The sequence below is a fragment of the Gorillibacterium terrae genome, assembly GCF_051594785.1.
Classification (GTDB): domain Bacteria; phylum Bacillota; class Bacilli; order Paenibacillales; family NBRC-103111; genus Gorillibacterium.
On the sequence record NZ_JBPPGI010000001.1, the window covers coordinates 285,299 to 515,984 of the forward strand.

Here is a 230,686-nt window from a genome sequence, read left to right on the forward strand (position 1 = left end):
GGGAACGTTACCGCTCCACCCGGTTGCTTGAGCCCGGCCGCAGGCGGACAGTGGGCTGCCGCTACGCCATTCGGGACCTCGAGCGGGGCATATACCGCCTGGATTCGATCGACCTGGTGACAGGCGATCTGTTCGGGCTTATGACCGTATCCAAGCGGCTGCCGCTGGATGGCGTGCTAACCGTCCTGCCGCGGCCTTGTCCCATCTCCCTCACCGACGGGCGAGCCGATAACGGCAGCGCTCTGCGCGCAGACGGCGGTGGCGCCGCCGGAACGGGGCCGTTCGCGGGGCTTCGGGCCTATCAGCCCGGGGACCCGCTGCGGCTGATTCATTGGCCCGCCACGGCGCGGACCGGCTCGCTCCAGTCGGCGGAGCGGGGCGCGGAGCGTTCGGACCGGCTGAGCGTAATCCTATGCGGGAGCCGCGCGGACCGGTTCGAAGCGGAGGTCGCCGTCGCGGCGGGGATTCTGGCTGCGGCCTTCGCGAGCGGTGTCCGACCGGCCTTCGCCTGCGCGCCGCACCTCCGTCCGGCGGCGCAGCGCGGGCTGCCGTTGTCCGCTTTTGCCGACTGGGAGGAGCTGCAAGTCGAGCTTGCCGGCCTGCTGAGTCCGGCCGGCTCGGAAGAGGAGGGGCGAACCGCCTTCGCGGTAACCCTGCGCCAAGCGGTCTTGGATGGGCTTCCCGGCTTTCCGGTCTATGCCGTTACGGCTTCGCCCGACGAGGCAGCGGCTCAAGCTTGCGGGGAGCTGGCCCGGCACCGGCGGACCGTGCTGATTCACGTGCTCGCCCGCGAGGAACGGGACGCCGCCCATGCCCGCTGGGAGGCGGAGTTGATCCGCCGCGGCTGCGCTTACCGGACCGTTCTCCTGCCGGCGGACGGCGAAGGGGGTGTCCGCCATGGCGGCATCGCTTAAGGCGCCTCACGCTTCCGGACTGCCCGGAACGGATATGTCCGTTGCGGACCGTTCCTCGGAGGCGGCAGATGAACCGGCGCTGCGGATCGGAGCCGCGCTGCGGTTGGTCTACGCCGGTTTTGTGTTCCTGCTGCTGCGGGAATGCCTGGAGGCGGTGCTGCGGCTGACCTCCATGGACCAGGTCTATGAGAGCGCGTGGTTCTATGCCGCCCTCGGGCTCGGTCTGCTGTTCGTCGCCCTGCCCATTCCCCGGGCGCTGAAGCCGCTGGCGGTGTCCGCCGTCTGCCTGTGGACGGTCGGACAGCTGTTCTTCGACGGCCGGTTTCCCGGCTTCGGGCAAGGGGCGGGCTTCTATACCCGGTTAAGCGAGGATATGCTGCTGGCGGGCGGCGGCCTGCTCTCGGGCGTCAGCCTGGAAAGCCGGACGCTTGCCTTCCTGCTCGGCTGGATCGCGCTCGCCACGGTGCTGCTCTGGCTGGTGGAGTACTGCCGGCCGCTGTGGCTGGCGGGTGCGGTGCTGTTCGGCCTGGCCTTCGCCTCGTTCGCAGCCGGCCTCGATGTCTCCGCCGCCTTGGTCCGCACGGCGGGCCTGGGCCTAGCCTTTGCCGCGCTTCAGCGGCAAGCGGCGCTTCGGGCGGCCGCTTGGGAGGAAGCCCGCGCTTCGGGCGGCCCCGGGCCTGGGCCGGTCCGGCCCGCCTCGTGGCTGCCGGCCGCGGCGCTGGTCGCCGGCCTGTGCCTCGCCGCGGGCTGGGCGGCGGGAGGGAGCGAGCCGCGCAGCTCGGCCCCGCCGGATTGGACGAGTCTGGGCCGCTTGTTCCAGGACCGGCTCGGAATTAACGGCGCGCACAGCGCCGTGGTGAACCGGGCCAAGACCGGCTACAGCGCCGACGCCTCCCGTCTGGGCGGCCCGCTTGCGCTTGACTCCGCCGTCGTCTTCACGGCGCGCGCGTCCAAGCCTGCGTACTGGCGCGGCATCACCAAGAGCGTCTACACCGGCGCGGGCTGGACGGATGCGCCGGAGGACGCCGGCGCTTGGCTTCCGCCCCGGATCGAGGAAGCGGCAACCGGCCGGCGCGCTTATTTTGCCGGAAGCGAAGGCGCCGTCCGGCCCAGGGAGGACCTGCTGGTTCAGCAGGTCCGGATGGAGGGGACCGGACCCGGCGCGCTGTTCTTCGGCGGCGACCTGGTCGCGCTGGATTCCGCCTATACGGCGGCGGGAGCCGAGTATCCGCTGGAACGGCTCCGCGTCTCGGCTGCGGATGGAACGGCGCGGGCATCGGACGGACAAGCTCTGCCCGACTCCTATCGGGCAACGAGCCTTGTCCCCGAGCGCGATCCCTCCCTGTTGCGGGCAAGCGGAGCCGAGTATCCGCCTGCCATTGCGGGGGAATACCTCCAGCTCCCGGCGGAGCTTCCCGAGCGCGTGAAGGAGCTGGCGCGGCAGATTACCGCTTCCGCTGCAACGCCTTACGACAAGGCGGCGGCGGTCAGCGAGTATCTGCAAAGCCATTATGCCTACCGATTGGATGCGGCGGCTCCGCCTGCGGGAGCCGATTTCGTCGATGCGTTTCTCTTTCAAAGCAAAGCCGGATACTGCGACTACTTCTCCACCGCCATGGCCGTCCTGCTTCGGGCGACAGGCGTTCCGGCCCGCTACGCCGCGGGCTTCGCCCCCGGCGACTGGTCGCTCGCGGACGAGGCGGCGGAGAAACTGACGCAAAACCCGACACAGAGCCCGACACAGGACCCGACGCAGGACCCGACGCAGAACCCGACACAGGACCCGACACAGAACCAGGCACAGGACCCGGCAGGTGAAGCGGTTTCTGCGGGCGGCGGATCGCCGCTTCCTTATCAAGTGACGGTCCGGAGCAGCGACGCCCATTCCTGGGTGGAGGTCTACTTCCCCGGCTACGGCTGGAGTGCGTTCGATCCGACTCCGGCCGCCGCCTTGGCCGGCACGTCTGCGGATTCGGCCGCATCCGGCAAGTTGCTCGCTTTCCTGGAGGCAAAGCTCGCCCGGCTGAAGGACCGCGTCGACGGCTGGTTGATCGACGCCTACCTGAACCTTTGGCAGCCGCTCAGCTCCCGGCTCTCCGCCGCTTTCGCTTCCCGCGACCGGCTGATGATTGCCGGAGCGGCCGCGCTGTGCGACATGCTCCTGATCGGCCTCGCGGGGATCGGGCGGCGCCCCCGGAGCAGCGGCGCTCCCGGAGCTCTGTCCGGTCAACAGCCGGTTGCCCGCGGCGGCATCGGCGTCGGGACTCCCGTTCCGGCTGAGCTTGCCCGGGCCTGGCGGCGGGTTTACCGCCGCTACGGTACCCGTCGGCCTGGAGAGACCCTGCGCAACTATACGGACCGTCTCTCTATCCGGGCGGGCGAAGATGCGGAACGGGTGGAGGCCCTGACCCGCCTGACCGAGGCGGCTCTCTATGCGCCCGGTCCGGCGAGCCGAACGACGGCCCGGCGGGCGAATGAGCTGAGCCGTGCCCGGTCTGGGCACAAGCGGCGCAAGCGCTTGGCGAGCCCAGACGTTCCCATGTCCGGAAGCGGCTCTCCGCCGGCAGGCTAGCCGCTTTCGATTTGGCGCCAATGGCTCTTCGCGAACCGAAGCGCCTGGGAATGCGCGCCTTGACGTTGTCGACAGGGGTCATCTATAATAGTCACAATTTGAAAGAAAGCGGGGCCCAACCTTGAGCAAACCAAATGAAATCGTCGTCGTGTTGGATTTTGGCGGCCAGTACAATCAACTGATCGCCCGCCGGATCCGCGATCTCGGCGTGTACAGCGAGCTGCTTCCGTTCAACACCCCCATGGAAAAGATCCGTGAACTCTCTCCGAAGGGAATCGTCTTCAGCGGCGGACCTCTCAGCGTTTACGAAGAGAACGCCCCGAAGCCCGACCCGGCCGTCTACGAGCTAGGGCTGCCGATTCTCGGCATCTGCTACGGCATGCAGCTGATGGCGGAGCAGTTGAACGGCAAGGTGGAACGCGCCGAGAAGCGCGAGTACGGCAAGGCGATGGTCGATTTCGAGGAGATCTGTCTGCTCTCGGACGGGCTCGAGAAGAACCAGCAATGCTGGATGAGCCACGGGGATAAAGTAACCGCGCTGCCCGAGGGTTTTGCCGTGACCGCCCGCTCGGAACACACGCCGATCGCCGGCATGGCCCACACCGACAAGAAATTTTTCGCGGTGCAGTTCCATCCGGAAGTGCGCCACTCCGTATACGGCAACGAATTGATCCATAACTTCCTGTACAACATCTGCGGGTGCTCCGGCGACTGGAACATGGAGACCTTCATCGAGGACACCGTCCGCGACATTCAGCGTCAGGTCGGCGACCGCAAAGTTCTTTGCGCCCTCAGCGGCGGCGTCGATTCCTCCGTCGTGGCGCGCCTGATTCACAAGGCGATCGGCGACCAGCTCACCTGCATGTTCATCGATCACGGCCTGCTGCGCAAAGGCGAAGCCGAGAGCGTGATGGACACCTTCGTCGGCAAGTTCGACATGCACGTGGTCAAGATCGACGCCCAGGACCGCTTCCTCGGCAAGCTGGCCGGCGTGAGCGATCCGGAGCAGAAGCGCAAGATCATCGGCAACGAGTTCATCTACTCGTTCGACGAAGAGTCGGCGAAGCTCGGCAGCTTCGATTTTCTGGCCCAGGGCACGCTGTATACCGACATCGTCGAGAGCGGCACGGCCACGGCGCAGACGATCAAGTCGCACCATAATGTCGGCGGGCTGCCGGAGGATATTCGCTTCGAGCTGATCGAGCCGCTGAAGACGCTGTTTAAGGACGAAGTGCGCAAGGTCGGCTCCGAGCTGGGGCTGCCCGACGCCATCGTCCAGCGCCAGCCGTTCCCGGGTCCGGGCCTCGCCATCCGCGTGCTCGGCGAAGTCACCGAGGACAAGCTGCACATCGTCCGCGAATCCGACGCCATCCTCCGCGACGAGATCGCGAAAGCCGGGCTGGAGCGGGAGATCTGGCAGTATTTCACCGCCCTGCCGGGCATGAAGAGCGTCGGCGTCATGGGCGACGCCCGCACTTACTCCTACACTGTCGGCATCCGCGCCGTGACCTCCATCGACGGCATGACCGCCGATTGGGCCCGCATCCCGTGGGACGTGCTGGAGAAGATCAGCGTGCGCATCGTCAACGAAGTCGAGAACGTCAACCGCGTCGTCTACGACATTACGTCGAAGCCGCCGGCCACGATCGAGTGGGAATAGACGGAGATAACATTTCTTATTGTTGATGCTTAATAGCATAAAAATAAAATGATTTTGGTATCACCGAATTGGGATCTCCAATTTACCCGCTACTATAGAGCGTAAAAAATACTCCCTTCTATCTGCGTTATTTAGCAAATAGAAGGGAGTATTTTTTTGACATAGTTAAGAATATACTTAGTTCCTTATAGGTGGCTATACGCTCAATTGGCTTACAACTTTCTATTAAGATCAAAGTGAGTTAGTTTCGATTCGAAAAACTTCTAATCTCATAATCCTCTTTATGAATTAATGTTGTATCCATTTCTGGTACTTTATTGTAGCTTCTTTTGGTTATGAACATATTCTTCCACCACTTACTAACCCTAGGGAAGTATTTTTCGAATGATTTCGAAATCACACCCTTTTGAGGATTACTGGTAAAGTTAGAATAATCTAAATTGGCGAATTTTAGAATTAAGGTAAACAAAACACTTAACCCCAATATCTTAAGATTCACTTTCCAAGAATCTCTCGGAAATAAATTGATAGCAAATATATTGGAAGATATTATAAGATATTCAATAAATAAGAGCGCTACATTCGATCCCTTTGCTGTATCAAAAAGAAACTTAACTAATTCCAAATAGATTTTTTTCCAATAAGGGCTAATTTGGAGATGCTGTTGCCAATTAAACTCGCGATATAATAGAGCAATAGAGTTTTTATATCCTTGACTTATCTTGTAGAAGAAGAGGTTTTCAAATTCCCACCAGAAGTTTCTCCATAACTCTAAATCTCTTGAGGGCTTAAACATTGCAAACTTCTCTTGTAGATCATAGAAGCTATTTAGCAATTCAATATTACCTAACTTATAGATGGAGGTGTTTATGTTTGAATATTTATCAAAAAATGAATCAAGCATCCTTTCTCTGTCTTTTGGACAAATAGATTTATTGATAATTTTTTTCATCTCATGGTATATTGGGCTGTATATTTCCCTGAGATTGTCCTGAGTAAATTGAATCAATCTATCGCCTTTTTTACTCCTCATGCTATACCAATAGACAATACTTGCGGAAATAATAGCAGTGCCCAGTGGAAGGTATTTGCTGAAATCAATTTCCATAAAGATTATCACCTTATTGTCGGTTAGTTTGAATCAAAATAACCTAGACGAATTTATTTTGTGTGAATTTATCATAAATTATTCCAGTATTATTTTGTATTAATTCGTATTATTCCTTAATTTTATTGAAGGTTTCAATAAGCTCGTCAATGCTTTTGTAACGTTTCGACTTATCTGGGTTAAGACCTTTTGCAACAAACTGTTTCAAACTTTCATGTGTAATCTTTTCAGTGTTAGTTCTTCCGGTCATGATAAAGAAGATCAACCGAGTTAGCGCATAAGTCTCATGTATTATTGAGTAGGAACTGAATCCGTCGAGTCGTAATTCTGGGTCATTAAAATATCCCTTATATTCAGTATTGTTAGAAGTAAGTTGACTCTCGGGTATTTTAACAAGGCCAAAATCAGATATTTTAGCAATAGTTACATCATCGTACTTCTTAATTAATATATTTTTGGGGCTAATATCTCTGTGCAATAATTCTTTGGAGTGGATATATTTAAACCCTCGAAGTACTTGCACTGCAAGATTCTTTTTGATTTTAAATGTAAGAACTTCATTGTTCTTTGATATGAACTTTTCAATTGTACAGTCCATGTACTCCATTACATATTCATGGTTCACATCGTTGTAGCTATAAACTTCTACAACATAAGGCGATGAGAGTTGTTTCATTTGTTCAAATTCTCGTTTAAAGCGCAATATTTCTTTCTCGTTTAGATCCGTTTTTGCCCTTTTAAGTACGAACGGATGGTTGTAAAAGTCATCCTCAAATTTGTATACAAAGGCGTAAGAACCCTCACCTATTATCTTTAAATGGTAAGAGACAGAGGGATTCCCTTTATCAATTTTTATACTATTCTCAGCTATATGCCTCCATTTATAAACTTCCCTTCCAGAAATATGATCTCTTTCGTAGAGTTCATAGCCGTCAACTCTTAAAAGATCATTGAAAATTCTTAAGATCTCTCTCCAAGGTTGATTCTCATTTCTGACAACGGGGTGAACATCTCACATAAAAAGTTGAGCAAAAATTCATCGGGACCGGAATCCAATTTGAATCTACTATCTGTAAAAACCCAATCCCAATCCCAATCACTATTGTTGACAGTGTGTTGGTAAATATCCCCAAGAGCATTGTCGTATCGACTATCTGTCGATGGTAGCTCTCTAAGGTTGTAAATTCTCCCTAAAAAATCAATTTCATTTAAGCGTCCATGATAGGTTATCTGATACGCGTATGTCCCATCGTCAGGATGTTTACGGCCAGGATAATTAGTTTTTTGATGACCCGTTTCTTGAAATCCAATACGAATAATATCTAAAATATCTCTTCGTGTTATATAGGTTATATCATTCATTCATTCATATACCCCCAGCAATTCCATTACGTTTCATCTATCTTCATTTTATGCGTGGTTGGAACTTCTTTCAATTGTTAACAATTATATTTTCATTAGCTTTTCCGTCAACTAATTCCTCTTATTTAACATCACAATGCTAACCCATTAATCCTCACTTACCAAAAAAACTAATTCAACTATTATTGTTTCGCTAACTTCATGAGCCCAATTCCTCTTTCCCCAGAAAGGAGACCGACCCATGCTCTACGAATACAGCCTGAAGACGGAAAAAGAAGGATTCACCGAGATCACGTCTCGGGTGCGTCAGGCGCTCTCCGCGAGCGGCGTTCGGGACGGGCTGTGCGTCATCTATTGCCCGCACACCACGGCCGGCATCACGATCAACGAGAACGCCGATCCCGACGTGGTGCGGGATATGTTGCTGGGACTGGCAAAGGCTTTTCCCGACCGTTCCGAATTCCGCCACGCGGAAGGAAACTCAGCAGCGCATTTGAAATCCAGCTGCGTCGGCTCGAGCGTCAACGTCATCGTTCATGAAGGACGGCTTATCCTGGGCACGTGGCAGGGCATCTACTTCTGCGAGTTCGATGGGCCCCGCAGCCGGAAGGTATATGTGAAGGTCATCGGCCAGTAGCTGCGGCATCCACGGGTACGCTTTCCGAGGCAAAGCAGGGCAGGCCGCCCTTGCTCTGCTTCTTTTTGCGTTCCTCCACTTCGCCTTTCAGGCGTGACTGAGAGGAAGACCTCTACCCGGAGTTCCAGGGAGAGGTTATTTTTATTGATAAACGATAAAAATTCATTGATTTTCAAATAAACCTTTCGTATAATCCCCCTATAAACCATCGAATCGAGGAAAGGGAGGACGCCGGCATGAGCCAAGCGAGTCTTGCGAAGTGGCTGAAGGCGATTATCCTGGCTACCGGCTTTTGCGGGCTGGTCTTGTATATCTTGATTTTTCCCTTATATGGACAGGGACTTGTGCTAGACGATCCGGAGCTGTCGTCCCGCCGCTGGGCCTGGCTGATCCTCATCTGGGTTACGGCGGTTCCGTGCTATGCCGTGCTGGCGCTGTCCTGGCGTATCTCCAGCGAAATCGCCGCGGATCGCTCGTTCACCGAGAAGAATGCCCTGCTGCTGAAACGGATCGCCGCGCTCTCCCTGCTGGATTCCGGGATCTTCTTCGTCGGCAGCGCGGCTTATCTGCTGCTCGGGCTGAGCCATCCCGGCGTCGCCCTCTTCTCCCTGCTGGTCGTGGCGGCCGGAATCGTCTTCGCCGTTGCGGCGGCGGCGCTGTCGCACCTGGTTCGGAAGGCGGCGGACTTGCGTCAAGAAAACGACCTGACCATCTGAGGTGAAACCATGACAATCCGGGTAAATGTGGATGTGATGCTGGCCAAGCGGAAGATGAGCGTGACCGAGCTGGCGGATCGGGTCGGCATTACGATTGCCAACATATCCATCCTGAAGACCGGCAAGGCGAAGGCCATCCGGTTCTCTACGCTCGACAGCATCTGCCGTGTCTTGGACTGCCAGCCGGGAGATATTCTCGAATGGGAGGACGGAGAATGAAACTGCGCATCCTGCTGATCCAGCCGGAGAACCGCACCCTTCACCGCTTCCGCCGCAAGCAGCTCAATAATTTCTCGCAGATCACAATGCCTTATCTTGCCGCGTTTGTCGACGAGGGCCAATACGACCTCACGCTCGTGGATGAATACAGCCAGAGGATTCCCTACGGCAGGACGTTCGATCTGGTCGCCATCACCGTCAATACGCCCAATGCGTACCATTGCTACGAGATAGCGGACGCCTTTCGGGCAAAAGGAGCGAAGGTCGTCTTCGGTGGCCCCCATGCGACGCTGCTTCCCGACGAAGCGGGACGCCGCTCCGACCATGTGATCGTCGGCGAGGCGGAAGAGACCTGGCCGCGGTTTCTGCGGGATTTCGCAGAGGGAAAGGCGCAGGCCCGCTACGTCTCCGAGACGCCTCCGACGCTCGAAGGCCTGCCCGAACCGCGGTGGGATTTGCTTCGCGGTAGGAGTCGGCTCATGAAGGGAGCCGTGTTCGCCACCCGGGGGTGTCCCTACCGCTGCCGGTACTGCAACTTGAAGCAGATCTACCACGACTGCTTCCGAAGCCGTCCGGTGAGCGAGGTAATCGGGGAGATTCGGGCGATGAAGGCTCGGCACTTCGTCTTCTGGGACGATAATTTCTTCGCCGACGCGGGTTATGCCCTGGAGCTGATGAAGGAGCTGGCTCCGCTGCGCAAACGCTGGGCGGCGCAGGTCACCCTGGCGGACTGCGCGAACGAGAAGCTGCTGAAGGCGGCGCAGGAGGCAGGCTGCCTGTATCTGTTTGTCGGGCTGGAATCCTTCAGCGAGGCCTCGCTCGGCGATGCGGGCAAGCGGGTGAACCGCGTCCGCGATTATGAAGCGATCATTCAGAGCCTGCATAGGCACAACATTATGATTCAAGCGGGCATCGTCTTCGGGTTCGACAGCGATACGGAGCAGGTCTTCGGCGAGACCCTCCGGGCTTGCGAGCGGCTCGGAATCGACGGAGTAACCGTGAGCCTGCTGACACCGCTGCCGAGAACGCCGATCTACGAGCAGTTGAAGGCCGAGGGGCGGCTGCGGTCGGAGGAATGGAACCGCTACAACGGCAAGACGCAGGTGGCGTTCGATCCGAAGCGCCTGACACCGGAGCAGTTGTACGAAGGGTACATGGAGTTTCGCCGGAGCTTCTATTCGCTGCGGTCGTTTGTCCGGCGAATGCGGGTCTCGCGGACGCATCCGCTGTACAACTTGGCCATCAACCTGGGGTACCGCTGGTCCATCCGCTGAAGCGAATCCGCCGTTCTTCGGCGAGGCATCGGTTCTTTACGGGGCATCCGCTGGGTAAACAATTCGAAATTTTGGCGAAAAACCGAACGACCGAAGAAAATGGAAGTTGAATGTTCGTCTTTTCATCTTGACAGTTGTTTAGGCTGCCTCTACAATAAGCCTGTAAGTGCTTTTTTCGTATAATTCCGGGGATTGGCCCGGGAGTCTCTACAAGATCACCGTAAATGATCTGGCTACGAAAAGAGAAGGAACGGCGCGAGGCAGGCTTGTCGACTCTGGTCGGCATCTGTCGGATCGGCCGCTTCTTCTTGAATGACCGGAGAGCCGGCAATCACGCTGGACTTCGATCTTCGCAAAGGCAAGAACCCGTCCCGGTCATTCTGGGTTTCTTCCCGTTGCTTTTCGCATGCTCAGGTCCCGGAACCTGAGTTTTTTTGCGTTCTACCACATTTTCCGAGGGGGACAAGCAACACCATGGAACGATTGTTTAAGCTGAAAGCAAACGGAACGAACGTCAAGACGGAAATCATGGCCGGCCTCACCACCTTCATGACCATGGCCTACATCCTGGCAATCAATCCGAACATTCTGAGCGGAACCGGTCTGGCATGGTACAGTGTCTTTCTGGCAACGGCACTGGCAGCCGGGATCTTCACCGCAGCGATGGGCCTGTTTGTCAACTTCCCGGTGGCGCTCGCGCCCGGCATGGGCCTGAACGCTTACTTTGCCACCGTCGTCATCAGCTCCAAGGGCGGCACGCACCCGATTACCCCGGAAATCGGCCTCACCGCCGTCTTTATCTCCGGCTTGGTCTTCATCGTATTAACGGTTACCAAGGTCCGCCAGCTCCTGCTCGTCGCGGTTCCCGATAGCCTCAAGAACGCCATCACCGTCGGCATCGGCCTGTTCATCACGATCGTCGGCCTGAAGAACAGCGGCATCATGACGATCGCGACGGAGAACACTGTCACGGACATCGCGAAGGGCCAGTTTACCGACCTGCTCAGCTTTGAATCCGTCATCCATATGGGGGATTTGATCCATAACCATGACGTGCAGATCGCCCTGATCGGTCTGGTGCTGATCTCCATCCTGATGGTCCTCCAGGTCCGGGGCGGTATCCTCTTCGGTATCCTGGGTACGACGGTCGTCTCGATCATCCTGGGCTATACCTCGTTTGACAAACTGAGCGATCCGGATACGCCCTGGGTTCCGAATTTCTCGGAGCTGAACTTCGCTCATTTCGACTGGAACGGCGTCATCCACACCGGCTTGATCTCGGTCATCCTGACCTTCACCTTCGTTGAACTGTTCGATACGTTCGGCACCCTGGTCGGCACCGCGACCCGCGCCGGCATCATGAAGAACCCGGAAGAAGGCCGCAAGCGCGTCGGCAAGGCCATGATGGTCGATGCCGTCGCCGTCAGCGGCGGCGCGCTGCTCGGCACCAGCACCACGACCGCGTTTGTCGAAAGCGCCGCGGGCGTCGCCGAAGGCGGGCGCACCGGCCTCACCGCCGTTACCACCGGCGTCTGCTTCCTGCTCTCCCTGTTCCTCGCGCCGATCGCCGCCCTCATTCCGGGCGGAGCCACGGCGGCCGCTCTGATCGTCGTCGGCGTACTGATGATGCAGGCGGTCAAGGACATCGACTTCCAGGACCTGGTCGTCGGCATTCCGGCCTTCTTCACGGTCACGATGATGCCCTTCACCTACAACATCGCGAACGGCATCTCCTTCGGCATCCTGTCTTACGTCATCCTTGCCACCGTCGCCAACCTGCGCGGCGGCGAAAAGAAATACAAGGTGCACTGGCTCATGTGGATTCTGGCCGTGCTGATCGTTGCCCGCTACGCGTTCATCGGCAGCCAAGGCTGACCCGGCCCCATAGAGCAGAACGTTTCACGCCATTGCCCCTTCGGCCCGCGAGCCGAGGGGGCTTTTTTTGCTTGTGGCCGGTCCATTTTTTCGCTTACCTTTTATTTTTCCGAAATGGATTCGCGAACTGCCACAAGAATTCCCGCACCGCTCGCGCTTTCCGTTAGCTTGTCTACCCAGTTCGACGGCCGCCTGCACCTGGCGGTTTCGTGTCGAATTTTGCGGCGCTTCTGCGCGGTTTGGTATACTAAAGGAATTCCAGTAAGGGACGGTGGACGGTTTGGATGTATTCCTCCTGGTTCTGATCTTGCTTATTCTCATTTCCATCTCGCATGTAATTGGCCGCTTTGTGCCGTTCGTTCCGGTGCCGCTTCTTCAGATCGCGCTCGGGGTCGGACTGGCATTCCTGCCGATGGGCATCCATATGGAGCTGGAGCCGGAGCTGTTCTTCGTGCTCTTCATTGCGCCGCTCCTGTTCAACGACGGGCGGCGGACGCCGCGCGAAGAGCTGTGGCAGCTGAAGGCGCCGATTCTGATGCTGGCGCTCGGGCTGGTATTCATCACCGTGTTCGCGGGCGGCTACTTCATCCATTGGCTGATCCCTTCGATTCCGCTGCCGGCCGCCTTCGCGCTGGCGGCGATCCTGTCTCCGACCGATGCCGTCGCCGTCAGCTCGATGGCGGGCCGCGTGCATCTGCCGGAGCGCATTCACCGCATCCTGGAGGGCGAAGCGCTCATGAACGACGCGTCCGGTCTGGTCGCGTTCAAGTTTGCGGTCGCCGCTATGGTTACGGGCGCTTTCTCGCTGCCCAAGGCATCGCTCAGCTTCGTGGTGATCGCCGTCGGCGGCCTGCTCGTCGGCGCGCTTCTGGCGTTCCTCATTCTCCGGGCCGGAGAACTGCTGCGCCGGTTCGGCATGGAGGACGTGACGATCCACGTCCTGCTGCAGCTGATGACGCCCTTCATCATTTATCTGGTGTCCGAGGAGATCGGCGTGTCCGGCATCCTTGCCGTCGTAGCGGCGGGCCTCTTGTTCACCGTGCAAAAGGACCGCGCCCTCTCTCCGCAATACAAGCTGCAGCTTGTCTCGGCCAGTACCTGGTCCGTACTGCTGTTCATTCTGAACGGGATGGTCTTCCTGCTGCTCGGTCTATCGGTGCCCGATGTGATGGACGTTATCATCCGCGACGAGGCAATCAGCAACTGGACGGTAACCGGCTACGTCCTGCTCATCGCGGCTTTCCTGATCATCATCCGCTTTCTCTGGATCTGGCTGTTCTCCAAGTTCCAGCGCAAGAGAGCGGGCAAGGTTCGGCTGAAGTCGATCGCCCTTACCTCCATATCGGGGGTGAGGGGGGCGGTGACACTGGCCGGCGCCTTTTCCATCCCGCTCGTGACCCAGAGCGGCGCTCCGTTCCCCGAGCGCGACCTGATCCTGGCGCTGGCCGCAGGCGTCATTCTGGTTTCGCTCGTGCTGGCGAGCGTGGTTCTGCCGCTGCTTGCCGACAAGGCACCCGCCGAAGAGACAACGGACAAGGATGACAACCGGAAGCTGATGGAGATCGGCATCAACCGGCTCCGAGCGCTGACCCGGCCCCAGTCGGAGGGCGAGACGCTCGCGCTCTCCGATATTCAGGAGAAGTTGAACCAGGTGCGCCCGGACGATTGGAAATTCACGGCAGCGGCGGCATCGCTGCTCCGCCAGATCACCGGCCTCCGGCTGACGGGGCTGCGCGCCGAACGGCAGGCGCTGCATCAGCTCAAGGAACGGGGAGAGCTGGACCCGGCCGTCGCGGCGAAGCTTGCCGGCCGGCTTGACCAGACGGAAATGCTTCTGACCAAGGGCTTCGATTCCGAATTCCGCCATTCCGTCTTCGAGGTCGGCCGCATGCTGTCCGGCTGGTTTGCCGGCGACGCGGAGCAGCCCTGCGCGCCCGACGACGCCTCTTTGCGCGAGTCCCTCTTGCGTGCCAAAGAGGCAATGGTCCGGGCGGGGTTGCAGGCGGTGCGCGCTGCGGCCGGCCCCGACAACCAAGCCGCCGTAAGCCAAGTCGCCTCCCGCTACGAGCGGTATCTCTTCCGGCTGGAGCAGGGCGGCGGAGCGAACCTGCTCGGCGGCAGCGATCCGTTCGAGCTGGAGCGGCGAATTATCCAGGAGCAGCGCGACGCCGTTCAGCAGATGTACGAGGACGGAACGATCAACCGGCGGATCGCCGGGCGTCTGCGCAAGCTGGTCGACGAGCTGGAAGCCTCGATCTGGGAATCCTGAAGGCGAAGAGTCTGGGCGATGTGCATCAATTTCCTCCCGCGGGACAAAATGTGTGGGAACGGGGGGAAGCGTATGAAACATCGTGCCGATTATTGGATTCGCGCGGGAGTGGCCGCAGCCTTCCTGCTGGCCGCCGGGGCGGGATTCTGGCAGATGGGGCACCGGCCGTCGGCCGCACCGCCGATTCGCTCGGCAGCCCCGAGCCGCTTGGCAGCCGTGCCGAGCCGGCTGGCCGCGGCCTGGAAGAGCCAGATGCCGGGCGCTGCCCGGGCGGCGGCCAAGCCGGTCCGCTTCGGTGAAGCGCCGCAGGGCTTCTCGGGCGGCCTCGCGCTGCTCGGGGCGGAGCACGCAAGCCCGGGCGGCGTCTTCCGGCTAAGTCTCCACGTCTATTCCTCCGGCTCCGCGGTCCTGCCGGACCGAATGGAGACGGATATCTGGTTCGACCGGCAGAAGTTCGTCTTCGACCATGCCGAGGGGCTGACAGAGCCGGTAGTGAAGGAGCCGGGGCGGCTTCGGGTGGCGGTCAAGGCCGTCCGGCCGTTTCCCAAGGCCGAGCGGGGAGAATACCGCCGCTCGCGGGTTGCGCAGCTGTATTTTCGCCCCGTCGCTCCCGAGGGAGAAGGCCGCTTCGTCCTGGAGGGAACACAGTTCTCCCGCAAGGGAGAACCGCTTCTGCTCTCGCGGCTGGTTTATGAACATGCGACGGTGCGCATTCATCCCCGCCCGGCAGAAGACGTGAGCGGCGACGGCCTCGTCTCCGTCGGCGATCTTGCCTTGGGATCGGGCGGCGCGGTCCGCACGGCCGTTGCCGACGAACAGGAGCAGCGGATCGCCAACAAATTGGCGCTCTATCCCTACAAGCATGTGGTCGTCATCGGGCTGGACGGAGCGGGGAACTCGGTCTCGCCGAACGCCCCGTATTATCCGCTGCTGACCTCGCATGCCGTGCGCAAATCCGACCGGTTCGCCCTGCCTCACCTGCGGGCTATCCTGAACGGAGGGGCGGTGAGCTATACGGTCAGCTCGACGAAGCCGACGTCCTCCTCGCCCAACTGGGGGGCGATGCTGACGGGAGTGGATTACGACAAGCACGGCATTTCCAACGACCAGAGTGGGGAGAGCTATTACAACGGCCCGTATCCCACCGTCTTCTCGCGCCTGCGCGAGCTGGCTCCGGAGCGGCGGCTTGCCTTCTTCGCCCATTGGGAGCACCTCCTGAACGGGCATATCGAACCGGCCGCCGGCGTCACGCTGTTCTCCGGAGACGACGACAAGCTGGTCAAGGACTTTGTCACGTACGTCGACTCCGGCCAGGCGGCGGACACCTCGCTGATGTTCCTCGTCCTGGACGAAGTAGACAATGCCGGTCACGCCCGGGGCTGGTTTACCCGCAGCTACTACCGGGCTTTGCAGCGGGCGGACCGCAAGGTCGGCGAGATTTACGGCGCCCTGCGCCGGAACGGCATGCTGGACGACACACTGGTGCTGGTGGTGGCGGACCACGGCGGCGGCACCTCGACCGCGATCAAAGCCGCTTACCGGAGCCGCTCGCACAGCCACGGCGGCAAACAGGCCGGCACGGTGTTCTTCGCCGCGTCCGGACGGACCGTGGCCGGCGGCAGCCGGGAGCAGCCGCTGAGCGGCGGCCATACCCGCGATGTAGCGGCCACGATTCTGTCGGCCTTCGGCGACGAACGGGCGATCGGCGATTCCCGGCCGCTCGCGGGGATGTTCCGCCCGGCCGCCTCCGGACAACGGCGGGGGGGGCTTCTTCCCGCGGCGGCCCGGCCCTTCTCTCCCGGCAAGGTCCGCCTGACCCGACCCAGCCGGGCGGAGGCGACGCTCAGCCTGGAGGGCACCGGCTCGCGGACGAAGGCGGCCGTGGTCCACATCGCCTGCGGCGCGTCCGGCCTGACCGCCTCGCGTCCCGTTCGCGCGGTTCCGCTCGCGCCCGGTATCCGCGTCTATGTGACGCCGGACCGGTTCCGGCCGGACGCGGTTCAACTGATCGTGGCGTCCACGGGGCCGCTGCCGCCGAAGACGCCGCTTGTTCGGCTTCTGCCGCCGAAGGGGGCCGACGCTCTGCCGGAGGTCCGCCCGCTGCAGGCGGCGGTCGCGGACGCGAACGGCGTGGAGACCCTGCCCGCCGTCGAGCTGGCGGCTCCGAGCTGCGGCGTTAAGCCATAGCCGTCCGGACAGGCTTACCCGGCCGAGAAGACGCTATAAAGAGAAGCGGAGGGGGCGGAATCGTTCTGGAAAAGCGGCAGCGGTCGCCTTTGTCCCCGGATTTCAACCGATCTGGGTTTCCTTTCAAGAAATCCGGGGACAACAGCGATTGGAAGAATGATCCGTACGTGCAGCCCTCTCTCTTTAAGTGCCGCCCCGGCCGGGACGGCCTTTTTTGCGTTTCCATGAAAATCCTTCTATGGTAGCATGAAAGGAGCAGAAAGCGCCGGGACCGGAAACCGGCGATAACATTCCGCGAACAATCCGGGAGTAGGATAAAAGCAGCTTGCGTTAAGCAAGAAGGGAACTCATCCGGTGCGGGGACCGGTCGTCCGACCGAGGCCCGTCCCCGCCCGCATCAATCAGGCAGAGGAGAGGATGGCATGGAACAGCGTACGAAGATTCTGGCCCACCGGGGAGCGGCCGGAGAAGCACCCGAGAACACGATGGCGGCGTTTCGCTTGGCCGTAGAGCAAGGGGCGGACGGCATCGAGCTGGACATCCAGATGTCCAAGGACGGCGAGCTCATCGTCATCCACGACGAAACGCTCGACCGGACGACGGACGGAACCGGACTGGTGGTGAAGCAGACGGCGGCGGAGCTCCGCCGGCTTGACGCGGCGAAGGGGCGTTCCGACTTTCGGGGAGAGAGGCTGCCGCTGCTCCGCGAGGTGCTGGATTTTCTCCAGCCGACCGGACTCGCGCTCAATGTCGAGCTGAAGAACGGCATCGTCCTCTATGAGGGCATGGAGGAGAAGGCGGTGGCGCTCATCCGCGAATACGGGATGGAGAGCCGGACGATTTTCTCTTCCTTTAATCATTACAGCCTGGTCAAGCTCGCCGACCTCGCTCCCGAGATCGAACGCGCCATTCTGTATACCGCCGGTCTGTACGAGCCGTGGAGCTATGCCCGGCTGGTCGGGGCGGACGCGCTGCATCCGCTGTTTTACAGCATCTATCCGGAGATCGTCCAGGGGGCCCATGCGGCCGGAGTCAAGGTTCGGCCCTATACGGTGGACGATGAGCCGACCATGCGGCGGATGCTGGCCTGCGAAGTGGACGCCATCATCACGAACTATCCCGCCCGGTTGAAAGCAATCTTGGAAGAGGCCCGGGTATGAAACCGTTCGCCTACCCGCGGATTTTCATCGTCGGGCTCGGTTTTTTCGCCATCTCGGTCGTCTGGCAGCTCTACAACTCGTTCATGCCGCTCATGCTGGGCGATTATATCGAATCGAAGGCCCTGCGCGGCTCCATCATGGGACTCGACAATTTCGCCAACATCTTCCTCATTCCGCTGATCGCCGCCTGGAGCGACCGGCTCGATACCCGCTTCGGGCAGCGGCTGCCCTTCCTCCTGGTCGGCATGCCCCTCGCCGCCATCTTTCTCCTTCTCATGCCGCATTACGTCAATCTGGCGACGCTGATCGCCGTCGACGTCGGGTTCCTGCTCGCCATGACGTTGTTCCGCGCCCCGACCGTGTCGTTGATGCCGGACGTCACGCCGCCGGACAAGCGCAGCCAGGCCAACGGCATCATCAACCTCATGGGCGGCGTCGGCACGCTGATCACGCTGTTCGGCTTGGCCAAGCTCTATGATTCCAACAAGCCGCTGCCCTTCGCGATTGGAGCGGCCGTGCTGATCGTCTGCGCCATCGTTCTCGTCCTGTACGTGAAGCCGCTGGTCGGCAAGCTCCGCTTTGCCGCGTCCGTCGATTCCGACGCCTCCGAGCAAAAAGAACCGGGCCCCGCCGGCCTCGTCTCCGGCCTCAAGCGGGTGTTCACCTCCCGCGATCGCACGGCGCTCTGCATCCTGGCGGCTATCTTCTGCTGGTTCGTGGGCTACAGCGGCGTTGAAGCGCAGTTCACCACCTATGGGGTGGAGACCTTGGGGCTCACGGCGGGCAACGCCACGCTGACGATCGGATTCTTCAGCCTGGCCTTCATCCTGTTCGCCGTCCCGAGCGGCTTTCTCGCCAAGCGGTTCGGCCGCATTCCGATCATCTCCGTCGGGATTGCCGGGCTTGGCGTGCTGTTCCTGCTGTTGTTCCTGACCCGCGACCTCATGGCGATCCGCGCTCTCTTGCTCGGCGGCGGCCTGTTCTGGGCGCTTGTGAACATCCATTCCTATCCGCTTGTCGTCAGCTTCGCCGGACCGGGTAAAATCGGCCTCTATACCGGACTCTACTATTTCTTCTCCTCCGTGGCCCAGACGGTCGGCCCCGCCCTGCTCGGCGCATTCATGGACCTGTTCGGCGGCAAATGGATGTTCGCCGGATCGGCGGTCTGCATGCTGGCGGCGCTGGCGTTTCTCCTGCTGGCACGGCGTGCGGCGGCGCGGCAATCTTCATGAAACCGACAACTTTATCCGCCGATCCCCGGCCACAGCTTCCAGGCCAGCCGATATAATGGATTCATGTTAGAAAAGGCTAAGGAGACGAGCTATGTACCGCATCCTGCAAAAAGATACGCTAAATGATACGGTGGAGCGTATGGTCGTTCACGCTCCTTTCGTGGCTCGCAAATGCGAGCCCGGCCAGTTTGTAATGGTTCGGGTCCAGGAAGGCGGAGAACGGATTCCGCTGACGATCGCCGATTACGACCGGGTACGCGAGAGCGTCACCATTATCTATCAGGTGGTTGGTTTCACCACGCGCCTATTGGCCCAGAAGGAAGAGGGCGAGGAGCTGTCCGATTTTGCCGGTCCGCTCGGGCGGCCGGTGGAGCTTGCCGCGAAGCGGCGGGTGCTCGGCATCGGCGGCGGCGTCGGCGCGGCGCCGCTCTATCCGCAAATCCGCAAGATGAAGGAGCTCGGCGCCTCGGTCGACGTCGTGCTCGGCGGTCGGACGAGCGAGCTCGTCATTCTGAAAAGCGAATTTGCCGCCATTGCCGACGAGCTGTTCGTGGCGACGAACGACGGCAGCGAGGGCGTGAAGGGCTTCGTTACGGATGTGCTGAACCGGCTGCTCGACGAAGGCCGCGTGTATGACGAGGTAATCTGCATCGGGCCGCTGCCGATGATGAAAGCGGTGGTGTCGATCACCAAGGAGCGGAGCATTCCGACTGGCGTCTCGCTCAATCCGATCATGATCGACGGCACCGGCATGTGCGGCGGCTGCCGCGTCACGGTCGGCGGCGAGACCAAGTTTGCCTGCGTAGACGGGCCGGATTTCGACGGCTGGCTGGTGGATTTCGACGAATGCATCCGCCGCCAGGGCATGTACAAGGACATGGAAGAGCACTTGTGCTTGATGGAGCAGGAGGGTTGACCGGATGGCGAATATGACAAAAGAAAAGGTGCGGATGCCGGAGCAGCCCCCTGCCGTGCGGGCTCGCAACTTTGAGGAAGTGGCGCTCGGCTATACCCCGAGGCAAGCGATGGAGGAGGCCGAACGGTGCCTGCAATGCCGCCATCAGCCCTGTGTAAACGGCTGCCCGGTCGGCGTACCGATTCCCGCCTTCATTAAAGCGGTGGCCGCCGGCGAATTCGAGACAGCGTACCGGACGATTATGGCGGAGAACAGCCTGCCGGCCATATGCGGGCGCGTTTGTCCGCAGGAGAGCCAATGCGAAGGCGTATGCGTCCGCGGCAAGAAGGGCGAGCCCGTCGGCATCGGCCGGCTGGAGCGCTTCGCGGCGGATTACGCGCTCCAGGCCGGGGTTGCGGGCGGAGCGAAGCCCGCTCCGAACGGACATAAGGTAGCCGTCGTCGGCGGCGGTCCGGCGGGGCTCAGCTGCGCCGGCGACCTGGCGAAGCTCGGCTACGAGGTGACGATCTTCGAAGCCCTGCACGCCCTGGGCGGCGTGCTGACCTACGGCATTCCGGAATTCCGGCTGCCGAAGGCGCTGGTGGAGGAAGAGATCGACAAGATCGCCGAGCTCGGCGTGACCATTCACAAGAATGTGGTGGTCGGGCGCTCCATCACGGTCGATGAATTGTTCGCGGACGGCTTCGAGGCCGTCTTCGTCGGCAGCGGCGCCGGCTTGCCCCGTTTTATGGGCATCGACGGCGAGAACCTGAACGGGGTGTATTCGGCCAACGAATTCCTCACCCGCGTCAACTTGATGAAGGCCTACGACTACCCGCACAACCCGACGCCGGTTAAGACCGGCAAGCGGGTTGCCGTGGTCGGCGGCGGCAACGTGGCGATGGACGCGGCCCGCACTGCGCTCCGCTTGGGCGCGGAGGAGGTCAGCATCGTCTACCGCCGCGGCATGGAGGAGCTTCCGGCGCGCGCCGAGGAGATTCACCACGCGCAGGAGGAAGGCATCCGCTTCCGGCTGCTCGCCAACCCGAAGCGGATTCTCGGCGACGGCGTGTGGGTGCGCGGCATGGAATGCGTCGAGATGGAGCTCGGCGAGCCGGACGAATCCGGACGGCGCAGCCCCCGCGAGAAAGCGGGCAGCGCGTTCGTGCTGGAGCTGGACACGGTCATCATCGCCATCGGCCAGAGCCCGAATCCGCTGATCCGTTCCACCACGCCGGGTCTGTCGGTCCAGCGCTGGGGCGGCATCGTCGTCGAAGAAGCGACGATGGAGACGAGCAAGCCCGGCGTCTACGCCGGCGGCGACGCGGTCACCGGTGCGGCGACGGTCATCCTTGCGATGGGCGCCGGCAAGAAGGCCGCCCGGGCGATTCATGAATCGCTCGTCGGCATCGGGAAGGCGTAGGCGATTGGCATAACTCGCTATCACTTTGGGATGGCGAAAACGCAGTACCAATCGTAATACACGGTTGTTAGGAACCTTCCAGAAAGCAGGGGGTTCCTTTTTCGAAGGGTAACCTCTTTTTGAGGTGCTACAGCTGCCGCTTGCGTCAGGCCGCCGAACCCTCGAAACAAATCGTTGAAGCCGCGCAGCAGGTGCAGATCACGAAATTCCTCGACCATGATCCCCACAAGCTCAATACGCATCGGTCGCAGGCATAACCAGCTATCCTATTTTACCGGATTGAACCCCCGTATATGGCATGGTATACTTAAGTCAAGAAATGCTTACAATGCAAAGAGAGCCGTGCTGCTAACACGTCTCTCCCGCGCAATAGCCGCTTTTAAGGGCGGTGGCTTTGAGTAAGGCGACAGAAATAGGCCTGCTACCTTTGGGAAGGGCGGCCTATTTCTTTTTGTTTAGGTACGTGAGCAACGCTAGAATGAACATGCCGAATATGAACATTAAGCTGAGTGCTTGAAATACCTCCACAGGCATCTCAAGGCTTTCGAAAGAAAGCCGCTTCGGAAGCAGGGGCTCCCTTCTATCGGGAGACTAGCCGACCGCCCATATAGCCGTTCTATCACCTTACCATTATATCACAGAGATTATATGCTTAATAGGCAAATATACGAACGTGCGTACCCCGCTTTTAATTCTATTCCTCAATTTACTTGATTATCTACAAGATCAATTAGACCCCTTCGACGGGCATCCTTCCAGCATAACCACGATTTGTTTCCTCGGGAGTCCTCTATCATCCAGCTGGCTTCGCAGAGCGTAAACTCCGTTGATTTTGAACTCCGTCGATCTGAGGCAAGCGGACCGCCTGGATACTCTCGATCTTTCTTATATACGCATTGGAAATATCAAATTTTTCACGCAGGTTTCTCAAAGGTTAGGTGATCTGCAAAGAAGGCTATTGCTATTGCCGCAGCGTCAAGTGCTAGGATTAACCTTGAGCTCGGAAGGGAGTCCAAGATGAACAGATCTGTTGCCATCCATAAGGTTTCGGAACAATCGGGATTGACCAGCCGTACCTTGCGGCATTGGGAATCCGAGGGGTTGTTCATAAGCGAAAGGGACCCGTCTTCCGGGTGGAGGATGTATGACGAGAATGCGCTTCTGCGTATCCGAATGACAGCCACCCTCCGAAAAATGGATATCTCGCTAAAAGACATTAAAGCGGTGTTGGCCAACCCCTCCTTGGCGCAGCTAAGCACGGTGGTGGAGAGCAAAATATCCGAATTGCAGTCCCGGAAAGCGGAAGTCGCTCTTTTTCAAGACCAACTGGAACGCGTTCATACCTTTCTGCAAAAACAAGATTCGCTTTGCCAAGTCGATGAACTCTTAAAGGAGACGGAGGATTTGTTTATGCGCAGTTTGACGGAAAGCAGTTCGGTGAAAATCATTACCCTTCCCCCTATGAGAGTGGCCTATCACCTGGCCGTCGGCGTCTCTCCGGAAGACGAGGCCATGGCGCCGGTGCTGGAGTGGATTAAAGCCTCGGATTTGCTCAGCACGGCACGCTTTTTCGGAGGCCATGTAAAACCGATGCCGAGCCGCCCCGGAAAACCGTACGGATACGGAATGTGCGTCACCATCCCCGAGGGAGTTTCGGTTCCTCCGCATCTCAAGGAAATGGTGCTGCCCGGCGGTCTTTACGCAATGTTCGAAAGCGGCGAGGATATTCCGTCCTCTTGGAAAATGGGTATGAATGAACTGGCCAAGGACGGGACCTACCAATCGGATCGATCCAGACTGTGCTTCGAAGAGCACGTCCGCAACGACAAGCCCAGCGGGTGCGGAGACGAGTACCACCTGATTTTGTTGGAACCGGTAAAGCCGAAGAAGAACTAAATTCAACTCGCTAAAACACAGCTAAGAGGCTGTTCCTCCGTCATCTGTGATGGCTTTTGGGACAGCCTCTTTAAACGTGCCCTCCAGGTGATGGGCTTGTTTCCTAGGGAAAGGTTTGCCGAGGGGGACTCTGTCTGGCAGCCGTCTGTTTACACGGCGTTTACCTTCATCCGCTACACTGGCAGTAGGGCAACCTGCCGCCCGACCCGGCGTTTCGTTCGCATTCCGCGGATTGCGAATCCGGGCCGGGACGGCTACACTGGTACCAAATCGGCAAGCCGAGCAGGAGGGAAGAAGCGATGGCGAAGATTCTGGTCGTCGATGACGATCCGCATATCCGCGAGCTGGTCCGGCATTTTTTGGGCCGGGAGGGCTTTGAGGTGAGCGAGGCGGAGGACGGGCAGGCCGCGCTGGAGCGGATGGAGCAAGCCCCGGCCGATCTCGCGGTCCTGGATATCATGATGCCGCGGGTGGACGGCTGGACGCTTTGCCGCAGGCTTCGCCGCGAGTACGACATCCCCATCCTGATGCTGACGGCGAGGGGCCAGACGGCCGACAAGGTGCGCGGCTTCGAGCTCGGAGCCGACGATTACCTGGCGAAGCCCTTCGATCCGCCGGAGCTGGTCGCGCGCGTCAAAGCGCTGTTCAAGCGCTACCGGATCATGGCGGCGAGCCAGCTTACGGTGGGCGGGCTTACGCTCGACCGGCCCAATTACCGCCTGCTCGTCCGGCAGACGCCGGTGCCGCTGCCTCCCAAGGAATTCGAACTCTTGTTCTTGTTCGCCGGCCATGCCGGGCGGACGTTGACCCGCGAGCAACTGATCGAGTCGGTGTGGGGGTACGACTTCGAAGGCAACGAACGAACCCTGGACGTTCACGTGAACCGGCTGCGGGAACGGCTGCTGTCCTGGAAGGCGCCGCTCAGAATCGCCACGGTTCGCGGACTCGGCTACCGGTTGGAGGAGACGAAGGAATGAATCGCAAGCGGTGGCCGTTCGCGGCGAAGCTCTTCGCCCTGCTGTTGTTTCTCGCTGTCATTTCCCTGACTTACTATAGCGTTGGCTATGCGGTCGCCCGGTGGATCGGTGTTCTTCCAGCCGCCGGTCAGACGCGGCTCGTGCCCAATCTGATCGCCGATTTCATCGGAACGCTGCTGTTCATGCTGACGGCGGGCCTCATCAATGTATTCGCCCGTCCGGGGCGGCGCAGGGAGCTCGACGAGCTCAATACCGCGCTGCGGCAGATCGCCCGCGGCGATTTCAACATCATCCTGTCGGAACGCAGGGGCGACGACGATTGGAATGGGGAATTCCGCGAGAACATTAAGCGGATGGCTCAGGAATTGAAGCAGGTCGAGAACGTTCGCCAGGAATTCATCTCGACCGTATCGCACGAGATCCAGTCGCCGCTGACCTCCATCCGCGGGTTTGCCTCCGCGCTGCGCGATGAGCGGCTCACGCCCGGCGAGCGGCGCCATTACCTGGATATCATTGAGATGGAGAGCATGCGCCTGTCCAAGCTGGGGGACAATCTGCTGCGGCTGACGGCCTTGGAAGGCGAAGGGCCGGCGCTGGAGCTTCGCCCGTACCGGCTGGACCAACAGATTCGCAAGGTGGCGCTCACCCTGGAGCCTCAATGGCTGGACAAGGAGCTTGAGCTGGAGCTCGATCTGGCGGAAGTGACCGTGTCCGGCGATGAGCAGCTGCTGGATCAGGTGTGGATCAATCTGCTGCACAACGCCATCAAATTCACCCCGAAGGGCGGGACAATCCGGCTGTTCCTCGGGGAACGGGACGGAAAGAAGAAACCGGAGTCGAAGCCGGGCATACCGCCTGCTGCAGCGGACCGGGCAGCCGATGTTTCGTACGGGGAGAGTCCGGAGCCGGGAGTCCGGGAAGCGGTGTTCCGCATCTGCGATTCCGGTCCGGGGATTCCCCAGGAGGACCAGCTGCGCATCTTCGAACGGTTTTACCGCGGCGACAAGTCTCGGCTTCGTACGGTGGAAGGAAGCGGGCTCGGCCTGTCGGTGGTGAAGAAAATCGTCGACCTGCACGGAGGCCGGATTGCCGTGCAGAGCCTCCCGGGCGAAGGAGCGGAGTTTGAGGTGCTGCTGCCCGGGGGATAGGCCGGCTTTTGTTAAGAGCGCTAGACCAGGCTTGGAAAAGATCCGGCAGACCGGAGAGTCTTTGACAAAATGCGAACTATTCCCTCACTTCTATAATCTAATGTTCGTCTTTCGTTGACACGAGCTTGACCCGGCTGGTAAGATAGAAGGGCCGATGCAGAGGGATTCCACTTTGCGGCGATTGCTTCCTTCCGGTGCATCATGCGAACCGGCGGCAGCCGTCCGCCTGCGGAGGCTTAACCGATGTTCAGATGTTCAATCGTATGACGATTATCGTTTCTCGTATAAATTCGGGGATATGGCCCGAAAGTCTCTACCCAAAGACCGTAAATTTTTGGACTACGAGAAGGATCGCCGCTTGGGCTTAGCGCCCGAATTCAGACTGCCGGAGCAGTTTGGCTTCGGCGTGCGGCCAGGCGTTCTTTCTCGTCCGGCTGCGGGGCCTTGAGGCCTTGCGCTGGACTTTTTTGTTGCCAAGGGGAGAGCGGCCACCAAAGAGAGGAGCGGCGATTATGCCGGCAAGCGTAGGAGTGATTATGGGCAGCGAATCGGACTGGGCGACCTTGAAGGAGGCGTGCCGCATCCTGGACGAGCTGCAGGTTCCCTATGAGAAAAAGGTGGTCTCGGCGCACCGAACCCCGGACCTGATGTTCCGTTACGCGGAAACCGCCGAGGAGCGGGGCTTGTCCGTGATCATCGCCGGGGCGGGCGGGGCGGCCCACCTGCCCGGCATGGTAGCGGCGAAGACGCTGCTGCCCGTGATCGGCGTGCCGGTTAAGACCTCGACCTTGAACGGCCTCGACTCGCTGCTGTCGATCGTCCAGATGCCGGGCGGCATTCCGGTCGCCACGGTGGCGATCGGGACGGCGGGCGCGGCGAATGCCGGACTGCTCGCGGCCCAGATTCTGGCCGTGACCGATCCCAAGCTTCGCCGCCGGATCGGCGAGCGACGAGCGCGGATTCAGGAAGCGGTGCTGGAGTCGAGCGACCGGCTCGGAACGGAGGAGGGGCTATGATGACGAGCGAAACGGGGATGGAGCAGATGCCGCTGAAAGGCGCCAAACTCGCCGGCGATGCGGCGGCTGGAGGTACGGGCAACGCAGCGAATGCGGCGGAAGCCGCCGTTACGCCGTTGTCGGCTCCGCGCATCCTGCCGGGCAGCACGATCGGCGTGCTCGGCGGCGGTCAGCTCGGGCGGATGCTCGCCATCGCCGGGCGGGCGATGGGCTATCGCTTCGCGACGCTCGATCCGACGGAGGATTCGCCGATGGGACAGGCGGCGGACCGGCAGATCGTCGCCCGGTACGACGACGCCGACGCGGCCCGCGAGCTCGCCCGCGTCTCGGACGTCATCACCTACGAGTTCGAGAACGTAGACGCGGGGGTCGCCGGCATGCTCGCCCGCGAGGCCTATGTGCCGCAAGGCCACGCCCTCCTGCACACCACGCAGCACCGGCTGCGCGAGAAGCGCGCGATCGAAGCCGCCGGCGTGCCGGTGGCGCCTTACGCCGAGGTGAAGAGCGAGGCGGATCTGCACGCGGCCATCGGCCGGCTGGGCTTGCCCGCCGTGCTGAAGACAGCGACGGGCGGCTACGACGGCAAAGGCCAGCGGGTGATCCGCCATAGCGAGGACGCGGTCCCGGCTTACCGCGAGCTGGCGGAAGCCGGGACGGAGCTGGTGCTCGAGCAGTTCATCCGCTTCGAGCGGGAGCTGTCCGTCATCGCCGCCCGCAGCACGCGGGGGGAGACGAAGGCGTTTTCCCCTGCCGAGAATGTTCACGTGAATAACATTCTCCATCTGTCCATCGCTCCGGCGCGGATTCCCGCCGAGGTTGCCCGCCGGGCGGAGGAGCTGGCTGTCCGGCTGGCCGAAGGGCTGAATGCGGTCGGGCTGCTCGCCGTGGAGATGTTCCTGACCCCGGAGGGCGAACTGTTCGTCAACGAACTCGCCCCTCGCCCGCACAATTCCGGGCATCATACCATTGAGGCCTGCCGGACCTCGCAGTTCGAGCAGCACCTGCGGGCGATCTGCGGGCTGCCGCTCGGCTCGACCGAGCTGGCGACGCCCGCCGTGATGGTCAATCTGCTCGGCCAGCATGTCGAGCCTGCGCTCGCTTGGCTGAATGGCCAGGAGCGCGAGGAAGACGGGCTCGCCGCGAAGCTCCATCTCTACGGCAAGGCGAAGGCCAAGCCGGGACGCAAGATGGGCCACCTCACGCTGCTTGCGGATGATACCGAGCGCGCTCTCGATTGGGTGGAGCGCTCCGGCATCTGGCGGCGGTAGCCGGGATTCCCCTTTTGACCGCTATTCTTTTAATACACCAAACCAAGGGAGTCATCCACATGATCGAACGCTATACACGACCCGCCATGGGCGCGGTCTGGACCGAGGAAAATAAATTCAAAGCCTGGCTGGAGGTCGAGCTGCTCGCCTGCGAAGCCTGGTCGGAGCTCGGCGTCATCCCGAAGGAGGACGTGCAGGCGCTTCGGCAGAACGCCCGCTTCGACATCGACCGCGTCTACGAGATCGAGCAGGAGACGAAGCACGACGTCATCGCCTTTACCCGAGCGGTGTCGGAGACCGTCGGCCCGGAACGCAAGTGGGTGCATTACGGCCTGACCTCCACCGACGTGGTGGACACGGCGCTCGGGTACCTTTTGAAGCAGGCCAACGACATCCTCGATCAGGACCTGCAGAACTTCCTCGGTATCCTCCGCGAGCAGGCCATCCGCTACAAAATGACTCCGATGATGGGGCGCACCCACGGCGTGCACGCCGAACCGACCACCTTCGGCCTCAAGTTGGCGCTCTGGCATCAAGAGATGAAGCGCAACCTGGAGCGGTTCCGCCGGGCGGCGGAGGGCGTCCAGTTCGGCAAGATGTCCGGGGCCGTCGGAACTTATGCCAACATCGATCCCTCGATCGAGCAGTACGTCTGCAAGCGGCTCGGCACCACGCCCGCCCCGATCTCCACCCAGACGCTGCAGCGCGACCGCCATGCCGATTACCTGAGCACCCTGGCGCTGATCGCCACCTCCCTGGACAAGTTCGCCACCGAAATCCGCGGCCTGCAAAAGAGCGAATTCCGCGAGGTCGAGGAGCCGTTCAGCAAGGGGCAAAAGGGTTCCTCCGCCATGCCGCACAAGCGCAACCCGATCGGCTGCGAGAGCATCTCGGGCCTCGCCCGCGTGATCCGCGGCCACATGCTGTCGGCGTACGAGAACGTGCCGCTGTGGCATGAGCGCGACATCTCCCATTCCTCCGTCGAGCGGATCATCCTGCCCGACTCCACCATCCTGCTCGATTACATGCTGAGCCGGCTCGGCACCATCATCAAGAACCTGAACGTCTACCCCGAGAACATGAAGCGCAATATGGAGCGGACCTTCGGTCTGCCGTTCTCCGGCCGCGTGCTCACCAAGCTGATCGACAAGGGCATGAGCCGCGAGCAGGCGTACGATACCGTTCAGCCCCGCGCCATGCGGGCTTGGGAGGAGCAGCGGTCCTTCCGGCAGATTCTCGAGGAATCGCCCGAGATTACCGGTCACCTGACGCCCGAGGAGCTGGCCGACTGCTTCGATCCGTCCTGGCACCTCAAGCATGTGGACACGATCTTCGCCCGGCTCGGTCTGGACTGATTCGGTTTGTTCCGGCCTATTGGACGGCCGCGCCAGTGGGTGTCGTCCACCGTTCACACTCCTCTGTGCGTTGCCGTCTGGGCCACTCGGTACGTCCGACCGTGCAGATGGCCGATAGGGTCCACAGTTCCCCGATAAGGATACACAGTTCGCCGATTAGGGTCCATAGTTCGCCTAACCACGCGCCGCTGTCAGGGGAGGTCTTTTTCGTAGCCAATCGCCCATTACATCGCATATCGGCCGTTTACCCGGCTTGCTTTCACCGCTTATCCAAAAAGGGGGTTCCACCATGTCCACCGCCAGCCCGCTTTCCACCGCCGAGGGGCTCGTTCAGGCGCCGCTCGTGCACAAGGGCAAGGTTCGCGAGCTGTACGACCTCGGGGAGCATTACCTGATCGTCGTCACCGACCGGATCTCCGCCTTCGATTACGTCCTTCGCCCGGGAGTTCCGGGCAAGGGGCGCGTCTTGAACGAGCTGTCCGCTTTTTGGTTCGACCAGACGACGGTATTTCAAGAGAACCATCTGGTGCATGCCGACGTCGACCGGCTGGACGGCATCGTAGCGGACCCCGAGCCGCTGCGCGGCCGGGTGATGGTGGCCAAGAAGGCGGAGCGCATCGACATTGAGTGCGTCGTCCGCGGCTATCTGACCGGCGGCGGCTGGCGCCAGTACAAGGAGACGGGCATGGTGAACGGGCACGAGCTGCCCTCCGGCATGCGCAAGAACGGCAAGCTCGATCATCCGCTGTTCACCCCTGCGGCCAAGAACGACATCGGCCACGACGAGGACATCACCATCGACCGGCTCACCGAATTGGTCGGGCCGGAGCTCGCCGCCGAGCTGGAAGAGAAGAGCGTGCGGCTCTATCAGTATGCGCACGATTACTGCGCCGGCCGCGGCATTGTCCTGGCCGATACGAAGTTCGAGTTCGGCCTGCTGAACGGAGAGGTCATCCTGATCGACGAGCTGCTCACGCCGGACTCGTCGCGCTTCTGGGACGAGAGCAAGTATGCGCTCGACGTTGAGATCGACAGCATGGACAAGGAGCCGGTGCGCACCTTCCTTGCGGAGAGCGGCTGGGACAAGAACAGCGAGCCCGACCCGCTGCCGGACAGCGTGGTCGAGGCCACCTCCGTCCGCTACCGGGAAATTCTCCGCCGCCTGACCGCGCCCGCATCGGAAGTCTACCAAGCCCGGGACTAGAGTTCGAGGTTCATCAACCGAAGGAGGCCAACCGCCATGAAAGCGACCGTCTACGTAACGATTAAGGAAAGTGTTCTCGACCCGCAGGGGAACGCCGTGCAGGGAGCCCTGCACTCCCTGGGTTTTGCCGAGGTGGAAAAGGTTCGCATCGGCAAGTACATGGAGCTGGAGCTCGGGACGGAGGACCCTGCCGAAGCGGAGGAGCGCCTGCGCGCCATGTGCGAGAAGCTGCTCGCCAATACCGTGGTCGAGGATTTCCGTTACGAGATTGCCTGATGCCAGAACAGCTTCAAGAGAGGGGTAAAACCATGCACTTCGGAGTTCTCGTCTTCCCCGGTTCGAATTGCGACATCGACTGCTACAAGGCGGTGGAAGACACGATCCGCCAGACCGTGGAGTACGTCTGGCACACCGAGACGGATTTATCGCGCTTTGACGCGGTTCTCGTGCCGGGAGGCTTTTCCTACGGCGACTATCTTCGTTGCGGGGCGATCGCCCGGTTCGCTCCGGTTATGGGGGCGCTTCAAGCGTTCGCCGCCCGCGGCGGGTATGTGCTCGGCATCTGCAACGGCTTCCAGATCCTTACCGAGGCGGGACTCTTGCCCGGAGCGCTCCTGCGCAACCGTTCGCTTCAGTTCCGCTGCCACCCGGCGCTGCTGCGGGTGGAGAATGCGCAGACGGCGTTCACCGGCCTCTATCAACCGGGTGAAGTGATCGACATTCCCATCGCGCATGGAGAGGGAAACTACTACTGCGACGAAGAAACCCTGGCCGAGCTGAAACGCGAGAATCGCATCGTCTTCCGCTACGCCGGAAGCAACCCGAACGGGTCGGTGGACGACATCGCCGGCATCGTGAACCGCGAGGGCAATGTTCTCGGCATGATGCCGCATCCCGAGCGCGCCGTGCACCCGCTGCTCGGCTCGGAGGACGGAAGCCGGATGTTCGCGGCGATTTTGAACGCATGGAGGGAACGCAATGGCGCAGTTAGCAGCCGCTAAGGAACCGACGGCCGAACAAATTGCCGAGCAGAAGGTGTACCGGCAGTTCGGCGTGACGGACGAGGAATATGGCAAAATCTGCGGCTTCATGGGCCGACAACCGAATTACGTGGAGATTGGCGTATTCAGCGTCATGTGGTCGGAGCACTGCGCCTACAAGAACTCGAAGCCGCTGCTCCGGCGGTTCCCCACCAGCGGCTCCAAGGTGCTGATGGGCCCCGGAGAAGGCGCGGGGATCGTTGACATCGGCGACAACCAGGCGGTCGTGTTCAAGATCGAGAGCCACAATCACCCGTCCGCGGTCGAGCCTTATCAAGGCGCGGCTACGGGCGTGGGCGGCATCATCCGCGATATCTTCTCGATGGGCGCGCGGCCGGTGGCCCTGCTTAACTCCCTGCGGTTCGGCAAGCTGGAATCCGCCCGGGTCAAATACCTGTTCGAGCATGTCGTGTCCGGCATCGCCGGCTACGGCAACTGCATCGGCATTCCGACCGTCGGCGGGGAAGTGATGTTCGACGAGAGCTACGAGGGCAACCCGCTGGTCAATGCCATGTGCGTCGGACTGATCGACCATGACCAGATTCAGCGCGGCGTGGCGAGCGGCATCGGCAACCCGGTGTTCTATGTGGGTCCGGCAACCGGACGCGACGGCATCCACGGCGCGACCTTCGCTTCGGAGGAAATCACGGCGGAGACGGAAGCGAAGCGTTCGGCGGTGCAGGTCGGCGATCCTTTTATGGAAAAGCTGGTCATGGAAGCCTGCCTCGAGCTGATCGCCTCCGGCATCGTTGTCGGCATTCAGGATATGGGCGCGGCGGGACTCACCTGCTCCAGCTCGGAGATGGCGAGCAAGGCCGGCAACGGCATGGAGCTGGACCTCGACAAGGTGCCGCAGCGCGAGCAAGGCATGACCGCCTACGAGATGATGCTCTCCGAATCGCAGGAGCGGATGCTGTTCGTGGTGCGTCCCGAGCATGAAGACCGGGCAAGGGCGATCTTTGCCCGCTGGGGGCTGGAGTGCCACAAGGTCGGCCGCGTGACCGACGACGGGCGCCTGCGGCTGATCCACCACGGAGCCGTGGTCGGCGACATGCCGGTGCGGGCGCTGGTCGACGAATGCCCCGTCTACTACAAGTCGTCGAGCGTTCCGTCCTATTATGAATTTGGGGCGACGGTGGACACGGCCGATTTCCCGGAGGCAGAAGACCTTGGCGCGGTGCTGGAGGGGCTGCTTGGCTCCCCCTCGATCGCCAGCAAGGAATGGGTTTACTCGCAGTATGACTACATGGTCCGCACCTCGACCTATGTCCGTCCCGGCTCGGACGCGGCGGTGGTCGGCGTGCCCGGCACGCGCAAGGCGCTGGCCATGACCACCGACTGCAACAGCCGCTACGTCTACCTCGATCCCGAGGTGGGCGGCCGGATCGCCGTCGCGGAAGCGGCGCGCAACCTGGTCTGTTCGGGCGCGGAGCCGCTCGCGGTGACCGACAACCTGAACTTCGGCAGCCCGGAGAAGCCGGAGATTTTCTGGCAGCTCGAGCAGGCCGTCGACGGCATGGCCGAAGCCTGCCGTTTCCTGAACACACCGGTCATCGGCGGGAACGTCAGCCTCTACAACGAGAACGCGCGCGGCGCGATCTACCCGACGCCGGTCGTCGGCATGGTCGGGCTCGTCCACGACCTCGACCACATCACGACCCAGTCGTTCCGTACCGAAGGCGACGCTCTGGTGCTGCTCGGCGAGACCAAGGCCGAGTTCGGCGGCAGCGAATACCAGGCGCTGTTCCTCGGCAAGACGGAGGGCCGCCCGCCGGCCCTAGATCTCGCCGTCGAGCGGCGGCTGCAGGAGACGGTGCTCGCCGCGATCCGCGCCGGACTCGTCGCCTCGGCCCATGATCTGGCCGAGGGGGGACTCGCGGTGGCGCTCGCGGAGTGCTGCATCGGCGGCAAGCTGGGCGCCTCCGTCGAGCTTGCGACCGAGCTGCGCGCCGATCACGCGCTGTTCAGCGAATCGCAATCGCGCGTGCTGCTCAGCGTTCCGGCGGAGCGGGCCGCGGAGCTCGTCCGCCTGGCGGCGGAGCAGGGCGTTCCCGCGGCCGTCATCGGCACGGTCGGCGGAAGCAAGCTCGCCGTCCGCGTCAACGGCAATGCCGCCTTCGTCCGCCCGGTGAGCGAACTGAACGCCATATGGAAGGACGCGATCCCATGCCGGATGAACGCTTGACGGCGCGCCGGATGGAAGCGGAAGCGGGCGTTCCGGCAGCAGCTCTGGAAGCAGCTCCGGCAGGTTCCGCTCCGGGGAGTGCGGAAGTCCGCTTGTCCGCCGACTTGCCAGCTTGCGCCTCGGCTTCCGTCCCGACTTCCGTCCCGGCTCCGGCGGACCGGGCCGCCTCCCGGATTTGGACCGGCGGCTACTACAACGAGGGCATGGACGGCTCCTTTGACAAGCTGAAGGATGAATGCGGCGTCTTCGGCGTCTTCGGCCACGACGAGGCGGCGGCCCTGTCGTTCTACGGGCTGCACGCCCTCCAGCACCGCGGCGAGGAAAGCGCGGGAATCTGCACCACCGTGGACGGCAGCGAGTTCTTCCTGCACAAGGGAATGGGCTTGGTCAAGGAAGTGTTCGACAACGACCGGCTCGCCTCCCTGAAGGGCTCGACCGCCATCGGCCACGTCCGCTATTCCACCTCCGGCGCGAGCCTGATCGGCAACGCCCAGCCGCTGATGTTCCAGTTCCGGCATGGGCATATCGCCATCGCGACGAACGGCAACATCGTCAACGCCGACGAGATCCGCGAGGAGCTGGAGGAGGCCGGGTCGATCTTCCAGACGACCAGCGACACGGAGGTTCTGGTGCATTTGATCGCCCGCGCCCGCGGCGTCGCGCTGGAGGAAGCGGTTAAGCCCGCGCTGCAAAGGGTGCGCGGCGGCTATGCCTTCCTCATCATGGCGGGCGACAAGCTGATCGTGGCGCGCGACCCGCACGGCCTGCGCCCGCTCGCGATGGGGCGGATCGACGGCGCGTATGTATTCGCGTCGGAGACCTGCGCCTTCGAGACCATCGGCGCGGAATATATCCGCGACATCGAGCCGGGCGAGCTGCTGCTCTTCGACCGCGAGGGCGGTATGCGCCAGGAACGGATCGCCCCTTTGGAGCGAAGGGCCATTTGCTCCATGGAATACATCTATTTTTCCCGGCCGGACAGCGACCTCGACGGCATCAACCTGCACGCCGCCCGCAAGCGGATGGGGGTGCAGTTGGCGATGGAGGCCTTCGTCGACGCCGATGTGGTGACGGGCGTTCCGGACTCCAGCATCTCGGCGGCGATCGGTTATGCCGAGCAGACGGGCATTCCTTATGAGCTCGGGATGATCAAGAACCGCTACACCGGCCGCACCTTCATCCAGCCGAGCCAGGAGCTGCGCGAGCGCGGGGTGAAGATGAAGCTGAGCGCGGTGCGCAAGGTCGTCGAGGGCAAGCGCGTCGTCATGATCGACGACTCGATTGTCCGCGGCACGACCAGCCTGCGGATCGTCAAGATGCTGCGCGACGCCGGGGCGTCCGAGGTGCATGTGCGCATCAGCTCGCCGCCCTATGCGAATCCGTGCTTCTATGGCATCGATACGCCGAGCCGCCGCGACCTGATCGCTTCCACCCACTCGCTGGAGGAAATCCGCCGCGCTATCGATGCGGACTCGCTGCATTTTCTCTCCAAAGAAGGACTGCTCGCCGCCATCGGCCGCGAGCCGGGCGAGTACAACCGGGGCATGTGCACCGGCTGCTTCGACAACGATTATCCGACCCGCGTTCCGGCCGACGCCGACAGCTGCGGCTGCTGACGGGAGGAAGGGTCAAGCCCTTCATCGGGCAACTTAGATAGAGGAGTGAAATCCGTGTCTGACGCATACAAACAAGCGGGAGTCGACATCGCTGCGGGCAACGCCGCCGTCGAACGCATGAAGAAGCATGTGCAGCGCTCGCTGCGCCCCGAAGTGCTCGCCGGTCTCGGCGGCTTCGGAGCTTTGTTCGGACTGAACAAGGACAAGTACGAGGAACCGGTGCTCGTCTCGGGTACGGACGGAGTCGGAACAAAGCTGATGCTGGCGTTTGCCATGGACAAGCATAATACCATCGGTATCGACGCCGTGGCGATGTGCGTCAACGATATCGTCGTTCAAGGCGCGGAGCCGCTGTTCTTCCTCGATTACCTCGCCACCGGCAAGGTGGTGCCGGAGAAGATCGAGGCGATCGTCGCCGGCATCGCCGAGGGATGCGTCCGCTCCGGCTGCGCCTTGATCGGCGGCGAAACCGCCGAGATGCCGGGCATGTACGGAGCGGAGGATTACGACATCGCCGGGTTCGCCGTCGGCATCGTCGACCGGAAGCGAATCGTCGACGGCTCGCGAATCAAGCCCGGCGATGTGCTGATCGGCCTCGCGTCGAGCGGCGTGCACAGCAACGGTTACTCGCTCGTGCGCAAGCTGCTCCTGGAGGACGCCGGCTTCGGACTTACCCGGCCGCTGTCCTCCATCGAGGGCTTGGAGAGCCTGGCTGCGCAAGCGGCCGAGGCCGGTCGTCCCGAACGGACGCTCGGCGACGCGCTCTTGGAACCGACCCGGCTGTATGTCAAGCCGGTGCTCGCCCTGCTGGATCAGGCCCCCGAAGCGATCAAGGGCATGGCGCACATCACCGGCGGCGGCTTCACCGAGAACATTCCGCGCATGCTGCCGGAGGGCGTCGGCGCCGAGATCGACTTCGGCTCCTGGCCGGTCCATCCGCTGTTCGAGCTGATGCGCCGAACGGGCGGCCTGCCCTACGGCGACCTGTTCCGCACCTTCAACATGGGCATCGGCATGGTGCTTGCGGTGGAGGCGGAGCAAGCGGACGAGATCGAACGGCTCGCCCGCGAGCACGGCGAAGAGCCGTACCGTATCGGTCGGATCGTTGCCGGCGAACAGGTTGTCTCCTACCGCGGAGTCTCCGTATGACGGGTGCCTTTTCCGCCGGGTCTTCTGTTGCCTCTTCCGCTTCACCGGCATCCGCCGCCACCGCCGCTTCTGCAGCAACCATGGCATCCGCAGAATCCGCCACCTCTGCCGCGTCCGTAGCACCCGCCGCAGACGGCCCGCGCGAGAAGCGCATCGCCGTCTTCGCCTCGGGCGGCGGCAGCAACTTCCAGGCCCTGGCCGACGCCGTCCGGGACGGGCGGATTCCCAACGCCCGCCTCGAGCTGCTCGTCACCGACAAGCCCGCTGCCGCCGTCGTCGGCCGCGCCGAGCGAGCCGGTGTCCCCGTCTTCGCCTTCCGGCCGCGCGACTATGCCTCCCGCGAGGCTTACGAAGCGGAGATCGCCGCCCGGCTGACCGGGCTCGGCGTTGATCTGATCGCGCTCGCCGGCTACATGCGGCTCGTTACCGCGACGCTGCTCGAGCCGTTCGCCGGCCGGATCGTCAACATCCACCCGTCACTCTTGCCCGCTTTTCCCGGCGTCGACGGCATCCGCCAGGCGCTGGACTACGGCGTGAAGGTGACCGGCGTCACCGTTCACTTCGTGGACGCCGGGCTCGACTCCGGGCCGGTGATCCTGCAGCGTGCGGTGGAGATTCGGGACAGCGACACCGAAGAGACGCTGGCCGCCCGGATTCACGCCGTCGAGCACGAGCTGTACCCCGAGGCTGTCCGGCTGCTCGCCGAGGGCCGCGTCGCGCTGACCGGACGCCGGACACGCGTGCTGCCGTCCGAACCGGCTTCGTTCTGACTTTTGCTAAGAGCTGAAATAGAAATAGGAGGGTATCCACCTTGGCCATCAAACGCGCGCTTATCAGCGTATCCGATAAAACCGGCATCGTTCCCTTTGCCCGGGAGCTGGCGGAGCTCGGCGTCGAGCTCATCTCCACCGGCGGCACCTACAGCTTGCTGAAGGAGAACGGCATCCCCGTCACCGGCATCTCCGAGGTGACCGGCTTCCCCGAGATCATGGACGGCCGCGTCAAGACGCTGCATCCGTCGGTTCACGGCGGTCTCCTCGCCGTCCGTGACAACGCGGGGCACCGGAAGCAGATGGAAGAGAACGGCATCGGTTTCATTGACCTTGTCGCCGTCAACCTCTACCCGTTCGCCGCCACCATCGCCCGCCCCGACGCCTCCTACGAGGACGCCGTGGAAAACATCGACATCGGCGGCCCGACGATGCTCCGGTCGGCAGCAAAGAACCATCATGACGTCACCGTGCTCGTGGATGCGGCCGATTATCCCCAGGTGCTGGAGGAGCTTCACGCGACCGGAGACACCGAGCTCGCCACCCGCAAGCGGCTCGCCGCCAAGGTCTTCCGCCACACCGCCCACTACGATGCCCTAATCGCCGATTATCTCACGAAGAAGACCACGGGCGAGGCGTTCCCCGAGACCTTCACGGTTACCTACGTCAAGGCTCAGGACCTTCGCTACGGCGAAAATCCGCATCAGCAAGCGGCCTTCTACAAGCAGGCGCTGGCCGGAGCCGGGACGCTCGCGGCCGCCGAGCAGCTGCACGGCAAGGAGCTGTCCTACAACAACATCAACGACGCCAACGCGGCGCTGCAGTTGCTCGCCGAATTCGCCGAGCCCGCCGCCGTGGCGGTCAAGCACATGAACCCGTGCGGCGTCGGCATCGGCCGCGACATCGATGAAGCGTACCTCAAAGCGTACGAGGCCGATCCGGTCTCGATCTTCGGCGGCATCGTCGCGGTCAACCGACCGGTGGACAAGGTCACCGCGGACCGGATGCACAGCATTTTCCTGGAGATCGTCATCGCTCCGGATTACACCGACGAAGCGCTGGCCATCCTCAAGGCCAAGAAGAACATTCGCCTGCTGAAGCTCGATGTAGCGGAAGCCGCCGCCGGGCCCGAGCTGGCGGTGACCTCGATCCGGGGCGGCGCGCTCGTCCAGGAGACGGACAAGCACCGCATCACGGCGGACGACCTGAAGGTGGTCACCGACCGGCAGCCGACCGAGGAGGAGCTGAAGCAGCTCCTGTTCGCTTGGAAGGTCGTGAAGCACGTGAAGTCCAACGCCATCGTGCTGGCCGCAGGCGACCGGACCGTCGGCGTCGGGGCGGGCCAGATGAACCGCGTTGGCTCCGCCAAGATCGCCGCCGAGCAGGCGGGGGACAAAGCCAAAGGAGCGGTCATGGCGTCGGACGCCTTTTTCCCGATGAGCGACACCCTGGAACTGGCAGCCGCTGCGGGCATCACCGCCGTCATCCATCCGGGCGGTTCCATCCGCGACGAGGATTCGATCAAGGTGGCCAACGAGCACGGCATCGCCATGGTGACGACCGGCATCCGCCATTTCAAGCATTAAGGAGCTGCGCTATCAAATAACTCCGGCTCCGCTTGCCGTCCTCCGGCCTCTTCGGCTGGTTGAACCGGATCAAGCGGAGGGAGGCGGGAGGAACCCCCATGAAGGTATTGATTGTCGGCCGCGGCGGCCGGGAGCATGCGCTCGTCTGGGCGCTGGCGCAGAGCCCTCGGGTGGACGCGCTGTACTGTGCGCCGGGAAACGGCGGCATTGCCGCGCTGGCGGAGTGCGTGCCGATCGAGGAGATGGATTTTGCCGGCATTGCCGCATTCGCCAAAAAGCAGGAGATCGGCCTCGTCGTGATCGGGCCGGAGGATCCGCTGGCCGCAGGCATTGTGGATTATCTGGAGGCGGAGGGCCTCAAGGTATTCGGGCCGAGCCGGAAGGCTGCCGCCATTGAAGGCAGCAAGGCGTTCATGAAGGAGCTGCTGCGCAAATACGGCATTCCGACGGCCGCCTACAAGACGTTCAGCGACTATGACAAAGCGCTGGCTTATCTGCGGACCCGTCCGCTGCCGGTTGTGCTCAAGGCGGACGGCCTTGCGGCAGGCAAAGGCGTCATCGTGGCGCATACCGCCGAAGAGGCGGAGCGGACCCTCGCCGAGCTTCTGGTCGACAAGACCTTCGGCGCATCCAGCGAGACGGTCGTCATCGAGGAGTTTCTGGAGGGCCAGGAAATGTCGCTGCTCGCCTTCGTCGACGGCAGCACGGTTCGGCTTATGGTCCCCTCGCAGGACCATAAGCCGGTGTTCGATGGAGATAAAGGACCGAATACCGGCGGCATGGGCACCTATTCGCCGCTGCCGCACGTCGATTCCTCCATCGTCGAGGAAGCGGGGCGCACCATCGTTCAGCCTGTCGCGGACGCGATGGTCGCCGAAGGCCGTCCCTTCCGGGGCGTGCTCTACGCCGGGCTGATGCTGACCGCCGAGGGACCGAAGACGATCGAGTTCAACGCCCGGTTCGGCGACCCGGAGACGCAGGTGCTGCTGCCTCGGTTGGAGACCGATCTGTTCGAGATCCTCCTGGCCGTCGCCGAAGGGCGGCTCGCCGAGATGGACATTCGCTGGAGCAGCTCTGCCGCCGTCTGCGTTGTCCTCGCGTCGCCGGGCTATCCCGGCCCCTATCCGAAGGGACTGCCGATCACCGGTGTCGAGGAAGCGGAATGGGATGCGCTGGTCTTCCATGCCGGCACGGCCCTGTCGCCGGACGGCGAGAGCGTCGTCACTGCGGGCGGCCGTGTGCTCGGCGTCGTCGGGCGGGGAGCGGACATCGCGGAGGCGAGGGACCGCGCTTATGCGGCCGCCGAACGCATCCGGTTCGAGGGCGCCCATTACCGCACCGACATCGCGTCCAAAGCGCTTGCGGCCGAGAACGGCAGCCGGTAGTCATATTCCACTTGCGTCTTATGTATTTGGGCTTATTCAACCAACCGTTCTCCGTGAGTACGGACGCTTTTTTGACAATTCGGTGAAACCAAACCGTGCTTTTGCCGTAGAGGAATGCTATACTAGCCGTAAGCGCTACTCTGCCAATAAACCGGAAAAGGTGGGAACTTGATTGGATTTCCAACAGCAGCAAACCCTTGGCATGGAGAGAGAATACAACGGCTCCTTCCATAAGCTTCTCCGAATGTTCACCCTGACGATCCTGGTGTCCTTTATCGGCACCCTGGCCGGGATGTTCGTGCCTCCCGCGCTGTTTATGCCGCTCGTCGTCGTGGAATTCATCATGATCATCTCGGCGTTCGTTATCCGTCGCCGCAAGAAAGCGATCGGCTACCCGTTCGTCTTCTCCTTTGCGTTCCTGAGCGGCATCACGCTGTACCCGACAGTCGCGTACTACTCGACCCAAGGCGGGTTCTCGCTGGTCAACACGGCGTTCCTCGTGACCGCCGCCATGTTTGCCGGTCTTACCGCGTACGCGTATTACTCCAAACGGGATTTCAGCTTCCTTGGCGGCTTCCTGGTCATGGGTCTCATCACCCTGATCGGCTTCAGCGTCGTCGGCCTGTTCACCGGCGGCTTTGGCGGCAGCCTCGGGCTCGCCATCGCCATCGGCGGCACGCTGATTTTCTCCGGCTACATCCTGTACGACATCTCGCATTACCGTCAGGGTCTGGAAGAAGAGATGATTCCGACGGCTGTGCTCAACCTGTATCTGGACTTCATCAACCTGTTCCTGTACGTGCTGAGACTGTTGGGCTTTTCCCGCGACTAAGCGCGTCCTGCCGGGCGATTTCGCCTTCCCGGCTCGGTTTCATCGGAATACCAAAAAGCAGACCGTCCGCGTCCGCGGGCGGTTTTTTCGTTTCGCTGCACCGATTCTGATCCCGTTAAGGAGATGCTTCTCATGCGTTCCAACTTCGCTGCCCGCCGCACCCCATGGCTCACCGTCCTCGTTCTGTCCATTGCCCTGTCGCTCACGCTCGTCGGCTGCCGAAAGGACGCGGCCCCTTCGGATCATCCGTCTGGCTCGGTCTCGCCCGGGTCCACAGAGGCATCGCCTGCCGGCTCGGCTGCACCGGATAGCGGCAGTCCTTCGCCTTCTGCGCATGAGGTGGATACGAACCCCGACAGCCTCGCCGTGCTGGTGAACAAGCAGTACGCGCTCCCGGACGGCTACAACCCGCCGGACTTGGTCTACCCCGATGTCCCGTTTCTCTTCAAGGAAAAGATTGAAAAGCGGATGATGCGCAAGGACGCCGCCGCCGCTCTGGAAAAGCTGTTCGCCGGAGCCAAAGAGGACGGCATCTACCTGGCCGGGGTCTCGGCCTATCGCTCTCACGCCACCCAGACAGCCTTGTTCAACAATTATGTGAAGAAGGACGGGGAGGAAAAGGCAAAAACCTACAGCGCTGTCCCCGGACACAGCGAGCATGAGACAGGCCTCTCCATCGACGTCTCTGGCTCGGACGGCAAGTTCGCCGCCGAGCCGGGATTTGCCGGTACTCCGGAAGCCGAGTGGCTGAGCGAGCATGCCGCCGATTACGGCTTCATCATCCGCTACCCGGAAGGCAAGGACGCCATCACCGGCTATACCTACGAGCCCTGGCACATCCGTTATGTAGGCGAAGCCATCGCCAAGGAGATCGCGGCCGCCGGAAGCACGCTGGAGGAATATTACGGCGCGGTTCCGGTTTCGGGCCAATAAGCCGTATATCGAGCATGCACCTGCCGGACGGTCGGGGTGCATGTTTTTTTTGTGGTAAGAATGGGTGATATTCCAGTCCTGCACCTAGCCATCTCAAGCCCCCGTCAGCGTCCTGACGCAAGGAAAACGCCGCCCGCAAACCGCAGGCGGCGTTTCTCTTCATTTCCTCCGGACCTTCCGCTTGCCGGATGTGCCCTTGCGCTTGCCCCGGCCCTTGGCGGTTCGGCGGGAACCGGTCTTCTTGCTGCGTTTTTTCTTCCGGCGTTTGGCCGGGGCGAGGCCGTCGCCGTCGTCGTCTTTGTCCTTGGTGAAGGCCTTGCCGATGCCGGAAATCATCTTAAACATCGGCGCAATCTGCTGGACGGTTCCGGCGAGCTTCTGCATCTTGGACAGGGTGCCCAAAATGCCGTCGATGCCGCCCATCCGCTCCAGAAAGCCGCCGATGCCGGCCGCGCCCGCTCCGGCAGCCCCGCCTGCTCCGCCTGCCCCAGCCGCTCCGCCGCCGCCGAAAAGATTGCCGAGCAGCCCGCCCAGGCCGCCTCCGCCTCCGGCTCCGGCAGCGGGTGCCGCGGGCGCTCCGCCAAAGCCGAAGCCGCCGCCTCCGGGGAGAGCGGGCGGACCGCCGGCACCGAAGCCGGCGCCGAGTCCCGCTCCGGGCGTGGCCGGAAACCCGCCGCCCATGCCCATTCCGGGCGGCATGGGCGGCAATCCAAGCCCGCCCGCGCCTCCGCCGAAGCCTCCGCCGAACGCCGCGGGGCTTTCCCAAAAACCGGCGGTCGCGGCCGTAGGGGATACCGCCCGGCCGGCCCCGGCGGCGGGAACGGCCGGATACGACGGAACCGGCCGGTTGCCGCTTGCCCGATATCCCGACAGTTGCCGGGAATGGTTCGGTTGTTGTATAGTCATCTTGAGTCACAACCCTTTTCCTTTTATGGGTGTTTGTATATAATCTATGAGGTAGGCATTTGTTTCGTATGGACGAATGCCCGTATTTATGACGTTTGCTGAATTTAGCGCACTAACGCTTAAAAATTTTACAGACCGAAAACCGGATTCAGCAGGATTTATCCGCACCGATATCGAATGATAACGCTACCGACGTTATGAAGGAGACATACCCATGCAGCTCAAAAAACTCAACGACAAATCCATCGACCAGCTGTTCGAGGCCATCCTCACCTTGAAGGACATGGAAGAATGCTATACCTTCTTCGACGACCTCTGCACCGTCAATGAAATCGAATCCCTCGCCCAGCGCCTGGAAGTGGCCCGGATGCTGCGCAAGGGCAATACCTATAACCAGATCGAGGCCGAGACGGGAGCCAGCACGGCGACCATCTCCCGCGTGAAGCGCTGCCTGAATTACGGCAACGACGGCTACAAGATGGCCCTCGAGCGGTTGGACCGGTAAAACGGAGACCGCCATGCCAACATTCGGTGTACTTATCGTCAGCCACGGGTCCCGCGATCCCGAGTGGGTCCGGCTGGTCGACCTTGCAGCGGCTGGGGTTCCTTTCTTGGAGGGAACGCCAGTTTCTTGCTGTTTTCTGGAGCAGGTGCCCGGCCGCCTGATCGCCGACGGCATCCGCGAGCTGGAGCAGGCCGGCGTGACCGACATTCTGGTCATTCCGCTGTTCCTGTCCTCGGGGAGCAGCCATGTCGAGGCGATTGCAGAAGCGCTCGGCACCGTCTTCCGGCCCGCTTACCTGGAGGATGAGGAATGGAACGAGGAATGCCTCTTCCGGCAAAGGACCGAACGCCGCGAACAGCCGGTTCTGCCGCCGATTCCCCATCAGGCCCGCATCCATTTCGGCAAGCCGATGGAGGACGACGCTACCGTTGCCCAAATCATCTATGATAAAATAGAAAAGCAAAAGACGGACCCCTCAAGCGAGGCGCTGCTGCTCGTCGGCCACGGCAGCTCCGATCCGCGCCTGGAGCGGCGCTACCGCCGCACGGCCCGCCTGCTCGCCGCGAAGGTGCAGGCCCTGGCGGGCTACCGGGAAGCCAAGACGGCGCTCCTCCTGCCGGACCGGGACGAGGTCGAAAGCAAGACCGAGCGGCTGTACGCCAAAGACCCCGGCCGGACCGTCCGGGTCTTCCCGGTGTTCCTCAGCGAGGGATATTTTACACAGGTGGAGATTCCGGCGCGCCTGTCGGCGAGCCACAGCCTCATCGCGTATGCGAACTGCGCCCTGCTGCCGCATCCGCTCGTCTCCACTTGGCTGTACGACCAGTACCTGGAGCTGTTGGAGCAAGCCTCGACGAGCCGCGGCCCGGCGGCGTAACCGGATGAAAGAGGGGAAGCGGGAGATGGCAGTCTTCCGCAGGAAAGTCCCTGCCGCGCGCAGGGGAGTCGGAGTTCCTTTGGCCTGTTCTTTTCCTTCTATAAGGAGTAGAAGATGCGGCGATGGAACAAACTGGGTATAGGGTGGTTTGGAATGGGAAAACGGGCAAGGTTGATTTACAATCCCACATCGGGCCGCGAGGAGATGCGGCGCAGGCTGGCGGATGTCCTGAACCGGCTGGAAAGAGGCGGACTGGAGACATCGACCCACGCCACGACGGGAGAGGGCGACGCCGTTATCGCCGCTCAGGAGGCGGTTCGCCGCGGGTTTGACATCGTGATCGCCGCCGGTGGCGACGGGACGCTGAACGAAGTCATCAACGGGCTGGCGGAGCAGCCGAACCGTCCGCAGCTCGGCATCCTGCCGCTCGGAACGACCAACGATTTCGCCCGGGCGATGGGGATTCCCCGCAACTACGAAGCGGCCTGCGACCTTATCCTGCGTCAGAACACGATGCCGATCGACATCGGGAAGGTCAACCAGAAGTATTTTATCAATATCGCCGGCGGCGGCTCTCTCACGGAACTGACCTACGAGGTACCGAGCCGGTTGAAGACGATCCTCGGCCAACTGGCTTATTACGTCAAGGGCTTGGAGAAGCTTCCGTCGCTGAAGCCGATCAAGACGATCATCGAGACGGACGAGGAGACGCTGGAGGAGGAGCTCATGCTGTTCCTCGCGGCCAACAGCAATTCGGTGGGCGGTTTTGAAAAGCTCGCTCCCGACGCCAGCCTGAACGACGGCAAGCTCGATCTCATCCTGCTTAAGAGATGCAACCTGGCGGAATTCATCCGCATCGTCACGGCCGCCATGCGCGGCGACCATATGAACGACCCGAACATCAAGTACGTTCGCACTTCGAAGATCAAGGTCACTTCTTCCGATTACGTCCAGCTCAACCTGGACGGCGAGTACGGCGGCACACTGCCGTGCGAAATTTCGGTTCTCCCCTCGCACCTGGAGATTTTCGCCGACGAATCGGGGCAGTTCTCGTATAAAACCGGACGCCGCCACCACGCCATTCCGCCCCGCCTCCTGGAGGAGCTGGAAGAGTAGCGCGGCTTCACGCACGGGTTGATTAGCGCAGTTTTATTCTTCGCTCCGATCCGGAGAGATCGGGGCTATCGCAAGGAAGCCACTGAAAAACGAAGCCGAGTGTGCGGAATCGTCCTGTAAAAGCGGCAGCGATCGCTGTTGTCCACGGATGTTGACTGCAAAAGCGGTCCAACTCAAAGCAATCCGCCGGCAACAGCGATTGGGCGAGGAGAAGGACGTTCCGTCTGCGAAGCGATGAGTTTTCGGAGGCCTCATCGAAGCCGGGAGCTTTGACGCTCCCGTTTTTTCACGTTTAGGAAGGGTGTGCCACATCATGGGAAAAAGAACGAAAAACAGCGCTCCGCACAGGCGGAAGCGTGTCGATTCCCCGGGAAATAACACAGCACTAGCGGCAGGAGCCGAGCCGGAGGAGCGAAATCTGCCTGTCGCCAAGAATGCCGAATACGAAGCGGAGATCGTCGGCTTGACCCATGACGGAGAAGGCGTCGGGCGGGTCAACGGTTTTACGCTGTTCGTGGCGGGCGCCTTGCCGGGCGAGCGCGTCCGGCTGAAGGTGCTGAAGGCGAAGAAGCAGTACGGCTACGCCAAGCTGCTGGAAGTGCTGGCGGAGAGCCCCGACCGGGTGGAGGCGCCGTGCCCGCTGTACAAGCAGTGCGGCGGCTGCCAGCTCCAGCACCTGAGCTACGAGGCGCAGCTCCGCCACAAGCGGCAGATCGTCGTGGACGCGCTGGAGCGGATCGGCAAGCTGCCGGTGGCGAAGGGGGAAGAGGAATTCGAGCGGCTGGACTCATCGGCGACCGGTTCTACGGGTCCTGCCGGCGCTGCGGATTCAGCCCGTTCCGCAGCTTCAGCCCGTTCTGCGGATTCGGCTCGTTCCACGGATTCCGCCCGTTCTGCGGATTCGGCTGCCCAATCCGCCTCTTCGGTGGCTGATCTTTCCTCTCATCAGCCGCCCATTCCCGTACGTCCCGTGATGGGCATGCCCGATCCGTGGAAATATCGCAACAAAGCGCAGGTCCCGCTCGGCGAAGTAGAAGGAGGCCTGGTCGGCGGCTTCTACGCCCAGGGCAGCCACCGGATCATCGACATGGACGCCTGCCTCATCCAGCATGAGGCCAATGACGAGGTGGTCCGCCGGGTGAAGGAGATCGCCCGCCGTCTCGGAATTAGCGCTTACCGCGAAGAGACGGGCGAAGGCCTCTTGCGCCATGTCGTGGCGAAGATTGGCTTTCGCACCGGAGAGATCATGGTCGTGCTCGTCATTAACGGCAACAAGCTGCCGCGTCAGGAGGATATGGTCGACGAGATCCGCCGGGCGATTCCCGGCGTGACCAGCATCTGCCTCAACCGCAACACGCGCCAAACCAACGTCATCTTTGGCGACCGCACCGATGTGCTCTGGGGCAGCGAGACGATCCGCGACTATATCGGCGACGTGCAATTCGCCATCTCGGCCCGCTCGTTCTATCAGGTCAACCCGGTGCAGACCGAGGTCCTCTACCGCACGGCGCTCGACTACGCCGCCCTGACCGGCAAGGAGACCGTGATCGACGCCTACTGCGGCATCGGCACGATCTCCCTCTTCCTGGCCCAGCACGCCCGCCGCGTCTACGGCGTCGAGATCGTCGCCGACGCCATCGCCGACGCCCGCCGCAACGCCGAGCTGAACGGCCTTGCCAACGTCGAATTCGCCGTCGGCAAGGCCGAGGAAGTCATCCCGGCCTGGCGCGCCGACGGAGTCACGCCGGACGTGATCGTCGTCGACCCGCCGCGCAAAGGCTGCGAGCCGGAGCTGCTCGACACGATGCTGGCTATGCAGCCGGAGCGCATCGTGTACGTATCCTGCAACCCGGCGACGCTGGCCCGCGATCTGCGGGTGCTGGTGGAGGGAGGCTACCGCGTGGTCGAGGCCACGCCGGTGGATATGTTCCCGCATACGGTGCATGTGGAGTCGGTAATCCTCATGATGAGGAATTTAACAGAGTCTGAAATCCCTTGTCCTGATTGATCTATTGCATGTGGTGCAGCACAATAAAAGTTATGATACAGTGGTCGAAGAATGGCATGGATGTAAAAGTGAAATAAAAGATGAGCCAAAAAAACGGAGAGACGCTCGGGAAATTCCCAAGCGTCTTTTGTCGTCCTTGAGTTTGTTGATGTTAAAGACTGATTCAAATTTGTCGGCAGCCTTATGGTCAACTGTACAGAAAGCATGACCATATCTGTTCATGATGGCCGACAACGTTGAGTGATTATGAGGGGCGTTATCCTACGATACATCGATTCAAATGATGGGACAAGTCTGGGCAGTTGACGCTAGGTCTTCGATTTCATTTCGCCACGCCGAATAGAAGGTTCTTTGTTAAAACGCATCAGAATTGTGCGCTTAGAAGTTTTATTTGGGTGACTCGTATTCGCCAATCCACATGCCTAGCACAATCCCGAACGGGGGCAAGCAAAGGCTTTTCGTGCCAATAGCAATGGTGTCTGCCAGCCAAATAAATGGTTAAAGGTACAGAATTTGTAGTGCTGTTGAACCTAGTAGCAACAACATCGAAAATATTCAAATGTTGCGCTAACGTTGGTCAGTTCGGTTACGAATTGGGTGGGTGGACAAATTAAGAGTTTGCAACAGAATCCTAGCGGAGTGACCCTTAATAAGGGAATAAAGCGCATTTCCTAGTGCTGGACGAGCGCTGAGGCTAATGGTGGCACCTAAGTCTTGAATCCTCAAATAATGACATTATGAGATTTTTTTTGGAGAATAAAGGAACCAATAATCGTATTGTGGAATAATTCATAGGAACTAGTTTTATACATTGATCTAAAATAGAAAGAGAAGAGGACATATGGACTGGGCCTTTGATCCAATAGCAAAAAAAGAAATTAGTGCATTTGATTCAAAAATTTCAAAGTATCGCAACTATATATGTCCCGGTTGTGAAGCGCCTGTCCAACTTCGTAGAGGTAAAAAGCGTGTTTATTTTGCTCATGTCACTGGTCAAGCTAATCCCAATTGTGAAAAATACATGCCAGGGACTTATGCTGAGAAATTACTTTTAAAGACAATCCAACAAGAAAGACTTTCAAAAGCGCTCGGTTTGTATATTCGAGTAGTTGAAGATAAAGAACGGTACTCTTGGAATCTAGAAATCGGTATACCAGAACCAGATAGAACTATTGGAGTTTTAAAGGTTCCATTTGGACGACAAGGGGAAAGACTCATTCCAATTAACCAAATCAAATCCGGCGGACTACGAATTGGCATAATTCCTAAAGAAACAGCGTATAAGCTGCAAGTTGAAAATCTCTTTGAAGGTGATTGGTACAATCGAGTTACTCAGCCTATTATAGGACTGTATAACTATACCGTATTTAACTACTCCTCCCAAGGTGGAAGGAGACTCCGCCAAGAACAATCATTGTTTTGGGGTAAGGCGTATTTAATTCTATGGAAAAATGGAGCAGAACCGGAGTGGTTTCCAAAGGCAGATGGGCTAGATATAAAACTCCTTTATATGCAGGATTCTTGGACCGGTATTTTTATTAAACTGCCTATTGAATATGATCTTGTCGTAAATAAATGGGTATATCATTGGTTGAAAAGAAGGGTGGAATTTCCACCAACTGATGTAACATTAATTACTCCGATTCCATTAACAAGACTACCTGATAACTCACTAGTAATTGAACCTCAAAGTGATGTTCTAATTTCTCTGGTTGGCACAACAAGATCAAAAAAATGGAATGAAGTATGTCTTCATTCTTCTAGCGAAAACAAAATAATTAGGCATCGTGGTAATGGTATAACTCCGTATTTACTATCGTTAGGTCGATTAGAAAATGGGGAAATTAACATTTGGGTTGATGGAGAATTTGAAACCGGAATTCAACTTATTGTTGCATCTCAAAAACAAAAAGCGTCATTTGGAACACCTTGTTTCAAATTTATTGGGTATAAACGTGATACCACCGAGTTTGTTTCTGTAAGTTTTCACAGTCCTAAAGCAATGGACTTCATTATGAACTGGTACTCGAGAAGTATTATTTTGAACAGAATAGACGTTCCAAGTCGTTTAAGTATAGATATTAAGTGGGGTATTGCTGGTGAAAAGAAAATACACGAAAGTGTGTTAGTTGGAAATAGTGGTAACAATTATTCAAGTGTTGGTGACCAACTTTGTTCGCTTCTAAATGATTTATTATTAGTAGAACTAACTCAGTTAATAATTGAAGCTAAGGATTATGGAAAGGTTTGTGTGCATTTTAAGACACAAGTTGATTGTGAAATAAAAATGAGTCCAAATTGGCGAAAGAGGACAAAATGGTTATTAGTACATTCATTAGGAACAAGGCCTAATATTCGAATGGTACCATATTGCGATAATCAAAATTTCAAGTATTTGTGTAGTTTAGACAAAAAGTTGGTTAGTAAGCTTTTAATTTCTTTAATTCCAATCGATTTTATAAGCCAATATTATACAATCATCAAAGAATTGAATAAGACCCTGGAAGATAAAAGAGGAACGAATTAAGGAGGACCTTAATATGTCGTTGAGTTATTCCATCGAAAAGAGAGATATAATCTCTAACATTGAAACAGAGAAGTTAACAAATTTTATTAAAAGCATTTCAACTCCGCTCTTATCAATACTCTTAAAAAGACTGCCAAAAGTAAATGGATTCCGTCCAGAAAAAGAAGTTGAAGTGAAGATAAGTAAATATTCTAAAAGGATAATGCATTGGACAGAAAAAGACTGGGAACTCATGAAGGAGATATGGTTGGCATGGACACAATCTAATGAATCTTTTCGAAATGTTTTAAATTTTACGTCGAAACTAGAACTTGTAAGTGAACTTGAATCCCATTATGAAAATAATGATTTAAAAGAATTGGTGAAGAAACTAATCCAACAACGTGGCAATGAAGTATTATCACGTGATGCATTAAGAGATTGGTTGAAATTCAGTCCCTTTTTGCCTGACTCTAAAATAGAGGAGCTTTTAGAACAAGCGCCTAGCCAAGACGAAATCACAAATAAATTAAAGCTTAATTCATTTGAACAACGTTTAAAACAAAATGAAACTCAAATAAAAAGCATTGATCAGCAAAACAAAGTAATAAATGATAACACTGCGAAACAAGTTTTAAAATTAATTAAAGAGTATGTTGAACTTAAAGAAGAATTCAATAAATTGGATATTAGAATCAATGAATATACGTATGATAAAGATACTTACGAAAGAGAACTTTCAAGACTGAAAAACAACATTGATAATAAGCTTAAAGAATATAAAAACCTAGTAAATGAACTAAACAAAAACACCGTAAAAATCAACAACCAATTAACCAATCAAATTTCAGAGGTGGAGAAGAACTCCCAAGAACAAATAGATTCCTTCAGTTTGAAGGTTAATGAAATATCAGAGCAATTAGAAAGACAAAGAAAGGTACATACCGAGGTTTTAGATCAGCTTTTTCAAATGAAGACTGATCTGGAGAATACGATCTCTAGTGTATTTAATACAGCCGTTACTACTCAGCAGATTTCTAAAGGTATGAATGACTTGAGGGTTGATCTGTTTCCCCAGAAGGACATTTCTGAGCCGATTATATTATCGGGAGTTGAAGAAGCACTTTCTCACTTGGAAGAGAATCTTAAGAGAACCGGGATAATTTTGGCTCATGCTAGGAAGCTTTCATTAGAGCTTATATCGGCGCTTATTTCGGGACAAATGGTTTCTTTTTCGGGCTCATTAGCAGTTACTGTTGCGGAGGTTGTTGCAAAAACCCTAGTAGGAGATTCTATTTACAAAATAAAAATTCCACTAGGAATAATGAGCCCTATTCCATTTGAATTGGCATTTGAGAGACTAATTTTTGAAAAAATGATAGGTCCGAAAGTCATATTAATTGAAGGGATAAATAGGTCAACATTTGAGGTGTACGGGGGAACACTACACAAATTTATCTCAGAAAGAGTGCTAAGGATTAATACAAATATTCAAATTATTATTTTAGCAACAATAACAGAAGGCTTAGGAGCCTTACCTTTAAGCAAAGGTGTTATTGAAATGGGTCCAATATATAATACTGAAGCGTTAGGCTGGGGAGACAAACCTGCGATTAACCCAATACTTAGCATAATAAATCCGTCGGATATTTATGATGAGATTATGCAGAATCCATACTCTATTCTACTAGATGAAGAAGACCTCGGATTACCAATATGGGCGAGAAACGTCGCAGGGGTATTATGGAGGAAAGCTATATTAAGCGTTGAACGAATTAGCTCTTTATTATGTGAAAGAATGCAATATAAAACTGTCGGACTTATCACCACGTTTGGGTGGCTTATACCAATGTTATATGTATGCAAAAGAAGCAAATTATTAGAATTGCAGAGTGAGGTAGAACTTGATGATCGTTCAAAGTTGTTTATTGAAATTATTGAACTTCAAGAGGAAATAATATGAGAGCAATTAGCATAGAAGTGGGTATAGAAATTTTACTAAAAAATCTTGACGTTCCCACAAAACCTATTTTGGGCAATAAGATGATTCAAAAATATATAGTCTTCGCAGAATATTTGCGTTTTATACTTAACAAGTTATCAATTAATGAAAAAGATGAAATAGAACCAATTCATATAAAAAAATTACTGAATGCTGTTAATGGTCATTTAGAAGGAATTTGGACAGATTTAAAGGCAACAAAAAATATAGAGGAAATTGACTCGTATAAATATATTGAATCATCTGATTTACTGAAGTGGACATTAAGCAACTTAGCCTTACTAAGAGATTGCATTTATGTTCACAATGGGTTTTGGTTACCTACTCCGGTAAGATTAATCGAACTTCCGGACCTTTCTCTTGGAGAAAGCTATGTTGCGGTAATTGGTACTCGTAGTACTAAAGAGATTAAGTCCATATTACCAAAGGTTAGAGCGCTAGGAATAGGTAGAATAATTAGGAAAGAGGATCTCCCTGACGATCTATTCTTAGATTCAAACTTATGGCAAAGTTTCAACGATTGGGTAGGTTGGATACCATCAGATACTTTGGATTGGACACGGAAAGCATGTAATTACGTACAAAGATACGGTAGTACAAGTTTATCTTCTTTTAATCAGTTCGAGGTTTTTCTATCAGATAATCCTCTGAAGTATAAATCAAAGCGTAAGTGGTTGCATTATGAAATTTTTTTATCCTTTGGAACAACTATGGTTATGCTGTGCAGAACTATATCTAAACCTAGAAGCTATTTTTTAGGTGTTTTCGAAGAAGGAATTCTCAGGAAGGAATTTGTTGTAAATGAAAAGGAAAAAATACTATGGTTATTAAACGGGCTTCAATTATTGCATAAATACCCAATAAAGGCTGTTTGGTATAAGAATGAACTGAATGTAATTCAAACTCCGTCAGCAGTTGATCGGTTATTATCCATTTTCTCTTATCGAATTCCATCAAATTCAGGATATCCAAGGTACTATATACATCCAGATTATAGAGAATATATCAACTCATTTCTTAAGAATTTGGGTTACTCCATAATTAATAGAGAGGACAAAGGAAAATGACTTCAAAAGATTCGTTAGGCGTATTCGGAATGTCGCAAGCGCTTCATGACGCCTTAAGATCATACCTAGAATCAACTTATCATATTAAAAACCTTTCACTGATAAATGAACGAAGAGAACTTTTGCAAACGATTGGATATATCCATCAAGAACCGTTTGTTGAATCAACGCCTAGTTATGAATTGGGGCGTCCTTATTCTGAATTAGAAATTCCCCAGCCAGCAAAAGATACTCTTACTAAGCTTTCAAAGTTATCTCCAAGTGTTGGAGTGTTTCAAAACCCTTTTAGTCATCAATCAGAAGCTTTAGAGACATTTCTAGGTAATGGGAAAGATATTATAGTTGCAACCGGCACCGGATCTGGTAAGACGGAAAGCTTTCTAATGCCGATTATTGGGGAGCTCGCCAATGAAACTTCTTATAGACATGATACTGCCGATATGTTTGGTTGCCGAGCCATTTTACTTTATCCAATGAATGCGTTAGTTAATGATCAACTCGGGAGAATTAGACGCTTATTTGGAAACGAGAAGGCTTCGGAAATTCTAAAGGGCTCCCGAAATCGTCCAATCCGATTTGGATCGTATACATCGCGAACACCATATCCAGGAGAATTAAACAATTCTAAAAACAATACTCATATTGCCCCCCTCTTTGAAGATTTCTATTTGAAGCAAGTAAACGAGCCTAGGATGGTTTCACTTCTTAAAGAAAAAGGAAAATGGCCGAGTAAAGATTTAGTTAATTTCTATGCAAAAGACCAAGAGGAACAAGCAGTATATCAATCTGGAGTAAAGTCTGGTAAAAAGTATATTAAACGAAATTGGCATAAAAGATTAAAAACTCAGCCCTCAGATAGAGAATTATTGACAAGACACGAGATGCATGAGTCATGCCCTGATGTATTTATTACTAACTATTCGATGCTTGAGTATATGTTAATTAGGCCGATTGAGCGTCCCATATTTAATCAAACAAAAGCGTGGTTAGAAAGTAATAGCGACAACAAATTAATCCTTGTACTTGATGAAGCACATATGTATCGGGGTACTGGAGGTGCTGAAGTTGCACTTTTAATTAGAAGATTAATGGCCCGCTTAGGAATTGGCAGAGATAGATTGAGATGTATCCTAACAAGTGCAAGTTTGGGAGAGAGCCTAGAGGCGGAGAATGCAATTAAAATGTTTGCTGCTGAACTTACAGGCCTTAATGACTGTAATAAAATTGAGCTGGTAAAAGGGGTGAAAGAGAGAAGAAGTGGCGCCTCTTGTGGTACTACTATTGAAGCAGAAGCCTTGGCAAAAGTAGACCTCAACAGCTTTCAAAATGCAGCTGTAGATCCCGCAGCAGTTTTAAGTCAAATTGAACAACTGGGAATAACTCTTGGTTGGAGTCACATACCTAGGAGTATTGAGGAACTTCCTAATTATATGTACACCCATCTGGAAAATTGGGGACCTGCAGAAATGATGATCATCTCTCTTAGTGGAAGGGCTGTACCTTTAAAGGAAATAAGTGAAACTCTATTTCCCCATACTTCTTTGAAAACCGCTAACCTGGCAACTGAGGTCTTGATTGCTCTGGGGGCCTATGCCAAAAGGGCAGATGATAATCGGGTATTTTTACCAACAAGGCTGCACCTTTTTTATAGGGGGTTACCTGGTTTATATGCATGTATAAATCCTGAATGTACAAAACGGCTTTCAAAAAAAGGAAACGAACAGCATATTTTAGGACGTTTATACACAACTCCTCGACTGCATTGTAGTTGCGATAACAAAGCACGTGTATATGAACTGTTAACTCATAGAGACTGTGGAGCAGCATTTATTCGAGGATATATAAGAGGAGGAAACGAAAACTTTTTACTTAATGAGCCAACTTCTGATATAGGAATAGAGGATGAAGAACTTCAACACCTAAAAGAGATTCAATTATTAGTTGATGGAGAGCCTCATCCTGATGCATTGATTAATTGTGTACCAGCTTGGCTTGATATCACAACGGGTCATCTAATGAAAGAAGAACCTAAAGACTTAAATGGCTTTATTATGGTATTCAGGCCTATTTCGGAAGTGGATTCAAATGACCATGTATATAAATCATGTCCTATTTGTCTTAAAAAGTGGCGCGGTAAGAGTAAAATAATGGATCTAGTTACAAAAGGTGAAGCCCCCTTTGCAAATCTAGTAAAATCCCAACTTCTTTTGCAACCTCCTAGATTGGTAGAAACAATGGAAAATCCAAATGGGGGGAGAAAGGTACTCCTGTTCTCTGATGGTCGACAAAAAGCAGCCAGGTTGGCCAGGGACATACCTCGGGAAGTTGAATGGGATACGTTTAGACAAGCAATTGCGTTAGCAGTTTTTAAATATAATAAAGTCAAAAATAAAAATCCAAAAATAAATTCGTTGCTCTATGTATCTTTTATTTCGATTGTTGCTGAATTTAATTTACACTTTTTTGATGGAGATGATCGTAAAAGACTTATAAGTGACGTTAGAGAGTTTCAATGTGATTATGATGGGTCTCTCGAAGAGGCATTAGATAATGACTGGCAACCACTTCCTAGCCCAAGTTTTTATAAAGCGCTGCTACGCCAAATATGCAATAGGGAATATTCGTTACAATCTGCACTTTTGGGATATGTAAAAGCGGCTCAACCCAACAATATTTATAGGGATATAACCACAATTTGTAATGATATTCCAAGTAGTACAGTAGATGCTATTATATTTGGATTTCTAAACAGTTTACTAGAGGATTATGCTTTTGGTACAGAAAGGTTGATTTCATCTTCAGTGCGGAGGGAAGCGGCAGGGTATCCCCAGAAAAGTTGGGTAGGTGACGGGAAGCTTAACGAAACTATTATACGATTATTGGTCGATAAGTATGAATGCAGTGAATACCAAATAGGCTCGATACAAGATGTTTTAAGAAGGCGACTCTGTGAAGCTGACGGTAACGCCTTTACGATCAAAAATGAAGCTGTTTTACTTGCAATAGACACTCAATCCAAATGGTATTCGTGTAATCTGTGTACTCAAATTAATCCAGTATCTGTTGAGAGCTGCTGTGTTAATTGTGGAGGCGAAATAGAGGTAATTGATCCTAATACTAATAAGTATATACAATCTAGGAAAGGCCATTTAAGAAATCCGATTATTGAGGCTCTTAATAATGGTAGACGCCCCCAACATATTACAGCTGCAGAGCATACTGCCCAGTTAACAAATAGGGATGCTGGAGTTGTCTTTGCAACAACAGAAAAATATGAACTTCTTTTCCAGGATGTTTTAATTGAGGCCGAAAGTGGCCCTGTGGACATCTTGAGTTGTACCACAACAATGGAAGTTGGAGTTGATATTGGTTCTTTAGTTGCTGTAGGACTAAGAAACGTACCTCCTCAACGTGAAAATTACCAACAAAGGGCTGGGCGAGCGGGACGTAGGGGTTCTGCGGTTTCCACAGTAATTACTTTTGCTCAAGGGGGACCCCATGATAGTTACTATTTCCATAACCCAGAGACAATCGTTGCAGGCACACCAAGACAGCCCATGGTCAAAACAGATAATGAGAAAATTGCCCGAAGACATGTTCATGCTTATCTCTTTCAAACCTTTTTTCATCACTTAATGGATGGAGGTTTAGAGTTTGAAAGCAGTAAGAGTTTGTTTTCAACTCTTGGAGCTACATCTGATTTCTTTAGTAAGAATGAAAATAATCCATTTAGATTGTCATCATTTAAGTCTTGGGTCTATGATCAATTGTTCGGAAACAAAGATGGCCTATTGGAGTCTTTGGTGAAATGGATTCCGAAGGGTATTTCTAATGATAATAGTAAATGGGTGCTTGAAGTGACAAAAGAATTGGTAAAAACTCTAGAAATCAAATCGCTATCTTTTGAAACACAACCCACCCTAGTTTACGATAATAGCGATGATAATGAGGATACTGACGAATCCAACTATGAATCTAAGGATGAGTTGCTAGCCTATCTGTTCGATGAAGGACTTTTACCAAGTTACGCATTTCCAACGAATTTATGTAGTTTTCTTATTGAAGAGAGGCAAAAGAGGAAAGGTGGTTTCAAGGTTGTTGTAAAAGAGAAGCCGCAGCAATCAATAGATAAAGCTCTAAGTGAATATGCACCTGGCCGACAGATAGTTGTTGATAAAATAACTTATCGCTCGGGTGGAATAACAGCAAACAACGCACATGTAACAGACCCTGACAGGGCTGCTACGTTATTTAGAAGAAATATACGGCCCTATGTTACATGTGAAAAGTGCACTTTTGTACAGGACATAATTTCTGACCAAAGGGACTTAACTAGTTGTCCGATTTGTAATTCTAAATTGATCAAATCAGAATTATTGATTCCGGAAGTGTTTCACCCTGAAGAAGGAAGATCAATTATTGAAGGCGATCATGAACAGGATTATACCTATGCAACTTCTGCCCAATTCCCAGTTCCCCTTGCTGAAGACGATCTAACAGATTGGGGCAGTTTGGGCAGAAACATTAAGTTTACGTATGCAAAAGATCGTCGTTTAGTAATGGTAAACAAAGGGGATGAAGAAACCAATGATGGTTTCTCGGTCTGTGTTAAATGCGGGGCAGCATCGGTATTTGATAGGGAGAAGCCTAGAAAGGGGGCCCATCGACGTCCCTATGAGGTTGAGCCACGTGAGGGAATTAGTGTTACACCTAAGTGCGATGGTCACTTTAAAAAGGTTATATTAGGCCATCAATTTCAAACAGATTTATTATTACTAAGGTTAGAGATCGATTCACCGTTACTTAGGGATGCAAGCTCTAGATTATCGCTAAGTATTTTACACGACGGTCTCAGAACCATTTCTGAAGCTTTATTGTTATCCTCAAGTAAACAGTTGGATATTGACCCCGCGGAATTTCAAGCGGGCTATCGGTTAATTGAAGCTGGGTCCGATAACAAGCCGTTACGTGCAGATATTTATCTTTTTGATACATTATCGGGCGGAGCTGGTTATGCTGAACAAGCAGGCCAACAACTTGAGGCTATAATAAACAGTACATTGGATCTTCTAGAGCATTGTCCAAGTGATTGTGATCGATCTTGTACAAATTGCTTAAGACATTATAAAAATCAATACTGGCATTCCAATTTAGACCGCTATATTGGTGCAGCGCTTTTAAGAAATTTATTTAACGGTGTCGTTCCAAAAATAGAAACAGCAATAGAGCAATCAGAAAAACTAATAGCTTTAAAACGGCTATTAGAATTGGACGGGTATAAAGTGACGACAGTTGAAGGTGAGATTCCATTAACTGTTTATGGGAAAAAGAGGGGGATAGCTGTAGGCACCTATAATTCGTTATTCGATTCTAAAAATATTAGAGATTATCATCCGTTATTGTCCAAACCAAATGAATTACAAGTATTTGTTGAAAATGAATACCTATTGACCAGGAATATACCGTTAGTGTACAACAAGATTAAGAATATGCTTGAAGCATAAAAATGGACACCACCTACCTCCTGTATGGTGGTGTCCAATATTCTTTTTTATTTGTCTTTTAAGACTAGATTGGATGGGGATAAAGTTGCCTTCTTTAAGCGAGAAAATAACAAAAGAGCAAATTAAGGATAAATTATTCAAGTCCCTAGAAGACCAAGGTTATTTAATCCTTAATGACCAAATCCGATCTCCATTACTAACATCAAAAGAGGATGTTAGAAGACTACATCTTCAGCAAAAGAGATCCCGTCATATGGAGGATATAAACTTTTTTAATGAGTATGGGAATTATCTTATTAATACCTATTTTGCAAATGGATATGAAATTGATCCGGAAAGATTTGAGCCTGAGCTTATACCTGTATCATCAAACGATTGGACAGGAAGACTCTTTAGAATAGCTACCTTACTTTGGAGTGTTCCTGTGAGTAAAGGCTATGGACGAAGAATGAGATTCTTAGTCATTGATAAAAGTAATGATAAGCTTGCAGGGATAATAGCTCTTGGGGACCCTGTTTTTAATTTAAAAGTACGTGATGACTATATTGGATGGAATGCTCAGGACCGTAAAGAACGATTATTTAACGTAATGGATGCTTATGTATTAGGTGCTATTCCTCCGTACAATCAATTGCTTGTTGGAAAGTATATAGCAGGGATTCTAAGCACAAATGAGATAAGGGACTATTTTAGAGAGAAATATAAAGATAAGCAAACAATTATTCAAAGAAAAAATAAACCCTCTGACCTGGTATTAATAACCACAACTTCCGCCCTAGGGAAATCGTCTGTTTACAATCGGGTATATTTTGATAGAAACGGACACAGAAGGCTTTTGATGGATAAAATTGGATTCACAGCTGGGTTTGGACATTTTCATGTCTCAGAAGATGTATTTAGATTAATGCGTCAATTTTTATCCGAACGAAACGAAAAATATGCAAGCGGACATGAATTTGGTAGTGGACCGAATTGGAAAATGAGAGTCATAAAAAAAACTATGGAGCTCTTAGGATATTCCAAAACTCCTGTTCTTCAACATGGAATTAAAAGGGAAGTATTCATTTGTCCACTTGCAACAAATTTTAAAGAATATTTAATAGGCCATGTATCTGAACCTATGTTTATAAATATGCCAATCCAAGACTACACGGAATATTTTAAAGAAAGATTCTTAATTCCTAGATTTCAAAGAAAGCCGGAGGTAAGGCTACATGTTGCAAATAATATATATTTGAGTCTATTGGATGAGTTTAATGGTTTTGTGGATTCAGACGGCGAAATGGTATATTAAGACTTTTCGCGAAGGATGAAAACGAACACCAGGCGTTCGATTGGTACGACATTCCGCCCGCCTTCATCTTACTCTTCCGAAAGAAGTAAAAAACGACCAAGCCCTACAACCTAGGGCTTGGTCCATTAAAAGGAACTATGCTGCGGCAGCTAGCTAGGGGCCTCCAGCTTCTCCCCCTCAACCCTTCCGATAAATAAGCTGCACCAAGCCGTTAGGGAAACTCTTCGCTTGCACCATCTTCAACCCGACCCTTTCCTTGATCCCCGTGAACAGCGGCTTGCCTTCTCCGAGCAGCAGAGGATGAACCGACAGGCGATATTCGTCGATCAGCCCGAGTTGGACGAACGTGGTAGCCAGATCCGCTCCGCCGTAAAACCAGATGTCTTTTCCCGGCCGGTTTTTGATCTTGGTCACTTCTTCCAGGATATTATCGTTGATGTAGATAGCGCTGGAATCGGTCGCCGTTTGCGTTCGGGAGAAGACATAGCTTTCTTTACTGTGAATCAACTCCCATATTTCTCTATCCGTGTCGGAAACCTCGCTGTCCGGCTCATATTGTCCCCACAGGTCATAGCTCTTTCGGCCATAGAAGATCGTATCAATGTGATGCAAGAAGTCAGTAAAATTCATCTCCGGGTCCATTCGGCACCAATCGGTTTCCCCATTCTTTCCTTCAATAAACCCATCAAGCGTTACCGCCAAATCCAAGATGATTTTCCGACTCATGACTGATCGCTCCTTTTCGCTGATTTATCTCCACTATATCCGAGGATTCAGACACCTTCTGTCTTATTTCATTAGAAATATTCGCTCTCCTTCACATCCTGCGTGGTTGACTGGGAGGGGAGACACCGATCCAAGCCGCCACCCTTCGTGGCGGTTTTTCTTGTTTATTCTACGTTTAGCGCTGTCGCTTAGAATAGAACTATGTCTGAAAAAATGAAAACAATGGAGGAAAATGCATTGAGATTTAAGCGGGTTATCGCCTTGTTGCTGGCATTGGTCATCGCTCTGCCTATGGGAATGGTCCATGCGGAGGAGCCGGAGTTTACGGAATTCTATAAATTAGTAACGTTGAATCCTTACTTTAAGGATGTACCGGGTACGATTGATGTAACCACCCAAGGTTACTCCGGGGATCTCATGGTAGTCACAAAAGATCTTTCGGGTTCTTATGACTCCTCCCTCACGGAGCTATCCATTGAGGGCGGGAATCAGACGGATAAGCGAATTTCAGGGCATACCCTGCAAATCGATCAGGGCGCCGTCTCGGGAACCATTACGATTCGCGCTGTAATCGACGGAGAATACTTTTTTACACAAACGATCACCGTCAAGGGCACAGCCCCTACGCCTCAGGCTCATCCGCTTACCCTGACGGTGAAGGACGCGAATACAGAGGAGCCTTTGCAAGGGGTTACGATTGAAGTAAGCGGGACCTCTCTGAATGATTCCACGAATGAGCGCGGAGTCGCCGTTCTTGATGTAGTCGGAACGGAAACCGTAAAGCTGTCCAAAGAGGGATATATCCTGGTTACCCTGGGTGCTTCGGAATTGTCAGGCAATACGTTAGAGGTACGGATGGAGAAACGTATCTCGGGCCCAAGGGTAACCCACACTCCGCTGGACACAAGCGATCTTGATAATCTGATCGTAAGCGTAAAGGCATTGGATGACAGCGTTCAGAGTGTTCAGATGAGAACGTTTTATAAGTGTCCCTACGGTATGGTGCCGGGAGGTATCGTCTCTCTGAAACAGGACGATCTCGACGATGCCGTATTTAAGGCGGATATTACCTATCAAGTCAAGAGTATGATGAGGGATTACAATGCGTATGAGATGACGTATTTTTTTGCCATGTCCGATAGTGACGGGGGGTTCCTGAAATATCCGGAGGACGTCGTCGAGGGAACCTTGGAGGGAGCCTTGACGGTTCAGTTGACGGAACCTCTTGACCTTTCCCATGCTCCAATCGTGGAACATACCCTGCCCGTTGTAACCGGATTCAACAATATACCGGCAACCTTCACCATTACGGGGCTGCAGGATGGCGATACTCCTACCATCAATGTCTATTACCGATCCGAATCAAGCGGCAATTATCTGAGTGTCGTTAAGCAAATGGGCCAATTGACTCATGTTCAAGGAGCGACTTATACCGTTAATTTGGCTAATCCGGAGTTTGAACAGGAGAAGGCCTATACGATTGAGTACTTTATCACCATCAATCAGGGAAAAGATTGGTTTTATTACCCGAACGGCATCAATCCTTATGCGGTAACCGGCTTATACAGCATCTCCATACCGCAAGAATTATACGGAGGTTTGGAAGAGCCGGAGCTTAATAAAACAGATTTGATTACGAAGATCAACGAAGCGAAGGATCTGTATTCCCATGCCGTTGCCGGCAATGATTATGGGGAATACCCGGGGGAAGCGATGGATGCGTTCCATACGGCCATCGAAACAGCCTCGCACACAAACGATACGGCGACCACGCAGGCTGAAATTGATACGGCCTATCAAAACCTGACAGGCTCCATCTCGGCATTTAAGGCTACAGCCATTAAGGGAGCAAGTTACCAAGACCTTTGGAACAAGTATAACGACGCGAGAACCCTTTATTGGGACACCCTACCCGGTGAAGGAGTTGGACAATATCCGCAACCGGCAAAAGAAACTTTTATGCTGGCTATTGTGTCAGTTGAAGGTGTTCTAAACAACTCTGCACCGCCCCAAGAAGAAATTGATAGTGCCTACCAAACGATATCCTATGCGATAAAAGCATACCTCGCTTCCGAAGTCCAAGCAGGAGATCCTGCAAAGCTTCAGGCAAAAATCAATGAAGCGCAGCAGTTATTGGATTCTGTTGTTGTAGGGGATTCTGTCGGTCAATACCCGGCTGAAGCAAACGATGCTCTGTTAGCTGCTGTTACTGCAGCCTGGACAAAGCTTAACGACACGGCGGCTACCGAAGCTCAGTTGGATGCGGCCTATCAAGCCCTGGATGCCGCGATAACAACTTTTAATAATGCGATAAATAAGGCAGGAGATACCACAGCACTCCAGGCGAAAATAAGAGAAGCTTGGGATCTTATCGATGCCAGTTATGAAGGGAATGAACCCGGACAATACCCGCAATCCGCATTTGATGATTTAAGTAATGCCAAGATGGTTGCAAGCATTTATGTTTCTACTCCATTCACCCAAGCCGAAATTAATCAGGCTTACGATGACTTGGTAAAGGCAATTCAGGCTTTCCGGGATGCGGAGAATACCGGAACCAATAAACAAGCGCTTTACGCTGCGGTCGGAGCAGCCCAAACCTTCTTGAATAACAGTGTAGAAGGGACGAAGGTCGGCCAATATCCGGCAGGTTCCATAAACGTTTTTGCCGACTCCATAAGTACGGCAATGGATATATTGATAGACATGTCTTCCACACAGCAACAAGTCGATCAAGCGTTAGCCAATCTAAATAACTCATTAACTGTTTTTAAAGCGTCTGTGCTTAAACAAGGAGAGACTTTGTCCCTTCACGTCACCATTATGGATGCAAAACCGCTTCTGGATAGCCCGGTAGGCGAAGGGATCGGGGAGTTCCCGGCTGCCGCCATCGAAGCGCTGCGGACCGCGATTGACGCAGCGGAGGCGGCTATCCACGAACCCATGACGGATGCCGAGCTTGCTGCCGCTCAGCACACGCTGGAGACCGCGGTCACAACCTTTAAAGCGGCAGAAGTTAGAGAGGGAGACAAGCTCGCGCTGCAGGGCAAAATTGCTGATGCGACATCCGCTTACATGATGAGCCAGGTTGGGACAGAGGTAAACCAATATCCGGCCGAAGCAAAAGCGGCGTTGAAGGCAGCGATCGACGCGGCAAAGTTGGTGCAGGACAAGCCGACCGCTTCGCAAAATGAGATTGATGCGGCCTGTCAAACGTTGAGTGCGGCATTAACAACCTTCTATAATGCCATAGTCCAACTTGGGGATTACCATGCGCTTCAAGCTAAAATACAGGAAGCCTCCTCCCTTAAATGGAACAGCACCCGAGGCGATCAGATCGGCCAATACCCGGATGCGGCATTTGATGAGTTTAATGAAGCTATCGGGGCGGCGGATGAAATAGCCATGTATCCAGCCAGCCAGACAAAATTGGATAAAGCTACCCAAGCCTTATCCGGTGCCATGGAGAAATTCAAAGCCTCCGTCATTCAGGCGGGAGACGCCACGGCACTCAAGGCAAAAATAAAAGAAGCTTGGGATCTTATCGATGCCAGTGTAGAAGGGAATGAACCCGGACAATACCCGACATCCGCCATTCGTGATTTAAATGATGCCATGACTCATGCAGGCATATGGGCATATGATCCAGCAACCCAAGCCGATATTAATCAAGCTTATGATGACTTGGTAAAGGCCATTCAGGCTTTCCGGGATGCGGTAAATACCGGGCCGAATAAACAACCGCTTCAAACCGCCATCGGAGCGGCCAACGCCTTCTTGAATGCCAGTGTAGAAGGAACGAAGGTCGGCCAATACCCGGCAGGTTCCAAAAACACCCTGCAAGGCATCATCGATACGGCATTTGCTACGTTAGTGGACCTGTCTGCTACGCAAATACAACTCGATCAAGCATTAGCAAATTTGAATCATTCCTTAGCGGATTTTAAGGCATCTGTCCTCGTACAGGGAGATCCTGCCCCGCTTCAACTGAAAATTGCCAGTACCAAAACGCTTTTGAACAACAGCCAAGTCGGCGAGAATGTCGGGCAATATCCGGCAGATGCAAAAGCGGCGCTGCAAACGGCCGTTGCTGCAGCGGAAGCCGCGCTTGGCGAACCGATGACGGATGCCGAGCTTGCTGCAGCCCAGCAAGCGCTGGAAGCCGCGATTGGAGCCTTTCAAGCTACCGCAAATGGGGATAACACCCAACTCAAAACCAAAATTGATGAAGGAACTAACCTCTTCCTTACCTGTCCAATAGGAGATAGGCCAGGCGACTACCCGCAAGCGGCCATGAATGCTTTGGGAGAAGCGATTAATACCGCATATTTTGTAACCATGCATCCGGCTTCCCAAAAGGTAATTAACGATGCTTACCAAGCTCTGTTGGCAGCCATCCAAACCTTCCAGGATGCAAAGATTCCGGAAGCGGATAAAACGGCGCTTGTCACGGCGCTAGCCGAGGCGAAGGCATTTTTGGCGGCCAGTGTGGAAGGCGACGGGATAGGCGAGTATCCCTCCGGTTCAAAAGAGCTTGTGGAGATTTTTGTGGAAATAGCAGAGGGAACCGTTGGGGATTCCCATGCTCCCCAGGCACTGGTTCAGCAGTCCCTTACTCAATTAAACAGCTCATTGGCAAGCTTCAAATCGTCTGTCAATAAGGCGGGAAATCCGACGGCACTTCAAGCGGCCGTGGCCAATGCGGAAGCCCTGCGGAATCAAGCAGAACCGGGCGAGGACGTAGGTCAATACCCGGCTGAAGCCATCGAAGCTTTGGAAGCGGCAATTGTGGCAGCCCAAGGAGTGCTGGATAAACCGTCAACGCAAGCTGAGCTTACTGCCGCAAAGCAAGCGCTCGAAACGGCGGTCACGACCTTTAAGGCCGCAGTCATTAAAGCAGGAGACCATGCCGCACTTCAAGCTGCCATTACGGAAGCGAAAGCCTTCTTTGAGGGAAGTATAAAGGGAGAGGCGGTAGGCGAGTATCCGGCTGTAGCAGTGAATGCGTTCGAAGTGGCAATTGCAGCAGCCCAAGAAACGCTGATGAGCCCGAAAACGCAAGCGCAGCTCGATGCAGCGAAAGCAGCATTGGACGCCGCAGTGGCAACCTTTGAAGCTGCGGTAAATGTGAAAGGCGACAGCGGGGAAGCGGACGCAGCCGTAATGGCAGCCGAAGCGACACTGGATGATGCAGTTGTAGGCGAAGGTGTAGGCGAATACCCGGCAGCCGCCGTCGACGCGCTGAACGCGGCGATTGCAGCAGCCAAAGAAGTGCTGAAGAACCCGGCTACGCAAGCGCAGATCGACGCAGCCAAAGCTACGTTGGACGCAGCGGTAGCTACTTTTGAAGCAGCGGTAATCTTGGCAGGAGATAGCGCAAAGCTTACTGACCAAATGGATAAAGCAAACGGTCTTCTGCAAAACAGCGTAGAAGGCGATCATGTTGGGGAGTATCCGTCGGAAGCCGTAGTTGCTTTTGAGAAGGCTATTCATCAGGCGGAGGAGCTGCTTGATTCGCCCAGAACACAGAAAGAAATTGATGCTGCTTATCAAGCCCTTGCAGAAGCAATTAAAGATTTCACGGATGCCAAAATTCAGGCAGGTGATAATACTGCGCTGCTAACGGCGATTGCAGAGGCAACGCAGCTCTACAATAACAGCAAGGAAGGCTACGGCGCAGGGCAATACTGGCCGCAAGTCCGAGCGTTGTTTATGGCCGACATTCAAACGGCGCAGGATGTGGCAGGCAGGCCGTCCACTCAAGAAGAAATTGAGGAAGCGCTCCAAGCACTTGAGGATGCGAAGGAGGATTTCTCGAAATCTTATGTCCCTGCCGGGGATGATTCCGATCTCCAGGAGTTTATCACCAATTTGAAATCCTTCCTAACCACTGTCGTAGAGGGGATTGACGCTGGGGAGTATCCGGCAGGTTCAAAAGCCGTCCTGCAGGCAGCCATTGCAGCGGCAGCCCAGGTAATCAGCGAGCCTGCAACTCAGGAACAAATTGACCAGGCTTCTGAAAAACTGGAAGATGCAGTAGAGGTATTCGTCGCTGCAAAAATTCCAGCCGGCAATAACACAAAGGCTCTGAATAAAATCTATGAGGTTGGCCGTCTTTTGGAGGACAGCCAAGTAGGGGGCGGCGTTGGACAATATCCGGCTGAAGCAAAGGCAGCGTTGAAAGCGGCATTCGATGCAGCCGTTATTGTACTCGACAAACCGTCGTCTCAAGTAAAGCTTGATGCTACTTATCAATCTCTTGTTGACGCGATGGATGCGTTTAAGAAGGCGCAAATCCAGGCTGGCGACAGCAAGGAAGCCGACGCAGCTGTGACGGAAGCAAAAGCGACGCTGGACGCTGCAGTTGTAGGTAAAGGCGTAGGTCAATATTCTGAAGCAGCCGTCGACGCGCTGAAAGCCGCGATTGAAGCAGCCAAGGAAACGTTGAAGAGCCCCAAAACGCAGGATCAGATCGACGCAGTTAAAGCGAAGTTGGACACCGCGGTAGCAACTTTTGAAGCTGCGGTGAATGTGAAGGGCGACAGCAAGGACGCCGACGCAGCTGTGACGGCAGCGGAAGCGACGTTGGACGCTGCGGTTGTAGGTGAAGGCGTAGGCCAATATCCTGAAGCAGCCGTCGACGCGCTGAAAGCCGCAATTGAAGCAGCCAAGGAAACGTTGAAGAGCCCGAAAACGCAAGCTCAGATTGATGCAGCGAAAGCCACGTTGGACGTAGCGGTAGCTACCTTTGAAGCTGCGGTGAATGTGAAGGGCGACAGCAAGGACGCCGACGCAGCCATGACGGCAGCGGAAGCAACGCTGGACGCTGCAGTTGTAGGTGAAGGCGTAGGCCAATACCCGGCAGCCGCCGTCGACGCGCTGAAAGCCGCGATTGCAGCAGCCAAGGAGACGCTGAAGAGTCCGAAAACGCAAGCGCAGATCGACGCAGCGAAAGCCACGTTGGACGCAGCGGTAGCTACCTTTGAAGCTTCGGTAAATGTGAAAGGTGACAGCGGGGAAGCGAACGCAGCCGTAACAGAAGCAGAAGGCCTGCTGGTCGATGTTAACGAAGGTGAAGACGTAGGGCAATACCCGGCCGAAGCGGTCGATGCACTGAGAGCCGCGATTGCGGAAGCCAAAGAAGCGCTGAAGAACCCGGCCACACAAGCGCAGATTGATGCGGCCAAAGCAGCCCTTGACACCGCAGTGGCAACCTTCGAAGCTGCGGTAAATGTGAAAGGCGAAAGCGGGGAAGCGGACGCAGCCGTAACGGCAGCGGAAGCGACGTTGGATGCAGCAGTTATAGGCGAAGGCGTAGACCAATACCCGGCTGAAGCCGTCGATGTACTGAGAGCGGCGATTGCGGAAGCCAAGGAAGCGCTGAAGAACCCGGCTACGCAAGTGCAGATCGACGCAGCGAAAGCCACGTTGGATGCGGCAGTAGCCACCTTTGAAGCTTCGGTAAATGTGAAAGGCGACAGCGGAGAAGCGAACGCAGCCGTAACAGAAGCAGAAGGCCTGCTGGTCGATGTGCCTGTAGGTGAAGGCGTTGGCCAATATCCGGCTGAAGCTGTGAACGCGCTGAAAGCGGCGATCACGGAAGCCAAGGAAGCGCTGAAGAACCCGGCCACGCAAGCGCAGATTGATGCAGCGAAAGCAGCCCTTGACACCGCAGTGGCAACCTTTGAAGCTGCGGTAAATGTGAAAGGCGACAGCAAGGACGCCGACGCAGCTGTAACGGCAGCGGAAGCGACGCTGGACGGTGTAGTCATGGGTGAAGGTGTAGGCGAATACCCGGCCGAAGCCGTCGATGCACTGAAAGCCGCCATTGCAGAAGCCAAGGAAGCGCTGAAGAACCCGGCCACACAAGCGCAGCTTGATGCGGCCAAAGCAGCATTGGACGCCGCAGTGGCAACCTTTGAAGCCGCGGTAAATGTGAAAGGTGACAGCGAAGAAGCGAACGCAGTCGTAACAGAAGCAGAAACCCTGCTGGTCGATGTGCCTGTAGGCGAAGGCGTAGGCCAATACCCGACTGCAGCCGTCGACGTACTGAAAGCGGCGATTGCGAAAGCGAAGGAAGCGCTGAAGAACCCGGCCACGCAAGCGCAGATTGATGCGGCCAAAGCAACACTTGACGCCGCAGTGGCAACCTTTGAAGCTGCGGTAAATGTGAAAGGCGACAGCGGGGATGCGAACGCAGCCGTAACAGAAGCAGAAGGCCTGCTGGTCGATGTCCCTGTAGGTGAAGACGTAGGGCAATACCCGGCCGAAGCGGTCGATGCACTGAGAGCCGCGATTGCGGAAGCCAAAGAAGCGCTGAAGAACCCGGCCACACAAGCGCAGATTGATGCGGCCAAAGCAACACTTGACGCCGCAGTAGCTACCTTCGAAGCTGCGGTAAATGTGAAAGGCGACAGCGAAGAAGCGAACGCAGTCGTAACAGAAGCAGAAACCCTGCTGGTCGATGTGCCTGTAGGTGAAGGCGTAGGGCAATACCCGGCCGAAGCGGTCGAGGCGCTGAAAGCGGCGATTGCAGCAGCCAAAGAAGCACTGAAGAATCCGGGCACGCAAGCCCAGATCGATGCTGCGAAAGCCACGTTGAACGCGGCAATCACCGCTTTCGAGAATGCGGTGAATGTGAAAGGTGACAGCAAGGAAGCCGACGCAGCCGTAACGGCAGCGGAAGCGACGCTGGACGGTGTAGTCATGGGTGAAGGCGTAGGTCAATACCCGGCAGCAGCCGTCGACGCACTGAAAGCGGCGATTGCAGCAGCCAAGGAAACGCTGAAGAATCCGGCCACGCAAGCGCAGATCGACGCAGCCAAAGCAGCACTGGACGCAGCAGTAGCAACCTTTAAAGCGGCCGTCGTAAAAGCAGGGGATGCGGCAGAGCTTCAAACCCAAATCACCGCAGCCAAATCGCTTTTGGATAAGAGCACGGAAGGCTATAGCGCAGGCCAGTATCCGATAGGATCAAAAGCGGTTCTGCAAGCAGCGATTACGGAGGCAGAGAAGGTTATCCGTACAGCGGCAACGCAGAACGAAATTGACAAGGCGCTTGCAGTCTTAACAAAGGCGTATGATGCTTTCCGGGAAGCGGTCCTAACGACGTCGCCGGTTTATCCCAATCCGCCGCAGACATCTACGCAGCCCGTGGTACAGCCGTCTACCAAAATTACCGATGGACTGACCACAGTAGAAGTCGGGCAAGGCACCGTAAAGGCCGATACGACTGAGGTTCAATCGATCATGAAGGATGGCAAGCCGATTATTCTGGAATCCGCATTGGCTACCATTGATTTTGGTAAAAATGGCTTGAACGTACCCGAACTCAAACAAGGCTTGAAGGCTACCCTGGAGTTAGGGACGCTTCTCACCGAGAAGTCCAAAACCGAGGAGGTATTGGCAGGAGCCAAGCTGGAGCAGGCTGGTTTGCAGCCGCTCGGCGGGAAAGTTCTGGATCTGATCGCTCAATTGAACTATTCCAACGGCACCAGCACAAGAATCAAGAGCTTCGCTGAACCGGTCAAAGTGACGATCAACCTGAAGGAATTGGGCTTGACCGGAGGGACGACAAACCTGACCGCAGTTCGGTTCGTTCCTCAAGCCGACGGCACGTATAAGACGATCAAGCTTGGCGGTGTCTATATCCCGGCATCGAATAGCTTTGAGTTCTATACCGACAGCTTCAGCTTGTACAGCATTGTTAAGGCCGATTCGGTCACCAAGATTACGTTCAAGATCGACAGCACGAAGTATTCGATCGGAACGCTGGCCAAGCAAACCGATGTGCCGCCGGTTGTCCGGGAGCAAAGGACGCTGGTGCCCATCCGGGTCGTAGCGGAAGCATTGGGCGCGAAGGTGAAGTGGAACCAAGCCACCCAAACGGCTACCATTACGCTTAACGGCAGAGTGCTGACCCTGACGTTGGGAAAAACCATCGAAGGAATGGATGTGCCCGCGCAAGAGATGAACGGCCGCATCCTGGTGCCGCTGCGTTACGTTTCGGAAGCTTTGGGAGCTTATGTGATGTGGTTCCCGCAAGATCAGCGGATCGAGATTATCCGCTAGCCGCAGCCTGAATGACAGAAAGCCGGTTGCCTGATTTCAGGGCAACCGGCTTTGGTTTGCTTACGGACTGGATGAAGAAGATACGGATTGATTCGGACCTTAACCTACGCGGAATGGCTCTATCGGTTTATCCATTCAACCGGCGCATCATCTCCCGGATGGGGGGGGATGGCTGCGTTCCCAGCTCCTGCAGCAGGACCTCTTCCAGCCTGCGGTACCGCCGGATGGCCTCGCTGGTTCTCCCGAGTCCGATCAACAAACGCAGCACCTGTTGGGTGATATCCTCGCGCAGGCCATCGAGCAGGAGGATTTGATCGTAGGTTTGCAGGGCCTGCTCCACCTGATTCTGCTCAAGAAAGAGTCGGGCGCCGAGTTCCAACAGCTCCATGTAATCCTGCTCCAAACGGCGCGTCTTGGTGCTGGCCCAATCGTAGGTTTTGCCCTTCAGGAAAGGCCCGGTATACAGAGTGGCCGCCTGTTTCAGCATTCCCTTGCGCCCATCCCGGTACAGTCTAATATCCCTCAGTAAACGCTCGAACGCGTAGAGATCGCAGGACAGGGAATTCTCCACAATCTGAACCTGGTTGCGGTCCGCGAGCAGGCAGGCCTGAAGCCCGCTTTCAACCATGGCCTTGCGAATATAGTGCAGATTGGAATTCAGGTTGTTGCTGGCCTTCTCGGACTCAAACCCGCCCCATAGCGTATCCATAATCTCGTCGCGGCTGACCGAGCGCTTGTACAGGAGAAAAGCGAACAGCTCCTCCGTCTTGGGGCTCCTCAGTTTAAGGGGCTTCCGGTCCGGACCGGGGTGCGCCAGTTTAAATCCGTTGAACATGCGCACCTCGAGCACCGGCTCTCCCTCCCGCGGCAGCGTTCGCTTTCGGATTTTATGCAGGGCTTGCTCCACGCGTTCGGCCGACACCGGCTTCAGAAGGTAGTCCGTGGCGCTAATGTCGAATGCCTGGAGGGCATATTCCTCATAGGCGGTGACGAATATGATGTCCATGGTTTCGTGCAGCTCATGAAGCTGGCGGGATAACATCATTCCGCTTACCCCGGGCATGGAGATGTCCAGAAAGGCAATATCCACGGGGTTGTCCTTCACATACTCATAGGCCTCCAGCGGATTCAGGAACGTCTGGCAGACTTCAACATCTCCGCTCTCGGACAGAATCCGGCTGAGCCGTTTCAAGGAAAGCCCTTCGTCATCGACAAGGATCACTCGCAGCATTTATTACCTTCCTCCCTGCTTACACGGCCCTACGGAAGATCGAAACAAGACCTTGGTCCCGGTTATCCAGTCAGCCTATAATACTAGCAAATGAGAGAGAAGCTTACAATCATCCTTCACCTTAAAAAATGGGCTTTTTTGTTAATAATGAGTTGTCGGAAAGGCAACAAACCATGATCGTTTGCCGTCGTGGTTTCATTTGTTGGGATTGCCCAAATCCTGGATGGTTTCTATATGAATTTTTAACCAAAAAACACAGATCGCCCCCTGTTCATTTCCAAAAAAGTAAGCGACAATACAAGAAGCGGCCAACCCAGCCTAGATGCCACAGCGATTGAGAAAGCGCCGGAAAAGCAGGTGCGGTATTTTCCCGCCGACGTTAGGAGCAGATGGATATGGCAATCGTCCAACTCAGATCCACCAACCCCCAGTTTTCGTTTTTGATCAAGAAGAATCCGAACACCGGTATGATGCTTCGTTCCATTCGCAAAGGGATGGCTTACGGCTGGTACAGCGATCCGCAAAGCTTCAATGTGTATTTCAAAGATGCAGACAACGAGGTTTCTTATAAGCGGGATGAGGGAGAGGCCTTTGAATACCTGAATGTCTCCCGTTACAACACGCCCCTATTCCCGCTGAATGCGATAAACGAGTTTTTCTCGGCTCCGCTAAAGGGCCGGGATGAGCGGGATGTGGACGGTTATGAACATACCCTATACGTCAATATGGTTCATATCGAACGGGTTCACTATGTCGAATTCTTCGAGAAGCACCTTAAGGAGTTTACCTTCGAAATTGCCCATCAGGCGCATAAGAGCTATTCCCTTACCATGACGACAAGCAAGAGTCTGTACCACCTGCTGCATGCGGCAAGCGTATTCTGCTTGTTTCTCTCCATGTTTGGCAACGAGTACATCGATATTTCCGACAGCATTCTGGAGAAATACATCAAGAGTATAAATGTGATCGATGCGCCCTTCTATATCCGCAGCCTGTTTGCCCGGAACTTCCTGAATTCTCGGGATCGGTTCCATAAATTTAAGGGACAACTGGAGAATACGGAACGCTACCGAATCCGGTTCGCCTACGGGGGGACCGCCTTCCAGAGAAGAGCTTACATCGGAAATGTGCTGCCCTTCGATAAGGCGATCTTGGATGTGGGCTGCGGAGAAGGCTTCTATGCCATTCCCTTTGCCGGTAAAATCGAGGGCACCTACTATGCGATCGACATTCAGGAAGAACTGCTCGAGCAGGTTAGCCGCAAAGCGGAGGCCAAAGAGATCGAAAACATCGTGACGTTCCGTTCGGTCGATGAGTTTTTGGAAAGCTACAACGGAGAACAGGTGGATGTGATTCTGACCGAGGTCATCGAGCACATGAGCCAAGAGGAGGCCAGGCGGCTGATTCTTCGCATCTGCTCCGAGGTCGAGTTTGACCGCTTCCTGATCACGACGCCGAATGCCGATTTTAACCGCTACTACGAGCTGAGCGGGTTCCGCCATGAGGATCACAAGTGGGAGCTTGGGAAAGAATCCTTCCAGGCCTGGATGCGAGAGATCATCCGGGAGGCGGATCTGCACGCCGAGTTTGTCGACGTTGGAGACGGGGTCGACGATGTTCAAACTACCCAAGGCGTTATCTTTCAGAAGAGGGGGGCCTGATCCATGGAAATCCAAACGAACGTTCATACGATTTTTATGCTGGTTGGGCCAACGGAGTGCGGCAAGACGACGTTTGCTCAGGAAGTCTTGATTCCCGCGCTGCGTTTTGAGGATGTCAATCGGGCGCTTAGGACAAACGTTCAATATTTGTCTTCCGACCGGATTCGCCAGGAAGTCCTTGGCTATGAATACGACAAGTATGAGCAAGTGATGCTGGAGATGAGCGGGCAGGCGTTTCATCTGCTGTTTGAAAGACTGAAGACGGTGACGTCCTTTCCGGTCAATGCGGAGTTTGTCGTCGTGGATACCACGGGATTGTCCGAGGATTTCCGGAGCAAGGTGAAGGAAATTGCGGTTCAGAATCATTACAACCTGGAGGTTATCGTCTTCGATTACCGAAAGCGGGAAGATTATTATGCTTCGGAGCGCTCGAAGAAGCTGATTACGAATCACATCAATCGCTTGAAGAAGGAAGTCCTCGGTTCCTTGCCCCGCGAGGGATACGGAAAGATCCATAAGGTGCGGGCCAAGGACTTCTATCTTCCCGAGGAAAGGCGGGCAAACCCCGAATACACCGTCCATATTCAGAATCGGGAGGCCTACCTCGCAACCCTTCTTCCTCAAGACCGGTCGTATCTTATTATTGGCGATGTCCACGAATGCGTAGATGACCTAAAAGGACTGCTGCTGGATCAGGGGTATAAGCTCGAAGCGGGCAAGCTTGTGCCAACCGATAGGCTGAAGCAAACCAAGCTGATTCTGGTTGGGGACTGGATCGACAAGGGAAAGCAGACGAGGGAGATCATCGATTTTTTGCATGACAACCAATCGCTCTTTTGCTTGGTGCTGGGCAACCACGAGAATTTTGTCGACAAATACCTGAAGGACGAAGTTCAGGGGATCGATCAAGAAATGCTGCATACTTATTTCGATTCGACCCAGGTGCTTCGGAACGACCCGGACCTGCTGGCGAAATTTCAGCATCTGGTTGCGACTTCGCAGCCTTTTTATCGGATGATCGGAAGCAAAGGGCCGTCCTTCTATGTTACCCACGCCCCATGCCGGAACAAATACATCGGCAAGCTGGATGCGAATTCCCTGCGGCACCAACGGAACTTCCGCATCGACCGGGAAGCGCCGCTGGAGGGGCAGCTTGCTTTTCTGCAGGAGGAAGCGGTGCCCAATCATCCCTATCATGTATTTGGACATGTTATGGCCAAACAGCCGTTTCGGATCGGCAATAAGCTTCACCTCGATACGGGCTGCGTGAACGGCAATCTGTTGACCTCGGTTAGCTTCGGGCCTAAGCCGATGGTGAAATCCCGGAAGTCCAGCCAAACGGGAATTGCCGAGGAGCTGCAGACGCTTTTCAAGGCGGAACGGAAGGTATCGCTCTCGGACCTGAACGAGGAGGACGTCCGCCGGCTGCACTATTGCTCGCGAAACAAGATTAACTTTATCTCCGGAACCATGTCCCCGGCGGACAAACAGGACGAGACGAATGAACTGGAATCCTTGAAGCAAGGCCTCCGCTATTTCAAGGAACGCGGCGTTGAGCAGGTTGTTCTGCAGCCCAAATATATGGGGTCGAGGTGCAATGTCTATCTGCATCAAGACCGGACGCAGTGCTTTGCCGTCAGCCGCAACGGCTATAAGATCAGTCAAGTCGATCTGACCGAAATCTACGACAGGCTGCTGGTTCAATTTGGCGGCTATATGGAAGAACAGAAGATCGCGATGCTGATTCTGGACGGAGAACTTCTTCCGTGGAAGGCGCTGGGGGGAGGGCTGATCGACCGACAGTTCAAACCCATCGAGCGGGCCTTGGAGTCGGAGCTCACTTTCCTGCAGCAGAACGGCTTTGAAGAAGCCTTGCAAAAGCTCCTCGGCGAATATGAAGCGAGCGGCTTCGAGAAGGACCAGCATCAGACGGCCAAGTCCGCGCTAAGCGATAAGTATGGTGCCGGTGCCTATCAAACCTACAAATGCGTCCATGAAATCAAGCATGCTTTTGTTCCCGTATCCCGGCATGTCGAAGCTTATCAAACGTACAAAAGACAGCTGGAGCTGTATGCCGAAGAAGAGGAATTGGAGTACAAGCCGTTTTCCGTTCTGAAAATCGTCTATGCGGACGGCCGGGAAGAGCTTCCGAATTGGCCGACCTCCGAGATGTATGGCTTCTTGTCGGACGATGAGGCCGTCGTGCTGGACCTGTCCGATCCGGAAGGGTTGGAAAAAGCCGAATCGTACTTCTCCCGGCTGACGATGGAGAATGGGATGGAAGGCATCGTGATCAAACCGGAGCTCTGGAACGGAAAGACGGTACCCTATCTGAAAGTCCGGAATCCCAACTACCTGTCGATCATTTATGGATACGACTATCAATTCCCGCATAAATACCGCAAGCTGCTGAAGCAGAAAAATGTCAATCCGAAGCTTCGCACCTCGCTTCAAGAGTACCGGCTGGGGCTGCGGATGCTGGCTGTTCCCTTTCATGAAATTGCGCCCGACCATGAGACCTATCGGGAAATTGCGGCCAATCTTCTATTTGAAGTGGCCCAGGAGCAGGGGATTGATCCGCGTTTGTAAGGTGAGGAAGGAGTTCTGAATCGTGGGGGATTCAGGCTTCCATAAGCGTTAGGAGTTGGGGAAGTGGTCTGTTTCAGGCTTCGGGGAGCAGTTGAGTGCGAGGACCGGATTCCCGGTTCGTATCACCCTTGGGGAAGGGATGCCCTTCTCGTAAGGGTGAAGAACGGACTCGGAACCCTGTCCATGAGATATGGTGTGGATGAAAACGGCGATTCTTATAACTTTTTGCTCCTGGATCATCTGCCGCTGATCACCAGTTATGGAGAGGAACAATACTGTCCAACCTGCGCCAAGCTGTTAAGCAGAGGACTGGGCAGAGAGCATGTGAACCCAAGCTTGATCGATACCCTTAAAGCATCTCAAGAACCCACAAGCGATATTGCGGAAACGTTTGAAACGATTAAGCCGGTGCTGACGATCTTGGACGACGGGTACTACTTGTTGACTCGCATCGAAATGATTCCGACGGATGGAGAAGGCGGATTTTTCTGGAATCTAACGAGTTCCCGAAGACCATATAAGGCTACGGCAGATGTGTTTTATAAGTCTTTTTACTGTTCGGGAACTCCCAACTTCCTCCTTCCTTCCCAAAGCATTCGGCAGTTGAACCGAGAGAGGGTAGATCATTATTTAGAGCAGATATCGGCTGGAAAAACCATGACAGGGCTGGCCTATTACTATGATGGGTTTATGAGTACCTTGTTGGATGGTCATCACAGAGCAACTGCTGCTTACCTCGCGGATAAAACGATTGATTGTTTAACGCTGATCGAGGTTACGGGGATCTGCTGGAATGCGGATCAAAAACCGGTATATTTCAATGCCGGCGGTGTTAATTATCCTTTTCATTTGCTTAAAAGGCCCAAGCGGGTTTACCACAACCTGAAGAAGATCATTGAAACGAGCAAATCGAAGCTCGAGGTTCGTGAAGTGGAGAATATCCTTAAAGACTGTCAGAGGGTATGGATGGCGGAAGCAGAGGAGGAACATCCTTTCTCTCAGAACGGCAGGAGGACTTATCCCGAGTCGATCGCATTTTCGAATAAGGTGACAGATACATCCGAGGGACACATCGCAGATTTGCTAAACAGGCGAGATGAAGAGGCCGAATTTGAAGTAGAGCTAATCTTTAAGAAACTGCAGCAGGAAGAGTCCGAGAGAGCGTTTCAACTTGCAAAGAGTCTCTTCCATGATACAAATTGGAGGGGGCTGCTAGAGGAAGTCATGCGATATTTTGCTTCTTTGGACAGTACGGAAGTGGAGGATCTATTTATCCACTATTTAATCCATACGGAATATGATTCAAAGGATCCCTATAGGAAATTAGCCGATGATTATTTGAATAAGCGATGAGGCAGGTTGCCTTATCGGTTCCACACGGGGGGATGAAAATCCAGTCAATTCTCGGGACTTTGGAAGCAGTTTTCCAGAGTCCTATTTACATTTATTAGAAAAAATAATAGACTGGGGATGGGCATAAGTTAAAGCGCTTTAATTTAAGTAAAAGGAGGGGGGGGTCTCTCTTATCGTATCGCAACAAGCGGATTCAAGCACGAGCTGTCGGATCAAACGCTGGGTTTCATCGACTTCAAGGTTATGTCAGGGTTCCAACCATCCGAACCTTAAAGGAGCGTATGACAATGGGAAAAATCAGAACATTCTCGCTTAGCGGCAAGGCGGTTGCGATGGGCTTGCTCGCTTTTCTGCTGATTCCTGCGGGCTTCGCCTTCGCTGCTCCGAGTAAACCGTTTCCGCAGCACACGACCTATACCAGCGGTACGATCAAGCCGAACAACGTGACGCAAAGCGCGATGGACAGCGCCGTGCAGGCCAAGTGGGACAGCTGGAAATCCGCCTATCTGAAGCCGGCTGGCACGGGAAAATATTACGTGAAATACGAGTCCAATGGAGACACGGTATCCGAAGCCCATGGGTACGGGATGCTGGCGACCGTCCTGATGGCCGGGTATGACGGCAGCGCACAGACCTACTTTGACGGACTCTATCAATACTACAAGGCGCATCCGAGCGACAACAATTCGAAGCTGATGGCGTGGAAGCAGAACAGCAGCTTTCAGAATATCGAAGGAGCCGATTCGGCTACGGACGGCGACATGGACATTGCCTATTCGCTCCTGCTGGCGGACAAGCAGTGGGGCAGCGGCGGCGGCATCAATTACCTCCAAGCCGCCAAGGATATGATCAACGCCATCATGCAAAGCGACGTGAACCAGACCCAGTGGACGCTGCGCCTCGGCGATTGGGCTACGGACAGCACGTACAAGAACGCCACCCGTCCTTCGGACTTCATGCTGAATCATCTGAAAGCGTTCCAGGCGGCGACAGGCGATGCGAAGTGGGCGAACGTCATCGACAAGACGTATACGATCATCAATTCCATTTACGCCAACTACAGCTCATCCACGGGCCTGCTGCCTGACTTCGTGGTGCTGTCCGGCTCCGCCTACAAACCGGCGTCGGCCGATTTTCTGGAAGGAGCCAACGACGGAAATTACGAATACAACTCCTGCCGCACGCCTTGGCGGATCACGACGGACTATCTGATCAGCGGCGATACCCGGGCTTTGAGCCAGCTTACTCAAATGAACACCTGGATCAAGGGCAAGGTCGCCAGCAATCCAAGCAGCATCAAGGACGGGTATAAGCTGAGCGGCAGTGTTGTCGGTTCTTATAACAGCGGTGCGTTTTACGCCCCGTTCGGCGTCAGCGCAATGATATCCTCGGCCAACCAAAGCTGGCTGAACGCCATCTGGACCAAAACGGCCGGCAGCTCCAGCGAGGGGTACTACGAAGACAGCATCAAGCTGTTCTCCATGCTGGTCATGTCCGGCAATTGGTGGACGTATTAATCGTTTGTCGAACGATATTCAGCTTAAGGGTCCGGAAGACGATTCCGGGCTCTTTTTTGCGTTTATTTCCTATATGATTTAATCGCAAATGACCGGAGGAAGCGCCGCATTCTTGAAGACAAAATAATCCTCATTTTGGTAAAATGGAAAGGCGACCTTTTTCGACATAGAACGAGTTCTTTCGTATCCTGCCTGCATGAACGAGGCTTTAACGATTGGGTCGGCTAGCGGATTCTATCATTTATAGATCGAGGAAATCAGATGACCAAACGTACGATAACGCTCCTCCTTATTACCTTGACCGGCCTGATGCTCCTCTACGTTCCGCTTTCTATGAAAACGGGGCGAGCCCAGGAGGCAACCCCACCCGCATACCAGGGAAAATTGGACGCGGCTGCTTGGAATAGGGCCAAGAACCCGATCATCCGGCTGGACGGCCAGTGGGAGTTTTACTGGAACCGGCTGCTGACGCCGGAGGATTTTGCCGATCGCTCCCCATCTTCCGATGGATACATGCAGGTGCCCTCCCTGTGGAACGGGAAAAGCATCCAGGGGCAGAAGCTGCCCACTTACGGCTGTGCAACGTACCGGCTGGTGCTGGAAAACGTTCCGTTTCAGGGAATGCTGGCGCTGAAAAAGGAAAACGTGCGTTTTTCCAGTCAGGTGTACGTGAATGGTCAGCTGCTGCTTGCCGATGGCAACCCTGCGCGGACCGGGGCCGACTACCGCGCCGGCAACACGCCGCAGTTGGTTTTTTTTGAGTATAGAGGAGGAGCCATTGAAATCCTTGTGCAGCAGGCCAATTATGACTACATCAATTCCGGTATTCCGGCCTCGCTGGAGCTGGGAACGAAGGAGTCCATGATGCTGCAGTACCAGCAAAAGCAGCTGATGGCGCTTTTGGTGTTCGGCGTGTTATGCACTCTTGCCTTGCTGTACTTGGTTTTCTTCCTGGTCACCCGGGACGGCGTTCTGAGAAATCCCATGCTGCTGCTCTTTGCCCTCTTCTGTGTTTTATTTGCGCTGGGAAACGGACTGGCGGATCAGCGCTCCCTGTTGCTGGTTTTGCCGGACCTCCCGTTCATCTTGGTCTTTAAGCTCAAGGATTTCTTTCTAAGCGCCTGTTTTATTGTCCTGCTGTGGATTTTCTATCCATTTAAGAGCGGACTGCTGCCGCGGCGCTTGGCGATCCTGATCTCGCTGGCATACGCCTGTTACCTGGCGGCGATTTTTGCTTTTCCGATCCATACGTACCTCAGAATTCATGGACTGGTGATGATCGTGAACACGGTGGTTCTGCTGGGGCTGTTCGTCCGGTCCAGTTGGGTTTATATCCGCAAGGGAGAAGGATTTTTACTGGTTACTGCCCTTTTATGCATCAATCTGTATTCCGCCGATTCCATTCTGTTCTCCCTGGGGTTCGAGGAAAGCTCCGGCTTTGTCCAGCTCTACATCATGCTCTTTACCGTGGTGATGATGGGGTATCTGTCGGTTGAATACCGCAGTACGGTCGCGCGCCTGAGCGTCTCCATGCAGCAGGCTCGGGATGCGGAAATCGCCTTTCTGCGGGCGCAGATCAAGCCTCATTTCCTCTACAATTCCCTTAGCGTGATTGCGGCGCAGACGACGCTGGAGCCGCAAAAGGCGAAAACCCTGCTTTACGACCTGACCGATTACCTGCGGGGGAGCTTTCATTTTCATACACAGGACGGCAAAATCCCTCTTTCGGAGGAAATGAATACGGTCCGGGCGTACCTCTCCATTGAGCAGGCCCGATTTGATCAGCTGCTGCTGGTCGAATATGACATCGAGGAAAACCTGGATACCATGGTTCCCCTCCTATGCCTCCAGCCGGTGGTAGAGAACGCTGTCCGACACGGCATCTTCAAGCGGGCGGAGGGGGGACACGTGCGGCTGCGAGCTCATCGAATGGGCGACCTTGTTGTGATCCGAGTAGAAGATAACGGTGTAGGCATTCCGCAGGCCCAGTTGGAGAGCATACGCCGGGGAGATAGCTCGGGCGTGGGGCTTAAAAATATCCAGCGGAGGTTGGGGACGCACCAGGGAGCGGGCCTAGAAATCGAAAGTGCAGAGGCTACAGGAACGGCAGTCACGCTCAAAATTCCTTATGAGGAGGTGCACCGTGCGGATTATTATCGTGGATGATGAAGCGCCGCTGCTGCGGGAGCTGGCGGAGCTGCTCTCCCGTTACCCGGATTTTGAGCTGGCGGGCTGTTATACCAATCCCCTGCAGGCCTTGGAGGAACTTGAAGCTACGAGGCCGGCGGTGGCCTTTCTTGATATTGAAATGCGGACCCTGGACGGCATTGAGCTGGCGGAGCGGATGCTGGCGACACATCCGGAGATGGACGTGCTGTTTGTAACCGCCTATAACCAGTATGCGGTGACGGCCTTCGAGATCAACGCAATCGACTACATCCTGAAGCCGGTGCGCCCCGAGCGGCTTGATAAGGCGGTGGCACGGATACGGCGAAAGCGGGGACTCAAATCGGAGAAGGAGAAGAAGCTCCTGGAGATCCGGTTTTTCGGCAAGTTTGCCTTGTATTACGGCAAGGAAGCCGTCAAATGGAGTCGGGGCAAGCCGAGGGAACTGCTGGCCTATTTCCTCGCAAACGAGAGCAATTGGATCGATAAATTTAAAATCTGCGACGATCTTTGGCCGGAAAGCCCGCCGAATCAGGCGCTGCGCAATTTGCAGACGGCGGTGTGGGCCATCCGCAAATGCCTGCGGGATTACGGGATATCGGCCATCCAAATCAGCTATGCGAACGACCGTTATTTCCTGAAGCTTGAGGATGGGCGCTGGGATTTGCGGCAGTATGATCGGGCGCTTACCCGGTATCTGCAGACCGACAGCTTGGCTGCCGGGATGGAGGCGGCAGAGCTGTATCGGGAGGATTATCTGGCGGATGAAGATTGGCGTTGGGCGAATCCAAGGCGGGCCGATTACGCCCTGAAACAGCGGGAGCTGCTGGTATGGTTATCGGCAGGCAAGAAAACTGCTTTGGATTAGTCTCGGTATGTTGAGAATCTGTAGAGAGGCGGCGATTACAATGCAAATTGGAATATTGTCAAAAAAGGACGAAACCAGGCGTTCTGTGGCAGTCTCCACGACAGCAAGGAAGAGGAGGAATTTTTACGAGAAAGCAGACTTTTATGCGACGCCTGTTGGCGGTGGTCCTGTCGGCCGCCATGGTGCTGAGCAACGCTCCGGCCCCAGCCTCGGCAGCCGGAAACTCCACTTGGCAACAGGTGGCCGGTGATGTGCTGAGCAGCGCAGCCCAAGCTACCTCCCTGTATGTGCTAAACGGTGTACCCTATGTATCCGCCGCCAGTGGCAGCAAGATTCAAGCTTGGAAGGGAACCGGCTCAAGCTGGACGTCCTTGTTGAATCAGTCCGCTACCGCACCCACCAACACGTCCCTATTTTTAAATGGAGCCGGCAAGCCCTATGTGGCTTACAGCAATTCGGAAACTGCAGGAAACACGAAGGTGTTGAAATATAGTTCGGGTACGACTTGGACTTCATTAAATGCCCCGGTCCCTACAGCGGATCAGACCGTCCTCAGAGAGTCCTCCATCTCCCTAACCATCGACGACGATGGAACCCCCTATTTGGCGGCCAATCAGACGAACATGTCCGGCCGTGTCTCGGTAACCCGATACAAGAACTCTGCCTGGGAGTATGTGGGCAGCAAGTCGATAGCGGGAGATCAAGCCTTTTCCGCAACCATGGATCTCTACCAAGGCACCCCCTACGTGGCTTACTGTGTCAATGACAGTGACGCTTATGGCGCATACGTGTCGATGAAGAAGTACGACGGCACTCAGTGGAATACAGTGGGCGATGCTCAAATCTCAACCAAGACACCAAGATCGTCGTATGTAACTGGCGCGTATGTAGCGATGAAGATTTCGAGCTATGGAACCCCGTATGTGGCCTTTGCGGATCCGGGCACCGGCAATCGCCTGATGGTAAAGAAGCTCAGCGGGGCCAACTGGATCACCGTGGGCAGCGGTTACCTCACCTCCGGAGAAGCCTCCTCCATTTCTCTGTATGTGGATGGCGAAACGCCCTACGTCGCCTATAAGGACGGAACGGCTGCCTCAACGGCCGGCGTAACGGTAAAAGGATTTAACCCGCAAAGCAACAGCTGGATCACCTTAGGCAATTCGGAAATCGCCCAAAGCAGTAACGCGAAAGGCATTTCCTTGTTTGTGGAAAGCGGAATACCCTATGTCTCCTATTCGACCGCATCCGCAGTTAAAGTGATGAAATACGCAGAACCGCCCAAGCAGCCGGTCACCATCACGCCCGGCAACACTTCCGTCATCTACGCCGGCACGACCATTGACCTATCCGCCGTATCCGGTTTGTTTACGGTGACGAACGGTGCAGGCGCGAGAACCTATTCCCTGGAAGCTGCAGTCTCGGAAGGCAGCGGCGAGGGGCAAATCCTTAACGGGACTTCTCTCAGCGTCACCAAGGCGGGGATCTTCCGAATCGGCCTGGTGACGGCAGAATCCTCGACCAACACGGCAGGCAGCAAGGCAATCGCTACCCTGACGGTAGGGAAAGGGACGCAGAACGCCCCAAGCGGCCTTGGTGCTGAGAATGCCTCATCCTCCAGTGCCAGCGACGGTAAAATCACCGGGCTGACAAGTGGCAGGGAGTATGAGTACAAGCTGACCGGCGGGTCTGCTTATACAACAGTGACCGCGAGTGCAAGCGGGGAAATTCCCAACTTGGCTGTGGGAACCTATGTGGTGCGTTATCCCGCCACTCCCCTCTACAATGCGAGTGGGGACTCCACGCAAATTACGGTTTATGATGCCACTTCATTGACCTACTCCGCCTCGGTTAACGCGACCAGCTACACTTTTCCAGCGGCATCGGCGAATTATGCGCAGCAGGCGGAGAAGCAATTCACCATCACCAACACCGGATCCGGCACTCTTACCGACCTGTCGGTCTCGCTTTCGAATGCGGACTTTTCTATTACTTCGATGGTATTTGTCACCCAGCTTGCGCCTAATGGACAGGCAACCATCCGAGTACGTCCTCAGACGGGGCTCGCCGCGGGAACCCATACCGGTACGCTGACCTTTACGGGCGCCAACGGGATTTCCCTGACGGTGGATTTGTCGTTCACGGTTAATAAAATTCAAACCTATAACTCCCTCAAATCCGGCGTCTCTTCCTCCTACGATTATGTATACAATGGTACCGCCTGGGAATTATTCTACTGGTTCAACTTTAGCCCGAGTAATGGCAAGCGAGTTTATACCCTTGAAGAAGGAACGACCGGTCAGGGGTTCTTTGTTGGCTCGCAACTTAATTTTACAACGGCCGGAACCTTTGTAGTCGGCCTGGTAACGGAAGAAACCGACATCTATGCGCAAACTCCCAAGATCTTCTTCACCATAAATATGTTCAAGGGAACCATACCCGCACCGGCCATTGGGGCTGTGAATGCAACCGTCGGCAGCAGCAACGGTATCATCACGGGGCTGAGGGCTAACAAGGAATGTGAGTACAAACTTACGGGTGCAAGCAGCTATACCTCAGCGACCTCCAATGCATACGGGCAGATCACCGGCCTTCCTGCAGGCACCTATGTGGTGCGCTATCCCAATAACGACTTGCACGCCGCAAGTCCGAACTCCAATTCTGCGACCATTGGAGAGGATGCCTTGCCCTTCTCCGCTACCGTAAACCCGATCAGCGGCACCTTTGCGACGGCCCTGTATGGGTACGGTCTCCAAGAGGCGCAGACGTTCACGATCACCAACACGGGAACCAACACCATTACGAGCCTGTCGGCTTCCCTGAACGAAGGCGCAGACTTTGCGATCAGTACGGCGTTGTCTGCCGTACAGCTTGCGCCGCATGCAACGGCGACCGTCAGCGTACAGCCTAATTCGGGGCTTTCCGTTGGAACGCATACCGGTACGCTGACCATCACCGGAGCGGATGGAATTTCCTTGACGGTCGCTTTGTCCTTCACGGTAAACAAAGCGGATCAGAACCGGCCGGAGAATCTCGGCGCTGAGAATGCAACGAGCGGAAGCAGCAACGGGAAAATTACCGGGCTGGTACCCGGTGCCAAGTACGAATACCGGCTCACCACCGCGAGCGAGTACAGCGAAGTGACCGCCGATGCCAACGGGCAGATTACCGGTATTCCTGCTGGAACTTATGTGGTACGCTATCCGGCTACTCCTGTCTATAACGCAAGCCCGGACTCCAATTCCGTGACCATCGGAGAGGACGCCCTAACGTACTCCGCTACCGTGAACCCGATCAGCGGCACTTTTGCGGCGGCCATGTACGGGTACGGACTGCAGCAGGCGCAGACGTTCACGATTACCAACACCGGAACCGGCACCCTGACGAGCCTGTCGGCTTCCCTGAACGAAGGCGCAGACTTTGCGATCAGCACGGCGTTGTCTGCCACGCAGCTTGTGCCACAAGCAACAGCAACCGTCAGCATACAGCCGCAGACGGGTTTCACTGTCGGGACGCACACCGGTACGCTGACCATTACCGGAGCTAATGGAATTTCCTTAACGGTCGATTTGTCCTTCACGGTAAACAAGGGCGATCAAAACCGGCCGGAGGGTCTCGGCGCTGAGAATGCAACGAGCGGAAGCAGCAACGGAAAAATCACCGGGCTGACAGTTGGTGGGGAATACGAGTACCGGCTCACCACCGCGAGCGAGTACAGCGAAGTGATCGCCGATGCCAACGGGCAGATCACCGGCCTTCCCGCAGGTACCTATGTGGTGCGCTATCCCGCTACTCCTGTCTATAACGCAAGCCCGGACTCCAATTCCGTGACCATTGGAGAGGATGCCTTAACGTACTCCGCTACCGTGAACCCGATCAGCGGCACCTTTAAGGCGGCCATGTACGGGTACGGACTGCAGCAGGCGCAGACGTTCACGATTACCAACACCGGAACCGGCACCCTGACGAGTCTGTCGGCTTCCCTGAACGATGGAGCAGACTTCACCATCAGTACGCCGCTGTCTGCCGTACAGCTTGCGCCGCATGCAACGGCGACCGTCAGCGTACAGCCTAATTCGGGGCTTTCCGTTGGAACGCACACCGGTACGCTGACCATTACCGGAGCGGACGGGATTTCCTTGACGGTCGCGTTATCCTTTACGGTTAATAAGGCGGATCAGAACCGGCCGGAGGGTCTCGGTGCTGAGAATGCAACGAGCGGAAGCAGCAACGGGAAAATCACCGGGCTGACAAGTGGTAGGGAGTACGAGTACAAGCTGACCGGCGGGTCGGCTTATACAACAGTGACCGCCGATACCAACGGGCAGATCACGGGGCTTCCCGCAGGCACCTATGTGGTGCGCTATCCTGCCACCCCTGTCTACAACGCGAGCCCGAACTCCAATTCCGTGACCATCGGAGAGGATGCCTTGACCTACTCCGCCACGGTTAATGCCACTAGCTACACCTATCCAGCAGAAAAGGTGAACTATGCGCAGCAGGCGGAGAAGCAATTCACCATTACGAACACCGGAACCGGAACGCTTACCGGTCTGTCTGTCTCGATTACGAATGCAGACTTTACCATCACTTCGATGGTGTTTGTGACCCAGTTAGCACCAAATGCGCAGGCAAGCATTAACGTACGCCCAGAAACGGGCCTCGCTGTAGGAACGCATACCGGTACGCTGACCTTTACAGGAGCGGACGGAATTTCCCTTACCGTCGATTTATCCTTCACCGTAAACAAGGCGGATCAGGCCCGACCGGAAGGTCTCGGCGTTGAGAATGCAACAAGCGGAAACAGCAACGGGAAAATTACCGGGCTGACTAGCGGCAGGGAGTACGAGTACAAGCTGACCGGCGGGTCCGCTTATACTACAGTGACCGCCGATGCCAACGGGCAGATCACGGAGCTTCCCGCAGGTACCTATGTGGTGCGCTATCCCGCTACTCCTGTCTATAACGCAAGCCCGGACTCCAATTCCGTGACTATCGGAGAGGATGCCTTGACCTTCTCCGCTATTGTGAATCCGACGAGCGGCACCATTCCAGCGGCCGTGTATGGGTACGGACCGCAGCAGGCGCAGACGTTCACGATTACCAACACCGGAACCGGTACAATCACCAACCTGTCGGCTTCGCTTAACGATGGCGCAGACTTCACCATCAGCACGCCGCTGTCTGCCGCACAGCTTGCGCCGCAAGCAAAGGCAACCGTCAGCGTACAGCCTAATCCTGGCCTTTCCGTCGGAACGCACACCGGTACGCTGACCATCACCGGAGCGGACGGAATTTCCCTGACGGTCGCGTTGTCCTTCACGGTTAACAAGGGCGACCAGACTCGTCCGGAAGCTCTCAGCGCTGAGAATGCAACAAGCGGAAGCAGCAACGGAAAAATCACCGGGCTGGTACCCGGCACGAAGTATGAGTACCGGCTCACCACCGCAGGTGAGTACAGCGAAGTAATCGCCGATGACAACGGTCAGATCACGGGTCTTCCCGCAGGCGCCTATGTGGTGCGTCTTGCTGCAACGGATGTGTATAACGCAAGCCCGGACTCCAACTCCGTCGTTATTGGAGAGAATGACTTGACCTACTCCGCCACTGTGAACCCGACCAGCGGCACCTTTGCGGCGGCCCTGTATGGGTATGAACCGCAGCAGGCGCAGACGTTCACGATCACCAACACCGGAACCAGCACCCTGACGAACCTGTCGGCTTCCCTGAACGATGGAGCAGACTTCACCATCAGCACGCCGCTGTCTGCCGCAGAACTTGCGCCGAATGCAGCGGCAACCGTCAGCGTACAGCCTAATCCTGGTCTTTCCGTCGGAACGCACACCGGTACGCTGACCATCACCGGAGCGGACGGAATTTCCCTGACGGTCGCGTTGTCCTTCACGGTTAACAAGGGCGACCAGACTCGTCCGGAAGCTCTCAGCGCTGAGAATGCAACAAGCGGAAGCAGCAACGGAAAAATCACCGGGCTGGTACCCGGCACGAAGTATGAGTACCGGCTCACCACCGCAGGTGAGTACAGCGAAGTAATCGCCGATGACAACGGTCAGATCACGGGTCTTCCCGCAGGCGCCTATGTGGTGCGTCTTGCTGCAACGGATGTGTATAACGCAAGCCCGGACTCCAACTCCGTCGTTATTGGAGAGAATGACTTGACCTACTCCGCCACTGTGAACCCGACCAGCGGCACCTTTGCGGCGGCCCTGTATGGGTATGAACCGCAGCAGGCGCAGACGTTCACGATCACCAACACCGGAACCAGCACCCTGACGAACCTGTCGGCTTCCCTGAACGATGGAGCAGACTTCACCATCAGCACGCCGCTGTCTGCCGCAGAACTTGCGCCGAATGCAGCGGCAACCGTCAGCGTACAGCCTAATCCTGGCCTTTCCGTCGGAACGCACACCGGTACGCTGACCATCACCGGAGCGAACGGAATTTCTCTGACGGTCGCCTTGTCCTTCACGGTAAGCAAGGAGGAGCAGGCCCGACCGGAAGGTCTCGGCGCTGAGGATGCAATGAGCGGAAGCAGCAACGGGAAAATCACCGGGCTGGTACCCGGCACCAGGTATGAATACCGACTCACCGCTGCGAGCGAGTATACCGAAGTGACCGCCGATGCCAACGGGCAGATCACCGGTCTTCCCGCAGGTACCTATGTGGTGCGCTATCCTGCAACGGATCTGCATAACGCAAGCCCGGACTCGAATGTCATCGAAATTAGAGGCTTGTCCAGCAGGGAGAACTCGGTCATCGCCGTAACGGCTCCGGCAAACGCAGTCATCCGCGAAGACGAGAAGAGCATTACGGCCACGGTAACTAGCAATGTTACCGACCTGACCGTCAATGTTACGGTAAGTGCGGGGGCAAGCTGGAAACTGTACAGCGACTCGGCGTGCACCCAGGAAATCGACAAGACCCTACAACTGAATGTAGGCTTGAACAAGGCCTATCTCAAGGTCACTGCCCAGGACGGCACTCCATCGGTCTATACGCTGAACATTACCCGCACGAGCCCCTCCGGCGGTTCCAGTTCGGGTGAATCCGATAACGGGGCTTCCGTTATTGTCAACGGCGAATCCAAAATCGCCGGTACAGCGCAGACCACGACCGGTCCGGATGGTCGAACCACCACCACCGTCACCGTCGATTCCGGCAGACTGGAGAGTATCCTCGCTTCCGAGAAGAGCGGCGCTATTGTCGTGATCCCCGTTACGGGAAACACAGATACGGCGGCTGGCGTTCTGACGGGTCAAATGGTGAAGACCATGGAGAATCAGGCTGCGACCCTTGTCGTCCGAACCGATTCGGGCACCTATACGCTGCCTGCCTCCGAAATGAAGATCTCGGCGGTGTCGCAGCAGCTCGGTACGAATGTAGACCTTAAGGATATCAAAGTAGTCGTCAGCATTGCGAAGACGTCCGGGCAGATGGCGACGGTTGTGAAAAACGCGGCCAAAGACGGCGGCTATACCCTGATGCTGCCGTCCGTGGACTACACGGTCACCGGCAGCTACGGCGGACGCACGGTACCCATCAGCAGCTTCAATGCCTACGTGGAAAGAAGGATTGCGATACCGGAAGGCATTGATCCTGCCAAGATTACAACCGGAGTAGTAGTGGAGCCGGATGGAACGGTCTATCATGTTCCTACTCAGGTTACCGTAATTAACGGCAGATACTATGCGGTCATCAACAGTCTGACCAACAGTACCTATTCCGTCATCTGGAATCCCATTGAATTTACTGATATGAATAACCATTGGGCAAAGGCTTCGGTCAATAACATGGGTTCCCGAAAAGTCGTGACCGGGGTTGGAAATGGCGAATATGAACCGGATCGTAACATGACCCGCGCTGAATTTGCCGCCGTTATGGTTCGGGCGCTGGGGCTTGCCCCTGGAAAAGGAAGCAGCAGCTTTAGCGACGTGGCCTCTACGGAGTGGTACTGCGGATATATTCAAACAGCCGCAGCCTACGGGATCATAAAGGGCTATTCCGATAAGGAATTCGGACCTGCCGACACGATTACCCGCGAGCAGGCCATGACGATGATTGCGCGGGCTATGAAGATTACCCGGCTGAATGCCGGACTGGCGAACGGGGAGGGCAGCAAGCTGCTTGAAGCGTACAGCGACAGATCGAAAGTATCTGCCTATGCAAAAGACAGCGTAATCGAGTGCATTAAAGCTGGAGTAGTATCGGGCAGAGGCAACCATACGCTTGCGCCAAAAGCTTATGTAACACGCGCCGAAGTCGCCGCAATGGTAGAACGGCTGCTGCAAAAATCGAAGTTGATCTAACGCGGGTGATGTTTCGGGTCAACAAGAAACTGGCCGAACTACGCTCTTCGCTCAATTAAAGCTCCACCCTCCGGGGTGGAGCTTTTTTTCTATTAAAAATCTCTAAATTTTCGCCAATCCCCTATATTCTATCTCTATTTCAAGATAGGATAGGAGAAGGCAGTGCAATTATCCAATATTTTGAAGGAGGAAGGGTATGAGAGAGCATTCGGGTTGGAAGAAGAAGCTGCTGAACAGTTCGCTGGCGGTCGCGGTGGCGCTGCCGCTGCAGTGGTTTGCCTTGGGTGCCGCACCTTCGGCATTTGCCGAGGGCCCGGCCGATCCCGCACCTTACATCGAGGCCAAGGTCGTCAACGAGCATGCGGGACAGAAGATTCTGTTCGACAATACCCATGAGCAGACCGCGGGTGCGGCGGACTGGGTGATCGACGGCGCTTTCTCCGATTTCGGCCAAGCGCTTGCCCAGGAAGGCTACTCCGTCAAGGAGCTCCGCAAATCGACGCCGATAACGCTCGCCGATCTCACCGGCTATGACGTGTTCATAACGGCCGAATCCAATGTCCCTTACAAAGCCAGCGAGCAGCAGGCCCTGGCGGACTATGTGGAGAACGGCGGCAGCATCTTCTTCATCGCCGACCACTACAATGCGGACCGCAACAAGAACCGCTGGGACGGCTCCGAGGTGTACAACGGCTTCCGCCGCGGCGCCTGGGACAACCCGGCCAAGGGCATGAGCGCCGAAGAGGCGGGCTCCGCCGCAATGCAGGGGGTCGTCAGCTCCGATTGGCTGGCGGACGAATTCGGCGTTCGCTTCCGCTATAATGCGCTGGGCGATCTCAACGCTACCCAGATCGTAGCACCGGCCCAGTCCTTCGGCATCACGCAGGGCGTGTCTGCCGTCGCCATGCATGCGGGCTCCACGCTGGCGATCTTGGACCCGACCCGGGCGAAGGGGATCGTCTACCTGCCGCAGACCAAGGAGGCCTGGGGAAACGCCGTGGATCAAGGCGTTTATGCGGGCGGCGGCGTAGCGGAAGGCCCCTTCGTTGCGATTGCGAAGAAGGGAGCCGGCAAGGCGGCCTTCATCGGCGACTCTTCCCCGGTGGAAGACGCGACGCCGAAATACCTGCGCGAAGACACCGGGGCCAAGAAAACCACCTATGACGGCTTCAAGGAAGTAAACGATGGGACCCTGCTGGTCAATACGGTCAACTGGCTCTCCAAGCGGGAGAGCTACACGGACTTCACCCAGGTGAACGGCCTGACGCTGGATCAGCCGACGCCGCTCTTGTCGTTCGAGCAGCCCGCCCTGTCCACGGAGCCGCAGGCGGAGCCCTGGGCCGCTCCCGAGGCGGGGTACAAATGGTACGACCGCAGCACGTTCCAGGCAGGCTCGTACGGCGGCCCCGCGGCGACGGCCAATGCGGCCTACGGCTTCACCCATCAAGCGGTCCTGCCGAACGCGGCGGATTTCCAAATCCGGGTGACGGCGGATAACCTGCCCGCCGGCACGACCGTATCCGGCTTCCAGGTCGGCATCTACCAGGTCAGCGGCGGCGCCCAGATCGCCAAGATTCAGAACAGCGACGGCACTTGGCCGTCCAGCTACGCTTACAGCTCCTCCTTCAGTCTGACGGCCGACCGGAACGGCCATGCCTACCAGGACCTCACGGTCCGGATCAAGCCGGGCACGACGGCGGCCTCCAACCTGCGGCTGCGCCAGAACGGAACCAACCTGAAGACGGAGGCAGTGACGCTGGGCGACGTGCCGGCGGAACCGCTGCCGCCGGAGGACGATCCGATCCCGGCGAAGATCTCCATCGGAGCCGCGCGCGGGCAGACCGTCGGTTCGCTGGTGACGGTCGAAGGCGTGGTCACGACCGAGCCGGGCATCTTCGGCGGACAAGCCTTTTACCTACAGGACGATACGGCCGGTATCTACGTATTCCAGAGCCTGAGCGGCTTCCACGCCGGCGATACCGTCAAGGTGACGGCCCCTACCGCTCTGTACAACACGGAGCTGGAGCTGACCAGTCCGGTCGAGATCGCCAAGACAGGGACGGCAGCGCTGCCTCAGCCTCCGGTCACGAAAGCCGTCGGCGAGGCGAATCAGGGGCAGCTGTTGGAGCTGGATGGGGTGAAGGTGGCCGGGATCGTGAGCGCGAGCCCCAGCGGCTCCTTTGAATTCGAAGCGGTCGCGGCAGACGGGACGAGCACGCATGTGCGAGTGGATGCCAGGACCGGCGTCACGCAGAGCAGCTTCCCCTATTCGGAAGGGCAAACCTTGAATATCCGGGGTGTGGCCTCCGTCTTCAAGGGCGTATACCAGTTGAAGACGCGCAACCTGGGCGACTTCACGGCGGTCGAGGAGGAAGCCGTGCCGGTAACCACCGCGGCGGTTTCACTCGAAGCGAATGGAGCGGGCTGGCATAACCAGCCGGCCACGGTCAAGCTGGAGACGGCCGTCGCGGGCGGTGCGACGGCTGCGATCCATTACCGGCTGGACAACGGCGACGATCAAGTCTATACCGCACCGCTCGTATTGAGCGAGGACGGCAGGCATACGCTCGCGTATTATGCGGTGTCCGGCAAAGGCGTCTCGGAAGAGCCGCACACCCTGACGGTGAATCTCGACACGACGGCGCCGGTGATTCAGCTAACCCAGTCCGGCCAGGCGATCGGCGACGTAGATCAGCAGGCCGCGCTGCGCTTTGACCTGACCGCCGCCGATGCCTTGTCGGGCCTGGCGTCCCAGCAGCTTCTGCTGGACGGGCAGCCAATTGCAAGCGGCCAGAGCTTCCGCGCCGCCGATCTGGGCATCGGCGCTCACACGGTCAGCTATACGGTGACCGATGTGGCCGGCAATACGGCCGCACAGAGCCACTCGTTCCAGGTAACCGGCAAGGTGCTGGCCACCGGAGCGCCCGCTCAGCCGGTTCTGTCCTCGAACAGCGGCCATCAAACCGGACTGAGCGACGGCCGGTATACGGTGACGATGAACCTGTGGTGGGGCAACAATGGCGCGACCTACAAGCTCTATGAGAACGGGACGCTGGTGGATACCCGCACGCTGACCGACGCTTCTCCGGCGGCGCAGACGGCAAACACCGCCTTCCAGGGCAAGCCCAATGGCACGTATGTCTACACCGCCGAGCTGACCAATGCCTTCGGCACCACGAAGAGCGCCCCCCTGGTCGTGACGATCCGCGATGCCGCCCCGGGCAAGCCGGTGCTTTCCCATGACAACTGGGACGGCGACGGCCAATATACGGTGACGACGAACCTGTGGTGGGGGACCAATGCCACGGAGTACCGGCTGTACGAGAATGGACAGCTGATCGACACCCAAGCGCTGAACGCAGCGACGCCTTCGGCTCAAAGGGCCATAACGGCGATCCGCGACCGGGCTCCCGGGGTGTACGAGTATCGGGCTGAGCTGGTCAATGCCGCAGGCGTAACGGCGAGCGATACGATCAAGGTAACGGTCACCACCCCATGAACAACCGAAGCAGCCGGCAAAAAAGGCCTTAGGCCATTGGGACTCTCTCCGTTTTTCGGTTGATTTGCATCAGCTCAGGCGCGGACTTCCATGACCGCTCCTGAGCTGTTTTTAGTGAACTCTATCAAATCGGGGGTCTATCTCTTTAATTTGTTAAGTGTATTGTATGCGCTTTCTTAATATAATGAACTCGACACCAAGATGCAAAATATTGTTAGCAAAACCTATTAATGAGAGAATCAAACCGGCGAAAGGGGGTGAAGATGGGCATTCGCGCCTGCATTCGCGTAAAGGATGTGTGACAAGAGGAACCGTCCAGTCGTACTCAGTAGGCAAGGAAAAGGAAAAAGACTATTTAATCTTAGGAGGTAAAATGATGGTTAAGTTAAACAAGAAAATGATGACGCTGCTTCTTACCGCTTCGCTGGGGGGAACGGGCTTGTTTGGGGCTACCGCCAGTGCGGCAACGGATTATTGGCAGAACTGGACGGACGGCGGCGGAACTGTAAACGCTGTCAATGGATCTGGAGGAAATTACAGTGTAAATTGGTACAACTGCGGAAACTTCGTGGTCGGCAAAGGCTGGACGACCGGATCGCCGAGCCGGGTCGTCAACTACAATGCCGGTGTCTTTGCTCCGTCCGGGAACGGGTATCTGACGCTGTACGGGTGGACGAGAAACGCGCTCATCGAATATTACGTCGTTGACAGCTGGGGGACGTATCGGCCGACGGGCACATACAAGGGCTCCGTCAGCAGCGACGGCGGCACGTACGACATCTATACGACCATGCGCTACAATGCGCCTTCCATCGATGGAACCCAGACGTTCCAGCAATACTGGAGCGTCCGCCAATCGAAACGGCCGACCGGCAGCAACGTGTCGATTAATTTCGGCAATCACGCCAACGCCTGGAAGAACGTCGGCATGAACCTGGGCAGCAGCTGGTCTTATCAGATGCTGGCGACCGAAGGGTACCAAAGCAGCGGCAGCTCCAACGTTACCGTCTGGTAATCCTCCTGCTCCAGCCGCCGTGCGCAGCGGACCGGCTAGAGCGGGATTCCTGATCGCGATCCGCGTGAACGTCGCTAAGGTCTGCCGGCCCCTTGCCGGCGGCCTTGGCCCGTTCCACCCGGACGCGCTCGAAGCCATACCGCCCGGATGTGGAGTCCCCCATAACCGGCAAGACGAACTTCCATAGAAGGAGCGCTATCCATGATCAAGCGATCCCTTTTCCTCGCGCTGCTCATCCTGATTCTGGCCGGCGTCGGCGCTTGCTCGTCGTCAAAGCCCGACAACGGCCTGGTACTCGTCCAAGGCGGCACCTTAACGAACGACAAGCTCGGTTCCGGTGACAAAAGCATCACCCTGACGGATTTTTATATCGGCCGCTACGAGGTCACCCAAAAGGAATGGACCGAGGTCATGGGGAATAGCCCCTCCCAGTTTAAAGGCGGCGATCGGCCGGTCGAAACGGTAAGCTGGTATGACGCGGTGGAGTATTGCAACAAGCGGAGCCTCCAAGAGGGCCTGACTCCCTATTACGAGATCGACAAGGACAAGCAGGACCCGAACAATCGCAGCGAACGCGATCCATTGAAATGGACCGTCACGCCCCACGAAGGCGCGAACGGCTACCGTCTTCCGACGGAAGCGGAGTGGGAATATGCCGCAGCCGGAGGGCAGGAGAGCAAGGGCTACACCTACAGCGGAAGCAACGATGCCGTTAAAGTCGCCTGGTATTGGAAAAACGCCGGCGACCGCCCCTTATCCGGGGACTGGAACTGGCCGGCGATCGAGAACAATCATAATCAAACCAAGCCGGTGGGCGGCAAGAAAGCCAATGAGCTGGGCCTCTACGATATGTCCGGCAACGTGCGGGAATGGTGCTGGGACTGGTACAAGGGCGAGGACAGCGACGGCGGAATGTACCGGGTGGTAAAAGGCGGCGGCTGGATCGGCGATGTTCGCGGGACGGAGCTGGGATACCGGGGAAAATTCGAGCCGAACGGCACCGGACCCGATCAAGGCTTTCGGGTGTTTCGCAGCAAGTAGCATTCGCAGCCTCGCAAGAAGAGGCGGGGGAAGGAGTCAGGCGCCGGTGCCTCCGGCGTCTTTTTTGCGTTAGGGCGAGAAGGGGGTTCCTGTACGGCGAATTATCGGTTCATTTCGAACAAGCCTGTTATATAATAAGAAAATCTGGTAACGTCTTATACCTTCCCGCAACGTAGATAGGGAGTTGATCGTCCGATGAGAAAAATGCTGTTGGCCCTGATTGCGGTGAGTCTCGGAAGCTTCCTTTTGCTGTTTGGCTTATTGCAGGCGACCGATCACGAGGAAACCAAGCTGGCCCATTCCGAGCCGGGTACCCTGGATTTGACGGACCGGAATTTTCAATCGGACCGAGTCGTTTCGTTGGACGGGCAATGGGAATTTTACTGGAACCAGTTGCTTAAGCCGGGTTCGAAGCCGGTTCCATCGCCGGATTATATTCAGGTGCCGGGCTTTTGGAAGCAGAATCCGCAAGCGGAAAGCGACCAGGCGAAAGGCGCCGCTACTTATCGTCTGACGATCAAGGTTAAACCCTCCAGTCTCATCTACGGGCTAAAAATCTCCAACATCCGGATGGCAAGCACGATTTATGTGAACGGCGAGAAGGTAGGGGGAAGCGGGGTTCCCGCCTTATCCAAAAGCGACTATACCTACGTGAATCAGCCGTATAATGCGTTCTTTTCCGTGCAGGGAGATACGGCGGAGATCCTGATTCATGTGGCCGACTTCGAAAATACGCAAGGGGGCATCCCTTACCACATTTATTTTGGGAGCGCCCAAGGCATTCATACCGCGAATACCCATACGACGCTGCTCAATATGACCCTGATTGTCTCGCTCTTGATGCTGGGGTGCTATCAATTGAGTGTGTTTATCATACGCAGAGAAGAAAGAGGGCTGCTCTATTTTGGCATAAGCTGCGTCGTCATCGCCTGGTCCTTCGCCAGCAACGGCGACCGGATTCTGGTTGACTATATCAAGCTGCCGGCAGAGCTGTATTACAAGATTCAGGCGGTCTCCTTATACTCTTCTCTGATTACGATGGTCCTGTTCATCAAAACCGTCTGCCAAGGACTGATTCCCCGTTGGCTTATCCGCGGCATTGTCTACGGAATGGGTGCGTATAACGGGTTTGTCCTCCTCACTCCGTTCCAATGGTATTCCAATTTCAATATATGGGCCGGTTTCTTTCAAATTGCAGCTTACTTGGTCATCATCGGCCTGCTGCTCCGCTCCTACCGGCAGGGGAGATACGGGGAGTTCAACCGAAAAGGCCTGGCCCTCTTTATCCTCGCTTTGTGCTGTTATTTTGTCGGATTAGTCGATTATGCGCTGTATTTAAGCAGTGTGGTGCTGAGCTGTCAAATCGGCTATTACGCCATCCTGGGCTTTTGCTTTCTGGCCTCGTTCATCCTGTCCTACCGCTTCTCGGAGGCTTATAAAACCATCGAACAGATGGCGGTGACGCTTCGCCAAGCCGATAAGCAGAAGGACGAATTCCTGCTTCAAACCTCCCATGAGTTCCAAACTCCGCTGCACGGCATCATCAATTTGTCCCAATCCATGATGGAGACGGCGGCGGGAGAACTGACCGAGAACCACCTGCAGAACTTGTCTTTGATCCATGACACCTCCCGAAGGCTGTCCGCTTTGGTTCACGATATCCTGGATTTGGAGAAAATCGAACGCAATGAGCTCACCGTTCATCCGGCCGGGGTCGATGTCCGCGTGACCGTCTCCCTGGTGTTCGATTTGTTCCTGCACTTGATTGCAGGCAAAAAAATCAGGCTGGTGAACGCCGTTCCTTTCGGATTGCCCCTCGTGCTTGCGGATGAGAACCGGCTGAAGCAGATTATTCATAATCTGGTGGGCAATGCCGTGAAGTTTACCCATGAAGGATCGGTTACGGTTTCCGCACAGGCTCTGGGAAACCAGGTGAAGATCCTGGTCGAGGACACCGGAGTGGGAATTGATCCGTCCGATTGGGAAGCCGTGTTCCAGCCCTTCAAACAAGCTCAGTCTCCTCGGGAATATGGAGGAGCCGGTCTGGGACTTTCCATAAGCGCGAAGCTCGTGCAGCTGATGGAGGGGGAAATCTACGTCGATTGGTCGGAGCCGGAGCGCGGCACCCGAATGGTCTTCACGCTTCCGGCTTTGGATGAAGCTTCGGCCGCCGTTCAAGAGAAGGACAAGATCCCGGAGGGAGCCTTGATGGCTCCGCAGTCGGGCATGGCCGATCGGCCCCAAGGCGGACCCGGTAAGTTCACCCTCCTGGCCGTGGATGACGAGCCGGCCAATCTTCAAGTGCTATCCCGTTTGTTTGCCCATGACCCCTACCACCTGCTCTGGGCGACAAACGGAGCGGATGCCCTGAAACTGCTGAAGAGCCGCTCCGATATCGACTTGGTTCTGTTGGATGTGATGATGCCCAAGATATCCGGCTTCGAGGTCTGCCGAGAGATTCGCAGGCAGCATTCCCTGTTTGAGCTGCCGGTTGTCTTGCTGACGGCCCTTCATTCCCCAAGCGATATCGCGGCGGGCTTTAGGGCCGGGGCGAATGATTTTATCGTTAAGCCTTTCGATGGCTTGGAGGTACGGGCGAGGACCGAAACCCTCTTGCAGTTAAAGAAGTCCGTTCAAGCGGCGATTAAGGCGGAGCAGGACTTCCTCCAGTCGCAGATCAAACCCCACTTTTTGTTCAATTCCCTGAATTCGATTATCGCTTTAATCCAGACCGATGCCGAGCGCGCGGAGACGCTGATTACGCATCTCAGCTACTACTTAAGGCGAAGCTTTAATCCGGGACCGGACCGGTTTGTGCTGCTGCAAGATGAGCTCCAATTGGTTAACGCTTATGTGGAGATCGAGAAGGCCAGGTTCGAGGATCGGCTTACGGTGGAGTACGATGTTCACCCGCACGCTCTGATGAAGCAAATTCTGCCGCTTACCATCCAGCCCTTGATAGAAAACGCCATTCGGCATGGGGTGATGAAGAAGCTGGAGGGAGGAACCGTCAAACTGACCGTCCGATTGGAGGGAGCCAATCTTCATGTGGAGGTATGGGATAACGGAGTGGGAATGAGCCGCAAGCAATTGGAGCATTTGTGGAGCGACGACAGCTCTTCGACCCGGAGGCGGGGAGTAGGCCTGACCAACATCCACCGGAGGTTGGCCCATTTCTGCGGAGAGGAACTGAAGGTCGCCAGTGTAGAGGGAGAATGGACAAGGGTTCAGTTCCAAGTGAAGGGCTGACCAGGGAAGGCGAGGTCCTCCTTTATTCCCAATAAGGCTTGCCTGCGAACAGGAACGGCTCGTTCCGGACATAGGAGCCGAATTCGCGGGCGGTCAATTTTCCGATATGGGCAGGCAGCCATTCCTGCGCATCCGGCAGCCCCAGCCAGAAGCCTATGGTATCCAATTGCGCGGCGACGAATAATCCTTCCAGCCGTTCCAGGTAAGCATCCGGCAGCGGGAAGTGGTTCGAATAAGCGGCAAGCAGCGGCTCGCGGAAGGCGGGATGCAGATAGGAAAACGTCCATGCCAGATCAAACAGATAGTACCCGAAGCCGCACGCGCCAAAATCGATCAGCCGTGCTTCCTCTCCGTGGAATACGAAATTTCCGGGAATCAAGTCCGCATGAATCATTCCCCAAGTCCGAGGGGTTTGCTCCATGGCGTTCATCATCCGAATCGCACGTTGCCCGGCCCTTTCGAGGAGATCGGCCGTATTCGGATCGAGCCAGCCGGCATACGGCTGCTCCCCAAGCCGTTGCAGCGACCGTTCGATTCGGGCGGCGTCATAGGACGGCCGTGTAAAGGCATCCGGCGCTTTCCAGGAGGAAGCATACCGATGCAGCTTGCCCATCGTCTCGCCGAGCGATTCGACGTCTTGAACGGTGGATAGAAAGGGCTTCGTTTCCCCTTCCACCCAACGAACCAAGGTGCAGACCGTGCCGTTCACGTCGGTGACGAATTTCCCGCGATGATTGGCGACGGGCGTCGGAACGGTTAGATCGGTATCCCGGGATAAGGCGCGAAGCCAGTCCAGTTCGGACCGAATTCGCTCCGCATCCGTCCACGCTTCGTCCAGGGTTTCGCTCTTGGACAGGTGAAGCCGCAGGCTGTAGCGGCGGTCTTCCGAATCGACAACCTTAAAAATCGTAGTGCCGCTTTGCCCGATATAGTCGATGGCCGGACGGTCCAAGGGGTAATTCGCCAAGGCATTGCTCGCGATATTCCAAGTTTCCTGCAAAGTCTAACCGCTCCTTCTGAATCCGGATTTATTCCAGCATAGCATGGGTTGGGACAGGGTTGGGAGAAGGTTTGGTTATAACGATTTTCTGCTGGCCCCTCCCGAATACTCCCTTGCCGTCTCGGCGAAACTACCCTTACCTATACCGAAAAAAGGCCAGGGAGGAAGCCTATGCAGGAGGACATGCATGACGGCAGCGACTACCATCGGATTCCGGCGACTTCGATCCGGAGCGGAACCGGAGAGGAAGTAGCGAAGGACCTCTACTGCCGTACGATCCAGATCGTAAACATCGCTTTTATTGGCCGGCCGGGCGGAGCTTACGTGCTGGTGGACGCGGGAATGCCCGGTTCGGCGGCGGAGATTCGCTCGGCGGCCGAGGAACGGTTCGGGAAGGAGAGCCGGCCAGAGGCGATTGTGCTGACGCACGGCCATTTCGATCATGTCGGCGGATTGATCGAGCTTGTCCGCGAATGGGACGTGCCCGTCTACGCTCATCCGGCGGAGCTGCCGTATCTCACGGGGCGGCAGAGCTACCCCGAGCCCGACACGACCGTAGAGGGCGGCCTGGTCGCCAAGCTGTCCGCGCTGTTCCCGCACGAGCCGGTTGACCTCGGCACCCGGGTGCAGCCCCTTCCGGAAGGGGGAGAAGTGCCCTTCCTTCCTGAATTTCGCTGGCTGCACACTCCGGGACATACCCCCGGCCATGTATCGTTTTACCGGGAGCGCGACCGGGCGCTCGTGGCGGGCGATGCGTTCATCACCGTCCGGCAGGATGAGCTGTACAAGGTGCTGGTCCAAAAGCCGGAGGTCTGCGGCCCGCCCCGCTACTTGACGACGGATTGGAAGGCTGCACGGGAGTCGGTCGCACGGCTTGCTGCACTGCGGCCCGAAACGGCGATCACCGGCCATGGCCGTCCCTTGTCGGGCATAGAGCTGGCCGAAGGACTCGAACGGTTGAACCGTGAATTCGAGAGCCTGGCAGTTCCGGATTACGGCCGCTACGTTTAAGGGCCGCAGGGGGAAATGAGAACGCAAAAGTCGGATATGCCGCGGATCGGTGAACACGGTTCACGTTTTTCTCATTTTGACCGATAAAAGGAAAGGAGGAGTATGGGAACAGGAGGAATGAAGGGTGAGAATACAAGCAGGATCGGCCGGCTCCGCGACCGGCGTTCAACCAGGCGGGTCGAGCGCCGACAGCCAACTGAAGGCGATCCAAAGCCAAATCCAGGACACGCAGCAGAGGCTCCAAGAACTGTCGGCGAACAAGGAGCTGTCCAAGGAAGCAAAGGACGCCCGCCGCAAAGAGCTGCAGGAGCAGCTTCAAACCCTCAACCAACAGCTCATGCAGCGAAAAGCGGAGATTCTTGAGGAGCGGAGGCAGAAGGTGGCGGAGGCAAGCCGAAGCCAAGAAGCGCCCCAGGCGAAGACCGAGGAGGAGCAAGCCCGGCAGGAGTCGCTCGCTTCCCTGCAGAGCACGGTTGATATCAGCGCGAACCTGCAGCAGATGAAATTCAAGCATTCCGTGAAGACCAGCTTGGAAGGCCAAGCGCATGTCCTCGGAGCGGAGATTAAAGCGGACCGGAGTAGAGGGGTTCTGTCATCAAACAAGGTAGACAAGCTCTCGGACCTGAACAGTCGGATCCATAAGGTGAATATGGACCTGTCCGGCGGCGTCTCCAAGATCAACAAGAAATTGAAAGAGACCCAGGAAGCGGATTCGAACGACGACCGCGTGAGAACGCCGGAGGAAACCGAGGCAACGCAGTCCGATCGCGTTAAGCGGGAGGACGAAGAAGCCACCGAAGCCTTGCAGGAGTCGGCGTCGGCCAATTTGGACGGAGCGGCGGCGTCAAAACGGAAGGACAAGGGACAATACGTCGATCTGCTGGTATAGCTTCTCCGTCACAGGAAGCCGAAATACCGCGGAGTGGACCGCCGATAGTCTAGGTACTCTTGGCCGAAGACGGTCGGAAGGAACTTCTCTTCCTCCAGAATCTGCAGGTGCAGCAAGACGATGCACAGGGCCAGCAAGACGAGGATCAAGCCGTGGCTGAAGGCGAGAGCGAAGCCGAGGTAGAACAGATCGAAGCCGACAAAAGCCGGGTTGCGGCTGAACCGGTAAATGCCGCGGCGAATCAGCCGGGTTTGCTGGGAGGCGTCGATGCCGGCCCGCCAGCTCGTGTTCATCGTCGACATGGCGGTGAAGAACACCGCGACTCCGGCGAAGGCGAGACCGAGTCCGACCGACCGTACCGCCGGAGCGGACAGCAGCAGGGTTTCCGGCCGGGCCGCGAACAAGGCGACGAGCTGCACGGCCGCTGTCGCGAAGGTCATGGTCTTCAGGATGACTTCGATGTAGAAGGTCCGCTTGGGCTTCGTTCCTTTACCCAGCAAATCTGTGGAAATCCCTTGCCGGCGCTGAAGGAGCTGTTTGGCCAGGTAGCTGCCATAGAAAAGCAGCAGGGCAAGCAGACCGAAAAGTGGATAGCGATCCATAAGCGACACCTCACACAATAGGTTGGAATACATATTAATATATGAGCATTTACTCATATGTAGTATAAGCGATTATTTCTTAAAGGGGAAGGGGCTTTTTTCCTCTGGGGACGGCAATGGAAATCGCGGGTAGACAAGAAAAGCGCCTCCGGCTTCGGGGAGCGCTTTTCTTGTTGGATTATTCGCACCGGAAAACGGTGGGGGTTTATCGATCTATCAAAGATATTTATATAGGAAGAAAACAACATTTTGTACAAGAAAAATACACAAAATGAAAAGGAAAAGTATGGTAATATTCAACCATGAAACGGGCCTGTTTCAAATAAATGGAGGGCGGGATAACCATGGCGAAGACGAAAAAGGCTGGCGGAAAGCGCATCGTGTTTATCGTGAGAGGCAACTAAGTATTGGATGAATAAGGCGGGTTTTCCCGCCTTATTTATCTAAAGCCAGCAGCGACGGTTTGTCGATCCGCAGCCGGGACAGTCCAACAAGAAGCGGGTGTGGTGAAGCTTTGCTTAACAAAGCTTATATTTCTTCTTCCAGTCAGAAGCTAAGCCAATTTAAACGGCTCTACCTCCTAAACAGCATAATGCTGTGTTTTACGACCGGCATTCAATTCGTGGTGTTCGATATATTCGTGAATAAATCGGTAGACGGTTCCCTATGGAAGAGTACCGTCGTATACGTGTTTGTTTCGAATGCGTTGAATGTGGTGGTGACCCTGTATCGGGTTCCCGAATTTTCCGAGACCGTCGCGGACGGCAACATCATTCGTTATTTCATTCGGCCGACGCGGTTTGTCCATCAATTCCTGTTGCATGAAATAGGCGAGGTCTTGATCCAATTGGTTGTGATCATTCCTCAATTCCTCATTTTTGCCATCGTCGCTTGGGTTTGGAGGCTTCATCTTTACCCCGTGAGCTTCCTTATGACGGCCTTTCTATCGATCATTTTGTCCGGTTTGCTGACGAACCTCTTTTACTCGCTCACCTTTTTCACGATCAAGAGCTCGGCTCCGAAGGCATTGCTGCAAAGTGTCGCCGGACTGCTTTCGGGTTCTTTGATCCCCTTGATTCTATGGCCAAGCGCACTTGCCAACGCTGTAAAATATTCGCCTTTTGCCTTGATCATCGACGCTCCCGTGAAAGTATTGCTGGGGAACGAAAAGCTCTCTACCGTGGTCCTGCATCAGGGAGGTTGGATTGTCGGGTTGTATTTGGTTAGCCTGTATGGCTTGGAAAAGGCTTTTCTTCATTACAAACATGTAGGTGGGTAAGGATGATCTCCAAGGGGATTAGGACATATTTATTCTTTGCCAAGCTGGACGTACAATCGCAGCTTAAGTATCCGCTTGATTTTTTTGTGCAGCAACTGATTTGGCTGGTATATACGATCATCCCTTACCTGGGATTAAGAATTCTGTTCGAGAACATCTCAACCCTAGGCGAATGGACCGTGTACCATGTCGGGATTCTCTATGGGGTCATCGGATTAGCGTACGATTTATCGAGAATGCTGGGCAGGTCCTTGGACGATTTCCACAAGCTCATCCTCAGAGGGGAACTGGACCTTTTTTTGCTGCGTCCCGTCTCCTTGCCGCTGCAATTGTTCGGAAGCAATGTGTTCCTGAGGAGACTGGCGGGAATCGTCCAATACCTCGCCGTTCTGCTCTATTCGATCCACAAGGGGATGGCCCCCTCCGCGGCCTTATTCGCCGGAATCCTGATCAGCACCCTGGGCACGTTCCTGGTGTTCTTGGGGCTGCTGTTTTGCAACGCCACGCTCTGCCTGTTCACGGTACGCAAAAGCCTCTTCTCCGAATTGGTCGTGGATACGACGGCAACCCTCGGGTATTATCCCTTGAAATTTATGCAAAAAGCGGTCCGGGCTTTGTTCTTCACGGTTATTCCGGTTGGGGTGACGGCCTATCTTCCCATAAGCCGTCTGCTGTTTTCCCGCCATGCGCTTGCAACCGCGGCCAGTTTATTCGGTTCCGTTGCCGGGGGAGCGCTGTTTTTTCTGCTCACGCTGAAGCTGTTTACCTACTCGCTTCGCTACTACAAAAGCTGTACTTAATGGGGGACGGATATGATTCGATTGACCAATGTGGAGTATGACTACCAATCCTCCCTTTTCCCCAGGCTTCGCAAGCGGCAAAAAGGGAATACGCTCAGCATCCCCGAGCTGGTCATCCCCGAACGGGACCGGCATGCATTGATCGGGAACAATGGAGCCGGCAAGTCGACTTTGCTCAAAATGATCATGGGCATTATCAAGCCGACGAGAGGGCAGTTAACCGTAGGAGGCATCGAACCGTGGAAATCGAGAATCCGGCATGTGCAGCGGCTGGGCGTCGTCTGGGGGAACCGATCCACCTTATGGTGGGATATTCCGGTTGTGGACAGCTTAAGGGCCGTGGGTTCCATTTACGGTGTGGAGAAGCCCCTGCTGGAAAAGAGGATCGAGGACTATGTGGAGAAGTTTCATTGCCAGTCCTTCATCCATCAATCCTTGCGGAACTTGAGTCTCGGTCAAAGGGTGAAATCCGAGATGATCGGGGCACTCCTTCATTCGCCCGACCTTCTGATTTTGGACGAGCCTTTTATCGGGTTGGACTTTGCTTCGCGGCATACCATCATTACCGAGCTGAACGAGATCGTTCATAAGGGGAATACGACCTTATTGCTGACTTCCCACAACATCGAGGATATCGAGCTGCTCGCCCGGACGATCACGGTGCTGGATCGAGGATCGATTGTAACGAGCGGCGATAAAGATGCGATTATTCGGCAATTGGCCAAATCCAGTCAGATTCATCTGAAAAAGCGATCGTTCGAGCCGTTCCGTTTACCCGGCCCTCTGATGGAGAAGTTCCAAATTGTCGTGGAGGCGAATGAAACCAACACCGATATCAAGCTGACAGCCCATATGGACGAGGCGGACCGGGATGGTCTGATGGAAGAGATTTTTCACAGCAATTCGGGAATTACCGAGATCGGAGTCGGTTCTTCCTTGCAGGATGCGGCGGCAGAGCTTATTCGAAAAAATAATCCTTAGGGGCATTGGACGAATGATAGAACGGAACTACAGTTCGATAAGATTGGAAGTTACCTCCAAGTGCAACATTCACTGCTTGTACTGCCACAACTCCGAATTTATGAATAAAACCGACGATTTGCGTCCTTCTGAAGTGTTGGAGTTGATCCGGAACCTGAAGGCCGTTTTCCCGATCAAGAAAATCCTATTGACCGGAGGTGAGCCGCTTCTTCATCCCGGTATCGTCGAGATCGTTCAGCTCATCCGTGACCTAGGAATCAAGCCGGACATGGTGACGAATGGAAAGCTGCTGACCGACGAGCTGGCCGACGAGCTGATCGCCGCCGGTCTAAAGCGGTTTCGGTTAAGCATCGACGGGTTCGCCGAACATGCGATGTATCGAAAGGGAAGCTCGGCCGACGATTTGTGGACAATGGCCGGCAACTTGGTGAAGAAGGGGAACGTCAACGTATGCGTGCATACGGTTTGTTCCCCCCATAACGTCGATACTTTGTATGAAATCTATCAAAAAGTTCTTCAAACCGGGGTGCATCGGTGGCGAGTGTTCGATATTGGCTATAAAGGCGGAGTCCTCGAGAACAAGGACCAGATGGGCTTGGAAGTCTATTACGACAAGTATTTCGATGCCGCAAAGAGGATTGTCGAGGACTTTGTCCGTTCCGGCAGATACAAGGATACCGATATTGAAATCAGCAATCTATTTAAAACGGAAATCCTGGGCTATCAAGCCGAGGACTACGACGATGCCGATTTGGACGAGGTGCTGGAAGAACGTCTGCTCGATTCGCCTTGCGATTACATATCCCACCAATTGACGATTCGAAGCAACGGGCAGGCCACGTTTTGCCAATACTATCACCATGCCATTTACGATTTCGCGAAGCATGGCCTGAATGTCTCCGAGGCCGTGGCCCATGCGAATCCGGTACTGGAAAATGACAGTTCTCTCGAACGGATCCGGCCCTGCAACGAATGCAAGTATGTGCTTTTGTGCAATTCCGGATGCCGGGCAAGAGCCGAATATTTAACGGGCAACGCATTGGGGGCCGATCCAGTCGGCTGCTTCATGATCCCCCGAATGATCCGTGAGATTGCCCCCGTTCTTCCCGGCGAAACTCAACGGATCTTGACGAACCTAATCGTCGATAAGGGGAAAGAGCCGATTTACACGCAGCGGGATTTGGAGGTTTTCCTCAAGGACGGAGGTTTTCTCTTTTGACCGCCCTCCATAATCCTTACGGGTTTCGGGTAAAGCTGCGAATCGAGAGATTCGATCGCAAGAGGATCACGGAGTGGATGACCGAATACCGGAAAAACTATGAAGCCATTGAAGTGAAGATAGCCTCCAGCCCTGCGGCGGCGAGACGGCACATGACGGAAGTCGCCGGTGTCCTCAACGGGTTGTTCGACCACTTCTCGCTGCACCTGCCGTCCGCTTGCAAGGAATTGAACCAAGCCGCCTCTTCCGTCATCAGCGGGTATTCCAAGGCATTGCCGGCTCAGGCGCAGTTGATTGCCCACGCTTGCTTCGACGATGAGGAACTCCTCGATTCCATCCACGGTCTCACCTTAGTCGGCGAGTTATTGCTGGAAAACCCGAGTGGGATTGTCGATTACAAGGAATACCTAAAGAAACTGGAGGGGGTCATGACCCACAATAAGAACGAGAAAGTGAAGCTGTGTCTGGACGTTGGACACCTGCTGTTCGATATGCTGAAAAGCCGTAAAACGCCGGAAGACTTTCTTGAAATCTTGGCTGCCATCGGTGAAAACCCGAATTTGCAGCGGCACATCAGGCAGATTCATCTGCACGATTGCAGCGAGCTTGAGGATCACCTGAACCTCGGCGAAGGACGAATGCCGCTAGGGGAAGTGGGGCAGCTCCTATCTAAGCATTTCCCCGGTACCCCCCTTATTTTCGAGGTAAGCCTGCCGGATATCTTAAGCGGGGCCGTAAACCCGCTTAGGCTTTTGGAAAACGGGCTAACCTGACCAGAGGGATGCATCCTTGTTGATGCATCCCTCTGGTTTTCTTACAGCTCCACCGTCTCAGTGGCGATCCGGCGGCAGAATTCGCTGTCATGCTCGACGAACAGAAGCGTCGGCGCATGCTCCAGGAGCAGCTCTTCAATCTGCATGCGGGAGAGGACGTCGATGAAATTGAGCGGTTCGTCCCAGACATGCAGATGGGCGCGCTCGCACAGGCTGCGCGCGATCAGCACCTTCTTCTTCTGGCCGCCGCTGTAGGAGGCGAGGTCCTTCTCGAACTGCAGCCTTGAGAAGTCGAGCTTGCGCAGAATCGCCTTGAACAGCGATTCGTCGATGCCGAACTCCCGTGCATAGTCCGTCAGGTTCCCTCTCAGGTGCGAGGTGTCCTGGGACACGTAGGAGATTTGCAGTTGGCTTCCCTTGCGGAACGTTCCCGTATAAGGAATGTCCTCGCCGCAGATGAGCTTCATAATGCTGGATTTGCCCGAGCCGTTCCGGCCGGAGAGCGCGATGCGGTCGCCTTGGCGCACGGTGAAGCCAACGTCCCGGCAGACCGTATGGTCGCCGTACCGGATGGAGACGCGATCCAGCTCGACCATCTGGTCCTTGTGATAAGGGAGCTGGGCGAGCTTCAGGCTCTCGGCGCTCTCGATGTTCTGCAGCAGCGAGGAGCGCTCGTCGATGGCGGACTGCTGCCGCTGCTCGATCGATTTGGAGCGCTTCATCATCTTTGCGGCCTTGTGGCCGACGTAGCCTTTATCGAGCTTCGAGCCGGAGTTCAGGGTACCGTTCTTGGTCTTCTCCACTTCGTCCGACCAGCGGCTCGTTCGCTTCGCCGCCTCGGACAACCGTTTGATGTCCTTGCGCAGCTTTTCGTTCTCGGCCAGCTCGAATTGGTCCTGCCGCTCCTTGGTCTCCCACCAGTCGGAAAAGTTGCCCTTCTGGATGTCGATGCCCGTCTTGTTGATGGACAGGATGTGATCCACGCAGTTGTCCAGGAACGCGCGGTCGTGGGAGACGAGGATAAACCCCTTCTTCGACTGCAGGTAATCGCTGACCAGCTTGCGGGCATGCAGGTCCAGGTGGTTCGTCGGTTCATCGATGAGCAAAAACCGGTTTTCCTTGGTGAACAGGGTGGCCAGCAGCACCTTCGTCTGCTCCCCGTTCGACAGGGACTCGAAGGGCCGGTACAGAATATCTTCGGATACCTTAAGCAGAGACAGCTCGCGAACGAGCCGCCAGTGCTCGTAGTCCGGGTGGATGTCCTCGACGATTTCATACGTCATGCGTTCCTTGCGCTCGACCGGGAACGGAAAATACTCGAATTCGACGTTCGCCGAGATGGTCCCGGCGTATTCGTATTTGCCGAGCAAGAGCTGCAGAAAGGTGGTTTTGCCCCGGCCGTTGCGCCCGGTAAAGCCGAGCTTCCAGTCGGTGTCGAGCTGAAAGCTGACGTTCTCGAAGATCGGGTCGTAGCTGCCGTCATAGGCAAAGGTGAGGTTGCTTACATGGATCAAGGACATGGCGGAATCCTCCCGTGAAAAAGATAAAAGCTGCAAGAAAGGAATCCTTTCTCGCAGCTTTTCGCCATACATCCAAACAGCCCAGCTGAATCAGCGCGGACCTGGAGTCGGTTTCCGATGGAGAAGAGGAAAAAGGAGCTTTCTTGCATGCCAAAGAATAAAACAGGGTCTGTTTTATCGTTTGCGGCCGCAAGAAATCCTACATTCTTCTTCTCTCCCGTCTTCATCAAGTAAAAGTAGTGTACCATAACCGGATTTCGGTTCACAAGAAATATAGCCAAACTTTCCGGACGATAGGCTTATCCGATAAGCACCGTCAGATCCACGGTTACGAAGGATGGCTGGGAAAACCAAGTCCCATTATAGCACATCGGCGCTCCTGCCAAATAAAGGGGGGATGGCGCATTCGGCCGGGGCCGTGTATTCTTTGGGAAGAATCGGTTCAATGTTGCGGAGGGGCGGAGTTGATCGACCGGAAGAAGATAGGGGTCGGCCAGACGGCGACGGTGTATGAATGGGAGGACGGCCGGGTGCTGAAGCTGTTCGTGCCCGGCTATCCCGAGGAAGCGGCCGAGCGGGAGTATCGAAATGCGACGGCATTAAGCAAAATGAGCTTCGCCAAGCCGAAGGCGTTTGACTTGGTGAACTGGAACGGGCAACGGGGCATTGTCTACGAGCGGGTGGACGGCGAGGCCTTGGACACGTGGGTGCTGCGGACCGACGATCTGCCCCGTTGCGCGGAGTGGATGGCCGGTCTGCATCGGGACATCCTCTCGAACGCAGCCGGAGATGCTCCGAGCTGCAAGGCTTTTCTGCGGGACAATCTCGGACGGCTTCCGGCGGAGGCGGCGGGCATGCGGGAAGAAGCGCTACGCCTGCTGGACACCCTCGAAGACGGGGACGCGCTCTGTCATGGGGACTTTCATCCCGGGAACATTCTTCTCTCGGAAGGCAGGCCGACCGCGATTGACTTCATGAATATCTGCCGGGGACCTCGCGCGTACGATGTCGCCAGGACGGTGTTCCTGGTCGAATATACCCCGGTGTCGGAGGAGAGTGAGGACCGGGAAAAACTGCTGCGATACAAGAAGACGCTGGCGGAATTGTACCTGAAGCAGATGGGATTGACACGGCAGGAGATTTCCGGCTATTTGTCTGTCATTCGGGCATCCCGGTTGGGTGAATGCCCCCACGAAAAGCCCGCCGAATGGGCTTGACAGGGCGGCCGGCCGATTTGGATAATAAAGAAAGCAATTCAGATCGGACAACCGGAGAGGGTTTGGCGAAATGGCACGAAGCCGGATTGCAACGGAAACGCTTGTGGTTCAAACGATGATCTCGGTCTACTGCCGGGGACAGAGACACGGAGCGGCGTCCCTGTGTCCGGATTGCGCAGCAATGGCGGAGTATGCGTGCGAGCGGCTCGGCCGCTGCCGGTTCGGAGAGGCGAAGCCGTTTTGCCGGGAATGCCCGGTGCATTGCTATAAGCCGGCTATGCGGACCAAGGTCCGGGCGGTGATGCGGTATTCCGGCCCCCGTATGCTGCTGCATCATCCGGTGATCGCCGTGCGGCATCTGGCCTCCCAGACCCGCCATTCGGTTCGAAGGCGGCGTACCCGATAGGGATTCCAAGCGAACTACAGAGTCGCACCCCTCCGAATCGAACCCGAGCCTCTTCGCAAGAGAGGCTCTTTTCTTTGATACGGTAGGGTGGACCGGTCTGCCGTTGCTCAAGAAGGGATGACAGCGAGATGGCAAGTTTGGTAAAGCGTTATTTGAAGGGAATGGCGGTGCTGTTTGCCTGCCTGGCGCCGCTCGCCATGTTCGGCGAAGTCTTCATGGATTTGCTGCAGCCGAAGCTGCTGGCGGATATGATCGACATCGGCGTGGCGCAGAGAGACCTGGCCTATGTCTTTGCCACGGGGAAAAAGATGATCCTGATCGCCCTCCTCGGGTTTGTGGGAGGGGCGGCCTGCTCGGTCTTCGCTTCCATCGCTTCGACCGATATGGGGACGAAGCTGCGGCAGGGGCTGTTCGACAAGATTCAAAGCTTCTCGTTCCTGGAGCTGGACCGGTTTCAGACCTCTCCGCTCATTACCCGGCTGAGCAATGACGTGATGCAGGTGCAGAGCATGCTGGTCATGGTGCTGCGAGGGGCTGTCCGATCGCCTCTGCTCTGCATCGGCGGGATCATCATGGCGGTGGCGTCAAGCCCGCGCCTGTCGGTCGTCTTCCTGCTGGCGATCCCGGTCATCCTACTGGTGACCGTCGTCATTCTGCGCCGGTCTTATCCTTTGTTCGCCGGCGTCCAGAACCGGATCGACCGGATCAACACCGTCATGCGCGAGAGCATCCTGGGCATCCGCGTGATCAAATCGCTGACCCTGGAGAACAGCCAGCGGAGCAAGTTCGACGAAGCGAACGGCGATCTGATGGCGCAGAGCATCCGGGCGCAGAACATGAACATGCTGCTCTGGCCGGTGGTTACGCTGGTCATGAACCTGAGCGTTGTGGGCGTCCTGTGGTTCGGCGGCAACATGGTGGCTTCCGGGTCGCTTGAGATCGGCAAGATCATGGCCTTTATCAATTACCTCATTCAGATCATGAATTCGCTGATCATGATGGTCAGCCTGGTGCTGAGCTTCTCTCGGGCCAAGGCGTCCGCCGACCGCATTCAGGAAGTGCTGGAGACGGAGCCGGCGCTTCGCGAGGACGCTGCGGCGGAACCGGTCAGGAACTGGGATATCGAATTCCGGAACGTTTCCTTCCGGTATCACGGGCATGGGGAAGACGTGCTGAGCCGCATCTCGATCAAGATCGAAGAAGGCGAGAAGGTCGGGGTGATCGGGTCGACCGGCTCGGGCAAAAGCACCCTGGTGCAGCTCATCCCCCGGCTCTACGACGTGACGGAAGGCCAGGTGCGGATCGGCGGCACCGATGTTCGAAAGCTGAGGCAAAGCGAGCTCAGGGAGAACATCGGCCTGGTGCTGCAGGACAGCATCCTGTTCTCGGGTACGATTGAGGAGAACCTGCGGTACGGAGACGGCAGCGCCGGAGCGGAAGCCTTGACCGCCGCCGCCCGACAGGCGCAGGCTCTGGCTTTTATCGAAGAGAAGGAGGAGCGGTTCGCCGGCGTCGTCGAGCAGCGGGGCAAGAATTTCTCCGGCGGCCAGAAGCAGCGGCTGTCGATTGCGCGGACGCTGCTCAAGCATCCCCGCATCCTCATCCTGGACGACTCGACCAGCGCCCTGGATGTGGCGACCGAGTCGCGTCTCTTGCAAAGCGTCATGGAGACGATGCGCGGCCGCACCGTCATCATGATCGCTCAGCGAATCTCGGCCGTCATGGACGCCGACAAGATTCTGGTCATGGAGAACGGAACGGTGACCGCGGCGGGAACGCATCGGCAGCTGCTGCAGGAAAGCGAGACGTATCGGACGATTGCCGTCTCGCAGCTCGGAGAGGAGGTGCTGGTCCATGGCTGAGAAGCGGGCGGAATTCGAGGTCCGGCCGGGCGGGATGCACGGAGGGCCCGGCCGGTTCGGGAAGAAAGCAGAGAAGCTGAAGAACCCCAAGGAAACGCTGAAGCGCATCCTGCGCTACATGGACGGCAGCCGCAAGGCGCTCATCGTCACCTTCCTCCTGTGCGTGGTCACGGCGCTGATCAGTATCGCAGGCACCCGGCTGAACGGGTATGCGGTGGATCGTTACATCGAACGGGGAGATCTTCGCGGCCTGTTTGTTCTCTGCCTGCTGCTTGCAGGAATCTACCTGGTCGGCGTGGTGTCGACTTATATCCAGAACCGGATTATGGTCGGCGTGGCGCAGCAAACCTCCTCCGACATCCGCCGGGATTTGTACCGGAACACGCAGGACTTGTCCATCGGGTATTTCGATACGCATTCGAGCGGCGACCTGATGAGCCGCCTCACGAATGACGTCGACAACATCAACATGACGCTGTCCCAGACGATCTCGCAGTTCTTTGCCGGAATCGTCGGCATTGTCGGCATGTTCATCGCGATGCTGCTGCTGAGTCCCATCCTGCTCCTCGCCGGGATGCTGATGTTGCCGCTGATGTTCTTCCTGACGAAGCTGATCGCGGGCCGCACCCAGCCGTTCTTCGTCACTCAGCAGAAGGAGCTCGGCCGATTGAACGGCTTCATTGAGGAGCGGATTTCCGGGCAGAAGGTCACCCTGCTGTTCGGCAAGGAGGAGCAGACGAAGGAGGAGTTCGGCCGCATCAACCTCCGCTTGAGAGGCGCGAGCATCCGGGCGCAGGCGCTCTCCGGGATGATGGGCCCGGTGAACAACATGATCAACAACCTCGCGTATTTTATCATCGCGGTGACCGGCGCTTATCTGCTGCTGAAGGGATACGACATGACTGTCGGCGTGATCTTCACGTTCATCCTGTATATGCGCGGCTTCATTCAGCCGATCAATCAATTACTCAATACGTTCAACACGATCCAATCGGCCCTCGCCGGGGCGGAGCGGGTATTCGAGATTCTGGACGAACCGAAGGAGCAGGACAGCGGCAGCGAGCCGCAGGCCGTTTCCCTGCGCGGAGAAGTCGCCTTAAGCGATGTCGGATTCTCCTATATCGAAGGCAGGGAGATTCTGCGCGGCGTCAGCCTCGAGGCGGAACCGGGCCAGACGATTGCCATCGTCGGCCCGACCGGCTCGGGCAAGACGACGATCATCAACCTGCTGACCCGCTTCTATGACATCGACCGGGGAGCGATCACGCTGGACGGTCGGCCGATCCAGGTCCTGGACAAGCGCGGGCTGCGGAGGAATATCGCCATGGTGTTGCAGGATACGTTCCTCTTCTCGGACAGCGTCCGGCAGAATATTCGCTGCGGACGGATGGACGCCACCGATCCTGAGATCGAGCAGGCGGCCAGGATTGCCAATGCGCACCGGTTTATCGAGCAATTGCCGGACGGGTACGACACGGTGCTCACGGACAACGGCAGCAATCTGTCCCATGGCCAGCGGCAGTTGGTGGCCATTGCCCGCGCGGTGCTGGCGGAGGCGTCGATCCTGATCCTCGATGAAGCGACCTCGTCGATCGATACGGGAACGGAGCTGGCGATCCAGCAGGCGTTAATCAACCTGATGAAGGGCAAGACGACCTTCATCATCGCCCACCGGCTGAGCACGATCCGCCACGCCGATCAGATTCTGGCGCTCGACCACGGACAGATCATCGAACGCGGCACCCATGAGGAGCTGATGGCCAAGCGGGGCTTCTACTACGAGCTGTGCCAGAGCCAGTACAAGGGAATCGCGATCTAGGAAAACAACAAAGGCCGGCTACCGGCGATCGGAGGAGAAGCGTATGGCAGACAAGGAACGGGAAGCACTCGACCGAATCAAGGGCGCACTCTATGGGGTAGCGATCGGAGATGCGCTGGGCGGCACGACGGAATTCATGACCGTGCCGGAGATCCGCAGCCGGCATGGCTATCTGACGGAGATCATCGGAGGCGGCGTCTGGGAGCTGACGCCCGGCGAAGTGACGGACGACACGATGATGACTTTGGCCGTGGCCGAAGGAATCATCGAGAGCCCCGCCGAGCCCGTCGAGGCCATCGGCCGCCGGTTCCTTAACTGGTACCGATCCGGTCCGAAGGACATCGGCAACATCATCCGCCGGGCGATGCAGCGGTATGAGGGCAATTGGGGTGAAGCGGCCTTCCTGGCCGATCAGGATCTGGGCCAGAGCGCCGGCAACGGCTCGCTGATGCGCTGCCTGCCCGCCGCGCTGGCCTATGCCGATCCGGCGGCGATGGAGCGGGTCACCCGGGCGCAGTCCCGGATGACGCATTACGATCCGCTCTGCGACGAGGCTTGCCTGATCTATAACCGGATCGCCTCCCGCCTGCTGGCCGGGGAAGCGCCGGACCGTGCGATTCGGGCCGAGACAGCCGGGACCGCGTACGCGGAAGGGCTTGGAGCCGAACCGGACTGCGAGCCGAGCGGCTTTGTGGTCCACAGCTTCCGCTGGGCGCTCTACCTGCTGCTCCGTTCGGACAGCTTCGCCGCCGTTGTCCAGGGGGCGGCCAATCGGGGCGGCGATTCGGATACAATCGGCGCCATCGCCGGCGGACTCGCCGGGCTTGCCGCCGGTTACGACAAGCTGCCCGGCGATTACACGAAAGCGATCTTGGTCCGCGAGCGGCTGGATGCCGCCGCGCAGGGGCTGCTTCAGGTCCGGCATCCGGCCTGACGGATGGTATCACAGTCGAGCGGCGTCGGCTGCTGGATTGCGTCACAGCCGAATGGCGTCGGCTGCTGAACTCGCCCGGCAGCCGGCACACGCCTATAGCCAAACTCTCCCTTGTCGCGGTTTGCGGCTTCCTGCATGATAGGGATAAATCAACGGCGCGGCTCGCTGAAAGCGCTGCCGCCCCTACCAGGAGGACGATGGTACTGACGACGCTCAAGCAGGGTTTTACGATCCGCAATCCGCGGGAAGAGGATGCGGGCCGGTTGGCGCAAGTGAATTTTGTATTGGAGCTGCTGTACCGGTATCATGGAGATTTTGAGCCGGCCAACATGTTTTGTGCCGTAGACGGGAAAGACGAGTTGCTGGCCGTCGCTCACCTGATGCCGCATGATACGTTCGATGCAGTCGGGCATGACGGCGATGCCCGTTTCATCCGTTACCTGGACTTCGAGATTGCCTTCGCCGAAGGGCGGGAGACGGAAGCCGTCAAGGACGCGCTGACCGAAGCGCTGATCGGACGAGCGCGGGAGATCAAGGCCCGCTATCCGGAGAAGAGGATCGTGATGGCTCAGTATATCGATACAGACCAGACGGATGAACTGTCTTATTGTCTGAGTCGCGGCTTCGCCGTTTATGACACGATTGTCGTATTCAAGTACGATCTGGAGCCGGCCCTTCCCCAAGTCTCGCTGCCCGAAGGCGTCCGGATCGAACGGTATGCGCTGAACCATCCGGAGGCCCAAGCCAAGTATCGGGAAGCCGAGCTGGCGGCGTTTGACGGCGTAGCATGGAGCCTCAACCACCTGGGCTGGATGCAGGGCTCGCCGGAGATGACAAGCTTCTGCGCCTTTTCCGGCGATCGGCTCATCGGCAGCACCTCGACCTGGAGGATTACCGACGAACGGAGCGCGACCGAGAATATATTCGTCGTCCCCGAATGGCGCGGCCGCGGCATCGCATCCGCTCTGATCCACACGGCGCTCGGCCATCTGAAGGCGGAAGGCAAGCGCATCGCTACCTTGGGAACCCACGGGACCAACCGTAAGGCCATCGCGCTCTATACCCGCCTCGGCTACGAGCTGTACGGCTTTCGGCAGACGATTGGGTACGAGATTGACGGAGAGACGACCGGCCGCAGAGACGCCTGTCGATAGAGCCGGTAGCAGGAGGGACTGCCATGGAGATCAAGCTTCGTGACCGCACCAGGGAAGATGTCGAGGTGTTCTGGCGCAGGACGCAGGACCCGGAGATTCAGCGCTTTTTTCCAACCGAACAGCAGACGCTGGAAGAAGCGCTCGCTCTCTTCGAGCAAGCCTGCGGGCCCGAAGCCCGGAGCTTCGGCCGGGTGATCGTGGCGCAGGATACCTACATCGGCGATATCTGGTGCTACGCCATCGAACAAGGGGAAGAGCGGCATGCCATGCTCAGCATGGTCTTGTTTGATCCGGCATGGTGGGGCCAAGGCCTGGCGGCAAAAGCGACCCGCCTGTTCCTCCCGGAGGTGCAGGAGCGCTTCGGCGTTATCCGAATGGGCGCCTTCGTCTACGCCGATCACAGCCGCTGTATCGGCCTTCTGCGGAAGCTCGGGTTCGCGGAGCGGGAACGGTTCGTGGAAGATGGACGAGCTTCGCTCTATCTGGAGAAGCGCCTCGACGGCTTAGGCTAGAATTCCTTATCCAGCCGAATCCGCCAGTAGACGCCTGACTATCCTTGGATACCGCGCTCTTTATTCCAATGAAAAAGGAGATGCTTGCATGCTGGCTCCCTTTCTTCACCTTCACGGCCAAGCAGAAGAAGCCATGACGCTCTATGAACAAGCGTTTGGCGCCGTGGATAAGGTCATCAGCCGCTTTAAGGATGCTCCTCCGAATCCCGGCCACCCTCTGCCGGAAGAGATGCAGGAGTGGGTGTTGCACGGCGAGCTCACTCTTCTCGGCTCGCGGCTCCTCGTCAGCGACTCGCCCGACGGCGAGAGCCGGCCAGGCGAACGAATCACGCTCGCAGCCGTCCTGGAAGACCCGCAGGATGTGGAGCGGGCGTTTGAGTTGCTGAAAGTGGGCGGGGATGTCTTCACCGCCCTCGCACCGATGTTTTTTACGCAGATGTTCTGTGCGGTTAAGGACCGGTTCGGCGTCACTTGGCACGTGTATTGCGGGTAACGGCGTTAAGCGTTCACGTTGGCCTAGCTTGCCTCGGTCACCCTCCCGATTTTCCTCGCCTCCGAAACGCAAAGACGCTCCTCTCTCGCCGGGGTTGATCGGCAAGGGAGGAGTGTCTTATTTTCGTTATCGGGCTGTTCGGATGTGCAGCTTACGCTTCCATCTTCTGTGCCGAGTACAGCCGGTAGTACAAGCCGCGGCGCGCCATCAGCTCGTCGTGCGAGCCGGATTCGGCGATGCCCTTGTCGGACACGTACATGATGCGGTCGCAGTTCTTCACCGTCGAGAGGCGGTGGGCGATGATGAACGAGGTGCGGCCCTTCAACAGCTCGTTCAGGCCCTGCTGGAGCAGGCGCTCCGTCTTGGCGTCGATCGACGAGGTCGCTTCGTCGAGGATGAGGATGCGCGGGTTGGCGAGCAGCGTTCGGGCGAACGAGATGAGCTGCCGCTGCCCCTGGGACAGCTTGGAGCCGCGTTCGTTGACCTCGGTCATGTAACCGTCCTCGAACTCGCGGATGAACACGTCGGCGCATACGGTCTTCGCCGCGGCGATGACCTCTTCCTCGGTGGCGTCCAGCTTGCCGTAGCGGATGTTGTCCAGGATCGTGCCCGAGAAGATGAAGCTGTCCTGAAGCATGATCCCCATCTGGCTGCGCAGCGAGGAGAGGGTCACCTGCGAGATGTCGTGGCCGTCGATCAGGATCTGCCCGCCGGTGATGTTGTAGAAGCGGGAGATCAGGTTGACGACCGTCGTCTTGCCGGCGCCGGTCGGGCCGACAAGCGCGATGCTCTCGCCCGGCTTGACGTCGAACGACAGGTGCTCCAGGATGTTGACCCCCGGATCGTAGGCGAAGGTCACGTCGTCGAACGTCACCCGGCCCTGAATCGGCGGCAGCGTCTTGGCGTCCGTCACGTCGCTGACCGTAACCGGTTCATCCAGCGTCTCGAAGATGCGCTCGAGGTAAGCGACGGCGTTGATGAAGCTGTTGTACAGGTTCGACAGGTTGAGGATCGGCTGCCAGAACCGGTACGCATAGCTGCTCATTGCCAGGATGACGCCGAAGGTGACCGCCTCCGGACCGAGGGCGAGCAGGCCGATCAGGTAGATGGCGGTCCCGATGATGGTTGCCAGGTTGTCGACGGTGAACGGGATGAGCAGGTTGAGGCGAACCGCGTTCATCCAGACCTTGCGGAAGTTGCCGGCTAACCGCGTGAAAATGCCTTCGTTGCGCTGCTCGCGGGTGAAGATCTGCGTCACCCGGATGCCGCTGATGCTCTCCTGGAGATAAGCGTTCAGGTTCGAGCTCTTGTTCGAGACCGCCTGCCAGGCCCGGCGCTGCTTGGTCTTGATCAGCAGCATGAGGCCTAGGAAGACGGGAAGCCCGGCGAGGATGACCAGCGAGAGCCGGACGTTCACGGCGAACATGAACACGGCGATGAAGATCAGGTTCAGGATTTCCAGGATGAAGTTAATGATACCGTTCGACAGAACGTCCGAGACGGAGTTCACATAGTTGACGACGCGGATGAGGATCTTGCCCTGGGGCCGGTCGTCGTAATACTGGAACGGCAGCTCCTGCAGATGCTTGAACAGGTCGGTGCGGATATCAAAGATGATGTCCTGGCCGACGCGGGTCATGATCCGCGAGCGGATGGTCGCGAGGACGACGGAGACAACGATCGTCGCGAGCGTCAAGAGCGACCACCAGATGAGCGGCCCCTTTGCCTTCGCCGGAATGGTCACATCCACGACATGCTGCATGATCAGGGGAGCCGACAAGGCGATGGCGGCCGACAGGGCGCTCAGCACGAATGCAAGGATCATCGGCTTCTGCTGCTTGCGGATGTAGACCATGGCGCGCTTGAAGTGCGTGATGTCAAACGGCGACTCCAGATTCTCGTCGACGTCGAATTTATTCCTGGCCACGTGCGGTCACCTGCCTTCCGATGCCTTCGTTTTGAAGCATGAATACGTCATAGTAATAGCCGCGCCTTGCGAGCAGCTCGGCGTGGGTTCCTTCCTCGATCACCCGTCCGCCTTCCAGGACGAGAATCCGGTCGGCCTGCGCCGTCGTCGAGACGCGCTGGGCAATGATGATCTTGGTGCACGGGAAGTCGAGCTCGCGCAGGCTCTTCTGGATGTGCTCCTCTGTCTCCAGGTCGACCGCCGAGGTGGTGTCGTCGAGGATGAGGATCGGCGGCTGAATCGCCATAGCGCGGGCGAGCGCAATACGCTGCTTCTGTCCGCCGGAGAGGCCGACGCCCCGTTCGCCGACGACCGTGTCGTAGCCTTCGGGCATCTTGGCGATGAACGAATGCGCCGCGGCCAGCTCGGCAAATTTGACGGCGTCCTCCTCCGGCATCTCGGGATCGCCGTAGGCGATGTTGCCGTCGATCGTATCGGAGAAGAGCAGCACGTCCTGGGTAGCCACGCCGATATTGCCGCGCAGCTCATCCAACTCCAGCTTGCGCACATCGGTGCCGTCCACCAGCACCCGGCCCTTGGTCACGTCGTAGAAACGCGGGATCAGGTTGATGAGCGTCGTCTTGCCGGAACCCGTCGCGCCCATGATGGCGACCGTCTCGCCCGGGTTGACCTGGAAGGTGATGTCCTCCAGCACGGTGACATGGTCGTACTTGAAGCTGACGTGGTCGAATTCGATCTTGCCCCGATACCGGCGCTTGACGTCCGTCTTGTGCTCGTTGACGATTTCGGGGTGGGCATAGTAAACCTCGACGATCTTGGTCAAGCTGGCGAAGAACCGCTGCAGGTCGTTGATGATGATGCCGATATTGCGCATCGGGTTGGACAGGCCCCAGATCAGGGCGGAGAAGGCGGAGAATTCCCCGAAGGTGATCCGGCCGTCCATGACGAACAGACCGCCCACGATCATCAGAATGACGCTGAACGCCTGGGCGAAGGTTTCGAGATAGGGAAAGTAATCCAGCCAGACGAGCGCCGCGGCCTTGTTCGCCTTCGAGTAATTCACGTTCTTGTCCGTGAACTTCTGAATCTCGAACTCTTCGCGGGCAAACGCCTTGACCACCCGGTTGCCGGCAATATTCTCTTGGGTGATGGTGTTGAGCTGCGACAGCCGCTCGCGCAGGTCGATGTACATCGGACGAACGCGGCGCGCGAAGATGAACGCCACGATGAAGATCGGCGGCGACAGGAGAAGCAGCCACAGGGTGAGCTGCGCATCGATGGTGAAGAAGTACGCCACTGCCGCCACGAAGATGGTCAGCGATTCGATGATCGTCTTGATGATCCAGGCGAGGGAGTGGCGGACCATGTCGAGGTCGCCGGTCATCTTGGTCATGAGATCGCCGGTCCGGTTGCGGTCGTAGTAGCGCATGTCTTGCCCTTGAATCTTGTTGTACAGGTAAATCCGAACCCGGTACAGCATGTTCTGCGAAGAGATTTCATACTGCATGGAGGTAAGGTAGGACAGGCCCGTGCGCAGCAGCGAAAAGCCAACCATGGCGAGGCAGAGCCAGATCAGGAGATTCTGGTCCGTCGCGAGGCGCGCTGCGGCATCCTTGCCCGTGATGAACGTGTCGACAATGCGTTGGCCGATGTAAGGATTTACGATGGTGAGCGAGGAGCACACCACCGAGAGGATCAGCGCGATGATGTACCGCGTCCGGTCCCCTTTCAAATTCTGCCACAGCCATTTGAATTGAAACATTTAATCACCTGATTCTCTGTTTTGGAATGGGTCCGGGTTTCAACCGTTGCGTAGCATTATACCATAGATCATTGACAATGAAGCCCCTCGATTTTGGCTTTGGTTGATGGGATATTGTCCTAACAATAAGCTTTTCCGTTAGGCTTGGCGAAGCGGGACCCCTTTTTACGATGTTGACATAAATCCAGCTATTTTCTCAGGCCAATGACCGTCCTCTCCCCCTCGCTTTGGAAGTCATATCTCCTACTATACCTTCTTGCAAAATGGCGTATATAGGAGCCGCCTACAAAAATTCGGCCGATATTTCAGACGAATCTCCATGGCTCGCCCAACCAGAATACCCAAAAACCCCCTGTATACCCGAAGGCGGAGAAAGGGGGTGAATCCCGAAGCATAGCGGGCGTCAGGGTGCAAGAACGACGGAACCCTCCCGAAATTGCTGCGATTTGGAGGAATACAAGCGGCCAAGCGGGTTGACGACCGATCTTTTCTCCTTGCACAGCGCACAGCGACCCGAAGGCCCGGCGACGAGAGCGGGGCAAAAATCCGAAGCTTTCCCAAAAGCGGCCGGACGGGCACCGGGAAGATCGAACCGATTGCAAGAGAAGGAGATCTTTTCCAAATGGCCGCATCCGCTGTCCGGTTTCTTGTGCTACAATAGCGCTGTTCGTTACAGCTGTTCACAACCGAAGGGAAGGGAATGAGCGCATGGAGCATAGATTCGGCGAGCCCCGCTTGGAGGGATGCTCGCGGCAGGGCGAGGCTATCGTGTTTGGCAAGGAGGGAGGCGTTCTGCGCTATCCGCTCGATGGAGAGACGCTTCGCCGCTTCGCCTACGTGCTGATCGAGATCGAGAATCCGGAGGATTATGCGGTTTGTCTGACCCTCTGCTTCTGGGAGGAAGGCAAGGAGGACAAGCTGCCCGAGTTGTTCGCTTCGGTGGGCGTGCTGCCGGGGGTCCGAACGACCGTAAGCCTGCCGGTGAGCTACCTGGACGGCCAGACGCTGTTCGGGAAGCGCCGACCGGGCATCCTCAAGACGGTGATCAAAGGCAATCGAATCAACCCGGACCGGCTTTCCTCGTGGGGACTGCGCCTGCCGCCCTCCCACCAGGAAACGCGTCTGGTGATCCGCGCGGTGCGTCTGGCCGAGGAAGAACCGAAGGTCGAGCTGGATACGCTCGCGCTGGTCGATGATCTGGGTCAGCGTGCAGACAAGGAATGGCCCGGCAAAACGGCAAGCCGCGAAGCGTGCACGGCGCGTCTGCTGGAACTCCGCGAGGAAGCTCATAAGCATCTGGAAGGCAGGGAGGACGAGTATTACGGCTCGCCGGACGTTCTATTTGCCGCAAGCGGTTACTTTCGCGTGGAGCGCGAGGCGAACGGCCGCTGGTGGCTGGTTGCGCCGGACGGCCGAGGCTTCTTCAGCAGCGGCGCGGACTGCGTCAATGCGCATGCCGGAGGACCGGTAAACGCCGAGGGCGAACTCCGCGACTACCTGGTTCACAATCTGGAGCAAGCCTTCGGGGAAGAGTGGAAGGAGGCTTGGGCGGAGATGGCGAAGTCCCGCCTCATCCGCTGGAAGCTGAACACGGTGGCGGCGTGGAGCGACATGGAATTTGCCCGCGAGGCCAAGCTGCCTTACGTGGCCATGCTGGATGACTATCCGTCTACGGCGTCGGCCGTCTACCGCGACTTTCCCGACGTGTTCTCGGAAGAATACCAAGCGGCTTCCGAGGCCTATGCGCGCCAATTGGATGCTTACCGCGGCGACCGGTACCTGATCGGCTATTTCATGTCCAACGAGCCGAATTGGGCATTCGTCGACCGGTTGAACCTCGGCTACGAGCTGCTGCGCAACCCCGCCGAGCTGGCGTCCAAGAAGCACCTGCTCGTGTTCCTCCGGGAGAAATACGCTTCTGTCGCCGAGCTGAACAAGGCTTGGGGCACGGCGGCGGAGGCCTTCGAGGGCTTGTTCCGCCTGGGCGAGTTCCCGCAGGTATCCGAGCGGGGGATGGCCGACCTGGACGAGTTCTCCTGCCGGCTGATCGCCGAGTACATCAAGGTCCCGGCGCTCGCTCTGAAGAAAGCCGACCCGCATCACCTGAACCTCGGCATCCGGTATGCCTACATCTCCAGCCCGACTTTGTACAGCGGCAGCGAATACTTCGACATCTTCTCGATCAACTGCTACGAGAAGTCCTGCGTCCCCTCGGTGCAGGAAGTCTATGAGCGCGTCGGCAAGCCGGTGATGGTCGGCGAGTATCACTTCGGCGCGATCGACCGGGGACTGCCGGCGACGGGCATACGCGGAGCCGAAGATCAGGAGCAGCGGGGCAAGGCCATCCGCCGGTACATCGAAGAGGCGGCGGCGCTTCCCTGCTGCGTGGGCGTCCATTACTTCCAGTTCAATGACCAGCCCTACCTCGGCCGCTTCGACGGAGAGAATTACAACATCGGCCTGGTGGATATCTGCAACCGGGAGTATGCGGAGGTGACGGAGGCCGTTCAAGCGGCGAACGCCCGGCTGTATGACCTGCGTCTGGGCAAGACGCAGCCTTTTGATGAACCGATCGGGTACATTCCCGCCATTTTCTATTAAGCGTTCCTTCCCTTATCCCATAAAAAGGATGCCTATCAACCGGACCCGATCCGGGAGAAGGCATCCTTTTTCTGCGTTTCCTGAGCATGGCTGCGGATAGTCCGTTCTCAAGCAGATATCGGGGCTGTTGTGCGATTTCCGATAGTCTGGCGATATACGGCGCTATGGTGCGATTATCGATAGTCTGGCGGTAAACAGCGCTATGGGCGATTGGCGAAAGTCAGGCGGCATGTGCCCCTCTTAAGCGGCGGGACGGCGAAGATTGCGCAGGGCTTTCCATTTCTTGTACTGGAAGTAAACGGTGCATCCGATGCAGTAGCCCGCGAGCGCCCCTCCGGCGGCGGCCAGCAGCAGGAAGGCGATGGCATAGCCGGCTATGGTCCAGCCGAGCAGGAACGAGATCAGGGACAGGGTCAGGAACGTCACGGCGAGCGTGTTGTTGAAGCGCTGAAGCTCGAAGGCTTCCGTGTGCGCGCCGGTAACGCGCAGCCAGGGCTTCGCGATTCGGACGAACAGGTTGTAGCGTCCGGCACTGGCCAGACCGGTGAGCTGAACGAGCCAGAGGCCGGCCAGCACCCAGGGTTCATGCAAAAGGAAGGAGGCGATGACCGACAGGACGATGCCGGTTTGGTTGGCTCTCACATAAGGGACGGGAACCTCTTTTGGTGACATGGGTTATTCCTCCTTTTAATCCGATTGGAATAGTATAAATTTAAACCTTTTTTCCGCCGGTGTAAAGAAAATCCTCCCGACCGGGCGAAACGTCCTTGCCGGATAGGGGGAAGCTCCTTTTTTAAGGCTGTTAAGTATTTGACTGTCATCCGCCTTCCGAACCGGTATGATGGGAATATAATCCTATTAACAGGCAGCGAGGAGGCGGCATATGCGTCACAAGAAGGAACATCAAAATAAGGACAAGCTGGCGGCATTCGGACACCGGCAGGTGCCCGAATTGATTCCGCTGGAATCGGAGCTGCCGGAAGGCTTCAATCCCCGGCGGACAGCCTTGAGGATTGCCGGAATTTACATGGGAATCGGGGGCGTCTGGATTCTGCTCTCCGACCGGCTGCTGGAGATGATGGTCAGCGATCCGCGGTTGCTCGGAGATATCAGCGTAGGCAAGGGCTGGTTCTTCGTTCTCATGACCGGCGGCCTGCTGTATCTGCTGATCTCCCAGACTCTGATGCGGATTCGCAAGACGGAGGAAAGGCTGCAGAGCGCTTACCGGGAACGGGTGCTCGCCCACGAGGAGCTGGAGCAGGCCTACGAGGAGATCACGGCCACCGAGGAAGAGCTGCGCATGCAATACGAGCAGATGGAGGAGCAGCAGCAGTTGATTCTGGACAACGAGAAGAAGCTGGAGCACCTCGCCTATCATGATGCGCTTACGGGCATGCCCAACAAGCTGGCTCTGCTCGAACGCGCGTCCGCGAGCCTGCGCACGGGCAAGGGCCGTTCGGCGCTGCTGTTCATGGACATCGACAATTTCAAATACATCAACGATACCATGGGGCACGACTTCGGCGACGAGCTGATCGTCGAGGCTTGCCGGCGGCTGGACGCTCTTCTGAACGGACAAGGGACGCTCTACCAATTCGGCGGCGACGAGTTTCTGATCCTGCTGCCCGGAATTGGCGATCAAGCCGCCGCCGAGGCGATTGTGGAACGGGTGCTGGGTTGCTTCCGCAATCCGCTCACGATTCGGGGAAGCCAATTCCATATCGGCTTCAGCATCGGCATCAGCCTCTATCCGGAGCACGGGAAGGAGATGATGGAGTTGGTCAAGCGCGCCGATATCGCCATGTATCGGGCCAAAGAGACCGGCAAGGGAGGAGCGGTTTTCTACGACGAGAGCTTGAAGGACCGCTTTACCGAGCGGATGGCCATTGAGAAGCACATGCATCAGGCGCTGAGCCGGGAGGAATTCTATCTCGTCTACCAGCCGCAATATCGAACCGACGACGGAACGATCAACGGGCTGGAGGCGCTGGCGCGCTGGAACAGCCCGGTCCTCGGTGAAGTGTCTCCTCTGCGCTTCATCCGGGTAGCCGAGGATTCGCACCTCGTCATCCCGCTCGGCACCTGGGTGCTGCGCAGCGCATGCCGGGTGCTGCGCCGCCTGCGCGACCGGGGGCACCGGGAGCTGATCATGTCCGTCAACGTCTCGCTGCTTCAGCTCATGCACAATGAGTTCTGCGAGCTGGTGCTGGATACGCTTGAGGAGTTCGGGCTTCCCGCCGATCGGCTGGAGCTGGAGCTGACCGAGTCGCTGTTCATCGAGTCTTACGAGGCTTTGGCGCCGAAGCTGGACCGATTGCGAGAAGCGAGGGTGCGAATCGCCCTGGACGACTTCGGCACCGGTTATTCCTCGCTCGGCTGCCTGACGAAGCTGCCGATCACCACGCTGAAGATCGACAAGTCGTTCATCGATTCCGTGCTGACGAACGGGCGGCAGGAGGTTTTGGTCGAAATGATTATCGGGGCAGGCAAACGGATCGGAATGGCGACCGTGGCCGAGGGCGTCGAGGAGGAGGAGCAGCTCACGCTTCTGCGGCGGCTCGGCTGCGATTTGGTCCAAGGCTTCCTATGCAGCCGTCCGCTTCCGGAGGAGGAGGTCGTCGCGCTGCTCACGGAACCTGCGAAGACGGATCAGGACGAATAGGGGGGAACGGATGGATCGGCCTTGAGGCCGTACTCGGATGGGGTTGGAACGCCATAGATGAGGGAAGGCCCGCTCGGATTCGGGCGGGCCGCTTTTGTCCGGAAGCCGGAAGAGCGACGATTTTTTTCAATTTGCGGCAAACGCTTGCCGACTCTGCATCTGCGAACGGTTACAAAAAAATGAAAGCGCATGAACTAACAACATGGTTATAAAAATGGGTTGTTAGTTTCGGGCGGAATGCATATAATGGATGTCAAGCAAGCATCCGACGATAGAGAATGGCGGCTCGAAGCCGCTTCAACGGAAAGGGGAATGCCTGATGCTGAAAGCCATTATTTTCGATTTTGACGGAACGATCATCGATACCGAGACCGCTTGGTACCTTGCCTTCCGCGACAGCTACCGGGAGCACGGCGTCGACCTGAGCGTCGAGCTGTACTCCGGCTGTATCGGAACGAGCCTGCATACCTTCAATCCTTATGAATACCTCAATACCCACCACAACCTGGGGATTGATTCCGAAGAGCTGCGGCGCAAGGTTCGGGCGCGCCATGCCGAGCTAATGAAGGAGGAGCAGATCCGTCCCGGCGTGCGCGAGTACCTGGAAGGGGCGAAGGCGGCCGGCTTGAAGGTCGGGCTCGCCTCCAGCTCCGACCGCGAATGGGTGGAGCGGCATTTGCGCCAGCTCGGCATCCTGGAATACTTCGACTGCATTCGCACGGCGAACGACGTGGAGAAGGTGAAGCCCGACCCGGCTCTGTATCTGCAGGCTTTGGAAGGTCTGGGCGTAACCGCCAAGGAAGCCGTTGCGGTCGAGGATTCTCCCAACGGAATGCGGGCCGCCTGCGCGGCGGGAATCGACTGCGTGGTCACGCCGAACCGGATCACCGGCCTGCTCGAATTCGAGGAGTCCCGGTGGCGGGTCGACGACTTGAGCCGACTGGACTTCGCCGAGCTGGTGAAGGCGATGACTGAGCCGCTCGCGGACGCAGTTCCCGGCGAAGAGTCCCGGTAGGACCGGAGATAGGAGCCGAAACGCAGGAGGGACCGGTGACGCCGGTCCCGACCGATGAGAGAGGAGGAATGGGGATGAAAGCCGTTCATTTCGGAGCGGGCAATATCGGCCGCGGTTTTATCGGACCAATGCTTGCCGCGTCGGGCTATGAGGTATGCTTCGTGGTGCGCAATGTCGGCAAGGAGTCGCTGCTGCGCAAAAAAGGCACCTACCCGGTCCTGCTGGCCAACCGGAGGCATGACCGGGCGATGGTGAACCGGGTGACGGCGGTCAATTCCGCCGACCCCTCAAAGGTGGCGGGCGCCATCGCCCAAGCCGACGTCGTCACCACAGCGGTCGGAGTGGGGGCGCTCGAAGAGATCGCCCCCGCCATCGCCCAAGGCATCGAGCTGAGGCTGGCCGTCCAGCCGAGGCGGCTGCATGTGATGGCCTGCGAGAACGGGAAAGGCGCGAGCACGCGGCTGAAGCGGATGGTCTATTCGCATCTTCGCTCCGGCCTCCACGCCAAGGCGGACCGCTACGTCGCGTTCCCCAATACCGCGGTCGACCGGATCGTGCCGAAGCAGAGCCATCCCGGAGATTCCCTCGCCGTCACGGTGGAGCCCTTCTGCGAATGGGTGATCGACCGCTCGGCGCTGCTCGCCGATTACCCGCAGATCGAGGGGGCGGTCTATGCCGATTCGCTCGAGCCGTATCTGGAGCGCAAGCTCTATACCGTCAACACCGGCCATGCCTGCGCCGCTTACCTCGGTTACCTGCACGGCTGCCGGACGATTCAGGAAGCGATGGCGAAGCCGCTGATCGAGCTGGAGGTAGCCAGGACGCTGGAGGAAACCGGACGCTACCTGGCCGCGAAGCACGGCTTCGACGAGACCAAGCACCGGGTCTACATCCGCAAGGTGCTGGACCGCTTCCGCAACCCCGACCTGACGGACGAGGTCGTCCGGGTCGGCCGCTCTCCCCTGCGCAAGCTGTCCCGGCGCGAACGGCTCGTCTTCCCGGCCGTGCAATCCCATGAGCTCGGCTTCGAAGTGCCGGGGCTTATGCGGGCGATGGCGGCCGCGCTCTGCTTCGCCGCCCCGGACGACCCGGAGGCCGTGCGGCTTCAAGCGGAGCTGGCGCGGAAGGGCGCTGCCCGCGTCTTGACCGAAGCGACGGGCCTGGAGCCCGGTCATCCGCTTCACTCGGGCGTCCTCGCCGAGTACCGGCGCTTCCGCCAGGAGCTGCAATCCGCCGACAAGGTGAGCATGTAACGCGGCGGCAGTTGGCCACCGTACCGTCCGTTCGGCGCCTGATCGCTGCCGTGTCGGCGGGGCTCAGACCGCGAGCCGCCCGGCGGCAACGGGCCTGCATGCGCCAATGGCGCACGGCCTGCGTGCCGTCCATGGCGGTCGGCTTGCATGCCGTCCATGGCACACGGCCTGCATGCCCGTCCATGGCGCACGGCAGCGGCGACCGGATCAAGCTTGCCTTCCGGCAGCATCTGCCGCTCCCGAGACGGGGCGGGCCGGGTTACCTGCGGTTCCTGATCCTTGGCTTCGCTCCCAACGGTTCCGTCTACGCTCACATCGTCACCGGTTCCATCTCGGCTGGCCGCTCTTTCCTCGCTTTCCTCCGCTCGCCAGTTACGCAATTGGGCCGCTGCCCGCTTTTCCTCTGCCTTCCGGATGGTTTACAATGAAGGCATGAGCCGTTTGTCGCTTTCCTCCCGAGGAGAGCGGGCAGGCGGCCGACGCCGGGAGGAGACCCCCTAGCCATGAACGAGCTGCCCATCTACCAATCCATCGCGCTTGACCTCGCCCAGCGCATCGCCAACGGGGAATTCCCCGAGAACTCCAAGCTGTCCGGCCGTTCCCTGCTGACCAGCCAATACCACGTCTCCTCCGAGACGATCCGCAAATCCGTCTCGCTGCTGCGGGATGCCGGCATCCTGAACGTGTCGCAAGGCAAGGAGATCACGATCCGGTCGCGGGAGAAAGCGCGCGATTACCTGAACCGCTACAACGAATACCTCGGCTCGGCTTACTCGCTGAAGCAGGAGCTGGAGCAGCTGCTGCGCGCCAAGAAGGAAACCGACGCCAAATTCGATGCGCTCATCACCCAGGTCATCAACTATTCCGACCGGCTGCGCAACCTTACCCCGTACAACCCGGTGGAGGTGGAGATCCGTCCGGGCGCGCACGTCATCGGCAAGACCATCGCCGATCTTCGCCTCTGGCAGAGCACGGGGGCGACCATCATTGCCCTGCGCCGCGACCAAGGCGTGACGATTTCGCCGGGGCCCTACGTCAAGCTTCAGGCCGCCGACCGGTTGGTTATCGTCGGGGAAGGGGATACCTACGAGAAAACGGAGCGCTTCCTCAACGCGCCGCCCCTATCCGCTCAGCCCGAGGGAGACGGCGAATAGCCGTTTTTTTCGAAAAAACCTTCCTCATGGGAACCGAAAACGGACAAGGAACCGCACCGAGAACCGGCACGGCCTACCAAACCTTCCCGTTCCATGGTATAGTGGGAGCAGGATTTGCCAACAATGCGAAGAGAGCCATCCTTAGGACGGCCTTCTTTTTTTGAGGAGTGACAGGGTTGGAGCAGGATAACAAGACGGAGCTTCCCGCCGATTACGAGAAGCTGAAGGCGGCGGCAAACCGCACGTCCAGCTGGCGGGAGCGGCTGGCGGCCGTGGAAGAGCTCGGCAAGCACAAGAGCCCGCAGACGATTGCGGTATTGACCAATCGGATGAACAACGATCTCGTTCTGACGGTTCGGGAAGCCGCTTATGCCCGGTTGAAGGCGTGGGGCGAGGAGGTTCAGCCGCCGGTGAGGAAGCCGGGCGATCTCGTCAAGGATTTGATGAAGACGCTGGTGCGGATCAAGAAGAGCCTGCCGGAGGGCCACGATTACGAAGCCTTCAAGCAAAAGCTGAAGAACATGCGGATCGACCTCTACGATGCGTACGAAGGAGATAAAGGTGCCGACTTCGACCTCTGGTTGGAGGAAACCTGGAAGTCGGTACGGACTCGCAATCATTAAGCAATAGAACGGAGTGGTGGTCTGAAAAAGCATAAGCCCTTGTCATTCGACGATCTTCTGCTGGAGCTGCAAGGACAGAAAACGGCCCAGGAAGATCCGTCCAAGGTTTCACTCGACGAACTGTTCAACCCCGGTTTTATGCAAAGGCATTCCAGCTTTGCAAGCTTTGCGGAATTCATGGAAAAGGGGAGCTTTACGGCTTCCACGCACGAAGAGATCGGCAACATCATGGAAGAACTGCTGGACCGCCATGTCGCCCGGCATACGGATTTTTCGAAGTACTCCGCGATGCTGAAGGCGGCCACGGACGAACGGACCCGGTAAGCCACAAAAGAAAAGGTCAGGTCAACGGTCAATCGGAGGCTTTTCCGCTTGGCCTTTTTGACGTGGGGGCGGGCTTTGGATTCTTTTTTGGGAGAAAGTATGGTATCCTTAACCGTTGCGTCCCTGAGGCCCGTCCATTTAGGGCCGCAGACCCTGTTAAACGCCGCCGACCTAGTTAAACCCCGCTACCCCTCCTAAGAGGGGAGCTTACGGATAAATAAAGGAGAATACCATGACATTTGATGAATTGCGCCTCGTTCCCTCGATTCTGAAGGCGCTGAAGCAAGAACATTACGAGACCCCTACGCCGATTCAGGAAAAGGCGATCCCCGCCGCACTGGAAGGCCGGGACGTGCTGGGCTGCGCCCAGACGGGCACCGGCAAGACGGCGGCCTTTTCCCTGCCGATCATTCAGCGGCTCAGCGAACAGCCCGTGTCCGCCGGACCGTTCCGGCCGATTCGCTCGCTCATCCTGACGCCGACGCGGGAGCTGGCGATTCAGATCTATGACAACATTCAGGCCTATGCCCGCTTCACCCGCATCCGCTCGGTCGTCATCGTCGGCGGCGTTTCCCAGAAGCCGCAGGAGCAGGCGCTGAAGAACGGCACGGACATCCTGATCGCGACGCCCGGCCGCCTCCTCGATCTGCTGAACCAGAAGCTGATCGACCTGAAGCAGCTGAAAATTCTGGTCCTCGACGAAGCGGACCGGATGCTCGACATGGGCTTTATCCACGACGTGAAGCGGATCATCGCCCAGCTTCCGCCGAAGCGGCAGACGCTGTTCTTCTCGGCGACGATGCCGACGGAAATCGCCAATCTGGTCAAGACGCTGCTCGTCAATCCGGTGAAAATCGAAGTGCATCCCGTCTCCTCGACGGTCGAACGCATCGAGCAGCGGCTGTACAAGGTGGACAAGGAGAACAAGCCGAAGCTGCTTAAGCTGCTGCTGCAGGACCCGGCCATCGAATCGGCGCTCGTCTTCACGCGCACGAAACATGGAGCCGACAAAGTGGTCAAGGATCTGACCCGAGCCGGGATTCCGGCTCAGGCAATTCACGGCAACAAGTCCCAGAACGCCCGCCAAGCGGCGCTCGGCAACTTCAAGAGCGGGACGACCCGCGTGCTGGTTGCCACCGACATTGCGGCGCGGGGCATCGACATCGAGGAATTGTCGCATGTGGTGAACTACAACCTGCCGAACATTCCCGAGACCTACGTTCACCGCATCGGCCGGACCGGCCGCGCGGGACTGAGCGGCGTCGCCATCTCCTTTTGCGAGACGGAGGAACTGCCGTATCTGAAGGATATCCAGAAGCTGACCGGGAAGACGATTCCCGAGGTGAAGGAGCATCCGTATCCGCTGGGCAGCGCTCCCTCGTCCGTCGAGCCGGAGCCTGCACCGCAGGCACGCGGCGGCAGGGGTGGCTCCCGCAGCGGAGCCGCAGCCGCCGACCGGCAGGCATCCGCGAAGCCGCAGCGCCGCCGGGAAGAAACGGCGGGCGAAACCGCTCGGCGGCCGCAGGCGAACGGACAGCCGGGCGGCCGCAAGCCGCAGGCAGCGCCTTCGCCGCGGCAGGAGCAGGGCCGCTCGGCGGCTACCCCGGCGCCGGCGCGTTCCGGCCGCGGGACCCAGCCGAGCCCGGCGCGGGCAGGCGGCGCGGACAAGCCGCAGCCGCGGTCGAACGGCCGAACAGCCGCCCCGGCCCGGCCGGCAGCGCCCGCTTCCTCGGCGCGCATCTGGCCGGACCCGAAGCCGGCGGGGACGCGGCCGGACGGCGGCCGTCAGCGGTAAGGGCGGCCGGGCCGGCATCCCGCCGCGCGCCGCAAGAATAGGATAAGGCCCGGTAACCATCGGGCCTCCTCTGCAGGCAGCTCCGGAATCTGGAGCTGCCTGTTTGGCGTCCGGCGGCCCGTTGGCCGAGCCCCCGGGCCCATGCCGCATGCGCCGGCCCGCGCCCGGCTTCCCCCGCTGACCAGCTACCCTGCCGCCCGATTCTGGCGGCTGCTCGGCCGGGCATGGTATAGTGAAGAAAGTTTCCACCCTCTAGACAAAGGACGGAGTTCTCCGATGAAGGAACGCACAGGACCCGGGCGGGTCCCTTCGAAATCCCCACAAGCACAGTCCAAGCCCAACCGGCCCGGGCCTACCGGACGTCCGGGTAAACATACATCCGGCGCGAAGCCGGAAAAAGCCGTCCCGAAGGGCGGCGCGGAAGACCTCAAGCCGGGCGACAAGCTCGTGGTCACGATCAAGCGCCTCGGCATCAACGGCGAAGGGGTGGGCTATTACCGCCGCAAGGCCGTCTTTATCGACGGCGCGCTGCCGGAGGAAGTGGTGAAGGCGGAGGCGGTCGACATCCAGCCTTCCTACCTCAAGGCCAGGCTGAGCGAGGTGGAGAAGCGCTCGCCGCTGCGTATCGAGCCGCCTTGCCCCGTGTTCGGCATCTGCGGCGGCTGCCAGATCCAGCATCTCTCTTACGAAGGACAGCTCGCGGCCAAGGCCGAGCTGGTGCGCGAAGCCTTCGAGCGCTACGCTGGGCTGAAGGACCTGAAGATCCAGCCGACGCTCGGCATGGACCGCCCCTGGGATTACCGCAACAAGGCGCAGCTCCAGCTCGTCCGCCGGGACGGCGAACTGCTGGCCGGCTTGTATGAAGCGGGAAGCCACGAGGTGGTCGACATCAGCGGCTGCCCGATTCAGCACCCGCAGGTAAACGCCGCGGTGGCGAAGGTGAAGGCGGTGCTGGACGAGCTGAAGATTCCGCTGCACCATGAGGCGGGAGCGAAGGACGGCGTCCGTACCGTCGTCGTCCGGCACGGCTTCCAGTCCGGCCATCTGCAGCTTACCTTGATCGCCACGACGGATCGCCTGCCGCGCCAGGAAGAATTCATCCGGCTCATTCGCCAAGAGCTGCCGGACTTGACCGGCATCTCGCTGAACGTCAACCCGAAGAAGATGCCGCTCATCTTCGGCGAGCGGACCATCCTCCTCTGGGGCGAAGAGGCGATGAAGGAATCGCTCGGCGACCTGGAGTTCTCCCTCTCGCCGCGCGCCTTCTTCCAGCTCAACCCGGCCCAGACGGTCAAGCTCTACGAGGCTGTCCGTGCCGCCGCCGGGCTGACCGGCCGAGAGACGGTCGTCGATGCCTACTGCGGCACCGGCACGATCGGGCTGTGGCTGGCGCCGTATGCGCGCGAGGTCCGGGGAATCGAGTCGATTCCCGAAGCCGTCGAGGACGCTCGCGAGAACGCCCGGCGCAACGGACGCGCCAACGCCTCCTTCTTCGTCGGCGAAGCGGAGGAGCTGCTGCCCCGCTGGGCCAAGAACGGCCTGCGCCCGGACGTGATCGTCGCCGACCCGCCGCGCACAGGGCTCGACCGCCGCTTCCTGGATACGGTGCTGCGGATCAAGCCGCAGCGGTTCGTGTATGTCTCCTGCAACCCGGCCACCCTGGCCAAGGATTGCAAGGTGCTGCTGGACGGCGGCTACCGGATCGAATCGGTGCAGCCGGTGGACATGTTCCCGCAGACGAGCCATGTGGAGTGCTCAGTGTTACTAAAATGGGGAGGTTGTAAATAGCAATAAACTTGTCCCACAGCATATAAAATCATATCAAAGAGCCGAGCGAAACTCAGGTATCACTCCTGTTTTCCTCGGCTTTTCTCATCTTTTTCTTTACCCCTGGTCCACTGAAGGAAACGGAACGGTATACCGTCTGGCTTCGAATGAGACTTAGACTAATAGCTGAAGGGTATCTTCAAGCCATTTAACATAACTTTGTTCTCGATTAATAGCCCTGCTTAAAACTAGATAATGCCCAAATTGCCAAGAATCAGGCGATTTAATATTATCATTTGCTAACTCCAGCAAGTGCTGATTGCTCAATAACATCTCTAATTTTGCATTTCTCTTAGTAATTTGGTCCTGCAGTAGTCGCTTTCTCTCCTCCATAGAAATCGCAGCTGAAAAATACATCATTAACATAAATTCATCTTTTTCTGTCTCTGGCAGTGGTTTCGGTTGTGTGAGCCAATTAAGTAATTCTTGCTTGCCTTTTTGCGTAATGCAGTAAACTTTTTTCTCTAGTTTAGTTCCTGTGATAAGGGTTCGGTATTCGATCAGCCCTTCCGCTGTCAGCTTTTTAAGTTCTGGATAAATTTGACTGTGTTTAGCGCTCCAGAACTCGCCAATCTCCCGCTTAAACTGATTTGAAATATCGTATCCGGTTATTTCTTCTTTTTCTATCAGACCCAATAGAGCATATTTTAGAATACGCATTTGCATTCTCCCTACGATACATGTTTGACATCAATATACCACAATGCTAGAATAATCATGTTGTTTTTAACATGTTTATATTTACATGTTTCGTCGTTATACTGCTATTCATTTCAACAAAACATTATTTAGGAGAGAAGGATTTAAGAATGGACAAGTTTATTGGCAGTCACATGATTTATACGTACGAGAACGGTTGGGAATATGAAATTTATATAAAAAATGAGGATACCATAGATTATCGTATTCACAGCGGCATGGTAGGCGGTCGATGGGTGCGTGACCAAAAAGTGGATTTGGCTAAACTTGTAGAAGGTGTATACAAAGTGTCTTGGACAGAGCCGACCGGTACGGATGTGTCTCTGAATTTTATGCCTGCTGAGAAGCGGATGCATGGAGTTATTTTCTTTCCAAAATGGGTCCATGAACATCCGGAAATCACAGTTCGTTATCAAAATGACTTTATCCCATTGATGGAAGAATCGCGTGAGAAATACGATACCTATCCAAAATATGTTGTGCCGGAATTTGCGGATATTACATTTTACGAAAACGCCGGTGTGAATAACGAAGAGTTAATTTCGATTGCACCTTACACCGGTATGACGGATGATATTCGTGCGGGAAAACCCTTGAACAAATAAAAAACAAAATATGCATAAATGACCTTTTATATCAAGTATTTTATCCAACTAACACAGAGCCCAAACAATTCTCAGATGTCCCCGCTTACGCTTCATGTGGAGTCGGTCCTATTGTTGGTACCTCTGAAATATTGAAGCAAAAAGCCTGCCACCCGGCAGGCTTTAATGCGTGGATCATCGTAATCTTGCTCGTCGGCTCTTTCGCATTTTCCCCCTTGCATATGACGTAAGGTTATCCCTTACGCTTGGTTACAGTACACGAGAGGGGGAACGTCCAATGGCTCAACGCAAAAAAATCATGGTGATTTTCGGAACCCGACCCGAAGCAACCAAAATGGGACCCGTTGTCCAAGAACTTAGAAGGCATCCCGAGTGGTTTGAAACGAAGGTGATTGTGACAGGACAACATAAGGAGCAACTCGATCAAGCCCTTTCTCATTTTGGTATCCAACCGGATGTCGACCTGACCCTGATGAAAGAACAACAAACGCTCGCCTATCTTACATCTGCCGCCATTACCGGATTGGATTCCATTATTTCCGAAGAAAAACCGGATCTCATCTTCATTCACGGAGACACTCAAACCACCTTGTGTGGCGGTTTGGTCGCCTTCCTCCATAAAATCAAGGTCGCTCATATCGAGGCAGGATTGCGTTCACACAACAAGTACTCCCCTTGGCCGGAAGAAATAAACCGAAAACTCGTGGATGGGATTGCCGATTTTTTGTTTGCCCCCACCATGAATAGTCGAGATAACCTGCTAAGAGAAGGCTTCAGCGAGAGCACTATTTTTGTATCAGGTCAAACGGCTATTGATGCCGCAATAAAGGCGAATCGTTCTGATTATACGTTTAACGAAGGAAAGATAACTCAGATACTAAATCAAAAGAGCAAAGTCATAACCATGACCGTCCATCGGAAAGAAAATTATGGCGCTCCTATGCTCCGAATGTTTCGTGCCATAAGACGTCTTGCCGATGACCACCCGGACATCTCCATTATTTATCCCGTTCATTTGAGCCCAATCGTTCGAGAGACGGCCTTCCAAACCCTTTCGGGGCATGAACGAATTCACTTGCTTGATCCGATCGATTATTCGGACATGATTAATTTGATAGCCCGTTCTTATTTACTACTAAGCGATTCCGGTGGTTTGCAGGAAGAAGCTCCCGTATTCCATAAGCCGCTTGTTCTCATGCGCGATACGACTGAACGCCCCGAGGCGGTTTCTGCTAAGGCGGTTTATCTCGCAGGGACGGAAGAAGAGGATATCTATGCGGTAACAACGAAACTTCTTAAGGATAAAAGTTTTTATAACACCATGCAAAATGCCGAAAATCCTTTTGGTGACGGGGAAGCTTCGAGACGTATTGTCCAATTTATTGCCCATCATTTTGGGTTAATTTCCGAAGTTCCCGAACCATTTCATGCCTGATAGGCCGGAGGAAATCGAATGCATGTAGAAGGGGAATGGATGACCGCAGGCCATTTTGCGGATAAGGCGGGTGTAACGAAACGAACCGTACAGTTTTACGATAAGGTAGGACTTCTAAGTCCCAGCTTTAGAACCGGTACTGGGCATCGGTATTACACGAAGCAGGATTTGGCACGACTCCAAAGAATTCTGACCCTAAAGTATATCGGATTGAGCATAGACGAGATCCGAAGCATTATACACCGCGAGGGGCGTGAAGAGGACCTGAAGGAATCCTTACGAGTACAGAGCACCATTATTGGTCAGAAAATGGAACATCTTCGTCTCGTCCAAAAAACAGTTAAAGAGACCCTTTCCCTGCTGGAAAGCTTGGAACACAAGGAGCAGGGAACTCAGGGGTCCACTGTTGAATTCTCTGAAAGCAGTCCGGCATGGGATCTCTTCGCTTCCATCATCCGAGTTGTGAATCAGGAGTATGAGAGCGCATTTAATCTCCAGACGAGGATTCGATTGCATGACGACTTCAGTGTAAATCCTTACTGCTGGCATCGGTGGCTTTTTGATCAAATGATGATACCGGAGTCCAGCAAGATCCTTGAGCTGGGTTGTGGGGACGGAACCTTGTGGAAACGGAATGCCGATCGGATCCCGGAAGGATGGGACGTTACGCTAACCGATCTTTCCGAGGGGATGTTAACCGATGCCAGGGAGGGGCTGGAGCATTACGTTCCTGCTGATCGATTTCAGTTCACTTCGGCAGACGCCCGTTCGATTCCTTTTCCGGATGCAAGCTTTGATGTGATTTTGGCTAATCATATGCTCTATCATGTAACCGAACGCCACCAGTCCTTGAAGGAAATCCGGCGTGTTCTGAAGCCTGGAGGCATGCTGTTCTCCTCCACGATGGGGAGGCACCATATGGTTGAAGTAAAAAAATATCTAAGCGAACTGAATCCCAATTATGATTTTGGACGCCAGGATTTTGCCTGCGAGTTCGGGTTAGAGAACGGGGAAGATCAGCTGGAAGCTGCAGGTTTCGTGGATATTCGTCTGGAACGATACGAGGACGCCCTTCGGGTAACGGATTCTAAGCCCCTTATCGATTACATACGAACAACGCCTGGAGGCCGCGAGAATTTTACGGACAGCCGTCTGTCGCAACTGGAGAACTTGCTGAATGAACAGATACAGGCGGTTGGCGCCATTCATCTTACGAAGGAGGTCGGGTTATTCGTCTCTTTTCGTAAATAACTCCGTTGGACAGACTAGTAATCAATTTGAGGAGGAAGTGTTGTTTGCGGAATGGTTGAAAAAAACATGGAGACAACTTGAATTCTAAGGAGCAGCAGGGGACTCCTAAACTTGTGGCAGTTGCTTCAGAGGTACGGGGATAATATCAAGTTCAACAACTTCACTGACATCCGTTGTCAGTGGAGTTGTTTTATTATCCTAATAACCACTCATGAAAGAGGAGCGCTTAGAAATGAATAATACCGTATATCTTTATGTGTTTGATACCATGTCCGATTGGGAAATAGGCTATTTAGCCGCCGAGCTGAACTCTGGAAGATACTTCAGACAGGGGCTGGCTCCGGCCAAAATAGTCACCGTTGGAATAGACAAGACTCCGGTAACGACAATGGGCGGATTGAAGATAATGCCTGACATGAAAGTGGATGAGTGCAGCATGAAAAACGTAGATGCATTGATTTTGCCTGGCGGAACTACATGGACAGAGGCTATTCACGTGCCCGTCCTAAAAATGGCCGAGATGGGTTTAAAGGAAGGAATAGTCGTTGGAGCCATTTGCGGTGCGACCTTAGGACTTGTTCAAGCCGGATTGTTAGATTCCTGTTGGCACACTAGCAATAATTTGGCCTACCTTAAAATGACTTGCCCTTCTTACACGGGCGAAGACTATTACAAAGAGGAAGCTGCGGTCACCGATGGGAAATTGATCACCGCATCCGGAGTAGCTCCATTGGAATTTACGGCTCATGTTTTAAAAGCCCTAGATGTATGCTCTCCAAAAACTTTAGACGCGTGGTATCGTCTTAATAAAACTCATGAACCGCACTGTTTCTATGAGTTAATGAATTCAATCCAATGATGTAAATGGACGGCTCCATATGCCTTTGCTGATGGGTTTATTTGACAGATGGGAACGTGTGTTCTATAATGAATTAGCATCTTATGAATCGGTTAAGATATTGCATTGAAATAATAATTAACGGAGGTTTTGCTGTGATTAAAGTTGGAATTTTAGGAACGGGTTTTGGAAGACAGCATGCAGAATTATTTAACAGAATGGACGGTTTTGAGGTTGTTTTAATGTATGGACGGGATGAAAATAAATTAATTGATATAAAGAACTCTTTGAATATTGATACCACCACGGATATCAACGAAATCATCAACCATAAGGAGATCGACTTGGTTGATATATGCTTGCCAACTTCACTTCATGCCGAATGGGCTATCAAAGCTTTGAGGAATAAAAAACATGTCTTCTGCGAAACCCCGCTATCCTATCGGATGGATGAGGCAGAAGAAATTCGAAGTATCTCGGAAGAGTATCAAAGAAATGTATTTGTGGATTTGTTTTATAAATTCTCGACACCACATCATATAACGATAAACAAAATTAAAAACCTTGAATTAGGTGAGGTAAGATCATTTCATTCCTATAATAAAACAGCTCCGAATTGGGGTAACCTCGGATTACAGAAAAACGTTTCCGATTTCCACATACATAACTTTGATTTCCTGATGGAGATTCTGGGAATGCCTGAAGCCGCTGTTTCAAATGGCATAGATTTTGGTGATCAATCCATCGTCATCACCACGTTAAACTATAAAAACAAATTCGGGGTTATTGAAAGCTATACAAATCTACCAAAGAATTCTCCGTTTTATGTAGGGTTTGAAGTTAATTGCGAGAGAGGTTCTATTAAATTCGATGCAGAATATGGAATTAACACAAGAGAGGAATTCGTAATCTACTCCTGTGATGGAACCAAAGAGGTCTTAAATCCGCAAATGAAGGATGATTATGAACAAGTCATTCTTCATATGAAGGATTGTTTGGAAAATAACAAAAAAAGTGAGTTTCTTGATATAGAATCTGCAATGCAAGGGATCAAGATTAAAGATGCCGTATTAAAATCCTTAGAAGCTAAAAATGCGTAAAGGATATAATGGCGGGTAATACGTTCATTCTGTTGCTTACACGGTTCTGTTGTTACTATCCCGTTAAACGATATGAAACGATGGAATGACGCCGAATAATCGGCGTCTTTTTCATATCGACAAGTCGATTCCTCTCGGAAACTCTTGCTGAACAAGATTATTCGGAGAGAATGAAGGTTCTTGAAAAAAATCTCCCTACCTGGCTTTCATTGCATCACGGTACGATCTCAAATACGGTACCTCGGTTATAATCAGCCACTTTCATAGAGCCATAAACCCCTAGATAGAGACGGGTTTGATTCAGATTGGCGCCTAAGGAAACGTAATACGCGTCATCGGACCCAAAAGGATAATCCGTTTCGATAACCTGGTAATCGTTTGGTTTACAATCGGCCGTTACCCGGGTGTAGGCTAGAGCTCCCCTAACAGGCTGCTTCGCATGTGCTTGAGCCAGGTCGGTAAACACAACGCTTCCCATTAAATCGGGGATATGGTTTCCATTGTAGGCCTGGACCCCGGTTAGGGCGATCCCTCCAAACTTGTTGGGGCGGGGATCATCATGGTAATAACTCGTGAGCGGCGGAAGGCGCAGTACAGAAGTTTCCAGAGCTTCATTGAAGTAAGGAATGATTTTCTCATTCAAGCTTGAATTTGCAGGGCAGTTCCTTATTACCGTGGTAGGGAAAGTGCCTTCCCACCCGTGCCAGCCGAAGTTAATCAATCCGGCTTGGTCGTACTCCGACCCCATCCTGGCTGCTTGAACAAGCGGAGTGACCGGTATGGGCTGATAATGAACGAATGAATAAATGGATTCGACCAGTTCTTGTCCGACATTCCCTACATATTTCCTATAATGATTACGATGCCTCTGATAGGAGATGCCCGGTATATTGCGTACCCCTTTTGCCATGACGGTAAGCGCTCTCTGAACCGACTCAGGCAGCTCCTGAAACCGCGTGACCGCAGGCGGATGATCGACAAATCCATTCATGCTTACATCGATTTCAATGATCTTACCCGCTATTTCCATCAAGTCTTGGCTCAAGTTAAACGGATCATAGGCAGAACCGCCATCTCCGGTTGTTAAAACCAGTTTTCCTGTTTCAGGCGAAAAATTCAAGCTGTTGACCCCATTATGATTTAGAAAGGGCCTTCTTAGGTTGAGTAAAGTACGCCGTCTATGGGGCTGCCCCGTCGGTTGCAGAGTCCATTCTTCCACGGTATCGATATGATCATAGTTTTTTTCTCGATCGACCCACTTCAGGGTTAAAGTACGCGGATCGCACGGGTTAGGTTTAAACGATTCAGAGAATGCAGTTGGCCCTTGAGTATCGGCCAGGGAGTAATGGAGATAAAACAATCCGTTGTAGAAAAAATCGGGATGAAAAGCTAGCCCGATCAGCCCCCGTTCATCGTACCCGCCGCCGGAGCCTCCAAGTTTTAAGACTCGATGGCGAATATCCAGAAACGTTTTTATCGCTCCATTTCGGATAGAAAAAATCTCGCCGACCTGCGTAGCGATCATGAGACTTTCGCTAAAATCACCCGGAAGAAAAGTCGTTCTTATGACAGTAGGTAAGTTTACCTTACTCACAATAGGCCGAAGGCTGACTTTAACGGGCTTCACTTTCATTACCCCCTTTGGTTAAAGGTATCTCTTAAAACTATGACGAGATTTTTTTTGTTAGCACCAAATGGGGGGAAGAGGAATTTGTTGACCTACCGCCCTGGGACGTGTTGGAAGAAACGATGCAAAAAGACGGAAAAGGGCGGTCCGCCCTTTCCGTCTTTTTGCGTGCAGCGGGAATCCTTACGACTTCTTAAAGCCATAATTCCAATCGGTCTCGTCCATCTTGCGGATGAAGGTTTCCAGCACATGCAGCACCGCTTCCTCCAGCTTCTTGCCTTTCTCCAAAGTGGCGACGCTGGGGTCTCCGGAGGCTCCGGTGTCGGTCAGTTCGTCGAATCTCCACTTGATGTCGACGAATTCCGGAAGGTCGGGGACGACGCCCTTGGCGTGCTCCATCTCGACCAGATCGCCGAACAGAGCCAAGCCCATCGACGTTTCCCCCTCGCCTGCATGGCCAAGGCCGTTCCACACCTCGAACATGTCAGGCGGAACCAGCTTGCCCGCTGCGACCCACCAGTCGTTCAAGCTGGCGATGGTCACTTCCGGATGTGCCACTTTCACGGCCCGGGCAGCCAGCTCAATGGGGGCGATGTTGCCGTCGTGTCCGTTCATGATGATGATTTTCTTGATTCCGTTGCGTACGATCTCGCTCAGCACTTCCTTGATGACGTTGGTCGTGGTCTCCGGGGTCAGACTGACGGTGAAAGGCAGCTTGTTGTAATGCTGGCTCATGCCGTAGTTAATCGGGGGAAGGACCAGGAGTCCTTCCACACGCTCGGCCAGCTTTTCGCTGATGAGATTGGCGGTCAGGGCATCCGTGCCGAAGGGCATGTGATAGCCATGATTCTCAAATGCGCCGACCCCGAAAATGACTTTGTCGATCTTGCTCTTGTTGGTGTTATACTGGTTTCCCGTCATATGGGATCCGATGAAAGCCATACGTACGCCTCCTTAAGATGGATGTTGTCGAATGTGGCGATTAGTGCGGGAGGATTTCCTGGGCAAATTCGAATTTGCCGTCCTTCACCTCGATGATGGTGACGCTCTTGGAAGGAACATGGCCGCTGTCGTAGCTGATCTCGCCGGTGACGGACTTGAAGCCCTTGGTCGCGTTCAGCGCATCGCGGATGGCCTTCGGGTCCTCGCTGCCGGCACGGGTGATGGCGTCGGCGATCAATTTCATCGTGTCGTAGCCGAGGGCCGCAAAGCCGTTTTCCGGAGCGTGGCCGGTCTTCTTCGTATAAGCCGAGACGAAATCGCTGACGATGGCGTCGGAGTTGCTTAAGGCGACATGGGTGGAAAAATAGACCTTGTTCGTTTGCGGAACGCCGCCCATCTCGATGAGAGCGGGGGTGTCGAAGCCGTCGGCGGACAGAATCGGCAGGTCGATGCCTTTGTCGCGGATCTGCTTGACGACGATGCCCGCCTTGTCAGGCAGGGCGGAAACCATCAGGACATCCGGCTTGTCGGACAAGTTTTGCAGGCGGGTAATCTGGGCGGAAAAATCCGTGTCCGCCGCTCCGTCATATTTGTCCTCCAGCACGATCTTGCCGCCCTTGGCCGTAAACCGTTCCTTGAAGAACACGGAGACGTTGTTCGTGAAGTCGGAGGACGTGTCGGTTAAAACCCAGGCGGACTTGGCGCCAAGCTTTTCTGTGGCGTAGTCCGAAATGGCGTAGGATTGGGAGTTATCGCCGAAGGCGGCCATGAACATAAAATCGCCGACCTGTTCCGGGATCAGGGGAGACGTAGCCCCTGAGGTGATGAAGGGAATGCCGGCGCTTTGGGCGACGGGACCCGCCGCAGTAACGAAGGTCGTATCGCTGAAGCCCGCAACGGCGACGACTTTTTGCACGTCGATCAGCTCCTGCATGCCGTTGGTCGCGGAGGTCGGATCGGTCTTGGCGTCGATGGAGACGACCTTGATCTTCTTGCCGTTGATGCCGCCCTTGGCGTTGAGTTCTTCGGCCGCCAACTGGAAACCTGCCAAGGACGGGCCGTCGAGGGAGGCTTGTCCGCCGGTTACATTGAAGAGCGCGCCGATTTTAATCTCTCCGCCGGAAGCCGGAGCGGCCGCGCTTGAGGCCGGTTCGCTTGCGCTGGTACCGGAAGTCGGGCTGGCGGTCTCTTTGCCGTTTCCGCAAGCGGACAGGATCAGGACTAGGGAAACAAGCAGGAACGTAAGTTTTTTCATAAGGTTCTCTCCCTCTCTCGGTATGGTAGTTGAAGCAAACGACTGCGATGGCTTTCCGCTAAGCTGCGACAAGAGAATTGGCCCCCTCTGCGTTACATCTTTCTCACCTCCACGATGAAGTCAATTCCGCGCTGCTATTTTCCCAAAAGTCCTTTTGGCCTCAGGATAATGATGGTAATGAGCGCCAGGGACATGATGATCTGGCTTAGCCCGTACATCTGGGGGAATTGAACGCCGAACAGCTCGATTCCCCGCTCCAGCTTATTCAAGAACAGTTCCGGGACAAGGGTCACCAGCACGGCTCCGAGAATCGCTCCCGGAATGCTGCCCGATCCGCCGATGACCAGCATCAGCACGAGCCCGAAGGTCATGGAGTAGGAGAACATGTTCGGGTTGATGCTTGTCACCAGATGGCCGTACAAGCTTCCGCCGATTGCCGCGAAGAAAGCACCGATGGAGAAGCTGAGCATTTTTGCCTTGAGGACATGGACTCCCATCGCTTCCGCAGCCAGATCGTCCTCCCGGACGGCGAGCATCGAGCGCCCATACGAGGAGCGGAGCAGCCTCCAGATCAGGTAGATCGTCAAGGCCGCCGTCGCATACACCCACCAGAGGTTGGTCACGGGGGGGAGCCCGGAGATGCCGCTTTTGCCGCGGGTGAAGCTTGTCAGGTTGGAGGCCACCACGTTGACGATGACGGTGAAACCGAGCGTCGCTACAGCCAGATAGTGTCCGCGCAGCTTGAGGACGGAGACGCCGATGAAGAGGGAGAAGAGGACGGCCAGGGCACCGCCGATCAGAAGCCCTGCGGCATAGGGGAGCTGGGTGGTCTGCAGCCAGTCCGGCATGTTCGGGAAAAGCAGGCGCTTGCGGCTCAGCGGGTAGGTGAGCAAGGCGGTGGAGTATGCCCCCACGGCCATGAAACCGGCGTGCCCGAGGGAAAAGATACCGGTGTAGCCGTTGCTGAGGTTCAGACTGACGACGAGAATGATGTTGATACCTACGAGATTGATGATCCGCAAGTAGTAGCCGTTGAAGGCAAAGTTGGCCACGATCAGGAAGGCCAAGGCGGCTCCGATGAACAGGATGGCAGCCGTTCTAGCGTTGAGTAAACGCCGAATCTCGCTAATTGGATTCATAGTGCTACACCCTCCGATCCTCCACCCGGCCGAACAGTCCGGTGGGTTTAATGAGCAGCATGACGATGAGAGCCAGGAACACGAAGGCATCCTTGTACGCCGACAGTTCGGGCGGCAGGAAGGCGACGAACAGGATTTCACCGAGACCCAGAAGAAGTCCGCCTACAGCCGCGCCGGGGATGCTGCCGATCCCGCCGATGACCGCGGCGACGAAGGCCTTGAGTCCGGGAACAAAGCCCATATACGGCTCAATCCGGCCATAGCGTCCCGCCATCATGATGCCGGCGATGGCTGCGAGCGTGGAGCCGACGATGAACGCCGTGCGCACGACGGAGTTGATGTTGACTCCCATCAGAATCGATGCGTTCATGTTCTCTGCGGTCGCTCTCATGGCAATGCCGATTTTCGTCTTCTTGATCAAGAGGGTTAGCGCCAGCAGGAGGATGAAGGTGACGCCCACGATCCAGACATTCATGAGGGGAAAAGTAACCGGGCCCACCTCCACATTGGAGTTGAAGGAAGAAGGCAGCGAGAAGGCTTTCGGCTGCGGAGTCAGGATCATAACAGCCAGGTTCTGGATGAGGATCGACACGGCAAAGGAAGTGACCAAGGTCGTTTCCTCCGGCTTGCTGCGCAGCGGCCGGTACGCAAGCCGCTCGATGGTGATGCCGATCAGGGCGACGAACAGGATGGAGAGCATGACGGCCAGCGGAAAGGGGAGGAGCCAGTTGGCAAGCACTCCCGCAACCGTGTAAGAGGCGATCATCAAGAGGTCCCCGTGGGCAAAATTGATCAGCCGGAGGATGCCGTACACGAGTGTGTAACCGATGGCGATCAGAGCATAGACGCTTCCCAGTCCCAGGCCGTTGATAAGCTGTTGAATGATGTATTCGGCGGAGATGTCCATCTCTTAACCTCCCAAATAAGCCTTCTGGATTTCAGGATCGTGGAGCAAATCGGCCGCGGCGCCTTCAAGCTTGACGGCACCGGTCTCCAGGACGTAGGCGCGGTCGGCGATTTGCAGCGATTCATAGGCGTTCTGCTCGACGAGCAGGATCGCCATGTCGTTGGTCTTCAGGCCCTGGATGACTTCAAAAATGGTCTCTACCATGATCGGAGCAAGTCCGAGAGAAGGTTCGTCCAGCAGGAGAAGCTTGGGCCTGCTCATAAGCGCCCGTCCCATGGCCAGCATCTGCTGCTCTCCGCCGCTGAGTGCGCCGGCCGGAAGCTTCTCCCGCTGTTTGAGCACCGGGAACAGGCTGTAAATCCACTCGATATCCTCGGCAAGCTGCGCCCCCCTCTTGCGGGTGTAGGCGCCCATCAAGAGATTTTCCAGGATGGTGAGCTGCGAGAACACCTGCCGGCCCTCCGGCGAGTGGGCCATTCCCATGGAGACGATGCGGTGGGGGGGCATGCGTGCGATATCCTGTTCCAAATAAGTGACGGTTCCGGACCGGGGCTTGAGCAGACCGGACAGCGTGCGCAGCGTCGTCGTCTTCCCGGCCCCGTTGGCCCCGAGCAGAGCAACCAGCTCGCCCGGACGCACCTCGAAGCTGACATCCTTCAGGACATGGATCTGGTCGTAGTACACATTGAGGTTGGTGACTTTAAGCATGTTCGGCAGACCTCCCCAGATAAGCCTTGATGACCTCGGGATTCGAGCGGACTTCCTCCGGGTTGCCTTCTGCAATCAGTTGGCCGTAATTGAGCACCTGGATATGCTCGCACAGCTGCATGACAAAGGGAATGTCATGCTCGATGACCAGGATACTCAAGTCGTAACGGTCGCGAATGGATCGGATCATCCCCATCAGCTCCATGGATTCATTGGGATTCATGCCGGCTGCGGGCTCGTCCAGCAGCAGCAGCTTGGGAGCCAGCGCCAGAGCCCGGGCGATCTCCAGCTTCCGCTGATTGCCATAGGACAGGCTCCGGGCCTTGTGATGGGCGAGCCCGGCGAGCCCGACCTCCTCGAGCAGTCGGATTGCGTTATGGTGAAGAGCCTTCTCTTCCCTGGTATAAGAGGGGAGGCCGAGCATGGCAGAGAAGAAGCCGTACTGCTTATGGATCTGGGCTGCGACTAGGATATTGTCCAGTACGGTCAATTCCTTGAACAGCCGAATGTTCTGAAACGTCCGGGCCAAGCCCAGCTTGGCGATCCGGTCAGGGCGCTTGCCGGTGATGGGTTCCCCCCGGAAGAGAACCCGGCCTTCCGTCGGTTCAACGAGGGAGGTCAACATGTTGAATACGGTGGTTTTGCCTGCGCCGTTTGGACCGATCAACCCGTGGATGCGGCCGGGGAGAACACGCAGGCTGTAGGAATCCACGGCCGTAAGACCTTTATACTTCTTCGTTAAGTTAGCGGCTTCCAGTATCAAGGGGGAGCCTCCTTTCCTAGATGAAATCCGTGGAGAGTATCCGGTTTCGCGTATTGGTAATATGGTCGACCATCCGTTTTTTGGCGGCGGCGGGATCGCGCTGCTTGATCAAATCCACAAGCTGCCGGTGATCGTTCATGGAGAACGTGCTGCCGATTCTCAGGTCCAGATACAGAACGCGCTGCATCGTGTCCAAAATATGGACGATCATTTTCTTCAAGCGCAGGTTGTTGCCCGCTTCGGCCACCGCTTCGTGGAAGTCGAAGTTCCGCTTCATGATTGAAATTCCATCCGCCTGGTCCAGGCTGCTGATATCGACGTCCACAAGACTTTCCAGTTTACGGATGGCCGGCTCGGTCGCGTGGATCGCGGCAAGCTCGGCCGCTCCTCCTTCCAGCAGGACGCGAAGAGTGAACAGCTCGCCCAGGTCCTTCAGGTTCAATTGGCTGACCAGTCCTCCCTTGTAAGGAAGAATATCGATCAACCCGTCATGCTTGAGAAAATGGAAGGCTTCCCGGACCGGGGTTTTACTGACGTTGAATCGATCCGCGAACTCTCCGACGCTTAGGGCTTCCCCAGGCTTGAGTTGGCCATAGACGATCATTTCCTTGATCTCTTTGTACACCTTGTCCGTCAAGGACGGCTCTTTGTCCGCAAATCCGTTCATAGGAAGGGGCAACCTCCGTTCGGTTAGGATGACTTAGATCCGAATGACCTCGATGGGCGTAACGGATCCATTCTTCACCATGGCAACGGGGAAGCGGTCGCAGTTGTGAACGGCCGCCGTCCTGCCGAACCGATCCACGACGATCAAGCCTCCGTATTCGCCGGTTAAGCTCGTCATGCGCTGGATCGCCTGCTTTGCGGTCTCAAGAGGCGTGACGCCTTCCGCGATCCGATCCTGAACGAACTTGGCGGTCAAGGTAACCAGGAAGGCTTCGCCTCTGCCGGTGCAGACGACCGCGCATTCTTCGGAAGCAAAGATGCCGCCGCCGATGAATGGCGTATCCCCTACCCGTCCAGGGAGTTTCAGGAACGAACCCCCGGTGGAAGAGGCGGCAGCGAGACGGTGTTCGTCATCCAGGAGGACGCATCCCACCGTGTCGGTTTCTTTCTTTAATCCGGTGAACGCGCTGTATTCCAGCCTGCGCCCTTCCCTGAGCAGAGAGGTGGCGGTGCGCCAGGAATCCAGTTGCTCTTCGGTGACGCAATCGTCTTCCTCGAAGCCCATCTCTCTGGCAAATAAGGCTGCGCCTTCTCCGGCAAGGACGGCGTGCCTGGAAGCTTCCATGACTTTCCGGGCTACAGAGGCCGCTCTGCGGATTCCTCTCATGGCCGCTACCGCCCCAAACCGGCCGGTAGCTCCATCCATCATCGCTCCGTCGACTTCAACGTAGCCGTCCCGGTTCAGGACGGAACCCAAGCCGGCGTTGTAGAGCGGGTTGTCTTCCAGCTCCTTGATCGCCTCCTCCGCCGCATCGAGCCGGTGTCCCCCCGCCGCCAGCTTTTTGAAACCTTGAATAGCCGCTTGCTCTAACCCTCTTATGTAGGGAGGCTCCGTGCTTGTTTCCACGCTTCCATGCACGACTATGATGCTCATGGCGACAAGCTCCTTTTGGTTGACTGATATATCAGTGATATGTAACATAAATATTGTAGAAATACTAACATCAATTTGTCGAACGCGCAAGATATAAGTCGAAAAAGCTATTTATATGTACAATAATCTATCATTATTGATTAATATTGCGGAAATGAATGATATCATTCAATCATGTGTTAGATAATCTAACACAACTGAGGGTAGATTTGGGAGGGGTTCATCCCGGGATGCCCGCTGCTATTGCTTGCGGGCACTGAGGGGGAAGGCTCACGGAGGGGCGGAATCTTACGGGATAAGACGTACTCTGATAGGAAGCAAACTGGGAGTAATGGACAAAAGAATTTCTCGAAAAAAAACCGCCATCGGCGGCAAAGCGGTTCATGCTTGATACTTACCGATATAGTTAACGTAGTCTTTGGCGCTCTGATGAATTTCCTCATCGCTCGCTTGAAAAGAAGCTCCGAAGACCGCAAAATAGGGGAGGGCCTCTGCGCCGACGTGTCTCATACTGGCTTTGAACGGCACAATCACGTCCTCCACGGTAAACGAAACGGAGCCGTCCGGCCGATAATTTTCTTTTTTGTCACCGATGGACAGGGCAAGCCCGAACCGTTTCCCTTTCAGTTTGTCGCCTGTCGATCCATAGGCCCACCCGTGAGTAAAGACATCGTCGAACCACTTTTTCAGCAGAGGCGGGTAGCTGTACCAATATAACGGAAACTGAATGACAATATGGGAATGAGTTTCTAATAAATTCTGCTCTCGAGGAACATCGATGGTCCAGTCCGGATATTCTTTGTAGATCTCATGAATGGCAATCTCGTTCGGATACTGCAGCAGTTCATTTTTCCAGCGCCGGTTTACCCTCGATGCCTCAAGGTTCGGATGAGCCAAGATCACTAGAGTCTTCATAATAAACCCCTTCCTTTTGCTCTTTGTTAGGTACTCCCTCATTATCTGGCAAGCCAAGCAAAAAGAAAATACACACAAAAAAGTAAGAGAGTTACCTTAAGGTAAGTACTTGGATGGAGGGTTGCTTCGTGAAGGAATACAAACTGGGGATCGAAGCCACGCTTGAAATCATCGGCGGCAAATGGAAGGCTCTCATCATCTGCTTCCTGATGACCGGCGTCAAGAGAACTGGCGAATTGCAGCGTGAGATCAGCGGCATTTCCCAAAAGGTTCTGATCCAGCAGCTTCGCGAGCTCGAAAGGGATGGACTCGTCTACCGGCATGTGTACCAGCAGATGCCGCCAAAGGTTGAATACAGCCTTACGGAATATGGGGTTACCGCCAATCGGATTGTGGATGTGATGTGTGCATGGGGAAAAGACAACATTAAACGAAGGCAGGATCAAGGAGAAGATATCGTTTTACTGGAGGATACCTAAACGAGGCTTGGGAGAGAAGCGATTAAACCGGCGGAGCATGTTTGGTTTTCGAATCGGGGTAATATCGCTAATGTCGCTTTCACTCATACAACCACCTCCTAAGAAAATACAAATTTTCTCCGCTTGTAGCTCATTATACTAAACCTTGCCGCGATTCAAACCCTCCATTTTCCAGGGGGAATCCGGGATCAAAGGCGAACGCTTCGCTTCTTCACGACCTTCCTCTTCTCCGACGTTCTTTTGTTCAATCTATATATCCAGAGAATCTATTGTTCGGTTTGTCCTTATAGAGGAGGTGCTGTTGGTTTGGATATGTTCCCGTTGCTTCAAACCTCAATTAAGCAATATGGATTAAATCCCGGCAGTCTAACCATTGAAAAGGAGCTTAATCCTACTAGCGGGCATGGAGATTTACATTATAAAATTCAGGTGGATAACCAATTTTATTCAGCAAGATGGATGAGCAATAAACGCTATGAAACGGAGGCGTTTATTCAGGTGACGGATGAAGTTTTGACGGAACAAATGCGTTTTTGTAAGTTCGTTCGTCATTCGGGAATCCCTTTTATGAAACAGGTGTTAACGGTGAAGGAGGAACCCTTTACCGTCGTAAACCAAGCGGACAAAGAATGGAGGTTCGTTCTGTTTGAGTGGATAGAAGGGGAACACCTCACTCATTGTACGGACTCCATCGCAAATAAAATGGGTGCTTTTGCCCGAAAGATGCATAATGTATCAACGAAATTCGAAACTTCCGTTTTTCCTAAACAGCCACATCATAAGGGGTACGACCATTTTTCCACGTTACTCCGTCATCATGCAGAATCGTCGGGTTCTTCGCCATCCACTAATGAATTATTAACCAGCTATTTTAACGAAATGGAATATCATCTGAAAAAAGCCAGGACGGATTCTTATGACTACCTCGTTCAATCGGACCTTAATCCCCTAAATATCCTTTGGAATGAGAACGGGGATATTATCGGCGTTGTCGATTTCGAATCCATAACCTACACGGATCGAGTGGAGGGGCTAGCCTGGCTAGTTAAATGGTACTCGAGAACTCATGGACTCGGATCGCACGAAATGTCTCCAACGCTTGCAAAAACTGTACTGCGGGGATATGGCGCTGAAGAATGGCTCTCACCAAACGATTTCGAAAGGCTCCCTTCCTTGTTGTGGTTGACGGGTTGTTTGAATTGGAATTTTACAGCCAAGGCAATCGAGTTGCTTAAGAACAAGGAAGACGCTCTTCTGAACGAACATTTGATCACGTATTTTAAGCGAGGAGAAATCCTGCTTTCCCTCCTATGAGGGCCATCCCCGCCGGCCATTGACATATCCTGCCGTTTGATTCGGGCTGCTTCCCCATGTTATAAGTGAAGATAAAGATTGTCCTGTATAGAGAGGTTACCTGAGATGAAACATAATTTTTGGCGTGAGTTGCAGCGCCCTTTTTTTATACTGGCTCCCATGGAAGATGTGACGGATGTGGTGTTTCGTCATGTAGTAAGCGAAGCGGGCAGACCGGATGTGTTTTTTACGGAATTTGCGAACACCGAGAGCTACTGTCACCCGGAGGGAAACCATAGCGTTCGCGGGCGGTTGACGTATACCGAGGATGAACAGCCCATGGTCGCCCATATCTGGGGAGACAAGCCGGAGTACTTTCGTCAGATGAGCATCGGTATGGCAAAGGAAGGGTTTAAAGGCATTGATATCAATATGGGCTGTCCGGTTGCGAATGTGGCGGAGAACGGGAAGGGAAGCGGCCTGATCTGCCGACCCGAAATTGCAGCCGATATCATTCAGGCTGCGAAAGCGGGGGGGCTGCCGGTTAGTGTAAAAACCAGACTCGGCTTTAGCGACGTCGGCGAATGGCGCGGCTGGTTAACCCATATCCTGCAGCAGGACATTGTGAATCTAACCATCCATCTGCGAACCCGAGAGGAAATGAGCAAAGTGGACGCTCACTGGGAGCTGATTCCGGAGATTAAGCGGCTACGGGATGAGGTCGCGCCGGATACTCTGCTGACCATTAACGGAGATATCCCCGACCGGCAGACCGGCCTTCGGCTCGCGGAGCAATACGGTGTGGATGGCATCATGATCGGACGCGGTATTTTTCAGAATCCGTTTGCTTTCGAGAAGGAACCGAAGGCTCACAGCAGGAAAGAGCTGCTTGATTTGCTGCGGCTGCATCTGGATCTCCATGATCGCTATTCCGCTTTGGAATCCCGTTCGTTTGGGCCGCTTCCCCGTTTCTTTAAGATCTACGTCCGCGGATTTAAGGGAGCGAGTGAATTACGAAATCACTTAATGAACGCCAAATCAACCCATGAAGTGCGCGCATGGCTCGATGAGTTTGAAAGACTGGAGCCGGATGGCACGGAGGAACATCCATGTCCTGGAGCAAATTGAAGCAGCAGTTGGATAGCTTTCTAAGCCCTGCGTTAAAAGAAAGGGTGGAATATCGCGCGCCCGCTTATCGGTATTGGGCGGATAAGCCCGGCACTTGTTATATCACCGTAGACAAAAAGAACGTGCTCAATCTGAGCGATAAGGCGAACTCGATAAAATGGTATCCAACCGAGCTGGACATTAAGCATGATCCAGCTATCCACCTGTCGATCAGCCGCGACGAAATCGAAGCGATCCGAGAAGAGCTGAAGGGGCCGGTGCCGGAGGATCGTCTATACGTCATTGCCCGCAACCGAAAGAGTACGGCACATGCAAAGGAGCTTATGGCGGCGCAGGCGGCACTAAGCAAATCGAATTTTATCGCTCAGGCGAATACGTTTTTAACGACCTCGTTAGAGAAAAGCCTGGAGAGCCAGGATATCCTGCTGAATATTCTGGCTTTGGTGGATAAACGGCTTGGGAAAAAGCGGATATTGGACATGTCCGACAAGATGAAAGTAAAACATCCAGCAGTTCAGTATTTTTATGAACTGCGGCGCAGCGCGTTGTGAAGTATGCTCGAATTAGGCCCGACTTCAACAGAATGGATTCGTTTTCAAGAGAACGCCCCGGGGCGTTCTCTTTTTTTGCTGTACATATTGCACATCCTCAACTTAATTGGAAAGTGTATACTAAAAAAGGAAACAAAAAAAGAATTAGTCTGAGTTTAGAAATTGAGGAACTGGCGACTGCAAAAAGGAGGAAATCAATATGGATGAGCTGATATGGGGGCTGTTTCGTAGCAATGTCAGGGAACTGGACGAATTTACTCAACGTAATTTGTTTTCGGCTTACAGGGAGCTTGTGTTTCCCTATATTCTCCTGATGCTTCATGACCGTCCTTTAACCGAAGACGTCCTACAGGAAGGCTTTATGAAAGCGATGAAATTTGGCCCAAAGGCAAAGGCCGATTCCAATATAAAGGCATGGCTTATCCAGGTTACCCGCAGAACTGCGATCGATTTTATTAGAGTAAATAAAAAGTACCGCCTGGTTTTTGATATAGATTCCGTTGTTCTCTACGAGGGAAGCGAGCTATGGAATTCAACCTACGAGGCCGTTGAAAGAACCATGCAAAAGGAGCTGCTGCTCGAATCGCTCAACGAGCTTCCGCTCCATCAACGCATTATTTTATCCATGCGCTATGTGGAGAACATGTCCTACAAAGAAATTGCCAGGGAGCTGGACATTAATGAACCGGCATTAGGCAAACGAATCGAAAGGGCCAAAAAGACATTGGCCAACTTATTCGCCGGAAAGTGGGGGGAAGCCCATGAAATCGAGTAAATCAAGGAAAAGTGGACGTCCAAGAACAATTTTTATTATTTTTCTCAAATCCTGTCATAAATCATCAAGTTAACCCGTTTATCTAGTAGCTGTCCAATCATGAAAGCACGATCCGGACATGAGGGGAGCGTAAGGGTTTTCCAGTCCAATGCTTTTGTATTCGACAAGCTGCCTATTCTACGAGGAGGGATTCCAATGAAGTTGGCTAAGAAATCTGCGGTTGGTGTTATTGCTTCTGTTGCATGCTTGGCGTTCTCTGTAAATGCGTTTGCAGGTACGGATATCAAAACCGTTTCGACAACGGGTTATGGAACGTTGACCGGTAAATTGGAATATGTATCCGGCAATCAGTACGCCATGTGGTATACCAACACGACGGCGAATCCGGATAATGCCTATCATACCATTACCGGCTCCCAACAGAACATCAGCGGAACCACGCTTCACTCTTTTTCCATGACCGGCGTAAGAGGCATTGGCGGGATCGGCCGAGGGGATGACTTATATCCGGGCGCATACGCATTTTATGGGACGCATGGCGTACAGGGCGGTACTACGTACTCCGCGTATGCCGCATACACCGTAACCCACACCTAAGAGGAATAGCATCCGCTTAGAGGAATCATCCGGAGCCAATGAAGCCAGCGCTCCCTCGTCGGAGCGCTGGCTTACTTATTCCGGGAGACGGGCTTGAACGATCGTCAAGGACCGATCGGGTAAGGACTGGAAATCAAGAGGGAGATGACAACAGGGTGAAAAAATCGGTTGGCTTCAAACGCATGGCGGTCCTCATCATGATGACACTTGCCATCATCGCGGGAGGATGCTCCCTGAACAAAACGGAAGACCCTCAGGATACGGCCGCTGCCAGCCAAAATCCATTTGAGAAGAATAAACCGCAAACCACCGTTCTGGGCACGATCGGCCATGGCTTCATCCATCTCCAGATGGATGGAAACGGGAAGGTCCTTCCTTTGGAATACAAGGGCGGCGAACTGAAAATTCCATACTCGGTGCGTGCTTCGGGGACAGCAAAGAATGTTGGTTTTTTTCTTTTTGTCGACGGAAAGGCGCAACCCTACAAACTGGATGAGAACGGCTCCTCCTATCAGTATATGCACCTCCTTCAATTGAAAGAGGATGATCAAGATACGCCGTTTACTTTCGTGTTTACCCCGGTCACCGGAAAACAAGGGGACACTTTGCAGCTCCGCGTCGCCAGCCTGTACAATCCGGGCTTTATACCAGACATGAAAACAACAAGCTCCTATGGAGGCTTTCAAACGACGTTGGAGGCCGGCAGGCCGCTTGTGTTCAAACAAGCTGCCGAGGCGGTTGATTTTGCTCCTTATGCGCTGCAAGGGGGGTTAAGTCATGTTCAGCTGTCCACCGCACCGGTGACCCAAGAGCTATTGGATAAGCACAGCATCGCGGAGACCGTGGACATCGATAAAATGGATAAAAACGTGTACAGCGATTTATATACGGATGGAGCCATCCGGCAGGACCACTTCCAGATCGGGAAGAACGGAAAGCTCCATGTGACCTTCCATCTGTTCGGCCATCCCGGAATGAAATATCGAAACACATTTTATGTGAATCATCGGGCGTTGGCCAGCGAAGAGGGCGTGTCCTTTGAAACGGAACTGACGAAGGGAAATGCCTCTGTTATAGAAGCCGACATCGAGCTGGAGAAGCTGGAGGATTTCAATACCTTTTATGTCGTCTCGGTTCCCCTCAACGCGGATGATTTTCCCGATGATGTCGTGGTCTTAATGAAGACCCCTTCCTTGCTGCTCTATAAGTGATGGGGGAAATCGAGATGAGGCGATTGAAGCTCTTGGGCATGGCCCTTATTCTCTCCGGGCTGCTCGCCGGATGCGCACAGCCGGAAGGGAAGTCCGCACCGGCGACGGCGAAGTCGACGGTTGAAGCGGCTCCTTCTGTTCACACCGACGCTCCTCCTGAATCTGCTCCTCCATTGAAATTGCCCCTGGAAGAGATACAGGGACATATCAAGAATGTCCATTATGCGGACGAAGACCATGTGCTGATCGCGGCGGACAAGCTGTATCTGTATGATTTCGCGACAGGGCGGATTATAGCGGAAACGTCGGACGAAGGAATTCAATCGATCCACAGGGGAGAGGATGGCTACGAGGCGGTTCGGGCGACCTTCGATCCCGTAAGCAAAAGCGGGGGAGGAATCGCGGGCGGCGCCCCTGCATACAGCATGATTTTCTACGACTCCGGTCTGGTTAAGCAATCGGAATTCAGTCCGCGTTCCCTGCTAAGCGAGGAAGAACGGATGATTTCTCCTGAATCCATCGCGTTCTCGGCAGATGGCAAACGGGCAGCTTATGCTACGGATCAAGGGCTCTATCTGTATGACTTCAAGAAGGAGCAACAGACAACGCTCATCGATTTAGGGCAGACGGATCTTGCGAATCTTAAGAAGCGTTCCGGGATTGTCGCATTTGAACGGCTTGGCTTTACGAATGAGGACCGGGACTTGGCTTTTACGGCGCAAAGCTTTGATATTCCGCCAATCGACGGCAAGTCGTCCTTTTCGACTTGCGGCACCGTTCATGGGGATGGCAGCAGCTTAACCAACCAAACCTTCGAGTCGTTTTCGTGCCGGGAATTAATCAACTACGATAAGGTTGTCCTTTTCGCCGAGGATTTGGATTTTACCGCCCCTTCGGGAAAACTGCTGGTTATGAAGATGCCCGGCGGGAAACCGAAGTTTCTTTCCTTGACCGAAGCAGGCGAAAGCCGATTTGTCTCCGGCTCCGATAAGGGCGGCTCTTTCGCGACTGCGCTCGCCGATCGGACCGATTGGAAGGTACGGATCTATGATACGAACACCGGCAAGCTTGAGAAGGAGCTGCGAATTCCGAACGATGGAGATAAGCGTTATATGGCTCAAGTCCCCATCGTTAAACTCTTGGATGAGAAACGGCTTTATATCGTATTGGTAGGGGCAAAAAGCCCGGATGTTCAAACCAACGTGGTGATGGGCCAGTTTTAAGAGGAGTGAGCACCGATGAAGGTCGCCTTTAAAGAGATTTCGAAACAATATAAAGGGAAGTTTGCCCTGCAGAATTTTTCCGCAGAGCTGGAAAATGGCGTCTATGGACTCTTAGGGACGAACGGCGCCGGGAAGACAACGCTCCTCAATATTTTCGTCGGTATTCTGAAAAGCGATCAAGGGCAGGTGCTGATCGATGGGGTGGATGCGCGAAGCTTGGGGAACCAATTCTTATCCCATATCGGTTATTTGCCGCAGTTCCCGCAATTCTATAAGAACTTTGAAGTGATGGATTTTCTCAACTACATGTGCGTCTTGAAGGAAATTCCCCGGCAACAAGGGGAGAAGCGGGCGAAGGAGCTGCTGGAGACCGTCAATTTGAGCGGCGCCGCGAATAAAAAAATCGGCGCTTTGTCCGGAGGGATGCGCCAGAGGGTCGGAATTGCGCAAGCGATGCTGGGCGATCCGGATATCTTGATCTTGGATGAACCGACCGCGGGACTGGACCCTCAGGAACGAATTCGCTTCCGCAATCTCATTACCAAGTTCTCCGAGAATCGGATCGTTCTGCTTGCGACCCACATTGTTTCGGATATCGAGTTTATCGCCAACCAGGTTATTTTGCTCAAAGACGGGCATCTGCTTAAACAGGGTACGCCTCAAGCGCTTGTGGATAGCATGAAGGGAAAAGTATGGCATGTCGCGGCAACGGACCGAATGGTGGACGAGAAGCTCCAGCGGCTTAGAATCAGCAATATGCTGCGGGAGCAGGATAAAATCCTTCTGCGGGTGATAGACGATGAGAAACCCGACGATCAGGCAGAGAGCGTACCGGCCAATCTGGAGGATGTTTTTCTCTACTATATCGGAGAGGGCGAACCATGGTGAGGCTGGTTGGCTTTGAATGGCGCAAGCATTTTCGCAAGAGGTCGCTCCTTGTGGCCTTACTGCTGTTTTCTGTCCTGAATGTCGTCAAAATAGACAGCGTACACGAAAGAGATTCCATGCTGGCAAACCCGGGCTGGAAGGAGCTGTATTGGCAGAAGTACGCCGAATTCGGCGGGACGATCACGAATGACAAAATAGAGAAGCTGATGGCTATCTATTGGCCGCTTAATGAGCAGGTGGGCCAACGGACGACAAGCACCGAATATCGGACTCCGGATACCTCTTTGTCCAATGTCTACGAGGATTGGAACTTCTTTCGGCTTAACTACGTTCAGCCGATGAAGTATGCATATGAATACCAGGCATACGCCCAGGGCGTCGTCCGCGCAGCCAGGGAAAATATAGCGTTCTATAACTCGCTTGGCAATTCATATGAGAGCAGGAAGAATGCAGCGATTGCGAAGCTGTTTCGGGGACGGTCCATCCCGAGCTTGGCCTATACGGAAATGTATCAACATTATGTGGGGTATGATTTTTCGGGGCTGTTCGTGCTGTTGATTTGCCTGTATGGCTTAATGAGCGTTGTTCTGTACGACAAGGAAACGGAAATGGATCGTTTGCTCCTGACGACCAAGGCAGGAGGAGGCGCGTCCCTTCGGGCGAAGCTGATCGCCGCCGCTTTGTTTGTATCGGGGGTTTCCCTCTGGTTTTGGTTATTGGACTTTGTTGCCTTTTCGGCGCTGTTCGACTCGTGGGGCGCCGCTTCTTCTCCCTTGTTTCAGCTTGAAGATTTTATCCACGCCGCCCTAAACGTGAGTCTGGGACAATACGCTATCCTGTCGGCACTCGTGAAGACGGCGGGATTGCTTGTGTTTGCCTTGGCATTCTTGCTCCTATCGAGCTTGTTCCGAAACGCGCGCATTCCGTTTATTGTCGGGTTGTCGCTTTCGTTGGTTTGTATTTACGTGGAGGAAGTGTACATGGGCTCGGGACGGGTCTGGATCAAAGTCATGAATCCGTTTGTGCTGTTGGTTAACCGAGAACTATTTCGAAAGCTGGAGTTTGTTTCAGTGGCCGGTTTTCCCCTCCCCAGCTATATCGCGGCCTTGTTGGCGGCGGCCGTCTGGGGAGCCTTGCTTCTTACCGGCATTTGGATCGCTGCCCGGAAGAATGTGTTGAGGAAGGGGGGAGAGAAGCGTGTCCATCTGGAAGTACGAAATGAAAAAAATGCTTTTCCATCATAAAGGGGCTTGGTTGATCGGTCTGTATTTCATCTTGAGCATGGCATCCCTGGCCATTCTGGATAAACCCGCCAACCCGGATATGGAGTTGAATCGTTCCGAGTATCAGTTCTACCTCCATCAGGTTCAGGGTCCCTACTCGGAAGCAACCGGGTCTTTTTTTTCAAAAGAAGCGGCCAGGATTTCGGATGCGAAGGTTGCCTTGCAAAGAATAACGGACAACTTCTATGACGGGGAGATCGGAGAGCAAGAGTTCCTGACTCAATCCGAAACCCTGGCGAACCTTCTGAAGAACGAAACCGGGTTTAAACTGGCTTACAAGCAGTACGTCTATGTGCGTGAGCATCCGGATCAGCGCGATTTTCTCTATACCAATGGCTGGGATGGGCTGCTCTCCAACGACAGCCTGGATCTCCTGTTTGTGCTGTTGGTTTTGCTTCTCGTTGCCCCGATGTTTTGCTATGAGTTTGAAAGCAGGATGGATGCGCTCCTTCTTACCGTCAAAAAAGGCTCCAAACCGCATACCTTAAGCAAAATCGGCTTGGCGTTTGCGACGGTCGGTCTGCTTTGTTTTCTGAGCGCCGGCTTGCGATATGGCTTCTACGCTTTTAAATACGGCTTAGGCAACGGTAACTATTCCTTAGAGAGCTTGTCCTTCTTTGGTACGTCGACCAAAGAGGTGACTCTGCTTCAAGCCTTCTTAGGGATAACGGCAAGCAAACTCGCGGGTAGCCTCTGTTTTGCCGTAGGGGTCCTGTTTGCTTCGGTTTGCTTGAAGAAATATGCCATCACCTTGTTTGCTTGCACGGCGGTCGTGCTGTTGCCTTACTATGGACTGCCCTTGGAATCGACTAAGTATTTCTTGCCGGGACCGCTTGGGTTCATGGTGGCAACGGGCTATTTCCGCGGGAACGAGTTCAAGCCCAATTCGTGGAAGGCTCAGATGGATCTGGTGTTCCGAGAGGTTTCCCTTCCAATGGGCAGCGTGGTTTTTGCCATTACCTTTGGTCTTTGCGCAGCCATGCTCGTGGTGATCCTGCGTAAGCGATCCAATGGGTGGATAACAAAACGGCGAACACCTATCGGGAGAAGACTGCCGTTTACGTTGCTTCTCCTCGGTGTGACGGCCTCCCTGCTGGTTGGCTGCGGCTCATCCAAGGGTAATCGGGTGGACGTTGCGTATAACTACGCTTCCAGGCAGTCGTTTCAACAGGATAAGGTTCGAATTTATATGGACCCCAAGGAATTGGAGCTTGGGAAGAATCAGATTGTCTTCGAGGATCAAGCGAGCGGAGAGAAGCATAACCTGGTCCGCGATCCTCTGACCTCGTTGACCCGAATAGAGGGAGCCCTTTTTGGAGAGGGCACGCATGTCTATTACATGAAATATGATTATGAAAAATCAGGCCTCCGAGAAGGGGTAACCCGGTTTTCCATTATAGGAGTCGATACCGCGAAGTTTAAGGAGACTATCATCTTCGAAAAGAAGCTAAGCGCCGATAAGGGTACGGTGTTGGGGCTTGTGAAAGGAAATGCCTACGTGGCAAGCTTCTATCTCACCGTGAGTGGCTTTTTTTTGGATGAAACCCATCTTTACCTCATAGGACAAGCGGATGGGCAAACGGATGGACAAACGGAAATCCGGCAAGTGAATCGTCGAACCGGAGCTGCGCGGGTTATTCTCCGAATTCCTGTGTTGAGAAGCCTGGCCTTTGACGGCCGAACGATTTATTATGTCGATGAGAGATCCCAGATCGCAAAGTATGATACCCAGATGGATACCCAGACCGTTATCCCCGGTCTGGTCACGAGAGACTTTATTTTGACCGATACGGAGCTATTCTACTTGAACCGCAAAGATCAACAGAAACTCTACGCGATGGATTTACGCGATTCAACCACCCGTCCGGTCACGCAGGTTCCCGTGTTGAGCTTCCACTATGATAAACCGTATATTACCTATATCGGGAAGCTGGACATGAAGGAAGAGCGGGTCCGGGTTGATCCGGATTAAGAACGTTAATAAACTGATCTTTGTAGAGCCGGCCCCTCCCCTTTTGATGGGAGGGGCCTTTTGCCTTGGGTCCATCCGTTGGATATACGAAGCATGGTCTCCCGGTACGACCATGAGCCAACTCGGACAATAGGGGATCAAACATGCGGGCCATCGCAAACTGACCGTGGAGCATAAAACTTCCATTATTAACAAATTGCGAACGCAGGGGTTCGCCGCTTCCGCAACGAATTAAGCAAGTGACCTTTAGGCATCGATCCTTGCGAATAAGGGAGTGGGGACGGACAGTGGAGTCGGGCACGAGAGAAGACCCAAGGAGAGTCTATCTTGAACTAAAAACCTATTGCGAAAATGAATTCGGTTTCCGTATCTTCCAAGCGACACCGATTAACCGGGGGTGGCTGAACCTCAAGTGGATATTGGAGACGGATCAAGGTACCTTTTTGTTGAAGGAATATAGCAAAGAAAGATTTAGACGGTATGATTCAAATCAAATCAAGACTACCTTGAACAGGCAACAGGAATTGCATGCCGAGGGCGTGGCCTGCCCGAAGCTGCTCACGAACGCAGGACGGGTCTTGCATGAAACGGACAACCATCGAAGATTCATCCTCATGGAATTTCGGAAAGGCAAAGTGGCAAAACCCGGTGAAGTTTGCGAAGCGCAAATGGTTGACCTGGGACGTCACACCGGAAGAATGCACCGGTTGTTAAATCGAGAGGTGCCAAAGCACCCGCCCGCGCCTCAATTCCTTCCGCCAAGCAAAGAATCCCGAGTAAGCCATTGGAACACGCTCTATCGGGAGGCGGAGAGGGATGGGAAACAGGGGCTGCTGCCTTTTGTCGAGCTTCAAATCAAGGCGACCGAAGCCTTGGATTTATCCATGCTGACGGCCTGTGAATGCGGCTGGGCCCATCGGGATTTGTGGGTGGATAATCTTCTGTTTGAGCAGGATCGCCTGTCGGCCATTTTGGACTTTGACCGGTTGAATTACGATTATCCGGAGCTGGATGTGGCAAGAGCGATCCTGTCGTGCTCCCTCTTAAAGGACGATTTTCAAGCAGGGAATGCGAGGGCCTTTTTGAGCGGATACCGAACCGAATGCGAGTTTCCCGTCGGGAAGTTCGTTAGGGCATTGCGGATGCTCTGGTACATGGAAAGCCCTTGGTGGATCACCAAGACGATGGACCAACACAGCGTTCCCCCGGCAAGGTTTGCCGAAGAGATGCTGTGGCTCGCAAAGTCTCACTTGGAGTTGGGAGAGATGGTTGGGGATTTGTAGCCGAAGAAAAGCCCGACATTCACCGAATATGGGCAACAAGGAGGACCGTATGACCTTATCCAAAATAACGCAAAGCACGAATGAGGAGAGTCAATATGTTCGAAACCGACTCATTGAATTTAATGCCGAGCACGTACCGAACGGGCGCTATGAGGAACTGAATCTATGCGTGAAGGACGATCGGGGAGAAATCGTTGCCGGATTGAACAGCGCCATTTGTTGGAACTGGCTGGAGATTGATATTCTATGGGTTCATCCCGGCTGCCGGGGACAAGGATACGGGAGAAGGCTCCTGGATGAGGCCGAACAAATAGCCAGAGAGAAAGACTGCTCCTTCATTCAATTAAATACGTTCAGCTTCCAAGCACCGGAGTTCTATAAAAAGCTCGGATATACCATCCTGGCCCGAATCGATAATGCCCCAAATCATTACCAACACTATTATATGATAAAAGAATTATAATACGGAGGTACCCCATTCAAGGGGAAGACTTAGAGTCGGCTGAGGGAGACACATGAGAATTCTGATATCGCCTGCCAAAAAAATGAAGACCGATAACGAGATGATGGCTTATCGCCGGCTGCCGCAATTTTTGAGCGAGTCGAACGTTCTGCTGGCCCTGGTCCGGCAGATGGACTATGCGGAAGCCAAGTCGCTGTGGAACTGCAACGACGCCATCGCCACGCTGAACGTGGAGCGGTTTCGGACGATGGACTTGACCCGCGGGCTGACACCAGCCCTGTTTGCTTATGAAGGCCTTCAGTACCAGCACATGGCGCCCGGGGTATTCGAAACGCGGGAACTGGACTATGTCGAACGGCATCTGCGGATTCTGTCCGGCTTTTACGGGCTGCTGCGCCCCTTCGACGGCGTGGTTCCGTACCGGCTGGAGATGCAAGCGAAGCTCGCCGGGCCCGGCTTCCGTTCGCTCTATGCCTTCTGGAACCGCAAGCTCGCCGATCAACTTCAGTCGGAGAGCGATTGCCTCGTGAATCTGGCCTCCAAGGAATACAGCAAATGCATCGCTCCGTATCTGGGCGAGAAGACCCGCATGGTCACATGCGTGTTCGGGCAGAGCGTAAACGGCAAGGTCGTAGAAAAAGGCACCCAGGTCAAGATGGCCCGCGGCGAGATGGTGCGCTTCATGGCGGAGCGGCAGATCGGCTCCGTGGAGGGAATCCGGGCGTTTGACCGGTTGAATTATCGGTTCGCCGAGGAACGCTCGGATGAATGCACGTACGTATTTCTCCAAGAATGCGGGTAACGGTGCAAACGAATAGGAGGCAATCATGGGAAACACCGACATCTTCGAACGGATGGCCGACGGGTACGACACGGCGGAGCGCATTCACGTCGCCAAGACGGCGGCGGAGGCCATCCGCGGTTATCTGATTGACGCCGATCAGAAGAATGCGATCGATTTCGGCTGCGGAACCGGTCTCGTCGGCCTGAACCTGCTGAACGAGTTTCGGCATATCCGGTTTGTGGACTCCTCGCAGAAGATGATCGACCGGATCAATCGGAAGCTCGCGGAGTTTGCCGTTCCGAACGCGGATGCTCTCTGCCTTGATCTTGAAAACGAAACCGGAACGGGCCTGCGCGCGGATTACATCTTCATGGCCCAGGTGCTGCTTCACATCCGGGATGTCGATGCGATCCTGACCCGCTTGTACGAGGCTCTGGCGGAGGGCGGGCATCTGCTGATCGTCGATTTCGACAAGAACGAAAACATCGTCTCCGATATGGTCCACAACGGCTTCGAGCAAGCCGAGCTGGCCGATCGGATGACCCAAATCGGGTATGCTTCCGTGCGGTCCGAGACGTTTTATTCCGGCAGCAGCCTGTTCATGAACCGGGATGCCTCGATGTTTATCCTGGATGCGCAAAAAGGGCGGTAGTCCTCCCCTTGAAAGAGTCATTGATGTCTCTTATAATAAGAGTCATCAATGACTCTTATTTAGTGAGGGAGCTGGTTACCGTGCCCAAGGTTTCCGACAAGCACCGGGAGGAACGCATAGGCGTCATTTTTCAGGCGGCTGAACAAGTCTTTCGCGAGAAGGGATATCAAGCGGCGACGATCCAGGACGTCATCGAGCGGTCGGGGGTCAGCCGCGGCGGGATTTATACGTACTTTCCGAACATGGAGCAGCTGTTTCTCGCGCTGCTGCAAGCCCAGGATGAACGAAGCCGGGCGGCGATGGCCGAGGCCGTTCGCCAGGGGGACCGCGCTTGGCCCGTCCTGGAATTGCTGATCCGCAGAACGGCGGAGGGGATTGCCGGCGTCTCCGGCAGCATGGCCCCGGCGATCTACGAGTATTTCTTCACCGAAGGCTGGCGAAATAAGGAGCATCTGCCCCTGCTGGAACGCAGAGTCGCGGCGACCGTCGACGCATTGACGGCGTTGATGCGGCGCGGCATGGCCGGCGGAGAATTCCGGGCCGATGCCGACCCGGACTTGATCGCGCGGACGCTCGTGTCCACGTTCGACGGGCTGATGCTTGCCGTCCTGCATTTCGGGGCGGAGGCGGCCCGGTTGAAGGAACAGACGGCCTTCATCATCGGGTATATCCACGCCGCGTTAACCTCAGGCGGGGAGGAGGCTCCGGATGCATGAATGGGTCTTCGTTCTTTGGAGGGTTGCGGCCGCCTGTCTTGTTTCCCTGGGATTGTCCTTGCTGGCAATGCTGACGGTGAAGCGGATCGGAGTCGATCTGAAGGACATGAACAGCCGGAGCAACCCCAAGGTCCTCGCCGTCGCCGGACTCTTTAACCTGCTGTTTCTTGCAGCCGTTGCCGTCCTCCTGCACATGGGCGACGGCGCCCCCTTCTCCGTTCTCGGGTTTGCCCTCACGGAGCGGAGCGTCGGCTTGGCGGCGGGAATGCTGGTCGGAACGCCGATTACAGCCTGCCTGTTCGTTATTGTTTTACAAAAGAACGGGACGGTTGCGGCTCGTCGCAATCCGGACTTCTGGAAATCGCTCCGCCGAGATCCGGTCCTGCCCTTGGCGTTCGCTGTTTTGTTCATAGCCGCCCTTCAAGAAGAGGTTCTGTTTCGGGGGTACTTTGCCTTCGCCATGCGCGCCTACGGTTGGGTGACGGTCATGCTCGTGTCCGCCTTGGCGTTTACGGCCTGGCACTTTCTCACAAACCGCGCTACGCTGTTTCAGACGCTGGACTGGTTATTGGGCGGCTTGATGCTGTTCTATGTCTACCATGCGACGGGGTCGGTGACGGCGGCGGCACTGGTTCACTTCAGCCGCAATGCGGCCAATGTCCTGATCTTCCATATCGCCGGCTCGGGCGGCTGGTGGCGCTTCGACAGGCCGATTCCTCCCTCCTGGAAAACCGGGTATACGCTTGTCCACTCCGTCCTGGCGGCGGGGCTGGCCTATTGGCTGTTCATCCCCTCCTGATTCATCAAGTCTCGGTCAAGTCGAATAATCCCCTGCCAATCACGTTTGCCGTGACCGGCGGCTTTCCAATTTCCCGCGACCAGACCGACAATTGGCCCATGTGGTGGATCTCGTGGGCAATGACATGCCGCATGACTTCGCCGAAGGTATGGGGTTCATGTTCCCCTTCATCCGTGATATCGACCATAATGCGGTTTTCCAGGCTGTCGTTCCACCCCCTGACGAAGGGGGCAATTTCCGCGTGGCAACGGGCGGAGAACTCCTTCACGAGCGGCAGACGGGCCACTTCCTCGAACGGCGGAATCTCAATCGTTTTTTGTTCAATGCCGCCGCAGATCCAGCCATATTCGACGGCGACAATGTGATACAACGTAGGAAGGATGTATCCTAAGCCGCCGATCCGTCGTTTCAGCAACTCTTCCTCGCTCACCGTCTCGCACCAGTTGAACCAATCCCTGCGAACTTGCCAATTGTACTCAAACAGCTTCAGCATGGCGGCAGCCTCCATTATGAATAGGATGATTCCATTGCCCCTTCATTATAGGACATCCCGCCTTCGAATGAAGGCGAATTTCGCGATTTGGCGGTAGCCGAATCGTAACAAATCTCTTAAGCGCATCTTCGCCAAATAGGATAAAATGACCATAACCGATGATTGAAGCGAGGATGATCATGAAGCAGAGTCCGCCGAAGAAGTGGAAGCATTCTCTTAAGAAGGGAGCACGCATCAGTGCAGGAGTGGCAGGCCGGTGTCTTCTCGTCATCGTCTTGTACGCGACTTACCAGGCCGCGCATCTCGAGTTGTGGAACCGAAACACGCCGAGCGGAGTGAAGGCGCTGACGAAGCAAGAGAAGCGGGAGGATTTCGAATATTTGACCCGCTATGTCCGGGACGTGTATCCCTATAACGACGCGATCGTGCGCCTGAAATCGCTCGAGGATCTACCATCCTTGGAGCAGAGCTACATCGAGAGGGCCGGTCTGACGGAGAGCAATGCCGAGTTTTTTCAACTGGTTTACGAGTACACGCAGCGCTTAAGACAGGGCGACGGCCACATCGGCGTTTATTTCGGAGGCTACCGCCCGGCGAACGATTCTTTTTTACAGGCTTATTTTTACAATATCAAGAAAAGCGCGTACCTCAAAATGGACTACTGGGGCAAGGAAGCGGCAACGTTCGGCTGGTATGCGTTTTCCAATGCGGATGTCGTCTACTCGGGCGGGAACTATGTTCTGAATCGGGAATATGCCTTCCCCGACATCACCCTGCCCGAAGGAACGGTCATCGAGAAGGTTGATGGCAAGCGGACGGACGAGTACGTGAACTCGCTGCAGAGCAAAACTCGACTGCTGTTCGATGCCGCTCTGAACAAGAATTTCATTGGCACGCTGTTCTCCATTGATTCGAATACCGGCTCCGATCATTGGACCGTCGATTTTCGGTTGAAGGACGGAACGGGGTATACCGGAAAGCTCATGAAACAAAGCGCAAGCGCCCAGGCGGAAAAGGGCCTGCGTTCCTCGGATTACCCGAATGCGGTTTGCCGGGAATTGGACGGGGAGACGGGATACATCAAAATTTTTACGTTCAACGGGCAGTACATTGAAAGCGATCATGCCATCCTCCAAAACTTCTTGAACGATTCCAAGGGGAAATACAAGAAACTCATAATCGATATTCGGGGCAATGAAGGCGGAGAGCTAACCTATTGGGGCGAGAACCTGGTCCGGCCGCTCCTTCGCGAGCCCAAGACCTTCGTGCAGTATTCCGCCGTGCGAAAAGGCTTCTTCGACCGGATGGGCTTCAAATACAACCTCTACCGGTGGGTAATGACAAACGATCTCCTGCAGAAGGACGTCTACCATATCGAACGGGTGGAGAAAGCCTCGCTTGCGGAATTCGACGAGAAGGACTGGAACGTGTTCAAGATCACCAAGCGGTTTACACCCCGGGACAGCGTTCCCTTCGACGGCAAAGTCTATATCCTGACGGACCGGGATACCTTCTCGGCCGGAGATTCCTTCGCCGCCGCCGCAAAAGGGATCAAGCTCGGGGAAGTCGTCGGGACCTCTACCGGCGGCAGCGGGAGCGCTTTTCTCGCACCGGTGGACATCGCTCTGCCGCACAGCGGGATTCTGCTCAAAATGAACGTCGAGCTGACCCTGACCGACCGAAATCAACCGAACCAGATCGTCGGAACGGCTCCCGATGTGGAGCTGCCCTCCGTATACCCGTCGGATACTCCACGAAGCCTCGAAACGGCCGATCTCTTGGCGGACCCCTGGATCAGCTGGGTGCGGGACCAATAGAGCGCCGCCCAGTTGCTTTTCTCCCCCCGGTTTGTCATTCTGGGAATCAAGCGCCGGCGGGAGCCGGCCCTGTCGAGAAGGAGGATGCGCATGGAATGGGATGACGTGATGCGGGAGCTGGAGGCGCTCGGGAAGGAACGCCTCAAGAAGATGTACCGGGCGAACGGCGCTCGCGAGCCGCTGTTCGGCGTAGCGACCGGCGAGATGAAGCCGCTGTTCAAGAAGATCGGGCTCAATCAAGCGCTCGCCGAGCGGCTGTATGCGACGGGCAATTACGATGCCATGTATTTCGCCGGCATTATCGCGGAGCCGAAGAAGATGACGGGAGAAGACTTCCAGCGTTGGATCGACGGCGCGTACTTCTACATGCTGTCCGATTTCGTGGTCGCCGTCACGCTGGCCGAAGCGGAGATCGCCCAGGAAGTCGCCGATGGCTGGATCGCCGGCGGCCAAGAGCTGAGCATGTCGGCGGGCTGGAGCTGCTACTGCTGGCTGCTCGGCAACCGCCCGGACCGCGAGTTCTCCGAGACGAAGATCGCCCGCTTGCTGGACGCGGTTCAATCGACGATCCACAGCGCTCCCGACCGCGCGAAATATTCGATGAACAACTTTCTCTACACCGTTGCCGTATCCTATGTGCCGCTCCATGACCGGGCGGTCGAGACGGCAAGGGCGGTTGGCCCGGTGGAGGTCGACGGAGACAAGCCCAAAAGCAAGGTCCTGCTTGCCTCCGAACGCATTCAAAAGGCGGCCGAGAAAGGGATGCTGGGGTTCAAACGCAAGCATGTCCGATGCTAGAGGAGGAGAATCATGCTTAGCTTTCATGCCCTGGAAGGGGATCGGATTCGGTTACGGCCGCTCGCGGTCGAAGACGCTCCGGCCGTCCACGACTATGCCTCGGACGAGCAGGTTTCCCGGTTTATCGGCTGGAGGCTCATGAGCCGCCCGGAGGAAACCGCTGCGTTCGTGGACACGATGCTGCAGCGGGAGGCAGCCGGCACCCATCGGTATGCCTCCATCGTCGAGAAATCGACTCAAACTGTGATCGGGACGGCGATGCTGTTTAACTTTGATCAGGAGGCCAACCGGGCGGAGCTGGGGTATGTCCTGCATCGGGGCTATTGGGGCAAGGGCTACGGAACCGAGTGCGTGGCGCTCGCGACCGGCTTTGCCTTCGACGTTCTGAAGCTCCATAAGCTCCAGGCGAGCGTGGTAGATGCCAACGTAGGCTCTGCCCGGGTTCTGGAGAAGAACGGGTATCGGCTGGAGGGACGGTTAACGGATCACTATTATCTGGAGGGCCGATATCTTGACGCATTGCTGTTCGGCCGAATTCAAGATCAAGGTTGAAATCAATGAAGGGGGACAACCAGATGGCAGAAAACGATTCGGTAACCCGCCTGTTTCAAGCGGCCCAAGCCGGAGATGCACCGGCTCTGGAGGAGCTGCTGCAAGCCGAGCCCGAGCTGGCGAACCGGGAAAACGAGGACGGGCTCACTCCGCTCGGCTTTGCCGCCCATTTCGGCAGCCCGGCTGCGGTCCGCGTTCTTTTGGAGCATGGAGCGGATGTTGAGGCGCTCTCGCATTCCCGCGTTCCGTACATCCCCTCGAATACCGCCCTGCATGCCGCGATCGCGGGTGAGCGGAGCGTGGAGGTGATTCGGCTGCTGCTGGACCGGGGCGCCGATCCAAACCGGACGGACAGCGATGGGCACACCTGCCTGCATGCGGCGGCGTTTCACGACGATGGGACAGAGATTCTTCAACTGCTGATCGGGCGCGGAGCGGAACTGAACGCCCGAGGCGGAGCGGGAGAGACCGCGCTATCCCTCGCAATCCGGCAGGGCAATCGGACGACGGCGGAGAGGCTCCGTCAGCTCGGAGCCGAGGAGTAACGATGGAGCGGGACCGCTTCGTGGAGGGTTACCTCGACCGATTGAGGTTTACCGATCCGCCCGCTCCGGACGCCGAGACGCTCCGGATGCTGCACAGGCGGCATTTGCTGCACCTTCCGTTCGAGAATTTGGATATCATGGACGGCAGACGGATAGAGCTTAATGAAGATGCACTGTGGGATAAGCTGATCGCCCGAAGGCGGGGTGGAATCTGTTACGAGCTGAACGGGCTTTTCTGCCTTTTGCTGCGGCATTTGGGTTTCGAAGCCGACTATCTGGCGGCTCAGGTAATGGAAGACGGAACGGAATTCGACCATGTTCTCCTGCTAGTCCAGGCGGACGGAGAGCAGTATCTGGCGGACGTAGGTTTCGGCGATCATTTCCTGGAGCCGCTGCGCTTCCAGCCGGATCTCGTCCAGCGGGACGCGAACGGGGATTTTAGGCTTCTGCTCGACGGGGACGGGCGCTGCTCGCTCCATAAGGCGGGGAACGGTTCGGAGTGGAACCTGGAATACGCCTTCCGTCTGCAAAGCCGCTACCTGGAGGAATACCGGGAGCGCTGTCTGGCATTTGAGACAGCGGCGGATTCCCGATTTCGGAGGACCCGCCTTTGTTCTCTGGAAAGGGATAAGGGCCGAATCTCGTTGACGGAAAAGAAGCTGATCGTGACCGAGAAGGGGGAACGGACGGAAACCCTGTTGGATAGCGAGGAAGCGTACCGGTCCGCCTTGTGGGCCTATTTTGGTATCCGATTGCAGGAAAGGAAGGTTGACATGGACGAGTCTAACGCAGCGATTGAAACCATCGACGCCTATATCGCTTCGTTCCCGCCCGACGTGCAGGAACGGCTGCGGGAAATGCGGCGCACCATCCGCGAGGCGGCGCCGGACGCCGTGGAAGCGATCCGTTACCGAATGCCGACGTTCGTGCTGAACGGCAATCTGGTGCACTTTGCGGCGTTCCGCCGTCATATCGGCTTCTATCCCGATCCGGAAGGGATCGAGGCGTTCCGGGATGAGCTGTCCGCTTACCAAGGCGCCAAAGGCTCGGTGCAGTTCCCGCTGGACCGGCCCATCCCTTACGATCTGGTCCGCCGGATCACCGAATACCGGGCGGAGCAGAATCGGGCGAAGCCGAAGCGGTCCGGCCGGAAAGCATAAGGATGTCCAAGGCGGCAAGCGGTCGAACAACGCTCCCTCAACGCTGCCTCAAACCGAGAAAAGGCCCTTCCCTCCGGCTGCTGTCCGGGTGAAAGGGCCTATTCAGATTTAATCCTTATGTCTAGAAGATGGTAATAGTCTTCGTAATCTGCACGCTGATTCCGCGGTTGTCCGTAACCTTCAGTGTGACGGTGTATACCCCGCGCTTTGCATATTTATGCTTCGCTTCCACCGTTGAAGCCGTCGCGCCGTCTCCAAAGCTCCATTCGTATTTAACGATCTTCCCGGCCGGGGCGCTGGATTTGGCGGCGCTGAACGTTACCGGCAAATATACGCTGTACAAGCTCGGCGCCGTGATGACGGCGACCGGAGGCTTAGCCGGTTCCTCCACGTACAGCTTGCCGGCTGCTTGGGCGGTTGCCGTATTGCCTGCCGCGTCGCGGGCCGTGACGGTGATAATCCCGCCGCTCAGCCGCAGGGAAGCAGGGGCCGTGTAGGTTCCTTCATAATGGCCGGGCGACGTCTCGGCGAGCGGCGTTCCCGCAATGCCCGAGCTGGCCGGAGAGGCCGGCAGCGTAATGGCGAAGGAGGCGGTGAGCCCCGGCTCGCTGTCGAAGGCGATCTTCACGCTGCCTCCGGGAGTGATGTGCACATCGGCTGCAGGCAGAACCCCGGCGATGACCGGCGGTGCCGTGCGAAGGGTGACCGTGCGGGTGACCGCCGCGACATTGCCGGCTTGGTCGACGGCTTCGACGGTGATGCGGTTCTCGCCTTCGGCGCCCAGGAGGCGCTCCGTAAAGGCTCCGTTCGTCAGCGTCACCGTTTTGCCGTTCACCCTCACCTCCTTCAAGTGAGGGTCTTGCACCGTACCCGTAACCGGGATGGCCTCGGAGCGGGTAACAAGGCGATCGGCCGGCGAGGTCACATCAAGGACCGGTGCGGTCGTATCGAGCGTGTAGACGAGCGGCAGGCTGCGGTCGGATGCGGCACCGTTCACGACGACCTCGGCCGTCAGCGGGTTGTCGCCCTCATGCAAGCTTACTTGTGCCTGGAAGCGCCCGTTCTGAACGGTGGCGCTGGCGGCAAGGATGCCGCCGTTGTAGAGTCGAATCGCGCCGCCGTTCGCCGGGGAAGTGCCTTGGATCGTCACCTCCGCTCGATTGGTGAGCGTTCCGCCTTCCGGCTGGAGGAGCACCGGAATGCCGGCGTCATAGTTCACGAAGGCGCGGATCATGTAATTTCCTTCATCCGCCGGGGACGGCGTCCAGACTCCGCTGACCGTCTGCCAGCTGCGGCCTGCGTTCGGCCCGCTTTCATCCGTCGCAAGGCCCGGTGAGAGGGTGCCGACCTGCGGCTGAAGATACACGATGTAGAAATCGCCTGTTACGGTAACGGCTGCCGGGAAGGACACGTTCGTCCATTCGCCGTTGCGCAGCGCGGTTGCGTTAAAAGGGCCGGCGAGCTTACGCCCCGGAGCTCCGCCCGCGCCGCTTGCGTCATAAACCGCATACTGGAAGGCTGTGCCTCCCGGAGACGGGAATTCCGTCGTCCAGAACCGGAGCGAGGCGCCGGTCACTTGGACGGTGGTAGATTCCGGCGTAAATCGGACCGCCCAGCCGTTGTTCGCAGCATTGAAAGCGCGGGCGTTCTCCGCCGTTCCGTCGTCGTAGGCGATCGTGGCCGAGTAACCGACGAACGGCTTCAATGCGAGGTTAACCTCCGCGCCCGCCGCGGTCACGGTCACCGTCTTCGTGAAGCTGTGGTAGCCATTCGCCGCTACCGACAGCGTGTACGTACCTTCCAGGACGTTCAGGCTGTAGCGGCCGTTCGCATCCGTCACCGCCGGCGTCACCGCCGCGTCTTCCCGCACGCTCACCTCGGCCCCGGCGATCGGAGCGCCGGTCCGCTCATCCGTGACGATCCCGCTGAGGATGCCGTAAGGAATTTTTTCCAAGCTGAAGTTGACCTTGGCTTCCGCTCCTTGCGTGATTTCGACCGTCTTCGTCTGCGCCTGATACCCGTAAGCTTCGGCTTTCAGCGTGTAAGTGCCGGCTGCGTGCCGAAGCGAATAGCGGCCGGTGGCCGGATCGGCCTTCACGGAACGCCCGGTCTCCAGGACGGTCACGGTGGCGCCGACCGGCATGCTTTGCAGCTCGATGCTCCCCTTGTCCGCTGTGCGGGTCAAAGCAATTTCCCGCTGATGGAGCTGCGGCAGGTAGGATTCGTTCTTCACCTTGCCGTCCATCAGCTCTGCGGAGGAAGCAGATGGGGTGGAGGCCGGGGCGCTTCCTTCCGTGATGCGGAAGTCGTCGATGTACCAGCCCGCTTTGTTGACGCTGGAGTCGGATTTCAGCCGGAACCGGAATTGGACGGGGCCGCCCGCATAGGCGCTCAGGTCGTAGACGACCGGGGCCCAGGCTTTGCCGTCCGTGCTGCTGCTGAAGCGGAGCAGCTCGGTCCAGGTGAGCCCGCCGTCCTTGGAGGCTTCCACCGTACCCGCATCATAGCGCGTCTCAATCTCATACCACTGCGAGAAGTTGAGGGAGGCGTGCGCGTGTCCGGTCAGGTCGATAACCGGGCTGTACAACGAGGAATCGGTGCTGCTCTCATACGCGGCATCCAGATCGGTTCCCCAAACGTTGGGGCGGGAAGCCGCTTCACCGGGACCTACGGTTCCGCTGGGCGTTCCGCGTTCCCATTCATCCCGGGTGCCGCTATGTGTCCAACCGTTGTCCGTCGGTCCGTCAAAGCTGTCGGAATAAAGGACTGCGGCAAAGTGGATCGTAACGCTGGCCGATTCCGAGGCCGGTCCGGTGTTGCCGCTGTAATCCTGGGCGGCGATTTTGTAGGTGTAGACGGCATCGCTCGGGGAGCCGTAGACCTCCGCCGTAACCGAATCCGTATACGAGGTTGCTGCCGTGGTGGTGATCGGCTCGAACCCGGCGGTTCCCTTGGCCCGATAGACGACGAACTGCTTCAGGTCTTCATCGGCGGGCGGGGACCAGCGAAGCTGGACGTGACCGACCGAATCGGCGGCGGCCATAAGGCCCGTCGGCGCTCCGGGCGGAACATCGTCCGGTGCGGCCACGCGGAAGTCGTCGAGGTACCAGCCGGCTTTGTTGATCGAATTGTCGCTCGTCAAATTGAACGCGAGCCAGACGCGCTGACCGGCATATGGAGTCAGGTCCAGGGTCTGGGTCTTCCATCCGCCGCTCGCTCCGGTAAACGAGGCGAGGGGGATCGGGTCCTCGTCGTTAGCCTTCAACAGGTATACGGTGCCTTCGTCATAATTGGTCTCGATTTCGTACCACTGCTTGAAGGAGACGAGGGCTCCCCGCGGACTTGCGCTCAGGTCGATGGGAGGCGAGAGCAAGTAGGTGTTGGAGTTGGCCGCATACGTCCCGGTCAGGTTGGTGGCGACCACGTTCTGGCCGGAATAGGCCGCTCCCGGTCCGCTGACGGGCTTGCCCCATTGCCAGGCGGAACCGGTCCCGCCGGTGGTGAAGCCGTAGGCGCCCGATTCGAAATCCTCGGCATACCCCGGCTGAACCCCGTCGCTGATCTCGACCGCATAGAGGGGAGAGTCGTAACCGTTGTTGCCGTAATCGTTGACCCGGAAGCGGTATTCCAGTCCGGGCTTCGCGGCGAGCTGCCCGGGGATAACCGCCTCGTAGACGCCGTCGCGGTAGTCGCCCGACACGCGGGCGGCGGGAATGCTCGTGAACAGCGTATCGCCTTTCTTGCGCGCTTGAACCTCGACGGCGGTTACGCTGACGTCATCGCGGACGCGCGCGCTGACGGTGATATCCAGACCGCTGAAGGCCGTCGTTACCGGAGTATGATCGATGACGGGTTCCTCGAAGTCATCGCCGCCCGTCACGACCCTGCCGGAGACGGAGCCGCTGCCGACCAGCACTTCGTTTACGGCGGCCAAGGCGTTGATGATCCCATGGCCGTAGCCGTTGTTCGGAACGGCCGGGTACTGCGCGTCGGTCTTCGGATCGGCCGTGTCGATGAGAATCGTCTCCAGCTGATCGACGGTGAGCGAGTGATTGGCTTGCAAAAGCAAAGCGGCGAGGGCCGTTGTATGGGGCCCGGCCATTGAGGTCCCGTCCCAGCCGCCTTCGTAGCCGCCCGGAACCGAAGAGCGAATGTTTACCCCGGGAGCGGATACCTCCGGTTTAATCTCGCCGTACGGGGAAGGGCCGCGCAGCGAGAAATCGGCGAGCTGCCCGTTGATGTTCGTCGCCCCGGTCGAGAACGATTCGGGGTAGTTCGCCGGATTGGCGACCGAGCCCGGACCGCCCGGATTGGTCAAGGTCACGTTCCCGGCGGAGAACTCGGGGAAGATTCCCGCCGCGCGCCAGGCTTGAACCGTGGGGCGGAACCATTCATCGAGCCCCGCTCCGCCGCCCCAGGAATTGTTGACCACATCGGGAGCTAGCTCGGGATGAAGGCCGCCCTGGGCGTCAACCGGAGCGAGAATCCACTGAGCGCCGGACAGGATGACGCTGTCCGTCGTCTTCGGATTGAAGATGCGGACGGCGATCCATTTGGCGCCGGGGGCGACCCCGATCTTGTTGGTGCCGTTCGCTTCCGATCCGACCATCGTGCCCATCGTATGCGTGCCGTGCCCATCGCCGTCGACCGGCAGAGGCGAGCCGCTGTGCGCATCGAACCAGCTCAGCTCGGGATGGACGATCTGCCCGTTCGCGTCGATACCCCGCCATTTGCGCTGAAGGGAAGGGTGGGTGTAATCGACCCCGCTGTCTAGGCTGGCCACGACGATGCCGGTACCGTCGATGCCTTTGTCCCATACGGCGGGAGCACCGATGGCGGCGATGTTCCATTCGACATTCGGGTCCGCGGCCAGAGCGGCTTGGGCGACGGCGCTTGCCGCATTCGGCTTCGCTTCCGGAGCGGCAACGGCGGCTCCGCTTGAGGAAGCCGTCACGGTGCCGCGGTCGAGATAGCGTTCTTCATCCGGAAGAACCTTGGCGACCTCCGGCAGCTTGGCGATCTCCTCCATGACTTCCTTGGTGCTGGTAACCGACAAGGCATTGACGACGAAGAAGCTTTGGAACGACTTGACGTTGCCGTTTTGTTTTTCCTTCTCCAGCAGCTTCTCCACCGATCCTTGGGTATCGGCCGACAACTGCCGAAGCGAGCTGATCACGGCGTTGCGCGCGGTCAGCTTGGCCGCCGAGGGAGTCGCTTTTTGCAATGACGCTTTTTGCATGGCTTGGTGCGAGACCTCGGCCGTGTTAACCTGATCCGCCATTTTAACCAGATAGCTTATGTAGTCCGAGCTTTCGAATTCCTTGGACAGCTTCGCGGAGATCTTCGCATCCGGCGCGGTTTGCGCAGGCTTCTGGGAGCCCAGCTCCAGCTTGTCTCCGGCCGAACCGGCGGAGGAGGCGAAGGCCGGAACCGCAAGGGTCAAAGACAGAACCAAATGGGCTCCGGTCAGGAGAACCCGCTTTGCTCGATGGCCAATAATCAAATTTAACCACTCCTAATACTTGGATTTATGATGCCAATACTGCCAAGCCGAAGTTGATGCCAGGGGCGGGAACCGCAGAAGCGGAACCGAATCCGATGGAGAGGGGACGGGGAACAGTTCGTCTACTGAATGCGGCAAGTCTCGCTTGGAAGTCCGCCCCTCGTCTGAATGCGGCAAATCCCGCCGGAGAGTATGCGCTTCGAATACCCAAGGCGCCGTTCGCCAAGCTCCCGGTCTTAGGTCCTCCTTTCGTCAAAGTATCCTGCCGGCGCTCGCAATCTGGCTGAATCATGCTCTATGTTCGGTTATAGCACGAACAAAGGAGAATGGATATAGAACCCAAATACTGGATTTAAAATCATATACAGGAATTTAGCCGAGATCAATTAAACGGATATCGCCTTTCGCCGACACTGTAAACCCTGCCATTTTGCAATTGCGGGAATTTTCTGTCTCTTTAATAGACAATCTTCTTGAAGCCAGCAGAAAAAAGCATGTCCTTGGACCTAGGTGCTACGGCCTGGGGAAGCGGCAGCCGTTGGACATTCGCTCCACGAAGGATGCGGGTTCTCCCCGATTCCGGTAAGATAGGGGAAAGGGAGGTTACCCGTATGGCACAGATCGAGAAGTGGATCGAAGTGGACGAATATCTTGCGGATCGTCTTATTCCGCACACCGTTCGACCTCATCTTCCTCGATGCGGATAAACCCAACAACCCGCACTACCTGCGGTGGGCGCTTCGGTTGTCGCGTCCGGGACCGCCGTTCAAACGGTGGGAAGCAAGGGCTACGACGGCTTCGTCATCGGAATCGTCAACGGCTGACGGCAGCGGGGAACGAGCGACACGGGGACAGACACCCCTTATTATTTGAACAGAGGTAAAGCCATGAACGTTATGATCGTCTATGCGCACCCGAGCGAGGATTCGTTCACCCGGCATGTCCGGGACAGCTTCCTTCGCGGCTTGGAGGACGCCGGACATACGTGGGAGCTGTCCGATCTGTACCAAATGAACTTCATCACCGATATGAGCGAGGCGGAATATCTCCGGGAAGCCTACTACCGCATGGACCTGGAGGTACCGGAGGACGTCCGCCGGGAGCAGGAGAAGCTCAACCGCTGCGACGCCGTCGCGTTCATCTATCCCGTCTTCTGGACCGAGGCTCCGGCCAAGCTGGTCGGCTGGTTCGACCGCGTCTGGACGTACGGCTTCGCCTATGGGGAGAACCGCACAATGAGGCCGCTGGCCAAGGGGCTGGTGCTGTGCGTGGCCGGGAATGCCAGGGAGAAGCTGGTGGAGTCCGGCCTGCTCGCCAGCATGCGGCGGGTGATGCTGGACGACCGCTTGTCCGACCGCGTTCGCGAGAAGGACCTGATCGTGCTGGACCGCACGTCGCGCGAATACGCAGAGGAACGCGCGGCCCGCTGGGACTGTCACCTGCAGACGGCTTACCGGGCGGGGTATACCCTCTGACCCGGCGCTTCGCTCGATAAGGCTCACTGGATGAAAAGCCCTGAGTGCCTGCACTCCGGGCTCTTTGCTGTGCCATCGCCTGTCGAAAAGTGGGCCGATGGCCTGAGCTTGACTGGGGATTATGGGATATTTTGTTGAAAAATCGCGACTAATGGACTATTCTGGAAGAAAGACAATGGAGCGGCGGCACAGCCTCAAGTTGGAAGCACGAATGGATTCCCCGAACCTGGCGCCTCGGGAATTCAAAGGTGCGAACGCGGCACGGCCAACCCCCGCGGGAAGGGATTGACCAGATGAAATCAGTCCAAGCAAGGCTTGCCTGGGGGATTGGAATGCTCCTTGCGGCGATCTGCGTGGGGCTCGGCGGAGGCGGCTATGAGCTGGCCGGCCGTGCGATCGGGAGCCATGTGGAAAGCACGATGCCCAAATACGCACAGGAGGCGGCGAAGACCGTCGAGGGAAAGATCGAGGGGCAGCTCGGAACGCTGGAGGCGCTGGCGCAGCAGGAGGACCTACGCGCATTCGTTCAAGCCGCCGGCGGGGCGGCGAAGGCGCAGCCGCTGTTGGAGCGGGAGGCGAAGCGCGCCGGCCATCTGCGAATGGCGGTGATCCGGGCCGATGGGAAGGCGCTGTACGATAACGGGGAGACGGCCGACGCGGGCAAGCAGGAAGCCTTCGTTCAGGCGATGGCGGGACAGGCGAGCGTCTCCGATCCTTACCTGGACGGGGACTCGATCCGGATGAGCTATACGGTGCCGGTGCTGGTCGACGGGAAGGCAGTCGGCGCTCTGCAGGCGGTCCGCGACGGCTATGAGCTGAGCCGGATGGCGGCTTCCATTACCTACGGAAATGAAGGAAAAACCTTTATTGTGAGTGCGGAGGGAAGAACCATCGCCCATGCGGACGAATCGGTGCTGACCCAACTGGTCAAAAGCGGGTCGGCCCCGGCGGACGGCGTGTCCGCGGCATCCGTCGCGGGCAAGGCCGAAGCGGCATCGGACTCCGGCGATTCGGCAGGGAAGGCAGAGGATTCAAAAGCGGCGGCTTCCGGCGGCGATGCGGCGCTCGCCAAGCTGGAGGAACGGATGATTCGGCAGGAAACCGGCTTCGGCGAATACCGGTTTGACGGCACGCCCAAGGTCATGGGGTATGCTCCGATCGAAGGACAGGGCTGGTCGATCGCCGTCGAGATGAACCGCGCGGAGGTCTTCGAGAAGCTCGTCTACCTGAAGCGGATGTTCCTGATCGCCGGCGGCGTCTTTCTGCTGCTCGGCCTTGCGGTCGCGTTCGGCATCGCCCGCGGCATCACCCGTCCAATCGCCCGGTTGACGGCTCAGGCTCACCGCATGTCGGCGGGAGACTTCTCCGGGGAGCCGGAGGAAGCGTACCGTCGCCGCCGCGATGAGATCGGGGCGTTGGCCCGCGCCTTTGCCGCCATCGCCTCCAACGTCAAGCTGCTTCTGCGGGAGGCCGCCGCAGCTTCGGAATCCATGGCGGCTTCCTCGCAGGAGTTTACCGCAACGCTGCAGGATTCCTCGCAGGCGAGCAAAGAGATCGCCCGGATGATCGAGCAGACCTCCGTCGGCGCTGGGGAGCAGGCGGCGAATACGGAGCAGGGCGCGCTCATGGTGAAGGAGATCGGGGACCTGATCGACCGGGAGCAGCAGGCGCTCGCCGCCTTGACCGACGCGGTCACAAGGGTGGACCGGATGAAGGAGGAAGGCTTCGCCATCCTGCGGGAGCTCGTCGAGAGGACGGCGGTGAGCAATCGGGCGCGGGAAGCCATCTCCGGGGTGATGGAGCATGCCGGCGCAAGCGCAGCCCGCATTCAAGAAGCGAGCGGTATGATTCAGACCATCGCCCGCCAGACCAACCTGCTCGCGCTGAACGCGTCGATCGAAGCGGCGCGGGCGGGGGAACACGGCAAAGGCTTTGCCGTGGTGGCGGGGGAGACGATGAAGCTGGCCCGGGAATCGTCGGGCTTCAGCGAAGCCATCGGCGTGATCATTCGCGAGCTGTCGGAGCGGATGGCGGGCGCTGTTGCCACCATGCAGGAATTTCGCGAATCCTCGGCCGGCCAGTCGGCCAGTGTGGAGGAGACGCAAGAGAAGTTCGAAGGGATCGCCGAATCCATCGACCGGATGAAGCAAGGGATCGCTGCGCTGGCTGCCGCAGGCGAGGAGCTGGGCGGCAGGAAGACGGCGGTCGTCCACATCATCGGCAGCCTCGCAGCCATAGCCGAGGAACAGGCGGCGGCGACGGAGGAAGCCTCGGCCGCCGTGGAGGAGCAGAAGGCGTTCATGGAGGAGATTGCCCGGTCGAGCGACAATTTGGCGCAGCTCGCGGAGGAGCTGAACCGCAGCATCGAGAAGTTTATTCTCTGAGGCGGCTGGGCTCCAAGCGTTCAAACGGATACGTCGAGGGAGATGATCTGCGGAATATCGCCCAGCAGGACCAGCAGATCATCCGTCTCCAGGTTGGCGGGAAGCTTGATGCTCAGCTCATAGAGCCGCTCGGAGGGCTCAATGCGCTCGGCATGAAAGTGAAGGATAACGATGTCCTGGGCGCGAAAGAGGGCTCGGATTCGTTCGGCGGAATCGAAATCGGGAGCGTGGGCGATCCGCAGGGTAAGCTGCTCCGTCTTGGGGCCGGTCGCGAGCCGGCTGAAGCGGCTGTGAAAGAACAGTTGCGCCGCCACGATGACGAAGGTGACGCCGAGTCCGGTCAGATACAGCCCAGAGCCGATGGCCATGCCGATACCGGCGGTGGCCCACATGCCGGCTGCCGTGGTCAGGCCTTTGACCGTCTGCTTCTGCATGAAGATCATGCCGGCTCCGAGAAAGCCAACCCCGCTCACGACTTGAGCGGCGAGGCGGGACGGGTCCAGGGAGGTATGTTCATCGCCCAGGATATCGCCGAAGCCGTATTTGGAAATGACCATCATCAGCGAGGCGCCGATGGCCACGACGAAATGAGTCCGGATGCCGGCTTCCTTCATGCGGCTTTTGCGCTCGTAGCCGATCACGAGGCCGCACAATCCGGCGAGGCCGATTCGCAGCAGATAATAGAATTCCATGCGATTCTCCTTTCCTGATGCGGATTCATGGGATGAGGGAAGCGTATCCTTCCATCGTGTCACGATCGGCGCCCTCTGTCAACCCGAGCCCGGTCTGGCGAGGGGGATAACGCTCCATGGGATCGTTCGGCTCCTTCCGGAGCAGTCGGTCCCAGCACGCTTCCAACAACAGGTAGCCGAAAGTGTGAATGATGAACCACAACGGACCGGGCCTCCCCTGCGGGAAGTCCGGTCCGTTGTGGTTAAAGGGGCGCTTGCCGAGAAGCCGGCATCTATTCGGAGTCTGCCAGCTTCTGCAAGTCGTCCATCATCGCTCGATATTCGGTGCTTGCCTTCAGGCTGGTGACATAGGTCCGCCACTCCTCGAGGGAAGCCGCGCCCATGACGACCTTGATTTTCATTTGGACGAGCTTGCCGTTCAACTCGGCATAGGTGCCGCGGCTGAACAAAGCGTCGGCGTTGGCAAGCCACTTGCCCTGATAGGTGACTTGGCTCCAGGCGTCGACGGCCCTCTGGTAATCCTCCTTCAGCCCATGCGCAAAGGCGGCTTCGGACCGGACGGTTTCCGGCAGCAGCTTGGGGCTGCCGAAGGTGGCCTGGTTCAGGTCGGCGGCGGCCGCGTCGGAACCGAGAGCTGCTGCGGACGCGCTGCCTGCGCCGGTTATCCGTTGCTCCAGCCAGGCGAGCAGCTGTTTGATTTTGCCGGAGTCGGTTTGCTTGGAAATGATGTACATGCCGACGTCCTTCACATTCCAAGGCGCGACGGCGGCCGATTGGGCGTTCGCCCGCAGCGAGGCGAGCGGCGCCCACTGGTCGAAGCGGTTCGGGTTCCGCCGCTGCGTGTCGAGCGTCAGAGTGGCGGCGTCCCGAATGGTCAGCGCGCCGAGGCCCGTCTTCCCGGCGGCTAAGCGGTCATGCGCTTGATCCGCCGTCAGCAAGGCGAATTCGCGGTCGATCAGCCCGTCCGCATAGGCACGGGCGAGCCATTGAAGCGCGGATGTCTCGCCTTCCGTGACGGCGGTGTCGACCACCTTGCCGTCTACGATCGCGAAGCGGGCCGGAGAGCCGGTGAACGCCTGCTCCGCCCAGGCGAAGTCGCCCAATCCATCTCCGTCGGTATGCCCGGTCATGCCGACTGTATCGTTCTTGCCGTTGCCGTCGGGGTCCGAGTAGACGAATTCATGCAGCACCTGATACAGCTCGTCCATGGTGGTCGGCTGTTTCAGCCCCAGCTTGTTCAGCCAATCGGCGCGCAGGGCGGGGAACGGAGCCAGATGCGGATCGTTCGGGATGGGAATGCCGTAGACGGCGCTTCCCGTCTGACGGGCCGCTTCCGGGTTCTGCTTCACCCAGGCCCGAAGGGCCGGGTAGGCGTCCAGCCAGCCGCTGAGGTCGACGGCGACCGAGGAGAGGAGATCGTCATGGAACCGGTAGGAATGATAAAGCTGCATGAGATCCGAGAGATCTCCCGCCGCGATCATGAGTGTAATCAAGTTGTCGTAATCCTTCGTGGGCACGGCCGTTAAGCTGGTTTGGCTTTGCAGCGCACCGTCCAAGCTCGCACTCAGATCGTTCAGCTTAGACGTGTCTTCTTCTGCCGAGCGGACGACGACCCGGTAAGCGGGAGCCGGAACCGCCTTGGAGATCGCCGCCGACTGACCGCCGGTCCAAGAGATTTGGAACGACTCGAAGTAACCGACCGCCTCGAGCGGCATCCAGGCCAGGTGATTTTGTAGATAGGGGATGTACTCGGAATTTAGAAGAAGGCCCGTATGCCGATTTCCCGCTACCTTCGACTTGCCGATGTAGAAGGTCAGCTCTTCCCCGGAAGGGGCGGCGACGCTAAAGCTCTGTTCCTTGCCGTTCCAGCGGACCATACAGCCCAAGGCTTCGAATACGGCCCGGGCGGGAACCATGACGATGCCGTTGCGCACGGTCGGCTTACTCGGAAGCGGGACCGGTTTACCCTCGTAAGTGATCCCCCCCATTTGAATTGCGTTCGACGCTTGTGCCCCTGCCGCCGGAGCGGCTCCGGCTGTGGCCGCACCGGCGATGGGCGCAGCAGTCAACGCCGCTGCAAGCACGGCCGCAGCCACGCTCCCCTTGGTCCATTGCCGGGAGGCCTTCTCCCGAGCAGAATGAGACGTATGCCTCACTGCCATTCCTCCTTTGTGGTTTTGAAAGCGCTATAAGCCCTATACAGGAAGACGCTGGAAACCGGCGACAGGTTGCAGATCGATTAGCTTGGTGACACCCGTATCGTGTATGGGGTCGGCGAATTGGGATATTTCTCAACCCGGATGGCCACATTTGACACTCTCAATTCCTTGATTAATTTGTAAGCGTCAAACCCTACACACCTTCAAGAACTCAAATTTACGTGAGAGAATGAGAGCAGCCTAATCCAATCGCAGGTTGCCCTATGACCACTAAAGAACAGCGTCGCCAAGAATGGACAGCCCGTATCGCGGACTATAAAGAAAGTGGGCTTACAATGTCAGCGTGGTGCGATGCTCATCATGTTACAAAAGAGCAGTTGAAGTATTGGCTCCGCAAACTTAAAGTAGTTCCTTCCGAAGTCGTAACTACCCCTACACACTGGGTGCCGCTAACAGTTGCTGATCCCATCCAATTTAACAACCATACTTCCCTTGTGGTTTACATCGGTTCAGCCCATATTGAGATCCGCTCTGGCTTCGACCCAAGGCTGCTAAGAGAGAAAGTCACGGCTGAATCTATACGGTATGGAAAATCGAGCGGATACCTTAACGACAATCAAACAACTGGAACAGCAAAACGCCAAGCAGGAGCAACAAATTGCAGAGCTTACTGCTAAGCTTAAACGAGGAGCAGTTCCGTCTTGCGCAACAAAAACGCTTCGGTGCATCTTTCATTGTCCCGGCAAACGATGGCGAACTGGATGATTTATGGCGTGGAGCAGGTCGCCATCGTTGCCGCTGACCTGCCGCGTAGTTAAATCCTGATTGTAACTAATACTGGCCCTCATCTTAATAACAAGGTGGGGGTTGTTTGACGTTCCAAAGCACATCAACCACTTCCAAGAAGCTGTTGCCTTAAACTAAAGTTTAAGGTGTACAATGAATTGAAGATTCTCCCTAATTGGTAGGAGTCCTGTAAATCGGTATATATTATCTTACCGGAAATGGAGGTCTCAAGGTGAGTTTATCCATTAAAGAGGCTTCGGAAAGGCTGGGGATTCCTCCTCATACCATCCGATTTTATGAAAGGAAAGGGTTGCTGCCATTTCTTCAACGCGACCCTTACGGTAATCGAATTTTTGAAGAGAGGGACATGGAATGGATCAACCTGATGATATGGTTTCGCACGACCGGCATGACCGTTGCCGAATTGGAACAATTCGTTGAGTTGGCCGTCCAGGGCGATTCGACCATTCCGCAAAGACAGGATTTATTGGAAAAGCACAAGCAGAAGCTACAAGAAAGGCAATGGGAGCTCGATAGAGCGTTTGAAGCGGTCAATTTAAAACTGGCCAAATATGCGGAAATTCAAAACGAAAAAAGGAAGTGAAGGCTGTGACAACACCTATAGGATTTATTGGATTGGGGAATATGGGGCAAGCTATGGCTCTTAATCTGATCAAAGCCGGTTACACGCTTAGAGTATACAATCGAACAGCAGGCAGAGCTGAGCCTCTGGTCGCGCTCGGGGCCGAATCCGTCTCCAGGCCGAGCGAAGCCGCTACAAAGGGAAATATCGTCATTACTATGGTGACCGACGATTCTGCGCTCGAAGATATTGTGCGGAGCGAAGGGTTTATGGAACGGCTTGGACGTGGAGGCCTCCATCTCTCGATGAGTACCGTTTCGCCCGCCACCTCTCGGCAGCTCGCCGATTTTCATAACGAATATGGGAGTCATTATGTTGAAGCGCCGGTTTTTGGTCCTCCCGAAGCGGCTACCGCGCGAAAACTATGGATCTGCATCGCGGGATCGAAGGAGGCGAAGAAACGAGCATTGCCGCTTCTGGATGCGATGGGGCAAGGAGTTTTTGATTTCGGTGAAAGGATCGGCTCAGCCTTAATCGTCAAGATTTGTGGCAACTTCATTAGCTTTACGGCCATGGAAGCCATGATGGAGGCGTGCAGAATGGCGCAAAAAAACGGAATCAATCCTTCGGAAATGATGGAAATGCTCTCTCGGACGATGTTTACCGCTCCGGTGTATCAAAATTTTGGCAAGTTAATTGCACTTAATGCCGAGCAAATTACGTTGCAAAGTCTCCCGAACAACTGGATTGTCGTCAAAGACATTGGGTTATTCAAGGAGAGAGCAGTGATGGCGGAGACGGAGGCACCGCTCGCTAATTTATTAAACGACCTGATAAGCGAATCTCCTTCTCCTTAACAGTCGCATGAACAACGCAGTTACCGTATTGGTTGAAGTGAACGTCAAATAGGCCCCACCTAGCACGTAGATGGAAGCCCGGGTATGATTGATGAAGATTACGTGAGGCGGCAAGAATCAAGAAGCAACGGCGACCAAAAAAGGTTCCAATGCTGCTGAAAACGGTTTTTTTATCGCACCAAACAGTTAACAGGACTTTTTCGGAGGCCTCCAATGATAGGCTGGAGCCATTGATGTTTACATTAATATCCTCCGGACCGAAGGAAATACCGTTCGGCCGCGATGGTGCGGTCTGCCGACTTATTAACTCCCCTTGGAACGTCTCGCCTATACCTTTGCCCGGTTGGCTAATCCGTGGGATCTGAGAGGGGAGCTGGCGCCGGCCATTCGCCGTCTGACGGATGCCATAACCGAGCATCCGGACATGATCGAAGGCACAGGCGACTTCGATACCCGGCTGATCCAATAGACGAGACCGGGAAGACCGGAGCCGTGGCCGTCTAACCCATGGCTGTTCCGGATCGGGGATGGAGCATTGGCCTAAAAATTCATGACGGCAACCGCCGCGCCGCCTCCCCGCTGCCATTAAACTTTTGCAGCAGCTGCAGATTCTAGAGCCGGAGGAAAGCGCCAGTCTGTCCAGCTTCCATCGTCTCGTTCTATAGTTGAATATCCCTTGTGGGCAGATCGTAAGGGCTGCATTGTGGAAATGAGTAGCGAGGATTGACATTCGTTTGCCTGTGGGTGATTCTCTTTCTAAGAGGTGGCTGGTTTGAACCACCTGGAATGTTTGGCTTAAAACCCTTGCATGCTATAATGGAACGACCAACCCAGTCGTCCTTTACCATGGAGGATGTAGCTGGAATCTGGCCGAACAGGATGGCAGTTCACCGGACCAGACGTTAGAAAGGGAGAGCCGGATGAAAAAGTTTGAAGAAACCTCGTCGGATGCGCTCGCCGCCCATGCACTGACTGTAGTTCAGCAAGAAGCCATCGTGAAGATTCTGAAAGAGAGCATCGAACCGGTTTCCATTATTCTGTTCGGTTCGCTGGCGAAAGGAACCTATCGTCCCGACAGTGATCTGGATTTGGCTTACATTGCGGATAAGCTCAGACCGAATGCGTACGAACGCTTTCGCATTGCCTCAAACCTTGCCGATGCGGTTGGCCGCGAGGTTGATCTAATCGATTTTGATCTGGCGAGTCCGGTGCTTCGAGTTCAGATTATTGACAGCGGGATTCTGTTGTATGAGGATGATCCGCGCAAAAGACAGGAGCTGTTCATGCGGTCGCTGAAGGAATACGCTATGCTGAACGAAGAGCGACGGGAGATCATCCGGAATCGGATGCGGGAGGGGCGCGTATGAACCGGGATATTTTATTGAATAAGACGGAAGTCATTCAACGGTGTTTGCGCCGAATCCATGAGGAATACGCCGACGACGAACGCAATCTGTTGAACTATACCAAACAGGATTCCATTATTCTGAATTTGCAAAGAGCCTGTGAAGCCTGCATTGATCTCGCAATGCATACCGTGGCTGAGCTTCAGTCGGGTGTTCCTCAATCCAGCCGGGAGGCATTTGACTTATTGTTGAATCAGGGAATTATCCAAGAGTAGCTCACTCGAAATCTGAAGGCGATGGTCGGTTTTCGCAATATTGCGGTTCACGGTTATCAAACGGTGCAGGTGGAGATTTTGCGGGCCATTATCCAAAATCACCTGGACGACTTCACCTCGTTTGCGAATGCGCTGAAGGTCTACGCAGGTTGATGCTTCCCAAGTCGAATCCTTCCATATTCCTAGCCTTGAGACAAGAGCCTCTTTGGCTCTTTTTTTTGTATCCATTCTCTCACACAATTTCATAAGTAGACTGCCAAAAGGAGGAAATACGTCGGAACTTGTAGAATCAAGAACAAAAGAAAGTCTCTTCCTGATCCTTCTAATTTCAGACAGCCGCCGTGAAGCAGGGCTGTGAGGTGTTCGGCGAGAAGCTCGGCATGGCCCATCTGGTGGGGATGACCGGTTGGCTGCAGCCAGTAAAATGGAATGATCATAACTGACAAGCGGATCGAAGGAATCTTGAAATTTCTTTTTCAGACGCAGCAAGATTTGGTCCGCTTTAAGAGCGCTTCTAAATCCGATAGTATTCCAGAGATCCGAGTAATTGCTGCTAAAGGGGGTAAGCGGTCGGAAAATCGGCTAATCATCTCGCGAAAATACTCATCATTTTGTAATATTCCGTTCATATTGCGTTCTTATTCGTAGGTTATGCTTTCGGTAACAATTGATAACAAATATCGATTATGATACGAGGAGATAAGATCATGAAAAAACTGTATTATACTTCTTTTTTCTATGCGATTCTTGGTTTGTTGGCAGGGATTGCCTATCGAGAAATCACCAAACATAGTGATTTCAGTGGACCCACTGTATTAGTGGCGCTTCATACCCATATTCTGGTGTTAGGCTTCTTCTTTTTTATCATCACACTGATCTTAGGCAAGTTATTCAATGTGCATGAAGCAAAATCCTTTGGCGCATGGTACATTGTCTATAACGTCGGTTTGTTGATTACAATTGGTGCCATGGCGACTCGCGGAATGCTTCAAATTAACGGTGGAGACATCAGCTTCTTGCCACATATTGCAGGACTTGGTCACACGATTCTAGGTGCAGGTATTATTTGGCTGCTTATTCTACTCGGTAAACGGATCAAATAATTCACAAAGGGCTCCCTGATTAAGAACAGACTGAACGGCTCCACCTTAAGTAGACAGCTAAAAGAAAAACAATGAAGTGGCCTTTGTTCTGATTCCCATCGGAGGAAGGCCATTTAGTTTTGCCTGCATTCTCTTGCAATGGAAAAGCTCTCCCATAGAGTAACAAGGATTTTATCTGGCATGATCAATAACATAGGATTGAAGATTCATTCAGGTTGCTGATTCGAGCGATTTACTTGAGCATAATAGGTAGAACGCTCCACTTCCAAGATGCGCAGCACAAGGCTGATTGAATGACCCTCAGCCGTATAATCAGCAGTTGTAGGAAAATCTACGAGATCAGTCAAATGGTCGGCTACCAGGCCGTGCCGCACTTTATTAAGCGGTTTAAAGCCTTCTCGAACATGACCCCGCAAGAATTCCGCGATCGAACGGAGCTGTCTTTCTCTCACTCATCCGATGGTTCGCTGCCGGCAGTCGTTTGCGCTTGCTCCGCCTTCTTCCGGGCGCGAAAGCGGCGGACCTTCAGCAGATTGCCGCAGGTCTTGTCCTCGCAATAGCGTTTGGACCGATTGCGGGTGTCGTCGTAGTAAACCCACAGGCAGTCCGGGTTCTCGCAGACACGAATGCGCGTCGTGTCCCGCTCGGCCAGGGTCTTGGCCAGCGAAGCGGCGATTTCGGCCTGGACCTGCGCCCAATCGGCGCCGAGCGGCCGCAGCGCCAAGGCCGGTTCGCCCTCCGCTTCTTCCAGCTGGCGAACGACAGGCCCCCGCGCCATCGCCGCATTCAGCCGCTGCCGCTGTTCCGGTACCAGCGACCGGCCGTCGGCCAGGTCCTGCACGATCCCGAACAGCTCGCTCCGCAGGGAACGCAATTCCGCCAGCGTCTCGCCGGTCGGAGCGGGAAGCGGGGGCAGGTCATACTCCTTCAGCCACGCGGGTACCCACTTGTCGTCCGTCAGCCAATCCTTGGCCTTGCCTTCGTCTCCGCTCCGCCAATCCCTCGCGTAGGAATTGATAAAATCCGTCCACAGCATGTCCGCGCCATCCTTTCCAATCTGTATATTGTAACAGTCAAACTAAAATAACGCCAGTTACTTGCCGGCCGGAGAAGGATGTGGTACAGTCTCCTTGTAATGGTTTAATATCAAAGTAGATAGTTACACGAACGACAAGGAAATTCACTGCATGGACTGAACGAAAGACAGCCGGAATCAACCGTTGCCGGAATAACACTCCATCTGTACAGGCGTAAATGTGAAGTGCATTCACCTATCCAATCGAAAACGGAGGCAGGAACATGGGACTTACGTACAAGGAAGTGCTGCTGCGGAGTTGGGATTATGCGATGGATCAGGAGGATTGGTCCCCGCCCCTGGCGGATGCCCTCAAGGGAGTAACCGCCGAGCAGGCGCGGTGGAAACCGCAGGGCGAAGCGGGCAATTCGATTTGGGAGAACGTTCAGCACCTGACGTACTATAAGGAGCGCTTGCTGCGGAGGTTGAAGGGGTTGCCGAAGCAGCCGAACCTGGCGAGCAACACGGATACGTTTACCGTGACGGAGAGCGGGGAAGAAGCTTGGGCGGGCGCTGTGGAAAAGCTGAAAAGCATTCATGCCGAGCTCCGGGGATACCTTCAGGCGCTGGAAGACGACGGCGGCCCGGAGGATTCACCCGCCGACGAGCTGATGAGCCTGGCGGTGCACGACGCGTACCATACGGGGCAGATCGTGCTGGTCCGCAAGCTGCAGGGCTCCTGGCCGAGCAAGCGCAGCTTCAGTTGACGCCATCCGGCCTCCGCCTTCATCCCCACAGCCCGCGCCGGTCCCGGCTGAGCTCGCGGGACGTGAGGTGAATCGCCAACTCCTCGGCCGAAGCCAGGACGGCCACAGCGCAAGCCAGCCATAGAGCCGCTTGGATCCGATACTGCAGGAACAGCGGCGCCAGGAAGAGCAGCAGCCCGGTCAGCTTGTTTCCCCAGGTATGCAGGATGGCGAACGTCCGGTATTTCCAGGCGGCGAGCGCGATGCCAGCGCCGCGGAGCAGCCCGGCGGCGAGCACCCAAGGCAGGTACCGGCTGAATTCGCCGTAGGGCTGAGAGAAGAGGAAGAATAGGACCGCCGCGAAGAACACGAGGTCGGAGGCCGAATCCAGGAAGGCTCCCCGATCGCTCGCCGTGCCCATGCGGCGGGCCAGCCATCCGTCCGCTGCGTCGCTCAGGCCGCAGTACAGGTATACCGAGAGAAACGCAAGCTTATGCTCCATCACGAACGGCAAAGAGAGGGAGAATGCGATTCGGCTCAGGGTAATCCAATCGGGCAGCCGCTTCATCTCTTCGCTCCTTCCGCATCCGCAAGGGCGGACGCATGGCAAAATCCCCCGCGAGTTCACTCGTCGCCTCATGATACCACATGGCGGCTTTGGAGTGACCGAAGCGGGGGATTTTTTGGTAGGTCTCGAGGAGCGGCCCCGTCCTATGACGAGACGCTCTCCTCCCGGCGATGCCGCTGCCGCGTAGACCGGACGGTGAGCAGGAAGCTTCCAGCGACCAAGGCGCAGCAGACGGCGAAGACGGAGCGGTAGCCGTGCAGCGCGGGGGCACCGCTTCCGGCGGCGAGCAGGCCGCCGCCGGCCACCGTGCCGAACATCATGCCGAGGTTGCGCGACAGGGCGAGGATGCTGCCGATGATGCCGAGATGCTCCGGCGGGGTCTCGCGCATGACCAGGCTGTTGTTCGGCGAAGTGATCATGCCCATCGAAGCGCCCAACAGGACGATCAGCGCGAGCAGCAGGGCGAGCGGATAAGCGGGCGACAGGAAGCCGAGCGCGAGCAGCGCGGCCGTCATGAGCTGCATGCCTGCGGCGAGGATCGGCAGCACGCCGTGCTTGTCCGACAGGCGGCCGAACAACGGAGCGGCCAGGATCAGCGCGAGCGGATAGGCCATCAGGCAGAATCCGGCGGCGGCTGCGCTCAGGCCGAGCTCGCTGCGCAGGAAGACGGGCAGCACAAGCTGGGCGGAGAAGGCCGCCAGGTAGGTGACGACCGTGATCAGAATGCCGGCGCTGACCCCGGCGTGGCGGAACAGCGCGACTGGCAGGAACGGCTCGCGGCCTTCGGCTGCATTCCACCGCGCCTGCCGGCTGTGCCGGAGGAAGAGTGCGAGGAACAAGCCGGCAAGCGCCAGCAGGAGCAACACCGGCCAGGAGGCAAATCCCTGCGTGCCGGACAGGCTCAGCGCCGAAGCGAAGCCGGTGAGCGCGGCGGCGAACAGACCGGCGCCGGTTAGATCGAGCCGGGCCTGGCCCGTCGCCGGCTCGCGGGGAATCATCCGCTCGGCGAGCAGCCAGGCGGCGAAGCCGACGGCGGCCAAGAGGCCGAAGCTGGCCCGCCAGGAGAACCATTCGATCAGCACCCCGCCCAGGCTCGGTCCGATCATCGAACCGGCGGCGACGAAGGTGCTCATCAGGCCGAGCGCCTGTCCCCGCTTGCCGGGCGGGAAGACGGAGACGATCAAGGCCATGTTGGTTGCCTGGTACATCGAAGCGCCGAAGCCTTGCAGGAGTCGGAATCCCACCAGCCAGCCGAGGGAAGGCGCGAACGCACAGGCGAGCGCCCCCAGCACGAAGATAAGATAGCCGGTGTTGTGCACCTTCGTTCGGCCGACGAGGTCTCCGAGCTTGCCCATGAGCGGCAGGCAGACGGAGATGACCAGCAGGTAGACGGTCACGATCCATTGCGCCGAGGAGAGCGAAGCACGGAATTCGCCGGCGATGTCGACGAGAGCGATGTTGAACATCCCGGCGGACAGGTTGGACAGGAACGCGCCGAGGCAGATAACATAGTGGACCGGTGCCCGGGCGGAAGGCCTCAGATCGCGATCGACGAGGGAGTGCGCTCGTCCCACAAGCGGATCACCTCGCCCGTGTCCGTGACCGCCCCGAAGTAATCGCGGATATTCGCCAGGGTCATGTCATGCGCCTCCTTCGAATACGCCGCGCATGCATCGGAGAGCAGGACGATGTGATAGTCGAGCATGAAGCCGTCGCGGGCCGTCGATTCCACGCAGACATTCGTGCTGACGCCGGCGAGAAGCAGCGTCTCGACCTTCAGCGTCCGCAAAACGGAATCCAGCCGGGTATGGATGAAGGCGCTGTAGCGGTGCTTGTTCACGACGATCTCCTCCGGCCGCGGCTCTACCTCGAAGAACTCCGCCCCCCAGCTGCCGCGGCGGCAGACCGCCGACGAGCGCCCGGAGGAGCGGGACGTCCAGGCCTCCGAATCGGTGGCGTCCTCGTGGAAGGTTTGAATATACACAATCGGAACGTCTTGATTCCGGGCCGCCTCGATCAAGCGGTGCAGATTGGGCATCATGGCGCGGACGCCGCCGACGTCGCTGCCCTTGCGGGCAAGCGAGCCTTCCGGATGACAGTAATCGTTCTGGACGTCGACGACGACGAGCGCGCAGCGGCTGTTTTGCAGCAAGCGTTGTTGGGTTTCCGTCAAGTTGAGCACCTCACTTTTTGGATTCGTTGGCTTTGTTGACGAACTGCATGTCCACCAGCTCGGCGTAGCTGTAGCTGCCCTTGAAGATGCCGGTTTTGATCATGACGTCCATGTCGTTGTCCAGCGCCTTCTCGGAGATCGTGCCGTCCGGGCTCCACAGGGAGTCGGCATAGGCCCGGTCGAGCGCCGCCTGGATCGATTCATCCGACAGGGTGGGGAATTCGGCCTTCAGGTTCTTCTTGGCCAGCTCCTTGTCCGTCTGCACGGCGTGCAGGGCTTTAATGATCGCGTTCGTAAACTTCTGCACCGTCTCGGGGTCTTTGGCGATGGTAGACTTCTTGACGCTCAGCACCGAATACGAGAAGTCGCCGAGGTCGTGGAATTTGTAAAACGGCTCGCCCCAGACCTGCTGATTGATGCCGTCGGCGATCTGCGGCTCCGCGCCGTTTGCGATCTGCGCCGCGCCTTGCTTGACCATGGTGACCACCGTCGAGCCGTCCGCCGGTTCCAGGAGCTGCACGTCCTTGTCGGGATTGAGTCCGAGCTGCACCAGCAGGTAGCGGGTCAGCAGGTTGGGCGTTCCGCCGTGGCGGCCGGCGTTGATCTTCTTGTCCTGAAGGAAAGCTTTCAACTCCTCCGGCGAGCTGCCGGTCGGGGCGAGACCCGTCTTGGCCATCAGGTAGACGTTGGCCCGGTTGACGACATTGACCACCGAGACGATCGGGTCGGAGCTGTTGACATTGGCGAGGGCGTTCGATTCCGTCCCGCCGATCACGCCCCAGGCGTCTCCGCTGACAACGGCGGTGACATGGGCGCCTCCCGCCGCTTGGATCACCTCCACCTGCAGGCCCTGCTCGGCAAAGTAGCCCTCGTGCTGGGCCACATACAGCGGCAGGTACCCGGTCGAGTGCAGCGGTTCGGCGATCACGAGCTTTTTCAGACTCCCTTTGGCTTCCGCGACGTTGTCGCCGGAGGCTTCCTTGCCGCAGCCGGCAAGCGGCAGGGCGATGAGGGCGGCAGCCGCAAGCAGAGCAGCCGGTTTGCGTAAACGGGCGAGTAGGGTCATAGGTTTCTCTCCTCCTGATTCATCTCTTTATGGGGACAAGCAGGCTATTGCTTGACGAAGCCCTTGCTGAGCCCTTTCTCCAGCACGACCACGCCCCAGTACATCAACATGGAGAGCAGGGACAGCACGACGACGCCGACCCACACCAGATTGATGTCGAGAATCGTGCCGGCGTACATGATCATCCGGCCGACGCCGTGCCGGGAGGCGATGAATTCGCCGACGATGGCGCCTGCAAGCGCCAGCGCGATGTTGATCCGCAGGCTGTTGATGATCCACGGCATCGACCAGGGGACAACGACCTTGGCGAACACCTGCCGCCGTTTCGCGCCGAGGGAATACATCAGCTTTTCCATATCGGGGTCCACGCTCTTCACCCCGCTGTAGGCGGACAGGGCGGCGACCACGACGGTCATGGAGAAGGCGAGCGCCACCTTGGAGAAGAATCCGATGCCGAGCAGGATGACCAGCACCGGAGCGAGCGCCAGCTTGGGCATCGCGTTCAGGATGATGAGGTACGGTTCGCTGACGTCGGCATAAGTGCGCGACCACCAGAAGGACAGCCCGAGCAGCGCTCCGCACAGCGTTCCGAATACGAAGCCGAGGATCGTGGCGGCGGAGGTGTAGGAGATGTCGCTCAGCAGCTCGCCCTCGGTGATCTGGGTCCAGGCGGTTTTCAGAATGGCGCTCGGGGTGCTCCAATAATACACGTCCAGCCAGCCGATCCGGGTGAACAGCTCCCAGACCACGAAGATCAGCATGGCGGCGAGGGTCCGCAGCAGGGTGACCTTCCGGCTTCGCCGCCGCTCCTTGCTTTCCTCGTCGATGATGAGCGGGGCGGCCTCCGCCTTGCGGACGGCAGACAGAGCGGGTTCGGGTGCGGCAACCGCGGCGTGGATGACAAAGGCTTCCTTGCGTACCGTTTCCATAGAGGAGTCCTCCTTCAAGAAGATATCGTGGGATGCGGATTGCGGCGGAAAAAGCGGCGGTCTACGAGATGCGCTGCTCCTCCGATTCGTGTCCGGCGGACAGCAGGTCCAGCAGGTGGTGCTTCAGCTCCATGAAGGCGGGGGAGGTCATGTCCTCGGTCTTGCGCGGCCGTTCCATGGTGACGGTGATCTTCGATTTGATCCGGCCGGGGCGGGGGGAGAAGACGTAGATGTCGTCCGAGAGGTAGATGGCTTCGTCGATGTCGTGGGTGACGAAGAGGACGGTCTTGCGGAAATCGGCCCAGATTTGCAGGAGCCAGTTCTGCATGGCGAGCCGGGTCTGGGCGTCGAGCGCGCCGAACGGCTCGTCCAGGAGCAGGATATCCCGGTCGTAGAGCAGGGTGCGCAGGAGGGCGGCCCGCTGCTTCATCCCGCCGGATAGCTCCTTCGGGTAATGCTTGTCGAAGCCCTTCAACCCGTACTTCTCCATGAGGGGCAAGGCGCGCCCGACAGCCTCCTTGCGGGGGATGCCGCGGATTTCCATGCCGAGGACGATGTTGTCGAGGATGGTGCGCCAGGGAAGCAGCATGTCCTTCTGCAGCATATACCCAACATAGCCGGACTTGCCGACGATGTTGCGGCCGTCGGCGACCACTTCGCCGGTGGAGGGAGGCATGAGCCCGGCGATGATGTTGAACAGCGTGGATTTGCCGCAGCCGCTCGGGCCGATGATGCTGACGAACCGGCCCTCCTCGATCGCCAGGCTGGTCTCCTTCATAGCCGGCACTTCCCGGCCTCCCCGGCGGAAGGTCTTGCTGACTCCGTTGATCTGGATCTTGTAGCTCATCGTCTCCACTCCTTTTCTTTCGGGTATAAAAAAATCGCCAGTTCAGTCCCGTTCGGCACGAGGGTGCCGCAGGAGCCAAACTGACGACAATCGGCCGCTCTCTGTTAAGGGAGTTCGGGCGCTTCGGTCAGATAAGTGCCGATGTCACGCTCCAAGACGACAACGGTACCGGAGAATTCGGTCTCTGCGTCATAGTCTTTGAGAATGGCAACAATATTCAGTTGGAACCGCTGCTCCAGGGCCTGCCGAATCTCCCGCTTAAACACCTGGGACAACAATTGGTCGATCCGGCGGGTGTCGTTCGGATGGTCCCCGTCGAGCAGCTTCAGGATCGGGACCCGGCTGTTGCGGGACATGATCAGGATCTTGTTGTCCAGGAAGTCGACCCGCTGCTGCTTCACCCCCGCACTGAAGATTTTCTGGTTGATCGCGTTGTAGATGCGGAGGATCTCCTGCTTGGCGGCTCCCTCGGATAAGGCCATAGACCTCACCCTCATTCGAATTAAATGTTAGATAATATTACAAAGCGGTGAACTTTGTCGAGGAATTAGTTTTATTATACCGACATATAGGAGGGTGTCAAGAGGTTCGTGTAAATAAACATAACATATCGAAAAGAAATTCGTGAAGGAGGAGGAGCCGCCATGGTTTCACGGCTGTCCTTATCGTCGGCGGGAAGCGGGACTGGGAGGCGGTGGCCGTGAACGGCGCCTGCGCCGGAACGGAAGGAGGACGGGATGAGAGGTTTGCCCGAAAGTCGCGATGGTACGACGGGACGGTTCAGAGGCGTCTGCCCGGAATTTCGGTGGGAGTAGGCAGCGACGCCCGCATAACAATAAAAACTCCCCCAAGCCCTAGGACGTTCCCAAAGGACCGACCTGAAAGCTTGGGGGAGCGGAGCGTTAAACCGGCTTACAGCACATTCAGCTCGACGACAATGTTGCCCCGCGTAGCGCGGGAGTAAGGGCAGACTTCGTGGGCGGCTTCCACCAGCGACACGGCCGTCTCATGATCGACGCCCTTCACCGTCACGTCCAGCCGAGCGGCGATGCCGAAACCGCCGTCCTCCACCTTGCCGAAGCTGACAGTGTTGGTGATTTCCGTGCCTTCCAGCTTGATCCGGCGCTGGCGGGCGACGAGGTTCAGGGCGCTGTCGAAGCAAGCGGCATAGCCGGCCGCGAAGAGCTGTTCGGGGTTCGTGCCTTCGCCGCCCGGGCCGCCCATTTCCTTCGGCGTGGTGATCTTCTGGTGAAATTCGGGCGAAGCGGATTCCACGTACCCGTCGCGTCCGCCAACGGCTTTAACCGAGGTTTCGTACAGCTTTTGCTGAATCTTGTTCATGCGAGATCTCTCCTTTGATTAAATAAATTGTATACAATTTAATTTAACACAATAAAAATAATTGTCAAGCGGTAGGGAGGCCCTGTCTTTTATACCCCATGGAGGCTTGGAAGAAACGGATCAAAAGGCTTTGAGCCCTCGGGTGGGTACCGCCCCATCCCCTGCGACAACATCCCGTGAGCAGAATACAGGCCACATGTCCGGCGGACAAACCTATCGCAAGTAGTCATCGGGCCGCCATTCCCGGCGGGCAGAATCCGCGGTATGTCGCCATACCTCGGCGAGCCTCCGGGCAAGTCTTGGTCCTTTCGGCTAACTCCGCCTTGCGCGGCTCCTCAGTTTGCAGCCAAACCAAAACAGACCGCGGCATTCGCCGCGGTCTGCGTGAAAGAGAAGGTTCGATGCCGAACCGGCTTAAGGCAGTACCACAAAGTTGGAGGCGACCTTGCGTTCCCGGCCGTCGGACGGGCTGTTCAGCACTTTGCCGTTGTAGACGAACGAGCTGGAGCCGCCGCCGTCCAGGTTATAGGCGTCGACCACCTTCCAGGACAAGAGCTTGGTCTGCGCTTCCTCCAGGGTAATCCCGGAGCTGCTCGCCTGGCGTCCGTCAATGACGATGAACAGCATGTCCCCGTTGGAGAAGTGCCCGATCAGGGTGCGCGGCTCCTTGCGGTTCTTCCAGTTGGAAGGAATGGTCAGCTTCTTGCCGTTCTGCAGCAGGGTGGGTACGAAGGTGGCGCCCTGCTGGATATCCATCTGCTTGATTTGGGCTTTGCTGGTGATCGAGCCCCCAACCAGATGGCCCTTGCCGTTCAGGCCGATGAAGCTGAGGTCGATGCGGGCGAACGAGCGGATCGCCCCGTCGACGACGGTGATGCCCATGGGGTACAGCATGCCCCTCTGGCTGGCGAAGCCGCCGCCGTTGATCGCCAGCACCGCGTCCTTGCGGGCGGCGGCATGGGACGTGGTCTCGCCGGGATCGGGAGTTCGGTCGCCGGAGAGCACCAGCTTGACCGCCTTCGGGTCGTGCAGCTTGACCTTGGCCATGTAGCCGCGCAGCCCCGCTTCCTTCAGCGAATAGACCTTAACGGTGGAACGGTCGCCGTAGGTTTGGCCGATCGGGTCGCCGAGCATGCCGGCCAGAACAGAGTCCAGCGCGTCGCCTGCGGCCTTCACCTGCTTGGCGCTGTCGCGCACGATGGCATCGACGGCCGACTTGTGGGCGGCGTCCTCGGTGCTTTCCTTCTTGGCGTTCTTGTCGAGCGCTGTGAGAATGTCCTTGATGCCCGCGAGCTCCTGCGTGGACTGCTTCGCGGAGGCGGACATGCCGGCGAGGGCCGCGGTCGCTCCCGATACAGGCTGGCCGGCCAAGCCAGCGGCTGCGCCGCGTTCCGCTCCGAGGTCGAGGCGGGCTTGCTCGAGGCCGGGATCGAGCTTGTCCCGATCGCGGATGAAGCCGGTCAGGAGACCGGCCAACAGAGCGAGAATTAATAGCGGAGGGGCGATCCACTTAGTAAACACGGGCCGCTTCCTCCAGACGCTTGACGACCTTGCCGAGCTCGGTCAGCTGCTTGCTGAGGTCGGTGATCCGATTGTTGAGCGCTTGCTTGGTCTGGGCGGCGGTGCTCAGCGAATCCCCGGCGAGCGACATCTCCTCCTTGACCGCAGTCAGTTCCTTCTCCACGGCGGTGAGCTGCTTCTGCAAGGCTTCGGCCTGGGTCTTCTCCTGCGCCTTCTGATCGTCCATATGCTCACGCAAAGCGGTAAGCTGCGTATTCAGCTCCTGGATTTGCGTCTGGTTCGTCCGGGAAATCTGGTCGAGCTGCTGTTGAAGGTGGCCGATATAGGTATGGGCGAGCGAGTAGCCGGCATAGCCGATCGCCAGCCAAAGCGCCGTGATTGCGGCCAGTACGACCCAGCGCGGCAGTTTCTTGCCGCTCGTCCTGTTCTTCGGCCGGGCCCGTTCTCCGCTGGCCAGGCCGGGTTGTTCCATCATGATCGCGAGACATCCTTTCCTTGCGGGTTCTTGGGGTACACCCAGTTTATACCCCCCGAATCGGCAATGGTTGCGAAAAAAATGGAGCCTTGTTGGGAAAACTGGAGAAGACCGGGGATTGCCTTTAACGGCGGGAATCGTGGTTTTAGGCCACGGAAAAACAATGCGGAGGGTGCGGAGTCGTCCTGGAAAAGCGGCAGCGACTGGAAGGACGGTAAGTATGCGAAGCGATGGCTTTTTCGGTGGCCTCGCGCGGTTTCGGGGCTGCCTTCGGTATGGTAAGATGGCGTCATCCCGATTGCGAAAAGAGGTTACTTATGTCCCCGTTAACCCAGGAACAAGCCGCCATTCTCGCGGATGCCGCCCAATACGTTCAGGACGAAATGCGGCACGACTCAACCGGCCACGACTGGTCGCATGCCGAAAGGGTCGTCCGGCTGGCCCGCACCATCGCCGCTGAGGAGCAAGCCGATCCGTTTCGCTGCGAGCTCGCCGCGCTGCTTCACGATATCGCCGACGCCAAGCTGAACCCGAGCGAGGCGATAGGTCTCGCCAAGGTCCGCCGCTGGCTGGAGAACCGGTCCGTTTCAGCGGAGGACGCCGAAGCGGTGCTCGAGATCATCTCCACCCTGTCGTTCAAAGGCGGGAATTCCCCCGCCATGAAGACCGTCGAGGGGAAGGTGGTCCAGGACGCCGACCGGCTGGACGCCATCGGAGCGATCGGCATCGCCCGGGTGTTCGTGTACTCGGGAGCCAAGGGACGGCCGATTCACGACCCTTCGCTTGCGCCTCGGACTTCCATGACGGAAGCCGAATACCGCAGCGGCCGGGATACGGCGATCAACCATTTTCACGAGAAGCTGCTCAAGCTGAAGGACCGGATGAATACGGACTACGGAAGGCAGCTGGCGGAAGGAAGGCATCAGGTGATGCTGCGCTACCTGGATGAGTTCGATGCGGAGTGGAACGGCGAACGGTAACCCGGTCCTACACACCAAGGAGGGATTCGCTATGCAAAAAATCGTCCCGCATCTGTGGTTCGACAACCAGGCGGAAGAGGCCGCCGCGTATTACACCTCGATATTCCCCGACTCCCGCTTGAGCCAAATTTCCCGGTACGACCCGGCCGGAGCGCAAATGGCGGGGAAGGCCGCAGGGAATGTCATGACGGTGGAATTTGAGTTGGGCGGGCAGCCCTTCATCGCCTTGAACGGCGGTCCGTATTTCTCCTTCACGCCGGCGATCTCCTTCTTCTTCAACGCAGAAACCGTGGCGGAAGTGGACGAGGTCTGGGAGAAGCTGGCGGACGAAGGCGTCGTGCTGATGGAGCTCGGCCGCTACCCCTTCAACGAGCGGTTCGGCTGGGTGCAGGACAAATATGGGGTCTCCTGGCAATTGAACCTGCTGCCGGGCAAGCAGCGGATGGTGCCTTGCCTGATGTTCGTCGGCGACCAATACGGCAAGGCCGAGGAAGCGATGAGGCAATATTCATCCCTGTTCCCCGGCTCGGAGGTCCGTCTGCTGATTCGAAACGGCGCGGAAGAGGGCGGAGACGCCGGAACGGTTCAACTCGCTCTCTTCACGCTGCATGGCCAAGAGTTTATCGTCATGGACAGCCCGCTCGACCATCCGTTCACCTTTACGGAAGCGACATCGCTGTTCGTGAATTGCCGGGATCAGCCCGAGGTGGACGGGCTGTGGGAGAGACTGTCGGAGGGCGGGAAAACGGGGGAGTGCGGCTGGGTGAGCGACCGGTTCGGCGTTTCCTGGCAAGTGGTACCGGAGGAGCTCGGCGTTCTGCGCCGGGACTCCGATCCGCTTAAAGTCCAGCGTGTCATGCAGGCGATGCTGAAGATGCAGAAGCTGGACGTCGAGGGCCTGCGCCGGGCTTACGCCGGGGATTAAGGAATTCGGAGCGGAGACACGACCGGCTCGATCGAAATGTTGTTCCATCGCTGGTCCCGAATTCCGACTTCCGCCGGGGCGATATGCAGGTAGCCGCTTTGCATGCCGGCCAGGCTCACCGCGCCGTCCGGCTCGATCGTCACGACCGCATGCAGGCCGTTGCGGTAGAGGATGAGGTCCTTCAGCCCGGGATAACGGTCGTGCACCTCCTGCGGATAAGGATACATCTCCTTCATGCCATGCCAGATGTACGACATCGCATTCAGAGTATAGTACCAGATGCCGTTAACCTGGGCGGCATGGTCTCCATGGTCATGCCCGTTCATGGCGAGCAGCACGCGGCCGCCGCCTCCGGTGCCCCGCTCAAGGATGGTCCGGACTTGCTCCCGGTTGGCGATGCCTCTACGGGCGAAGGCGTTGATCAGGCTGTGATGGGAAAAGACGACGGCGTCGCCGCTCCAGTCGCGCAGCTCCTTTTCCAGCCAGACAAGCTGCTCGTTCGGAACGACCGGGTAGCGGTCAGCGGTGTGCGCATAATTTCTCCCCCCGTAGGGCTCGGCGCCTTCCGTCCGCTCGATATGGCAGCCGTCCAGAACGAGGAATTTGATCCCGCCCTGGGTGAATGAGTAGTACGAGCGGGGCAGCCCATAGAAATCAAGCGCCGCCTGCTGGGAAGAGACGTCCGAATCATGGTTGCCCAGGACGTGGTAGCAGGGCAGGCCGCTCGCCTCCAACCGCTCGAGCAGGAACCGGTTCTCCGGCAGAGGATAGCTGAAATCGCCCAATTGCACGATAAAATCGAGGGCCGTCCTTCGAACCGTACCGAGGAATTCCTCCAGCCGCCGCTCTCCGTCCGGAATTTTGTCGAAATGCAAATCCGTACATACCGCAAAGGTAACCCGCTTCATCCGTTTCTCCGCCTTCCCTCATGGAATGAATGTCCATTTTACCCGAAATGGAGGTTCTTGCGAAGAGGGAAGGCGCGATTATCCGGACAGCCGAATTCGATCGGTTCGGTCGGTAACCTCTTTTTTGCGCTTGGGATGGGCGGCCTGCGTCCTCTGATAGAGATTCAACAGCTTGTCCAATTGTTGGGATTGGGCCAGCACCCGGGGATGAGACAGGCCGTAGCGCTCCGCAAAACAGTTCAATTTTTGACGTTCCTGCTCGATTTTTTGGATCATGGGAAAACCCCTCGCATTCCGAAAGGATGGAATAATCGATTCTATATGTAATATATTAGTATGTGTCGTCAAAAAATGGAGTTTTGTGAGATTGAAAACACAAAAAACCGCGCCGAACCGCGCGGTTCCTGTCTAGCTGGGACTGGTCTTTGGATGAGGTTAAGCCAAAAGAGAACTCTTCCACTTTTTGTAGTCCTCATCTTGCTCTGACGAGGCAAAGTCACGATTTTGTTCAAAGTCGCTAACGGCTTTTAGAAGGATTTGAAAATTCCCAATACCGGCGGCTAATTTCAAACCGATCAGGATATGCTCCAGTCCGAGCGCAGGCCGGCCGGTTCGCAGATAGTATTCGCCAAGTTCGACATGGAAGCCCGCATGGCGGTCGGCGGCGATGTGCCGGTCTACCTTGCCCATGCGGCTTTGCTGTTCTTCGAACTCCATCTGGTTCAGGAACCGGGCCAAGGCGTCATCGATTCGGAACGAATGCAGATTGGCGGCTTGAACGATCATGTAGAGGGCGGTTGGAACTTCGTTGGGTCTTGCCTCCACGTAGTCCAAGTAGCTCTCCATGACCGTCTCCTCTCCCGACATCAATCGGTATACGAGAGAGTTCGCGGTTGCCCATTCCCGGAATTGGAGGATCACGATCTGTTCGTCTCCCGTGAAGCTTTCGATCGGCGTTCCGCTTGTCAGGCTGGCGTATCGGGTGGTCCAATGAAGGGCTTGCCCATACTCCCTCCCGGCATCGCATACGGCGGCCTTCAACAGATAGGCATAGTGCAGATAGTACAGAAGCGGTCTTTCCGGCGGCGGCTCCAAGGCTTGTCCGGCAAACCGTTCGGCCTTTTGCGCCAGTTTATCCGCCAGTTGATCCACCTGACTCCAGGCATGCAGAGAAGCTTGTACGTCGGCCAGCTTTTTGAGAGCGTCCAACTGGTAGGGGGCGTCCAGCCGGTCCAGAAAAGGCTCGAAGCGGTGGGCCGCCTTGCCGCTATGTTCCGGCTCCTTCCCGAGGGAAAGGAGGAACAAGCGATACTGGCAGAGAGCAAGCCGTTCGGAATGCTGGTACCGCTCGGCCTCGGCCACGCATTCGTAGAGAATCGCCGCCGCTTCGGAATGACCGCTTGCCGCCAGCTCTTCCGCTGTCTCGAACAGCATGGGCAGGTAGCTCAATTGCTCCGCGAGCCACGAAACCAAGCGCTTCACGGAGGCCGGCTTGCCGAGTTCGGCGCATCGGAACAACAGCGGCTTGACCCGTCGCCAATTGGGCGGATGATTCTAGATGTGTTCGTCGATATATTGCTCGTACAAGGTGCCTTCTTCCCGGTTAAGCCCTGCGGTATTCAGGTCCAACTGCCGGATGGAAAGCGGACGGCGTCCATGGATCAGGTTGCTTAACGTTCCCGAACGAAGGCCGGAACGCTCGGCGAATTGGGTGAGCGTGAATCCGGAATGGGACAAGTAATGGTCAACCATTTCAAGTATGGCGGATTCCCTTTCCATGACAATTCACCCGGCTTGTCCTCATATTGGTCTTGCTGTTTCTATTTTATCACTTGTATCTGAATTTTCCATATCGTATGGCCGCTATCCAAGGGCCTTGGTCATGATGTAATCGCGCTGCTCGTCGTCCCCCATGAAGAAGGAATGGGTGCCCGTTCGGACAAAGCCCATCTTCTGGTAAAAGGCGAGGGCGTTGTCGTTGTGCTCCCATACTCCCAGCCAGAGCTTGGCCTTGTGGCGTTCCTGCGCCATTTCGAACGCTTTCGTCAGCAGGCGTTTGCCGAGTCCCCGCTTGTGGAACTTCCCTCTTACGTAGATTCTCTCGACTTCCAGGAAGTCGTCGCCCATCGGTTCGGTTTGGGCATCGCCGGTATTGAGCTTCAGATATCCGGCCGGTTCTTCGCCGCAATAGAGCAGGTAGAAATCCTAAGCGGGATTCAATAATTCTCCCTCCAACTGCGAGGCGGCAAAGGCTTGATCCAGATAAGCCCGCATGTTCTCATCGGAGTTATGGGCCTGAAAGGTCTCCAGGTAGGTCTCGATTCCGATGGCTTGCAGGGCGCTCAGATCGGATAGCGCGGCTTTTCTTAGCGTGATCGTCATAGAACTCATCCTCCTGTCGGTTAGTAATAGTCTCGCTTGGCATGGTTTTCCCAACCCGGATACAGCCGAGAGGATTTTGGCCCGGAGAGGGAGAAGAAGACAGCAGCGGATTTCAAAGGGCCCTTGAAGGCCGATCAGCGCCGCAAGTGGGGAGATGGAAGCGATGCAGGATTGGAATTCCAGGCAGTATCTGATGTTTGCGAACGAGCGAACTCAACCCGCCATTGATTTGGCGAACCGCTTGATGGGAATGGAGGCCCGCCGGGTGATCGACATCGGCTGCGGACCGGGGAACAGCACGGCCGTGCTGGCCGAGCGGTTTCCGGGCGCATCCCTGCTCGGCATCGACAGCTCGCCAGCGATGATCGAGGCGGCGCGGGCGGCGTGTCCCGGCGCCGAATTTCAAATTTGCGACGCGGGGCGGGAACTGCCTGCGCTCGGGGACGGCTTTGATGTGGCGTTCTCAAACGCCTGCATCCAGTGGATTCCCGACCATCCCCGGCTTGTCCGGGACATGCTCGGTCTGCTGCGTCCCGGCGGCGTCCTGGCGGTTCAGACGCCGATGAATTACGAAGAGCCGATCCACCGGATCATCGGAGAGGTAACCGCATCGGCGGAGTGGCGGGACTATTTTCCGAATCCCCGGATCTTCTTCAACCTGACCCAGCCGGAGTATTTCGATCTGCTGGCAGAGGTGTCCTCCGGCTTCGCGATTTGGGAAACCACGTACATCCACCGGATGAGCTCGCACGAAGCGATCCTCGACTGGTATCGGGGAACCGGCCTGCGGCCATACCTGAATGGGCTGCCGGACGCCAAGAAGCCGGAGTTCGAGAACGAAATCCGGCGCAGGGTAATCGAACGGTATCCGGCGCGGCCGAACGGAGAAATCCTCTTCCGGTTTCCCCGATTCTTCTTCCTCGCCTATCGTTGATGGGTAGCGGCTTCAATCGGGAGACGACGGGGTTTATTCGGCCCAGGATCGAGCCTGCCGGACCAGAGCCGCCGCTTGAGCGTCCGGCTGTTCGGCGGCTTCGATCCAGTTAGCCACGGTCTCGAGCCGGTCCGGGCAGAAACCGTCGCGGCCGTATGCATCGAGGAAGCGGCGCCCCCCGTCTCCCGTCTTGAGGTTATACGCCAACGACCACAAGCCCCAATACAAGTCGTAATGGCGGTCGCCGACTCCGCCGCTTCCGGCGTCGATGAAGGCGCTGAAGGCGAAGCCGTTCAGAATGAGGTTCGGCAGGCAGGCGTCGCCGTGCACCACGGTCTCATTCGCCGGATCGTCGCTTGCGGGGAAGCGATGGACCGAGCCGCCCTCCGCTTCGGTCTCGGCCTCCCGAATCCAGTCGGCCAATCGGTCGGGATAAGGACAGCCTTCGGCCGGTACGGCGTGCAGGCGGCGCAGCGATTCGCCGAACACGGCGGCAAGCCGCCCGGGCTGCTCCAGGTGGGAGGCCTCCGCCGCGTCGTCGCCCGAAGCGGCCTCCAGGAGCAGATAGTCCCTGCCCGGCTCAGGGCGGTACAGGATAGCGGCGGGAGCCAGACCATGGCGGTTCAGGAAGCGGGTCATCGCATTTTCCCGCTCCAGCGAACCGGGCTTATCCATCTTCAGGTAGAACCGGCCGTCTGCGCTTTCCGCGTACAGGGTGGTCGCATGCTCGGAGCAACTGCTGTCAAAGAGAGCGGCGCCGCGCACATAGGGACGGATGGCCGATGGGAGTGAATTCAGGTCGAGGGTAACCGGCGTTTTTTTCATGGGGAGTCCTTTCGGTCTAATGGGAATAGGAAAGCGTTTGGAAAAGTGTATCATAAAAAAGCGGGCGACGGTGCCCGCAAGGAGGGAATGTTCATGGCTTATCCCATCGCGGAAGATAACGGCTCCCGGGTCGCTCTGATTTCCCGGGAGGACGTGCAAATCGGTTCGATCCGGGAGGCGCTCGATCTCATGGCGACCGTCCAGTATCAGGGCTGCGACAAAATGCTTCTCCGCAAGGAGCAATTGCCCGAGGAGTTCTTCCGGCTTACGACCGGCTTCGCCGGAGAGCTGCTGCAGAAATTTGCCACGTACCGGATGAAGCTGGCGATCGCGGGCGATTTCCAAGGCTATGACAGCAAGAGCCTGCGCGATTTCATGTACGAATGCAACCAGGGCAGCCAGGTGCAATTTAAGCCGAGCGAAGCAGAAGCGCTGGAGGCGCTGCATCGTCTGGCCTGAGGACAAGCTGTCCAACGCCCAAGGAAGGAGGAAGAGCAGATGAAGGTAATCGCCGAGCGCAGGGAGGCGGGCGACGCCGTCACGGTTGCCGAGACGGAGGAGCTGTACGGCCAGCGGGGCCGCTTCCGGCTCCTGTGCTTCGCGGACGGAGCCGTGCAGGGTGCGCTTGACCTGGACCGGCCGGAGCGGAGCGTGTTGGAATACCCGGCGGCGATGGTGCATCTGCTGAAGCAGAACCTGGAACAGCCGGACCGGATCTTCCTGATCGGCCTCGGAACCGGCGCGATTCCCCGGCTCCTGCCCGGCTGCCGGGTGGAGGCGGCGGAGCCCAGCGCCGCGGTCGTCGAGCTGGGAAAGGCGTACTTCGGCTGCGCCGCCGAGCCGGTGTTCGTCGAGGACGGGCGGGAAGCCTTGTCCCGCCAGCCGGACGGCGGCTTCGACGCTGTGATCGTGGATGCGTTCACCTCCGAGGGAACGCCGCGCCACCTGCTGACGCGCGAATTCTTCCGGCTGGCCGCGGACAAGCTTCGGCCGGACGGCCTTCTGCTCCTGAACCGGTTCGGCCGCGGACCGCAGGACCCGCGGATCGAAGCAGGCGCGGCCACGCTCGCGGAGGTGTTCCCAGAGACGGCGGTCTTCGCCCTGCCGGGGGAGGGGAAGGCCGAACGAAATCTCCTGTTCGCCGCCGGCCGAAGGCCGATCCGCTGGCGGGAACGGGAGCTGGCCGGGTTCGTCCCCGTCCGGCCTTTCCACGGGCGGATTCTGACGGACGCCCCGATGTGAATTGACTCCGTTATCCGCGAGACAAGCGGTGCGGGGTCTTTTTTGATTGGAGCCGTCCGCTCGCACGGAGCCTTCTGCGAACGGACGGCTTAGGTCACCGATCAGCGCCCGTTGGAAGCGGAACCCGGCGGCATCGGCGCTTCGGCGAACTGCGCCCGCCAGTCCGCCGCGTACCGTTCCAGGAGCCGGAGCAGCTCCTCCAGGGCGGGCGTCACCCATTTCTTGCGGTGGTAGGCAAGCTGGGTGGTCATCCGCTGCGAGCGGTCATCCCAGCGCAGGCGGCAGAGCTTGCCCTCGGCCAGCTCCCGCTGCACGGTGATGAGGGGCACGAGGGCGATGCCGAGCCCGAGCATCACGCAGTTCTTGATCGCCTCCATGCTATAGAATTCCAGCCCCGCTTCCGGCGTCACACCGGCCTCCCGCAGCTCCCGCTCGAATACCTCGCGGTACGTGCAGCCCGTCTCCGTATACAGCAGCACCTCCTCGCGCAGGTCCTCGGCCGTCACGAGCCGGGCGTTCGCGAGCCGATGATCCGGAACGGCGATGAGCGCCATCTGCTCCTCGACGAGCGGAACGATCACGAAATCCGGATCCTCGTGAACGGGCTGGAGCAGGACGGCGAGGTCGATGTCGCCGATGCGGGCGAACTCCTTCATTTCGGTGCAGAGCCCCGGCTTCAGGATCAGCCTGACCTGCGGGTACAGCCGCTTGTATTCGCGGATAACCGCAGGGAGGCGGAAGGCGGCCAGCGATTCGGGCGCGCCGACGGTCAGCGTGCCGCTCGGCCGGTCCGGAAGCGGGACGGATTCCTTGATGGCGCCGTGCATCTGCACCATTTCCTTGGCCTGGGGAAGCAGCCGCCGCCCCGCCTCCGTCAGCACGATCCGTTTGCCGAGCCGGTCGAACAGGGGGACGTCGAGCTCCGCTTCAAGCGCCTGAATCTGCGCGGTGATGCTGGACTGGGCGTAGCCAAGCCGGGCCGCGGCCCGGGTAAAGCCGCCTTCCTCAGCGACGACGACAAAGGTGTGCAGGTTCTTCATTTCCATCAGGTTTCCTCCCTCGTTTACGGCATTCGCATGTCCGCCCATCGGAAATCCCGATGAAAAGGATCAAAAAGTTCCGTTTTACTGATAGCTTCAGTATCGGGTAGCATAGAGAAAATGGCAAGAGGGAAGAGGGGATCACCGATGGAGAGAGCGGCGGGGTGGCAGGCAACAAAGACCGGGCGGGGAAAAGGGGCGGTGCCGGGGGCACCGGAACAGGGAATGAAACGGACGATTGGCTTGCCGCAGGCGGTCGCGCTGTACATCGGCTCCGTGCTTGGCTCCGGCATCCTGGTGGTGCCCGGCCTGGCGGCGGAAATCGCCGGTCCGGCTTCTATCGTCGCCTGGGGGTTCATGGCTCTCTTGATCCTGCCGATGGCGCTGTCCATGGGCTTCCTGGCCGCCCGGTTTCCGAACGCGGGCGGCGTGTCCCACTTCGTCGAGCGGGCCTTCGGGCCGAAGGCGGGTGCGCTCGCCGGCTGGTTCTTCCTCGCCTCGGTGCCGATCGGCGGCCCGGTGGCCGCCCTCACCGGCGCGGGCTACCTGACGGACGCCCTCGGGCTGGGCGAGAACTGGCGGTTTGCGCTGGCCTGTGCGATGCTGGCCGCTGCGCTGCTCGTCAACGCCGCCGGCATGAAGCTGGTCGGCGGCGTGCAGATTGCGGTTGTGGCGGCCATCGTCGCCGTCCTCGCAGCGGGAATCGTCGGGGCGGCGCCGCATTTATCCGCCGCCTCGTTCACCCCGTTCGCCCCGCACGGCTGGCTCGCCGTGGGCAAGGCGACGGCGCTCCTGTTCTGGTGCTTCATCGGCTGGGAGGCCGTCTCGCACCTGTCCGGCGAATTCAAGGACCCGAAGAAGGCGGGCATCCGCGGCGTTGTCATCGCCGCGCTGCTGCTCGGCGTGCTCTACCTGCTGACCGCCGTCGCCACCATCGGCACCGCCAGCTATCACGGCGGCGCGGCGGATGTCTCGCTCGGCCGCGTCATCGGCATGGCGCTCGGCCGAGCGGGCGGCATCATCACCGGCGTGGTCGCCGTGCTCATCTGTACGGCGACCATCATCTCCTATGCGGGCGCGTCGTCGCGCCTCGCCTACTCGCTGGCCGAACGGGGAGAAGCGCCCCGCGCCTTCCGTACCCTGACGAAGCGTTCGGCCACCCCGGCCGGCGGGCTCCTCTTCCTCGCCGTCTGCTTCGCCCTGGTCATGGCGGTCTATGCCGGCGGGGCGGTGTCCTTGTCGCAGCTGATCCGCTTCCCCAACGCGACCTTCATTCTGACCTACATCTGCGGAACGGCTGCGGGCGTCCGGCTTCTGAAGGACAGCCCATGGCAGGCCCGCATCAGCGGGATATCCTGCCTCTGTTCGCTCGCGGTCTTCCCGTTCGTCGGCTCGGCGGCCTGGTATGCGCTCGCCGTGGCTGCCGCGTTTCTCCTTACCGCCTACCTGCGCAGCCCCAAGCATCGGGTGCCGGTCCCGCGGGTCTTCGCGGCCGACCCCGAGGAGGACGACCGGCGATAAGGGGATTCTGCTTCCCTATCGCTTCCGTATCGCTTCCACACCGCCTTCGTTACGCGAAAAATTCGCGTATCGGAGGCTTTTTTGGGTTAAAAGGGAGGGGCGGCAGCTTGCCCGGCTTAAGAAAATTTTTTTCAAAGCATCCGGAACGATTTTGCCGTGCGGGCAATAAAGTAGAGGTACGGAAACGATTTTGATTGAGGCAACAAAAATTAGATTAATTCTAATGTAAATGTATTTACAATTCTTAGACCGGAGTTTATAATCAAAGCAAGAGTTGCACTTGGCTAACATTTATGCGGATAGATAACTTTTTCACAAGGGGTGAACGACCATGATGGAACAACCGATAGCGGCCCGGATGACCACGGAGAGGGCGGCCGAATCCGTCCTGCGGGGAGAGGTCCGCGGCTTGCGGCGGCTTCTGCCGTTTCTGGGTCCGGCCTTCATCGCCGCCGTGGCTTACTTGGACCCCGGCAATTTTGCAACCAATATTACCGCCGGTTCGAAATACGGCTATCTCCTGTTGTGGGTCATCGCCTTCTCCAACCTGATGGCGGTGCTCATTCAGTCCTTGTCCGCCAAGCTCGGCATCGCTACCGGAATGAACCTGCCGGAGGTGGCTCGAAGCCGGTTCTCCAAGGCTTCGTCGATCTTCCTGTGGATTCAGAGCGAGCTGGTCATCATCGCCACCGACCTGGCGGAATTCATCGGCGCGGCCCTCGGCCTGTACCTGCTGTTCGATATTCCCATGCTGCCCGCGGCCGTCATTACGGCGTTTGTCTCCTTCGCTATTCTGGAGCTGCAGCGGCGCGGCTTCCGATCGCTCGAGGTCGGCATCTCGGCCATGATCCTGATGGTGGTGCTCGCGTTCGCTTTCCAGGTGTTCATCGCGGGTCCGGACCTCGGCGGCGTGGCGCACGGGCTGACGGTCCCGGCCTTCCGGGGAACGGACAGTGTCCTGCTCGCCGCCGGCATTCTCGGCGCCACCGTGATGCCGCACGCGATATACCTGCATTCCTCGCTCACGCAGAACCGGATCGTCGGGAAATCGGATGCCGAGAAGAAGCGGATCTTCAAACTGGAGTTCATCGATATCGTCCTGGCGATGGTCATTGCCGGAGCCGTCAACATGTCGATGGTGGTGATCGCCGCGGCGCTCTTCCACAAGAACGGCCTGTTCGTCGACGATCTGGCGGTAGCCTATACCCAGCTCGACCATCTGGTCGGTCCGGTTGGAGCGGTTTCCTTCGGCCTGGCCCTGCTGATTGCCGGCATCGCCAGCTCGGCCGTCGGCACCCTGACCGGCGACGTCGTGATGCAAGGCTTCATCAACAAGCGCATCAACCTGTACCTCCGCCGCGCCATTACGACCGTGCCGCCGCTTGTCATCATCATGTCGGGAGCGGACCCGACGAAGGCGCTGGTCATCAGCCAGGTCGTCCTGTCCTTCGGCATCGCCTTTGCGCTCATTCCGCTCATTCGGTTTACGAGCGACCGCCGCATCATGGGAGCGCTCGTCAACCGCAGGCTGACCACCGTTCTCGGCTGGATCGTCGCCGTGATCGTCGTCTCGCTCAATGTCTTCCTGCTGGGCGACCTGATTTTCTAACAAGGCACGACTGGGAAATGTCCGGTGAGAGTCCGTTCCATTTCGATGGAAGGACTCTTTTTTTTCGTTGCCGGTTGATCTTCATTCAATGAAGGCGATATCCTGAAGAAAAGGACAACCGGTTCCTGTTAAGTCCATTCGCGCAGTGACAAATGCCCGTTTCGATATGGTTTTTCCTATGAAGGGAGAAGAATATGGAAAATTCATTGCACGAGCGTTATCTGAAGTCTCGCTTGCCTAACCGGTTCCCGGTTGCGCAGGTCTGCCGCATTCTGACGGATAAATTCCGCGCCGAGGAAATGGACAAGAGTTGGTTTGCCGATCTGAAGAAAGACCCTCTGGTCCATTATGAACGGATAGCCAAATGCTTCAAAATCGTGGACAATTCGGTTCTGCAAAGCCTGTTTAGCCCGGAAGAGCGAAAGATGCACCGGGACTCCGCGGTGAGCTTCCGGAATGACAGGCTTCACGGGGAACGGGAACGAATCTGGAGAGACATTCAAGAGGGCAAACGGCTGCATGTGGTGCTGGAGACAGTGGACGGGGAAAGCCTATCGGGGTTTACCCTGCAGGGAATCAGCCAAAAGCTGCTAGCGGAACTGGTGGTGCTTCAAGGGATCGATCCGGCGAGAGCCATACCGGGGACTCCCCCTTATGAGCGGTACCTTCAGTTCGCCGCCGAAGCCGGTTATCTTTAAACGCGTCCTACATGTCCTTCGGCGTTTCCGCATATTGACATGGCAAAACAGAACGTGTTAAATAAAGGTTAGCACTCTTCCAGTTCGAGTGCTAACACCGCGAGTTGCTAACGGGTTTATTTTACCATTTGGGCAAAGGGGATAGCAGATTCATGGCCAAACAACAGTTCAAAGCGGAATCGAAACGGCTCCTCGAGATGATGATCAATTCGATCTACACGCAGAAGGAGATCTTCCTGCGCGAACTCATCTCCAACGCCAGCGACGCCATCGACAAGATGTATTACAAGGCGCTTACCGACGACAAGCTGGAATTCAACAAAGAAGACTACTTCATTAAGATAGCCGCCGACAAGGATGCGCGGACGCTTACGATTACCGATACGGGGATCGGCATGACCCGCGAAGAGCTGGAGGACAACCTCGGCGTGATCGCGAAGAGCGGCTCGCTTGCTTTCAAGTCCGAGAACGAAACCAAAGACGACCATACGATCATCGGTCAGTTCGGGGTCGGGTTCTATTCGGCGTTCATGGTCGCGGACAAGGTGTCCGTCGTCACCAAGGCTTACGGGGCCGAGGAAGCTTATGTGTGGGAATCCACGGGAGCGGACGGTTATTCGATCGAGCCGGGCGAGAAGGCGGCTCCGGGAACGGAAATCACGCTGCATTTGAAGGCCAACACCGAAGACGAGAACTATGACGACTACCTGCAGGAATACCGTCTGCGCTCGCTGGTCAAGAAATATTCCGACTTCATCCGCTATCCGATCAAGATGGACGTCACCCGCAGCGTGCCGGTGGAAACCCCGGAAGGCGAAGACGACGCCGAACCGAAGTATACCGAGGTGCACGAGGAAGAGACCGTCAACAGCATGGTGCCGATCTGGCGGAAGAACAAGAGCGAGCTGACCGACGAGGATTACGAAAAGTTCTACCAGGAGAAGCGTTACGGCTTCGACAAGCCGCTCAAGCACCTGCATCTGAAGGTGGACGGAACCATCTCGTACAACGCCATCCTCTACATTCCGGAGAAGACCCCGTTCGATTATTACACCAAGGAATACGAGAAGGGGCTGGAGCTCTATTCGAGCGGCGTGCTGATCATGAACAAATGCGCCGATCTGCTGCCGGACTACTTCAGCTTCGTCAAGGGCATGGTCGATTCCGAGGACCTGTCGCTGAACATTTCCCGAGAAATGCTGCAGCATGACCGCCAGCTCAAAGCGATCGCGAAGAACCTGCAGAACAAGATCAAGGGCGCGCTGCAAAGCCTGCTGAAGGACGAGCGGGAGAAGTACGAATCCTTCTACGAAGCCTTCGGCCGCCAGTTGAAGTTCGGCGTGTACAGCGATTACGGCATGAACAAGGACGTCCTCCAGGACCTGCTCCTGTTCACCTCCTCGAAGGAGAAGAAGCCGGTGACCCTGGACGAATACGTCTCGCGGATGCCGGAGGACCAGAAGTACATCTATTACGCGACGGGAAGTTCCGTGGAGCGGATCGAGAAGCTGCCGCAGACCGAGCTGGTGGCGGACAAGGGCTTCGAGATTCTGTACCTCACCGACGACATCGACGAATTCGCTCTGAAGATGCTCATGAGCTACAAGGAGAAGGAATTCAAGAACGTGTCCGCCGGCGACCTCGGCCTCGACTCCGACGAGGAGAAGAAGAGCGAGGAGGACAACCAGGAGAATGCCGAGCTGTTTGCCGAGATGAAGACGCTGCTCGCGGGCAAGGTGAAGGAAGTCCGCGCCTCCAAGCGGCTGAAGACCCATCCGGTCTGCCTGACCAGCGAGGGCGAGCTCAGCATCGAGATGGAAAAGGTGCTGCGCGCCATGCCGAACAGCCAGAACATCGAAGCGGACAAGGTGCTGGAGCTGAATGTGGGGCACGAGGTGTTCCAGTCTCTCAAGGAGGCCGCCGGGAAAGACAAGGACAAGCTTGCCCTGTACACGAACCTGCTGTACAACCAGGCGCTGCTCATCGAGGGGCTTCCGGTGGAGGATCCGGTGGAGTTTACGAACGCAATCTGCAAGATCATGGTATAAGGAAAAATGAGTTATAGGGGGACCATGCGGATGGTCCCCTTTTTTGTCGTACGGAAAGAAATCCTTGGAGAGGGTCAACTTTGTTTCGCCCGCATGATTCTCCGGCAGGGGGACAACACTGTTTCTGTAGACCCACACGGTCCGGTTTGGATAAGCTGGAGGAGACCCCCTTCCCCATCATTCCGTGAAGGAGGAAATCATGAAACAGGAGCCAACCCCATCATGACCGCAACCCGGAACGAAGCCGACAAAGGCGCTTGGCTGAGCATTGCCGCTTACCTGCTGCTCTCCGCCGTCAAGCTCGCGGTCGGCAGCTTTACCCATTCGGATGCCCTGCGCGCCGACGGACTCAACAACACCACCGACATCGCCGCTTCGCTCGCCGTGCTGATCGGGCTGCGCATCTCGCGCAAGCCGGCGGACCTTGACCATGCCTACGGCCACAGCCGGGCCGAGACCATCGCCTCGCTCGTCGCTTCGCTGATCATGTTCGGCGTCGGCTTGGAGGTGCTGGCCAGCGCCATCGACAAGCTGCGCTCGCCGCTTGCGGGCTCTCCCGACTGGGCGGCTGCTTGGACGGCGATTGCCTGCGCGGGTGCGATTTACCTGGTCTATCGCTACAACCTCCGCTTGGCCCGCCGGCTGAACAGCGGCGCGCTGCTCGCGGCGGCCAAGGACAACAAGTCGGACGCGCTGGTCGGCGTCGGTGCTTTCGTCGGCATCCTGGGCTCTCGGTTCGGCCTGCCGTGGCTGGACCCGCTCACCGCCGCCTTGGTGGCGCTCATGATCGGCAAGACGGCGTGGGATATTTTCCGCGACGCCACGCACAATCTGACGGACGGCTTCGACGAGCGGCGGCTGGAGGACATCCGCCTTACCGTTCGGGAGACGCCCGGCGTGATCTCGGTCAAGGACCTGAAGGCGCGCTTCGCGGGCAGCGAGACCCTGGTCGATGTCACCCTCGAGGTATCGCGGGAGCTCACGGTCGGCGAGGGCCATGCGATCACCGAGGAGCTGGAGCGAAGGCTGATGGAAGCCCACCGGATCGCCTATGTGCAGACGCACCTGGAGCCGGATGAATGAGGAAGACCCGTCACGACGGAGGCGGGGGATAAGCGTAAAAACCGAACGCGACAGGGGAGGCCTCTGTCGCGTTCGGTTTTGTTTCTGCCGAGATTTTGGTCAGACTCAACTCCGCTCCTGTTCCGGCACTTCACAGACCAATTCCCGCATGCCAAAAAGACCGCTCCCGACACGCGCAAAGGGCGAACGGAGGCGGTCTGAAATCCGAGCCGGACTAGCGGTCTGTAAAGAGCTCGGCGAACGAGCGCGCCGCCTGCCGGACGTCGGCGGCACCGGCGATGGCGGAGATGACGGACAGGCCGTCGGCACCTGCATTCAGCACCGGGGCGGCGTTCGAGGCCGTAAGGCCGCCGATGGCGACGAGCGGCAGGTCGATTCCCTGCTCCCGCAGCGCCGCGATGAAGGCAGGGCCGCAGGCTTCCTCGGCGTCGTCCTTGGAGACGGTCGGGTAGATCGGCCCGACGCCGATGTAATCGGCTCCGTCGCGGATCGCCCGCCGGGCCTCCTCTTCGGTATGGACGGAGACGCCGATGAGCTTGTCCGGGCCGAGGCGGGCGCGCAGCAGGCGGGCCGGGGCGTCGTCCTGACCGACGTGGACGCCGTCGGCGTCGATGGCGACGGCGAGCTCGATGTCGTCGTTGACGAGGAAGGGTACTCCGGCCCGGCGGCAGAGGCCCAGGAGCCGCTCCGCGAGCTCCCGCTTGGCGGCGCCGGTTGCGGCGACGGGGCCCTTTTCCCGGAACTGGAAGAGAGACACGCCTCCGGCGAGCGCCTCTGCCAGCACGTCTTCCGGCGGCCTGCCTGCCGTATTTGGGCTTCCCATGATGAAGTAGACGCGCAGCAGGCGGCGAACCGCCGCCGGGGTGCGCGGGCTTGGCCGGCTCATCGCAGTCCCTCCTTCCGGCGGCGGTAGGCAAAGTGATTGGTCGGCCCGTGGCCGCCGCCAAAGCCCAGGCTGTCTTCGATGGCCGCTTGGATGAAGGCTTTCGCCAGCCGCACGGCGTCGAGAAGCGGCAGGTTCTGCGCCAGCCCGGCGGCCACCGCCGCCGAGAAGGTGCAGCCGGTTCCGTGCGTATGCGGCGTAAACACCCGCGGGCTTTCCAGGTACGTGAAGCGCTGGCCGTCAAATACGAGGTCGACGGCAGCTTCCTGGGCTTCGTCATGTCCGCCCTTGATGACGACGCAGCGGACGCCGAGGTCCGCAAGCTGCCGCGCGGCCGCTTCCCGGTCGGGAAGCGAGCGGATCGTGCGGCCGGTCAAAGCTTCCGCCTCCGGCAGATTCGGCGTGACCACCTCGGCCAGCGGCAGCAGGCGGCGGCGCAGGGTGTCCACCGCTTCTTCGAGCAGAAGCGCCGAGCCGCCCTTCGCGATCATCACCGGATCGACGACCAGCCGCCTCCATTCGAAGACCTCCGCCTTCGCCGCTACCTCTCCGATGATCCGGCCGCTGAACAGCATGCCGGTCTTCACGGCGGCGGGCGGCAGGTCGGTGCCGACCGACTCCAGCTGGGCGGCCACGGCTTCCGGCTCGAGCGGATAGACGCCCTGCACGCCGAGCGTGTTCTGGGCGGTGATCGCGGTCAAGGCGCTCATGCCGTAGACGCCGAGCTCCTGGAAGGTCTTCAGGTCGGCTTGAATGCCGGCGCCGCCGCCGCTGTCGGAGCCGGCGATGGTAAGCGCCCGGGGGATCGACTTGGCCGGAGCGGGCATGGCGGGAAGCTCCTCCCGGCCGCTGAATAGCCGCTCAGACATAGCGAAGCCGCTCGATGCGCGCTTGTTCCCGCACCACATCGGGCGTGATGAGCGCCAGCTGGTTCAGGAACTCGATCTGGAAGCTGCCCGGTCCCCCGTCGGCCGTCAGCTCGCGGGCGGTCTCGGCGGCGATGCCGTAGAAGGCGACTGCTTCCGTCGCCGCTTCCACAGCGTCGTCCCTTCCCACCGCCAGGAACGCGCCGACTACCGTACTCAGCAGGCAGCCGGTTCCGGTCACTTGGGTCAGGATCGGATGGCCGTGGCTGCTTTGGTTCGTGCGGCTGCCGTCGGTGACGATATCGTCCTTGCCGGTGGCGACGACGACCGTGCCCAGCTTGCGGGCGGCACGCTCGGCCAGAGCCCGGACGTCGCCGCTTCCTGCTCCGGCATCGACGCCCTTGATCTCCCAGGGCTCGCCGATGACATTGGCGATCTCGGCGACATTGCCGCGGATGGCCGCCAGCCGAACGGAGCCGGCGATCCGCCGCGCCGTCTCGGTGCGGTAGGGAGTGGCCCCCGCACCGACCGGATCGAACACGACGGGCACGCCGTGCCGGTTGGCCGCTTCGCCTGCGGCGAGCATGGCCTCGACGGCCTCCTTGTCCAGCGTGCCCATGTTCAGCACGACGACGCCGGCGATGCGGGCGACGTCCCGCACTTCTTCCAAGGCGCTCGCCATGAACGGCGACGCGCCGAGGGCGAGCAGTCCATTGGCGGAAAAGTTGGCGACGACAATGTTGGTGATGTTGTGCACGAGCGGATTGGCGGCTCGGAGCTTGGCCAGATAACTCATGGATAATTCCTCCTTAAGGATGGTTGATGGGATAGAGGGACGAATGGATGGAGCTACCAGGAGACGAAGGCGTCGGCGGCTTGAATCGAATCGGAGATCAGCCGGTTGGCCGACAGCCAGGCCCGCACCTCCTCCCAGGAAGCTGCCGATTGGGAGCCGAAGGGCGTTCCCGGCTCGGTCATCAGCGGCAGCAGCAGCCCCAGGCTCTTCGTCTCGACGTCCTTGTCGAGCGGAGAGGTTTGATCCTCATGCTTCAGCAGCACCTCCAGCGCGCGGGCCGGATCATTCGCTACCTCCGCTTGGGCCTCGCGGATGGCGGCGAGGAATTCGCGGAGCGCTTCTTCGCGGCCGCCGACGGTGCTGTCGCTGGCGGCGAGCACGAGCTCGCTGTAATCGGGAACGCCGTAGCGGACCGGATCGAAGGCCGCTACCGGATGCCCCTCCTTCTCCAGCAGCAGCTTCTCGTGGTTGAGGAAGCCGCCCAGGGTCGCGTCCGTCTGCCGGGCGGCAAGAGCGGGAATCAGGCTGAACCCGACGTCGGTCAGCTTGACCTTGCCGGGATCGCCGCCGTCCGCTTGGACCATCGTCTTCGCCATCGCTTCGTACAGCGGAATGGAGGAGAACCCGATGGTCTTGCCCTCCAGCTCGCGCGGACGGGTGATGCCGCTCGTCTTCAGCGCCATGAGGCGATTGAGGGGATGGCGGACGATCGAAGCGATGGACTTGACCGGCACTCCCTCGCTGCGTGCGAGCAGGATCTGCGGCTGATAGCTGAGCGCGAGGTCGACCTTGCCCGCGGCGGCGAGTCGCAGGGCGTCGTTGGTATCGGACGGCATTTCGATGGCGACCTCCAGGCCATGCGCGGCGAAGATGCCTTGATCCTGGGCGACATAGAGGAAGGAATGAACGGCGTTCGGATACCAATCGAGCATGATCGACAGCTTAACCGGCGCGGCAGGCTTCCCGGCTGCGCCGGACGTCGCAGGGGGGCCGGACGGCGCTTGGCCGGTTGAAGCGGACTTCGCGCAGCCTGCGGACAGAATCGCTGCAGCGAGCAGAACGGCAGCGAGGGCGGCCGTCAAGGCGGCCGGGCGTTTCGGGATCATCAAGGAGTCCTCCTCGTGCAGCAGAGTTTTTCCAGACCGGCGATCGCGAGGAAGCCGAGGATGCCGGTCAAGGACAAGAGCAGGACGGCGGCGAACATCTCCGCCGTCTGGAGATTCGCCGACATGCGGCGGCTGTAATACCCGAGGCCGGCGTTCCCGCCGAGCCATTCGCCGATGGTCGCGCCGACCACCGAATAGACCGCCGCGAGCTTGAGGCCGGAGAAGAGGGAAGGCAGCGCGAAGGGAATGCGCACCTTCCGGTAGATCTCGCCCCGGCTGGCGCCCATCGCCCGGAGCAGCTCGCGGTACTCGCGGTCCGTCTCGGCGAGCCCGTCGTACGCCCCGACCGCCACGGGGAAGAAGGCGGTCAGGAAGACGACGGCGACCTTGCTCGTCAGCGAGTAGCCGAACCAGAGGATAAAAACCGGCGCGAGCGCGATGAGCGGCAGCGTCTGGCTGACGACCAGCAGCGGGTACAGCGCTTTGTCGAGCGGCCGCCAGGCCCGCATCGCCGCGCCGATGAGAGCTCCGCCGGCGGCGGATAGGGCGAACCCGACGGCGACCTCCCGCAGCGTGACCGGCAGGTGAACGGTCAACAGCAGGCGGCTGTTGTCGGCCAAAGCCCGGGCGATCTCAATCGGGGCGGGCAGAATAAACGGAGGCACGAGGCCGAGCCGGACCGCCCCTTCCCACAGGAGCAGCAGGAGAGCGGCCGTCGGCAGGAAATAGCGCATGCGCCCGGGCCCGGCGAAGCGAAGCCGATTCATGGCCGGAGCCTCCCTTCCATTTCCCGCCGCAGCCGCAGGAAGCCGGGTTCGAAGCGGGCGTCTGGATTTCGCGGCCGGGGCAGGCGGACCGGGTAAAGCTGCAGCTCCTCCCCGGGACGGCGCGGCATGATGCCGATCCGGTCGCTGAGCAACAGCGCTTCCTCCAGGTCGTGGGTGATGAACAGGACGGTGACGCCGAGCTCCTCCCAGAGGGACAAGAGCCAGCGGTGCATCTCCTGCTTGGTGATCGCGTCCAGCGCGCCGAACGGCTCGTCGAGGAGCAGGAGTCGGCGGCCGGTCGCCACCGTCCGCAGGAAGGCTGCCCGCTGGCGCATGCCGCCGGACAGCTCCCCGGGGTATGCGCCGGCCGCTTCCTCCAAGCCGAAGCGCTTCAGCAGCCCGTGCATCCGGTCGGCGGAGTAAGCCGAATCGGCGACGGCGGTCAGCTCCGAGGCGAGCCGGGCGTTCTCCAGCACGGTGCGCCAGGGCAGCAGCAGGTCCTTCTGCGGCATATAGCCGGTCTTCCCCAGCAAGTCGCCCGGCTTCGCGGAGGAGAAGGCTCCGATCCGAATCTCGCCGGACCGGGGCTCGGCCAGACCGGCGATCAGCTTGAACAGCGTGCTCTTGCCGCTGCCGCTCGCTCCGACGAGCGAGACGAATTCGCCGGAGGATACTTCCAGCGAGAGATCGCGGAACAGCGGGGGAGAGGGCCCCGAAGTGTAGGAATACGAAACGCGGTCCAGGATGAGCATGGCGCTTAGGGCCTCCTTTATTTGGGGGGGGGCGGCTTCCGAAGAGTCCCTTGGATTCGAAAGGCTGCGGGTCGAAGGGGCCGGCAGATCCGCCGAACGCAAAAAGACCCGTTCGTCTTCGCAGGAAAACGAACGGGTCCGGACGACACCTTGGCAATCGGGTGCAGGCAGGCTCACTCACTTCCCTCCGCTGGTATGATCCAGTTCAGGTTCCAAGGGTCCGGAGCTTCAGACGCTCCATCTCAGCCGGTTGGCCCCCCTAGTGATTCAGGCAGATTCATTTAGAACTAACTATACCACATGTCCTCCGGTTGTAAAGTCCGGCTTCCTGCCGTCGGTGAAGGTATAGAAGGGGAGAAAAAACGCATAAAATGAGCAATAAAAATCGTTTTATCCAGAAATATTGAAAAAATATTTGGTTTTTTGCTCAATTGTCTGTATAATAAATGTATAAATCCAATGAATAAGGGAGGAATGGTATGGATCATCTGGTCTTTGAGGTGGGGACGGCGCTTCTGCTTGTCGCCCTCGCCTCGGTGCTCGCCAACAAGCTGAAGTTCTCCATCATTCCCTTCTTGATCGTCCTCGGGATGGCGGTCGGCCCCCACGCCCCCAAGATCGGTATCCTGGACTTCCGCTTCATCGAAAGCCAGCCGTTTATCGAATTCCTCGGCCGCATCGGCGTGTTGTTCCTGCTGTTTTACCTCGGTCTGGAGTTCTCGGTGTCCAAGCTGATAAAATCGGGAAAGAACATCGTCTTCGGCGGGAGCGTTTACGTCCTGCTTAACTTTGTTCTCGGCCTCGGCTTCGCCTACCTCGCCGGATTCCCGTTCAGCGAAATGCTGATTATCGCCGGGATGATGTCCGTGTCGTCCACCGCCATCGTCGCCAAGGTGCTGGTCGACCTTCGCCGTACCGGCAACGCCGAAACCGAGCTGATTCTCGGTATGATTCTGTTCGATGATATTTTCCTCGCCGTCTTCCTGTCCGTCATGTCGGGCCTCTTGCTCGGCGGCGCGACCTCGGCGGGCGGCGTGCTGGTCTCGGTGGGGATTTCCATCGGCTACATGCTGCTGTTCTTCGTGATCGCCCGGTTCGGTCCGCCGGTGCTCAACCGGCTTCTGCGGATCGCATCGAACGAGATTTTCATCATCGTGGTGTTCGCGCTGCTGTTCTTCATCGCCGGGTTTTCGGAAAAGCTGCACGTCGCCGAGGCGATCGGCGCGCTCCTGTTCGGTCTGGCGCTGTCGGAGACGGAGCACAGCAAACGCATCGAGCACCTGGTGGTGCCGTTCCGCGACTTTTTCGGGGCCGTCTTCTTCTTCAGCTTCGGCCTCGGCATCGACCCGCGCACCCTCGGCAGCGCCGTCGGCCTGGCTCTCGCGGCGGTGGGGCTGACCATTGTCGGGAATCTCGTCTCCGGCTTGATCTCCGGGCGCAATGCCGGTCTGTCCCACAAGGCCTCGACCAATATCGGCCTGACGGTCATGGCGCGGGGCGAGTTCACGATCATCGTCGCCAACCTCGGCATCGCCGCCGGCTTGATGGAGGTGCTGCGGCCCCTTTCGGCGCTGTATGTGCTGATTCTCGCCATTATCGGCCCGCTCCTTACCAAGGAATCCAAGCACGTTTACCGCTTCTTGAACCGCATCTTCAAATGGACCAAACCCAAGCCCCAGGAGCGGCCCGCTTCGCAGCCTTAACCGCCTGGCTTGTAGGCCCTCACTACCTGACAATGGAGGAAATCCAGACATGGGAGTCATACGCGAATCCGATTTGCCCGGACTGGGCAAAAAATATCAGATTGAGGCCCGCTCCGGCGACAAGCTGGTGGTCGTCATCCACGACGACGGCCGCCGCGAGCTGTACCATTACGCCGACGACGATCCGGAGGAGAGCGTCTCGCTCGTCACGCTGGAAGACGAGGAGGCGCGCCAGGTCGCCGCGATTATCGGCGGCATGACCTACAAGCCGAAGGCGCTGGAAAGCATCGAGGTCTCGCTCGACGGGCTGGTCATCGACTGGTTCAAGCTGGAGCCCGGCTTCCAGGGCGCCGGACGGACCATTGCCGAGCTGGATGTTCGCGCCCGGACCGGCGCCACCATCCTCGCCATAGTCGGCAAGTCCGGTCAGACGATCAATCCCGGCCCGGAGGACCGGCTCGCGGCGGGCGCGACCCTCGTCATCGCCGGCGAGCGCAAGCAGCTGCGGCTGCTGAAGGAGCTGCTTACGCTCGGTTGACCGGCGCACAAGGGCGGACTTAGACGCGGGCAGACAAAAACAGCGCATCCGGATTGGATACCGGATGCGCTGTTTTGGCCTGCTTGCCCTTATCTGGCTTCGCAGACGTAGCCCCGCTCCGCAGCCGCTCGTCGGTTGCCGGAGCAATCAAGCCGGTAGCCGTCAGGAGGGCTTGCTCTGGGGAGCGCGCTCTTCCTGCTCCGCCGATTCTTCCAGGACCGGTCTGCGGGAATAGTAGAGCCGGTCCATGGCCTTGACCGCCGACCGGCGCGAGCTGGCGCCGATGCGGTAGGTCGCCCGCCGCCGGAAATCCGCGCCGGCGTCGGCGACCGCATAGCTCTCGTCGGCCAGCAGCGCGAGCGGCAGATCGGCAACACCGGCTCCGAACACCGCTACCGTATCCGCCGTAGCCGCCGCCTTCAGATCGGCGAGGGCCGGAGCGAACACCGTCTCGGCGCTGTAGATGTCCAGGCATTCGCCGGTCCCGCCGGGCGCAGGGCTCCGGATCACCCGCAGCCGGTCTGCGCTCTGAAGCGTTAGCAGCTCCCGGTGGAGGGAATCCGCCGTCTCCCGGTCCGTCCGCACGGCGATATGCAGCACGTCCCCTTGGGCGGGTGGATCGGCGCAGATGGAATGCTGCTGGGGGAGCCGTCTCATCGACCGGTGATGCGCCCGTTCCGCGTCCGTGGTCAGCTCCCGGTGATAGACGTACAGATCGTCTTCGATGGCATAGGCGTGGAAGCCGTTCACCCCCCGCCGGTCGAGGAGGTCGCGGACCTCCCGGGCGGAATCGTCCGGAATCGGAGCCGTCCGCAGGAAGCTCTCGGCCAGCGGGTCGTACAGCGCCGCTCCGTGCATGACCAGGACCGGCAGCCCCCAGGGCATGCCGGCGAGCAGGGGACGCAGAGCCGCGGGTGTCTTGCCCGTGGAAATGGTGATGGCGGCTCCGCGCCGCAGCAGGTCGTTCAGCTTGAATTTGGCGGGGTTGTCCCAGGCGCCGCGGTCGTTCAGCAGAACGCCCTCCAAGGCGGCGACCATCAGCAGCTTCCGGCGGCGTTTGCGGGGAAGGTGAACCGCGTTGACGCCGAGCGAGACGAAGATGCCGAGCAGCGTGTCCAGCATCCGGCTGATCGCAAAGACGAACGGACTCGCGTCTCCGCTGTGCGAGATCGTCACGCTGAAAAAGACGACGCAGGTGATGTACGAGGCCGCCGGTTTTTTCAGCAGCAGGGTCGTGTAGATCAGCGGGATGACGCACAGGGATTCGATCAGGTAATCCCAGGCTTGTCCGCTGGCCGGAATCAGGCTGCGCTCCAGCAGCAGAATTCCCATTCCGAACAGTCCGCCGATCAGGGTGCCCCAGGCACGGTTGGCCGCCACCTTCCAGCTGTTGGGCACATCCGGCTGCATGCACAGCACGGCGGCGATGGCGGAATAAAACGGAAGTCCGTCTTTCCACAGCAAGGGGTTCAAGTACATGCAGAGGCAGACCGCGACAAAGGTCTTGATCATTCTCATTCCAACTCTTGGCATTCGTTCCATCGGGCTAACCTTCTTCTGTGAAAGAGATTCTCTTGATTATAGTGGGCGGGGCAGCGATTGAAAAGCCGGTTCTTCCACCGGTTGCGGAATCCCCCCGGAATGCGGCTAATGGACACGGCAAGCCATCCAACGGTTTTCGCGCAAAACAACAGCCCCTCCCAGGACGGAGCATTCGGTCATCGCAAGGAACGATCGAGTGCGGCCGGTCAGGAAGGGGCGGGAGGAACGTAGCGTAACAAATCGCTAATTTTTACTTATAGACGATCCTTCTCGGTTCTTTGCCGTAAGGGTGGGCTTTGGAGATGCCGCCAAACCATTCGTAAGGGACGTCTCTCTCATTCTCGCCTTCACAGACTTCTTTTACGGCATTCCGGTGGGCTTCATAGAGGGACGCATCCTCAAGATTGCGGCTGTGCCCGGTTAAGAGATAATCATAGTCGCCGCGAATTTCCTTCAACGCATCAAGGGATTGGAGGAACTCCTCCAGGGGCAGGCTTTCCTCCAACTGCATCCACGTCTGTTCGATAATGCTGTCACCGGTGAATAAGATCCGGTCCCGGCGGTCCAGCAAGCAGATGCCTCCCGGCGTGTGGCCCGGAACGCTGTAGACCTCCAGTTGGATCTCGCCCAGGTCGATCACGTCGCCTGCGAGAATCGGCCGAAACGCCGCCGGTTTCCGCTGCATCTGCCGGATGGCCTCTACAAACAACGGCTCCTGGTAAAACCGCTCGGCCAAAGCCTGATCCGCCGGATGAAGGAAGGCTTCCTCAAAATAGATGTTGCCGTAGATGTGATCGGGATGACCGTGGGTGTTCACGACGGTGAGCGGCAAGCGAGTTAACGTCTCCGCAATCTCCTTCACATTTTCGTAGCCGTTCATCGTATCGATGATCAGGGCTCTTTGAGAGCCGACCACAAGATAGCCGGTTGCTTCGTCGTTGTCGTTCATTAACCAGATATGATCGTTGATTTGCTTCAGTTGGACTCGCTCGAACATGGATTCACCCTCATCGGTCCGTTCCTCGAATTAACGCATCGCTCTTGCCTGCGATTGTCGTTCACCAGTATAAACCCGATTACCCGGGATTTCCAGTTTGGCTTCGGCCGGTCCCAGACCTTATTTGAAAAAGCTTTCAAATGCCTTCGCCACCTGCTGTTGCTCGCGGGAGATGCTGAACAAGACATAGTCGCCTTTGCGGACGATCTGATAGTTCTTCGCCAGCTCATATTGGTCCGGCAGATAGGTGGAGAACATGCGGATGACATCGTCGGCGCGTTTCTTCAGCGCATTGGCAACCGTATCGTAATCCTTCTCCGCTTTCAGCCGCACGACGACGATCTTGCTCGTGCTGACGTTCATCATCGGCTGAAGAAAGGTCGAATCGGCGAGCTGGGCCGGATCGAGGTAGTAGACCTCTTGGATGCGATCGCCTTCCACCGCCATAAGCGTCGGCATTTGAACCGTCTCCTTGATCTTGGCCGCGATGTCGGCCGTTTTGACGGGGGCCGCGGGCTTCACGGAAGGAGATGGCTTTGCGCTGGGCTTCACCGTAGGCTTGGCCGTCGGTTTAGCGGTCGGGCTGACCGCCGGCTTTGCGGTTGCAGCCGGTTTCGCTGTCGGTTTGACCGTCGGTTTCCCGGTCGCGGCCGGCTGAGCCGTCGGCTTGACGGAGGGCGTTGCCGAATCGGAGGGCTTCACGCTCGGCTTAGCCGTTCCCTCCGGGCTGGTCCCGGCGGATGCGCTGGGGACCGTCGAGGCCGATGCGGCGGGCGACGCGCTGCCGGCAGGACTCGGGCTGACCCCTGTGGGCGAGCTCTCCGAAGAAGGGGAGCCGGTGGACGGAGAAGAGCTCGGAGCGGCGTTGTCGGCCGCTTGGCCGCAGCCCGTGGCGAAGAGCGCCAGGGAGACGGCGAGGGCAGTGAGCTTGGGGGACAGGGCGGACTTCGGATTCAATGTACATTCTCCTTTTTCTACGATGTCGAGGTTCCCCTCTCTAACGGCGGCATTCGACAAAAGGTTGCAGGGCCTGCCTCCATTCGTGCGAATCGGCCGCGGTTTGCCTGTGTTGCGAGCGGTGATGGCCGACCGATTCTTCCAGCCTTTGAGCAGACGGACATGCTATACTGAGGGAGATTGGAAGACTTGTACCAGGAGGCCCTCATGAGACTCGTCCGATTCGTTCCCTTTCGGAAAGCCGCGCTTTCCGGTTCTCTGCGCAAGCTGCTCCTCATCGGTGCTTGCGGCGCCCTCCTGCTCGCGGCAGGCTGCGGCTCGAGGAAGCCGACGCCGACGGCTTCGCCCGTTCCCTCCTCCATCGGCCCGTCAAGAGCTCCTACCGCCGAACCGACGGCGGCCCAGCCGGTTGCGGCGTTCCGCGCTCCGCTTACCGGGCTGCCGATAACGGAAGAGTCGTCGGGCCGGGCGTTCCTGTTCACCGTCGAGAACTCCCCCGCCGCCCGGCCCCAGACCGGACTCGACCAAGCCGACCTCGTCTACGAGGTGCTGGCGGAGGGCGAGATTACGCGGTTTCTCGCCGTTTATCAGAGCGAGCATCCGGCCGTCATCGGCCCGGTGCGGAGCATGCGGCCGTATTTCGCCGAGATCGGCGTCGGCCTCGATGCGGTACTGGTTCACGCCGGCTGGAGCCAGGACGGCATGAACATGATGGTGAAGCTGCACGCCGATCACATGGACGGCGTCTACGCGGACGGTGCCGTATTCTGGCGCTCCACGGACCGCAAAGCGCCGCACAACCTGTACACCTCCTGGGAAAAGGTGATGCAGGGCTTCGAGCGGCACAAGTTTCGCGCGGAGTGGAAAGACCCCGGACTGGCCTTTGCGGCTCCGGGAGAAAGCGTCGCTTCCGGAAGCGCGGAGTGGCTGGCAGCCGAAGCCGTGACCATCCCCTACATCCTGGGCTACAAGGTGGGCTACCGCTATGATGCGGCCTCCGGCGTCTATATGCGCTTCATGGACGGCGAACCGCATAAGGATAAGGAATCCGGGAAACAGCTATCCGCCGCGAACGTGATCGTCATGGAAGCCTCGCACAAAGTCTTGGACCAGGCGGGGAGGCGGGACGTCAATGTGAATTCCTCCGGCAACGGCTACCTCATCCAGCAGGGCATGGAACGGAAGGTAACCTGGAGCCGCCAGGACGGCGTCATCCGCGTCTTTGCCGACGGCCGCGAGCTGCCGCTCGTTCCCGGCAAGACGTGGGTGCAGATTGTGCCGACGGGCACCGTGCCGGTTTTTTCCTGAGCCTGGAACGAATCCGTACAATAAAGAGGGCCGGAGCGGGAATTTCCCGTCCGGCCCTCTTCTAATCCCCGTTTATTTCGGTTCGATTCCCCAAGCCAGTTGGCCGCTCTTGTACCCGGTCACCTGCTGGTTGTTCGTGTATTGGGTGACGGAGGCCTTGAACGAATAGTCGTCGGCCTGGTTGTAGTTGGTCCAGTTGGTCTTCGAGAAGCGGGCCTGGATTTCTGCGCTCTGGCCGGGGCTTAAGGTGCCGGCCGCGCTCGTGAAGCCGATCTCCAGATAATAATCGGCTCCGGACACGGCTGTCGCCAGCTTGACGAACTTGCCGGTGACATTCGCGCTGCCGACGCTGGCCCAATCGCACCAGAAGTTCTGGGCGATGTCCCCGTCAATCGTGTAATAATAGCGGAGCTTCACATCGGCGAGCGAAAGCGCGGTGGTGCCGGTGTTGACGATTTTGAACTTGGGCGAAATGCCGTTGGTGGAGGAGCTGGTCGTGCCGTTATACGCCTGAACCGTCAAGCTTCCCGACGGCGTAGCGGTCGGCGTAGCGGTCGGCGTGGCCGTTGGCGTAGCGGTCGGTGTGGCCGTTGGCGTAGCGGTCGGCGTGGCCGTTGGCGTAGCGGTCGGTGTGGCCGTTGGCGTAGCGGTCGGTGTGGCCGTTGGCGTAGCGGTCGGTGTGGCCGTCGGCGTAGTAGTAGGCGTGGCCGTCGGCGTGGCGGTCGGCGTGGCCGATGGGTTCGGAGATTTCAGGTTGGGCAGCTCGTCCAGGGTGATGACGTAATCGCTTTGATAAAGCGTTTTCAAAGTGGCCGGATAATTGTACGCAGAGCTCATCAGATACTCGCCGTACCAGGGCAAGAAGTAGAGCCAGCCGGCTTTTTCCTCGGTGAGGTTCTGGACGCTTGGAACGGTGTCGTTCTCGGTCATGGCGACCATTTTCTTGCCTTGGGTCAGATCGACCAGTTGATAGAACGTCGAGGTAATCGCATCCTCGTTGGGCACGCCGGACAATCCGTCATAGCGGTTGTAGATCGTGTTGTATTTGTCGTAGCCGACGATATCCACCTTGTCATTGCCGGGGTACCAGGCGGGAGAAGTGCTGTACACGTAGCTGTTGTAGGTCCAGATCAGGTTGTGCAGGCCGTACGTCTGCGTCAGCTCGGTGTAGAGCATGTTCCAGAGCTGCTTGTATGTCTGGGCGCCGGCAGAAGCCCACCAGAACCAGGCGCCTTCGCCGTTGGCCCCGCCGTTGCCTTCCGCTTCATGGAACGGACGGAAAATCACCGGCACCTTGTTGGTCTGCAGAATCTGGAGCTGTTCGGCCAGGTCCGCAATCGCCATCTTCAGGTACTGATACTCCTTGGTTCCGGGAACGACGGCGTTAGCGGTAACAAAATTGGTCTCCGTAGGCTTGTAGGTGGCTTCCTTCCAATCCACCGCATTGCCTAGCGTGTAGGCGGTAAAATTCTTCGGAACGGTGATATGCCAGCTGGCCGTTGCGATCCCGCCCCGGGTGTTGACCCAGTTGATTGCCCGATTGGTGGTGCCGTCTTCCCAGCCGTACAGCGGATTGTAGTTCATAAAATCAAAGCCGCGAATGGCCGGGTACTTGCCGGACAGGTCGTGGATCCAGTCAAATTCGAGCTCGGAGTTGCCGTTGTTGCCGCCTCCGTAAATTTCCTGCTGGCCGGAGAGGATATGCTTGCCGTAGACGCTCGTCAAGTAATTCATCAGCAGTTGGGTTTCTGCCGTCGCTTTGGAATCGACGAGAACGGGCTGCACGACGAGCGGGTCGAGAGCGGCTTTGTCCACCGTAAACGAGTCAAAGTAGGCGTATCCCCAGCCGGCTTTCAACTGGATCGTATTCACGCCCTTGGTCAGCTTGTGAAAACCGAAGTTGAAGGTCGACCAGGTTGTCGTGTACGGCAGCATGAACGATCCCTTGTTGACGCCGTTGACGGTGAGGTATTGCAGCCTGCCGTCGGTGCTGAGCTCCTGCATGTAGCGGCTGGTGATGGAGTACATGCCGGTTTCCGGCGCCGTTACGGTGAAGGTAATGGTTCCCGAACTCTGCATCCAGACAAACCCGGTGCCGGTGTATCCCGGTTTGGCTTGTCCATAAATCTGGGTCGCCACTTGCAGATCGGAGCTGAGCTGCGCATTCTCGCCTTCAATCGTGAACAGCGGGGCGGCGGCATGAACGCGAGCTGGGGCATTCATCCCTCCAAGCAGCAGAGTCAAAGCCAGGAGAAGTGCACTTGCCTGTTTGAATAATTTTTTCATTTGCAGCTTCCTTTCCATGTAAAATAGAATAAATTCTTGCGCATTCGGTCGAAAGATGGATGCGCTTTCACAGCAAACATACCACATGTTCCAAATTTTGTAAATCCATTTCCGACAGAAAATTTCCCGCCGTTTTCCTCCGTTAGGAGTCGGTTTTTTGGGGCGCCTCTCGTGCGGCTAGGCTGTGGAGACCGAATTTAAGCGGGAGATCGGCCAATCCAAAAAAATAAAAAAATTTACCAATAATGTTCTTTATTAAGAACGAATTCGATGATATGATTAGAATAATTCTATAATCGGTCGATATATCGAATTTCAGGGGGCATGTGCATGGGAATGGCGACTCACCGAATTCAGTTTCACCCCGATACGATCCCCGCTCTGCTGCAGCACCGCGCGAGCCGCTGTTCTCGGGACGTCGCTTACAGCTACCCGGAGCTGGGCCAGCATGCAACGTGGCTTGCGCTGTGGGAAGACGTCCGAAGCACGGCTAAAGGGTTCCTAGCGCTCGGCATTGAAAAAGGGGACCGC

Annotated in this window: 182 protein-coding genes, 4 pseudogenes and 3 riboswitches (2 of these 189 cut by a window edge); of the genes and pseudogenes, 129 read left to right on the forward strand and 57 right to left on the reverse strand. The window is 56.9% G+C overall.

Annotated features, from left to right (window positions below):
• The 3 genes from ACSEXS_RS01255 to guaA form a co-directional block, all read left to right on the forward strand.
• Positions 1–914, forward strand: partial view of a DUF58 domain-containing protein gene (locus ACSEXS_RS01255; RefSeq protein ID WP_438431370.1) — the 3' portion only. It extends 313 nt beyond the left edge of the window; the window shows 914 of its 1,227 coding nt (coding positions 314–1,227); its start codon lies off the left edge, out of view; its stop codon occupies positions 912–914.
• Entirely contained in the window at positions 898–3,486 is a 2,589-nt protein-coding gene (locus ACSEXS_RS01260; RefSeq protein WP_438431371.1) for a transglutaminaseTgpA domain-containing protein, read from the forward strand. The genes ACSEXS_RS01255 and ACSEXS_RS01260 overlap by 17 nt, the downstream gene beginning before the upstream one ends.
• 121 nt (positions 3,487–3,607) lie before the next feature.
• Positions 3,608–5,146: a glutamine-hydrolyzing GMP synthase gene (gene guaA, locus ACSEXS_RS01265; protein WP_438431372.1), complete on the forward strand. Its 1,539-nt coding sequence runs from the start codon at positions 3,608–3,610 to the stop codon at positions 5,144–5,146.
• A 241-nt stretch (positions 5,147–5,387) separates the two neighbouring features.
• Here the strand turns inward: guaA and ACSEXS_RS01270 are convergent, their stop codons facing one another.
• The 3 genes and pseudogenes from ACSEXS_RS01270 to ACSEXS_RS01280 all read right to left on the reverse strand — a co-directional run.
• Positions 5,388–6,254: a hypothetical protein gene (locus ACSEXS_RS01270; RefSeq protein WP_438431373.1), complete on the reverse strand. Its 867-nt coding sequence runs from the start codon at positions 6,252–6,254 to the stop codon at positions 5,388–5,390.
• 109 nt (positions 6,255–6,363) lie between these two features.
• Entirely contained in the window at positions 6,364–7,212 is an 849-nt protein-coding gene (locus tag ACSEXS_RS01275; RefSeq protein WP_500796480.1) for a protein kinase family protein, read from the reverse strand.
• Positions 7,192–7,616 (reverse strand): annotated as a pseudogene (locus tag ACSEXS_RS01280) (AbiJ-related protein); the annotation flags it as partial. The gene ACSEXS_RS01275 and the pseudogene ACSEXS_RS01280, both read right to left, overlap by 21 nt.
• Before the next feature lie 241 nt (positions 7,617–7,857).
• On the opposite strand from ACSEXS_RS01280, the gene ACSEXS_RS01285 reads away from it, so the two are divergent.
• The 11 genes from ACSEXS_RS01285 (at position 7,858) to gltA (ending at position 21,503) form a co-directional block, all read left to right on the forward strand.
• Complete coding sequence (locus tag ACSEXS_RS01285) at positions 7,858–8,253, forward strand: secondary thiamine-phosphate synthase enzyme YjbQ (RefSeq protein ID WP_438431374.1); 396 nt, start codon at positions 7,858–7,860, stop codon at positions 8,251–8,253.
• A gap of 236 nt (positions 8,254–8,489) precedes the next feature.
• Positions 8,490–8,969 (forward strand): DUF2975 domain-containing protein, encoded by a 480-nt coding sequence (locus tag ACSEXS_RS01290; protein ID WP_438431375.1) that lies wholly within the window; start codon positions 8,490–8,492, stop codon positions 8,967–8,969.
• Positions 8,970–8,978: 9 nt separating this feature from the next.
• Complete coding sequence (locus ACSEXS_RS01295) at positions 8,979–9,188, forward strand: helix-turn-helix domain-containing protein (protein ID WP_438431376.1); 210 nt, start codon at positions 8,979–8,981, stop codon at positions 9,186–9,188.
• Positions 9,185–10,462: a B12-binding domain-containing radical SAM protein gene (locus ACSEXS_RS01300; RefSeq protein WP_438431377.1), complete on the forward strand. Its 1,278-nt coding sequence runs from the start codon at positions 9,185–9,187 to the stop codon at positions 10,460–10,462. The genes ACSEXS_RS01295 and ACSEXS_RS01300 overlap by 4 nt, the downstream gene beginning before the upstream one ends.
• A gap of 155 nt (positions 10,463–10,617) precedes the next feature.
• A riboswitch (purine riboswitch) is annotated at positions 10,618–10,718 on the forward strand.
• Positions 10,719–10,936: 218 nt separating this feature from the next.
• Positions 10,937–12,337, forward strand: a complete 1,401-nt coding sequence (locus ACSEXS_RS01305) for an NCS2 family permease (RefSeq protein ID WP_438431378.1) — start codon at positions 10,937–10,939, stop codon at positions 12,335–12,337.
• Between the two features lie 280 nt (positions 12,338–12,617).
• Positions 12,618–14,606: a Na+/H+ antiporter gene (locus tag ACSEXS_RS01310; RefSeq protein WP_438433057.1), complete on the forward strand. Its 1,989-nt coding sequence runs from the start codon at positions 12,618–12,620 to the stop codon at positions 14,604–14,606.
• Between the two features lie 72 nt (positions 14,607–14,678).
• Positions 14,679–16,793, forward strand: coding sequence for an alkaline phosphatase family protein (locus ACSEXS_RS01315; RefSeq protein WP_438431379.1), 2,115 nt, complete (start codon positions 14,679–14,681; stop codon positions 16,791–16,793).
• Between the two features lie 422 nt (positions 16,794–17,215).
• The gene (locus ACSEXS_RS01320; protein WP_438431380.1) at positions 17,216–17,953 is read left to right on the forward strand and encodes a glycerophosphodiester phosphodiesterase; all 738 of its coding nucleotides are present in this window, start codon (positions 17,216–17,218) and stop codon (positions 17,951–17,953) included.
• Positions 17,950–19,185, forward strand: a complete 1,236-nt coding sequence (locus tag ACSEXS_RS01325; RefSeq protein ID WP_438431381.1) for an MFS transporter — start codon at positions 17,950–17,952, stop codon at positions 19,183–19,185. Before ACSEXS_RS01320 ends, ACSEXS_RS01325 begins: the two co-directional genes overlap by 4 nt.
• A 91-nt stretch (positions 19,186–19,276) precedes the next feature.
• A complete protein-coding gene (locus ACSEXS_RS01330; RefSeq protein ID WP_438431382.1) occupies positions 19,277–20,101 on the forward strand; it encodes a sulfide/dihydroorotate dehydrogenase-like FAD/NAD-binding protein in 825 nt (274 codons plus the stop codon).
• A 4-nt stretch (positions 20,102–20,105) separates the two neighbouring features.
• On the forward strand, positions 20,106–21,503 hold the full coding sequence (gltA, locus tag ACSEXS_RS01335; protein WP_438431383.1) for an NADPH-dependent glutamate synthase: 1,398 nt from the start codon (positions 20,106–20,108) through the stop codon (positions 21,501–21,503).
• A 441-nt stretch (positions 21,504–21,944) separates the two neighbouring features.
• Here gltA and ACSEXS_RS01340 read toward each other — a convergent pair whose 3' ends face one another.
• The gene (locus tag ACSEXS_RS01340; protein ID WP_438431384.1) at positions 21,945–22,037 is read right to left on the reverse strand and encodes a putative holin-like toxin; all 93 of its coding nucleotides are present in this window, start codon (positions 22,035–22,037) and stop codon (positions 21,945–21,947) included.
• A 483-nt stretch (positions 22,038–22,520) separates the two neighbouring features.
• On the opposite strand from ACSEXS_RS01340, the gene ACSEXS_RS01345 reads away from it, so the two are divergent.
• The 17 genes from ACSEXS_RS01345 (at position 22,521) to ACSEXS_RS01425 (ending at position 41,863) form a co-directional block, all read left to right on the forward strand.
• Entirely contained in the window at positions 22,521–23,399 is an 879-nt protein-coding gene (locus ACSEXS_RS01345) for a MerR family transcriptional regulator (protein WP_438431385.1), read from the forward strand.
• Positions 23,400–23,698: 299 nt separating this feature from the next.
• Positions 23,699–24,376 carry a response regulator transcription factor gene (locus ACSEXS_RS01350; protein WP_438431386.1) on the forward strand — a complete coding sequence of 226 codons (678 nt, stop codon included), beginning with the start codon at positions 23,699–23,701 and terminating at the stop codon, positions 24,374–24,376.
• Positions 24,373–25,524: a sensor histidine kinase gene (locus ACSEXS_RS01355; protein ID WP_438431387.1), complete on the forward strand. Its 1,152-nt coding sequence runs from the start codon at positions 24,373–24,375 to the stop codon at positions 25,522–25,524. Before ACSEXS_RS01350 ends, ACSEXS_RS01355 begins: the two co-directional genes overlap by 4 nt.
• Positions 25,525–25,784: 260 nt before the next feature.
• Positions 25,785–25,886, forward strand: a riboswitch (purine riboswitch).
• Between the two features lie 150 nt (positions 25,887–26,036).
• Positions 26,037–26,540: a 5-(carboxyamino)imidazole ribonucleotide mutase gene (gene purE, locus ACSEXS_RS01360; protein WP_438431388.1), complete on the forward strand. Its 504-nt coding sequence runs from the start codon at positions 26,037–26,039 to the stop codon at positions 26,538–26,540.
• Positions 26,540–27,808, forward strand: coding sequence for a 5-(carboxyamino)imidazole ribonucleotide synthase (purK, locus tag ACSEXS_RS01365; protein WP_438431389.1), 1,269 nt, complete (start codon positions 26,540–26,542; stop codon positions 27,806–27,808). Before purE ends, purK begins: the two co-directional genes overlap by 1 nt.
• A 59-nt stretch (positions 27,809–27,867) precedes the next feature.
• Positions 27,868–29,163 carry an adenylosuccinate lyase gene (purB, locus tag ACSEXS_RS01370; protein ID WP_438431390.1) on the forward strand — a complete coding sequence of 432 codons (1,296 nt, stop codon included), beginning with the start codon at positions 27,868–27,870 and terminating at the stop codon, positions 29,161–29,163.
• Between the two features lie 289 nt (positions 29,164–29,452).
• Positions 29,453–30,367: a phosphoribosylaminoimidazolesuccinocarboxamide synthase gene (locus ACSEXS_RS01375; protein WP_438431391.1), complete on the forward strand. Its 915-nt coding sequence runs from the start codon at positions 29,453–29,455 to the stop codon at positions 30,365–30,367.
• Between the two features lie 36 nt (positions 30,368–30,403).
• Complete coding sequence (purS, locus tag ACSEXS_RS01380; RefSeq protein ID WP_438431392.1) at positions 30,404–30,643, forward strand: phosphoribosylformylglycinamidine synthase subunit PurS; 240 nt, start codon at positions 30,404–30,406, stop codon at positions 30,641–30,643.
• A gap of 32 nt (positions 30,644–30,675) precedes the next feature.
• Positions 30,676–31,368: a phosphoribosylformylglycinamidine synthase subunit PurQ gene (gene purQ, locus ACSEXS_RS01385; protein ID WP_438431393.1), complete on the forward strand. Its 693-nt coding sequence runs from the start codon at positions 30,676–30,678 to the stop codon at positions 31,366–31,368.
• The gene (purL, locus tag ACSEXS_RS01390; RefSeq protein WP_438431394.1) at positions 31,346–33,592 is read left to right on the forward strand and encodes a phosphoribosylformylglycinamidine synthase subunit PurL; all 2,247 of its coding nucleotides are present in this window, start codon (positions 31,346–31,348) and stop codon (positions 33,590–33,592) included. The genes purQ and purL overlap by 23 nt, the downstream gene beginning before the upstream one ends.
• A 203-nt stretch (positions 33,593–33,795) precedes the next feature.
• Complete coding sequence (gene purF, locus ACSEXS_RS01395) at positions 33,796–35,208, forward strand: amidophosphoribosyltransferase (protein WP_438433058.1); 1,413 nt, start codon at positions 33,796–33,798, stop codon at positions 35,206–35,208.
• Positions 35,209–35,262: 54 nt separating this feature from the next.
• Positions 35,263–36,357 (forward strand): phosphoribosylformylglycinamidine cyclo-ligase, encoded by a 1,095-nt coding sequence (purM, locus tag ACSEXS_RS01400; RefSeq protein ID WP_438431395.1) that lies wholly within the window; start codon positions 35,263–35,265, stop codon positions 36,355–36,357.
• A complete protein-coding gene (purN, locus tag ACSEXS_RS01405) occupies positions 36,354–37,127 on the forward strand; it encodes a phosphoribosylglycinamide formyltransferase (protein ID WP_438431396.1) in 774 nt (257 codons plus the stop codon). Before purM ends, purN begins: the two co-directional genes overlap by 4 nt.
• A 41-nt stretch (positions 37,128–37,168) precedes the next feature.
• Positions 37,169–38,713, forward strand: a complete 1,545-nt coding sequence (purH, locus tag ACSEXS_RS01410) for a bifunctional phosphoribosylaminoimidazolecarboxamide formyltransferase/IMP cyclohydrolase (RefSeq protein WP_438431397.1) — start codon at positions 37,169–37,171, stop codon at positions 38,711–38,713.
• A gap of 98 nt (positions 38,714–38,811) precedes the next feature.
• The gene (gene purD, locus ACSEXS_RS01415) at positions 38,812–40,098 is read left to right on the forward strand and encodes a phosphoribosylamine--glycine ligase (RefSeq protein ID WP_438431398.1); all 1,287 of its coding nucleotides are present in this window, start codon (positions 38,812–38,814) and stop codon (positions 40,096–40,098) included.
• Positions 40,099–40,270: 172 nt separating this feature from the next.
• Positions 40,271–40,930: a Bax inhibitor-1/YccA family protein gene (locus tag ACSEXS_RS01420; protein WP_438431399.1), complete on the forward strand. Its 660-nt coding sequence runs from the start codon at positions 40,271–40,273 to the stop codon at positions 40,928–40,930.
• 132 nt (positions 40,931–41,062) lie between these two features.
• Entirely contained in the window at positions 41,063–41,863 is an 801-nt protein-coding gene (locus tag ACSEXS_RS01425; protein WP_438431400.1) for a M15 family metallopeptidase, read from the forward strand.
• A gap of 159 nt (positions 41,864–42,022) precedes the next feature.
• Here the strand turns inward: ACSEXS_RS01425 and ACSEXS_RS01430 are convergent, their stop codons facing one another.
• Positions 42,023–42,769 carry a hypothetical protein gene (locus tag ACSEXS_RS01430; RefSeq protein WP_438431401.1) on the reverse strand — a complete coding sequence of 249 codons (747 nt, stop codon included), beginning with the start codon at positions 42,767–42,769 and terminating at the stop codon, positions 42,023–42,025.
• A 214-nt stretch (positions 42,770–42,983) separates the two neighbouring features.
• Between ACSEXS_RS01430 and ACSEXS_RS01435 the strand changes: the two genes are divergently transcribed.
• From ACSEXS_RS01435 to ACSEXS_RS01475, 9 genes are all read left to right on the forward strand, one after another.
• On the forward strand, positions 42,984–43,274 hold the full coding sequence (locus ACSEXS_RS01435) for a YerC/YecD family TrpR-related protein (protein WP_438431402.1): 291 nt from the start codon (positions 42,984–42,986) through the stop codon (positions 43,272–43,274).
• 13 nt (positions 43,275–43,287) lie between these two features.
• Positions 43,288–44,151 (forward strand): sirohydrochlorin chelatase, encoded by an 864-nt coding sequence (locus tag ACSEXS_RS01440; protein ID WP_438431403.1) that lies wholly within the window; start codon positions 43,288–43,290, stop codon positions 44,149–44,151.
• Between the two features lie 153 nt (positions 44,152–44,304).
• Positions 44,305–45,267 (forward strand): diacylglycerol kinase, encoded by a 963-nt coding sequence (locus ACSEXS_RS01445; RefSeq protein ID WP_438431404.1) that lies wholly within the window; start codon positions 44,305–44,307, stop codon positions 45,265–45,267.
• Positions 45,268–45,580: 313 nt separating this feature from the next.
• On the forward strand, positions 45,581–47,275 hold the full coding sequence (rlmD, locus tag ACSEXS_RS01450) for a 23S rRNA (uracil(1939)-C(5))-methyltransferase RlmD (protein ID WP_438431405.1): 1,695 nt from the start codon (positions 45,581–45,583) through the stop codon (positions 47,273–47,275).
• A gap of 841 nt (positions 47,276–48,116) precedes the next feature.
• Complete coding sequence (locus ACSEXS_RS01455; RefSeq protein ID WP_438431406.1) at positions 48,117–49,802, forward strand: competence protein CoiA family protein; 1,686 nt, start codon at positions 48,117–48,119, stop codon at positions 49,800–49,802.
• 19 nt (positions 49,803–49,821) lie between these two features.
• Entirely contained in the window at positions 49,822–51,744 is a 1,923-nt protein-coding gene (locus tag ACSEXS_RS01460; protein ID WP_438431407.1) for an AAA family ATPase, read from the forward strand.
• On the forward strand, positions 51,741–52,850 hold the full coding sequence (gene druD, locus ACSEXS_RS01465) for a Druantia-type antiviral defence protein DruD (RefSeq protein ID WP_438431408.1): 1,110 nt from the start codon (positions 51,741–51,743) through the stop codon (positions 52,848–52,850). The genes ACSEXS_RS01460 and druD overlap by 4 nt, the downstream gene beginning before the upstream one ends.
• Entirely contained in the window at positions 52,847–58,354 is a 5,508-nt protein-coding gene (locus ACSEXS_RS01470) for a DEAD/DEAH box helicase (protein ID WP_438431409.1), read from the forward strand. Before druD ends, ACSEXS_RS01470 begins: the two co-directional genes overlap by 4 nt.
• 73 nt (positions 58,355–58,427) lie before the next feature.
• Positions 58,428–59,648: a Druantia anti-phage system protein DruA gene (locus tag ACSEXS_RS01475; protein ID WP_438431410.1), complete on the forward strand. Its 1,221-nt coding sequence runs from the start codon at positions 58,428–58,430 to the stop codon at positions 59,646–59,648.
• A gap of 177 nt (positions 59,649–59,825) precedes the next feature.
• Here the strand turns inward: ACSEXS_RS01475 and ACSEXS_RS01480 are convergent, their stop codons facing one another.
• On the reverse strand, positions 59,826–60,374 hold the full coding sequence (locus tag ACSEXS_RS01480) for a dihydrofolate reductase family protein (protein ID WP_438431411.1): 549 nt from the start codon (positions 60,372–60,374) through the stop codon (positions 59,826–59,828).
• A 201-nt stretch (positions 60,375–60,575) separates the two neighbouring features.
• Between ACSEXS_RS01480 and ACSEXS_RS01485 the strand changes: the two genes are divergently transcribed.
• Positions 60,576–70,445 carry a DUF4972 domain-containing protein gene (locus ACSEXS_RS01485; RefSeq protein WP_438431412.1) on the forward strand — a complete coding sequence of 3,290 codons (9,870 nt, stop codon included), beginning with the start codon at positions 60,576–60,578 and terminating at the stop codon, positions 70,443–70,445.
• A 127-nt stretch (positions 70,446–70,572) separates the two neighbouring features.
• On the opposite strand, the gene ACSEXS_RS01490 is transcribed toward ACSEXS_RS01485, so the two are convergent.
• Positions 70,573–71,676: a response regulator gene (locus ACSEXS_RS01490; protein WP_438431413.1), complete on the reverse strand. Its 1,104-nt coding sequence runs from the start codon at positions 71,674–71,676 to the stop codon at positions 70,573–70,575.
• A gap of 395 nt (positions 71,677–72,071) precedes the next feature.
• On the opposite strand from ACSEXS_RS01490, the gene ACSEXS_RS01495 reads away from it, so the two are divergent.
• From ACSEXS_RS01495 to ACSEXS_RS01545, 11 genes are all read left to right on the forward strand, one after another.
• Positions 72,072–73,337: a class I SAM-dependent methyltransferase gene (locus ACSEXS_RS01495; protein ID WP_438431414.1), complete on the forward strand. Its 1,266-nt coding sequence runs from the start codon at positions 72,072–72,074 to the stop codon at positions 73,335–73,337.
• 3 nt (positions 73,338–73,340) lie between these two features.
• Entirely contained in the window at positions 73,341–75,926 is a 2,586-nt protein-coding gene (locus tag ACSEXS_RS01500) for a metallophosphoesterase (protein WP_438431415.1), read from the forward strand.
• 63 nt (positions 75,927–75,989) lie between these two features.
• Entirely contained in the window at positions 75,990–77,279 is a 1,290-nt protein-coding gene (locus ACSEXS_RS01505) for a hypothetical protein (RefSeq protein ID WP_438431416.1), read from the forward strand.
• Between the two features lie 287 nt (positions 77,280–77,566).
• The gene (locus tag ACSEXS_RS01510; protein WP_438431417.1) at positions 77,567–78,796 is read left to right on the forward strand and encodes a family 8 glycosyl hydrolase; all 1,230 of its coding nucleotides are present in this window, start codon (positions 77,567–77,569) and stop codon (positions 78,794–78,796) included.
• 261 nt (positions 78,797–79,057) lie between these two features.
• Positions 79,058–80,962 (forward strand): sensor histidine kinase, encoded by a 1,905-nt coding sequence (locus ACSEXS_RS01515; RefSeq protein WP_438431418.1) that lies wholly within the window; start codon positions 79,058–79,060, stop codon positions 80,960–80,962.
• Positions 80,940–81,830: a response regulator gene (locus tag ACSEXS_RS01520; protein WP_438431419.1), complete on the forward strand. Its 891-nt coding sequence runs from the start codon at positions 80,940–80,942 to the stop codon at positions 81,828–81,830. Before ACSEXS_RS01515 ends, ACSEXS_RS01520 begins: the two co-directional genes overlap by 23 nt.
• A gap of 143 nt (positions 81,831–81,973) precedes the next feature.
• Positions 81,974–90,151, forward strand: a complete 8,178-nt coding sequence (locus ACSEXS_RS01525; protein ID WP_438431420.1) for a choice-of-anchor D domain-containing protein — start codon at positions 81,974–81,976, stop codon at positions 90,149–90,151.
• 196 nt (positions 90,152–90,347) lie between these two features.
• A complete protein-coding gene (locus tag ACSEXS_RS01530; protein WP_438431421.1) occupies positions 90,348–93,650 on the forward strand; it encodes a chitinase N-terminal domain-containing protein in 3,303 nt (1,100 codons plus the stop codon).
• Between the two features lie 376 nt (positions 93,651–94,026).
• A complete protein-coding gene (xynA, locus tag ACSEXS_RS01535) occupies positions 94,027–94,665 on the forward strand; it encodes an endo-1,4-beta-xylanase XynA (protein WP_438431422.1) in 639 nt (212 codons plus the stop codon).
• A 201-nt stretch (positions 94,666–94,866) separates the two neighbouring features.
• Positions 94,867–95,706 carry a formylglycine-generating enzyme family protein gene (locus tag ACSEXS_RS01540; RefSeq protein ID WP_438431423.1) on the forward strand — a complete coding sequence of 280 codons (840 nt, stop codon included), beginning with the start codon at positions 94,867–94,869 and terminating at the stop codon, positions 95,704–95,706.
• Between the two features lie 195 nt (positions 95,707–95,901).
• Positions 95,902–98,955: an ATP-binding protein gene (locus ACSEXS_RS01545; RefSeq protein ID WP_438431424.1), complete on the forward strand. Its 3,054-nt coding sequence runs from the start codon at positions 95,902–95,904 to the stop codon at positions 98,953–98,955.
• A 22-nt stretch (positions 98,956–98,977) separates the two neighbouring features.
• Here the strand turns inward: ACSEXS_RS01545 and ACSEXS_RS01550 are convergent, their stop codons facing one another.
• Positions 98,978–99,955 carry a phosphotransferase enzyme family protein gene (locus tag ACSEXS_RS01550; protein ID WP_438431425.1) on the reverse strand — a complete coding sequence of 326 codons (978 nt, stop codon included), beginning with the start codon at positions 99,953–99,955 and terminating at the stop codon, positions 98,978–98,980.
• 171 nt (positions 99,956–100,126) lie between these two features.
• Between ACSEXS_RS01550 and ACSEXS_RS01555 the strand changes: the two genes are divergently transcribed.
• Entirely contained in the window at positions 100,127–100,966 is an 840-nt protein-coding gene (locus ACSEXS_RS01555) for an MBL fold metallo-hydrolase (protein WP_438431426.1), read from the forward strand.
• Between the two features lie 124 nt (positions 100,967–101,090).
• Positions 101,091–101,855 carry a FlxA-like family protein gene (locus tag ACSEXS_RS01560; protein ID WP_438431427.1) on the forward strand — a complete coding sequence of 255 codons (765 nt, stop codon included), beginning with the start codon at positions 101,091–101,093 and terminating at the stop codon, positions 101,853–101,855.
• 8 nt (positions 101,856–101,863) lie between these two features.
• Here ACSEXS_RS01560 and ACSEXS_RS01565 read toward each other — a convergent pair whose 3' ends face one another.
• Complete coding sequence (locus tag ACSEXS_RS01565) at positions 101,864–102,457, reverse strand: methyltransferase family protein (RefSeq protein WP_438431428.1); 594 nt, start codon at positions 102,455–102,457, stop codon at positions 101,864–101,866.
• Positions 102,458–102,920: 463 nt separating this feature from the next.
• On the opposite strand from ACSEXS_RS01565, the gene ACSEXS_RS01570 reads away from it, so the two are divergent.
• The 5 genes from ACSEXS_RS01570 to ACSEXS_RS01590 all read left to right on the forward strand — a co-directional run bounded on the left by ACSEXS_RS01570 (position 102,921) and on the right by ACSEXS_RS01590 (position 107,509).
• Positions 102,921–103,736 (forward strand): ABC-2 family transporter protein, encoded by an 816-nt coding sequence (locus ACSEXS_RS01570; protein WP_438431429.1) that lies wholly within the window; start codon positions 102,921–102,923, stop codon positions 103,734–103,736.
• A gap of 2 nt (positions 103,737–103,738) precedes the next feature.
• Entirely contained in the window at positions 103,739–104,536 is a 798-nt protein-coding gene (locus ACSEXS_RS01575; RefSeq protein WP_438431430.1) for an ABC-2 family transporter protein, read from the forward strand.
• A 12-nt stretch (positions 104,537–104,548) separates the two neighbouring features.
• Positions 104,549–105,517, forward strand: coding sequence for an ATP-binding cassette domain-containing protein (locus tag ACSEXS_RS01580; protein ID WP_438431431.1), 969 nt, complete (start codon positions 104,549–104,551; stop codon positions 105,515–105,517).
• 13 nt (positions 105,518–105,530) lie between these two features.
• Complete coding sequence (locus tag ACSEXS_RS01585) at positions 105,531–106,736, forward strand: radical SAM protein (RefSeq protein ID WP_438431432.1); 1,206 nt, start codon at positions 105,531–105,533, stop codon at positions 106,734–106,736.
• 77 nt (positions 106,737–106,813) lie between these two features.
• Positions 106,814–107,509 carry a hypothetical protein gene (locus ACSEXS_RS01590; RefSeq protein WP_438431433.1) on the forward strand — a complete coding sequence of 232 codons (696 nt, stop codon included), beginning with the start codon at positions 106,814–106,816 and terminating at the stop codon, positions 107,507–107,509.
• A gap of 41 nt (positions 107,510–107,550) precedes the next feature.
• Here the strand turns inward: ACSEXS_RS01590 and ACSEXS_RS01595 are convergent, their stop codons facing one another.
• Positions 107,551–109,029, reverse strand: a complete 1,479-nt coding sequence (locus tag ACSEXS_RS01595; protein ID WP_438431434.1) for an Lsa family ABC-F type ribosomal protection protein — start codon at positions 109,027–109,029, stop codon at positions 107,551–107,553.
• 464 nt (positions 109,030–109,493) lie between these two features.
• On the opposite strand from ACSEXS_RS01595, the gene ACSEXS_RS01600 reads away from it, so the two are divergent.
• The 8 genes from ACSEXS_RS01600 to ACSEXS_RS01635 all read left to right on the forward strand — a co-directional run bounded on the left by ACSEXS_RS01600 (position 109,494) and on the right by ACSEXS_RS01635 (position 117,426).
• Positions 109,494–110,246, forward strand: coding sequence for a phosphotransferase family protein (locus ACSEXS_RS01600; protein WP_438431435.1), 753 nt, complete (start codon positions 109,494–109,496; stop codon positions 110,244–110,246).
• Positions 110,247–110,316: 70 nt separating this feature from the next.
• On the forward strand, positions 110,317–110,652 hold the full coding sequence (locus ACSEXS_RS01605; RefSeq protein ID WP_438431436.1) for a nitrous oxide-stimulated promoter family protein: 336 nt from the start codon (positions 110,317–110,319) through the stop codon (positions 110,650–110,652).
• A 128-nt stretch (positions 110,653–110,780) separates the two neighbouring features.
• Positions 110,781–112,514: an ABC transporter ATP-binding protein gene (locus ACSEXS_RS01610; protein WP_438431437.1), complete on the forward strand. Its 1,734-nt coding sequence runs from the start codon at positions 110,781–110,783 to the stop codon at positions 112,512–112,514.
• Complete coding sequence (locus ACSEXS_RS01615; RefSeq protein ID WP_438431438.1) at positions 112,507–114,333, forward strand: ABC transporter ATP-binding protein; 1,827 nt, start codon at positions 112,507–112,509, stop codon at positions 114,331–114,333. Before ACSEXS_RS01610 ends, ACSEXS_RS01615 begins: the two co-directional genes overlap by 8 nt.
• Positions 114,334–114,376: 43 nt before the next feature.
• On the forward strand, positions 114,377–115,267 hold the full coding sequence (locus ACSEXS_RS01620; RefSeq protein ID WP_438431439.1) for an ADP-ribosylglycohydrolase family protein: 891 nt from the start codon (positions 114,377–114,379) through the stop codon (positions 115,265–115,267).
• A 197-nt stretch (positions 115,268–115,464) separates the two neighbouring features.
• A complete protein-coding gene (locus ACSEXS_RS01625; RefSeq protein WP_438431440.1) occupies positions 115,465–116,421 on the forward strand; it encodes a GNAT family N-acetyltransferase in 957 nt (318 codons plus the stop codon).
• A 23-nt stretch (positions 116,422–116,444) separates the two neighbouring features.
• Positions 116,445–116,933, forward strand: coding sequence for a GNAT family N-acetyltransferase (locus tag ACSEXS_RS01630; protein ID WP_438431441.1), 489 nt, complete (start codon positions 116,445–116,447; stop codon positions 116,931–116,933).
• A gap of 88 nt (positions 116,934–117,021) precedes the next feature.
• Positions 117,022–117,426 carry a VOC family protein gene (locus ACSEXS_RS01635; protein WP_438431442.1) on the forward strand — a complete coding sequence of 135 codons (405 nt, stop codon included), beginning with the start codon at positions 117,022–117,024 and terminating at the stop codon, positions 117,424–117,426.
• 151 nt (positions 117,427–117,577) lie between these two features.
• Here the strand turns inward: ACSEXS_RS01635 and ACSEXS_RS01640 are convergent, their stop codons facing one another.
• Both ACSEXS_RS01640 and ACSEXS_RS01645 read right to left on the reverse strand, forming a co-directional pair.
• Entirely contained in the window at positions 117,578–119,353 is a 1,776-nt protein-coding gene (locus ACSEXS_RS01640; RefSeq protein ID WP_438431443.1) for an ABC transporter ATP-binding protein, read from the reverse strand.
• On the reverse strand, positions 119,340–121,115 hold the full coding sequence (locus ACSEXS_RS01645; protein ID WP_438431444.1) for an ABC transporter ATP-binding protein: 1,776 nt from the start codon (positions 121,113–121,115) through the stop codon (positions 119,340–119,342). Before ACSEXS_RS01645 ends, ACSEXS_RS01640 begins: the two co-directional genes overlap by 14 nt.
• A 708-nt stretch (positions 121,116–121,823) precedes the next feature.
• On the opposite strand from ACSEXS_RS01645, the gene ACSEXS_RS01650 reads away from it, so the two are divergent.
• Positions 121,824–123,716, forward strand: coding sequence for a hypothetical protein (locus ACSEXS_RS01650; RefSeq protein ID WP_438431445.1), 1,893 nt, complete (start codon positions 121,824–121,826; stop codon positions 123,714–123,716).
• A gap of 240 nt (positions 123,717–123,956) precedes the next feature.
• Here the strand turns inward: ACSEXS_RS01650 and ACSEXS_RS01655 are convergent, their stop codons facing one another.
• The gene (locus ACSEXS_RS01655; RefSeq protein ID WP_438431446.1) at positions 123,957–124,388 is read right to left on the reverse strand and encodes a DUF4395 domain-containing protein; all 432 of its coding nucleotides are present in this window, start codon (positions 124,386–124,388) and stop codon (positions 123,957–123,959) included.
• A gap of 211 nt (positions 124,389–124,599) precedes the next feature.
• On the opposite strand from ACSEXS_RS01655, the gene ACSEXS_RS01660 reads away from it, so the two are divergent.
• The 9 genes from ACSEXS_RS01660 to rlmD (ACSEXS_RS01700) all read left to right on the forward strand — a co-directional run bounded on the left by ACSEXS_RS01660 (position 124,600) and on the right by rlmD (ACSEXS_RS01700) (position 134,330).
• Positions 124,600–126,378 carry a putative bifunctional diguanylate cyclase/phosphodiesterase gene (locus tag ACSEXS_RS01660; RefSeq protein WP_438431447.1) on the forward strand — a complete coding sequence of 593 codons (1,779 nt, stop codon included), beginning with the start codon at positions 124,600–124,602 and terminating at the stop codon, positions 126,376–126,378.
• A gap of 319 nt (positions 126,379–126,697) precedes the next feature.
• The gene (locus tag ACSEXS_RS01665; RefSeq protein ID WP_438431448.1) at positions 126,698–127,393 is read left to right on the forward strand and encodes an HAD family hydrolase; all 696 of its coding nucleotides are present in this window, start codon (positions 126,698–126,700) and stop codon (positions 127,391–127,393) included.
• Between the two features lie 74 nt (positions 127,394–127,467).
• Positions 127,468–128,646, forward strand: coding sequence for a mannitol-1-phosphate 5-dehydrogenase (locus tag ACSEXS_RS01670; protein WP_438431449.1), 1,179 nt, complete (start codon positions 127,468–127,470; stop codon positions 128,644–128,646).
• Positions 128,647–128,744: 98 nt separating this feature from the next.
• Entirely contained in the window at positions 128,745–129,074 is a 330-nt protein-coding gene (locus ACSEXS_RS01675) for a hypothetical protein (protein ID WP_438431450.1), read from the forward strand.
• A 75-nt stretch (positions 129,075–129,149) separates the two neighbouring features.
• Complete coding sequence (locus ACSEXS_RS01680; protein WP_438431451.1) at positions 129,150–129,800, forward strand: TrkA C-terminal domain-containing protein; 651 nt, start codon at positions 129,150–129,152, stop codon at positions 129,798–129,800.
• A 176-nt stretch (positions 129,801–129,976) separates the two neighbouring features.
• Positions 129,977–130,423: a HEAT repeat domain-containing protein gene (locus ACSEXS_RS01685; protein ID WP_438431452.1), complete on the forward strand. Its 447-nt coding sequence runs from the start codon at positions 129,977–129,979 to the stop codon at positions 130,421–130,423.
• 39 nt (positions 130,424–130,462) lie between these two features.
• Positions 130,463–130,747: a hypothetical protein gene (locus ACSEXS_RS01690; RefSeq protein ID WP_438431453.1), complete on the forward strand. Its 285-nt coding sequence runs from the start codon at positions 130,463–130,465 to the stop codon at positions 130,745–130,747.
• Positions 130,748–130,979: 232 nt separating this feature from the next.
• Positions 130,980–132,542: a DEAD/DEAH box helicase gene (locus tag ACSEXS_RS01695; RefSeq protein WP_438431454.1), complete on the forward strand. Its 1,563-nt coding sequence runs from the start codon at positions 130,980–130,982 to the stop codon at positions 132,540–132,542.
• Positions 132,543–132,818: 276 nt separating this feature from the next.
• The gene (gene rlmD / locus ACSEXS_RS01700) at positions 132,819–134,330 is read left to right on the forward strand and encodes a 23S rRNA (uracil(1939)-C(5))-methyltransferase RlmD (RefSeq protein WP_438431455.1); all 1,512 of its coding nucleotides are present in this window, start codon (positions 132,819–132,821) and stop codon (positions 134,328–134,330) included.
• Between the two features lie 153 nt (positions 134,331–134,483).
• Here rlmD (ACSEXS_RS01700) and ACSEXS_RS01705 read toward each other — a convergent pair whose 3' ends face one another.
• Entirely contained in the window at positions 134,484–135,029 is a 546-nt protein-coding gene (locus tag ACSEXS_RS01705; RefSeq protein WP_438431456.1) for a PadR family transcriptional regulator, read from the reverse strand.
• Between the two features lie 149 nt (positions 135,030–135,178).
• Here ACSEXS_RS01705 and padC point away from each other — a divergent pair, with 149 nt between their 5' ends.
• From padC to ACSEXS_RS01730, 5 genes are all read left to right on the forward strand, one after another.
• A complete protein-coding gene (gene padC, locus ACSEXS_RS01710) occupies positions 135,179–135,673 on the forward strand; it encodes a phenolic acid decarboxylase (protein ID WP_438431457.1) in 495 nt (164 codons plus the stop codon).
• A 277-nt stretch (positions 135,674–135,950) separates the two neighbouring features.
• The gene (gene wecB, locus ACSEXS_RS01715) at positions 135,951–137,108 is read left to right on the forward strand and encodes a non-hydrolyzing UDP-N-acetylglucosamine 2-epimerase (RefSeq protein ID WP_438431458.1); all 1,158 of its coding nucleotides are present in this window, start codon (positions 135,951–135,953) and stop codon (positions 137,106–137,108) included.
• Between the two features lie 18 nt (positions 137,109–137,126).
• On the forward strand, positions 137,127–138,359 hold the full coding sequence (locus ACSEXS_RS01720; protein ID WP_438431459.1) for a MerR family transcriptional regulator: 1,233 nt from the start codon (positions 137,127–137,129) through the stop codon (positions 138,357–138,359).
• 232 nt (positions 138,360–138,591) lie between these two features.
• A complete protein-coding gene (locus ACSEXS_RS01725; protein ID WP_438431460.1) occupies positions 138,592–139,218 on the forward strand; it encodes a type 1 glutamine amidotransferase family protein in 627 nt (208 codons plus the stop codon).
• A gap of 134 nt (positions 139,219–139,352) precedes the next feature.
• Complete coding sequence (locus ACSEXS_RS01730) at positions 139,353–140,297, forward strand: Gfo/Idh/MocA family protein (RefSeq protein ID WP_438431461.1); 945 nt, start codon at positions 139,353–139,355, stop codon at positions 140,295–140,297.
• Between the two features lie 214 nt (positions 140,298–140,511).
• Here the strand turns inward: ACSEXS_RS01730 and ACSEXS_RS01735 are convergent, their stop codons facing one another.
• The 10 genes from ACSEXS_RS01735 to ACSEXS_RS01780 form a co-directional block, all read right to left on the reverse strand.
• The gene (locus ACSEXS_RS01735; RefSeq protein WP_438431462.1) at positions 140,512–141,924 is read right to left on the reverse strand and encodes a PQQ-dependent sugar dehydrogenase; all 1,413 of its coding nucleotides are present in this window, start codon (positions 141,922–141,924) and stop codon (positions 140,512–140,514) included.
• Positions 141,925–142,107: 183 nt separating this feature from the next.
• Positions 142,108–142,866, reverse strand: coding sequence for a creatininase family protein (locus ACSEXS_RS01740; protein WP_438431463.1), 759 nt, complete (start codon positions 142,864–142,866; stop codon positions 142,108–142,110).
• 40 nt (positions 142,867–142,906) lie between these two features.
• Complete coding sequence (locus ACSEXS_RS01745) at positions 142,907–144,121, reverse strand: ABC transporter substrate-binding protein (RefSeq protein ID WP_438431464.1); 1,215 nt, start codon at positions 144,119–144,121, stop codon at positions 142,907–142,909.
• A 134-nt stretch (positions 144,122–144,255) separates the two neighbouring features.
• Complete coding sequence (locus tag ACSEXS_RS01750) at positions 144,256–145,260, reverse strand: branched-chain amino acid ABC transporter permease (protein WP_438431465.1); 1,005 nt, start codon at positions 145,258–145,260, stop codon at positions 144,256–144,258.
• A gap of 4 nt (positions 145,261–145,264) precedes the next feature.
• The gene (locus ACSEXS_RS01755; protein WP_438431466.1) at positions 145,265–146,167 is read right to left on the reverse strand and encodes a branched-chain amino acid ABC transporter permease; all 903 of its coding nucleotides are present in this window, start codon (positions 146,165–146,167) and stop codon (positions 145,265–145,267) included.
• Positions 146,168–146,170: 3 nt separating this feature from the next.
• Positions 146,171–146,875: an ABC transporter ATP-binding protein gene (locus ACSEXS_RS01760; protein WP_438431467.1), complete on the reverse strand. Its 705-nt coding sequence runs from the start codon at positions 146,873–146,875 to the stop codon at positions 146,171–146,173.
• Positions 146,868–147,635 (reverse strand): ABC transporter ATP-binding protein, encoded by a 768-nt coding sequence (locus ACSEXS_RS01765; RefSeq protein ID WP_438433059.1) that lies wholly within the window; start codon positions 147,633–147,635, stop codon positions 146,868–146,870. Before ACSEXS_RS01765 ends, ACSEXS_RS01760 begins: the two co-directional genes overlap by 8 nt.
• Positions 147,636–147,654: 19 nt before the next feature.
• The gene (locus ACSEXS_RS01770) at positions 147,655–148,305 is read right to left on the reverse strand and encodes a GntR family transcriptional regulator (protein WP_438431468.1); all 651 of its coding nucleotides are present in this window, start codon (positions 148,303–148,305) and stop codon (positions 147,655–147,657) included.
• Between the two features lie 33 nt (positions 148,306–148,338).
• Positions 148,339–149,238, reverse strand: coding sequence for an isoaspartyl peptidase/L-asparaginase family protein (locus tag ACSEXS_RS01775; protein WP_438431469.1), 900 nt, complete (start codon positions 149,236–149,238; stop codon positions 148,339–148,341).
• A 381-nt stretch (positions 149,239–149,619) separates the two neighbouring features.
• Entirely contained in the window at positions 149,620–150,153 is a 534-nt protein-coding gene (locus ACSEXS_RS01780) for an NAD(P)H-dependent oxidoreductase (RefSeq protein ID WP_438431470.1), read from the reverse strand.
• Positions 150,154–150,281: 128 nt separating this feature from the next.
• On the opposite strand from ACSEXS_RS01780, the gene ACSEXS_RS01785 reads away from it, so the two are divergent.
• The 17 genes from ACSEXS_RS01785 to ACSEXS_RS01865 all read left to right on the forward strand — a co-directional run bounded on the left by ACSEXS_RS01785 (position 150,282) and on the right by ACSEXS_RS01865 (position 166,250).
• A complete protein-coding gene (locus tag ACSEXS_RS01785) occupies positions 150,282–150,632 on the forward strand; it encodes a winged helix-turn-helix transcriptional regulator (RefSeq protein WP_438431471.1) in 351 nt (116 codons plus the stop codon).
• 312 nt (positions 150,633–150,944) lie between these two features.
• Complete coding sequence (locus ACSEXS_RS01790) at positions 150,945–151,946, forward strand: phosphotransferase enzyme family protein (protein WP_438433060.1); 1,002 nt, start codon at positions 150,945–150,947, stop codon at positions 151,944–151,946.
• Positions 151,947–152,051: 105 nt separating this feature from the next.
• The gene (locus tag ACSEXS_RS01795) at positions 152,052–153,053 is read left to right on the forward strand and encodes a tRNA dihydrouridine synthase (protein ID WP_438431472.1); all 1,002 of its coding nucleotides are present in this window, start codon (positions 152,052–152,054) and stop codon (positions 153,051–153,053) included.
• The gene (locus ACSEXS_RS01800) at positions 153,035–153,604 is read left to right on the forward strand and encodes an SF0329 family protein (protein ID WP_438431473.1); all 570 of its coding nucleotides are present in this window, start codon (positions 153,035–153,037) and stop codon (positions 153,602–153,604) included. The genes ACSEXS_RS01795 and ACSEXS_RS01800 overlap by 19 nt, the downstream gene beginning before the upstream one ends.
• A 199-nt stretch (positions 153,605–153,803) precedes the next feature.
• Positions 153,804–154,379: an RNA polymerase sigma factor gene (locus ACSEXS_RS01805; protein WP_438431474.1), complete on the forward strand. Its 576-nt coding sequence runs from the start codon at positions 153,804–153,806 to the stop codon at positions 154,377–154,379.
• 195 nt (positions 154,380–154,574) lie between these two features.
• Positions 154,575–154,976 carry a hypothetical protein gene (locus tag ACSEXS_RS01810; protein WP_438431475.1) on the forward strand — a complete coding sequence of 134 codons (402 nt, stop codon included), beginning with the start codon at positions 154,575–154,577 and terminating at the stop codon, positions 154,974–154,976.
• Between the two features lie 155 nt (positions 154,977–155,131).
• Entirely contained in the window at positions 155,132–156,187 is a 1,056-nt protein-coding gene (locus tag ACSEXS_RS01815; protein ID WP_438431476.1) for a beta-glucanase/beta-glucan synthetase, read from the forward strand.
• Positions 156,188–156,201: 14 nt separating this feature from the next.
• Positions 156,202–157,410, forward strand: a complete 1,209-nt coding sequence (locus tag ACSEXS_RS01820) for a transcriptional regulator (protein ID WP_438431477.1) — start codon at positions 156,202–156,204, stop codon at positions 157,408–157,410.
• A 15-nt stretch (positions 157,411–157,425) separates the two neighbouring features.
• A complete protein-coding gene (locus tag ACSEXS_RS01825) occupies positions 157,426–158,298 on the forward strand; it encodes an ABC transporter ATP-binding protein (protein ID WP_438431478.1) in 873 nt (290 codons plus the stop codon).
• On the forward strand, positions 158,292–159,542 hold the full coding sequence (locus ACSEXS_RS01830) for an ABC transporter permease (protein ID WP_438431479.1): 1,251 nt from the start codon (positions 158,292–158,294) through the stop codon (positions 159,540–159,542). Before ACSEXS_RS01825 ends, ACSEXS_RS01830 begins: the two co-directional genes overlap by 7 nt.
• Entirely contained in the window at positions 159,496–161,553 is a 2,058-nt protein-coding gene (locus ACSEXS_RS01835; RefSeq protein ID WP_438431480.1) for a DUF5050 domain-containing protein, read from the forward strand. Before ACSEXS_RS01830 ends, ACSEXS_RS01835 begins: the two co-directional genes overlap by 47 nt.
• 287 nt (positions 161,554–161,840) lie before the next feature.
• Positions 161,841–162,836 carry a phosphotransferase gene (locus ACSEXS_RS01840; protein ID WP_438431481.1) on the forward strand — a complete coding sequence of 332 codons (996 nt, stop codon included), beginning with the start codon at positions 161,841–161,843 and terminating at the stop codon, positions 162,834–162,836.
• A 49-nt stretch (positions 162,837–162,885) separates the two neighbouring features.
• Complete coding sequence (locus ACSEXS_RS01845) at positions 162,886–163,299, forward strand: GNAT family N-acetyltransferase (RefSeq protein ID WP_438431482.1); 414 nt, start codon at positions 162,886–162,888, stop codon at positions 163,297–163,299.
• A 52-nt stretch (positions 163,300–163,351) separates the two neighbouring features.
• Positions 163,352–164,101 (forward strand): peroxide stress protein YaaA, encoded by a 750-nt coding sequence (yaaA, locus tag ACSEXS_RS01850; protein ID WP_438431483.1) that lies wholly within the window; start codon positions 163,352–163,354, stop codon positions 164,099–164,101.
• Between the two features lie 25 nt (positions 164,102–164,126).
• Positions 164,127–164,735 (forward strand): class I SAM-dependent methyltransferase, encoded by a 609-nt coding sequence (locus ACSEXS_RS01855; protein ID WP_438431484.1) that lies wholly within the window; start codon positions 164,127–164,129, stop codon positions 164,733–164,735.
• An 80-nt stretch (positions 164,736–164,815) separates the two neighbouring features.
• Entirely contained in the window at positions 164,816–165,451 is a 636-nt protein-coding gene (locus tag ACSEXS_RS01860) for a TetR/AcrR family transcriptional regulator (RefSeq protein ID WP_438431485.1), read from the forward strand.
• Positions 165,444–166,250: a CPBP family intramembrane glutamic endopeptidase gene (locus tag ACSEXS_RS01865; RefSeq protein WP_438431486.1), complete on the forward strand. Its 807-nt coding sequence runs from the start codon at positions 165,444–165,446 to the stop codon at positions 166,248–166,250. The genes ACSEXS_RS01860 and ACSEXS_RS01865 overlap by 8 nt, the downstream gene beginning before the upstream one ends.
• A gap of 4 nt (positions 166,251–166,254) precedes the next feature.
• On the opposite strand, the gene ACSEXS_RS01870 is transcribed toward ACSEXS_RS01865, so the two are convergent.
• Entirely contained in the window at positions 166,255–166,743 is a 489-nt protein-coding gene (locus ACSEXS_RS01870) for a DinB family protein (RefSeq protein ID WP_438431487.1), read from the reverse strand.
• Between the two features lie 179 nt (positions 166,744–166,922).
• On the opposite strand from ACSEXS_RS01870, the gene ACSEXS_RS01875 reads away from it, so the two are divergent.
• The 5 genes from ACSEXS_RS01875 to ACSEXS_RS01895 all read left to right on the forward strand — a co-directional run bounded on the left by ACSEXS_RS01875 (position 166,923) and on the right by ACSEXS_RS01895 (position 171,615).
• The gene (locus ACSEXS_RS01875) at positions 166,923–168,560 is read left to right on the forward strand and encodes a S41 family peptidase (protein WP_438431488.1); all 1,638 of its coding nucleotides are present in this window, start codon (positions 166,923–166,925) and stop codon (positions 168,558–168,560) included.
• 90 nt (positions 168,561–168,650) lie between these two features.
• Positions 168,651–169,358 (forward strand): DNA alkylation repair protein, encoded by a 708-nt coding sequence (locus ACSEXS_RS01880; protein WP_438431489.1) that lies wholly within the window; start codon positions 168,651–168,653, stop codon positions 169,356–169,358.
• 12 nt (positions 169,359–169,370) lie between these two features.
• Positions 169,371–169,910, forward strand: coding sequence for a GNAT family N-acetyltransferase (locus ACSEXS_RS01885; protein ID WP_438431490.1), 540 nt, complete (start codon positions 169,371–169,373; stop codon positions 169,908–169,910).
• Between the two features lie 23 nt (positions 169,911–169,933).
• The gene (locus tag ACSEXS_RS01890; protein ID WP_438431491.1) at positions 169,934–170,455 is read left to right on the forward strand and encodes an ankyrin repeat domain-containing protein; all 522 of its coding nucleotides are present in this window, start codon (positions 169,934–169,936) and stop codon (positions 170,453–170,455) included.
• A 2-nt stretch (positions 170,456–170,457) separates the two neighbouring features.
• Entirely contained in the window at positions 170,458–171,615 is a 1,158-nt protein-coding gene (locus ACSEXS_RS01895; protein ID WP_438431492.1) for an arylamine N-acetyltransferase, read from the forward strand.
• 121 nt (positions 171,616–171,736) lie between these two features.
• On the opposite strand, the gene ACSEXS_RS01900 is transcribed toward ACSEXS_RS01895, so the two are convergent.
• A complete protein-coding gene (locus ACSEXS_RS01900) occupies positions 171,737–177,118 on the reverse strand; it encodes a S8 family serine peptidase (RefSeq protein WP_438431493.1) in 5,382 nt (1,793 codons plus the stop codon).
• A 675-nt stretch (positions 177,119–177,793) separates the two neighbouring features.
• Between ACSEXS_RS01900 and ACSEXS_RS01905 the strand changes: the two are divergent.
• The 3 genes and pseudogenes from ACSEXS_RS01905 to ACSEXS_RS01915 form a co-directional block, all read left to right on the forward strand.
• Positions 177,794–177,942, forward strand: a pseudogene (locus ACSEXS_RS01905) (methyltransferase); the annotation flags it as partial.
• A gap of 63 nt (positions 177,943–178,005) precedes the next feature.
• Entirely contained in the window at positions 178,006–178,593 is a 588-nt protein-coding gene (locus ACSEXS_RS01910) for an NAD(P)H-dependent oxidoreductase (RefSeq protein WP_438431494.1), read from the forward strand.
• A 293-nt stretch (positions 178,594–178,886) separates the two neighbouring features.
• Positions 178,887–180,977, forward strand: a complete 2,091-nt coding sequence (locus tag ACSEXS_RS01915; protein ID WP_438431495.1) for a methyl-accepting chemotaxis protein — start codon at positions 178,887–178,889, stop codon at positions 180,975–180,977.
• Between the two features lie 20 nt (positions 180,978–180,997).
• On the opposite strand, the gene ACSEXS_RS01920 is transcribed toward ACSEXS_RS01915, so the two are convergent.
• The 3 genes from ACSEXS_RS01920 to ACSEXS_RS01930 all read right to left on the reverse strand — a co-directional run bounded on the left by ACSEXS_RS01920 (position 180,998) and on the right by ACSEXS_RS01930 (position 183,825).
• Positions 180,998–181,669 carry an MgtC/SapB family protein gene (locus ACSEXS_RS01920; RefSeq protein ID WP_438431496.1) on the reverse strand — a complete coding sequence of 224 codons (672 nt, stop codon included), beginning with the start codon at positions 181,667–181,669 and terminating at the stop codon, positions 180,998–181,000.
• 25 nt (positions 181,670–181,694) lie between these two features.
• Positions 181,695–181,871: a hypothetical protein gene (locus ACSEXS_RS01925; RefSeq protein ID WP_438431497.1), complete on the reverse strand. Its 177-nt coding sequence runs from the start codon at positions 181,869–181,871 to the stop codon at positions 181,695–181,697.
• A 70-nt stretch (positions 181,872–181,941) separates the two neighbouring features.
• On the reverse strand, positions 181,942–183,825 hold the full coding sequence (locus ACSEXS_RS01930) for a stalk domain-containing protein (RefSeq protein WP_438431498.1): 1,884 nt from the start codon (positions 183,823–183,825) through the stop codon (positions 181,942–181,944).
• 266 nt (positions 183,826–184,091) lie between these two features.
• Here ACSEXS_RS01930 and tnpA point away from each other — a divergent pair, with 266 nt between their 5' ends.
• The 7 genes and pseudogenes from tnpA (at position 184,092) to ACSEXS_RS01965 (ending at position 188,778) form a co-directional block, all read left to right on the forward strand.
• The gene (tnpA, locus tag ACSEXS_RS01935) at positions 184,092–184,505 is read left to right on the forward strand and encodes an IS66 family insertion sequence element accessory protein TnpA (protein WP_438431499.1); all 414 of its coding nucleotides are present in this window, start codon (positions 184,092–184,094) and stop codon (positions 184,503–184,505) included.
• Positions 184,506–184,846: 341 nt separating this feature from the next.
• Positions 184,847–185,218, forward strand: coding sequence for a MerR family transcriptional regulator (locus ACSEXS_RS01940; RefSeq protein ID WP_438431500.1), 372 nt, complete (start codon positions 184,847–184,849; stop codon positions 185,216–185,218).
• Between the two features lie 5 nt (positions 185,219–185,223).
• Positions 185,224–186,054 carry an NAD(P)-dependent oxidoreductase gene (locus ACSEXS_RS01945; protein WP_438431501.1) on the forward strand — a complete coding sequence of 277 codons (831 nt, stop codon included), beginning with the start codon at positions 185,224–185,226 and terminating at the stop codon, positions 186,052–186,054.
• Positions 186,055–186,367: 313 nt separating this feature from the next.
• Positions 186,368–186,523, forward strand: a complete 156-nt coding sequence (locus ACSEXS_RS01950) for an asparaginase (protein ID WP_438431502.1) — start codon at positions 186,368–186,370, stop codon at positions 186,521–186,523.
• Between the two features lie 451 nt (positions 186,524–186,974).
• Positions 186,975–187,421 carry a type VII toxin-antitoxin system MntA family adenylyltransferase antitoxin gene (mntA, locus tag ACSEXS_RS01955; protein ID WP_438431503.1) on the forward strand — a complete coding sequence of 149 codons (447 nt, stop codon included), beginning with the start codon at positions 186,975–186,977 and terminating at the stop codon, positions 187,419–187,421.
• Positions 187,418–187,828: pseudogene (hepT, locus tag ACSEXS_RS01960) on the forward strand (type VII toxin-antitoxin system HepT family RNase toxin). Before mntA ends, hepT begins: the two are co-directional and overlap by 4 nt.
• Before the next feature lie 554 nt (positions 187,829–188,382).
• On the forward strand, positions 188,383–188,778 hold the full coding sequence (locus tag ACSEXS_RS01965) for a DUF2871 domain-containing protein (protein WP_438431504.1): 396 nt from the start codon (positions 188,383–188,385) through the stop codon (positions 188,776–188,778).
• A gap of 448 nt (positions 188,779–189,226) precedes the next feature.
• Here the strand turns inward: ACSEXS_RS01965 and ACSEXS_RS01970 are convergent, their stop codons facing one another.
• Positions 189,227–189,814, reverse strand: coding sequence for a CGNR zinc finger domain-containing protein (locus tag ACSEXS_RS01970; protein ID WP_438431505.1), 588 nt, complete (start codon positions 189,812–189,814; stop codon positions 189,227–189,229).
• A gap of 263 nt (positions 189,815–190,077) precedes the next feature.
• On the opposite strand from ACSEXS_RS01970, the gene ACSEXS_RS01975 reads away from it, so the two are divergent.
• Entirely contained in the window at positions 190,078–190,560 is a 483-nt protein-coding gene (locus tag ACSEXS_RS01975) for a DinB family protein (RefSeq protein ID WP_438431506.1), read from the forward strand.
• A 19-nt stretch (positions 190,561–190,579) separates the two neighbouring features.
• Here ACSEXS_RS01975 and ACSEXS_RS01980 read toward each other — a convergent pair whose 3' ends face one another.
• The 10 genes from ACSEXS_RS01980 to ACSEXS_RS02025 form a co-directional block, all read right to left on the reverse strand.
• Positions 190,580–191,107 carry a CDP-alcohol phosphatidyltransferase family protein gene (locus ACSEXS_RS01980; protein ID WP_438431507.1) on the reverse strand — a complete coding sequence of 176 codons (528 nt, stop codon included), beginning with the start codon at positions 191,105–191,107 and terminating at the stop codon, positions 190,580–190,582.
• A 143-nt stretch (positions 191,108–191,250) separates the two neighbouring features.
• Positions 191,251–192,681, reverse strand: a complete 1,431-nt coding sequence (locus ACSEXS_RS01985) for an MFS transporter (RefSeq protein ID WP_438431508.1) — start codon at positions 192,679–192,681, stop codon at positions 191,251–191,253.
• A complete protein-coding gene (locus tag ACSEXS_RS01990) occupies positions 192,645–193,280 on the reverse strand; it encodes a cysteine hydrolase family protein (RefSeq protein ID WP_438431509.1) in 636 nt (211 codons plus the stop codon). The genes ACSEXS_RS01985 and ACSEXS_RS01990 overlap by 37 nt, the downstream gene beginning before the upstream one ends.
• Positions 193,281–193,290: 10 nt before the next feature.
• Positions 193,291–194,346, reverse strand: coding sequence for an ABC transporter substrate-binding protein (locus ACSEXS_RS01995; RefSeq protein WP_438431510.1), 1,056 nt, complete (start codon positions 194,344–194,346; stop codon positions 193,291–193,293).
• 44 nt (positions 194,347–194,390) lie between these two features.
• On the reverse strand, positions 194,391–195,275 hold the full coding sequence (locus tag ACSEXS_RS02000; RefSeq protein ID WP_438431511.1) for an ABC transporter permease: 885 nt from the start codon (positions 195,273–195,275) through the stop codon (positions 194,391–194,393).
• A gap of 61 nt (positions 195,276–195,336) precedes the next feature.
• Positions 195,337–196,122 carry an ABC transporter ATP-binding protein gene (locus ACSEXS_RS02005; protein ID WP_438431512.1) on the reverse strand — a complete coding sequence of 262 codons (786 nt, stop codon included), beginning with the start codon at positions 196,120–196,122 and terminating at the stop codon, positions 195,337–195,339.
• 104 nt (positions 196,123–196,226) lie between these two features.
• Positions 196,227–196,604, reverse strand: a complete 378-nt coding sequence (locus ACSEXS_RS02010) for a Na-translocating system protein MpsC family protein (protein WP_438431513.1) — start codon at positions 196,602–196,604, stop codon at positions 196,227–196,229.
• 430 nt (positions 196,605–197,034) lie between these two features.
• A complete protein-coding gene (locus tag ACSEXS_RS02015) occupies positions 197,035–197,463 on the reverse strand; it encodes an organic hydroperoxide resistance protein (protein ID WP_438431514.1) in 429 nt (142 codons plus the stop codon).
• Positions 197,464–197,877: 414 nt separating this feature from the next.
• Entirely contained in the window at positions 197,878–198,984 is a 1,107-nt protein-coding gene (locus ACSEXS_RS02020; protein WP_438431515.1) for a phosphodiester glycosidase family protein, read from the reverse strand.
• Positions 198,974–199,459, reverse strand: coding sequence for a hypothetical protein (locus ACSEXS_RS02025; protein WP_438431516.1), 486 nt, complete (start codon positions 199,457–199,459; stop codon positions 198,974–198,976). Before ACSEXS_RS02025 ends, ACSEXS_RS02020 begins: the two co-directional genes overlap by 11 nt.
• Positions 199,460–199,776: 317 nt before the next feature.
• On the opposite strand from ACSEXS_RS02025, the gene ACSEXS_RS02030 reads away from it, so the two are divergent.
• Both ACSEXS_RS02030 and ACSEXS_RS02035 read left to right on the forward strand, forming a co-directional pair.
• Positions 199,777–200,439: an HD domain-containing protein gene (locus ACSEXS_RS02030; protein WP_438431517.1), complete on the forward strand. Its 663-nt coding sequence runs from the start codon at positions 199,777–199,779 to the stop codon at positions 200,437–200,439.
• A gap of 31 nt (positions 200,440–200,470) precedes the next feature.
• Positions 200,471–201,364 carry a VOC family protein gene (locus ACSEXS_RS02035; RefSeq protein ID WP_438431518.1) on the forward strand — a complete coding sequence of 298 codons (894 nt, stop codon included), beginning with the start codon at positions 200,471–200,473 and terminating at the stop codon, positions 201,362–201,364.
• On the opposite strand, the gene ACSEXS_RS02040 is transcribed toward ACSEXS_RS02035, so the two are convergent.
• The 5 genes and pseudogenes from ACSEXS_RS02040 to paiA all read right to left on the reverse strand — a co-directional run bounded on the left by ACSEXS_RS02040 (position 201,361) and on the right by paiA (position 204,654).
• On the reverse strand, positions 201,361–202,272 hold the full coding sequence (locus ACSEXS_RS02040) for a metallophosphoesterase family protein (RefSeq protein WP_438431519.1): 912 nt from the start codon (positions 202,270–202,272) through the stop codon (positions 201,361–201,363). The two genes, ACSEXS_RS02035 and ACSEXS_RS02040, sit on opposite strands and share 4 nt — an antisense overlap.
• A 78-nt stretch (positions 202,273–202,350) precedes the next feature.
• Positions 202,351–202,548, reverse strand: a complete 198-nt coding sequence (locus tag ACSEXS_RS02045; protein ID WP_438431520.1) for a Spo0E family sporulation regulatory protein-aspartic acid phosphatase — start codon at positions 202,546–202,548, stop codon at positions 202,351–202,353.
• A 159-nt stretch (positions 202,549–202,707) separates the two neighbouring features.
• The gene (locus ACSEXS_RS02050) at positions 202,708–203,754 is read right to left on the reverse strand and encodes a hypothetical protein (RefSeq protein WP_438431521.1); all 1,047 of its coding nucleotides are present in this window, start codon (positions 203,752–203,754) and stop codon (positions 202,708–202,710) included.
• Between the two features lie 72 nt (positions 203,755–203,826).
• Positions 203,827–204,051, reverse strand: coding sequence for a helix-turn-helix domain-containing protein (locus ACSEXS_RS02055; protein ID WP_438431522.1), 225 nt, complete (start codon positions 204,049–204,051; stop codon positions 203,827–203,829).
• An 84-nt stretch (positions 204,052–204,135) separates the two neighbouring features.
• A pseudogene (gene paiA, locus ACSEXS_RS02060) lies at positions 204,136–204,654 on the reverse strand (spermidine/spermine N(1)-acetyltransferase).
• A gap of 163 nt (positions 204,655–204,817) precedes the next feature.
• On the opposite strand from paiA, the gene ACSEXS_RS02065 reads away from it, so the two are divergent.
• On the forward strand, positions 204,818–205,588 hold the full coding sequence (locus tag ACSEXS_RS02065; RefSeq protein ID WP_438431523.1) for a methyltransferase domain-containing protein: 771 nt from the start codon (positions 204,818–204,820) through the stop codon (positions 205,586–205,588).
• A gap of 33 nt (positions 205,589–205,621) precedes the next feature.
• Here ACSEXS_RS02065 and ACSEXS_RS02070 read toward each other — a convergent pair whose 3' ends face one another.
• The gene (locus ACSEXS_RS02070; protein WP_438431524.1) at positions 205,622–206,413 is read right to left on the reverse strand and encodes an aminoglycoside 3'-phosphotransferase; all 792 of its coding nucleotides are present in this window, start codon (positions 206,411–206,413) and stop codon (positions 205,622–205,624) included.
• Between the two features lie 93 nt (positions 206,414–206,506).
• Here ACSEXS_RS02070 and ACSEXS_RS02075 point away from each other — a divergent pair, with 93 nt between their 5' ends.
• Both ACSEXS_RS02075 and ACSEXS_RS02080 read left to right on the forward strand, forming a co-directional pair.
• Complete coding sequence (locus ACSEXS_RS02075) at positions 206,507–206,872, forward strand: DUF4180 domain-containing protein (RefSeq protein ID WP_438431525.1); 366 nt, start codon at positions 206,507–206,509, stop codon at positions 206,870–206,872.
• A gap of 39 nt (positions 206,873–206,911) precedes the next feature.
• On the forward strand, positions 206,912–207,655 hold the full coding sequence (locus ACSEXS_RS02080) for a spermidine synthase (RefSeq protein WP_438431526.1): 744 nt from the start codon (positions 206,912–206,914) through the stop codon (positions 207,653–207,655).
• A 101-nt stretch (positions 207,656–207,756) separates the two neighbouring features.
• Here ACSEXS_RS02080 and ACSEXS_RS02085 read toward each other — a convergent pair whose 3' ends face one another.
• Complete coding sequence (locus ACSEXS_RS02085) at positions 207,757–208,701, reverse strand: LysR family transcriptional regulator (protein WP_438431527.1); 945 nt, start codon at positions 208,699–208,701, stop codon at positions 207,757–207,759.
• A 219-nt stretch (positions 208,702–208,920) separates the two neighbouring features.
• Here ACSEXS_RS02085 and ACSEXS_RS02090 point away from each other — a divergent pair, with 219 nt between their 5' ends.
• The 5 genes from ACSEXS_RS02090 to ACSEXS_RS02110 all read left to right on the forward strand — a co-directional run bounded on the left by ACSEXS_RS02090 (position 208,921) and on the right by ACSEXS_RS02110 (position 215,654).
• A complete protein-coding gene (locus ACSEXS_RS02090; protein WP_438431528.1) occupies positions 208,921–210,216 on the forward strand; it encodes an APC family permease in 1,296 nt (431 codons plus the stop codon).
• 334 nt (positions 210,217–210,550) lie between these two features.
• Entirely contained in the window at positions 210,551–211,825 is a 1,275-nt protein-coding gene (locus ACSEXS_RS02095) for an Nramp family divalent metal transporter (protein ID WP_438433061.1), read from the forward strand.
• 194 nt (positions 211,826–212,019) lie between these two features.
• Complete coding sequence (locus ACSEXS_RS02100; RefSeq protein WP_438431529.1) at positions 212,020–212,523, forward strand: hypothetical protein; 504 nt, start codon at positions 212,020–212,022, stop codon at positions 212,521–212,523.
• Positions 212,524–212,675: 152 nt separating this feature from the next.
• Positions 212,676–214,571, forward strand: a complete 1,896-nt coding sequence (gene htpG, locus ACSEXS_RS02105) for a molecular chaperone HtpG (RefSeq protein ID WP_438431530.1) — start codon at positions 212,676–212,678, stop codon at positions 214,569–214,571.
• Between the two features lie 222 nt (positions 214,572–214,793).
• Positions 214,794–215,654 (forward strand): cation diffusion facilitator family transporter, encoded by an 861-nt coding sequence (locus tag ACSEXS_RS02110; protein ID WP_438431531.1) that lies wholly within the window; start codon positions 214,794–214,796, stop codon positions 215,652–215,654.
• A 214-nt stretch (positions 215,655–215,868) separates the two neighbouring features.
• Here ACSEXS_RS02110 and thiE read toward each other — a convergent pair whose 3' ends face one another.
• From thiE to ACSEXS_RS02140, 6 genes are read right to left on the reverse strand one after another with little or no spacing between them, the layout of a single operon-like run.
• The gene (thiE, locus tag ACSEXS_RS02115; RefSeq protein WP_438431532.1) at positions 215,869–216,540 is read right to left on the reverse strand and encodes a thiamine phosphate synthase; all 672 of its coding nucleotides are present in this window, start codon (positions 216,538–216,540) and stop codon (positions 215,869–215,871) included.
• Positions 216,537–217,364: a bifunctional hydroxymethylpyrimidine kinase/phosphomethylpyrimidine kinase gene (thiD, locus tag ACSEXS_RS02120; RefSeq protein ID WP_438433062.1), complete on the reverse strand. Its 828-nt coding sequence runs from the start codon at positions 217,362–217,364 to the stop codon at positions 216,537–216,539. Before thiD ends, thiE begins: the two co-directional genes overlap by 4 nt.
• Before the next feature lie 34 nt (positions 217,365–217,398).
• Entirely contained in the window at positions 217,399–218,199 is an 801-nt protein-coding gene (thiM, locus tag ACSEXS_RS02125; RefSeq protein WP_438431533.1) for a hydroxyethylthiazole kinase, read from the reverse strand.
• Positions 218,200–218,252: 53 nt separating this feature from the next.
• On the reverse strand, positions 218,253–219,305 hold the full coding sequence (locus tag ACSEXS_RS02130; protein WP_438431534.1) for an ABC transporter substrate-binding protein: 1,053 nt from the start codon (positions 219,303–219,305) through the stop codon (positions 218,253–218,255).
• Positions 219,305–220,072 carry an ABC transporter permease gene (locus ACSEXS_RS02135; protein ID WP_438431535.1) on the reverse strand — a complete coding sequence of 256 codons (768 nt, stop codon included), beginning with the start codon at positions 220,070–220,072 and terminating at the stop codon, positions 219,305–219,307. Before ACSEXS_RS02135 ends, ACSEXS_RS02130 begins: the two co-directional genes overlap by 1 nt.
• Positions 220,069–220,824 carry an ABC transporter ATP-binding protein gene (locus tag ACSEXS_RS02140; protein WP_438431536.1) on the reverse strand — a complete coding sequence of 252 codons (756 nt, stop codon included), beginning with the start codon at positions 220,822–220,824 and terminating at the stop codon, positions 220,069–220,071. Before ACSEXS_RS02140 ends, ACSEXS_RS02135 begins: the two co-directional genes overlap by 4 nt.
• Before the next feature lie 165 nt (positions 220,825–220,989).
• A riboswitch (TPP riboswitch) is annotated at positions 220,990–221,095 on the reverse strand.
• Between the two features lie 208 nt (positions 221,096–221,303).
• On the opposite strand from ACSEXS_RS02140, the gene ACSEXS_RS02145 reads away from it, so the two are divergent.
• Together ACSEXS_RS02145 and ACSEXS_RS02150 are read left to right on the forward strand one after the other, a co-directional pair.
• Entirely contained in the window at positions 221,304–222,527 is a 1,224-nt protein-coding gene (locus tag ACSEXS_RS02145; protein WP_438431537.1) for a cation:proton antiporter, read from the forward strand.
• Between the two features lie 49 nt (positions 222,528–222,576).
• Positions 222,577–223,065 (forward strand): cation:proton antiporter regulatory subunit, encoded by a 489-nt coding sequence (locus ACSEXS_RS02150; protein ID WP_438431538.1) that lies wholly within the window; start codon positions 222,577–222,579, stop codon positions 223,063–223,065.
• A 162-nt stretch (positions 223,066–223,227) separates the two neighbouring features.
• Here ACSEXS_RS02150 and ACSEXS_RS02155 read toward each other — a convergent pair whose 3' ends face one another.
• The 3 genes from ACSEXS_RS02155 to ACSEXS_RS02165 form a co-directional block, all read right to left on the reverse strand.
• Positions 223,228–224,607 (reverse strand): FUSC family protein, encoded by a 1,380-nt coding sequence (locus ACSEXS_RS02155; protein WP_438431539.1) that lies wholly within the window; start codon positions 224,605–224,607, stop codon positions 223,228–223,230.
• Between the two features lie 250 nt (positions 224,608–224,857).
• The gene (locus tag ACSEXS_RS02160) at positions 224,858–225,604 is read right to left on the reverse strand and encodes an MBL fold metallo-hydrolase (RefSeq protein WP_438431540.1); all 747 of its coding nucleotides are present in this window, start codon (positions 225,602–225,604) and stop codon (positions 224,858–224,860) included.
• Positions 225,605–225,724: 120 nt separating this feature from the next.
• Positions 225,725–226,561: a DUF4358 domain-containing protein gene (locus ACSEXS_RS02165; protein WP_438431541.1), complete on the reverse strand. Its 837-nt coding sequence runs from the start codon at positions 226,559–226,561 to the stop codon at positions 225,725–225,727.
• Between the two features lie 207 nt (positions 226,562–226,768).
• Here ACSEXS_RS02165 and ACSEXS_RS02170 point away from each other — a divergent pair, with 207 nt between their 5' ends.
• The gene (locus ACSEXS_RS02170; RefSeq protein ID WP_438431542.1) at positions 226,769–227,869 is read left to right on the forward strand and encodes a DUF3048 domain-containing protein; all 1,101 of its coding nucleotides are present in this window, start codon (positions 226,769–226,771) and stop codon (positions 227,867–227,869) included.
• Between the two features lie 72 nt (positions 227,870–227,941).
• Here the strand turns inward: ACSEXS_RS02170 and ACSEXS_RS02175 are convergent, their stop codons facing one another.
• On the reverse strand, positions 227,942–230,155 hold the full coding sequence (locus tag ACSEXS_RS02175) for a glycosyl hydrolase (RefSeq protein WP_438431543.1): 2,214 nt from the start codon (positions 230,153–230,155) through the stop codon (positions 227,942–227,944).
• 330 nt (positions 230,156–230,485) lie between these two features.
• Here ACSEXS_RS02175 and ACSEXS_RS02180 point away from each other — a divergent pair, with 330 nt between their 5' ends.
• Positions 230,486–230,686, forward strand: partial view of a class I adenylate-forming enzyme family protein gene (locus ACSEXS_RS02180; protein WP_438431544.1) — the 5' end (the start) only. 1,572 nt of this gene lie beyond the right edge of the window; only the first 201 of its 1,773 coding nucleotides appear in the window; the start codon lies at positions 230,486–230,488; its stop codon lies beyond the right edge, outside the window.

Bases quoted from the DNA above. Each gene is read 5' to 3' on its own strand.
- ACSEXS_RS01260 (WP_438431371.1), top strand. From the start codon at position 898: ATGGCGGCATCGCTTAAGGCGCCTCACGCTTCCGGACTGCCCGGAACG.
- ACSEXS_RS01270 (WP_438431373.1), bottom strand. From the start codon at position 6,254: ATGGAAATTGATTTCAGCAAATACCTTCCACTGGGCACTGCTATTATT.
- ACSEXS_RS01285 (WP_438431374.1), top strand. From the start codon at position 7,858: ATGCTCTACGAATACAGCCTGAAGACGGAAAAAGAAGGATTCACCGAG.
- ACSEXS_RS01290 (WP_438431375.1), top strand. From the start codon at position 8,490: ATGAGCCAAGCGAGTCTTGCGAAGTGGCTGAAGGCGATTATCCTGGCT.
- ACSEXS_RS01295 (WP_438431376.1), top strand. From the start codon at position 8,979: ATGACAATCCGGGTAAATGTGGATGTGATGCTGGCCAAGCGGAAGATG.
- ACSEXS_RS01300 (WP_438431377.1), top strand. From the start codon at position 9,185: ATGAAACTGCGCATCCTGCTGATCCAGCCGGAGAACCGCACCCTTCAC.
- ACSEXS_RS01305 (WP_438431378.1), top strand. From the start codon at position 10,937: ATGGAACGATTGTTTAAGCTGAAAGCAAACGGAACGAACGTCAAGACG.
- ACSEXS_RS01315 (WP_438431379.1), top strand. From the start codon at position 14,679: ATGAAACATCGTGCCGATTATTGGATTCGCGCGGGAGTGGCCGCAGCC.
- ACSEXS_RS01320 (WP_438431380.1), top strand. From the start codon at position 17,216: ATGGAACAGCGTACGAAGATTCTGGCCCACCGGGGAGCGGCCGGAGAA.
- ACSEXS_RS01325 (WP_438431381.1), top strand. From the start codon at position 17,950: ATGAAACCGTTCGCCTACCCGCGGATTTTCATCGTCGGGCTCGGTTTT.
- ACSEXS_RS01330 (WP_438431382.1), top strand. From the start codon at position 19,277: ATGTACCGCATCCTGCAAAAAGATACGCTAAATGATACGGTGGAGCGT.
- gltA (WP_438431383.1), top strand. From the start codon at position 20,106: ATGGCGAATATGACAAAAGAAAAGGTGCGGATGCCGGAGCAGCCCCCT.
- ACSEXS_RS01340 (WP_438431384.1), bottom strand. From the start codon at position 22,037: ATGCCTGTGGAGGTATTTCAAGCACTCAGCTTAATGTTCATATTCGGC.
- ACSEXS_RS01345 (WP_438431385.1), top strand. From the start codon at position 22,521: ATGAACAGATCTGTTGCCATCCATAAGGTTTCGGAACAATCGGGATTG.
- ACSEXS_RS01350 (WP_438431386.1), top strand. From the start codon at position 23,699: ATGGCGAAGATTCTGGTCGTCGATGACGATCCGCATATCCGCGAGCTG.
- ACSEXS_RS01355 (WP_438431387.1), top strand. From the start codon at position 24,373: ATGAATCGCAAGCGGTGGCCGTTCGCGGCGAAGCTCTTCGCCCTGCTG.
- purE (WP_438431388.1), top strand. From the start codon at position 26,037: ATGCCGGCAAGCGTAGGAGTGATTATGGGCAGCGAATCGGACTGGGCG.
- purK (WP_438431389.1), top strand. From the start codon at position 26,540: ATGACGAGCGAAACGGGGATGGAGCAGATGCCGCTGAAAGGCGCCAAA.
- purB (WP_438431390.1), top strand. From the start codon at position 27,868: ATGATCGAACGCTATACACGACCCGCCATGGGCGCGGTCTGGACCGAG.
- ACSEXS_RS01375 (WP_438431391.1), top strand. From the start codon at position 29,453: ATGTCCACCGCCAGCCCGCTTTCCACCGCCGAGGGGCTCGTTCAGGCG.
- purS (WP_438431392.1), top strand. From the start codon at position 30,404: ATGAAAGCGACCGTCTACGTAACGATTAAGGAAAGTGTTCTCGACCCG.
- purQ (WP_438431393.1), top strand. From the start codon at position 30,676: ATGCACTTCGGAGTTCTCGTCTTCCCCGGTTCGAATTGCGACATCGAC.
- purL (WP_438431394.1), top strand. From the start codon at position 31,346: ATGGCGCAGTTAGCAGCCGCTAAGGAACCGACGGCCGAACAAATTGCC.
- purF (WP_438433058.1), top strand. From the start codon at position 33,796: ATGGACGGCTCCTTTGACAAGCTGAAGGATGAATGCGGCGTCTTCGGC.
- purN (WP_438431396.1), top strand. From the start codon at position 36,354: ATGACGGGTGCCTTTTCCGCCGGGTCTTCTGTTGCCTCTTCCGCTTCA.
- purD (WP_438431398.1), top strand. From the start codon at position 38,812: ATGAAGGTATTGATTGTCGGCCGCGGCGGCCGGGAGCATGCGCTCGTC.
- ACSEXS_RS01425 (WP_438431400.1), top strand. From the start codon at position 41,063: ATGCGTTCCAACTTCGCTGCCCGCCGCACCCCATGGCTCACCGTCCTC.
- ACSEXS_RS01430 (WP_438431401.1), bottom strand. From the start codon at position 42,769: ATGACTATACAACAACCGAACCATTCCCGGCAACTGTCGGGATATCGG.
- ACSEXS_RS01435 (WP_438431402.1), top strand. From the start codon at position 42,984: ATGCAGCTCAAAAAACTCAACGACAAATCCATCGACCAGCTGTTCGAG.
- ACSEXS_RS01440 (WP_438431403.1), top strand. From the start codon at position 43,288: ATGCCAACATTCGGTGTACTTATCGTCAGCCACGGGTCCCGCGATCCC.
- ACSEXS_RS01445 (WP_438431404.1), top strand. From the start codon at position 44,305: ATGGGAAAACGGGCAAGGTTGATTTACAATCCCACATCGGGCCGCGAG.
- rlmD (WP_438431405.1), top strand. From the start codon at position 45,581: ATGGGAAAAAGAACGAAAAACAGCGCTCCGCACAGGCGGAAGCGTGTC.
- ACSEXS_RS01455 (WP_438431406.1), top strand. From the start codon at position 48,117: ATGGACTGGGCCTTTGATCCAATAGCAAAAAAAGAAATTAGTGCATTT.
- druD (WP_438431408.1), top strand. From the start codon at position 51,741: ATGAGAGCAATTAGCATAGAAGTGGGTATAGAAATTTTACTAAAAAAT.
- ACSEXS_RS01470 (WP_438431409.1), top strand. From the start codon at position 52,847: ATGACTTCAAAAGATTCGTTAGGCGTATTCGGAATGTCGCAAGCGCTT.
- ACSEXS_RS01475 (WP_438431410.1), top strand. From the start codon at position 58,428: ATGGGGATAAAGTTGCCTTCTTTAAGCGAGAAAATAACAAAAGAGCAA.
- ACSEXS_RS01480 (WP_438431411.1), bottom strand. From the start codon at position 60,374: ATGAGTCGGAAAATCATCTTGGATTTGGCGGTAACGCTTGATGGGTTT.
- ACSEXS_RS01485 (WP_438431412.1), top strand. From the start codon at position 60,576: ATGTCTGAAAAAATGAAAACAATGGAGGAAAATGCATTGAGATTTAAG.
- ACSEXS_RS01490 (WP_438431413.1), bottom strand. From the start codon at position 71,676: ATGCTGCGAGTGATCCTTGTCGATGACGAAGGGCTTTCCTTGAAACGG.
- ACSEXS_RS01495 (WP_438431414.1), top strand. From the start codon at position 72,072: ATGGCAATCGTCCAACTCAGATCCACCAACCCCCAGTTTTCGTTTTTG.
- ACSEXS_RS01500 (WP_438431415.1), top strand. From the start codon at position 73,341: ATGGAAATCCAAACGAACGTTCATACGATTTTTATGCTGGTTGGGCCA.
- ACSEXS_RS01510 (WP_438431417.1), top strand. From the start codon at position 77,567: ATGGGAAAAATCAGAACATTCTCGCTTAGCGGCAAGGCGGTTGCGATG.
- ACSEXS_RS01515 (WP_438431418.1), top strand. From the start codon at position 79,058: ATGACCAAACGTACGATAACGCTCCTCCTTATTACCTTGACCGGCCTG.
- ACSEXS_RS01525 (WP_438431420.1), top strand. From the start codon at position 81,974: ATGCGACGCCTGTTGGCGGTGGTCCTGTCGGCCGCCATGGTGCTGAGC.
- ACSEXS_RS01530 (WP_438431421.1), top strand. From the start codon at position 90,348: ATGAGAGAGCATTCGGGTTGGAAGAAGAAGCTGCTGAACAGTTCGCTG.
- xynA (WP_438431422.1), top strand. From the start codon at position 94,027: ATGGTTAAGTTAAACAAGAAAATGATGACGCTGCTTCTTACCGCTTCG.
- ACSEXS_RS01540 (WP_438431423.1), top strand. From the start codon at position 94,867: ATGATCAAGCGATCCCTTTTCCTCGCGCTGCTCATCCTGATTCTGGCC.
- ACSEXS_RS01545 (WP_438431424.1), top strand. From the start codon at position 95,902: ATGAGAAAAATGCTGTTGGCCCTGATTGCGGTGAGTCTCGGAAGCTTC.
- ACSEXS_RS01555 (WP_438431426.1), top strand. From the start codon at position 100,127: ATGCAGGAGGACATGCATGACGGCAGCGACTACCATCGGATTCCGGCG.
- ACSEXS_RS01565 (WP_438431428.1), bottom strand. From the start codon at position 102,457: ATGGATCGCTATCCACTTTTCGGTCTGCTTGCCCTGCTGCTTTTCTAT.
- ACSEXS_RS01575 (WP_438431430.1), top strand. From the start codon at position 103,739: ATGATCTCCAAGGGGATTAGGACATATTTATTCTTTGCCAAGCTGGAC.
- ACSEXS_RS01580 (WP_438431431.1), top strand. From the start codon at position 104,549: ATGATTCGATTGACCAATGTGGAGTATGACTACCAATCCTCCCTTTTC.
- ACSEXS_RS01585 (WP_438431432.1), top strand. From the start codon at position 105,531: ATGATAGAACGGAACTACAGTTCGATAAGATTGGAAGTTACCTCCAAG.
- ACSEXS_RS01590 (WP_438431433.1), top strand. From the start codon at position 106,814: ATGACCGAATACCGGAAAAACTATGAAGCCATTGAAGTGAAGATAGCC.
- ACSEXS_RS01595 (WP_438431434.1), bottom strand. From the start codon at position 109,029: ATGTCCTTGATCCATGTAAGCAACCTCACCTTTGCCTATGACGGCAGC.
- ACSEXS_RS01605 (WP_438431436.1), top strand. From the start codon at position 110,317: ATGGCACGAAGCCGGATTGCAACGGAAACGCTTGTGGTTCAAACGATG.
- ACSEXS_RS01610 (WP_438431437.1), top strand. From the start codon at position 110,781: ATGGCAAGTTTGGTAAAGCGTTATTTGAAGGGAATGGCGGTGCTGTTT.
- ACSEXS_RS01615 (WP_438431438.1), top strand. From the start codon at position 112,507: ATGGCTGAGAAGCGGGCGGAATTCGAGGTCCGGCCGGGCGGGATGCAC.
- ACSEXS_RS01620 (WP_438431439.1), top strand. From the start codon at position 114,377: ATGGCAGACAAGGAACGGGAAGCACTCGACCGAATCAAGGGCGCACTC.
- ACSEXS_RS01625 (WP_438431440.1), top strand. From the start codon at position 115,465: ATGGTACTGACGACGCTCAAGCAGGGTTTTACGATCCGCAATCCGCGG.
- ACSEXS_RS01630 (WP_438431441.1), top strand. From the start codon at position 116,445: ATGGAGATCAAGCTTCGTGACCGCACCAGGGAAGATGTCGAGGTGTTC.
- ACSEXS_RS01635 (WP_438431442.1), top strand. From the start codon at position 117,022: ATGCTGGCTCCCTTTCTTCACCTTCACGGCCAAGCAGAAGAAGCCATG.
- ACSEXS_RS01645 (WP_438431444.1), bottom strand. From the start codon at position 121,115: ATGTTTCAATTCAAATGGCTGTGGCAGAATTTGAAAGGGGACCGGACG.
- ACSEXS_RS01650 (WP_438431445.1), top strand. From the start codon at position 121,824: ATGGAGCATAGATTCGGCGAGCCCCGCTTGGAGGGATGCTCGCGGCAG.
- ACSEXS_RS01655 (WP_438431446.1), bottom strand. From the start codon at position 124,388: ATGTCACCAAAAGAGGTTCCCGTCCCTTATGTGAGAGCCAACCAAACC.
- ACSEXS_RS01660 (WP_438431447.1), top strand. From the start codon at position 124,600: ATGCGTCACAAGAAGGAACATCAAAATAAGGACAAGCTGGCGGCATTC.
- ACSEXS_RS01665 (WP_438431448.1), top strand. From the start codon at position 126,698: ATGCTGAAAGCCATTATTTTCGATTTTGACGGAACGATCATCGATACC.
- ACSEXS_RS01670 (WP_438431449.1), top strand. From the start codon at position 127,468: ATGAAAGCCGTTCATTTCGGAGCGGGCAATATCGGCCGCGGTTTTATC.
- ACSEXS_RS01675 (WP_438431450.1), top strand. From the start codon at position 128,745: ATGCGCCAATGGCGCACGGCCTGCGTGCCGTCCATGGCGGTCGGCTTG.
- ACSEXS_RS01680 (WP_438431451.1), top strand. From the start codon at position 129,150: ATGAACGAGCTGCCCATCTACCAATCCATCGCGCTTGACCTCGCCCAG.
- ACSEXS_RS01695 (WP_438431454.1), top strand. From the start codon at position 130,980: ATGACATTTGATGAATTGCGCCTCGTTCCCTCGATTCTGAAGGCGCTG.
- rlmD (WP_438431455.1), top strand. From the start codon at position 132,819: ATGAAGGAACGCACAGGACCCGGGCGGGTCCCTTCGAAATCCCCACAA.
- ACSEXS_RS01705 (WP_438431456.1), bottom strand. From the start codon at position 135,029: ATGCGTATTCTAAAATATGCTCTATTGGGTCTGATAGAAAAAGAAGAA.
- padC (WP_438431457.1), top strand. From the start codon at position 135,179: ATGGACAAGTTTATTGGCAGTCACATGATTTATACGTACGAGAACGGT.
- wecB (WP_438431458.1), top strand. From the start codon at position 135,951: ATGGCTCAACGCAAAAAAATCATGGTGATTTTCGGAACCCGACCCGAA.
- ACSEXS_RS01720 (WP_438431459.1), top strand. From the start codon at position 137,127: ATGCATGTAGAAGGGGAATGGATGACCGCAGGCCATTTTGCGGATAAG.
- ACSEXS_RS01725 (WP_438431460.1), top strand. From the start codon at position 138,592: ATGAATAATACCGTATATCTTTATGTGTTTGATACCATGTCCGATTGG.
- ACSEXS_RS01740 (WP_438431463.1), bottom strand. From the start codon at position 142,866: ATGGCTTTCATCGGATCCCATATGACGGGAAACCAGTATAACACCAAC.
- ACSEXS_RS01745 (WP_438431464.1), bottom strand. From the start codon at position 144,121: ATGAAAAAACTTACGTTCCTGCTTGTTTCCCTAGTCCTGATCCTGTCC.
- ACSEXS_RS01750 (WP_438431465.1), bottom strand. From the start codon at position 145,260: ATGAATCCAATTAGCGAGATTCGGCGTTTACTCAACGCTAGAACGGCT.
- ACSEXS_RS01755 (WP_438431466.1), bottom strand. From the start codon at position 146,167: ATGGACATCTCCGCCGAATACATCATTCAACAGCTTATCAACGGCCTG.
- ACSEXS_RS01760 (WP_438431467.1), bottom strand. From the start codon at position 146,875: ATGCTTAAAGTCACCAACCTCAATGTGTACTACGACCAGATCCATGTC.
- ACSEXS_RS01770 (WP_438431468.1), bottom strand. From the start codon at position 148,305: ATGAACGGATTTGCGGACAAAGAGCCGTCCTTGACGGACAAGGTGTAC.
- ACSEXS_RS01775 (WP_438431469.1), bottom strand. From the start codon at position 149,238: ATGAGCATCATAGTCGTGCATGGAAGCGTGGAAACAAGCACGGAGCCT.
- ACSEXS_RS01780 (WP_438431470.1), bottom strand. From the start codon at position 150,153: ATGAAGACTCTAGTGATCTTGGCTCATCCGAACCTTGAGGCATCGAGG.
- ACSEXS_RS01790 (WP_438433060.1), top strand. From the start codon at position 150,945: ATGTTCCCGTTGCTTCAAACCTCAATTAAGCAATATGGATTAAATCCC.
- ACSEXS_RS01795 (WP_438431472.1), top strand. From the start codon at position 152,052: ATGAAACATAATTTTTGGCGTGAGTTGCAGCGCCCTTTTTTTATACTG.
- ACSEXS_RS01800 (WP_438431473.1), top strand. From the start codon at position 153,035: ATGTCCTGGAGCAAATTGAAGCAGCAGTTGGATAGCTTTCTAAGCCCT.
- ACSEXS_RS01805 (WP_438431474.1), top strand. From the start codon at position 153,804: ATGGATGAGCTGATATGGGGGCTGTTTCGTAGCAATGTCAGGGAACTG.
- ACSEXS_RS01810 (WP_438431475.1), top strand. From the start codon at position 154,575: ATGAAGTTGGCTAAGAAATCTGCGGTTGGTGTTATTGCTTCTGTTGCA.
- ACSEXS_RS01820 (WP_438431477.1), top strand. From the start codon at position 156,202: ATGAGGCGATTGAAGCTCTTGGGCATGGCCCTTATTCTCTCCGGGCTG.
- ACSEXS_RS01825 (WP_438431478.1), top strand. From the start codon at position 157,426: ATGAAGGTCGCCTTTAAAGAGATTTCGAAACAATATAAAGGGAAGTTT.
- ACSEXS_RS01830 (WP_438431479.1), top strand. From the start codon at position 158,292: ATGGTGAGGCTGGTTGGCTTTGAATGGCGCAAGCATTTTCGCAAGAGG.
- ACSEXS_RS01845 (WP_438431482.1), top strand. From the start codon at position 162,886: ATGACCTTATCCAAAATAACGCAAAGCACGAATGAGGAGAGTCAATAT.
- yaaA (WP_438431483.1), top strand. From the start codon at position 163,352: ATGAGAATTCTGATATCGCCTGCCAAAAAAATGAAGACCGATAACGAG.
- ACSEXS_RS01855 (WP_438431484.1), top strand. From the start codon at position 164,127: ATGGGAAACACCGACATCTTCGAACGGATGGCCGACGGGTACGACACG.
- ACSEXS_RS01865 (WP_438431486.1), top strand. From the start codon at position 165,444: ATGCATGAATGGGTCTTCGTTCTTTGGAGGGTTGCGGCCGCCTGTCTT.
- ACSEXS_RS01870 (WP_438431487.1), bottom strand. From the start codon at position 166,743: ATGCTGAAGCTGTTTGAGTACAATTGGCAAGTTCGCAGGGATTGGTTC.
- ACSEXS_RS01875 (WP_438431488.1), top strand. From the start codon at position 166,923: ATGAAGCAGAGTCCGCCGAAGAAGTGGAAGCATTCTCTTAAGAAGGGA.
- ACSEXS_RS01880 (WP_438431489.1), top strand. From the start codon at position 168,651: ATGGAATGGGATGACGTGATGCGGGAGCTGGAGGCGCTCGGGAAGGAA.
- ACSEXS_RS01885 (WP_438431490.1), top strand. From the start codon at position 169,371: ATGCTTAGCTTTCATGCCCTGGAAGGGGATCGGATTCGGTTACGGCCG.
- ACSEXS_RS01890 (WP_438431491.1), top strand. From the start codon at position 169,934: ATGGCAGAAAACGATTCGGTAACCCGCCTGTTTCAAGCGGCCCAAGCC.
- ACSEXS_RS01895 (WP_438431492.1), top strand. From the start codon at position 170,458: ATGGAGCGGGACCGCTTCGTGGAGGGTTACCTCGACCGATTGAGGTTT.
- ACSEXS_RS01910 (WP_438431494.1), top strand. From the start codon at position 178,006: ATGAACGTTATGATCGTCTATGCGCACCCGAGCGAGGATTCGTTCACC.
- ACSEXS_RS01915 (WP_438431495.1), top strand. From the start codon at position 178,887: ATGAAATCAGTCCAAGCAAGGCTTGCCTGGGGGATTGGAATGCTCCTT.
- ACSEXS_RS01920 (WP_438431496.1), bottom strand. From the start codon at position 181,669: ATGGAATTCTATTATCTGCTGCGAATCGGCCTCGCCGGATTGTGCGGC.
- tnpA (WP_438431499.1), top strand. From the start codon at position 184,092: ATGACCACTAAAGAACAGCGTCGCCAAGAATGGACAGCCCGTATCGCG.
- mntA (WP_438431503.1), top strand. From the start codon at position 186,975: ATGAAAAAGTTTGAAGAAACCTCGTCGGATGCGCTCGCCGCCCATGCA.
- ACSEXS_RS01965 (WP_438431504.1), top strand. From the start codon at position 188,383: ATGAAAAAACTGTATTATACTTCTTTTTTCTATGCGATTCTTGGTTTG.
- ACSEXS_RS01970 (WP_438431505.1), bottom strand. From the start codon at position 189,814: ATGCTGTGGACGGATTTTATCAATTCCTACGCGAGGGATTGGCGGAGC.
- ACSEXS_RS01975 (WP_438431506.1), top strand. From the start codon at position 190,078: ATGGGACTTACGTACAAGGAAGTGCTGCTGCGGAGTTGGGATTATGCG.
- ACSEXS_RS01980 (WP_438431507.1), bottom strand. From the start codon at position 191,107: ATGAAGCGGCTGCCCGATTGGATTACCCTGAGCCGAATCGCATTCTCC.
- ACSEXS_RS01995 (WP_438431510.1), bottom strand. From the start codon at position 194,346: ATGACCCTACTCGCCCGTTTACGCAAACCGGCTGCTCTGCTTGCGGCT.
- ACSEXS_RS02000 (WP_438431511.1), bottom strand. From the start codon at position 195,275: ATGGAAACGGTACGCAAGGAAGCCTTTGTCATCCACGCCGCGGTTGCC.
- ACSEXS_RS02005 (WP_438431512.1), bottom strand. From the start codon at position 196,122: ATGAGCTACAAGATCCAGATCAACGGAGTCAGCAAGACCTTCCGCCGG.
- ACSEXS_RS02010 (WP_438431513.1), bottom strand. From the start codon at position 196,604: ATGGCCTTATCCGAGGGAGCCGCCAAGCAGGAGATCCTCCGCATCTAC.
- ACSEXS_RS02015 (WP_438431514.1), bottom strand. From the start codon at position 197,463: ATGAACAAGATTCAGCAAAAGCTGTACGAAACCTCGGTTAAAGCCGTT.
- ACSEXS_RS02025 (WP_438431516.1), bottom strand. From the start codon at position 199,459: ATGATGGAACAACCCGGCCTGGCCAGCGGAGAACGGGCCCGGCCGAAG.
- ACSEXS_RS02030 (WP_438431517.1), top strand. From the start codon at position 199,777: ATGTCCCCGTTAACCCAGGAACAAGCCGCCATTCTCGCGGATGCCGCC.
- ACSEXS_RS02035 (WP_438431518.1), top strand. From the start codon at position 200,471: ATGCAAAAAATCGTCCCGCATCTGTGGTTCGACAACCAGGCGGAAGAG.
- ACSEXS_RS02040 (WP_438431519.1), bottom strand. From the start codon at position 202,272: ATGAAGCGGGTTACCTTTGCGGTATGTACGGATTTGCATTTCGACAAA.
- ACSEXS_RS02045 (WP_438431520.1), bottom strand. From the start codon at position 202,548: ATGATCCAAAAAATCGAGCAGGAACGTCAAAAATTGAACTGTTTTGCG.
- ACSEXS_RS02055 (WP_438431522.1), bottom strand. From the start codon at position 204,051: ATGGAAAGGGAATCCGCCATACTTGAAATGGTTGACCATTACTTGTCC.
- ACSEXS_RS02065 (WP_438431523.1), top strand. From the start codon at position 204,818: ATGCAGGATTGGAATTCCAGGCAGTATCTGATGTTTGCGAACGAGCGA.
- ACSEXS_RS02070 (WP_438431524.1), bottom strand. From the start codon at position 206,413: ATGAAAAAAACGCCGGTTACCCTCGACCTGAATTCACTCCCATCGGCC.
- ACSEXS_RS02075 (WP_438431525.1), top strand. From the start codon at position 206,507: ATGGCTTATCCCATCGCGGAAGATAACGGCTCCCGGGTCGCTCTGATT.
- ACSEXS_RS02080 (WP_438431526.1), top strand. From the start codon at position 206,912: ATGAAGGTAATCGCCGAGCGCAGGGAGGCGGGCGACGCCGTCACGGTT.
- ACSEXS_RS02085 (WP_438431527.1), bottom strand. From the start codon at position 208,701: ATGGAAATGAAGAACCTGCACACCTTTGTCGTCGTCGCTGAGGAAGGC.
- ACSEXS_RS02090 (WP_438431528.1), top strand. From the start codon at position 208,921: ATGAAACGGACGATTGGCTTGCCGCAGGCGGTCGCGCTGTACATCGGC.
- ACSEXS_RS02095 (WP_438433061.1), top strand. From the start codon at position 210,551: ATGGAACAACCGATAGCGGCCCGGATGACCACGGAGAGGGCGGCCGAA.
- ACSEXS_RS02100 (WP_438431529.1), top strand. From the start codon at position 212,020: ATGGAAAATTCATTGCACGAGCGTTATCTGAAGTCTCGCTTGCCTAAC.
- htpG (WP_438431530.1), top strand. From the start codon at position 212,676: ATGGCCAAACAACAGTTCAAAGCGGAATCGAAACGGCTCCTCGAGATG.
- ACSEXS_RS02110 (WP_438431531.1), top strand. From the start codon at position 214,794: ATGACCGCAACCCGGAACGAAGCCGACAAAGGCGCTTGGCTGAGCATT.
- thiE (WP_438431532.1), bottom strand. From the start codon at position 216,540: ATGAGCCGGCCAAGCCCGCGCACCCCGGCGGCGGTTCGCCGCCTGCTG.
- thiD (WP_438433062.1), bottom strand. From the start codon at position 217,364: ATGCCCGCTCCGGCCAAGTCGATCCCCCGGGCGCTTACCATCGCCGGC.
- thiM (WP_438431533.1), bottom strand. From the start codon at position 218,199: ATGAGTTATCTGGCCAAGCTCCGAGCCGCCAATCCGCTCGTGCACAAC.
- ACSEXS_RS02130 (WP_438431534.1), bottom strand. From the start codon at position 219,305: ATGATCCCGAAACGCCCGGCCGCCTTGACGGCCGCCCTCGCTGCCGTT.
- ACSEXS_RS02135 (WP_438431535.1), bottom strand. From the start codon at position 220,072: ATGAATCGGCTTCGCTTCGCCGGGCCCGGGCGCATGCGCTATTTCCTG.
- ACSEXS_RS02140 (WP_438431536.1), bottom strand. From the start codon at position 220,824: ATGCTCATCCTGGACCGCGTTTCGTATTCCTACACTTCGGGGCCCTCT.
- ACSEXS_RS02145 (WP_438431537.1), top strand. From the start codon at position 221,304: ATGGATCATCTGGTCTTTGAGGTGGGGACGGCGCTTCTGCTTGTCGCC.
- ACSEXS_RS02150 (WP_438431538.1), top strand. From the start codon at position 222,577: ATGGGAGTCATACGCGAATCCGATTTGCCCGGACTGGGCAAAAAATAT.
- ACSEXS_RS02155 (WP_438431539.1), bottom strand. From the start codon at position 224,607: ATGGAACGAATGCCAAGAGTTGGAATGAGAATGATCAAGACCTTTGTC.
- ACSEXS_RS02160 (WP_438431540.1), bottom strand. From the start codon at position 225,604: ATGTTCGAGCGAGTCCAACTGAAGCAAATCAACGATCATATCTGGTTA.
- ACSEXS_RS02170 (WP_438431542.1), top strand. From the start codon at position 226,769: ATGAGACTCGTCCGATTCGTTCCCTTTCGGAAAGCCGCGCTTTCCGGT.
- ACSEXS_RS02175 (WP_438431543.1), bottom strand. From the start codon at position 230,155: ATGAAAAAATTATTCAAACAGGCAAGTGCACTTCTCCTGGCTTTGACT.